This is a genomic window from Rossellomorea sp. FM04394 (assembly GCF_041889765.1).
GTDB classification, from domain to species: Bacteria; Bacillota; Bacilli; order Bacillales; family Bacillaceae_B; genus Rossellomorea; species Rossellomorea aquimaris_B.
In genome coordinates, this window is record NZ_CP168654.1 from 2,886,249 (window position 1) to 3,116,934 (window position 230,686).

Annotated in this window: 231 protein-coding genes, 1 tRNA gene, 1 other RNA gene and 4 other annotated features (2 of these 237 only partly in view); of the genes, 31 read left to right on the forward strand and 202 right to left on the reverse strand. The window is 42.0% G+C overall.

From position 1 onward, the window contains the following. Together ACCB35_RS14635 and ACCB35_RS14640 are read left to right on the forward strand one after the other, a co-directional pair. Positions 1 to 79, forward strand: partial view of a helix-turn-helix transcriptional regulator gene (locus ACCB35_RS14635; RefSeq protein ID WP_374054294.1) — the end only. It extends 620 nt beyond the left edge of the window; only the last 79 of its 699 coding nucleotides appear in the window; its start codon lies beyond the left edge, outside the window; it ends in the stop codon at positions 77 to 79. A gap of 81 nt (positions 80 to 160) precedes the next feature. Beyond that, entirely contained in the window at positions 161 to 406 is a 246-nt protein-coding gene (locus ACCB35_RS14640; RefSeq protein ID WP_032087678.1) for a DUF2626 domain-containing protein, read from the forward strand. A gap of 46 nt (positions 407 to 452) precedes the next feature. On the opposite strand, the gene ACCB35_RS14645 is transcribed toward ACCB35_RS14640, so the two are convergent. After that, positions 453 to 1,088 carry an MBL fold metallo-hydrolase gene (locus ACCB35_RS14645; protein ID WP_374054295.1) on the reverse strand — a complete coding sequence of 212 codons (636 nt, stop codon included), beginning with the start codon at positions 1,086 to 1,088 and terminating at the stop codon, positions 453 to 455. Positions 1,089 to 1,293: 205 nt separating this feature from the next. Here ACCB35_RS14645 and ACCB35_RS14650 point away from each other — a divergent pair, with 205 nt between their 5' ends. Further along, a complete protein-coding gene (locus tag ACCB35_RS14650) occupies positions 1,294 to 1,467 on the forward strand; it encodes a DUF2759 domain-containing protein (protein ID WP_044339668.1) in 174 nt (57 codons plus the stop codon). Between the two features lie 241 nt (positions 1,468 to 1,708). Then, entirely contained in the window at positions 1,709 to 2,062 is a 354-nt protein-coding gene (locus tag ACCB35_RS14655; protein WP_044339667.1) for a helix-turn-helix domain-containing protein, read from the forward strand. Positions 2,063 to 2,116: 54 nt separating this feature from the next. Here ACCB35_RS14655 and ACCB35_RS14660 read toward each other — a convergent pair whose 3' ends face one another. From ACCB35_RS14660 to ACCB35_RS14690, 7 genes are all read right to left on the reverse strand, one after another. After that, positions 2,117 to 2,431, reverse strand: a complete 315-nt coding sequence (locus tag ACCB35_RS14660; RefSeq protein WP_044339666.1) for an MTH1187 family thiamine-binding protein — start codon at positions 2,429 to 2,431, stop codon at positions 2,117 to 2,119. Beyond that, positions 2,431 to 3,540, reverse strand: a complete 1,110-nt coding sequence (locus tag ACCB35_RS14665) for a hypothetical protein (protein WP_374054296.1) — start codon at positions 3,538 to 3,540, stop codon at positions 2,431 to 2,433. Before ACCB35_RS14665 ends, ACCB35_RS14660 begins: the two co-directional genes overlap by 1 nt. A gap of 430 nt (positions 3,541 to 3,970) precedes the next feature. Further along, complete coding sequence (locus ACCB35_RS14670; RefSeq protein ID WP_374054297.1) at positions 3,971 to 5,164, reverse strand: M14 family metallopeptidase; 1,194 nt, start codon at positions 5,162 to 5,164, stop codon at positions 3,971 to 3,973. Positions 5,165 to 5,265: 101 nt separating this feature from the next. Next, the gene (locus ACCB35_RS14675) at positions 5,266 to 7,134 is read right to left on the reverse strand and encodes an LTA synthase family protein (RefSeq protein ID WP_374054298.1); all 1,869 of its coding nucleotides are present in this window, start codon (positions 7,132 to 7,134) and stop codon (positions 5,266 to 5,268) included. Between the two features lie 373 nt (positions 7,135 to 7,507). Further along, on the reverse strand, positions 7,508 to 8,476 hold the full coding sequence (locus ACCB35_RS14680) for an ROK family glucokinase (protein WP_374054299.1): 969 nt from the start codon (positions 8,474 to 8,476) through the stop codon (positions 7,508 to 7,510). A 5-nt stretch (positions 8,477 to 8,481) separates the two neighbouring features. Continuing rightward, positions 8,482 to 8,688 (reverse strand): YqgQ family protein, encoded by a 207-nt coding sequence (locus ACCB35_RS14685; protein ID WP_044339661.1) that lies wholly within the window; start codon positions 8,686 to 8,688, stop codon positions 8,482 to 8,484. A gap of 152 nt (positions 8,689 to 8,840) precedes the next feature. Beyond that, positions 8,841 to 10,301 (reverse strand): spore germination protein, encoded by a 1,461-nt coding sequence (locus tag ACCB35_RS14690; protein ID WP_044339660.1) that lies wholly within the window; start codon positions 10,299 to 10,301, stop codon positions 8,841 to 8,843. A 140-nt stretch (positions 10,302 to 10,441) separates the two neighbouring features. Here ACCB35_RS14690 and ACCB35_RS14695 point away from each other — a divergent pair, with 140 nt between their 5' ends. Beyond that, complete coding sequence (locus ACCB35_RS14695; protein ID WP_374054300.1) at positions 10,442 to 11,320, forward strand: hypothetical protein; 879 nt, start codon at positions 10,442 to 10,444, stop codon at positions 11,318 to 11,320. Here ACCB35_RS14695 and ACCB35_RS14700 read toward each other — a convergent pair. The 9 genes from ACCB35_RS14700 to ACCB35_RS14740 all read right to left on the reverse strand — a co-directional run bounded on the left by ACCB35_RS14700 (position 11,317) and on the right by ACCB35_RS14740 (position 19,496). Next, the gene (locus tag ACCB35_RS14700; RefSeq protein WP_374054301.1) at positions 11,317 to 12,840 is read right to left on the reverse strand and encodes a rhomboid family intramembrane serine protease; all 1,524 of its coding nucleotides are present in this window, start codon (positions 12,838 to 12,840) and stop codon (positions 11,317 to 11,319) included. The genes ACCB35_RS14695 and ACCB35_RS14700 overlap by 4 nt on opposite strands. A 129-nt stretch (positions 12,841 to 12,969) precedes the next feature. Further along, the gene (locus ACCB35_RS14705) at positions 12,970 to 13,149 is read right to left on the reverse strand and encodes a hypothetical protein (RefSeq protein WP_374054302.1); all 180 of its coding nucleotides are present in this window, start codon (positions 13,147 to 13,149) and stop codon (positions 12,970 to 12,972) included. Between the two features lie 86 nt (positions 13,150 to 13,235). Continuing rightward, entirely contained in the window at positions 13,236 to 14,018 is a 783-nt protein-coding gene (locus tag ACCB35_RS14710) for a DUF92 domain-containing protein (protein WP_374054303.1), read from the reverse strand. Next, positions 14,008 to 14,574, reverse strand: a complete 567-nt coding sequence (locus tag ACCB35_RS14715) for a 5-formyltetrahydrofolate cyclo-ligase (protein ID WP_374054304.1) — start codon at positions 14,572 to 14,574, stop codon at positions 14,008 to 14,010. The genes ACCB35_RS14710 and ACCB35_RS14715 overlap by 11 nt, the downstream gene beginning before the upstream one ends. Positions 14,575 to 14,677: 103 nt before the next feature. After that, positions 14,678 to 14,827, reverse strand: a complete 150-nt coding sequence (gene rpmG, locus ACCB35_RS14720; RefSeq protein ID WP_064091498.1) for a 50S ribosomal protein L33 — start codon at positions 14,825 to 14,827, stop codon at positions 14,678 to 14,680. A gap of 57 nt (positions 14,828 to 14,884) precedes the next feature. Beyond that, positions 14,885 to 15,466 carry a hypothetical protein gene (locus ACCB35_RS14725; protein WP_374054305.1) on the reverse strand — a complete coding sequence of 194 codons (582 nt, stop codon included), beginning with the start codon at positions 15,464 to 15,466 and terminating at the stop codon, positions 14,885 to 14,887. A gap of 6 nt (positions 15,467 to 15,472) precedes the next feature. Next, positions 15,473 to 16,480 (reverse strand): NDP-sugar synthase, encoded by a 1,008-nt coding sequence (locus ACCB35_RS14730; RefSeq protein ID WP_374054306.1) that lies wholly within the window; start codon positions 16,478 to 16,480, stop codon positions 15,473 to 15,475. Further along, the gene (locus ACCB35_RS14735; protein WP_374054307.1) at positions 16,477 to 18,792 is read right to left on the reverse strand and encodes a glycosyltransferase; all 2,316 of its coding nucleotides are present in this window, start codon (positions 18,790 to 18,792) and stop codon (positions 16,477 to 16,479) included. The genes ACCB35_RS14730 and ACCB35_RS14735 overlap by 4 nt, the downstream gene beginning before the upstream one ends. Beyond that, a complete protein-coding gene (locus ACCB35_RS14740; RefSeq protein ID WP_374054308.1) occupies positions 18,789 to 19,496 on the reverse strand; it encodes a DUF4912 domain-containing protein in 708 nt (235 codons plus the stop codon). Before ACCB35_RS14740 ends, ACCB35_RS14735 begins: the two co-directional genes overlap by 4 nt. A gap of 352 nt (positions 19,497 to 19,848) precedes the next feature. On the opposite strand from ACCB35_RS14740, the gene ACCB35_RS14745 reads away from it, so the two are divergent. Further along, a complete protein-coding gene (locus tag ACCB35_RS14745) occupies positions 19,849 to 20,196 on the forward strand; it encodes a hypothetical protein (protein WP_374054309.1) in 348 nt (115 codons plus the stop codon). Between the two features lie 109 nt (positions 20,197 to 20,305). On the opposite strand, the gene phoU is transcribed toward ACCB35_RS14745, so the two are convergent. The 10 genes from phoU to ACCB35_RS14795 all read right to left on the reverse strand — a co-directional run bounded on the left by phoU (position 20,306) and on the right by ACCB35_RS14795 (position 31,712). Further along, a complete protein-coding gene (gene phoU / locus ACCB35_RS14750) occupies positions 20,306 to 20,965 on the reverse strand; it encodes a phosphate signaling complex protein PhoU (RefSeq protein WP_044339651.1) in 660 nt (219 codons plus the stop codon). 87 nt (positions 20,966 to 21,052) lie between these two features. Further along, entirely contained in the window at positions 21,053 to 21,853 is an 801-nt protein-coding gene (pstB, locus tag ACCB35_RS14755) for a phosphate ABC transporter ATP-binding protein PstB (RefSeq protein ID WP_374057034.1), read from the reverse strand. A gap of 59 nt (positions 21,854 to 21,912) precedes the next feature. Continuing rightward, positions 21,913 to 22,791 carry a phosphate ABC transporter permease PstA gene (pstA, locus tag ACCB35_RS14760; RefSeq protein ID WP_044339649.1) on the reverse strand — a complete coding sequence of 293 codons (879 nt, stop codon included), beginning with the start codon at positions 22,789 to 22,791 and terminating at the stop codon, positions 21,913 to 21,915. A 2-nt stretch (positions 22,792 to 22,793) separates the two neighbouring features. Continuing rightward, the gene (gene pstC, locus ACCB35_RS14765; protein WP_374057035.1) at positions 22,794 to 23,699 is read right to left on the reverse strand and encodes a phosphate ABC transporter permease subunit PstC; all 906 of its coding nucleotides are present in this window, start codon (positions 23,697 to 23,699) and stop codon (positions 22,794 to 22,796) included. A gap of 134 nt (positions 23,700 to 23,833) precedes the next feature. Further along, positions 23,834 to 24,769: a PstS family phosphate ABC transporter substrate-binding protein gene (locus ACCB35_RS14770; RefSeq protein ID WP_374054310.1), complete on the reverse strand. Its 936-nt coding sequence runs from the start codon at positions 24,767 to 24,769 to the stop codon at positions 23,834 to 23,836. Positions 24,770 to 25,122: 353 nt separating this feature from the next. Beyond that, positions 25,123 to 27,252 carry a peptidoglycan D,D-transpeptidase FtsI family protein gene (locus ACCB35_RS14775; RefSeq protein ID WP_374054311.1) on the reverse strand — a complete coding sequence of 710 codons (2,130 nt, stop codon included), beginning with the start codon at positions 27,250 to 27,252 and terminating at the stop codon, positions 25,123 to 25,125. 177 nt (positions 27,253 to 27,429) lie between these two features. Continuing rightward, positions 27,430 to 28,644 carry an MFS transporter gene (locus tag ACCB35_RS14780; protein WP_044339645.1) on the reverse strand — a complete coding sequence of 405 codons (1,215 nt, stop codon included), beginning with the start codon at positions 28,642 to 28,644 and terminating at the stop codon, positions 27,430 to 27,432. Between the two features lie 105 nt (positions 28,645 to 28,749). Further along, positions 28,750 to 29,358: a superoxide dismutase gene (locus tag ACCB35_RS14785; RefSeq protein WP_044339644.1), complete on the reverse strand. Its 609-nt coding sequence runs from the start codon at positions 29,356 to 29,358 to the stop codon at positions 28,750 to 28,752. 173 nt (positions 29,359 to 29,531) lie between these two features. Then, entirely contained in the window at positions 29,532 to 30,011 is a 480-nt protein-coding gene (locus ACCB35_RS14790; protein ID WP_374054312.1) for a DUF456 domain-containing protein, read from the reverse strand. A 72-nt stretch (positions 30,012 to 30,083) separates the two neighbouring features. Further along, positions 30,084 to 31,712 carry a Na/Pi cotransporter family protein gene (locus ACCB35_RS14795; protein ID WP_374054313.1) on the reverse strand — a complete coding sequence of 543 codons (1,629 nt, stop codon included), beginning with the start codon at positions 31,710 to 31,712 and terminating at the stop codon, positions 30,084 to 30,086. Between the two features lie 245 nt (positions 31,713 to 31,957). Between ACCB35_RS14795 and ACCB35_RS14800 the strand changes: the two genes are divergently transcribed. Beyond that, a complete protein-coding gene (locus ACCB35_RS14800) occupies positions 31,958 to 32,731 on the forward strand; it encodes a DUF1189 domain-containing protein (RefSeq protein WP_374054314.1) in 774 nt (257 codons plus the stop codon). Positions 32,732 to 32,805: 74 nt separating this feature from the next. Here the strand turns inward: ACCB35_RS14800 and ACCB35_RS14805 are convergent, their stop codons facing one another. Both ACCB35_RS14805 and ACCB35_RS14810 read right to left on the reverse strand, forming a co-directional pair. Beyond that, on the reverse strand, positions 32,806 to 34,533 hold the full coding sequence (locus ACCB35_RS14805; RefSeq protein WP_374054315.1) for a methyl-accepting chemotaxis protein: 1,728 nt from the start codon (positions 34,531 to 34,533) through the stop codon (positions 32,806 to 32,808). A 92-nt stretch (positions 34,534 to 34,625) separates the two neighbouring features. After that, positions 34,626 to 35,813 (reverse strand): MFS transporter, encoded by a 1,188-nt coding sequence (locus ACCB35_RS14810; RefSeq protein ID WP_374054316.1) that lies wholly within the window; start codon positions 35,811 to 35,813, stop codon positions 34,626 to 34,628. Between the two features lie 56 nt (positions 35,814 to 35,869). On the opposite strand from ACCB35_RS14810, the gene ACCB35_RS14815 reads away from it, so the two are divergent. Together ACCB35_RS14815 and ispG are read left to right on the forward strand one after the other, a co-directional pair. Further along, on the forward strand, positions 35,870 to 36,235 hold the full coding sequence (locus tag ACCB35_RS14815) for a hypothetical protein (protein ID WP_374054317.1): 366 nt from the start codon (positions 35,870 to 35,872) through the stop codon (positions 36,233 to 36,235). A gap of 123 nt (positions 36,236 to 36,358) precedes the next feature. Further along, the gene (ispG, locus tag ACCB35_RS14820; RefSeq protein WP_187443688.1) at positions 36,359 to 37,462 is read left to right on the forward strand and encodes a flavodoxin-dependent (E)-4-hydroxy-3-methylbut-2-enyl-diphosphate synthase; all 1,104 of its coding nucleotides are present in this window, start codon (positions 36,359 to 36,361) and stop codon (positions 37,460 to 37,462) included. 84 nt (positions 37,463 to 37,546) lie between these two features. On the opposite strand, the gene ACCB35_RS14825 is transcribed toward ispG, so the two are convergent. Continuing rightward, positions 37,547 to 37,927, reverse strand: a complete 381-nt coding sequence (locus ACCB35_RS14825; RefSeq protein WP_044339637.1) for a DUF4190 domain-containing protein — start codon at positions 37,925 to 37,927, stop codon at positions 37,547 to 37,549. A gap of 752 nt (positions 37,928 to 38,679) precedes the next feature. Here ACCB35_RS14825 and ACCB35_RS14830 point away from each other — a divergent pair. Then, on the forward strand, positions 38,680 to 39,249 hold the full coding sequence (locus ACCB35_RS14830; RefSeq protein WP_374054318.1) for a hypothetical protein: 570 nt from the start codon (positions 38,680 to 38,682) through the stop codon (positions 39,247 to 39,249). A 37-nt stretch (positions 39,250 to 39,286) separates the two neighbouring features. On the opposite strand, the gene ACCB35_RS14835 is transcribed toward ACCB35_RS14830, so the two are convergent. The 5 genes from ACCB35_RS14835 to ACCB35_RS14855 all read right to left on the reverse strand — a co-directional run bounded on the left by ACCB35_RS14835 (position 39,287) and on the right by ACCB35_RS14855 (position 42,865). Further along, the gene (locus ACCB35_RS14835; RefSeq protein ID WP_044339635.1) at positions 39,287 to 39,646 is read right to left on the reverse strand and encodes a DUF1499 domain-containing protein; all 360 of its coding nucleotides are present in this window, start codon (positions 39,644 to 39,646) and stop codon (positions 39,287 to 39,289) included. Between the two features lie 112 nt (positions 39,647 to 39,758). Next, a complete protein-coding gene (locus tag ACCB35_RS14840; protein WP_044339634.1) occupies positions 39,759 to 40,175 on the reverse strand; it encodes a Fur family transcriptional regulator in 417 nt (138 codons plus the stop codon). Between the two features lie 3 nt (positions 40,176 to 40,178). Beyond that, the gene (locus ACCB35_RS14845) at positions 40,179 to 41,036 is read right to left on the reverse strand and encodes a metal ABC transporter permease (RefSeq protein WP_374054319.1); all 858 of its coding nucleotides are present in this window, start codon (positions 41,034 to 41,036) and stop codon (positions 40,179 to 40,181) included. A gap of 18 nt (positions 41,037 to 41,054) precedes the next feature. Next, the gene (locus ACCB35_RS14850) at positions 41,055 to 41,831 is read right to left on the reverse strand and encodes a metal ABC transporter ATP-binding protein (RefSeq protein WP_044339632.1); all 777 of its coding nucleotides are present in this window, start codon (positions 41,829 to 41,831) and stop codon (positions 41,055 to 41,057) included. 152 nt (positions 41,832 to 41,983) lie between these two features. Continuing rightward, positions 41,984 to 42,865, reverse strand: coding sequence for a YitT family protein (locus ACCB35_RS14855; protein WP_374054320.1), 882 nt, complete (start codon positions 42,863 to 42,865; stop codon positions 41,984 to 41,986). A 90-nt stretch (positions 42,866 to 42,955) separates the two neighbouring features. Here ACCB35_RS14855 and ACCB35_RS14860 point away from each other — a divergent pair, with 90 nt between their 5' ends. Next, the gene (locus ACCB35_RS14860; protein WP_044339629.1) at positions 42,956 to 43,210 is read left to right on the forward strand and encodes a DUF2624 domain-containing protein; all 255 of its coding nucleotides are present in this window, start codon (positions 42,956 to 42,958) and stop codon (positions 43,208 to 43,210) included. 55 nt (positions 43,211 to 43,265) lie between these two features. Here the strand turns inward: ACCB35_RS14860 and ACCB35_RS14865 are convergent, their stop codons facing one another. Then, a complete protein-coding gene (locus ACCB35_RS14865) occupies positions 43,266 to 44,159 on the reverse strand; it encodes a deoxyribonuclease IV (RefSeq protein WP_374054321.1) in 894 nt (297 codons plus the stop codon). 69 nt (positions 44,160 to 44,228) lie between these two features. Continuing rightward, positions 44,229 to 45,536 carry a DEAD/DEAH box helicase gene (locus ACCB35_RS14870; protein ID WP_374054322.1) on the reverse strand — a complete coding sequence of 436 codons (1,308 nt, stop codon included), beginning with the start codon at positions 45,534 to 45,536 and terminating at the stop codon, positions 44,229 to 44,231. A 319-nt stretch (positions 45,537 to 45,855) separates the two neighbouring features. Between ACCB35_RS14870 and vrrA the strand changes: the two genes are divergently transcribed. Together vrrA and ACCB35_RS14880 are read left to right on the forward strand one after the other, a co-directional pair. After that, positions 45,856 to 46,572, forward strand: coding sequence for a VrrA/YqfQ family protein (gene vrrA / locus ACCB35_RS14875; RefSeq protein ID WP_374054323.1), 717 nt, complete (start codon positions 45,856 to 45,858; stop codon positions 46,570 to 46,572). Between the two features lie 841 nt (positions 46,573 to 47,413). After that, positions 47,414 to 48,370: a 4-hydroxy-3-methylbut-2-enyl diphosphate reductase gene (locus ACCB35_RS14880; protein WP_374054324.1), complete on the forward strand. Its 957-nt coding sequence runs from the start codon at positions 47,414 to 47,416 to the stop codon at positions 48,368 to 48,370. A 39-nt stretch (positions 48,371 to 48,409) separates the two neighbouring features. Here ACCB35_RS14880 and ACCB35_RS14885 read toward each other — a convergent pair whose 3' ends face one another. The 10 genes from ACCB35_RS14885 to ACCB35_RS14930 all read right to left on the reverse strand — a co-directional run bounded on the left by ACCB35_RS14885 (position 48,410) and on the right by ACCB35_RS14930 (position 57,957). After that, complete coding sequence (locus tag ACCB35_RS14885) at positions 48,410 to 49,528, reverse strand: Nif3-like dinuclear metal center hexameric protein (RefSeq protein WP_374054325.1); 1,119 nt, start codon at positions 49,526 to 49,528, stop codon at positions 48,410 to 48,412. Further along, positions 49,525 to 50,235, reverse strand: coding sequence for a tRNA (adenine(22)-N(1))-methyltransferase TrmK (locus ACCB35_RS14890; protein WP_374057036.1), 711 nt, complete (start codon positions 50,233 to 50,235; stop codon positions 49,525 to 49,527). The genes ACCB35_RS14885 and ACCB35_RS14890 overlap by 4 nt, the downstream gene beginning before the upstream one ends. A 112-nt stretch (positions 50,236 to 50,347) precedes the next feature. Further along, positions 50,348 to 50,722 (reverse strand): cytochrome c550, encoded by a 375-nt coding sequence (cccA, locus tag ACCB35_RS14895; protein ID WP_044339623.1) that lies wholly within the window; start codon positions 50,720 to 50,722, stop codon positions 50,348 to 50,350. 231 nt (positions 50,723 to 50,953) lie between these two features. Further along, positions 50,954 to 52,096: an acyl-CoA dehydrogenase family protein gene (locus ACCB35_RS14900; RefSeq protein ID WP_374054326.1), complete on the reverse strand. Its 1,143-nt coding sequence runs from the start codon at positions 52,094 to 52,096 to the stop codon at positions 50,954 to 50,956. 163 nt (positions 52,097 to 52,259) lie between these two features. Next, positions 52,260 to 52,652: a hypothetical protein gene (locus tag ACCB35_RS14905; RefSeq protein WP_374054327.1), complete on the reverse strand. Its 393-nt coding sequence runs from the start codon at positions 52,650 to 52,652 to the stop codon at positions 52,260 to 52,262. Positions 52,653 to 52,696: 44 nt separating this feature from the next. Next, positions 52,697 to 53,827: an RNA polymerase sigma factor RpoD gene (rpoD, locus tag ACCB35_RS14910; protein ID WP_044339621.1), complete on the reverse strand. Its 1,131-nt coding sequence runs from the start codon at positions 53,825 to 53,827 to the stop codon at positions 52,697 to 52,699. Between the two features lie 36 nt (positions 53,828 to 53,863). Next, the gene (dnaG, locus tag ACCB35_RS14915) at positions 53,864 to 55,678 is read right to left on the reverse strand and encodes a DNA primase (protein ID WP_374054328.1); all 1,815 of its coding nucleotides are present in this window, start codon (positions 55,676 to 55,678) and stop codon (positions 53,864 to 53,866) included. Between the two features lie 44 nt (positions 55,679 to 55,722). After that, positions 55,723 to 56,190 carry a YaiI/YqxD family protein gene (locus ACCB35_RS14920; RefSeq protein ID WP_374057037.1) on the reverse strand — a complete coding sequence of 156 codons (468 nt, stop codon included), beginning with the start codon at positions 56,188 to 56,190 and terminating at the stop codon, positions 55,723 to 55,725. A gap of 314 nt (positions 56,191 to 56,504) precedes the next feature. Beyond that, positions 56,505 to 57,317 (reverse strand): pyruvate, water dikinase regulatory protein, encoded by an 813-nt coding sequence (locus ACCB35_RS14925; RefSeq protein WP_044339618.1) that lies wholly within the window; start codon positions 57,315 to 57,317, stop codon positions 56,505 to 56,507. A gap of 13 nt (positions 57,318 to 57,330) precedes the next feature. Continuing rightward, the gene (locus ACCB35_RS14930; RefSeq protein WP_044339617.1) at positions 57,331 to 57,957 is read right to left on the reverse strand and encodes a helix-turn-helix transcriptional regulator; all 627 of its coding nucleotides are present in this window, start codon (positions 57,955 to 57,957) and stop codon (positions 57,331 to 57,333) included. A gap of 471 nt (positions 57,958 to 58,428) precedes the next feature. Here ACCB35_RS14930 and ACCB35_RS14935 point away from each other — a divergent pair, with 471 nt between their 5' ends. After that, positions 58,429 to 59,802, forward strand: coding sequence for a glycine--tRNA ligase (locus tag ACCB35_RS14935; protein WP_374054329.1), 1,374 nt, complete (start codon positions 58,429 to 58,431; stop codon positions 59,800 to 59,802). Between the two features lie 196 nt (positions 59,803 to 59,998). Here the strand turns inward: ACCB35_RS14935 and recO are convergent, their stop codons facing one another. From recO to rpsU, 15 genes are all read right to left on the reverse strand, one after another. After that, complete coding sequence (recO, locus tag ACCB35_RS14940; protein ID WP_044339615.1) at positions 59,999 to 60,751, reverse strand: DNA repair protein RecO; 753 nt, start codon at positions 60,749 to 60,751, stop codon at positions 59,999 to 60,001. A gap of 45 nt (positions 60,752 to 60,796) precedes the next feature. Then, positions 60,797 to 60,940: a YqzL family protein gene (locus ACCB35_RS14945; protein ID WP_082051301.1), complete on the reverse strand. Its 144-nt coding sequence runs from the start codon at positions 60,938 to 60,940 to the stop codon at positions 60,797 to 60,799. A 111-nt stretch (positions 60,941 to 61,051) separates the two neighbouring features. Next, positions 61,052 to 61,972, reverse strand: a complete 921-nt coding sequence (gene era, locus ACCB35_RS14950; RefSeq protein WP_044339614.1) for a GTPase Era — start codon at positions 61,970 to 61,972, stop codon at positions 61,052 to 61,054. Further along, a complete protein-coding gene (locus ACCB35_RS14955; protein WP_034757514.1) occupies positions 61,965 to 62,363 on the reverse strand; it encodes a cytidine deaminase in 399 nt (132 codons plus the stop codon). Before ACCB35_RS14955 ends, era begins: the two co-directional genes overlap by 8 nt. Before the next feature lie 250 nt (positions 62,364 to 62,613). Beyond that, complete coding sequence (locus ACCB35_RS14960; RefSeq protein ID WP_374054330.1) at positions 62,614 to 63,006, reverse strand: diacylglycerol kinase; 393 nt, start codon at positions 63,004 to 63,006, stop codon at positions 62,614 to 62,616. Next, positions 62,987 to 63,460, reverse strand: a complete 474-nt coding sequence (gene ybeY, locus ACCB35_RS14965) for an rRNA maturation RNase YbeY (protein ID WP_044339612.1) — start codon at positions 63,458 to 63,460, stop codon at positions 62,987 to 62,989. Before ybeY ends, ACCB35_RS14960 begins: the two co-directional genes overlap by 20 nt. After that, positions 63,457 to 65,616, reverse strand: coding sequence for an HD family phosphohydrolase (locus tag ACCB35_RS14970; protein WP_374054331.1), 2,160 nt, complete (start codon positions 65,614 to 65,616; stop codon positions 63,457 to 63,459). The genes ybeY and ACCB35_RS14970 overlap by 4 nt, the downstream gene beginning before the upstream one ends. A gap of 209 nt (positions 65,617 to 65,825) precedes the next feature. Continuing rightward, a complete protein-coding gene (locus ACCB35_RS14975) occupies positions 65,826 to 66,785 on the reverse strand; it encodes a PhoH family protein (protein ID WP_044339610.1) in 960 nt (319 codons plus the stop codon). Between the two features lie 3 nt (positions 66,786 to 66,788). Beyond that, positions 66,789 to 67,976 carry a sporulation protein YqfD gene (yqfD, locus tag ACCB35_RS14980; protein ID WP_374054332.1) on the reverse strand — a complete coding sequence of 396 codons (1,188 nt, stop codon included), beginning with the start codon at positions 67,974 to 67,976 and terminating at the stop codon, positions 66,789 to 66,791. Positions 67,977 to 67,987: 11 nt separating this feature from the next. Next, positions 67,988 to 68,272, reverse strand: a complete 285-nt coding sequence (gene yqfC, locus ACCB35_RS14985) for a sporulation protein YqfC (protein WP_034757499.1) — start codon at positions 68,270 to 68,272, stop codon at positions 67,988 to 67,990. A 57-nt stretch (positions 68,273 to 68,329) separates the two neighbouring features. Continuing rightward, a complete protein-coding gene (locus ACCB35_RS14990; protein ID WP_374054333.1) occupies positions 68,330 to 68,794 on the reverse strand; it encodes a hypothetical protein in 465 nt (154 codons plus the stop codon). 29 nt (positions 68,795 to 68,823) lie between these two features. Beyond that, positions 68,824 to 69,825, reverse strand: a complete 1,002-nt coding sequence (gene floA / locus ACCB35_RS14995) for a flotillin-like protein FloA (protein ID WP_044339689.1) — start codon at positions 69,823 to 69,825, stop codon at positions 68,824 to 68,826. A gap of 27 nt (positions 69,826 to 69,852) precedes the next feature. Beyond that, on the reverse strand, positions 69,853 to 71,133 hold the full coding sequence (locus ACCB35_RS15000; protein ID WP_374057038.1) for a nodulation protein NfeD: 1,281 nt from the start codon (positions 71,131 to 71,133) through the stop codon (positions 69,853 to 69,855). Positions 71,134 to 71,494: 361 nt separating this feature from the next. Beyond that, the gene (locus ACCB35_RS15005) at positions 71,495 to 71,941 is read right to left on the reverse strand and encodes a GatB/YqeY domain-containing protein (protein ID WP_044339606.1); all 447 of its coding nucleotides are present in this window, start codon (positions 71,939 to 71,941) and stop codon (positions 71,495 to 71,497) included. A 14-nt stretch (positions 71,942 to 71,955) separates the two neighbouring features. Continuing rightward, entirely contained in the window at positions 71,956 to 72,129 is a 174-nt protein-coding gene (gene rpsU / locus ACCB35_RS15010) for a 30S ribosomal protein S21 (RefSeq protein ID WP_032087602.1), read from the reverse strand. A 335-nt stretch (positions 72,130 to 72,464) separates the two neighbouring features. On the opposite strand from rpsU, the gene ACCB35_RS15015 reads away from it, so the two are divergent. Beyond that, on the forward strand, positions 72,465 to 73,397 hold the full coding sequence (locus tag ACCB35_RS15015) for a Na/Pi symporter (RefSeq protein ID WP_374054334.1): 933 nt from the start codon (positions 72,465 to 72,467) through the stop codon (positions 73,395 to 73,397). Between the two features lie 33 nt (positions 73,398 to 73,430). Here the strand turns inward: ACCB35_RS15015 and deoC are convergent, their stop codons facing one another. From deoC to gpr, 14 genes are all read right to left on the reverse strand, one after another. Then, positions 73,431 to 74,102, reverse strand: coding sequence for a deoxyribose-phosphate aldolase (deoC, locus tag ACCB35_RS15020; RefSeq protein WP_044339604.1), 672 nt, complete (start codon positions 74,100 to 74,102; stop codon positions 73,431 to 73,433). A gap of 166 nt (positions 74,103 to 74,268) precedes the next feature. Further along, a complete protein-coding gene (locus ACCB35_RS15025) occupies positions 74,269 to 75,933 on the reverse strand; it encodes an alpha-glucosidase (protein WP_374054335.1) in 1,665 nt (554 codons plus the stop codon). A 236-nt stretch (positions 75,934 to 76,169) separates the two neighbouring features. Then, on the reverse strand, positions 76,170 to 77,504 hold the full coding sequence (mtaB, locus tag ACCB35_RS15030; protein WP_374054336.1) for a tRNA (N(6)-L-threonylcarbamoyladenosine(37)-C(2))-methylthiotransferase MtaB: 1,335 nt from the start codon (positions 77,502 to 77,504) through the stop codon (positions 76,170 to 76,172). Positions 77,505 to 77,509: 5 nt separating this feature from the next. Further along, positions 77,510 to 78,256: a 16S rRNA (uracil(1498)-N(3))-methyltransferase gene (locus ACCB35_RS15035; RefSeq protein ID WP_374054337.1), complete on the reverse strand. Its 747-nt coding sequence runs from the start codon at positions 78,254 to 78,256 to the stop codon at positions 77,510 to 77,512. Positions 78,257 to 78,276: 20 nt separating this feature from the next. Beyond that, on the reverse strand, positions 78,277 to 79,218 hold the full coding sequence (gene prmA, locus ACCB35_RS15040) for a 50S ribosomal protein L11 methyltransferase (protein WP_374054338.1): 942 nt from the start codon (positions 79,216 to 79,218) through the stop codon (positions 78,277 to 78,279). Between the two features lie 24 nt (positions 79,219 to 79,242). Beyond that, on the reverse strand, positions 79,243 to 80,370 hold the full coding sequence (gene dnaJ / locus ACCB35_RS15045; RefSeq protein WP_044339599.1) for a molecular chaperone DnaJ: 1,128 nt from the start codon (positions 80,368 to 80,370) through the stop codon (positions 79,243 to 79,245). Positions 80,371 to 80,563: 193 nt separating this feature from the next. Continuing rightward, a complete protein-coding gene (dnaK, locus tag ACCB35_RS15050) occupies positions 80,564 to 82,393 on the reverse strand; it encodes a molecular chaperone DnaK (RefSeq protein WP_044339598.1) in 1,830 nt (609 codons plus the stop codon). A 39-nt stretch (positions 82,394 to 82,432) separates the two neighbouring features. After that, positions 82,433 to 83,002 carry a nucleotide exchange factor GrpE gene (grpE, locus tag ACCB35_RS15055; protein ID WP_374054339.1) on the reverse strand — a complete coding sequence of 190 codons (570 nt, stop codon included), beginning with the start codon at positions 83,000 to 83,002 and terminating at the stop codon, positions 82,433 to 82,435. A 97-nt stretch (positions 83,003 to 83,099) separates the two neighbouring features. Continuing rightward, positions 83,100 to 84,134 (reverse strand): heat-inducible transcriptional repressor HrcA, encoded by a 1,035-nt coding sequence (gene hrcA / locus ACCB35_RS15060; protein WP_044339688.1) that lies wholly within the window; start codon positions 84,132 to 84,134, stop codon positions 83,100 to 83,102. A gap of 86 nt (positions 84,135 to 84,220) precedes the next feature. Continuing rightward, positions 84,221 to 85,378: a radical SAM family heme chaperone HemW gene (hemW, locus tag ACCB35_RS15065; protein ID WP_374054340.1), complete on the reverse strand. Its 1,158-nt coding sequence runs from the start codon at positions 85,376 to 85,378 to the stop codon at positions 84,221 to 84,223. Positions 85,379 to 85,443: 65 nt separating this feature from the next. Further along, positions 85,444 to 87,276: a translation elongation factor 4 gene (gene lepA / locus ACCB35_RS15070; RefSeq protein WP_374054341.1), complete on the reverse strand. Its 1,833-nt coding sequence runs from the start codon at positions 87,274 to 87,276 to the stop codon at positions 85,444 to 85,446. 205 nt (positions 87,277 to 87,481) lie between these two features. After that, positions 87,482 to 87,817, reverse strand: coding sequence for a DUF3679 domain-containing protein (locus ACCB35_RS15075; protein ID WP_374054342.1), 336 nt, complete (start codon positions 87,815 to 87,817; stop codon positions 87,482 to 87,484). A 20-nt stretch (positions 87,818 to 87,837) separates the two neighbouring features. Beyond that, on the reverse strand, positions 87,838 to 89,046 hold the full coding sequence (gene spoIIP, locus ACCB35_RS15080) for a stage II sporulation protein P (protein ID WP_374054343.1): 1,209 nt from the start codon (positions 89,044 to 89,046) through the stop codon (positions 87,838 to 87,840). A gap of 574 nt (positions 89,047 to 89,620) precedes the next feature. Then, positions 89,621 to 90,730, reverse strand: coding sequence for a GPR endopeptidase (gene gpr, locus ACCB35_RS15085; protein ID WP_374054344.1), 1,110 nt, complete (start codon positions 90,728 to 90,730; stop codon positions 89,621 to 89,623). Positions 90,731 to 90,932: 202 nt separating this feature from the next. On the opposite strand from gpr, the gene rpsT reads away from it, so the two are divergent. After that, positions 90,933 to 91,184 (forward strand): 30S ribosomal protein S20, encoded by a 252-nt coding sequence (rpsT, locus tag ACCB35_RS15090; RefSeq protein WP_044339591.1) that lies wholly within the window; start codon positions 90,933 to 90,935, stop codon positions 91,182 to 91,184. A 72-nt stretch (positions 91,185 to 91,256) separates the two neighbouring features. Here the strand turns inward: rpsT and holA are convergent, their stop codons facing one another. Continuing rightward, positions 91,257 to 92,285, reverse strand: a complete 1,029-nt coding sequence (holA, locus tag ACCB35_RS15095) for a DNA polymerase III subunit delta (protein ID WP_044339590.1) — start codon at positions 92,283 to 92,285, stop codon at positions 91,257 to 91,259. 294 nt (positions 92,286 to 92,579) lie between these two features. On the opposite strand from holA, the gene ACCB35_RS15100 reads away from it, so the two are divergent. Further along, positions 92,580 to 92,714 (forward strand): YqzM family protein, encoded by a 135-nt coding sequence (locus tag ACCB35_RS15100; RefSeq protein WP_044339687.1) that lies wholly within the window; start codon positions 92,580 to 92,582, stop codon positions 92,712 to 92,714. Between the two features lie 150 nt (positions 92,715 to 92,864). Here the strand turns inward: ACCB35_RS15100 and ACCB35_RS15105 are convergent, their stop codons facing one another. The 3 genes from ACCB35_RS15105 to ACCB35_RS15115 form a co-directional block, all read right to left on the reverse strand. Next, entirely contained in the window at positions 92,865 to 95,144 is a 2,280-nt protein-coding gene (locus ACCB35_RS15105) for a DNA internalization-related competence protein ComEC/Rec2 (RefSeq protein ID WP_374054345.1), read from the reverse strand. Next, positions 95,137 to 95,700, reverse strand: a complete 564-nt coding sequence (locus tag ACCB35_RS15110; protein WP_374054346.1) for a ComE operon protein 2 — start codon at positions 95,698 to 95,700, stop codon at positions 95,137 to 95,139. The genes ACCB35_RS15105 and ACCB35_RS15110 overlap by 8 nt, the downstream gene beginning before the upstream one ends. A 79-nt stretch (positions 95,701 to 95,779) precedes the next feature. After that, positions 95,780 to 96,253 (reverse strand): helix-hairpin-helix domain-containing protein, encoded by a 474-nt coding sequence (locus ACCB35_RS15115; RefSeq protein WP_374054347.1) that lies wholly within the window; start codon positions 96,251 to 96,253, stop codon positions 95,780 to 95,782. Positions 96,254 to 96,466: 213 nt separating this feature from the next. Here ACCB35_RS15115 and comER point away from each other — a divergent pair, with 213 nt between their 5' ends. Further along, entirely contained in the window at positions 96,467 to 97,288 is an 822-nt protein-coding gene (comER, locus tag ACCB35_RS15120; protein WP_374054348.1) for a late competence protein ComER, read from the forward strand. Positions 97,289 to 98,051: 763 nt separating this feature from the next. Here comER and ACCB35_RS15125 read toward each other — a convergent pair. The 8 genes from ACCB35_RS15125 to ACCB35_RS15160 are packed head-to-tail and all read right to left on the reverse strand — an operon-like array spanning position 98,052 to position 103,078. Then, positions 98,052 to 98,798, reverse strand: a complete 747-nt coding sequence (locus ACCB35_RS15125) for a class I SAM-dependent methyltransferase (RefSeq protein WP_374054349.1) — start codon at positions 98,796 to 98,798, stop codon at positions 98,052 to 98,054. Next, positions 98,799 to 99,152, reverse strand: a complete 354-nt coding sequence (gene rsfS / locus ACCB35_RS15130) for a ribosome silencing factor (RefSeq protein WP_044339584.1) — start codon at positions 99,150 to 99,152, stop codon at positions 98,799 to 98,801. A gap of 4 nt (positions 99,153 to 99,156) precedes the next feature. After that, positions 99,157 to 99,723 (reverse strand): bis(5'-nucleosyl)-tetraphosphatase (symmetrical) YqeK, encoded by a 567-nt coding sequence (yqeK, locus tag ACCB35_RS15135; protein WP_374054350.1) that lies wholly within the window; start codon positions 99,721 to 99,723, stop codon positions 99,157 to 99,159. Next, a complete protein-coding gene (locus tag ACCB35_RS15140; RefSeq protein ID WP_044339686.1) occupies positions 99,716 to 100,282 on the reverse strand; it encodes a nicotinate-nucleotide adenylyltransferase in 567 nt (188 codons plus the stop codon). Before ACCB35_RS15140 ends, yqeK begins: the two co-directional genes overlap by 8 nt. 14 nt (positions 100,283 to 100,296) lie before the next feature. Then, entirely contained in the window at positions 100,297 to 100,590 is a 294-nt protein-coding gene (gene yhbY, locus ACCB35_RS15145; RefSeq protein WP_044339582.1) for a ribosome assembly RNA-binding protein YhbY, read from the reverse strand. Beyond that, a complete protein-coding gene (aroE, locus tag ACCB35_RS15150) occupies positions 100,577 to 101,422 on the reverse strand; it encodes a shikimate dehydrogenase (protein WP_374054351.1) in 846 nt (281 codons plus the stop codon). The genes yhbY and aroE overlap by 14 nt, the downstream gene beginning before the upstream one ends. A 10-nt stretch (positions 101,423 to 101,432) precedes the next feature. Further along, positions 101,433 to 102,533: a ribosome biogenesis GTPase YqeH gene (gene yqeH, locus ACCB35_RS15155; protein ID WP_374054352.1), complete on the reverse strand. Its 1,101-nt coding sequence runs from the start codon at positions 102,531 to 102,533 to the stop codon at positions 101,433 to 101,435. Continuing rightward, positions 102,530 to 103,078: a YqeG family HAD IIIA-type phosphatase gene (locus tag ACCB35_RS15160; protein WP_044339580.1), complete on the reverse strand. Its 549-nt coding sequence runs from the start codon at positions 103,076 to 103,078 to the stop codon at positions 102,530 to 102,532. Before ACCB35_RS15160 ends, yqeH begins: the two co-directional genes overlap by 4 nt. 436 nt (positions 103,079 to 103,514) lie before the next feature. Between ACCB35_RS15160 and ACCB35_RS15165 the strand changes: the two genes are divergently transcribed. Continuing rightward, positions 103,515 to 103,655, forward strand: a complete 141-nt coding sequence (locus tag ACCB35_RS15165; protein WP_044339579.1) for a sporulation histidine kinase inhibitor Sda — start codon at positions 103,515 to 103,517, stop codon at positions 103,653 to 103,655. 4 nt (positions 103,656 to 103,659) lie between these two features. Here ACCB35_RS15165 and ACCB35_RS15170 read toward each other — a convergent pair whose 3' ends face one another. After that, positions 103,660 to 103,893, reverse strand: coding sequence for a phosphatidylserine decarboxylase (locus ACCB35_RS15170; protein ID WP_374054353.1), 234 nt, complete (start codon positions 103,891 to 103,893; stop codon positions 103,660 to 103,662). A gap of 353 nt (positions 103,894 to 104,246) precedes the next feature. Here ACCB35_RS15170 and pssA point away from each other — a divergent pair, with 353 nt between their 5' ends. After that, entirely contained in the window at positions 104,247 to 104,786 is a 540-nt protein-coding gene (gene pssA / locus ACCB35_RS15175) for a CDP-diacylglycerol--serine O-phosphatidyltransferase (protein WP_044339578.1), read from the forward strand. A 67-nt stretch (positions 104,787 to 104,853) separates the two neighbouring features. Here the strand turns inward: pssA and ACCB35_RS15180 are convergent, their stop codons facing one another. Further along, complete coding sequence (locus ACCB35_RS15180; RefSeq protein ID WP_172655779.1) at positions 104,854 to 104,991, reverse strand: hypothetical protein; 138 nt, start codon at positions 104,989 to 104,991, stop codon at positions 104,854 to 104,856. A 197-nt stretch (positions 104,992 to 105,188) separates the two neighbouring features. Between ACCB35_RS15180 and sigK the strand changes: the two genes are divergently transcribed. Beyond that, a complete protein-coding gene (sigK, locus tag ACCB35_RS15185; RefSeq protein WP_044339577.1) occupies positions 105,189 to 105,905 on the forward strand; it encodes an RNA polymerase sporulation sigma factor SigK in 717 nt (238 codons plus the stop codon). An 844-nt stretch (positions 105,906 to 106,749) separates the two neighbouring features. Here the strand turns inward: sigK and ACCB35_RS15190 are convergent. The 7 genes from ACCB35_RS15190 to ACCB35_RS15220 all read right to left on the reverse strand — a co-directional run bounded on the left by ACCB35_RS15190 (position 106,750) and on the right by ACCB35_RS15220 (position 111,367). Then, entirely contained in the window at positions 106,750 to 106,905 is a 156-nt protein-coding gene (locus ACCB35_RS15190) for a hypothetical protein (protein WP_299738577.1), read from the reverse strand. 26 nt (positions 106,906 to 106,931) lie between these two features. Next, the gene (locus tag ACCB35_RS15195) at positions 106,932 to 107,072 is read right to left on the reverse strand and encodes a YrzI family small protein (protein ID WP_172655777.1); all 141 of its coding nucleotides are present in this window, start codon (positions 107,070 to 107,072) and stop codon (positions 106,932 to 106,934) included. Between the two features lie 396 nt (positions 107,073 to 107,468). Next, entirely contained in the window at positions 107,469 to 107,708 is a 240-nt protein-coding gene (locus ACCB35_RS15200; RefSeq protein WP_374054354.1) for a YrhC family protein, read from the reverse strand. 102 nt (positions 107,709 to 107,810) lie between these two features. Further along, positions 107,811 to 108,947 carry a bifunctional cystathionine gamma-lyase/homocysteine desulfhydrase gene (locus ACCB35_RS15205; RefSeq protein ID WP_374054355.1) on the reverse strand — a complete coding sequence of 379 codons (1,137 nt, stop codon included), beginning with the start codon at positions 108,945 to 108,947 and terminating at the stop codon, positions 107,811 to 107,813. A 2-nt stretch (positions 108,948 to 108,949) separates the two neighbouring features. Then, on the reverse strand, positions 108,950 to 109,873 hold the full coding sequence (locus ACCB35_RS15210) for a PLP-dependent cysteine synthase family protein (protein WP_374054356.1): 924 nt from the start codon (positions 109,871 to 109,873) through the stop codon (positions 108,950 to 108,952). 147 nt (positions 109,874 to 110,020) lie between these two features. Further along, positions 110,021 to 110,713 (reverse strand): 5'-methylthioadenosine/S-adenosylhomocysteine nucleosidase, encoded by a 693-nt coding sequence (mtnN, locus tag ACCB35_RS15215; protein WP_374054357.1) that lies wholly within the window; start codon positions 110,711 to 110,713, stop codon positions 110,021 to 110,023. Positions 110,714 to 110,728: 15 nt separating this feature from the next. Further along, positions 110,729 to 111,367 carry a class I SAM-dependent methyltransferase gene (locus ACCB35_RS15220; RefSeq protein ID WP_374054358.1) on the reverse strand — a complete coding sequence of 213 codons (639 nt, stop codon included), beginning with the start codon at positions 111,365 to 111,367 and terminating at the stop codon, positions 110,729 to 110,731. A 197-nt stretch (positions 111,368 to 111,564) separates the two neighbouring features. Here ACCB35_RS15220 and ACCB35_RS15225 point away from each other — a divergent pair, with 197 nt between their 5' ends. Next, positions 111,565 to 111,771 (forward strand): DUF2536 family protein, encoded by a 207-nt coding sequence (locus tag ACCB35_RS15225; protein WP_044339571.1) that lies wholly within the window; start codon positions 111,565 to 111,567, stop codon positions 111,769 to 111,771. Positions 111,772 to 111,819: 48 nt separating this feature from the next. Here the strand turns inward: ACCB35_RS15225 and ACCB35_RS15230 are convergent, their stop codons facing one another. From ACCB35_RS15230 to cymR, 22 genes are all read right to left on the reverse strand, one after another. After that, positions 111,820 to 112,521, reverse strand: a complete 702-nt coding sequence (locus ACCB35_RS15230) for a DUF1510 family protein (RefSeq protein WP_374054359.1) — start codon at positions 112,519 to 112,521, stop codon at positions 111,820 to 111,822. A gap of 138 nt (positions 112,522 to 112,659) precedes the next feature. Then, complete coding sequence (locus ACCB35_RS15235; RefSeq protein ID WP_374054360.1) at positions 112,660 to 114,417, reverse strand: peptidoglycan D,D-transpeptidase FtsI family protein; 1,758 nt, start codon at positions 114,415 to 114,417, stop codon at positions 112,660 to 112,662. 98 nt (positions 114,418 to 114,515) lie between these two features. Beyond that, positions 114,516 to 114,992: a transcription elongation factor GreA gene (greA, locus tag ACCB35_RS15240; protein WP_044339569.1), complete on the reverse strand. Its 477-nt coding sequence runs from the start codon at positions 114,990 to 114,992 to the stop codon at positions 114,516 to 114,518. Between the two features lie 176 nt (positions 114,993 to 115,168). Next, entirely contained in the window at positions 115,169 to 115,804 is a 636-nt protein-coding gene (gene udk / locus ACCB35_RS15245) for a uridine kinase (RefSeq protein WP_044339568.1), read from the reverse strand. Between the two features lie 5 nt (positions 115,805 to 115,809). Continuing rightward, positions 115,810 to 117,087: a U32 family peptidase gene (locus ACCB35_RS15250; protein ID WP_374054361.1), complete on the reverse strand. Its 1,278-nt coding sequence runs from the start codon at positions 117,085 to 117,087 to the stop codon at positions 115,810 to 115,812. Positions 117,088 to 117,124: 37 nt separating this feature from the next. Further along, on the reverse strand, positions 117,125 to 118,054 hold the full coding sequence (locus ACCB35_RS15255) for a peptidase U32 family protein (protein ID WP_374054362.1): 930 nt from the start codon (positions 118,052 to 118,054) through the stop codon (positions 117,125 to 117,127). Continuing rightward, the gene (locus ACCB35_RS15260) at positions 118,051 to 118,698 is read right to left on the reverse strand and encodes an O-methyltransferase (RefSeq protein ID WP_374054363.1); all 648 of its coding nucleotides are present in this window, start codon (positions 118,696 to 118,698) and stop codon (positions 118,051 to 118,053) included. Before ACCB35_RS15260 ends, ACCB35_RS15255 begins: the two co-directional genes overlap by 4 nt. Before the next feature lie 200 nt (positions 118,699 to 118,898). After that, on the reverse strand, positions 118,899 to 119,999 hold the full coding sequence (mltG, locus tag ACCB35_RS15265; protein WP_374057039.1) for an endolytic transglycosylase MltG: 1,101 nt from the start codon (positions 119,997 to 119,999) through the stop codon (positions 118,899 to 118,901). 198 nt (positions 120,000 to 120,197) lie between these two features. Beyond that, complete coding sequence (locus ACCB35_RS15270) at positions 120,198 to 120,488, reverse strand: DUF1292 domain-containing protein (protein ID WP_374054364.1); 291 nt, start codon at positions 120,486 to 120,488, stop codon at positions 120,198 to 120,200. 14 nt (positions 120,489 to 120,502) lie between these two features. Then, positions 120,503 to 120,919 carry a Holliday junction resolvase RuvX gene (gene ruvX, locus ACCB35_RS15275; RefSeq protein ID WP_044339563.1) on the reverse strand — a complete coding sequence of 139 codons (417 nt, stop codon included), beginning with the start codon at positions 120,917 to 120,919 and terminating at the stop codon, positions 120,503 to 120,505. A 3-nt stretch (positions 120,920 to 120,922) separates the two neighbouring features. Then, on the reverse strand, positions 120,923 to 121,189 hold the full coding sequence (locus ACCB35_RS15280) for an IreB family regulatory phosphoprotein (RefSeq protein WP_034757362.1): 267 nt from the start codon (positions 121,187 to 121,189) through the stop codon (positions 120,923 to 120,925). A gap of 83 nt (positions 121,190 to 121,272) precedes the next feature. Next, positions 121,273 to 123,906, reverse strand: a complete 2,634-nt coding sequence (gene alaS, locus ACCB35_RS15285; protein ID WP_374054365.1) for an alanine--tRNA ligase — start codon at positions 123,904 to 123,906, stop codon at positions 121,273 to 121,275. 62 nt (positions 123,907 to 123,968) lie between these two features. Next, positions 123,969 to 124,197, reverse strand: a binding site (T-box leader). 75 nt (positions 124,198 to 124,272) lie between these two features. Next, positions 124,273 to 125,349, reverse strand: a complete 1,077-nt coding sequence (locus ACCB35_RS15290) for an AI-2E family transporter (protein ID WP_374054366.1) — start codon at positions 125,347 to 125,349, stop codon at positions 124,273 to 124,275. 338 nt (positions 125,350 to 125,687) lie between these two features. Further along, a complete protein-coding gene (locus tag ACCB35_RS15295; RefSeq protein WP_374054367.1) occupies positions 125,688 to 125,819 on the reverse strand; it encodes a YrzQ family protein in 132 nt (43 codons plus the stop codon). Positions 125,820 to 125,834: 15 nt separating this feature from the next. Beyond that, on the reverse strand, positions 125,835 to 126,020 hold the full coding sequence (locus ACCB35_RS15300; protein ID WP_034757353.1) for a hypothetical protein: 186 nt from the start codon (positions 126,018 to 126,020) through the stop codon (positions 125,835 to 125,837). Between the two features lie 186 nt (positions 126,021 to 126,206). Beyond that, complete coding sequence (bioB, locus tag ACCB35_RS15305) at positions 126,207 to 127,214, reverse strand: biotin synthase BioB (RefSeq protein ID WP_374054368.1); 1,008 nt, start codon at positions 127,212 to 127,214, stop codon at positions 126,207 to 126,209. Between the two features lie 21 nt (positions 127,215 to 127,235). Further along, a complete protein-coding gene (locus tag ACCB35_RS15310) occupies positions 127,236 to 127,832 on the reverse strand; it encodes a biotin transporter BioY (protein ID WP_374054369.1) in 597 nt (198 codons plus the stop codon). 187 nt (positions 127,833 to 128,019) lie between these two features. Beyond that, positions 128,020 to 130,413, reverse strand: a complete 2,394-nt coding sequence (locus ACCB35_RS15315; protein WP_374054370.1) for an ATP-dependent RecD-like DNA helicase — start codon at positions 130,411 to 130,413, stop codon at positions 128,020 to 128,022. 17 nt (positions 130,414 to 130,430) lie between these two features. After that, entirely contained in the window at positions 130,431 to 131,102 is a 672-nt protein-coding gene (locus ACCB35_RS15320; RefSeq protein WP_374054371.1) for a tetratricopeptide repeat protein, read from the reverse strand. A 172-nt stretch (positions 131,103 to 131,274) separates the two neighbouring features. After that, positions 131,275 to 132,390, reverse strand: coding sequence for a tRNA 2-thiouridine(34) synthase MnmA (mnmA, locus tag ACCB35_RS15325; RefSeq protein ID WP_374054372.1), 1,116 nt, complete (start codon positions 132,388 to 132,390; stop codon positions 131,275 to 131,277). Between the two features lie 48 nt (positions 132,391 to 132,438). Next, the gene (locus tag ACCB35_RS15330; protein WP_374054373.1) at positions 132,439 to 133,581 is read right to left on the reverse strand and encodes a cysteine desulfurase family protein; all 1,143 of its coding nucleotides are present in this window, start codon (positions 133,579 to 133,581) and stop codon (positions 132,439 to 132,441) included. A 13-nt stretch (positions 133,582 to 133,594) separates the two neighbouring features. Further along, the gene (gene cymR, locus ACCB35_RS15335; RefSeq protein ID WP_044339554.1) at positions 133,595 to 134,014 is read right to left on the reverse strand and encodes a cysteine metabolism transcriptional regulator CymR; all 420 of its coding nucleotides are present in this window, start codon (positions 134,012 to 134,014) and stop codon (positions 133,595 to 133,597) included. 216 nt (positions 134,015 to 134,230) lie between these two features. Between cymR and ACCB35_RS15340 the strand changes: the two genes are divergently transcribed. After that, positions 134,231 to 135,505, forward strand: coding sequence for a replication-associated recombination protein A (locus ACCB35_RS15340; RefSeq protein WP_374054374.1), 1,275 nt, complete (start codon positions 134,231 to 134,233; stop codon positions 135,503 to 135,505). Positions 135,506 to 135,652: 147 nt separating this feature from the next. After that, positions 135,653 to 136,372, forward strand: a complete 720-nt coding sequence (locus tag ACCB35_RS15345) for a protein-glutamine gamma-glutamyltransferase (protein ID WP_374054375.1) — start codon at positions 135,653 to 135,655, stop codon at positions 136,370 to 136,372. 291 nt (positions 136,373 to 136,663) lie between these two features. On the opposite strand, the gene ACCB35_RS15350 is transcribed toward ACCB35_RS15345, so the two are convergent. The 10 genes from ACCB35_RS15350 to ACCB35_RS15395 all read right to left on the reverse strand — a co-directional run bounded on the left by ACCB35_RS15350 (position 136,664) and on the right by ACCB35_RS15395 (position 145,481). Beyond that, on the reverse strand, positions 136,664 to 137,614 hold the full coding sequence (locus ACCB35_RS15350; protein ID WP_374054376.1) for an ABC transporter permease: 951 nt from the start codon (positions 137,612 to 137,614) through the stop codon (positions 136,664 to 136,666). Beyond that, on the reverse strand, positions 137,607 to 138,533 hold the full coding sequence (locus ACCB35_RS15355; protein WP_374057040.1) for an ABC transporter ATP-binding protein: 927 nt from the start codon (positions 138,531 to 138,533) through the stop codon (positions 137,607 to 137,609). The genes ACCB35_RS15350 and ACCB35_RS15355 overlap by 8 nt, the downstream gene beginning before the upstream one ends. Further along, complete coding sequence (locus ACCB35_RS15360) at positions 138,533 to 139,243, reverse strand: ABC transporter ATP-binding protein (RefSeq protein ID WP_374054377.1); 711 nt, start codon at positions 139,241 to 139,243, stop codon at positions 138,533 to 138,535. The genes ACCB35_RS15355 and ACCB35_RS15360 overlap by 1 nt, the downstream gene beginning before the upstream one ends. A gap of 2 nt (positions 139,244 to 139,245) precedes the next feature. Continuing rightward, positions 139,246 to 139,620, reverse strand: a complete 375-nt coding sequence (locus ACCB35_RS15365) for a GntR family transcriptional regulator (protein ID WP_374054378.1) — start codon at positions 139,618 to 139,620, stop codon at positions 139,246 to 139,248. A gap of 2 nt (positions 139,621 to 139,622) precedes the next feature. Continuing rightward, positions 139,623 to 140,402, reverse strand: coding sequence for a hypothetical protein (locus tag ACCB35_RS15370; protein ID WP_374054379.1), 780 nt, complete (start codon positions 140,400 to 140,402; stop codon positions 139,623 to 139,625). Between the two features lie 222 nt (positions 140,403 to 140,624). Beyond that, a complete protein-coding gene (locus ACCB35_RS15375; RefSeq protein ID WP_044339548.1) occupies positions 140,625 to 141,389 on the reverse strand; it encodes a ThiF family adenylyltransferase in 765 nt (254 codons plus the stop codon). A gap of 200 nt (positions 141,390 to 141,589) precedes the next feature. Continuing rightward, positions 141,590 to 141,779: non-coding RNA, 6S RNA (gene ssrS / locus ACCB35_RS15380), on the reverse strand. A 70-nt stretch (positions 141,780 to 141,849) separates the two neighbouring features. Further along, the gene (aspS, locus tag ACCB35_RS15385) at positions 141,850 to 143,616 is read right to left on the reverse strand and encodes an aspartate--tRNA ligase (RefSeq protein WP_374057041.1); all 1,767 of its coding nucleotides are present in this window, start codon (positions 143,614 to 143,616) and stop codon (positions 141,850 to 141,852) included. 31 nt (positions 143,617 to 143,647) lie between these two features. After that, positions 143,648 to 144,922, reverse strand: coding sequence for a histidine--tRNA ligase (gene hisS, locus ACCB35_RS15390; RefSeq protein ID WP_374054380.1), 1,275 nt, complete (start codon positions 144,920 to 144,922; stop codon positions 143,648 to 143,650). A gap of 74 nt (positions 144,923 to 144,996) precedes the next feature. Continuing rightward, positions 144,997 to 145,225: a binding site (T-box leader), on the reverse strand. Between the two features lie 70 nt (positions 145,226 to 145,295). After that, the gene (locus ACCB35_RS15395; RefSeq protein ID WP_374054381.1) at positions 145,296 to 145,481 is read right to left on the reverse strand and encodes an RNA polymerase subunit sigma-70; all 186 of its coding nucleotides are present in this window, start codon (positions 145,479 to 145,481) and stop codon (positions 145,296 to 145,298) included. A gap of 190 nt (positions 145,482 to 145,671) precedes the next feature. Here ACCB35_RS15395 and ACCB35_RS15400 point away from each other — a divergent pair, with 190 nt between their 5' ends. Further along, positions 145,672 to 147,414, forward strand: coding sequence for an SH3 domain-containing protein (locus tag ACCB35_RS15400; RefSeq protein ID WP_374054382.1), 1,743 nt, complete (start codon positions 145,672 to 145,674; stop codon positions 147,412 to 147,414). A gap of 65 nt (positions 147,415 to 147,479) precedes the next feature. Here ACCB35_RS15400 and dtd read toward each other — a convergent pair whose 3' ends face one another. From dtd to ACCB35_RS15440, 8 genes are all read right to left on the reverse strand, one after another. Then, positions 147,480 to 147,920 carry a D-aminoacyl-tRNA deacylase gene (gene dtd / locus ACCB35_RS15405; protein ID WP_374054383.1) on the reverse strand — a complete coding sequence of 147 codons (441 nt, stop codon included), beginning with the start codon at positions 147,918 to 147,920 and terminating at the stop codon, positions 147,480 to 147,482. Between the two features lie 14 nt (positions 147,921 to 147,934). Beyond that, positions 147,935 to 150,124, reverse strand: a complete 2,190-nt coding sequence (locus ACCB35_RS15410; protein ID WP_044339543.1) for a bifunctional (p)ppGpp synthetase/guanosine-3',5'-bis(diphosphate) 3'-pyrophosphohydrolase — start codon at positions 150,122 to 150,124, stop codon at positions 147,935 to 147,937. Positions 150,125 to 150,411: 287 nt separating this feature from the next. Beyond that, the gene (locus ACCB35_RS15415) at positions 150,412 to 150,924 is read right to left on the reverse strand and encodes an adenine phosphoribosyltransferase (RefSeq protein WP_044339542.1); all 513 of its coding nucleotides are present in this window, start codon (positions 150,922 to 150,924) and stop codon (positions 150,412 to 150,414) included. Next, complete coding sequence (gene recJ / locus ACCB35_RS15420; RefSeq protein ID WP_374054384.1) at positions 150,915 to 153,278, reverse strand: single-stranded-DNA-specific exonuclease RecJ; 2,364 nt, start codon at positions 153,276 to 153,278, stop codon at positions 150,915 to 150,917. The genes ACCB35_RS15415 and recJ overlap by 10 nt, the downstream gene beginning before the upstream one ends. Positions 153,279 to 153,399: 121 nt before the next feature. Then, entirely contained in the window at positions 153,400 to 153,735 is a 336-nt protein-coding gene (locus ACCB35_RS15425) for a lipopolysaccharide assembly LapA domain-containing protein (RefSeq protein ID WP_374054385.1), read from the reverse strand. A 13-nt stretch (positions 153,736 to 153,748) separates the two neighbouring features. Further along, the gene (locus tag ACCB35_RS15430) at positions 153,749 to 154,633 is read right to left on the reverse strand and encodes a cation diffusion facilitator family transporter (protein ID WP_374057042.1); all 885 of its coding nucleotides are present in this window, start codon (positions 154,631 to 154,633) and stop codon (positions 153,749 to 153,751) included. Between the two features lie 145 nt (positions 154,634 to 154,778). Continuing rightward, a complete protein-coding gene (gene secDF, locus ACCB35_RS15435; protein WP_374054386.1) occupies positions 154,779 to 157,043 on the reverse strand; it encodes a protein translocase subunit SecDF in 2,265 nt (754 codons plus the stop codon). A 129-nt stretch (positions 157,044 to 157,172) separates the two neighbouring features. Continuing rightward, positions 157,173 to 157,493, reverse strand: coding sequence for a post-transcriptional regulator (locus ACCB35_RS15440; RefSeq protein ID WP_044339537.1), 321 nt, complete (start codon positions 157,491 to 157,493; stop codon positions 157,173 to 157,175). A 124-nt stretch (positions 157,494 to 157,617) separates the two neighbouring features. Between ACCB35_RS15440 and spoVB the strand changes: the two genes are divergently transcribed. After that, positions 157,618 to 159,168, forward strand: coding sequence for a stage V sporulation protein B (gene spoVB / locus ACCB35_RS15445; protein ID WP_374054387.1), 1,551 nt, complete (start codon positions 157,618 to 157,620; stop codon positions 159,166 to 159,168). Positions 159,169 to 159,247: 79 nt separating this feature from the next. On the opposite strand, the gene ACCB35_RS15450 is transcribed toward spoVB, so the two are convergent. After that, on the reverse strand, positions 159,248 to 159,898 hold the full coding sequence (locus tag ACCB35_RS15450) for a DUF421 domain-containing protein (RefSeq protein ID WP_374054388.1): 651 nt from the start codon (positions 159,896 to 159,898) through the stop codon (positions 159,248 to 159,250). 70 nt (positions 159,899 to 159,968) lie between these two features. Then, the gene (locus ACCB35_RS15455) at positions 159,969 to 161,264 is read right to left on the reverse strand and encodes an ArsB/NhaD family transporter (RefSeq protein ID WP_374054389.1); all 1,296 of its coding nucleotides are present in this window, start codon (positions 161,262 to 161,264) and stop codon (positions 159,969 to 159,971) included. Positions 161,265 to 161,372: 108 nt separating this feature from the next. On the opposite strand from ACCB35_RS15455, the gene ACCB35_RS15460 reads away from it, so the two are divergent. Next, positions 161,373 to 161,798 carry a TIGR04086 family membrane protein gene (locus ACCB35_RS15460; RefSeq protein ID WP_374054390.1) on the forward strand — a complete coding sequence of 142 codons (426 nt, stop codon included), beginning with the start codon at positions 161,373 to 161,375 and terminating at the stop codon, positions 161,796 to 161,798. Between the two features lie 74 nt (positions 161,799 to 161,872). Here the strand turns inward: ACCB35_RS15460 and yajC are convergent, their stop codons facing one another. The 13 genes from yajC to nadB all read right to left on the reverse strand — a co-directional run bounded on the left by yajC (position 161,873) and on the right by nadB (position 174,339). Beyond that, positions 161,873 to 162,139: a preprotein translocase subunit YajC gene (gene yajC / locus ACCB35_RS15465; RefSeq protein ID WP_044339533.1), complete on the reverse strand. Its 267-nt coding sequence runs from the start codon at positions 162,137 to 162,139 to the stop codon at positions 161,873 to 161,875. Between the two features lie 41 nt (positions 162,140 to 162,180). Then, positions 162,181 to 163,320, reverse strand: coding sequence for a tRNA guanosine(34) transglycosylase Tgt (gene tgt / locus ACCB35_RS15470; RefSeq protein ID WP_044339532.1), 1,140 nt, complete (start codon positions 163,318 to 163,320; stop codon positions 162,181 to 162,183). Positions 163,321 to 163,373: 53 nt separating this feature from the next. After that, complete coding sequence (gene queA, locus ACCB35_RS15475) at positions 163,374 to 164,399, reverse strand: tRNA preQ1(34) S-adenosylmethionine ribosyltransferase-isomerase QueA (RefSeq protein ID WP_374054391.1); 1,026 nt, start codon at positions 164,397 to 164,399, stop codon at positions 163,374 to 163,376. Between the two features lie 39 nt (positions 164,400 to 164,438). Then, entirely contained in the window at positions 164,439 to 164,621 is a 183-nt protein-coding gene (locus ACCB35_RS15480) for a DUF2905 domain-containing protein (protein ID WP_044339679.1), read from the reverse strand. A gap of 14 nt (positions 164,622 to 164,635) precedes the next feature. Then, the gene (gene ruvB, locus ACCB35_RS15485; protein ID WP_044339530.1) at positions 164,636 to 165,637 is read right to left on the reverse strand and encodes a Holliday junction branch migration DNA helicase RuvB; all 1,002 of its coding nucleotides are present in this window, start codon (positions 165,635 to 165,637) and stop codon (positions 164,636 to 164,638) included. Positions 165,638 to 165,665: 28 nt separating this feature from the next. Continuing rightward, the gene (gene ruvA / locus ACCB35_RS15490; protein WP_044339529.1) at positions 165,666 to 166,277 is read right to left on the reverse strand and encodes a Holliday junction branch migration protein RuvA; all 612 of its coding nucleotides are present in this window, start codon (positions 166,275 to 166,277) and stop codon (positions 165,666 to 165,668) included. A 194-nt stretch (positions 166,278 to 166,471) separates the two neighbouring features. After that, positions 166,472 to 167,020, reverse strand: a complete 549-nt coding sequence (locus ACCB35_RS15495) for a BofC C-terminal domain-containing protein (RefSeq protein WP_374054392.1) — start codon at positions 167,018 to 167,020, stop codon at positions 166,472 to 166,474. A 220-nt stretch (positions 167,021 to 167,240) separates the two neighbouring features. Next, a complete protein-coding gene (locus ACCB35_RS15500; protein ID WP_374054393.1) occupies positions 167,241 to 167,978 on the reverse strand; it encodes a YhcN/YlaJ family sporulation lipoprotein in 738 nt (245 codons plus the stop codon). A gap of 103 nt (positions 167,979 to 168,081) precedes the next feature. Beyond that, positions 168,082 to 169,080 carry a phosphotransferase gene (locus ACCB35_RS15505; RefSeq protein WP_082051295.1) on the reverse strand — a complete coding sequence of 333 codons (999 nt, stop codon included), beginning with the start codon at positions 169,078 to 169,080 and terminating at the stop codon, positions 168,082 to 168,084. After that, positions 169,058 to 170,665 (reverse strand): SafA/ExsA family spore coat assembly protein, encoded by a 1,608-nt coding sequence (safA, locus tag ACCB35_RS15510; RefSeq protein ID WP_374054394.1) that lies wholly within the window; start codon positions 170,663 to 170,665, stop codon positions 169,058 to 169,060. The genes ACCB35_RS15505 and safA overlap by 23 nt, the downstream gene beginning before the upstream one ends. 158 nt (positions 170,666 to 170,823) lie before the next feature. Continuing rightward, on the reverse strand, positions 170,824 to 171,930 hold the full coding sequence (gene nadA, locus ACCB35_RS15515; protein ID WP_374054395.1) for a quinolinate synthase NadA: 1,107 nt from the start codon (positions 171,928 to 171,930) through the stop codon (positions 170,824 to 170,826). A gap of 2 nt (positions 171,931 to 171,932) precedes the next feature. Beyond that, complete coding sequence (nadC, locus tag ACCB35_RS15520) at positions 171,933 to 172,778, reverse strand: carboxylating nicotinate-nucleotide diphosphorylase (RefSeq protein ID WP_374054396.1); 846 nt, start codon at positions 172,776 to 172,778, stop codon at positions 171,933 to 171,935. Then, positions 172,747 to 174,339, reverse strand: a complete 1,593-nt coding sequence (gene nadB, locus ACCB35_RS15525; protein ID WP_374054397.1) for an L-aspartate oxidase — start codon at positions 174,337 to 174,339, stop codon at positions 172,747 to 172,749. Before nadB ends, nadC begins: the two co-directional genes overlap by 32 nt. A 121-nt stretch (positions 174,340 to 174,460) precedes the next feature. Between nadB and ACCB35_RS15530 the strand changes: the two genes are divergently transcribed. Both ACCB35_RS15530 and ACCB35_RS15535 read left to right on the forward strand, forming a co-directional pair. After that, positions 174,461 to 175,606 carry an IscS subfamily cysteine desulfurase gene (locus ACCB35_RS15530; RefSeq protein ID WP_374054398.1) on the forward strand — a complete coding sequence of 382 codons (1,146 nt, stop codon included), beginning with the start codon at positions 174,461 to 174,463 and terminating at the stop codon, positions 175,604 to 175,606. Positions 175,607 to 175,659: 53 nt separating this feature from the next. Continuing rightward, complete coding sequence (locus ACCB35_RS15535; protein ID WP_374054399.1) at positions 175,660 to 176,196, forward strand: transcription repressor NadR; 537 nt, start codon at positions 175,660 to 175,662, stop codon at positions 176,194 to 176,196. Between the two features lie 43 nt (positions 176,197 to 176,239). Here the strand turns inward: ACCB35_RS15535 and pheA are convergent, their stop codons facing one another. From pheA to ACCB35_RS15685, 30 genes are all read right to left on the reverse strand, one after another. Beyond that, complete coding sequence (gene pheA, locus ACCB35_RS15540; protein ID WP_374054400.1) at positions 176,240 to 177,130, reverse strand: prephenate dehydratase; 891 nt, start codon at positions 177,128 to 177,130, stop codon at positions 176,240 to 176,242. Positions 177,131 to 177,181: 51 nt separating this feature from the next. Further along, the gene (locus tag ACCB35_RS15545) at positions 177,182 to 177,637 is read right to left on the reverse strand and encodes an ACT domain-containing protein (protein ID WP_044339521.1); all 456 of its coding nucleotides are present in this window, start codon (positions 177,635 to 177,637) and stop codon (positions 177,182 to 177,184) included. A 144-nt stretch (positions 177,638 to 177,781) separates the two neighbouring features. Then, complete coding sequence (gene obgE / locus ACCB35_RS15550) at positions 177,782 to 179,068, reverse strand: GTPase ObgE (RefSeq protein WP_374054401.1); 1,287 nt, start codon at positions 179,066 to 179,068, stop codon at positions 177,782 to 177,784. Between the two features lie 56 nt (positions 179,069 to 179,124). Next, the gene (locus tag ACCB35_RS15555; RefSeq protein ID WP_374054402.1) at positions 179,125 to 179,658 is read right to left on the reverse strand and encodes a Spo0B C-terminal domain-containing protein; all 534 of its coding nucleotides are present in this window, start codon (positions 179,656 to 179,658) and stop codon (positions 179,125 to 179,127) included. A gap of 666 nt (positions 179,659 to 180,324) precedes the next feature. Continuing rightward, complete coding sequence (rpmA, locus tag ACCB35_RS15560; protein ID WP_044339518.1) at positions 180,325 to 180,615, reverse strand: 50S ribosomal protein L27; 291 nt, start codon at positions 180,613 to 180,615, stop codon at positions 180,325 to 180,327. 12 nt (positions 180,616 to 180,627) lie between these two features. Then, positions 180,628 to 180,963, reverse strand: a complete 336-nt coding sequence (locus ACCB35_RS15565) for a ribosomal-processing cysteine protease Prp (protein ID WP_148995822.1) — start codon at positions 180,961 to 180,963, stop codon at positions 180,628 to 180,630. 11 nt (positions 180,964 to 180,974) lie between these two features. Next, positions 180,975 to 181,283 (reverse strand): 50S ribosomal protein L21, encoded by a 309-nt coding sequence (rplU, locus tag ACCB35_RS15570; RefSeq protein WP_034757222.1) that lies wholly within the window; start codon positions 181,281 to 181,283, stop codon positions 180,975 to 180,977. 12 nt (positions 181,284 to 181,295) lie between these two features. After that, positions 181,296 to 181,374: a sequence feature (ribosomal protein L21 leader region), on the reverse strand. 67 nt (positions 181,375 to 181,441) lie between these two features. Then, a complete protein-coding gene (locus tag ACCB35_RS15575) occupies positions 181,442 to 182,887 on the reverse strand; it encodes an Rne/Rng family ribonuclease (protein WP_374054403.1) in 1,446 nt (481 codons plus the stop codon). Between the two features lie 100 nt (positions 182,888 to 182,987). Continuing rightward, on the reverse strand, positions 182,988 to 183,854 hold the full coding sequence (locus tag ACCB35_RS15580; RefSeq protein ID WP_374054404.1) for a M50 family metallopeptidase: 867 nt from the start codon (positions 183,852 to 183,854) through the stop codon (positions 182,988 to 182,990). After that, on the reverse strand, positions 183,847 to 184,614 hold the full coding sequence (locus ACCB35_RS15585) for a M23 family metallopeptidase (RefSeq protein WP_044339515.1): 768 nt from the start codon (positions 184,612 to 184,614) through the stop codon (positions 183,847 to 183,849). Before ACCB35_RS15585 ends, ACCB35_RS15580 begins: the two co-directional genes overlap by 8 nt. A gap of 252 nt (positions 184,615 to 184,866) precedes the next feature. Then, a complete protein-coding gene (gene minD, locus ACCB35_RS15590) occupies positions 184,867 to 185,670 on the reverse strand; it encodes a septum site-determining protein MinD (protein WP_044339514.1) in 804 nt (267 codons plus the stop codon). A 1-nt stretch (position 185,671) separates the two neighbouring features. Further along, the gene (gene minC / locus ACCB35_RS15595; RefSeq protein WP_374054405.1) at positions 185,672 to 186,352 is read right to left on the reverse strand and encodes a septum site-determining protein MinC; all 681 of its coding nucleotides are present in this window, start codon (positions 186,350 to 186,352) and stop codon (positions 185,672 to 185,674) included. Between the two features lie 85 nt (positions 186,353 to 186,437). Next, a complete protein-coding gene (gene mreD / locus ACCB35_RS15600; RefSeq protein ID WP_052504568.1) occupies positions 186,438 to 186,959 on the reverse strand; it encodes a rod shape-determining protein MreD in 522 nt (173 codons plus the stop codon). Then, the gene (mreC, locus tag ACCB35_RS15605; RefSeq protein ID WP_044339512.1) at positions 186,956 to 187,837 is read right to left on the reverse strand and encodes a rod shape-determining protein MreC; all 882 of its coding nucleotides are present in this window, start codon (positions 187,835 to 187,837) and stop codon (positions 186,956 to 186,958) included. Before mreC ends, mreD begins: the two co-directional genes overlap by 4 nt. Before the next feature lie 164 nt (positions 187,838 to 188,001). Further along, complete coding sequence (locus ACCB35_RS15610; RefSeq protein ID WP_044339511.1) at positions 188,002 to 189,009, reverse strand: rod shape-determining protein; 1,008 nt, start codon at positions 189,007 to 189,009, stop codon at positions 188,002 to 188,004. 252 nt (positions 189,010 to 189,261) lie between these two features. After that, complete coding sequence (gene radC, locus ACCB35_RS15615) at positions 189,262 to 189,975, reverse strand: DNA repair protein RadC (RefSeq protein ID WP_374054406.1); 714 nt, start codon at positions 189,973 to 189,975, stop codon at positions 189,262 to 189,264. 33 nt (positions 189,976 to 190,008) lie between these two features. Beyond that, entirely contained in the window at positions 190,009 to 190,575 is a 567-nt protein-coding gene (locus tag ACCB35_RS15620) for a nucleoside triphosphate pyrophosphatase (RefSeq protein ID WP_374054407.1), read from the reverse strand. Between the two features lie 187 nt (positions 190,576 to 190,762). Then, entirely contained in the window at positions 190,763 to 191,743 is a 981-nt protein-coding gene (locus tag ACCB35_RS15625; protein WP_374054408.1) for an SPOR domain-containing protein, read from the reverse strand. A 100-nt stretch (positions 191,744 to 191,843) separates the two neighbouring features. Continuing rightward, positions 191,844 to 192,602, reverse strand: a complete 759-nt coding sequence (locus ACCB35_RS15630; RefSeq protein ID WP_374054409.1) for a hypothetical protein — start codon at positions 192,600 to 192,602, stop codon at positions 191,844 to 191,846. After that, positions 192,599 to 193,216, reverse strand: a complete 618-nt coding sequence (locus ACCB35_RS15635) for a hypothetical protein (RefSeq protein WP_374054410.1) — start codon at positions 193,214 to 193,216, stop codon at positions 192,599 to 192,601. The genes ACCB35_RS15630 and ACCB35_RS15635 overlap by 4 nt, the downstream gene beginning before the upstream one ends. Next, positions 193,200 to 194,171: a type IV pilus biogenesis protein PilM gene (pilM, locus tag ACCB35_RS15640; RefSeq protein WP_374054411.1), complete on the reverse strand. Its 972-nt coding sequence runs from the start codon at positions 194,169 to 194,171 to the stop codon at positions 193,200 to 193,202. The genes ACCB35_RS15635 and pilM overlap by 17 nt, the downstream gene beginning before the upstream one ends. 21 nt (positions 194,172 to 194,192) lie before the next feature. After that, positions 194,193 to 194,936 carry an A24 family peptidase gene (locus tag ACCB35_RS15645; protein WP_374054412.1) on the reverse strand — a complete coding sequence of 248 codons (744 nt, stop codon included), beginning with the start codon at positions 194,934 to 194,936 and terminating at the stop codon, positions 194,193 to 194,195. Next, positions 194,937 to 195,335 carry a type II secretion system protein gene (locus ACCB35_RS15650; RefSeq protein ID WP_374054413.1) on the reverse strand — a complete coding sequence of 133 codons (399 nt, stop codon included), beginning with the start codon at positions 195,333 to 195,335 and terminating at the stop codon, positions 194,937 to 194,939. 117 nt (positions 195,336 to 195,452) lie between these two features. Continuing rightward, positions 195,453 to 196,664: a type II secretion system F family protein gene (locus tag ACCB35_RS15655; RefSeq protein ID WP_374054414.1), complete on the reverse strand. Its 1,212-nt coding sequence runs from the start codon at positions 196,662 to 196,664 to the stop codon at positions 195,453 to 195,455. Between the two features lie 2 nt (positions 196,665 to 196,666). Beyond that, positions 196,667 to 197,704 carry a type IV pilus twitching motility protein PilT gene (locus tag ACCB35_RS15660; protein WP_374054415.1) on the reverse strand — a complete coding sequence of 346 codons (1,038 nt, stop codon included), beginning with the start codon at positions 197,702 to 197,704 and terminating at the stop codon, positions 196,667 to 196,669. Positions 197,705 to 197,718: 14 nt separating this feature from the next. Beyond that, complete coding sequence (locus tag ACCB35_RS15665) at positions 197,719 to 199,377, reverse strand: GspE/PulE family protein (RefSeq protein WP_374054416.1); 1,659 nt, start codon at positions 199,375 to 199,377, stop codon at positions 197,719 to 197,721. Between the two features lie 25 nt (positions 199,378 to 199,402). Beyond that, on the reverse strand, positions 199,403 to 200,458 hold the full coding sequence (locus ACCB35_RS15670) for a hypothetical protein (RefSeq protein WP_374054417.1): 1,056 nt from the start codon (positions 200,456 to 200,458) through the stop codon (positions 199,403 to 199,405). 264 nt (positions 200,459 to 200,722) lie between these two features. Beyond that, complete coding sequence (locus tag ACCB35_RS15675) at positions 200,723 to 202,435, reverse strand: diguanylate cyclase (RefSeq protein WP_374054418.1); 1,713 nt, start codon at positions 202,433 to 202,435, stop codon at positions 200,723 to 200,725. A 108-nt stretch (positions 202,436 to 202,543) separates the two neighbouring features. Then, entirely contained in the window at positions 202,544 to 203,857 is a 1,314-nt protein-coding gene (locus tag ACCB35_RS15680; protein ID WP_374054419.1) for a folylpolyglutamate synthase/dihydrofolate synthase family protein, read from the reverse strand. Positions 203,858 to 203,991: 134 nt separating this feature from the next. Beyond that, positions 203,992 to 206,643: a valine--tRNA ligase gene (locus tag ACCB35_RS15685; RefSeq protein WP_044339497.1), complete on the reverse strand. Its 2,652-nt coding sequence runs from the start codon at positions 206,641 to 206,643 to the stop codon at positions 203,992 to 203,994. A 69-nt stretch (positions 206,644 to 206,712) separates the two neighbouring features. Further along, positions 206,713 to 206,940, reverse strand: a binding site (T-box leader). Between the two features lie 163 nt (positions 206,941 to 207,103). Between ACCB35_RS15685 and ACCB35_RS15690 the strand changes: the two genes are divergently transcribed. Beyond that, the gene (locus tag ACCB35_RS15690) at positions 207,104 to 207,292 is read left to right on the forward strand and encodes a hypothetical protein (RefSeq protein WP_044339496.1); all 189 of its coding nucleotides are present in this window, start codon (positions 207,104 to 207,106) and stop codon (positions 207,290 to 207,292) included. Positions 207,293 to 207,327: 35 nt separating this feature from the next. On the opposite strand, the gene ysxE is transcribed toward ACCB35_RS15690, so the two are convergent. From ysxE to hemA, 8 genes are all read right to left on the reverse strand, one after another. Next, on the reverse strand, positions 207,328 to 208,356 hold the full coding sequence (gene ysxE, locus ACCB35_RS15695; protein WP_044339495.1) for a spore coat protein YsxE: 1,029 nt from the start codon (positions 208,354 to 208,356) through the stop codon (positions 207,328 to 207,330). A gap of 139 nt (positions 208,357 to 208,495) precedes the next feature. Further along, positions 208,496 to 209,704 (reverse strand): stage VI sporulation protein D, encoded by a 1,209-nt coding sequence (spoVID, locus tag ACCB35_RS15700; protein WP_374054420.1) that lies wholly within the window; start codon positions 209,702 to 209,704, stop codon positions 208,496 to 208,498. A 337-nt stretch (positions 209,705 to 210,041) separates the two neighbouring features. Then, positions 210,042 to 211,334 (reverse strand): glutamate-1-semialdehyde 2,1-aminomutase, encoded by a 1,293-nt coding sequence (hemL, locus tag ACCB35_RS15705; protein WP_374054421.1) that lies wholly within the window; start codon positions 211,332 to 211,334, stop codon positions 210,042 to 210,044. A 55-nt stretch (positions 211,335 to 211,389) separates the two neighbouring features. Beyond that, positions 211,390 to 212,364 carry a porphobilinogen synthase gene (gene hemB, locus ACCB35_RS15710; protein WP_044339492.1) on the reverse strand — a complete coding sequence of 325 codons (975 nt, stop codon included), beginning with the start codon at positions 212,362 to 212,364 and terminating at the stop codon, positions 211,390 to 211,392. Between the two features lie 27 nt (positions 212,365 to 212,391). Continuing rightward, on the reverse strand, positions 212,392 to 213,183 hold the full coding sequence (locus tag ACCB35_RS15715; RefSeq protein WP_374054422.1) for a uroporphyrinogen-III synthase: 792 nt from the start codon (positions 213,181 to 213,183) through the stop codon (positions 212,392 to 212,394). Beyond that, positions 213,183 to 214,115 carry a hydroxymethylbilane synthase gene (hemC, locus tag ACCB35_RS15720; protein WP_374054423.1) on the reverse strand — a complete coding sequence of 311 codons (933 nt, stop codon included), beginning with the start codon at positions 214,113 to 214,115 and terminating at the stop codon, positions 213,183 to 213,185. Before hemC ends, ACCB35_RS15715 begins: the two co-directional genes overlap by 1 nt. 17 nt (positions 214,116 to 214,132) lie before the next feature. Further along, positions 214,133 to 214,966, reverse strand: a complete 834-nt coding sequence (ccsA, locus tag ACCB35_RS15725) for a cytochrome c biogenesis protein CcsA (protein ID WP_374054424.1) — start codon at positions 214,964 to 214,966, stop codon at positions 214,133 to 214,135. A gap of 15 nt (positions 214,967 to 214,981) precedes the next feature. Next, entirely contained in the window at positions 214,982 to 216,334 is a 1,353-nt protein-coding gene (gene hemA, locus ACCB35_RS15730; protein WP_044339488.1) for a glutamyl-tRNA reductase, read from the reverse strand. A gap of 401 nt (positions 216,335 to 216,735) precedes the next feature. Between hemA and ACCB35_RS15735 the strand changes: the two genes are divergently transcribed. Next, a complete protein-coding gene (locus ACCB35_RS15735; protein ID WP_374054425.1) occupies positions 216,736 to 217,221 on the forward strand; it encodes a LiaI-LiaF-like domain-containing protein in 486 nt (161 codons plus the stop codon). 54 nt (positions 217,222 to 217,275) lie between these two features. On the opposite strand, the gene ACCB35_RS15740 is transcribed toward ACCB35_RS15735, so the two are convergent. The 12 genes from ACCB35_RS15740 to ACCB35_RS15795 form a co-directional block, all read right to left on the reverse strand. Further along, positions 217,276 to 217,998: an amino acid ABC transporter ATP-binding protein gene (locus ACCB35_RS15740; RefSeq protein WP_172655782.1), complete on the reverse strand. Its 723-nt coding sequence runs from the start codon at positions 217,996 to 217,998 to the stop codon at positions 217,276 to 217,278. 34 nt (positions 217,999 to 218,032) lie between these two features. After that, positions 218,033 to 218,680, reverse strand: a complete 648-nt coding sequence (locus tag ACCB35_RS15745; RefSeq protein WP_044339486.1) for an amino acid ABC transporter permease — start codon at positions 218,678 to 218,680, stop codon at positions 218,033 to 218,035. A gap of 89 nt (positions 218,681 to 218,769) precedes the next feature. After that, positions 218,770 to 219,552 carry a transporter substrate-binding domain-containing protein gene (locus tag ACCB35_RS15750; protein WP_374054426.1) on the reverse strand — a complete coding sequence of 261 codons (783 nt, stop codon included), beginning with the start codon at positions 219,550 to 219,552 and terminating at the stop codon, positions 218,770 to 218,772. A gap of 330 nt (positions 219,553 to 219,882) precedes the next feature. Continuing rightward, positions 219,883 to 220,467, reverse strand: coding sequence for a ribosome biogenesis GTP-binding protein YihA/YsxC (gene yihA / locus ACCB35_RS15755; protein ID WP_044339484.1), 585 nt, complete (start codon positions 220,465 to 220,467; stop codon positions 219,883 to 219,885). Further along, a complete protein-coding gene (gene lon / locus ACCB35_RS15760) occupies positions 220,464 to 222,788 on the reverse strand; it encodes an endopeptidase La (RefSeq protein ID WP_374054427.1) in 2,325 nt (774 codons plus the stop codon). Before lon ends, yihA begins: the two co-directional genes overlap by 4 nt. A gap of 171 nt (positions 222,789 to 222,959) precedes the next feature. Continuing rightward, a complete protein-coding gene (lonB, locus tag ACCB35_RS15765; RefSeq protein ID WP_044339482.1) occupies positions 222,960 to 224,618 on the reverse strand; it encodes an ATP-dependent protease LonB in 1,659 nt (552 codons plus the stop codon). A 626-nt stretch (positions 224,619 to 225,244) separates the two neighbouring features. Next, positions 225,245 to 226,516 carry an ATP-dependent protease ATP-binding subunit ClpX gene (clpX, locus tag ACCB35_RS15770; protein WP_044340489.1) on the reverse strand — a complete coding sequence of 424 codons (1,272 nt, stop codon included), beginning with the start codon at positions 226,514 to 226,516 and terminating at the stop codon, positions 225,245 to 225,247. 557 nt (positions 226,517 to 227,073) lie between these two features. Further along, entirely contained in the window at positions 227,074 to 228,360 is a 1,287-nt protein-coding gene (gene tig, locus ACCB35_RS15775) for a trigger factor (protein ID WP_374054428.1), read from the reverse strand. Positions 228,361 to 228,520: 160 nt separating this feature from the next. After that, a complete protein-coding gene (locus ACCB35_RS15780) occupies positions 228,521 to 229,525 on the reverse strand; it encodes a tetratricopeptide repeat protein (RefSeq protein WP_374054429.1) in 1,005 nt (334 codons plus the stop codon). Positions 229,526 to 229,632: 107 nt separating this feature from the next. After that, positions 229,633 to 229,709: transfer RNA gene (locus ACCB35_RS15785), tRNA-Arg, on the reverse strand. 170 nt (positions 229,710 to 229,879) lie between these two features. Then, on the reverse strand, positions 229,880 to 230,389 hold the full coding sequence (locus tag ACCB35_RS15790; protein WP_374054430.1) for a metallophosphoesterase: 510 nt from the start codon (positions 230,387 to 230,389) through the stop codon (positions 229,880 to 229,882). A 12-nt stretch (positions 230,390 to 230,401) separates the two neighbouring features. Continuing rightward, on the reverse strand, positions 230,402 to 230,686 hold the 3' portion of the coding sequence (locus tag ACCB35_RS15795) for an XTP/dITP diphosphatase (protein WP_374054431.1). 312 nt of this gene lie beyond the right edge of the window; only the last 285 of its 597 coding nucleotides appear in the window; the start codon falls outside the window, past its right edge — the gene reads right to left on this strand; the stop codon is at positions 230,402 to 230,404.

The window sequence follows — 230,686 nt, forward strand, 5'->3', positions numbered from 1 at the left end:
TGTGGAAGAATTTAAACAAGAGGAAAATATATTAAATGACTGTTCCACGTGTAGATATCACGTAATCGTCACAAACTAAAAGCAAACGGATATTTACTTTTATGGTAGTATTCATTTATAATATTGAATGATGGACTTAGGGTGCAAAGGAGGGTTACATATGGATCGTATGTACAGAGTTCTTGGATTTTGGACTGGTATTTTTGCTGTAATGTTCTATCTTGGTGATATGACCACGACATCATTAATCTTTTTAGGCCAAACAGGATTCTTCATTATGCTAAGCTATTTAAAACTGTCCGAACGTATGTATATTTACATTTTCGGTGCTTACTTAACAGTGTTCTTTGCTGGATTTACTTATTGGACGACCTTTATGATGACTCCGGGTGCAGGAGGACACTAAAAAAATTCCCTTTAGCTTATGGCTAAAGGGAATTTTTTTGTGTAACTTAAAATCCATTTAAAAATGGATTTGAGTCCATTTCACCTTCAATAGATGTTTCCGGACCGTGGCCCGGTAGAACCGTCGTAGTCTCTGGCAAGGTTAACAACTTGTCATGAATACTTGCAAGCAGCTCCTTATGATTTCCACCAGGCAAGTCGGATCGCCCGATACTGCCCATAAATAACGTATCTCCTGCTAATACGATTTCACTTTCTTGTACATAATAAGAGATACTACCAGGCGAATGACCAGGCGTTTCGAATAATTGCAGCTCAAAATCACCAATCGACAGTTTTTTTTCAGTTGTCAGTATGTAGTCAGCAGGCTTCAGTCGAATCAGTTCACCCATCATGAACAATTGCGATCCATTTAATGCAGGATCCAGTAACCACTGAGCTTCTTTCTCGTGAACATATACCGGAATTCTATAGTTTTCCCGTACGTGATCAACCGCTCCAATATGATCAAAATGAGCGTGAGTAAGGAGAATGGCTAACGGAGTTAACGATTGACTCTCCAACCATTGAATCAACTTCTCCCCTTCTCCGCCTGGATCGATGACTAAGCATTCGTTTTTTGTGTTCCAAAGGATATAGCAGTTCGTTTGTAAAGGTCCTAAAGGAATTTGTTTCCACTTCAACGGTTCCACCTCCAATTGTGATACTATTATTGTAGCAGAACTTATGGCATCATAAAAATTTGGCAGGTAGACCCGCCATAGAAGTTTCAAATTTTCGACCTCGACAAACAGAGGAAAAAAATATAAAATGTTAATGAGTGCATTTATGTACATATGATCATTAAGCGCAGTAGTAAAACGCATTTTAATGAAAGGGGTCATATAAATGGGTCTTGTAATTATTACAGCATTGGTTACATTATTAGCGTTATTTTCAGTAGTAAGCACTTTCAAAAACAAGAACGCTATGGGAATTCTTTTCTCATTGGCAACATTGGGTGTTTTTGGTTGGTTTACAATTATGACTGTCCTTCACTCTGGTTACCCAGGTGGTCATTAATCAAACAACTGAATGATAGTAAAAAGCCTCCCGTCATGTAACGGGAGGCTTTTTACTATCATTCAGGGTACTCTACGGTAATGTAGGCACCAAAAAGTACCCTATGGACCTTTATAATAGGTACGTTATAATAGAAAAGAAAATTATCATAGTGCCGATTAGGATAATAGCCAATCGAGTAGCCCATTCTATTTGTAAAGCGATCGCATCATTTTACATGTAAGGGATTGGAGGTTTCGTAATGAAAAAATACAATATACCCGTGGAAGCTTCCTTAGAAGTCATCGGAGGCAAGTGGAAAGTCGTGATTCTCTGTCATTTGATTAAAAGCAAGCGAAGAACGAGTGAATTGAAGAAATTAATGCCTGGAATCACTCAGAAAATGTTGACTCAACAGTTAAGGGAACTGGAAGCAGATGGGGTAATCAACAGAATTATTTATAACCAAGTCCCCCCCAAAGTAGAATATGAATTAACAGAATACGGCTGGTCTTTAAAAGGACCTCTGGATATGCTGTGTGCATGGGGGGAACAGCATATAGAGAAAACCTATCCTGACAAAAGCGAAGTGTTGGTCGAAAGTGAAGAAGTATGATTTCAAAAGATATAAGGGTGAGTATCTGCAAAGGATACCCACCCTTTTTTGCTCTTAGTGATCTAATTTACTCTGAACAGAAGATAACTTCCCTTCCATAGTCGTTTTCTTATCCCGACGATCATCAATTCTTATGTTGGTTGCTACCCTTTTGATCCCCTGTTTGAAAGGTGATTCATGAATGTCTTGAATGACCTGAAACAAAACAGGAAGTTCTCCCTCTATGATCGTATTCATTGGAGTAAGTTGAAAACGTATTTTCCCTTCTTCCTCATACCCTTTAAGAATTCTATGTAGATCCGCTACATAAGAACTAACACTTGGAGATTCCGTTCCGATTGGTATAACTGTAACATCTACGATTGCCATTACATATCTGCTCCTTCTTCTTTCAATAGTTGAATGATGTTTGTGGTCGTCAAATCGATTACTTTCTCAAGTTGATTTCCATATAAACAAATTTCTCCATTTGGAGTACATTGGATTGGCTCTAAAGGCAGGTCCTCAAACAAAACGGTTTCTTTTCCCGAAACCGTGTCCCACTTCACCAATGAGAATGTTCCAGTGTAGGTATCAAAAGAGCCTGGTTCATTTGCCTTGAATGTAATCATATGACCCTTCCCATCTATCATATCATAATAAGGGATTAACCAATCAGAGTAACGGCTCAAGAGATCTACTGTGAATTCTGTCTGTATCTCTCCACTTGAGGTGATGAATTGATACGTAAACGGTCCCTCTTCTTCCCGGGAAGAGATAGATAATAGAGAATCTTTGAACTGATTAAAGTGGACACTGGAATCCACTAACGTGTCTTTCCCCCCGTCGAGAATATTTTGGGATACGAGGGGCGCTGAAACGCTGACTTCTTCCGTATTCCAATCTTGAAAAAGAACGGAAGAGTCAGATTGCCACTGTACAAATGGCTGTTCAACATCAAGAGGTTCCATTATCCCTTTTTCTACATCAATTTGAAAGACTTGAAAGCTCCAATCTTCACTAAAACTGGTCATTAACAAAGTATTGGCATCAAACTTGTTCCATGAGTGAGTCAATTCATAAGACGGGACATCCTCTTGAAACAGCACTTCTCCATCCCTGCCAATAATAGTCACTTGCGCTGAATAAGATTCGGGAGCTGAATGGATAAGTATTTTTTCCTTATCTGGTGAAATGCTTGCGCTCACATATGAAGAAGGAATCTCATAAATTTTCATCTTGCTTCCATCGTAAAGATTATAAATATAGAACGAGGTATTACTATCCTCATTTTGAACGGTTAGAATTTCCGAATCTGAAAGCCAGCCGATGTTTTCTACAAAAATGTCGGAGGTAAGACCTTCTGCAACCATCTCTTTCTTTTCAAACTTCTCTTTCTCGGGGGGAGAAGTTTGAGTTTCTTCAGATTGACAAGCTGACAACCAAAGAATACTCAACAAAAACCATATCAAAACACTTACCTTTTTGTTATTGATCATACACTTCTCCCTCCCTCAATTTATTCCATATTAATTAGTACGTTTTAAAAAAGAAAATGTTTCAAGATCATTAAAAAAACATTACAATAATTCAAAAAAGTGATGACCTGATGTTCACTCGCACACCATTCGGGTCACCACAATCGGTTATTCTCTAAATAGGATGATGATTTATTTTACTCCTGATTTTAACTTTCTACAATAGTTATTTATGGAACCTGACAAAAGATTTTTCGAGTCATTTTTTACGATAAGTCGAATTTCATAAAGTCCTGTCGGGGCTGAACGAGCCGCCTCCGCTTTTGTTTCATCCAGCTCCATTGGCTAGCCCCTCGAGGTCATAAGTTAAATTGGCCAAGAAGGCATAGGGCGCCTTCCCGGCCAATTCATCTTATGCTTGTCGGGGCTGAACGAGCCGCCTCCGCTTTAGTTAGTACCATCGATAAATCGATACAAGGAAGATCCCGAGCATATCTTGGTAGATTTCGGTGAATTGTGATAGAGGCAAGGGGTTTATTCCTTTTCCTAACTCTATGGTAAAGCCCGCTTTCTTGAATTCTTTAATAAACCAATCCTTGTAACCGGCGTAGCTATCTATATATCTGACAGATTCATACCCGCTCACTCTGTTAAAATCTGCTGCCAGATTGACAGCTTCCGGCGGTTCCAAGCCCTCGTATCCCCAATAGAATTCTTTCCCCTGGGTGTGGAGGGCTAACAGACGGTCAAAATTCTCTTGTTGAGCCAGTTTGGCCATAGCGATTGTTTCAGGTTCTGAAAGAGGCTTATATCCTGGGAAATCTCTCGGAGCTGGTGATTTTTCTTCCTTTCTTTCTTTCTCCACCTCCCATTTTGCAGGAAATTGGTTATTCAGGTCCACTCCTCTTATATTTGCTTTCCACCCCGTAAAATCTGTACTTCCACGATTGATTTCAATTAATTCTTGTCTTCTATCGTCAGGTGGTCCGTTCAAAACGAGATCCACTCCATCCGGGTTAACCATAGGTACAAACGAAATGGTCACCATTCCATATAAGGGAAGGGTCTGAATTCCTCTCATGAGGTTTCCATTTGTTAACGATAGTAAATAGTCATTAATGAACGTCATCAAGATGGAGGTGGTAATCCATTCATTCGCATGAAACGACGCATTTATGTGAACTTTTTTCTTTCCGGTGCCCACTCTCATTTCAATGAGGTCTTTCCCCAGTACACTTTCTCCTACTGAGTTTAATTTGATGAATGGATAGACCTCTTTTAGTTTCTTCACGTCATCATCAAGCGCTTCTGGACTATAGGCTTGTTTCCCGTTTACTATCGGGGAAACGACTCTTGACGGCAGAAAAATACTTGAACCTATTTGCAAACTGTTAGGATTCACTCCTTCGTTCAAAAGGAGCAAGGCGTCTACTCCTATATTCCGCTGCTGGGAAAGGGTCCAGAATGAATCTCCTCTTTTAATTGAGTAGCTTTCTTTTCTAAATCCAGGGAGTTCTATCTCTGTACCTATCTTCAATCCATTCGGATCAACAGAAGGGTTCGAATCAATGATTAATTGGATTGGAATATAAAACAGCTGGCTGTAGTACCAAAAGGAATCACCACTGCGAACTTTCACTTTCATGAAGGAACCTCCCCATTCATACGTCCTTACTTACATGTATGAAAGGTTCTATAATTCATGACAAAAAAAGCTTGCGAATCTCTTCGCAAGCTCTGTCTAACTTATTCTTCTTTATTTTCGGTTTCACCGTAAAAGCGAAGGAGGTCTCCATTGATAATCTTATCGGAGTATCCTAACTCTTCATCCACACGCTCTTTATATGGTTCACAGTATTTCATGTCCGTTGTTTCTTCTGTTTCCTTATTCCAGCACTTTTCACCGGCAAAAACATATTCCTCAGTGATGAAACGACCATCACGCAGAATGGCAAGGTCTTCATGCTGACTGGAGAAGATATCCGAACCGAACTGTATGTCATTCTTCGTGTCGATACCTAAAAGGTGCAAAACGGTTGGTTTCAGGTCGATTTGCCCGGAAACTTTAGAAATGGTCTTACCTTCTTGTCCAGGAATGTGAATGATCATTGGGACCTGTTGAAGCTGTGTGCTTACAAATGGCGTTACCTCTTTACCTAAATATTGGCTCATGGCCTTATTATGGTTTTCAGAAATACCATAGTGATCTCCGTACATCACGATAACGGAGTTTTCATATAATCCTGATTCCTTCAAGTCGGTAATGAAGTTCTTCACAGCTTCATCCATGTAACGAACAGTTTGGAAGTAACGATTGACCGTGCCATCTTTGGATGTGTAAGGATCGATCAGCTTATCTTCTTCATCTAATGTGAATGGATAATGGTTCGTTAATGTAATCATCTTCGTACTGAACGGTTGAGGCATCTCTTTCATATGCTCAACAGATTGCTCAAAAAACGGAATATCCTTCATACCCCAGTTAACAGAATTCTCTTCCGTTACCTCATAGTCGGGTAAAGAATAAAAACGTTCGTATCCTAAGGAATCATACATAATGTCACGATTCCAGAAGCTTTTATTGTTAGCATGCATAGCAGTTGTATAGTATCCATTTTCACCAAGCTTTTCTGTCATGGATTCAAACTCATTTCCAGAATGAGTGAAGAATACTGCCCCCCTGTTCAATGGGTAAAGGGAATTATCGAGTAAAAATTCTGAGTCAGACGTTTTCCCTTGCTGGGTTTGATGATAGAAATTATCAAAGTAGTAGCTTTCACCAATAAACTCATTAAGGAAAGGGGTAATTTCCTGACCGTTCACTTCGCTATTAATGACAAAGTTCTGAAGGGACTCGAGTGATACAATGATTAAGTTCTTATCCTTTGCAACCCCGAACATTTCTTTATCAGGCTCGATGTAACTTGCACGGACATAGTTATCAATATCCGCTAATTCACTGCCGTCAGCCATTGCTCGTTGAGCGGAGGACTTGGATTGCAAGAAAATATCATACACATGGTAATTATATGTTCCGATATTCTTTACTAACATTTCACGATCGAACGTTCTGGTGAGAAGCTGTGGTCTTTCTGATTCCGCTAATCCCAGATTAAAGAAAACCAGTGCGGTTGCAACCAGGAAATACGCACGTCGATTAGCCCGGCTGTAGTTTTGTATAGAAAACCATGTTGGCTTTAATTTAATGAAGAGAATTAATACAATGACATCTGTGAAATAAAATAAATCCTTCCAGCTCATAATCGCGCTGGCACTCGTACCTAAATCAGAAAAATTGCTGGTTTGAAATAGGACAGGGAGTGTCAGGAAGTCATCAAAAAATCGATAGAAAACAACGTTTCCGTATAGGATAAACGAAAGGACGAAGCTGGCAGCGATAATATATCTGGTGCGAGACTTATCTTTCTTAAGAAGTAACCCTACTCCGAAGATAAATAGTAAGAAACTTAGTGGGTTGATGAAGAGAATAAGTTCTTGGAGTGTACTCTCTATCTTTATATCAAAACTAGTTTTATAGACAATATACGTTTTAACCCAAAGAAGCAATGCAGCGATGATAATTAGAGAAGCCTTTGGTGTCTTTTTCAATTTCATTTAATCAACCTCCTTGCTACAAACGGTTCCTTCGTATGTAACACATTCATGTTATATTTTTTTATTGGTAAAATAAGGTAATTCCTAAAACACAGTCTTGAAATATCTTAATACTTTTTTTACAAAACGTCAAACTCCATTTCATATTGTACGTGTACAATTAATATTTAAGTCTTATTCTCTTACCCATACTATTAGACGATTGAAACCGTTAAAAGTTTCAAAATAACTATATTTCTTCAAAACGGTTCTAATGTCCCTATGTCTTATAGACTACCCGCTCCAGTTACTAGAATGACAGAAAAAAGAACCCTCCTTTTCAGGAAAGCTCTTTTCTTCCGGAATGAATATCCATTGATACATCATATCCCCATCAGATTTTATTCTTTACTAACCAGGCTGCTCCAATCACACCCGCATCATTTCCAAGGGTAGCGATACTCAGATTGGTTGAAGTACGGACGGTTGGGAATGAGAACTGTTCGAAATATTTCACAACCGGATTTAATAATATATCACCCGCTTTGGAAACCCCTCCACCGATGACAATCTTTTCCGGGTTAAGTGCATTTCCTAAATTCGCCAGGGATAACCCTAGGAAGAAGGCTAATTGATCGATGACTTCAAGAGCAAGTTCATCATGTTCTCTGGCTGCATCAAAGATATCCTTTGCACTGACTATACCATGGGACTCCCTGATCTCGCGAAGTACAGACGCTTTCGTTGCCCCATCCAGTTTTTCATTTGCGAGTCGAACGACTCCTGTCGCAGAAGCAACCGTTTCCAAACAACCTGTCTTTCCACAGTTACATTGGAATCCCCCTTCTGGAACAACGGTAATATGCCCGATTTCACCACCTGCACCTTTCACACCATGCACGACATCCCCATTGGTTATGACTCCACCGCCAACACCGGTTCCAAGAGTGACACAAACGATATCCTTCGCACCGTCTCCTGCACCTTTCCACATTTCACCCAATGCTGCGCAATTTGCATCATTATCGATAACGGCTGATAAACCTGTTTCCATTTCAAGTAAGTCCTTTAATGGCGTATTCTTATCCCAGCCTAAATTAACCGCTTCGTAAATAATGCCTTTTGCCATATCGACCGGTCCCGGTGCACCCATCCCGATCCCGACAAGTTTATCTTTGGACTGATCTAATTGTTCCAGCTTCTTATCAATCGCTTTGGCAATATCAACAATGATATTTTTCCCATTCTCGGATTTATCAGTAGGGATTTCCCATTTATGTAAGAGTTCACCGTATTTACTCAAGAACGCGATTTTTGTCGTCGTCCCTCCTAAATCTACACCGACCAACCACTTTTCTGTCATCTTTATCACCTGTCCTGTTTTTCTTTTTCAATTTGTATTTCATGCCGCAACAAAAACAAAGCTGTTTGAAAATCCCGCGTGTCGATCAGCTGGGATTGATAAAGTTCTATTAGTTCGCCTTCCATTAGTTGCAGGTCAGAAAGACGATGCCCAACATATATAATGGTCCCATAACTTTTTAGTAACTGTTGGATATCATAAATCGTTTTCATAACATACACCCTGCTTTCTATCATTCACCTTAAAGTATAAGTGAAAATCCCCATCTTCTCAATATGCAGCTATCAAATATCCTATCTAAGCAACCAAAGAAAAAAAGACCCACTTAATGGAATATCCAATAAGTAAGTCTCTTTAACTTAGTTTAACGATCTGGATCTTTCGGGTGCAGGAATCGTGGTCGTCTGTTTTTTAAGGGCATAGGCGAACGCAGGAATACGTCCCGAAATGCTCTTAAATTAAACGGAATAAATGGCCACATATACGGAATATCAAAGGATTTCATTCTTGAAAGCATAATAATCCACAACAGTATACCCACAACAAATCCATACACACCGAATAATGCAGTACAGATCAATAAGAAAATCCTGACTAACCGGTTTGCTAAGCTCATCTCATAGCTTGGTGTTGAAAAGGTACCGATTGCTGCAATAGCGAGGTAAAGAATGACTTCATTAATTAAGAGCCCCACTTCCACCGCCACTTGTCCAATCATTAAGGCCGCCACTAGACCCAGGGCAGTCGCTAACGAAGAAGGGGTATGAATGGCAGCCATCCGCAGAATATCGATCCCGACTTCAATAATTAGAAATTGAAGAAATAAAGGAACTTCTCCCACCTCATCGGGACCCACATACCTCATTGATTCCGGTAATAGATCAGGTTGGATCGCAAATAAATAATAAAGAGGCAATAAGAAAATCGAGCTCCAGACAGCGATAAACCTCACAAAACGAAGGTAAGCTCCTACAGACGGCTTGTTTCTATATTCTTCAGCATGTTGTAGATGATGCCAAAAAGTTGTCGGGGTAATCAACACACTCGGTGAACCGTCGACCATAATGATGACGTGACCTTCATATAAATGTGCGGCTGCTGTATCCGGCCTTTCTGTATACCGTACCATAGGGTACGGATTCCAGTGTCGGCCAGCAATAAACTCCTCCAGTGTCTTCTCCCCCATGGGAAGGCCATCTGTGTCAATCTTCGAAAGAGCATCTTTGATTTTATGGACTAAATGCGGATCGGCAATGTCTTCAATATAACTGACGACAATATCCGTTTTGGATCTTCTTCCTACTTGCATATATTCCATTCGAAGTGAAGGGTCACGAACTCTCCTTCTAGTTAGCGCAGTGTTAAACACAATCGTTTCTACATATCCATCTCTTGACCCTCTCACTACCCGTTCAATATCCGGTTCCTGTGGACCTCTGACAGGATACGTTCTTGCATCAATCATAATTACCTTATCAATGCCATCCACCACAAGGGCTGTCGGACCTGCCAATACCAGATCGATCACTTGGTTCAGATCATCCACTTGCTCTATCTCTATGTAGGGAATGTAAGTCTTCAATAATTTTTCTAAAGTATCTTCTTCTAATTGTTCAGGACTAAGTCCCGATAAGAGCTTCATTAGATAATGCATAATATCATCTTTAACAAAGCCATCCACTAAAAACATCGCCATTTTTCTCTCTGCATACTCCAGATCCAATTGAATGACATCAAAGCTTTTGTCTACAGCTAAGGTATCCCTTAGATAATTGGTGTTTTCTTCAATCTGAGTAGAGACAGGCTTTTTCTTTTGATTTGTCATTAGCCTTCACTCCCAATACCTTTACATGAATTTCCATCTTTACCATCCTAGTCAAAGAAGCTAGAAAACATACATCCTATCATATTGATATCCTGCTCTTCATACTATTTACAAATGGACATACTATTGGAGTGAACCTAATGAGACAAAGACTAAAAGAAGCCATGCCCTTTCTTGTCATCATGTGCATCGTTGCTCTTGGGATACAATTTATTTACAAACCCCAAACAGAAGAAAGTATTATTTTTTTCCCGATAAATGAAAATGTTTCCTATGAATCTGCCACTACTATTCTGATGCTTCAACCCGAAAAGAAAAATGATCATTATGAGGTAAACTGGAAGGTGTCTTCAAAGCTGGATACACCGGCCTATTTGCGTCAGGATGTCGGCTTTTTATTTATGAACGGCAGGTTGAAGGGACTCATGAATGAGTGGGAACAAAACACGGATCAAATTGTGGAGGAATCAACCATAAAGGGCAAAGAAAGCAGCCTGCTTCAAGCTGTTTCATTCCATTATTCTGAAATTCACGAAACCGAATCAGAGTTTACTAGCGCACAGAAAATGTCTGAAGATGCCTTGTATGTGATTGATTCAAATTTCAGCTCGCTAAATGCCTTCCGGGAGCCGGGTACGGATGCAGAAAAAGAATGGAAGAACATTTTGGACAAAGTGACCACGCAGCAGCTCGACTACCTGTGGGAAAAGGCGATTACTTCCTTAGAAATCCCTATTGAAGAGTATACATTCTTTCCATTAACCCGACTTCCCCAATTAGAAAATCAGCCTTTAGAGGGGTTCACTCAGGGAGAATGGGATCGTCTAATCGGAAACCTATGGGAAGGACTCTATAAAAACTATTATTTAGGAATAAAAAAAGAGGACGGCTCTGTCATTGAGTCAATAGACAGTGCCATCCCACTTATATTAGTGAAGAATGATCGAAAAGAAGTTCTCGTGTTACTGATTGATAAAAACGGAGAAGCTTCTTTACTTAAACAACAAATTTCCTTTTAAATGTTCTCCTGTAATTCTTTATAAAGTTTTTCATAATTATCATCCTGCCTATTTAATTCATAGGCTTTTTTTGCATGAACAAGAGCTTCCTTCCTTTCACCAGAATCAATCAGAATTAACGCAAGATTGTAGTGAGCTTCATGAAATTGTCCATTCTCATCAATCGCAGCTTTCAAATGATTCTTCGCCGGTGCTAATTTGTTCAGCTTGATTTCAGCATATGATAGGTAGAAAAATGTCTGAGCATTTGGTGATCCATCCTCAACTACAGGGAGAAGAATTTTTTCAGCTTCCTCCCACTGTTGATTTGAAATCTTTTCTTGAGCCACACCATTCACTGTGTCAACGTCCCAAGAGGTTGGATCTGTACCAATTCCCCTGGACATAAGTACTCCAATAAGTACAATACTTCCCGCCAGAAACAGTAATTGACGGAGGGGACGGAGAGCATTAGGCAAGCTGACAATTCCTGCTGCGAGAAACCCCCCTATTAACCCACCGATATGGCCTGCATTATCAATTCCCGGGATCGTAAAGCCAAGGACTAAATTTAATAGAATAACCGCAATGATATTAGTGCCCATCGTTCTGAAGAAGATTTTCGGATATAATACACCAAAGTACAGCAGCGCACCGAAACAGCCAAAGATTGCACCACTTGCTCCTGCAGAAAGATTGGATGTAAAAAGGAAGCTGGCTAGAGATCCCGTGATTCCCGATATCATATAAATGAAGATAAATCGGATTCGTCCGAACATTTTCTCCACTGCAGTACCCAGATAAAATAAGGCGAGTGTGTTCATTAATAAATGCAGTATTCCTATATGTAGAAAGATCGGGGTTACGAGTCGCCACCATTCCCCTTCAATCATGAGGGGATTGTACTTAGCTCCGAACTCAATCAGTGTTTGCGGATCCTTGCTTCCACCATTCAGTTCGAGAATAAAGAACATGATCAATTGGAGTGCAATGAAGAAATAGGTAAAGAACGGCTTTCCTTTTTCAAACAGCTGTCTTTCCTTTTGTATCTGTTTGGAAGAAGCAGTCATGGTCATGCTTTTTATCCATTCTACATTGGCATCCAGTACTTCGTTTGGGAGATCCCAATCCACTTCACTAAAAAAAGGATCATTCATAAGAGTGTCTACACTCTGATCACCATGAAGAAGGAGAGGCTGAATGGTCGTCTTTTGGTTGTTCACTGGTTCCTGGAATAAATCAGGACCTGAATCTACCGGTGGAAAAGTGGAGACATATATATTCTTCACTTGAAGATGCCTTTTACCCAGGGACTTCCTGATTTTTTCTCCATTCACGGAGGTCAATTCCATATCCCGCTTGACCCAGTTTCCCCAATCTAAATCTTTAAGGACCATTCGAATGACGTTTGCTTCTTTTACCCCGGTGTTTTCCAGCCAGATTTCATCTTGATTAGGAGAGAGATTAAGAATTCGATATTGTTTAAATTCAACCAAATAGTGAGCTATCTTCCAAAACAAATAATGATATCGTAAATCCACATCATCCACTACTTTCTTTTTAAAAGATCCTTGTCTATCCCTACTATACCGAACCCTTTCTTACACTGTAAAACAAAAAAGACTGTAAGAGAGGTTTTCACACCCACTCTACAGTCATTTCCACTCATTTCATCCTCTAAATGCACCTTGAATAAATTTTGACCGAATACCTGGTACCCCCATCGCCGCTTTCACTGCAAATTTTCTAATGAGAAAGTTCCCGAGAAGTACATTTAACAATCGGTATCGGTTCGGAATCAGTAAAAGAATCAAACCGCCCAGCACTAACCATTTTGTCCATCCGTTCATGACGATCCCTCCTGATAGTAGTTTGGTCATTATCCAGAAGCTTATCCCACTAAATTATAAGGAAGCGATATTTTCTTTTATTATCGTCAAGATAATATAAGCATAAGTACTCCTGCAAAAAGACTCGACATAGCATTCACAAACTCATTATTTACGAGAGGAATCCCTTTCGTCCTTTCGGTGTGATGTCCACAATGAAAAGGTGATTCTGTTCGAAGATTGCAAACCGGACACTTATACTCCAGTTGAATGAAAGCTCCCAACACTGTATCCAGGATGTTACCTAAAAAACCAGAAAGTATCAGTAGAAAAAAGAGAGTTGAATCCATATCATTCAACATAATCAATGAAGCAAGTGAAATAAGGGCCGCTCCCAACACAGCCGCAACTGTACCAACGATGGAGATAGCACCGGACGTGCCTTTTGGAACTCTCCTGAACGATCTTACTGAAAAGGGCATTTTTTGACTAAGAGGACCGATTTCAGAGGCCCAAGTATCAGCGTTTGCCCCAGAGATCGACGCAATGAAGGCTAGTGTCCAGACCTCGTTTCCCGTTAAACTAAAAATAATGGCAAAGATGGCAGCAGGACCTCCGTTAGCCAACACCTGCTGCCAGTCCCTGATGGACGTTTTGGCTAAACGAGCTTCTATTCCCAGCTTATCCTTCTTAAAAAGCCGGGACCAAATACTTGATGACAGAAAGAACACGCCTAATATAAACAGTCCCTCAAAGCCATATGAATAGCCAATAGCAAGACCTATCATTATGGCCATTACAGCGCCTGAGGAACTTAAATTACTGGTTTTCCACCCTGCTAAGGCGATAGAGCAAATAAAAAGGAGTACAAATAGATACTCAGCGGCCACAATCGATTCGTCCTTTTTCCGTCATAATCGTTCCAACGGGTATGTCGAAGGATTCGATCGGCAATGCCCCGACCAATTGCTCTTCAAAGGCAAGGGATATCGTAATACCTGAATAGGCTGAGAGTAACCTGTCATAGTATCCCCCGCCAAACCCCAGACGATAGCCCGTTTCTGTATAAGCAAGGCCTGGAACGATCATCAATTCAATAACGTCATTATTTACAACGGTTGACTTAATGGGATCTGGTTCATACAAATCAAAATAGGATTGTTCAAGCTGATGAAAATCATGAAGCTCATAGAAGACCAGTTCACGTTTTTTCGGAAAACATTTAGGAACAACTACTGTTTTCCCTTCTTCCCAGCCCCGTTTGATGATATTCCACGTATCGACTTCCGGAGGCCTAGAAATCGTCACCGCGACGGTTTTGCTCTTCTTCCACTCAGGAGATTCAAAGAGTAATTGTTCTATTATAAAACACTTTTGTTGAAACGCTATATGATCGATTAACTTCAATGATTGAAGCTGAAGATTACGTAGTTCTTTTTTAGACATAATATCCCTCCATACATCCTATTATTTTAATGGATTCTCTATGTAATTGCGATGCTGTAACAGTTATGTGCATAAAAAAAAGCAGCGGATAAAATCCGGCTGCTTATTTCGTTTCGCGGTGAAGAGTCACACGCTTTAATTTCGGGCAATATTTTTTTAGCTCAAGACGGTCTGGGTTGTTACGCTTGTTCTTAGTAGTAATATAGTTACGCTCACCAGTTTCTGTGCAAGCCAAAGTAATGTTTACACGCATTATTATTTCCCTCCAAACATATACATCATCTACTATTCATACGACTTTTCTATAATATCACTTTTCTTTTGGAAATGCTAGTCCGTTTTTTATTCTATCGCTTAAATTTGAAACCTCTTCTTCCATTGCCCCTTCAATGGCATATACTTTGCCTTGTTTCACTTCAAAAGGCTTGAATGAAAAGTCTAACATATAGACCATCATATTGAGGCCATTGGTGATCGGATAGTAGTAAAGGCTTCCATTATTCAAGGATTTCTTCCATAGCTGCAAGCCTTTCAAATTAAGGGGATAGATGGATTTCTTAACAGACGAAGCACAGGAAACAATGTTGGTTATGGCAACAAGCTTACCACTGTAATTCCAGAACGTATCCTTCGATAGTGACTGAACCCCGACTCCATCTTCCTTACAAGCCAACCATTCAATCAAAAAGAAAACCTTAAGGTGCCTGCATTCCTTTGAGGTATTTTCCATTTCAAATGCAAAGGATTCTCCCCATCCTTCTATTTCTTCGTTAATGTTTACACTTATACCGGTAAGGGAGGTTAGTTTGTCTGAATAAAGGGGTACATATTCATTATTCCTGCACCAGGCCATTCCTTGGATATGGAACTTATCATTCGGATTCTCCTTCATTAGCCTCTACACCTTTTGCCAGATTTTTATTTTCATTCCATAATATCTAGCAAGCTCCCTTGCCAGATTTCGTCTGTCAGCCTTGGAATAAATGATGAATCCTCTTTTCGGATCACTAATGATTTTCGTTCGTCCCCCATCTCTATGATCAAAAACGACTTCTTTCTGACTCGAGGAAGAAGGAACGGTTTCCAGTAATTTAGCCAGGACGAATGGTTTCTTTCCATTTGGACATGCTACTTGGAGCCTGGTAATAAACGGCTCCATAAAGTCTTTAGAGTGGTGGAAGCCATTTTTTAAGGAGGGTGGAGAGTACTGCCCTCTCATGAGATCATCACGGGCGCTTTTATATTCTTCAGGGTTACCAATATCTCTCCAATAAGCACTCGTTTTAAAGACATAGACTTCTTCATTATTTATAAGAAGCTGAGGAATGAAATCCTGACTGAAATCCCTAGCTCCTAAGTGAGCATAACGATCAAGCAGCCGTGGATCTAACATATATACCCCTGTGTTCACTTCATTCCCTACCCACTCTTCCGGCTTTTCAATAAAATCAACCAACTTACGATTTTCATCTGTATGGCAAATCCCATATTCTTTTGGATTCACCACTTCTTTTGAGACAACGGTCATGACCGCTTTTTTCTCATAATGGAAGTCAATGACTTTATCAATCGGAATATTAGTAAATGCATCTCCACTTAATACTAAAAACGGTTCACGGAGCCTGTGTCTGGCAAGAAAGATACCTCCTGCTGTTCCAAGTGGTTTTTTTTCATCCAGGTAGGTAATGTTCACATCGAACCGTTTTCCATCTCCAAAATACTCTTTAATCGTTTCACTTTTATAACAGGTTGTGATTAGAATATCTTTAATCCCATAGGACTTGAGGAGGGTAATGCTATATTCAAGAATTGGCTTATTCAGAATCGGAACCATCGGCTTCGCAATCGACATTGTGTAGGGTCTTAATCGCTTGCCTTCTCCACCTGCCAATATCACGGCCTTCATCTTTTTATGCCCTCTACTTTTGATTGAAGAAGTACATCATCATACACGTGGATGGTTTGATCTGCGATTCGATCCCAGCTAAACATAGATTGGGCCATTTTGAAACCGAGATTCCCCAACTGCTCCGACTTTGAAGGATTTTCGATTAATGAGACCAATTGTGTATAAAGACTTGGTTCATTATTGGGTTCAAATAATAATCCGGTTTGCTCATGTTTCACGATTGCTTTCAGTCCTCCCGTATTTGATGCCACCACTCCTTTACGGAATGCCATTGCCTCCAGTGCAACAATGCCGAATGGCTCGTAAAGGCTTGGAAAGATCACGGCTAAACAATTCTTCAGATAGTCATTCCGTTCCCTATCGGAAATGTATCCGATGAAAGACACACAGTCACTCAGCTCTTCTTGGGCTACCAATTGACGATAGTGCTCTAACATCGGGCCTTTCCCGGCTATGATAAAAGAGGTTGTAAACCCTGCTCTCTTTAACTGTGAGGCTACGCGGATAATCGTGTCGAATCCTTTCTCATGAACCATCCGTCCGATTGAAAAGAAATACGGAGTGGATCGCTGTTCAAAGCTATAAGGAGAAGATTGATCGAGCTTCTCCAATTCCACACCATTTGGTATCACAGCAATTGGTGCCTCGATGGTAAATAAGCTCTTGATTTCTTCTTTCATATGCTCGCTGCAGACGATAAGATGGTCAGATGCACCAATGAGAAGTTGCTCTTCCCGGTGAATCTTGTGTTGCAAATCCGTATAGATCCCTTGATTGCGTCCATGTTCCGTAGCATGAATGGTTGTGATGAGAGGAACCCTATAGTACTCTTTCAGTTTCATCGCTGAAGTGGACACAATCCAATCATGGGCATGAATATGAGTGATTTTTTCATCTTCCATCAGATCATGAGCGTAATGAATGAACGACTGATTTAAATCAAATACCCATTTAAAGAAGTCTTCTTCATATGGATGTAATGGGTGCACACGGTGAATCGTAACCCCTTCCATTTTCTCAAGTGACAGGGCATCATTTCCTTTGGTGGTAAGTACATGCACCTGTTTCCCTTTTTTCACAAGATTGTTAGCAAGATCATACACATGCCTCGAGAGTCCCCCTACAATATTAGGTGGATACTCCCACGAGAGAAGGAGGACCGAATCCCGTTTCTCCGTTTTTTGTTCTACATTCCCTGCGAAAAGTTTTTCAAGGATTTCATCAGACGGAAATGGGACGAGCCTTTTACGATGAAGGAATAAATGTTCATCGTTCTGCCCTTGCATTACCAAATCAAGTAAGCTGTCAAAGTGAACAGACGTCAAGTCATTTTGAATACTCGAACCTTCGAGGCTTGCAACCCATTCCCTGAGCAGTTGATGGGTCAACTCTGTCGGTTCTCCCGAGGAATATAGATCGTCAAGTTTCTCTTCCATCCGATGTACCATTCGAATATTCTTCATGGCCCGGTCAGATAGGATCGGGGTTTGCTTCTCCATTCCAAGATATCCAAAACCTACTCTGGAAAGAGATGTGGAAGATTCCATCTTTTCCTCTAATGAATGCGTGAACTCTCTTGTTTTTAATTGATCGTAGCTACCACTGTCCTTTATGAAAACAATCGAGAGAGAATGACCTTTCTCATCCATTGCTCCAATCCTACCCTCTGAAACCGGTATTAACTTTAAGCCCCTCGGTGTTCTGATTACACCGCTGTCATGTTCTTTTTCGCTATGTTCATACGAGTAGGAGGAGATAAATGTGAATTCGATTCCTTGCTTAGTAAGGTATAAGTCAATACCCGGCACATACGCTGCCTGTGGTAACCAAAAAACCTTTGGAATCATTTGAAAATACTGCTTAAACAACAATGTACTCATCCGCACCTGAGATTCAATCGCTCTCGGAGTCCTGTAGTGAGTCAGTGGAAATGAGCTTACCGCAGTTGGGATCACCGTGGCTTTGCCTTCAACCACAAGGGTCTTGTAGGCTTGTACTAAATTCATGTCATGGGTTGACCATTGTGAATAAATCAGCTGCCATTTACCCTTTTCATGCGGCTCTGCTTGCAGAAGGTTGGCTTGAATGATTGAATGAGCTTTCTCTTTAAACTCTTCACTCATAAAAAGTGAGAAGATGGTGGGATTCACCACAACAGGTACAGGGGATGCTTCGTTTCGCTGAAGGAGATTTAACAGTGCACTATTTTCAATAAGGATGGAAGTGAGTAAATCTTCCCGTTCGTTACATTGTGAAAAAGCCAGTTCGTTAAATTGTGGATATATAATCACTGCCGACGTTCCTTTCATGCCTTTTCCTCCTGATTCATTACATAATACGAATAGGTGCTCACATGCTCCACCCATTTCGGTTCCTTAATTAATCCTTGCTCATATTCAAATAACTCTTTCATACTATGATACTCCTGATGATGGGACGTTCTTGGGGTGTGGAGTACATTGGAGCGGGTGAATGCAACAAAGTCACCTGACGGTAAGCGCAAACCAATTTCCATACAGTAGCTTCTGTTTTCCTTTAGACCATTTACAAACCAATCACTCTCCGTATGGGGAACATATGAATCTGAGTATGTGTGATGATTATGTCCGTTAAAGGAAATCGATGTAATATCATATAATCGAAGGACAAAAGGTTGAGGATCATGATTCATTTTAAAATGACTTTTCACATGGCGGATCCATTCTTCTGTAATATTCCAGTAGCAATAGATTCTGGATGAAGTTGAGTACATGATCGATAACTCAGTGGCACGTGGATTTTTCACACGGCGCTTGGGCATCTTCCTTCCGAAAGAAGCTCTTCCCACACGTTTTTTGGGGATTGTCTGCTCCATCACTTCTACCTGGGCAACCTCACATCCAGATGCACCATCCAGAGCCTTCTGATACTTCACCCATTGATATTGAACTTTTCCGACGGTGGTATTCAGCTCCTTGGCAATCTTCCTGAATGACACTCCTTGTTCTTTTAACCGAATGATTTCTGTGATCAAAACAATTCCTCCTAAAGAGTAACCAAATATTATATAATTTCAATCTAAAAATTATGACAATTATCTATAAATTCATCGTAACACCCTATTCAAAAACCTACAATAAACGCATTTTGTCGTATCTTGTTAAATGTGGTGATAATGGGGTTTATCATGCATTTTTTTTATAAATTATTATGTTGAAATGATAATAAAGCGATTACATTTTTAGAACGACAAGATTCTTTCATAATTGTCCAATGTAATTCGACAAAATATTGGTTCATTCTGCAAATTTATCCTTCCATCTTATAGAGATAAGCCCTCATCTATGCTATAACTAAAGTAAAATAATAAGGCATGAGGTGATTTAGTGGAATTACTATTCATTGCATTAGTAAGTTTCTCTATCCTATTACTGGTTATTTCGTTTTTTATACGGGATCGGTATCGTGATATTGAAAAAGACATAGATGATTTGTCAATGAATGTTCTTCAAGAGCATTATCAGTTAAAAAAGAGAATACGGGTATTGGAAGAAGAGCTGATGGTGGATGGCGATGCACCTTTAAAAAGAACAGCTCCTGCCAGGAAACCCATTCACGAGGTTGTAAAAAACCAAGTCATTGCATTACATCAACAGGGAATACCTGTCGAACAAATCGCAAAGCAATCCGCACTTTCTAATACAGAAGTCCAGCGACTTATTTCGAAGCTATAAAAAGAGGGTCCATGAATAAACATGTTAACAAATTCATTGACCTGAATCATGCTCGAATAAAATACATAAAAAAGCTGTCCTTGTAAGGGACAGCTTTTTACTAGATTGTCTATTCATTCAAGTCGTAACGACGACCTTTCACAAGATAGAACACACCTTCTGCAATGTTTGTTGAATGATCCGCAGCTCTTTCAAGGTATCGGCAAATGAAAGAGAGCTGAGTAATCTGAGCCGTGAATTCAGGTTTTTCTTTATTGAGTGTCAGAAGCTCTACAATCGTTTCACCATATAAGTCATCAACTTTATCATCCATATCAGCGATTCTCTTCGCTTTCGCCACATCTTCCTCGACAAACGACTCCAATGTGAGCTGAATCATTTCTGAAGTTAATGCATGCATTTCCTTAATATGATGAATCGGTTTGATCAGAGGTTCATTTCCAATACGTATCGTCGACTTCGCTACATTCACAGCGAAATCTGCGATTCTTTCCAAGTCTGAAGCGATTTTGATTGCTACAATGATTCTTCTTAAATCTGTTGCGACTGGCTGTTGTTTAGCGATTGTCAATATGGCTAAATCATTGATTTCCTCTTCCAGATCATCGGCTTTTTGGTCGCCTTCGATAATGGCAAGCGCCGTATCGACATCCTTCTCTTCTAACGCCACAATACTTCTTTCAAGTGCAACCTTTGCAATATTCCCCAAATCCATAAGTTTGGTTTGCAGTTCTTTTAGATTCGCATCAAATTGTCCTCTTACTGCCATGATTAAGCCCCTTCCTATTTCAACACTTTAACTTCTCAATAGTAGGAATTAAACACCTGTTGGTATTAATCCTTCTTTGGATGTGAATTAACCGAAACGACCGGAGATATAGTCTTCTGTACGCTTATCAGATGGAGTAGAGAAGATTTTATCCGTTTTGTCAAATTCAACCACTTCCCCGTTCAGGAAGAAGGCTGTGCGGTCAGAAATACGTGCAGCCTGTTGCATATTATGAGTAACAATAATAATACTGTATTCTGATTTTAACTCTTGAACCAGTTCTTCAATCTTTAATGTGGAAATCGGATCAAGGGCAGAAGTAGGTTCATCCATCAGAATGACATCCGGCTCAATAGCAAGACATCTTGCTATACAAATACGCTGCTGCTGTCCACCCGATAGCCCATATGCATTTTGATTCAGACGATCTTTCACTTCATCCCAAATTGCTGCTCCCCTTAAGCTTTTTTCAACAATTTCATCCAGAACTTTTTTATTTTTAATTCCGTGGATACGCGGGCCGTACGCAATGTTGTCATAAATCGACTTAGGGAAGGGATTAGGTTTTTGGAATACCATCCCCACCTTGGTTCTTAATTCCTCAACACGATAATTACGATCAAAAATATTACGCTCACGATAAAGGATATCACCTGATGTTTTTACGCTTGGGATCAGTTCGATCATACGATTTAATGTTTTAATATAAGTGGATTTACCGCAGCCAGATGGACCGATGATTGCCGTCACTTCATTTTCCATAATATCTAAATCAATATTTTTTAACGCATGATTTGTTCCGTACCATAAGTTTAACTGCTTTGTTTGATATACTGGCTCTTTTCCCACTGTAGGATTGATCGTACCTTTATTATTGTTGTTCACCATTGTTGTTTCCATTTTTGAAAGCCTCCTTCATCCATTAAAAAACCAATTAATAAGCGATATTAATATCTTTTTTGAAACTTATTACGAATCAGCACTGCGATCGAGTTCATGAGTAACAGTAAGCCTAACAGGATGATAATACCTGCAGCTGCTACATCATGGAAATCTGCTTGTGGACGTTTTGTCCAATCATAGATTTGCATTGGAAGTGCCGTAAATGTATCCAAGATGGAACCTGGTGTAAATAATAAGATCGTAGGTACACCGATAACGACAAGTGGGGCAGTTTCTCCGATTGCACGGGAAAACGCTAAAATGCTCCCTGTCAATATTCCGGGTATTGCGGCTGGTAAAACAACTCTAGTAATTGTCTGCCACTTTGTAGCTCCCATACCATACGATGCGTCCCTTAACTCTCTTGGTACTGAACGAATCGCTTCTTGAGCGGCTACAATGATCACAGGCAGTATTAACAAACTCATCGTCAACCCTGCTGCCAAAACACTTTGACCAAGAGCAAAGGCACGGGCAAAAATCGTTAAACCTAAGAGACCAAACACAACGGAAGGAACCCCTGCAAGGTTTGAAATATTTACTTTGATAAACTTATTGATTTTGTTTTGTTTAGCATATTCTTCTAAATAAATGGCCGTTCCCACTGCTATGATGAACGAAACAATAACAACCACGAACATCAGCCAAATCGTTCCTATAAAGGCAGCATAGATTCCTGCTTTTTCAGGGAACCTTGATCCCACACTTTGTAAAAACTGCAGATCCAAGTATCCAATTCCTTGAGTGAATACCCGATATAATAATACACTTAACACGACCAAGCCAAATAATGTTGCCAGGAAGAAAAGCCCTTTAAAGACGCTATTCACCATTAGCCTTGAAGACATCTTTTTTAAGACATTTTCATGATTGATATACTTCATGATTAATACTCCTCTCTGAATCGCTTAGAGATGTATTGAGCAAGCAGGTTCATACCAAGCGTGAATAAGAATAAAGTGAAACCTACTGCATAAATACTATAGTAAATCGTCGTTCCATACCCTGCATCCCCAGTACTTACCTGAACGATATACGCCGTCATCGTCTGGATGGAATCAGTAACATTCCAAGAGAGGTTGGGAGATGCTCCTGCAGCAACCGTTACAATCATGGTCTCACCAATTGCACGGGAAATGGCAAGAACGATCGATGCAACAATCCCTGATACGGCAGCGGGTAAAACAACCTTAAGTGCAACTTCTAATTTAGTTGCCCCTAGTGCCTGAGCACCTTCACGAATGGAATTCGGAACAGACGACATTGCGTCTTCAGATAGAGATGCAATCATGGGAATAATCATGATCCCGACTACAATTCCAGGACTTAATGCATTAAATATACTTAATGAAGGTATAAATGACTTCAATACAGGAGTAACGAATGTTAGAGCAAAGAATCCAAATACGATCGTGGGAATCCCTGCTAACACTTCTAATATCGGTTTGATGAATCTTCTTGAACGATCCGTTGCATACTCACTCAAATAAATGGCGGAAGCAAGTCCTATAGGTACTGCAACTACTACTGCAATTCCGGTGATCTTCAGTGTACCGGAGATTAAAGGAAGGATCCCATAGCTAGGATTTTGAATAGAAAAAGGAAACCATTCCGTCCCTGTTATGAAATCAAATACAGATACTCTCGAAAAGAACGTAAATGTTTCAAATATAAGCGTAAATACGATACCAATCGTGGTTAATACTGAAACCCCGGCTATTGCAAATAAAATCCACGGAATTGACTTCTCGAATGACCGATTGAAGCCTTTCCCTCTTTTTTGTGCGATCATGTCTGCAACAGAATATGATGATTCTTTTGAATTTGAAGCCATAAAATGCAAACCCCTTTCATCCACATGACAAGATGAGAAGCAAGTATTAGTCGCTTCTCATCTGTATTTTTGACTTTACCAACGATACTTGATTATTTCAGACCCTCTAATGCATCTTTAGCTTCCTTGATTTTCTCTTCCGGAAGACTTACATAGCCAACTGCTTCTGCCATTTCAGCAGAGTTGTCAAGGGTGAATTTCATGAAATCATATACAGCTTCATTATCTTTTACAGAAGCGTTTTTAGCATATACGAATAATGGGCGTGATAGTGGCGTGTATTCCCCGCTCTCGATTGTTTCGTTATTTGGCTCGACACCGTCGATTTTCACTGCTTTAAGTTGATCCTTATTTGCAAGGTAGTAAGCATAACCGAAGAATCCGATTGCGTTTTTATCACCTGTTACACCTTGTACAAGAACGTTATCATCTTCAGAAAGCTGAATGTTTTGTTTAACCATATCTTTTTCTTCTAAAACTACTTCATTGAAATAATCATATGTTCCTGAGTCAGTACCAGGAGAGTAGAACTTCACTTCTTCATCCGGCCATTCAGGATTGATATCAGACCATTTCTTAGTCTTTCCATCTTCAACCCAAAGCTTTTGAAGATCTTCAACTGTCAAATCTTCTGCCCAGTCGTTTTCTTTATTCACAACGATTGTAAGACCATCTTTAGCAACTTCGAATTCAGTGAAATCTATACCAGCTTCTTCCAGCTTTTGCTTTTCTTCGTCTTTGATTGGACGGGAAGCGTTTGAAAGATCAGTTTCACCTGCGATGAACTTTTCAAATCCACCACCAGAACCGGATACACCGATAGATACTTTTACATCAGGTTGTGTAGCTGCATACTCTTCGTTAACAGCTTCCATGATTGGAGCTACAGTTGATGAACCATCCATTTTAACACTGCCGGATAGCTGTTCTCCTGAACCATTCTCTGCTCCACCTTGAGCACCACATGCTCCTAATACAAGAGCTGATCCGATCATTGCTGACATTGCCAGATACTTAAAGCTTTTCATTCCTAAATTCCCCCTAAGAAACTTGGTTGTTTTGTCCTACGAGTAATAGATTAATAGATGAGTGTTAATGAGGTTTTAACCGTTTGTAAAGGTTTTGTAAATTCGACATTTTTCTTCATCTTCAGACACTCCCCCAAACCGTAAAACCTCGTCAAACCCTTATTAAACATAGTATTAGACAAAGGTTTGCGAATTATGTGTCCTTCAAAAAAAAATCAAATATTTTCCGATTCGTCGATGATTTTCATTTTGATTATTAAAATGATCACTTGATTTTGAGTAAAAAGACATAAAATCCATAAAAAAAAGCTGATCTCCAGAAAGTTATTTCGTGGAAACCAGCTTAAGTCTGTTCAGTTATTCTGTTCTCTTTCCTCTTGCATCTGTTCTTCTGCTTCTTCGGCATTTTCTACTTTCTTATTAACAGAAGTCGGGTCCTTCACTTCTCCTGCACGTTTCTTCTTCAGTTCAAAGTACTTATCCATCACTCGTTTAGAGATGTATTTATTAACGTAAGGATCTGCCACTCCGCTTGCTTGGATATGTGAAGAGGGAACCATTGTAGCATAAGCCACTTCCGGATTATCAAATGGGGCGTACCCGATGAGAGTGGTGTTGTAGTTCAGCTCCCCATCTACATACGTCTCCGCAGTACCTGATTTACCCGCTGCATTATATGGTGCATTTTTAAATTGATCATACGCCGTTCCATCAGGATAGTGGTACACCCGGTAGAAACCTTGTTGAACATGTTCGATTTGGGCTTGAGTCGCATCAATTCGATTCAGCACATTCGTTTCTTTCTCAAACAGGATTGGTCCCAGGCTGTCCAGATCGTTTGTCGGTTCTCTTATTTCTTTCATGATATGTGGCTCCACACGATAACCATCATTTGCAATGGTTGAAATGTACTGTGCTAATTGCATCGTTGTATACGTATCGAACTGCCCGATCGCTAAATCCAGTAAGAAACCTGGAGTGGTGTCTGTACCTGTAAGTCCGGAAGACTCACCAGGTAAGTCGATTCCAGTCGGCACACCCAGTCCGAATTGAGCATAATGATTTCGCAAAACGTCAAATGCCTGTGGATTATTAATCATGGTTTCGTTCGGAATGTATTCTCTTCCGGCAATTCTAAATGCAATTTTCCACATATATGAGTTTGAAGATTTCTCAAGTGCGAACAAGTCGGACATCGGAATTCTTCCGGATCGGTTAAACCATGAAGTTTTTGGCCGGTCATTACCGATTTTAATCGGTTCATCTACAAGCACTTCACCAGGAGTCAAGTTACCCGTCATGTAGCCGGTTAAAACAGTGGCCCCCTTTACAACAGATCCCACTTCATAAGAAGATGTAAAGGTTCCTAACGCAGCATCCCTCATCTCGTACTTGCCCGTTTCAGAATTCTTCACATACTGTTTTCCGGCCATGGCTAATATTTCCCCAGTATTCGGGTCAATCATGACCACGTATGCTCGATCCAGGTTAGGAGACTCACCGCGATTTACCATCTGTTTTCGTAATTCTTCTTCAATGATCTTTTCTACTTCTCGCTGTAACTCCATATCAATGGTGAGAACAATATCTTTCCCCCGTTGACCTTCTTGAACGAGTACAGACTCTAATACACTTCCGCCTTTGGTGACGTTTTTAATTTGTTCCTTTTGACCTTGCAGAACATCTTCATATTCTAATTCTACATAGCTTTTTCCTACACGATCATTCCGGTTATAGTCTTTCGCTAAATAAGAATCTACTAGATTCTCAGGTAAACCTTCCCGTGAAGAAGACACGTTTCCCAGAATGGTTCTTAACGTATCATCAAATACGTAGGATCGCTTCCAGTCTGTCGTCGTATTGACGCCTGGAAGTTCACTGAGATGTTCACTGACGACAGCGAATTCTTCCGGAGTGACTCCTTCGTTCTTCACAATTTGTGGATTTAGGGCATAACCACTTGAGAACTCGCGATAAATCGCAATGATTTCCAAGTCTTTTTCAGTCAATGACGCCAGCTCTTTTTCGGTGATACGGTCCAATCTCATTTGATATACTTTCGCATTCACATCATCTTCAGAGAGTTCTTCATCGCCCTGAAGCTTTTTTATTTCTTTGTCTGAAACCTTTGCGTCTGCTTCTTCTTTATTATTTAATATCCAATAATCTTTCTTGTCTCTTTCCGTTACTTCTTTCGTATCTTTTTCAATGTACTCAGATAGCTTGGATGCAACCTCCAACATTTCTTCGACCTTAGTATTGTTTGCCCGTGTATATGTGATTGCATTTAAAGGAACATTATCGACTATCACATTCCCATATCGATCATACATTTTCCCCCGTGGTACACCTGTATTGACAACAACATCCTCTGTTCTTTCTACTTCCTTCTTGTAGCTTTCTCCGTTCACGATTTGAACGAGTCCCAGTCTGAGAACAAGAAGAGAAAATAATAAGAACACGGCAAAAAACAGCAAATTCATCCGTACGGGAACATGCGTCTTTCTTTTTCTCTTATTTCTTTTCAATCGTTCCAACCCTTCCTCTATGTAAAAATTTCTTTATTTCGTTACCATCCAATCTTATTTTATAGAAAATCTCAAGGATAATCTAGCCATAAGCAAAGAGAGGAAATCTTTCCCTCTCTTTGCTTTAATATCCTATATGGGCAGTTCGACCTTTCGCACAAAGAAATAAATGAGGGTATGACCCGCTCCAAGCATTAGTAGGAGGATGGGGATACTCTCTTCCTGGTTGAAAAATGTGACGGCAATGATGAATGACAACACGGACACAATTCTTCCTAAATTCAAGAAAATCTCCCTCACGACAATATACTCAATTCTCATTTCAGCGGCGTTCCATCCCGTTCCGATTACGTCATACGTCATTGAAATATAAGGAACCAGGAGGATAGGATAAGCAATGGCAATCACGCCTGCGTATAACAATAATTTCGTGTAGGATACATCGAATACGATTAAGAAGATCGCTAAGTAGAGGAGGATCCCCCCCAGCAGAATCGCTCGTTTACGAAATTTTTTCTTAATCACTCTTGAGGCAATATAATACCCAACGAATGCGATTCCGGAGTTAATGAGACCAAACGTACCAATGGCAAACTCACTTCCAGTGCTGATGAACACAAACACTGAAATAATGAAGATAAACGTTCCTTCCCTCAGTCCCTGGAAGAAGTGGGCATTCGTAATGAAGCGCCAATTCGCATTGTTCTTCCTTTCTTCCAGGATTCTGAGGAATAGATACCGTCCGGATGCCGGTCGTCTTTTTAGAGAGAAGCTCAAAAGGACGGCTATGGCAAATAGCAAGAGAGATAAACCGAATACTATGGTATATCCCTTATACGAAGCAAATCTGGAGATGATAAAACCTGCGAGGATCGGGCCGACCATTCCTCCAGCTGACGTTAACGTACCGAGGAATCCATTGAAAAAATCTCTCGTTTCAGGTTCCGTTATTTCAAAGGTCAGTACATTAAACGCTAACCAATAAAAGCCATAGCCGATTCCGAGCAAAGCTCCTAACACAACCAGGTAATTTTCTGCCGACTCCCCGAAAGCCAATACAGATATGTAAAATAGAGCCAAAAAAATAACCCCGAAGCGTAATACAATCACCCGGTCTACTTTCTTTGCCCACCTTCCAGCTAATATAAAAGTTAATGGCTGAAAGATGACAACAGTTAAATTATAGATGCCTAAATCAATGAATTCACCAGATTGCTTCCACAAGTAGATGTTTACAAATGTGTTTGAGAGCGCAATACTCAATGAATATAATCCGCCAATCAATAGCAGCAGAGTCAGATCTTTCGTTAAATCAATATCGCCTAATAACTTTTTATAGCTACTCATTTGAAAAACTCCCCTTTAACGTACCCCTATCTTGTGAAAAAGGGAGGGAAGTTATACAAAAAAAAGAGAGGTTCTTGAAAGAACCTCTCTCCTCGTAGGATTAAATTATTTAGCAGCTGAATAACGCTTCGCTACTTCATCCCAGTTTACAACGTTCCAGAATGCACCGATGTAATCAGGGCGACGGTTTTGATAATTCAGGTAGTAAGCATGCTCCCAAACATCAAGACCTAAAACTGGAGTTTTACCTTCCATCAGAGGGCTATCCTGGTTTGGTGTGCTTGTTACTTCTAATTCTCCGTTGTTTACCACAAGCCAAGCCCAACCTGAGCCAAAACGAGTAGCAGCAGCATTAGCGAACTCTTCTTTAAATGAATCGAAGCTTCCGAACTTGGAAGAGATGGCATCTGCCAACTCTCCAGATGGAGCGCCTCCACCATTTGGAGATAATACCGTCCAGAATAGAGAGTGATTAGCGTGGCCGCCACCATTGTTGCGTACTGCAGTACGAGCACCTTCAGGAACAGCATCTAAGTTAGAAACAAGATCTTCAATGGATTTGCTTAGTAAATCATCGTGACCTTGAAGTGCATCATTTACTTTCGTAACATATGCGTTATGGTGTTTCGTGTGGTGAATGTTCATAGTGTCCTTGTCGATATGAGGCTCTAAAGCATCATATGCATAAGGTAATTGCGGTAATTCGTAAGCCATTATAAATTCCTCCCTATGTATAGTTTCCTGAACAATAAATTCAGGCCGTTTCAGTATAAGATTACCAAAACTACTATATCTGTTCAAATATTTTGCCTTCATTTCTTCACTTTTTCTTACAAGTATAAAATCCCCTATATATTTTTCTCTAGTCATAAGAAAATACTTTTTGGTCAAATGATAAAGAAGAAATAGATAGCCATGACAATCTGGATGATACCTTTTGTCACGACACTGGAGATGAATCCAACGACGGATCCTACGCCTACCTTGACGGCAGTCTTAAGACCAGACCTGTGCACTACCCATTCACCTATGATTGCACCTAAAAACGGGCCGATAAGGATCCCGATCACGGGGATGACAAAAGGGCCAATCAATAAGCCGATTGTACTCCCCCAGATTCCGGCTCTCGTCCCTCCAAATTTCTTGACTCCTATTAGATTCGCCAAGTAATCAGCACCGAATAGTAGAATCACAAACAGAACCTGCACAGTCCAGAATAACCAGCTGAACGGTTCGAAGCTGAAAAACACTCCGTACAATATAAAGCTTCCAATCAGAAAGACGACACTGGGCAATATTGGATAAATCAATCCAACAAAAGATAAAATCATCAGTACGATAATAATACTCCAATAGATTATTTCCATCTTTTAACACCTCCCATAAAGTATAAAAAAAACTGACCCATTTGACAAATATCAAATGGGTCAGCACTTTTATCATTCTACACCCAATACTGCTTCTGCAATATTGACTGCATGATCACCGATACGCTCTAAGTTACTGACGATGTCAACAAACACGATACCTGCTTGTCCAGAACATTTCCCTTCGTTCATGCGCAGAATATGTTGTTTGCGAAGCTTTCTTTCCATTTTATCGATCTGATCTTCTTTTTCAGCTACTTCCCTTGCAATATCAGTATCGTTTAAGTCTAAAGATTTCAACGCTTTTTCCACTGTTTCAATTGTTAGATTAAACATTATTTCAAGGTCGTTCATAGCATCATCTGTAATTTTAACCTTGTTGGTTTGTTGGTACTCAATCAGTTCAACGATATTCTCAAAGTGATCACCTACACGTTCGATGTCGCGCACGGTATCCATCAGTATAGAGTGTCTTTCTGATTCGTTTTCAGATAAAGAAGCTGAAGATAAATCAACCAGGTAATTCGTGATCTTCTTATCAAGATTATTAATGGCACCTTCAATTTGATAAGCTGCTTCAGCATTCTTAGAGCTCTTTGACTTTAAGAATTCATTCGTTTCTTCTAATCCCTTGACAGCGAATTTACCCATGCGCAGTACTTCTTCCTTCGCTTGACCTAAAGCGATGGAAGGTGATTGTTCAATAAACATCGGGTCTAAATGTTTAGAGTTATAATCAACAAGTGAATCCTGCCCTGGGATCAATTTCGTTACGATTACTGCTAATAGGGCGATGAACGGGAACTGAATAATCGTATTCGTTATATTAAATGAGCCGTGAGCAAAAGCGATTGTCATCGGTTCATTCAGATTAAATGAAGATTGTAAAAACAGAACAAACTTAGTGAAAAATGGCAATATGATTAAAAAGATTGTTGAGCCAATCAGATTAAAGAGTACATGGACTGCTGCAGCGCGTCTTGCAGCGACTGAAGCACCCAAAGCTGCAAGAACTGCCGTAATGGTCGTTCCGATATTATCCCCGAATAAAATAGGAAGTGCTGCCTGGATGTCCACTAAATCTGAACTGTATAGCTCTTGTAAAATACCAATTGTTGCAGATGAACTTTGTACAATTACAGTAAATAGAGTTCCAATTACCACTCCAAGAATCGGATTTGTACTCATACTTACAGTCAAGTCATGAAAGGCTTCAAGTGAACGAAGTGGCTTCATTCCTCCACCCATTAATTCCAATCCATAGAATAATGCACCGAAACCAAAAATCATCTGTCCTAAATTGTGTACTTTTTTATTCTTAAAGAAGAATAGCATAATTGTACCCACTGCAATGATTGGTAATGCATATTCTCCAATATCGATCCCGATGATAAACGCTGTTACGGTTGTACCGATATTCGCACCCATGATGACACCGATCGCTTGTCTGAGCGTCATGAAGCCTGCGCTTACTAATCCTACTACGATAACCGTTGTTCCACTACTGGACTGTATTAAGACGGTAACAAAAATACCTGCCAATACGCCCATGAATGGGTTGGTCGTGAACTTATCAAGAATTTCTTTCAGGCGTTCACCGGCAGACTTTTGAAGTCCGTCCCCCATATACTTTATCCCGAAGAGGAAAATCCCTAATCCTCCAAAGAACTGAAACAACATCTCTTGCCAATTTAATTCCATTTTTTCAACCCCTACATAAATTTTCGACATTAAACAACAAAAACCCCATATCATTTTTAATATATTATGGAGAAAAGGTAAATACTTTTCACTCCAAATTTACAATAGGTTAATAAAACTCATCTTTTATTACATTTGTATTACAAAATATAATTAGTACAAATTGTTCACATGTTCGATACTTGCTGAAGAGGAAAGACAAGAATAGAATAGATATGGACTGCATGAAAGGAGAAAAAATAGTAATGAACGTATTTCAACAATTGTATAAAAGTATCTATTCCCCAAAAGACATTGCAACATTCCGTTTTCAGGGAATTGGCAAGACGATCCGTTACGTTTTTTTATTGGCACTAATATCTATTTTACCAGTGGCTGTACAGTTTATATCGTTTGCAACCAGTGCCATCGACAATGTAAGAGAATCAATTGAAGCTGAATTTCCCCCCTTTACAATCGAAAATGGTTCGTTATCTTCCGATCAATCAGAACCGATCACATTAGAAAAGGAAGGCACCACTATCATCTTTGACAGTACAGGCGATTTGAAGGAAGGAAAACTTGACACAAACGATGATACGATAGCCTTTTTGGAAAAGAGTTTCGTAGTCATCAACCAAGGGAATGTCCAATCTTCTTCCTATAGTTTATTTGGCGATACAGCCCTTACAAAAGATGGCTTAATTGATTTATTGGATTCGCTAATAGATATGAAATGGATCCTCCTTCCCGTAGCTTTATTCTTTCTTTTCCTATTCACTTCCGGAATGACGTTCTTGAAGATCACGCTCTTCGCCATAATCGGTATTACGTTTGCGAATGTTCTTAAACGAAATGTTAACTACCGGCAAAGCTTTCGGATCACCGCCTATTCCGCGACGGTTTCCACGTTATTTTTTACCCTAATGGAAATGCTGCAAACCTATATTCCTGCAGCCCCGATATTGGATTGGTTTGTGATCACCGTCATTCTGTACTTAGTCGTGAAAGAGATTCCTCAAAAAAGGATCCGGGCATAATAAGAATCCCTGTCTCATCCGGAGACAGGGATTTCCCTTTCACGTCATTTTCATAGGAACCATTCGCTATATCTCTATAATTTGAATTGCCTGCTTAATTCCTTTAGTTGGTTAGAAGCTTTCAAAAGCTCTGCTCCTACTTCATGGGTATTCCTAACCTTTTCGTGCTGCTCCTCGAAGGCCGCAAGCATCTGCTCCGTTCCTGCTAACGTTTCTTGTGAAACGGAAGAAAACGCCTCTGTAGAAGCCTCCAATTTTGGGAGAGATGTTTCTAAATACCCCAAATCCGCCTTCATATTATGCAAATCCGCCGTAACTCCATCTATTTCATTTTTCAACTGATCAAACGATTCTCGTGTCTCAGTAGCTTCTGATACATAGAAGTGAAATTCTTTGAAAAATTGATCGAATTGCTTGGAAGCATTTAAGGTTATTGACTCCATAGTATGAATAGTTTCAGTAATATTCTTGGTAGCAACTGATGATTGATCTGCAAGCTTCTTTACTTCATTAGCGACAACCGCAAATCCACGACCGGATTCACCCGCCCTTGCGGCTTCTATCGTGGCATTGAGAGCCAGGAGTTTCGTTTGTTCAGCAACTTGATTAATCAATGAAATCACTGTAACGATGGAGGAAGATTGATCATGGACTTCTTGAATGATCTTATTCATTTGCTTAAAGTCTCCGGATACCCTGTTCAACCCCCCAACCATTTTATCAACCTTGTACTCTCCGTCACCCGTAGAATCATTCATATCCTTTGTTTTCTCAAAGACAGAATTCATTTTCTTAAATATGGATTTTACGGTTATATTCATTTCTTGGAAGTGGTTGACATTTACTTCGGAAGTACCTGCCGTTTCTTCTGCCCCCCCTTTCACCATTCTTACCATTTCTACCATATACTCATTTTCTTTCAATAATTCAGCTGAAGAGGTTTGAAGCCGTCTCCCTGTAGATGCTAAGCTATCTGTTGTTTGATGAATATTATGTATCAAGTCTTTCATTTTCAGTGTCATCGAATCAAAACTCTTTTGAAGGGAAACGATTTCCGGCATCGTCGTTTCTACAGGGATGTTGGCAGCCAGATCACCATCCCTTATTTTCTTCATCGATTCGCGCAATTGAGCGATCGGCGAGGTCAACCGGTTCACAAAAAATAAGACAATGATTAAGGCAGTCCCAACGCTAAGACCAATAAGAACCAGTGTATAGGCAGCCATTGACCGAATATCTTGCATATACTCTTCCTGAGGGACAACGATCACGTATTCACCTTGCAGCTCTTGAATCGAATGAAAAGCCATCGTATAAGTTTCCCCCTCTATGTTTGTTTCGATGGTCCCTTTTTCAAGTTCTTCGATTTCATCTATAAGATGTTTCCCAAATTGCAATTCAGAACCTTTACTAACTGAAAACGGTACAGCTTCAGAATCTTTAATAAAATAGAATTGTGCTTCAATATTATCTTGGATCAATGCTGTATCCTGTTTCTTGATCACATCATTCAGTGCTTTCTCAAACTGGTCCTGTTTACCGACATAAATGAGCACCAAGCTTTGTGCGATATCACTCATCGAGGTCACTTCACGATCCAAACGCTGTTCCATAAGATGAATCGTAGCCTGTTTCGACTTTAAATAAGATATCCCTCCAATTGTTGAGCCAGTAGTGACAACCAGAAGTAAAATGACTACCAATAATCGATGCTTTAATGTCAAACTCTTGGAAAATGGAACAGTCATTTTCCTTTTTAGAACCCTTTTAATCCGCTGAGGCCATTCTCTTAAGAAGTTCAATATTTGCAACAAATTCATACACCCTTCCCTAATCTTTCCACATTTCATTTTCTCAAAGAAAGATGAAGGAAATGTAAAGCTTGCGTAAAGGTTTATTGAATTTCAGGACGAAAGACCCCCTTCTTACGGTTGGACAGAAGCATAAATAACATCAAGTTAAGAAGGGAAAATGCAAAGGTGATCAAATACATTTGCAACACATCGTGTTTCCAAAGGCTGTAAGCAATGGGTCCCAGTGCAACCCCACCGAACCTCACTGCTCCATAAATACTGACAACCAATCCCCTCTCATGCTCCGATACACTTCCCGTAATAAAGGTATTAATGACCGGCAGCATCAAGCCCAATCCACCAAAGCTTACTGTGATAAAGAACATCAAAAACCCCAATGATGAAAAAAAGATCAAAAAGCCTAATGGTACCGACATCAAAAACAACCCACATTTCATATACGTCCATCCCTGTTCCTCATCCGTCTTTAATCTCCCCCCGCACCAGTAAGAGCTAATGGTCATCGCACCAAGTGGAAAGATAAATGTAAACCCCTTGAAAAAGCCATCAATATGAAAAGTATTTTCAATATGGTAGGAAAGAAAGAAGAGAATGCCGAATAATAAAAATAAGCCTATCCCTCCAATCGCATATAGTGGAAATAATAAGCGTCCCTTTGAAATAAAGATGGAGTACAGGTTTTTATTATCAGTCTTGTGATCTCCCTCTTTCGTTTCAATCGTTTTTCTAAGTCCGATTAAAATCACCACGCACAATACAGGAAACACCCAAAATGCATGATTCCAATGGACAAGGATAGCCAGTGTAGCACCAATAAGAGGTGCGGCCACCTTGCCTATGCCATTAAACACTTCCAATGACCCTAACATTCTTGACCGTTCCTGTCCTTGATAAATATCACCGATCAAGGCCATGGCCAGAGGCGTCGTCCCAGCCGCCCCCACACCTTGCAATCCTCGGCCAATCATAAAAAGACTGACGGTTTCACTTACTTCTCCGCTCACAACACAAAGCACACTTCCCAGAATCATAACCCATAGTGAAACTGAGATTAACCGTTTTCGCCCATAGCGATCAGACAACAGCCCGACGAAAGGAATCACCACTGCGGCAGGTATTGTGAATGAACTTAAGATAAAACCTGACCAGCCGCTGTTCAAATGTAAATCTGCTTCAATACTTGGCAGAATGGGAATAAGCATTGAATTACCAAGTACCATCAATATGGGAAGTAACCCGATTACAAGTTGGAGAAGCTTATTTGTCATGACGCGTAACTCCTTCAATATTTGATTCACTCTAACAATACGGGAGGAAGGTCTGTATGAAACGAATGGCTATATTCTTTGGTATTATCATTCTTCTTTATAGCGTTTATTATGATTTAAATAAGGGAACCTTAAGGCTCCTATATAAAGAGGCCACAGTCGCAACAGCTCAACCGCAGGTAAATCAAGCGTCTCCTCCGGTGTCACTGGAGTCTCCATCTGAAGACGATACTTCTTCCATTTCTTATGTTGAAATGGAAGTCAAGCCCGGTGATACAGTCTTAAGTCTTGTAGAAGATCTTATTGATGGTTCTATGCCTGTTTCCATCGAACGTGTGATTACCGATTTCGAAGAATTAAATGATGTGCCCCCTGCAAAGATCCAAATCGGAAAAACCTATAAAATCCCGAATTATCAATAATCCAAGCATTCAAAAAACACCTATTTCTTGTCATTTCACATAAAACACTGTTACAATAGCTTCGTATTACTTATAATGAAACTTTGAGAACCTTTCTAAAGGAGCGAATTACACTTGAGTGAAATTATACATCGTTCAAAAACACGTCCGGTCAAAGTCGGAGATTTAACTATTGGCGGTAACAATGAACTTGTTATCCAAAGTATGACCACTACAAAGACACATGATGTTGAAGCAACGGTTAAAGAGATTCACCGTCTCGAAGAAGCAGGTTGTCAGGTTGTCCGCGTAGCTTGTCCAGATGAACGTGCAGCAGACGCGATAGCTGATATTAAGAAGCAAATTAATATTCCACTTGTTGTCGATATACATTTTGACTATAAACTAGCCTTAAAAGCCATTGAAGGCGGAGCCGATAAAATCCGGATCAATCCAGGAAATATTGGCCGCCGTGAAAAAGTGGAAGCAGTTGTCAAAGCAGCGAAAGAAAAAGGGATTCCAATTCGAATCGGCGTAAATGCCGGAAGCCTCGAAAGAAAAATCCTTGAAAAATATGGATACCCAACGGCTGACGGTATGGTAGAAAGTGCCCTTCATCACATCAAGATCCTGGAAGACCTTGATTTTCATGACATCATCGTATCCATGAAAGCATCTGATGTGAACTTGGCAATAGAAGCATACACGAAAGCGGCTAAAGCATTCGACTACCCACTTCACCTCGGAATCACTGAATCAGGCACATTGTTTGCTGGAACGGTAAAGAGTGCAGCAGGTCTTGGGGCGATCCTTAGTCTTGGCATAGGGAATACACTGCGTATTTCCTTAAGTGCCGACCCTGTTGAAGAAGTCAAAGTAGCCAGAGAACTATTAAAGTCGTTTGGATTAGCCTCCAACGCTGCTACCTTGATTTCGTGTCCGACATGCGGCCGTATCGAAATCGACTTAATATCAATCGCCAATGAAGTAGAAGAGTACATTTCCACCATTAAAGCACCCATTAAAGTGGCGGTCCTTGGATGTGCAGTAAATGGACCGGGTGAAGCCAGAGAAGCCGATATCGGTATTGCCGGGGCTCGTGGTGAAGGACTGTTATTCCGAAAAGGAAAGACTGTCCGTAAAGTTCCTGAAGAGACAATGGTAGAGGAATTAAAGAAAGAAATTGACAAGATCGCAGAAGAATATTTTGCTCAGCAAGAGGCAGAAAAGAAAGAACAAGAAGTTTAAATGCATGTAAAGAGGACTGATCTTAGATCAGTCCTCTTTTTTTATTTCTTGAAATGCTCCCAATTTCAAGAAAAGGTGTTACTTTTAAAAGAACGGCAGTACAAATAATCCAATAATTATCGATACGGCCCCAATTCCGATTGCCCAGGCACCGAGCATTTCTGCTCCTCGTCTTCTCGCCACAAATCCAAGCACGATTCCAGCAGCTCCCATGATTACCGGGAGAATAAATAAGGAAAGAATGGATAGGGCAAGTGCCGAGTACCCTAATACACGACCAGATGTTGTCGTATCTTCGGCGGTATCCTCTTCAAAGTCGCGGCTTACATTCATTGGAGCAGCAATTTCTGCTGCTGTTTCTTCACGGTATTCTTTATTCACATCTGTTTCCGGATTGTCGTAATACACGTCGATATCTTGTAGATTTCGATCAACGCTGTTTAATTCGCGTCGTTCATCACTCATACAGCAATCCCTCACTTTCTGTGTTTGGGAGCCTTCTTATTGTTTGTCACTTCTCTTTTTTTACTATGCTAATGTTTGTCATTTTTGTTACCTTATCTTCACTTTTAAAAATAAGAAATGCTTTTTTTAAAAAAGCTCTTTTCCCAACGCTCTTTTCTCAAAGATTGTTGTTTACTAACATATGCTCTGCAAGGCTCTATCAATTAGCGTGTGCTGGATGGTGATGGGAACTGCTCCACTTTCCGCGGACGTTCGGCCGAGCCTCCTCAGCTTCGCTTCCGGGGTCTCGGCACGCCCGTACTTCCGCAGGAGTCTGCGCAGTTCCCCTCACCATCTTTAACAAAATTTTTTGTGACAGAGCTTCAAGGTGTATCAGAAACCAAAATAACTAGAAAAAATAATTCTTCATCATTAAGACAAACAGTCTCTACTTACCTTAAATGAGATTGTTTGCTAAAAAGCTTGTTTTAATTGCTTACGATTAAGGATTCATGCTCAGAAAGTTGATTGGAGCGGAAGGATGCTCGACTCCTGCGGGAATAGCTGGACAGGTGAGACCCCGGAGGCGCAGCCGAGGAGGCTCATCGCCAGCCCCGCGGAAAGCGAGCATCCTGGAGCGGAAAGCAACTAATACTTTCTTCTTTACAATAGAAACAATCTTTACAAAAGAGCGTTTTGAAAACAACGGTTATCTAAAGGGAAGGAATGTGATAAACTTGAAGGAGTTTTTATAAAGAGGAGCATGATGAAGAATGAAACGTTTTGGAATCGATATTGATGGGACAGTTACATCACCTGAATCCTTACTGCCTCATATAAATGAATATTTTAAATTAAATTTAACCTTACAAGACATCACCCAATACGAATTGACAGAAGTCCTGGATATTTCCCCTCAAACCTTCGGAAAATGGTTTAAGGGAGCAGAACCTGTCATCTACAAAGAATCTCCCCTTGCTCCCGGTGCAAAGAAAATATTGGATCAATGGAAAGAAAAACATGAGCTTTATTTTATAAGCGCAAGAAGATCAGACCTTATTCAATTAACGAAAGAATGGTTTAATTCACAAGATTTAATGTATCATCATATCGAATTAATCGGCTCCCATGATAAAGTTTCAACAGCGAAAAAACATGATGTCGACATTTTCTTTGAAGATAAACACGATAATGCTGTATCGATTTCTGAAGAGCTGTCCATTCCCGTGCTTTTATTTAACACACCTTACAATCAAAAGCCGATCCCTGGTGGAGTCATTCGCGTAAATGACTGGCAGGAAGCGAATACCTGGGTTCAAGGCTGGCTTCAAAATCAATCATAGAAAAAAGCCTCTGACTGACATCAGGGGCTTTTTTCGATTACACATTAAATAAGGATTTGAAACGTTCCACGCGCTTTCTGTTCACTTTGAAATCATAATAGCCTAGACGTGAACCTGACTTGATATGTAGAAGATTCGAGTTTTCATCTATATAGAGTTCCAGGTCATCCTTGAATTTCAACCACTTTGATGTAAAAACAGCTTGTATATAATGTGATTTCTCTTCCTTGATCTCTACATGATCGAACTTGCCCAGGGTGGTGCGGATTCTCGCCTTCGTATCCTCGACGCTTCCACTGATGGGAAGTGGTGCTATTCGATGATATGATGTGAGATCAATTGTGCTCACACAGTTTTTTTTATTTGTTGGGCAGTGAGTAAAAGGGACAGTTTCCATGGGTGCATCTCCTCTCCATTCCTTCTGTATAATTGCATTTTTTCCCTCTTTTCCCTTCACTTAAACTCTGGATATTTCAGCAATAAAAAAAAGAGACCCTAAAAGAATCTCTCTACTGACATTGGGGGCACTTGCCATAAATTTCGAATTTATGTCCGGATATATCATATCCTGTATCCGTTAAGTTTTCTTTAAGTGCCTCCATGGGACATGTGTGAATTTCTTTCGTTTTCCCACAATCCATACAAATGAAATGATGGTGATGGTGATGGCTTTCGCATGTAAATCGAAAATGTCTTTCACCTGATAGTTCAGTTTCTTCCAAAATCTCAAGTTCAACAAACAAGCTCAAATTACGGTATATTGTATCAAAACTGAGCCCCGGGTAATCAGCTTTCATATTTTCTAAAACATCCCTGGCCGTCAAATATTTATTAGAGCTGGAAAACAGTTCAAGTAATTGCTCCCGTTTTCCTGTATGCTTATATCCTTTTGATTTTAACAGGTCCATTGCTTCCGTTACATTCACTTTCTACACCTCAACTTTAGAAGAATGACTCGACGTTTTTATTTTCTTAATCACAATTGTAATGAGAAGGATTAATATCGCCGTCATGACAATCGTACCACCTGGTGCAAGATTCAAATAGAAGGCACTGATTAATCCAACAATAACAGAAATTTCACCGAAAACAAGCGAAAACCCGATCGTTTGCTTAAATCCATTGGCAATCCTGATACTTGCAGCAACCGGTAATGTCATAAGGGACGAAACCAGCAGGATCCCGACGACTCGCATAGAAGCGGCAATCACAAGTGCTACCATGACCATAAAGATAAAGTGGATAGCCTTAGCGGGGATACCTGACGCCTTTGCATGATCTTCATCAAAGGATAGAAGGAACAATTCTTTATATAGGAGGAAAATCACGCCTATGACAAGAACGCTGATTCCTCCAATCAGATACAAATCTCCTCTGCTGACTGCGCTGACACTTCCAAACAAATAACTAAATAAATCTGTATTAAAACCGTCTGCCAGTGAAATGAAGATGACCCCTATCCCGATTCCTCCAGATAGGATGATCGGAATCGCAAGCTCTTGATAATGCTTATATAACATACGCAAACGTTCAATGAACAAGGAGCCCATGACAGAGAATACCATTCCAAAATACAGGGGATTCAACCCCGAAAAAGCAGGAATCGTTTTACTTAAATACAGGCTCGCTGCAATCCCTGACAGAGTGACGTGACTCAAGGCATCCGCGATTAAAGATAGCCTCCTTACGACGATGAATGCTCCTAATAAAGGTGCAATGATTCCTATGAGGATCCCCGTAAGAAATGCATTTTGTAAAAATTCATATTGAAAAATAGCTTGAAGCATTGTCTTCCCTCCAATCGATCATGAATGATGATGTTCATGCTCATGATTTAAGAAATGTACATCATGACCATAAAAAGAGGAAAGCTGATTTTCTTTTAGCTTTTCAAACTCTTCTGTTTTGCCATGGAAATGTAAATGTTTATTTAAGCAAGCGACATGAGTCACTTTATTCGAAATCGACCCTATGTCATGAGTTACAAGAACGAGTGTAATCCCTAAATCTTTATTTAACGTTTCTAACATATCATAGAAATTTTGGACGTTTTGACTGTCCACTCCCACTGTCGGTTCATCAAGAATCAATATATCAGGCTGGCTTACGAGCGCCCGGGCAATAAATACCCTTTGCTGTTGTCCTCCTGATAATTCCCCAATATTACGTTTAGCGAATGGACTCATCCCAACTGATTCAATGGCTCCATACACATCTTGTTTGTATTTAGATGAAATTCTCTTGAACAATCCTGCTTTTTTCGCTAATCCACTCGCCACCACTTCATAAACCGTAGCTGGAAAACCTGTATTGAAGCTATTGGCCTTCTGGGAAACAAACCCTATGCGATCCCATTGTTTGAATTTATGCTGGGGGACTCCAAATAACTCAATATTCCCTTGTTTTACTCGTAACAGACCCAGAACAAGCTTAAGTAGTGTCGATTTACCTGAACCATTAGGTCCCACGATTCCAAGGAATGCCCCTCTGGGGATGGTCAGGTTAATATCTTCGAGAACTCTTTCCCTCTCATATCTGAAATTTACATCTTCTATTTTAATAATGGGATTTGTAGTATCCATGTTAATCATCTCTCTTTATAAGAATCATTACGATTTAAAAGTACATAGGGTAGTATACATGATGGGTGCACAATTGTAAATCATTCATACCTCGATAACCTAATAAAAGGACTGCTCAATATGAGTGAGCAGTCCTTTAGTCCAATGCTGCATTAATGAATGGCAGACTTAAATCGTGCACCCTTTGTTTCCTGTGTACTCATTATCGTAATGAATGCATTGGGATCTACATCAGAAACAATGGATTTCAACTTTGTTACTTCAAGTCTGGTGACTACGACATAAATGACCTCTTTATCATTATCTGTGTATCCTCCACGCCCCTTTAACATCGTTGTTCCCCTGCCAAGTCTTTTTAGTATTGCGTCGGATACTTCAAGGTAATGGTCAGAAACAATGATAACGGCCTTCGTTTCATCCATTCCCTGTATCACCGTATCAATCGTCTTAAAGGCTATATAGTAGGTCATTACCGAATACATCGCTTCTTCAAGCCCGAAGACAAAAGCTGCCCAGGCAAAAATGAAGATATTGATGAACATAACAAACTCCCCCACTGAAAACGGAAGCTTCTTCGTTAAAAGGATACCAAGGATTTCAGTCCCATCCAGAGATCCACCATGACGTATCACAAGGCCTACCCCCACTCCGAGGGTCAAACCTCCAAAAACAGTGGCTAATACTTTCTCAGTGACAAATGGTTCAATATGGTGTAAAAGACTTTCAATACCTGCCAGTGCGATAATCGCAAACAGAGAAGAAACGACAAATGTTTTCCCGATATGTTTATAACCTGAATACATGAAAGGGAGATTAAGAAGAACCAGCAAGGTTGCAAAATTGACAAATGGGATGGTGTCTGAAACTAAATAATCCAAAATCAGCGAAACACCAATAATTCCACCATCGATAATATTATTTGGAACAAGGAACAACTCTATGGATATAGCAGCTAAGGCTGCTCCGATCGTAATAAAAATCAATCGGTAAATAAAATGAAGGGGACTTTCTTTTTTATGCACTCTTTGGGTCATCGTCAATTCCTTTCCTTTCACTTTATTTTCTTATAAAAATGTCACTTTCTGAACAGGAGTTACATATGTATCTGTTGAGGAGTGATAAACATGAAGCTATTACAAAATGTGATTAATCACAAAATCAACAATATTACAAATGAAGAATTATTAAAGTACGCCAAACAATATAACATTACATTGACGTCCCAACAGGCAACAAGCATCGTCGCAAGTGTTAAAGGAAAGAACATTAATATTTTTGATGACAGTAAACGCAGTAAACTGGTGAAGGACTTGGCGAGGATCATAGGTCCCGTCAAGGCGAAGGAAATAAACCAGCTCTTTTTGCAGCTAATCAGATAGTAAAAGAAGAGGAGGCGTCCCTTTTGATGAGAGATGACCTCCTCTATTGCCTTTTTTATTGATTCAGTATTTTCGTTAATACATCTTCATCGAATGTTTGACTCTTAAGCATGTCGATTTCGTATTTGTAAGGAGGTTTTTTATTTTTCTTATCTTCCCCTACATATGGTGTCTCCAGGATTTTAGGAACCTCTTGCAGCTGTGGGTGATGCACAATATAGTTCAATGCTTTGAATCCTATATGACCAAACCCCAGATTTTCATGGCGGTCCTTACCTGCTCCCCGTTCATTCTTACTATCATTAATGTGTAGAACTTTTAAGCGATCAATACCTACAATTTTATCGAATTCCTCCAACACTCCATCGAAATCTTCCACTATATTATATCCTGCATCATGGGTGTGACAAGTATCGAAGCACACAGAAAGTCGGTCATTCAGTTCTACTCCATTGATGATTTGAGCAATTTCTTCAAAGGATCTTCCGCATTCGGATCCCTTACCTGCCATTGTTTCCAAAGCGATTTGTACTTTATGGTCTTTTGTTAATACTTCATTCAGGCCTTCGATGATCTTCTCGATCCCTTTTTCAGCTCCGGCACCAACGTGAGCCCCTGGGTGAAGGACGATCTGCCCTGCTCCCAGAGCTTCCGTACGCTCGATTTCAGAACGGAGGAAATTGACCCCCAACTCGAATGTAGCCGGGTTGGTCGTATTGCCGATGTTAATGATATAAGGGGCATGAACGACGATATCCTCTATTCCATTTTCTTTCATGTGACGAAGACCAGCTTCTATATTCAGGTCCTCGATCTTTTTTCTTCTTGTATTTTGGGGCGCACCTGTATAGATCATGAAGGTATTCGCACCGTAAGAAACAGCCTCTTCACTTGAAGAGAGCAGCATGTTCTTTCCACTCATGGAAACATGGGATCCAATCTTAACCATTCTTCTCAACTCCTAAGAAAATCTCTCTTTATTGTATCGAATGTGTACAAATGAATCACGTTAAAACACTTATTTATTTCTGTTTTTGATTCTTCTTTCCCGTTTCTTGATTTGATCCATTTTGTATTTCATTTTCTTTTTATAGCCCGGCTTCACTGTTTTTGGTTTTCGAACCATTGATTTCGCTTTTTCTTCAATCTCATCAACATTCGTTTTTTGACGGTTCTTACGTTTGTTAAGGGGTGGTAACTCAGACCATTCACCTTTTTTAATGTCTTTATGACTAAAGCTGATGCCAAGCTTCTCTAAGCGATTCAATGCATCTTCATCTGACGGCGTATAAATGGTGTATGCAATACCACTGTTTCCTGCACGTGCCGTCCGGCCGGAACGGTGAACATAGAAATCAAGATCTTGTGGAAGTTCAAAGTTAATGATATGACTTACACCTTCAATATCAATCCCTCTTGCTGCTAAATCTGTCGCTACGATGTACTGATAATCCAGGTTTCTCGTTTGTTTCATCATTTTCTTACGCTCACGTGGGGAAAGGTCTCCGTGAATCCGTCCAACCTTTAATCCTTTTGCGATCAGAGCATCTGCCACTTCGTCTGCTTTTTGTTTTGTATTGGTAAAAACAATACCTAAATATGGATTTATATCCACTAAGATATTGTACAGCAGGTTGATTTTATCGCGACTCTTCAGAGGTACGATCACGTGCTGAATATTTTTCGCCGATAGCTGCTCGGGCTCCACATGTGCATACTGTGGATTTTCCATATATTTTTTCAAGAATGGCTTCAGTTTCTCTGGAATCGTCGCAGAGAATACAAGCATTTGTAATTTTTCAGGCATCTTAGCGGCGATCTGATCCACGTCTTCAATGAATCCCATATCAAGCATCAGATCCGCTTCATCAATGACCAGTAAACTGGCAGTATGAACAAATAACGCCTGATCTTTCACTAAATCATTGATTCGGCCAGGAGTACCAACCACAATATGAGGCTGGCTTTTTAATTTTTCAATCGTTCTCTGCTTGTCCGTTCCACCAATAAAGCAGCGTGAAACAATGTCACTATTTTTCGTAATCTTTAATACTTCTTGGTAAATCTGCTGTGCCAGTTCACGTGTCGGTGCTGTAATCACAGCCTGTACCTGTTCTGATCCTGCTTTCACCTTCTCAATGATTGGTAACAGATACGAATGTGTTTTTCCCGTTCCTGTCTGTGATTGACCAATAGCACTTTGCCCTTTTAAAATCAGGGGGATCATTTTCTTTTGGATTTCTGTTGGTTCGTAGAAACCCAATTCTTCTACAGCTTCATTAATGAAGGACTGGAATCCAAATTGTAGAAATAAATTCTTTTTCATTCATTACATCTCCTTTTATCAAAATATCCTTTTATTTACGCTGTCACCGGGATGGATGTCGTGTCGTACACATCCTCACCACAGATTTATATTAAATTAACGAATCACTTTTTTATTAATTGTTAGTGAGTTTATCTTAACGTAACAGTTTAGTAAGCGTCATATTTAAAGAACATCTAACCATTATAATATTTTTTTGACAAAACTTCTAGTTCATACTTATTTTTATTTAGGATGATAGTGTATCAATACCCTTTTTCCACCTGTTGCATACTCTATAATGTCGACGAATTTATTCGAATGAAAGGAGGCTTTCATTATGTCACCTAGAAGAATGAGGAATCAGGGCCAGGATATGCGAAATCCTTTCGGAATGAGACAGCAGCGGGGTATCAACGGGTTCGGAATGCATCAGCCTGGAAGAAACAGCTTTGGACTGGGGCAGACGCAGCCACCTCCGTTTCAATTTGGAGGACAACGTCAAAATCAGGGATTCAATATGGGAATGAATCAGAGAGGAAGAAACCGTGGGGCAGGTAAAGGTGGTTTATTGTCTAAGCTTCTTAAAAAGGGTGATAATCAGAATGCCGGCGGAGGATTATTACAACAATTTTCCAGAGGGGATTCATCTTCCAACGCGTCTGGCTTTGAACGATCTCCCCAGGCAGCTGGCGGAATTCTCCAGAGCCTATTGAACCCCGGCAATGTGAATTCATTTTTATCCAATTCACAGCAACTGCTCCAGACCGCTCAACAGCTGGGTCCGATGTTCCAACAATATGGGCCTATGGTGAAAAATATCCCGGCACTATGGAAGTTATATCGTGGATTCAAAGATATGTCTGCCGATGATGCGTCCGACGACGGGAATAGCGAAGAAAAAGATGCGGATATCGACATCCCTGAAGTCGAATCCACCGTTAAGAAAAAAAAGAAAAAGAAACCACCCGTAGAAAGTTCAGATGATAGTGAGCTTGAGGATAATCAGGCACCATCAAAGTCTAAATCAGGATCAAAACCCAAACTGTATATTTAAAGCCACGATCCCTAAAGGTACCGAATCACCTGTTTAGGGATTTTTTTATTTGGCTCTTTTCGCAAAGATTGTTGTTTTCTAGCATAGATTCTGCCAGTGCTCTGTCAACCAGGTTTATGCTGGATGGTGAGGGGAACTGCTCCGCTTGCAGTTAGCGTTCGGCCGAGCCTCCTCAGCTTAGCCGAACGGGGTCTCGGCACGACCGTACTTCCGCAGGAGTCTGCGCAGTTCCCCTCACCATCTTTAACAGTTTTTTCATGACAGAGCTTCAAGATGTGCAAGAAAACAATATAAATAGATAAAAATAATTCTTCTTCCTTAAAAGGAAATTCAAACTTTACTTACCTTTAATAAGATTGTTTGCTAAAAAACTTGTTTAAATTGTTTTCGATTTAGGATTCATGCTCAGAAAGTTGATTCTCGCTGCAGTAGGCTCGACTCCTGCGGGAATAGCTGGACAGTCCGAAATGCGGAGGCGGCTTGCTCAGCCCCGACAAGCATAAGGTGAATGGGCCGGGAAGGCGTTTTTTGCCTTCTTGGACCATTTAGCTTATGACCTCGAGGGGTTAGCCGCTGGAGCTGGACAGGTGAGACCCCGGAGGCGTAGCCGAGGAGGCTCACCGCCAGCCCCGCGGAAAGCGAGCATCCTGTAGCGGAAATCAACTATTACTTTCTCCTCTACAATAGCAACAAACTTTACGAAAAGAGCCTTTTATTAAAGGCAACTAAAAAGGCAGTTCGATAGGGATAGGTTCATATGATTATCGTTCTCTTTGTCAGGAAGACCATTCTCCTTTATAATGAAGACAAAACCTTTTCTCACGTAGGAGGATATTCATAGATGGAAATTATTAAGATTACTCCGAGAGGCTATTGTTATGGTGTCGTAGATGCAATGGTCATTGCAAGAAACGCCGCATTAGACAAATCGCTTCCTCGTCCAATTTATATTTTAGGCATGATCGTTCACAATAAGCATGTGACTGATGCATTCGAAGAAGATGGGATCATTACCCTGGACGGCAGCAACAGAAAAGAAATTATCGAACAAGTCAATGAAGGAACGGTTATCTTCACGGCTCATGGAGTATCCCCTGAAGTGAAAGAAATAGCCAAACAAAAAGGACTTGTCACACTGGATGCAACGTGTCCCGATGTAACGAAAACCCACGATTTGATCCGCACTAAGGAAGCGGAAGGCTATGACGTAATCTATATCGGTAAAAAAGGACATCCCGAGCCTGAAGGGGCTGTCGGGGTTGCACCTGAGATCGTACACCTTGTGGAAACGGCAGAAGATGTAGAAAAGCTTTCAATTGAAAACGAAAAAATCATTGTGACAAACCAAACGACGATGAGTCAATGGGATGTACTGGATACAATGGATAAAGTAAAGGAAATGTATCCTCACGTTGAGCTGCATAAGGAAATCTGTCTGGCTACCCAGGTTCGTCAAGAAGCTGTTGCTGAACAAGCTGGGGATGCAGATGTTCTCATCGTGGTTGGCGATCCCAAGAGCAATAACTCGAACCGACTTGCCCAAGTATCAATGGATATCGCAGGTACGCCTGCACATCGGATTTCTGACATTAGCGAATTGGATATCGAATGGATTAAAGATGCGGGCATCGTTGCTGTAACAGCGGGCGCCTCTACTCCAACTCCAATCGTAAAAGAAGTGATCAAATTCCTTGAAGCTTTTGATCCAAATGATGAATCCACTTGGACAAGAGAGCGAAATGTCCCATTAAATAAAATTCTTCCTAAGGTACGAAAAGCAAAATTGGGAACAAAATAAATGAAAGGCCCCTTGGAAATTCCAAGGGGCCTTTCATTTTTACATATACGTAAATGGGTTGGTTTCAGATTTTGACGGGAATATATTGACAATATACCCTTTTTCAGAGCATTTTTTTGCCAAATAACTGGCCACTCCATCCTTCATGACTTTTTCGATGTGATGACCTGCGTCAACGACATTAAGCCCCATCATCATGGCATCATGGGCGGTGTGGTAATAAATATCTCCTGACACAAATACATCTGCTCCCTGTCTTTTAGCCTTCCCGATAAACTTATTTCCATCTCCGCCAAGTACTGCTATTTTCTTTACTTTCGCTTCCCCATCACCAATGACCCTTATCCCGTCCATACCAAAGGTTTCTTTCACAAATAAAGCAAATTCCTTAAGGCTCATATCATCTTTTAAATGTCCAATCCTACCCAAGCCTAAAGCGGGAGATTCATTTATAAGGGAATAGATATCATAAGCAATTTCTTCATAAGGATGGTGGGTGAACATCGCTTTCAACACTTTCTTCTCTAAAGAAACAGGATATACCGTTTCCACCTTCTCCTCAGCTACTTCCTCCAGGGAACCTTGCTTACCGATATAAGGGTTCGTACCCTCCTCAGGGAGAAATCTTCCCTTACCTTCAGTCGAGAAGCTGCAGTGAGAATAGTTTCCTATGTGTCCTGCCCCTGCATTACCAAGGGCCGTCCGAAGTTCCTTTGCGTTTTCTTTTGGCACATACACGACCAACTTACGGAGCTCCTCATTGTACGTAGGGACAAGTACAGACGTATCTTGCAAATGCAGCATGTCCGATAGAAGATCATTCACCCCGCCTGACGCCACATCCAGATTCGTGTGAGCCGCATAAACGGCAATGTCATGCTTGATTAACTTCTCAATCATTCTTCCCTGATACGTGTCCGTTTGCAGCGACTTTAACGGACGGAAAAGCGGTGGATGGTGGGCAATGATTAATTTCACATTGTTTTTAATTGCTTCATCTACAACATTTTCCAAGACATCAAGGGTAATCATCACATTTTCAACCTTTTCGTTTAACTTACCAATTTGAAGACCAATCGGATCACCTTCTTCTGCTAAATATTTAGGTGAAAATTGTTCGAACAGTTGAATGATCTCATGACCGTTTACTGTCTTCATGGGATAAGCACCTCCTCCACCAATTGTATTTTTTTAATAAGTTCCTGTTTACGGTCTTCTAATGCATCGGTTTTTTCCGCTTTTTCCATGTTATTCAATATATTCTTCCATTGACGAAGCTCTTGATTCCATTTTTTACTAAATGCATCATTACGCTCCTTCATTAAAAATGGTCCGAGCAAAAGCTCTTTTTCAAGTTCATCTGAATAGTGCCGTTTAGGATTTCCTTTCTCCGCCACTAAAATTTCATATACCTTATCATCCTCTTCAAGAATTTCTTCCCCTAAGAGGTCCCACTCATTGTCCATGAGCCATGTTCGAATGGACTTTGCGCTCACATTCGGCTGAAGAATCAACCTGGGCTGATTGGTAAGCTTTTCTTTTCCCGCCTCTAAAATAGAAGCAATCAATGCGCCCCCCATTCCGGCAATCGTAATACAATCTACTTCACCTGGAGCGATCACTTCCAAACCATTTCCAAATCTCACTTCTACCTCACGAGTTAATTCGGCATCTTCTACCTGCTTCTTGGCAGAAAGGTATGGACCTTTCACTACTTCTCCTGCGATTGCAGAGGACGCAATGCCTTTATTGACGGCATAGCACGGTAAGTATGCATGATCTGAACCGATATCAGCGATTTTAGATTGTTTGGGTATGTATGACACAACTGTTTCTAGTCGTTTCGATAATTGTTGAATATTCATTTGTTCACCTTTACTCATTTTTATTGGGTATCATGTACGATAATCATTCTAACCAACTTTTCCCGATAAAAAAAGTCCTTTGCCCAAAAGACAAAGAACCTTTCATCGTTGATTATTTAAGTGACTTGATCCAGTCTGCCATCGCATCTAGATTTTCTTCAGCAATTAAACCGGCTGGCATGATACCTTTACCGTTTTTAATCGTTTCTTTAATCTCATCTTTAGAAAGTTCAGTTCCCTTTAGGGCTGGACCTGCTCCACCTTCATAGTTCCCACCATGACAAGATAAGCAATTATCTTTGTAAGCTGCCTCAGGATCGAATTCGCCGCTTGAAGCCTCTTCCCCTTCTTTACCTTCCATTTCCCCGTGACCTTCTTCTTTTGCTTTTTCATCAGCATTGTTAAGACCTTCTAAAGATAAGAAGAAAACAAGACCAATTCCAAGAGCCATGATAAGTACGAATGGAATTATTGGATTACGATTCATGATTTTAACCTCCTTTATGTACAAAATCCAAAAAATAGTGCTCTTTTCAACACTTTATATTTTACTGTAAAAAACGACAAAGTAAAAGTACTATCAATTAACTTTTCCATCTTTCTCACAAATTAGACACATTTCCTGTGAAAAAAGGTGAATTTCCATTTAAAGAAAGAGAGCCCCACTGCCCCGGAGCGGACCAATAGAGCTCTTGATTTGCATTATAGTGTTTTCACCTTACTGACATCCTATTAGCCTTGAAATGACCATTCTCTGGACTTCTGAGGTTCCTTCTCCGATTTCAAGGAGCTTGGCATCCCGCAGATATCTTTCCACATGATATTCTTTCATGTATCCGTATCCACCATGAATCTGAATGGCTTCATCCGCTACTTCCATACTGATTTCTGAAGCATACAGCTTACACATGGAGGCTTCTTTCGAAAATGGTCTTCCCTGATCTTTCAACCATGCTGCCTTATGAACCATATTCCTTGCCAGCTCAATCTTCATCGCCATGTCAGCAAGCTTAAATTGAGTGACTTGGAACTGTGATAAGGTTTTGCCAAATTGCTTTCTTTCCTTTGAATACTGCAAAGCTTTATCAAAGGCAGCCTGTGCTACACCGACAGCCATAGCACCGATTCCAATCCTGCCCCCATCGAGGGTGACAAGGAACTGTTTAAAACCTTCTCCTTGTTTTCCTAACAGGTTTTCCTTAGGCACTTCCACATCTTCAAGTACCAACTCCGTCGTGTTTGATGAATGAAGCCCCATTTTTTCATAGTTATCAATTACGGTAAATCCTTTTGCTTTAGTCGGAACGATAATCGCACTTATTTCTTTGTTCCCATTGTTTCTACCTGTAATCGCTGTTAACGCGAGATGATTCGCATAGCTTGCATTGGTAATATAGCACTTATTACCATTGATAACCCATTTATCCCCTTTATCTTCTGCAGTTGTTTGGGTTCCTCCTGCATCTGAACCTGCATTGGGTTCAGTCAGGCCGAAAGCCCCAAACGATTCCCCTGTACAGATCGGGGTTAAATATTCTTCCTTTTGTTCATGAGATCCAAATAAGTTGATGGGTGCCCCACCCAGTGAAATATGTGCAGAGTACGTAATACCTGTCGAAGCACAAGCCCGGCTGAGCTCTTCGGTTACGATTGCGAAACTGACCGTATCGGCACCTGCCCCCCCATATTCCTCTGGAAACGGAAGTCCCATCATTCCCAGGTCAGAAAGCTTCTTGAAAATTTCCTTAGGAAATTCCTTTGAGCGGTCCCGATCCAATGCACCTGGAGCCACTTCTTCTTCAGCAAATTCCCTGATTGTCTTTTTAATCATTGTTTGTTCTTGTGTTAAGTCGAAATTCATCCTTATCCCCCTTGTCTAACTTTGATGACTGAAAGCCCTGACACCATTTTTATAATAGCGCTTTCAAACATAATCTCAGCACTCTATGAATACGCTCTCATTCCTATTATAAAAGGGAATAGTTAATTTTCTCAACTTTAAAAAACTTTTAAATTTTCAGAAGTTATAGTAATATAAAATAATTAACAGGATTCCCCCTGGCCATACCTGAAAGGGAAAAATAAGTCAGGCTCCATTTCAAACCAGCACTTACCCAAAGTATATAGTTCAGAAATAAGGTTATGTACATCTCGAAAGGACTTTCACCAAATAATGCTCCTGATATTTCTATGGAGGCCAGAAGAAGTATGCAAGCGGCAGCCATATACAAGAGTAAAGGAGATAATTGTTTTTTAGTATAATAAATTCCTATTCCTGCTAATAATCCGACAAAACTTGCCAAAATCGTTGTTTGCAAAACGATTGACAATTCAGTAAAATAAATGACAAATAATGAAATTAATATCGTACAGGTCGAATATGTCAAAGGTGATAAAAAACCCTTTATTTCGGGCAAAAAAAAAAACCACCTCTACGCACAATAGAGGCAGCACATGGGTTCTATTCCAAAAAGTCTTTTAATCGTTTGCTTCTGCTTGGATGACGCAGTTTTCTTAGAGCTTTTGCTTCTATCTGACGAATACGCTCCCGTGTTACACCGAAGACTTTTCCTACTTCTTCAAGTGTACGGGTCCTGCCATCATCCAGACCAAAGCGTAAACGAAGAACATTTTCTTCACGATCTGTCAAGGTGTCCAGTACATCTTCAAGCTGTTCTTTTAAAAGTTCGTATGCGGCATGTTCTGAAGGAGATTGAGCTTCTGCATCTTCAATGAAGTCACCAAGATGAGAATCGTCTTCTTCACCAATCGGTGTTTCAAGGGATACCGGTTCTTGAGCAATTTTAAGGATTTCCCGAACCTTTTCAGGTGTTAAATCCATTTCTTCTGCGATTTCTTCCGGTGCCGGCTCACGCCCTAAGTCTTGTAATAGTTGTCTTTGAACGCGTATCAGTTTGTTGATGGTTTCCACCATATGAACCGGAATACGAATCGTTCTGGCCTGGTCGGCAATAGCACGGGTGATGGCTTGGCGAATCCACCAGGTTGCATACGTACTGAATTTGTACCCTTTACGGTAATCAAACTTTTCCACCGCTTTGATCAGACCCATATTACCTTCCTGGATAAGGTCCAAGAATAGCATACCGCGACCGACATAACGCTTAGCAATACTAACAACCAGTCTTAAGTTCGCTTCAGCGAGACGTCGCTTAGCTTCCTCATCGCCCTCTTCAATTCTCTTGGCCAGATTTATCTCTTCCTCTGCAGATAAAAGGTCCACTCTTCCGATTTCTTTCAGATACATACGAACCGGATCATTTATTTTTACTCCTGGAGGAACGCTTAAATCATTCAGATTGAATTCTTCTTCCTCTTCCTTCTCTAACTCCGTGGCACCCGGATCATCATCTTCGTCATTTTCATTGATGATTTCTACGCCCTGTTCACCTAATTGTTCGTAGAATTCATCCATTTGATCTGAATCCAACTCGAACCCTGATAATTTATCAGCAATATCTTCGTATGTGAGGACTCCTCTTTTTTTACCTTGGTTAACTAAAAATTCTTTCACTTGATCAACTGTTAATTCTGACGCTATTTGCTTGGAACGCGCTGACTTTTCAGCCATTTGTTCCCCTCCTTCCAACTTCCTTACAATACCTTTTTATAGAGACTTACGCAGCTGTAAGATTTCCATTGCTATTTGTGCTTCTTTTCGGTAATCCTTCAGTCGTTCTGCTTCTTTTCTTTCCACTTCTTTTTCTTTTATTCTCAACATCTTTTGATGTTTTAACACCTGATTGACATAATCCAGTAATTCTTGGTCCGTACTTTCTTCGCTTATTGACATCATTTCAATGTCCGTTACGATCCTTCTTAACCTCTCATCAGGTAGATACCCAATAAAGGCACTGGCACTTGGAGGCAGACCTTCTTCATAATAACCCAATAAATAAGTAATAATAGCCTGATGTTCATCAATATTAAGGTTAGTACCTGCAAGCCACTCCTGCACCTTGTAAGCGATATTCGGATCCTTAAGCATATAGGCAATTAATCTTCTCTCGGCAGTCTGGTAAGCGGGCAACAATTTAGACTGGGTCTGTCTGGCGAAATTGCCTTGCATACCTATCTGTTTAGGTGGTTTAGACTTCCGCTTCTCCGGGCCTTCCAGTTCAGTTAACTGCTCTTGAAGAGCCTCTAAAGATAGTTCGAACTCATCCGCCAAATACCTTAAATAATAATCCTTTTCAACCGCCTTACTCAATTGAGTAATTTCCTTAAGTATTTCTTCTATATACTTCAGGCGATCTCCTTCATCATTTAAGTTTTTCTTCAGCTTATAATACCGAAGCTTAAATGCCATGAACGTTAAGCTTGCCCCTATTACATCTTGTTGAAACTTTGCTGCACCATATTTGGAAATGTAGTCATCAGGGTCTAATTGTTCTGGTATTGTGGCGATACGAATATTCAGCTGATGATTGTGAAGAAGATTCCCTGCCCGAAATGCAGCTTCCACTCCGGCAGAATCACCATCATAACAAATGATTACGGAATCCGTTAAGCGCTTGAGCAACCCGATTTGCTGCTCTGTCAATGAAGTACCCATAGTGGCTACTCCATTTTCCACTTCTGCTTCATTTGCCGAGATAACGTCGGCAAATCCTTCAAACAGGACGGCCTGTTGTTTTCTTCTAATCATTGCGCGTGCGCCGTGATAATTATAAAGAATGCTGCTTTTGTTGAAAATTTTCGTTTCCGGACTGTTTAAGTACTTCGGTTCATCATTTGAATCGATGCTTCTTCCTGAAAAGGCGACCGTGTTCCCTTTGGTATCGACTATAGGAAACATGATTCTTCCTCTGAAGCGATCCAGGAAGGAATTGTCTCTTTCTCTTCTAACAAGTAAACCCGCCTCTTCCATCAGCTCAAGGGAATAGCCTCGTTTCTGAAGAAACTTAACCGTGAAATCCCAGCTTGGAAGTGACCACCCAATCTGAAATTTAGTAATACTTTCAGTCGTAAACCCCCGGGCCAACAAATATTCGAGGGCTTCCTGACCTTCCTTTGTATTTAGAAGGAGATGGTGGTAAAATTTACTTAATAACCCATGAGCTTCCATCATTTGCTTTTCATCTTCTTGAGGGGGAAGCTCCCTTTCAGATGAAGAAGTGGTTTGTATGGAGATTTCTTCTCCTACTTTAGAGCCAAGCTTTTGCGCTGCTTCCAGGAAGCTTAACCCATCAACATCCATTAGAAATGTAAACGCATTTCCTCCGGCTCCGCATCCGAAGCAGTGAAATATCTGTTTGTCAGGGGAAACAGAAAAAGATGGAGTATTCTCTCCATGAAACGGACACAAACCAAAATAATTTCGTCCCTGCTTTTTCAGTTGTACATAATCACTGACGACATCTACGATATCAGTTGACGATAAAATTTTATTTAACTTATCTTCAGGGATTCTTTCAGACACGATTTATCACCTGTTTTTATTTACCCTCTTAATCCATTCTGTACTTATTCCGATTCTCCTGCAATTTCCGACAAGATTTTATCGAAGGAAATACAAAATGTTTCTCTGTCTTCATTTGTAAAAGGTTTAGGACCTTTACCATAGTTTCCTCTACGGCGTTCTTTTGCTGCGACGTATCGATAATCGAGTGCGGTGGCTATACTCTCTTCCCTGTAGGCTTTTCCCCGGGGAGAGATGGCATAAACTTTTTTCGGCAAGACTAGGCTTGCCAATCCAATATCCTGGGTTACCAGGACATCTTGAGGTCTGACATGATTCATAATGTATAAGTCGGCCGCTTCTTTCGAACTATCGACATATACCCACGTACCTTGGTCGGGTTCGTTCTTCCTATGGGCATGAGAAGCAACAAAAACAATTTCAAAGCCATATCCACTGGTAATTTTAATGATTTCCTGTTTTACCGGGCAAGCATCTGCATCTACATAGACGGTAGACTTAAGTTCGCTAATACTAACTATTCTACATCACTCCGTATTATCCTTCTCTCTTTATGAACTTTCCTAGAGATTTGATTAAAATTGTCGAATTTTAATTAAGACGAGACTTGACATATCACAATAATTAGTTTATTCCTTAAGAGTTTAGTCTAAACCTATTTTAAATATTTTTATCACAATTTTTTATTATAGTATAATCGGACAAGTTTGACCACTATAAAAACTCAAGAAATGAAACCTTTCTGTCCTTCTGGTTATGTTCACCAAAAAAAGAATGATCCTTCCGCTTTATTCAGGGAAAGTATCATTCCTTTTAAAGTTAAAAGTTAATCGTTTGAGTGCTGATAGATATTGGTAATGACATTCGCTGTTTCTTCAACCGCTTTGTTCGTTACATCAATCACATGACACCCGATCCGATCGGTTATTTTCTCGAAATATTTCAGCTCATCTTCAATCCGTTGAATATTTGCATAGCTCGCCTGATCATTCAATCCCAGTGACTTTAATCTTTCACGGCGGATTGTATTCAACTTTTCAGGGCTGATTTTTAACCCGAAACATTTCTTCGGAGAAACCATAAATAATTCCTCCGGGGGATCGACTTCCGGTACGAGTGGTACATTGGCCACTTTAATTCTCTTCAGTGCAAGGTATTGTGATAATGGCGTTTTCGATGTTCTGGAAACACCCACTAAGACAATATCCGCTCTAAGAATACCGCGGGGATCTCTCCCGTCATCGTACTTAACGGCAAACTCAATGGCTTCTACTTTCTTAAAGTAATCATCATCCAGCTTCCTTACCGTTCCTGGCTCGAACAATGGTTCCTTTTGGTATGCTGATTGATATTTATCCATTAATGGACCGATAATATCGAAAGCGTATAACTCTTCTCTTTCAGCTTCTTTTTTAATATAGGCACGCATATCCGGCTTAACCAAGGTGTAAACAATAAGTCCCTGGTTTAATTTCGCTAAGGAAATCACTTCGTCGATATGTTCCAGGTCCTCTACATACGGAAAGCGTTTAATGACCGTATTGGAACCATTGAATTGGCTAATCGCCGCTTTTGTGACTAGTTCAGCAGTTTCACCTACCGAGTCGGATACAACATAGATGATCGGTTCTTTCACGATCGTTCACCACCTTCTAATATTCATCTGCTAACGCTACAAATGCTTTCGTGATATTCGTTTTCGTAATTCTGCCTATTACTTCTAAATCCCCTTTTTCCGTTTTCTTAATCACAGGAACGGAGTCAATTTGCTTATGGATCAAGTCTTTGGCAACGCCTATTAGCTGGTCATCTTTTTCACAGACAGTGATATTGGGCATTCTCGTCATAATAATATTCACCGGCAAGGTACTAAGTTCCTGCTTCCCGATGCTCGCTCTTAAAAGATCCTTACGGGAAAGAACTCCAACTAAGTACGTATTGGCATCCACTACGAATAATGTTCCTACGTCCTCCAGGAACATCGTAACAATAGCATCATACACAGAAACATTTTCGTTTACCACTACAGGAATCGATTGATAATCTTTAACATATATTTTGTTTAGGTTTTCTGTCAACAGCTGCGTTCCTGTTTTCCCTGTATAGAAATACCCCACTCTTGGACGGGCATCCAGATAACCCGCCATGGTTAGGATGGCCAGATCAGGCCTGAGGGTCGCCCTGGTCAAGTTTAATTGATCGGCGATTTGTTCACCAGTGATAGGTCCGTTGTCTTTAACTATTTGTAAAATATGTTCTTGACGCTTATTAAGTTCGATTGTTACTCACCACCTAACGAACAGACTATTTATGTTATACTTTATATGAAATATTATATACTATTTAATTAAAATGAAAAGAGCATATTATCATTCTATTGTGTCAACACTATATTTTAAATTTCACTTTACAAAGAGTATCTTTTTTTGATACAAACTTCAAATCTTTTCTCTTCATAAGATCGATGGTTGTATTTATTCAAGCATCATGATAAAATATCTTCATCTTAAACCAATAATGCTATGACGGATCGATAAGTACTTGCTGCACTCAAGCGACCAGGGATGGTGAAAGCCTGGAAAGCAAGGAAACGGCAATCCCGAGCAATTTTAACATTTAAAAGTGGGTATACATGTATTACGTATATCAACTAGGGTGGAACCGCGAGTATCAAGCTCGTCCCTAGGCCATGCGCCTAGGGACGAGCTTTTTTATTTTATTTACATACATGATGAAAAGGAGTGACTTTTATGTCAATGGAACAAGTAGTAAATTTAGCGAAGCATCGCGGATTTGTTTTCCCGGGTTCTGAAATCTACGGAGGACTCGCTAACACCTGGGATTACGGTCCATTAGGTGTAGAATTAAAAAACAATATTAAAAAAGCATGGTGGAAAAAATTCGTTCAGGAGTCCCCATACAACGTGGGTCTGGATGCAAGTATTTTAATGAATCCACAAACATGGGTAGCCTCTGGTCACGTTGGAAACTTCAATGACCCGATGATTGATTGCAAGCAATGTAAAACGCGTCATCGTGCAGACAAAATCATTGAAAATGCCCTTGAAGAAAAAGGTATTGAAATGATCGTGGATGGACTTTCGTTTGAGAAAATGGAAGAAATCATCAAGGAGCACAGCATTGTATGCCCTGATTGCGGAAGTCAGGACTTCACGGATATCCGTCAATTCGATTTAATGTTTAAAACTCATCAAGGGGTTACCGAATCTTCAACAAATGAAATCTATCTTCGCCCTGAAACGGCACAAGGGATCTTTGTTAATTTCAAAAATGTTCAGCGCTCAATGCGTAAGAAAATGCCGTTCGGTATTGCACAAGTCGGAAAAAGCTTCCGAAATGAAATTACACCTGGTAACTTCACATTCAGAACACGTGAATTTGAACAAATGGAACTGGAATTCTTCTGTAAACCGGGTGAAGACCTTGAATGGTTCTCTTTCTGGCGTGAATACTGTAAAAACTGGTTACTTAACCTGGGAATGAACGAAGACAACATGCGTTTACGTGATCATGATAAAGACGAATTATCCCATTACAGTAACGCGACAACGGATATCGAATACAAATTCCCATTCGGCTGGGGAGAGCTTTGGGGTGTGGCAGATCGTACAGACTTTGACCTGAAGCGTCATATGGAACATTCGAATGAGGACTTCCACTACATGGATCCGCAAACCAATGAGAAGTATGTACCATACTGTATCGAACCGTCTCTTGGAGCAGACCGTGTAACACTTGCGTTCTTATGTGACGCATTTGAAGAAGAAGAGCTTGAAAATGATTCACGTACAGTGCTCCGCTTCCATCCGGCACTGGCTCCGTTCAAGGCAGCGGTTCTGCCACTTTCCAAGAAGTTATCTGATGATGCATTCAAGGTATATGAAGAATTATCACAGGATCTTATGATTGACTTCGACGAAACAGCATCAATCGGTAAACGCTACCGTCGTCAAGATGAAATCGGTACACCTTTCTGTATCACGTTTGATTTTGACTCCGTAGAAGATCGTCAAGTGACCGTACGTGACCGTGACACAATGGAGCAGGTCAGAATGCCGATCAGCGAAGTCAAGGCGTTCTTGCAAGAGAAAATTAAATTTTAAAACCTAAAGCGGAGGCGGCTCGTTCAGAGGCGACAAGCATAAGACAGCCCTGCGGGAAAGGCGTTCTTTGCCTTTTTGGCAGGGTTGACTTATGACCTCGAGCCTCTAAGCCCCGGAGCTAGCAGACACATAAAAAACAGGCCCATTCACCATGGTGAATGGGCCCTTTCTATATCATCACAAGCAGCATTATAAACTAGAATAAGTCCTTTAGGTTATCCATCTGGTCCAGGAACCTTCTGGATTTTAATGTTAAACCTGAATTTTCATCGTAATAAGTCCTGATTACCCGCTTCAATTGACGTTTTGTTTCATCTTTTACCGATATATTCCCCAATCGATTAAGATCGAAATAGTAAAATACCCTCAGAAGCTTCACAGTGCTTTGCGAGATCGGATAATGATGAGGATCTTCACTCAGACAACGATGACAGATGAATCCATTTTCTTTAAAGGAAAAGGCGAATTCACCATCCGCTTCCCCGCATACACTACATCCATTCAAATGCGGATACAGCCCTAATACAGGGAGCATCTTCATTTCAAATATGTGCATAAGAATTTCAGGATCATAGTCTTCATTTAAATAGTGAATGGTCTTGTAAAGCAGTTCAAATAGAAATGGGTTCGGTTTCCGGTCCTCCGTCGCTTTGTCGAGAAGGTCGACAATGTAAGTGGCATAAGCCGTCTTGAACAAATCTTCTCTTACATGCCTTAACGATTCAACCATCTCTCCCTGCTGAAGAGTCCCCAGCCCACTTCCTTTAATAAAAAGGAAATAACCATATGTAAACAATTGTGAAATGGCGGATAGACGGCTATTAGGTTTCTTTGCCCCTCTAGCCATCAATCCAATCTTTCCGAATTCCCGTGTGTATATGGTAACAATTTTGTTCGACTCACCGTAATGATTCGTTCGAATAACGATTCCTTCACACTTCTGTAGCATATAGCCACCTCCCGACATCAATCCGCCCGGGTGATGACAAACTTATCACGTTAAAGGAAAATCAACTTCCGCTGTTTCTTCTTCAAAGCTGTAAGGATCGTCAACCGTCTCCTTTTCAAGCTCCTTAAAAAGTAAATAGGTGTCTATACTTCCTGTCTGCGAAAAAAATTTCCATGTTAAGTCTAACATAAAAAACCCACCTTTCTGGATTTAAACTAGCAAGACTTCATAAGCTTTCTTGTGATTAGAATGAACATTTTCTCTCTAAAAGATGTGGCCTAAATATTGTTAATTTAATCATCAATATTCGTCATCGCTGAAGCCAAAGTCACGAAGGGTGGAAGATCGGTTCCTCCAATCCTTCTGTACCTTTACCCATAGTTCAAGATAAACCTTTGATCCTAACAGGTTCTCAATGTCTACACGGGAGCGCTTCCCAACTTCCTTAAGCATAGATCCCTGCTTTCCAATCACAATTCCTTTTTGGGAATCCCTCTCCACAATAATGGTTGCGATCACATCGATGAGATCCTTCTCTTGCTTTCTCTCCATTTTATCGATAACGACTGCAATACTGTGAGGGATCTCTTCCCTTGTCAGGTGCAGGACCTTTTCACGAATGAGTTCGGAAACGATGAAACGTTCCGGATGGTCGGTAATTTGATCAGCCGGATAGAATTGAGGTCCTTCTGGTAATTGATCCTTCAATAGTTGCAAAAGATTATCTACGTTATTTCCTTCTAATGCTGAAATCGGAACTGTCGCCGCGAAAGGAAACAGGTCATTGTATTGTTGAATCATTGGCAATAACGCATCTGGGTGGATTTGGTCAATTTTATTAAGAATGAGGAAAACGGGTGTTTTTACCCCTTTTAACTTCTCAATAATGAAGTGATCCCCTTTTCCTAATCCCTCTTCAACGTTCACCATGAATAAAATGACGTCCACTTCTTTTAAAGTGTTCTGAGCAATCTTCATCATGAAGTCTCCCAGTTTATGTTTCGGTTTGTGTATCCCTGGAGTATCGATGAATATCATTTGTGCATCGTCTGTCGTGTAAACTCCCTGAACTTTGTTTCGTGTCGTTTGAGGCTTATCACTCATGATCGCGATCTTTTGACCGATTACACGGTTCAAGAAAGTGGATTTCCCAACGTTTGGTCGTCCGATGATGGAGATGAAGCCTGATTTGTACTCTGTATTACTTCCTATATTACTCATTTAAATCCTCCGGTGAAAAAGCTCCTGGTAATAGTTCTGCAACGGTTAGTTCTTCCACATCGCCTTTAAGGTTTGTCAGGACGACTTTCATTTCTTTCGGGCATAATTCCGAAATGACCTGACGACATGCTCCACAAGGTGGCACCGGTCTTGCCGTGTCTGCTACGACCGCAATCATTGAATAGTCTGTATCGCCTTCTGAGTAAGCTTTGAATAGAGCCGTTCGTTCGGCACAATTACACATGCTATAGGCTGCATTCTCGATATTACAACCGTGATAGACCTTACCATCCTTTGACAGAAGGGCCGCTCCCACCTTGAATTTACTATAGGGTACGTATGCTTTTTCTCTCGCTAGTTTAGCTTCTTGTATCAATTGTTCTGCATTCATTCGTTTAACTCTCCTTTTAACCCTTACACATTCATTTTACTACATTTTTCATAAAAGAAAATGGGCTGTTATCATTTTGTAATAAAATAGTTAGATAATTCAAACTATTTATCGATTTTGTCCTTTGCTCCACTTATTCTATACAAGTATAAGAACGTTTTCAAATGAATTAAAGGCTGCAAAAGAGAAATCGTACAATTTCTCTTTTGCAGCCTTTGTTTTCCAGGTATTCGCATCTTCGTTTCTTCCATCAAAGAGCAGAAATAATCTCAAGTAGTTTTGGAAGAAATATGATGGTACCAACAATCGCGGTACAGAACGCAAAGAGTAATACGGCAGCCGAAGCAAGGTCCTTTGCCGCTTTCGCCAGGGGATGGTAGTCTGACGTTGAAAGATCCACTGCCTTTTCTATCGCTGTATTCATTGTTTCAAGTGCCAATACCGAAAACACCAATATAATTAAAATGATCCATTCCAGGGCAGATACTGACAGCATATACGCTAAGATAAAAACAATGATCCCTACACAAGAGTGAATCCTGAAATTCTGCTCCGTGGCCCATACAGATTTAATCCCATCTGCGGCATATCCAAAAGACTTCAAGAACCTGAATAGGCCGAACTTAGTCCCTTTTGAGTCCATATTCATCTAAAATATCCTTTTGTCTCTGAAACATTTCCTTTTCATCGATTTCTTCCATATGATCATAGCCCAATAAATGCAGGAATCCGTGAAGAGCAAGAAAACCCAGTTCACGGGAAAATGAATGATTATATTCTTCCGCCTGCTCTTTGGCTCGATCGATGGAAATGATGATATCACCGAGTACACGTGGAATTTGACCACCTACAATTTCAACTTCGTCTTCTCCCAGTTCTTCAAGAGCGAAGGAAATCACATCTGTGGGCTGGTCCTTATGGCGATATTCACGGTTAATTTCCTGGATTCTTTCGTTCGTCACAAACGTAACCGATACTTCGCTATCATCTTCGACTTCTTCCTTTATTGCTGCAAAGTTTAAGATGTTTTGCACCAAATTTGTTTCCTCATCGGATAATTTCTCTGTTTCATCAATAAAGTCGATCAATAATGTCATGCTTCTTCTCCTTTTGCTTTAAGTTCCGGATATTCGATTCTCGGATGAAAGATTCCATTCAGAGTCTCACAAAGAGATCTCTTGACTGTCTCCAATTGCTTCAATGAAATATCGCACTCGTTAAACTGACCGTCCTGCAGGCGGTCTTGTACAATGGAATGAACAAGCTGTTGAATCTCTCCTTGAGTGGGAGATTTCTTCGATCTGACAGCCGCTTCTACACTATCTGCAATACTGATAATGGCCGCTTCCCTTGTTTGTGGTTTAGGACCGGGATATCGATAATCTTCTTCCTTAACATCTTTCCCTTGTTCCTTTGCCTTATAATAAAAATATTTCAACAATGTCGTTCCATGATGCTGCTCGGCAATATCTACAATTTCCTTTGGCAGCTTATGCTTACGCAGCATGTCGGCACCGTCTGAAGCATGACTTATAATAACATCCCTACTCGTCTCAGGCGAGACCCGATCATGGGGATTTTCCATATTAAGCTGATTTTCAATAAAAAAGTGTGGCCTTTTTGACTTTCCAACATCATGGTAATAGCAGCCGACCCTCGCTAACAGTCCGTTTGCGCCAATGGACTCACATGCAGATTCTGCAAGATTCGCTACCATGACACTGTGATGATAAGTACCCGGGGCATCGGTCAGCAGCTTCTTTAATAATGGTTGGGTAGGGCTTGAGAGCTCAACCAGCCTCATAGAAGAAAGTATGCCGAATCCGGCCTCGAAAAACGGCAGGAAACCGATTGTTAATATAGAGGAACCGATTCCCGATACCAGGGCAAACACGAGATAATACACATATTCGCTATTGGAATAAGAAGTACCGCTTAACAGAACTAAAAACGCCAGGATCAATATATTCACTAGAGCAACGTAAATACCCGCTCTTAAAATATTCGAGCGCTGATTACGGCTCACTAGAAAAAGAATCCCTGATACACCACTGAATAACGTATAAATAGCGATCTCAATATCGATTGATCCGGAGAACTGCTGATGAAAGATGATACTTGAGCATGCTGATAAAATAAACACCATCATCATGGCAATCCGCTCATTTAATAAAATCCTCAGTATCATTCCCGTGAATGCAGCAGGTAAAATAAAGGCAATATCATTGATCTCCATCTGGTCTATTAATCCCACAATCTTCATGATCAGAAGTGAAATCACAAACACGATACTCGTAAGGATTAAATAATTCTGTTTTCGTTCTTCCGTTACTTCCAGAGTATAGAAAAAGTAATACAGCGAACTGATCACGACAAGGACAAAGAGGGCCAGTCCAATATAGGGCTTGAAAGAGAATGTATTTTCTACCATCCCCATGGATTTCAGGATACTGTATACTTTCGGTGTAATCAGGTCTCCATCTTGTACTATGACTCCACCTTCAATGATTTCAACCTTTTGAACATTAACTTCAGCGAGCTTTTTCAACTCATCCGTTTTTTCCGCGTCGTAATACTGAGTAGGCTCAAGGGCAACATTTCCAAGCGCAACAGCCGCTGTAGTCAGATCCCCTTTAAAACTGTAGCTGGTGATCCTTTGCTCTAAATTAAATCTCGCTTCTTTTAACTCATCCTCTTTCACACCATTTTCCATAATGACTTTTAATTGAGTGGAAACAATCGTCTCCATTCGATCCAGGTCTTCTTCTGATGCTTCTAAAAGGGTTTTTAATACGGAATCATTCAAACCATTGGTCACGTTATTATCTTTATCCTTTGGAAGCTTCCCTTTAAGCAGCTTGAGCTGTTCATTGATATCAGCTCCCGGAGAAGGCTTTAGATCCTCGGTTTCTTCACCCTTCGATTGCGTCTTCACTTCTTTAACACTTTCAATGAGTGAGCGAAGAAGGGATATGGAGTTGTCGACGGCTCCTTCTTTCGTGGTGTAGACATTCGCAACTTCAGCCTTTGCTTCTTCCTTCTTCTTCTCAGTAGCCTCATCATCAACGAATTTCTTAGGAGCCCGTATCGTTGTAGGAGCTTCTTCATACAAATTGATATCCAGGGTTTTCGGTTTTACATTTCCATACAAGACCCCGAAAACAATAATACCAAGTAACACAAATAAGAGATTAGTAAATAGTCGGTAGCTAAGAAAGCTCCTTATTTTGAGTAAAAATGGGTGCGTTTGCATAAAGAACCCCCTGTTATGTAAGTACAATTTCAACCAGTTCAAGGTAAAGAGCTTACAAAAAAGCACGAGTGAAAAATAATCCAGCAATTATGTAAAATGATAACAGTTTTTTACTTAATTATCTATGTTAAACCCTATAAAAAAAGATTGATCCCTGCATGTGTCACCGCTGTTACAGAGTGACACACTGGATCAATCTCTTTACCGCATTACTTTTCTATTGTTTCATACGCATCGATTATTTTAGCGACCAATGGATGACGAACCACATCCGCTTGATCAAGATAAATAAACGATACTCCTTTTACATCTTTTAATATTCTTTCAGAAGAAATTAATCCTGACTCGCTTCCTCTCGGTAAATCCACTTGAGAGCGATCTCCGGTGATGATCATTTTCGAATCAAAGCCAAGTCTGGTTAAAAACATTTTCATTTGTGCTTTCGTTGTGTTTTGTGCCTCATCCAGTATGACAAACGCATCATCCAGGGTACGACCTCTCATATAAGCCAGAGGAGCGATTTCAATGGTGCCCCTTTCAATCAATCGAGCTGTATGCTCGGCACCCAGTACATCATGCAGGGCGTCATATAGGGGACGCAGATAAGGATCTACCTTTTCCTTTAAGTCACCTGGAAGGAAGCCCAGGCTCTCTCCTGCTTCAACAGCAGGGCGTGTAAGGATGATTTTTTTCACCTGTCCGTTTTTTAACGCATGTACTGCCATCACAACAGCCAGATAGGTTTTCCCCGTCCCGGCCGGACCAATCCCAAACACCATATCGTGTTTCTTGATAGCCTGGATGTATTGGCGCTGCCCCAGGGTTTTCACCCTGATGGATTTACCTTTTGCATTTTTCGTAATTTCTTCATTGTACAAATCCGTAAAGTATTCGAGTGTGCCTTGTTTGCCCATTTCCAGTGCATAGTGAACATCTCTTTGGCCAATATTGATCCCTTTACGTATCACAGCTACAAGTCGATCTGAAACATCAAGAGCGAGACTTACATCTTCTTCTTTACCTGAAACCAGCAATTCTTCGCCTCTTGTTACAATGGAAACGTGTAATTCCTGTTCTATTAATTTAAGGTGAGAATCTGAAACACCGAACAAAGCGATGGCTTCGTTTGGGTTTTCAAGTTGTAATTTCATTAAGATTTCATCTGACATTCGTTAGTCTCCTTGAATAATTGGTTGTCCTACTGCAATGTTTTCTAATACTTTGAAGTGAATTGTTACCCTAACTTTACCATTCTCAACCTTTTCTTGCAAAATTTTTTCATCTGTGACTTCCGCATCCTCAGGGAGGATGGATTCCAAATTACTTTTGGCAAGCTTCTTCGCCGCATCAATGGCTTCTGATTTTGTATACGTTCTCTCTACATCTTCTTTCTCTTTAAAGCTTTTATCAATATAATATATAGGCAGCTCCCATTTAAGAAAACGGAGGTTCTTTTTGTTCTCTTCCTCGATGGACTCTTTGTACTCAACCTTTCCAAATCCCCAAATCGGAATATTGAAAGAACCGACTCCCACATAATGTTTTCTTTTTTCATTACCGCTAAAAACCACAAATCGGGATTTCAATGGTAGATCCACACTAGATTTATACCATGTTTCCCCCATGATTTTCGCCTTGGCCGAAACCCCTTTAGGATCTTTTTCATTTCCGATCAAACCCGATACGAGAAGCTGACCTTTGTTTACATAGTCATTGACGTTCACCTGGGGATCTCCTTCTTCTACAAACATTTGAGTGATGATTGCTTTCTTCTTGGCTACAATATGCTGAAGACCAGACGATTGAGATGGTTCAGGGGCATTCTTCTCAACCACTTGAAAGTGAAAGGTTGTCCCTTGCAGTTCCACCCCTACCCATGTAATATTGTTCATCCTGTAGGATAGCTCTCTTTGAATATTTTCTACATCCGGGAGTGAGAATTGAAGTTTCCCTTTCGATACTCCCATTTCTTCCAGCTCTTTTCTTATACTGTGCTCCGTTTGGGGTGACGCCCCCTTGATTTGGATGTCCCACACCATATTGGAAAGCAGGAACACGATAATGAAGAAAGCAAGTCCACCAATCATGAACCCTGAGTTCTTCAGGGAGCGCTTAATCAGAAATGGAATTCCTTGACCTCTTAGAAATGTCACTTTACACTCTGATGTCCTAACCGCTCTTCGGAAGTTATGTACATCTTCTAAGGATAAGTAAAATGTGATGGTCTCCGTACCGGCTCTTCTCACATTCCAAATGGTGATACCCGCCCGGAGCAATTGATTAATGACCCTCTCAACCAACCTTCCTTCCATTTTCACAAATACCTTTCCTTTCAAAAAGGTAAACCACTGGTTCTTCAAATCGGTCCCTCCTATTGTTCTAAATAGATCACTTCTACGATCTTCCCCTGAAGAAGAATTTCTTCAGGAAGAATCATCTTGATGACAAATTGCTCACCTTTTATTAAAAGTTGACCTTGTTTAAGCAGAAGCCGCACCTCTCGATCCGTGAACGTCAACAGACCGCGATGGTTTTCTATATAGATATGAATTTGTCCAATCATTGTGACGCGAGGAAGGTCCATCATGACATCTTCAGGTAAATCCATTTTCTGTGTCATCCACTTACGCATTTGTTGTAAAAAGCTTTTCGCCATAAAAAAAGAACCCCCTTTCATCTCATATTTATGAAATGAAAAGGGGTTTCATCACTTTTATTTTTGATGATGCCGTTTTTTTGATCTCGGAGGTCCAAATACCTCCGAGAAAATAAATCCTTTTACGATATCATCTCCATTGTTGAAATCAATGTTGAGAGGCGTACCTTTCTCCCGTATCTTCTTGGCTCTTGTTTGATGAGCTTCCAGTCTGCGGGAATAACGCGCTTCTTTCTTTTGTAAGTCTACATACGTTGATTCTGCTTCCTTCTTCTTTTCTTCAAACCGGGTTTGAATGGAAGAGGCTGCGTCTTTCAATGGTTCTTTGTATTCTCTTGGCACTCTGCTGCGTGCATGTCTCTCCCTCTCCCTTTCCCTCCCTCTTTCTTGAGGTTCAGAAGGAGGGGGAGACGCCGTCTGAATCGGCTTTTGCCTTACTGGTTTATTTGAAGGTGACTCTTTCACTTTATTAAAGATCGAGGTGATGAGTCCGATCAGTATGGCAATGATTATAGGTTCCATGGAGAAAACTCCTTTCTCACAAGGGGAAATTACTTATCTTTAGAATTTTTCGGATCATTTTTATCCCCGGTTAGTTTCCCGATCGAGTCTCTCATTTCCGTATCAGCGTCGATATTCTTTAAATTCATATAGTCCATCACACCGATATTACCTGATCTTAGTGCTTCAGCCATGGCAAGTGGTACTTCTGCTTCAGCTTCCACAACCTTTGCTCTCATTTCTTCTACTCTTGCTTTCATTTCCTGCTCATTGGCAACGGCCATTGCTCTTCTTTCTTCTGCTTTCGCTTGTGCAATGTTCTTATCAGCTTCCGCTTGTTCTGTTTGCAGTTCTGCCCCGATATTCTTGCCGATATCAACGTCCGCGATATCAATCGAGAGAATTTCAAATGCCGTACCTGCATCCAGGCCTTTTGAAAGGACAGTTTGAGAAATCAGATCCGGATTTTCCAATACTTTCTTGTGATTGTCGGATGAACCGATTGTCGATACAATCCCTTCCCCTACACGGGCAACGATCGTCTCTTCCCCGGCACCCCCGACAAGGCGGTCAATGTTTGCGCGAACCGTGATGCGCGCTTTGGCTTTCACTTCAATTCCATCCATTGCCACACCGGCAATAAATGGCGTTTCAATCACTTTAGGGTTAACACTCATTTGAACTGCTTCAAGTACGTCACGACCTGCAAGGTCAATAGCCGCACAACGCTCAAAGGTTAGTTCAATATTCGCTCGATGAGCCGCAATCAGTGCATTGACCACTCTGTCTACATTACCACCAGCTAAATAGTGACTCTCCAACTGATTGATCGTTACCGTAATTCCTGCTTTATGGGCTTTAATCAATGGATTGATCACACGACTCGGGATAACACGTCTCAATCTCATCCCCACTAGTGTGAAAATACTGATTCTCACTCCCGCTGCAATCGCTGAAATCCACAGCATGACTGGTACAAATGTAAATAAAACAGCTAAAACGATAATGCCCACCACAATCGCAACGAGCAGTAAAATCGTACTTGGTCCTATAACCATATTTTATTACCTCCTAAAGTATTATGAAATGTCCCTTACAACAATCCTTGAACCTTCTACCTTCACTATCTTAACTCTTTCGCCTGCTTTGATAAAGCCGCCTTCTGTCACAGCATCGATTCTTTCATCATCTACGATTACGGTTCCAGATGGTCTTAAAGGCGTTTTGGTTACACCTTCTTTACCGATCAGCTCTAATCGATTGATGTTTGATACATATCCACTTTCTGTGCTAGTTGAATCTTTTAAAATGATTTTGTTAAAAAATTTCATTCTTTTACCAAACACCTTTACAAAGATAATCATTGTCGCAACGGCAACAAGTATAGCGATTAGAAGAGATATCCCCATTTGCACTACATCGCCCCCTGCCAGCATAATACTTGCGAGAATTGCTCCGATGCCAAGTCCGCCTGCAATGCCCCCCGGAAGGAAAAACTCCGCAACGATTAGGGCGATTCCAATGATAAAGAGGATGATGGTTTCGTAACCGGCAAGTCCCGCCACTAAATGTCCATAAAAGAATAACAGAAGCGAAATCAATCCGATCGAACCGGCAATTCCAAAGCCTGGTGAATACAGTTCAACTATCAACCCAAGGCTCGCCAACGAAAGAAGGATTGGTACAACGACCGGATTTGTAATAAATCGTGCCAGCTTCTCCGCAAAAGTCTCTTCGATAGTTACAATCGAAGACTTATCGACACCAAGAGTTTCATATAATTCATCCAGATTTGCAACGGTCCCTTCTGAGTAGCCGACTTGCTTGGCTTCTTTTGAACCGAGAGTCAGTAGCTCCCCTTTTTCAATCCCCAATTCTTCGATTACTACCGTTTCATCGGCCATGGCCAAAGCATATCGAGGGTCTCTCCCATTTGATTCGGCGGCACTCTTCATGGCAGAAAGCCAGTAACTCTGAGCTTTCTTATCTGCTGCATTCCCCGCCTGATCAATCACTGCAGCAGAACCCATCTGAGCGTTCGGAACCATATAGATCTCATCAGCATGAAGGGAGATGAAGGCACCTGCCGATAAAGCATGATTATTCACAAAGGCAACCGTCTTTGTCTCCACACCATCAAGGAGCTGACCAATATCACCAGCTGCCGTTACCAGACCTCCTGGTGTATCAATATCAAATATAATAAGTTCAGCATTATTTTCTTCTGCATCACTTATCGCCCTCTCCAGAAATACTTGAAGGCCTTTCTCAACTTCTTTGTGAATAGGTATAACGTATACTTTTTTTGTATTCTCAGCAGCGCTTAACAAGGGCTGTAAAAAACTAAACCCGAGAATCATCATGAAAAATATAAGTAGACCTCTTTTCAACGCAACCCCCTCGTTTCAGGTAATATTCCTTGATACTCTATGTACGGATGAGCTACTAAAATAGTTTCAACTTTATTAAAATTATTATGTAGTTGTGCTGGAATTTATTAATATAGTAAAAAACAGAAAAAGTCGGGTATTTGATGGGTTGACCTTAGATATGATTGATTTTAGACTATTTACTATCGAATTTGATTCTTTTATTATCGACTTTAATCATTTTATTAACAACTTCCGAAGACTTATTTTCAACTCTTATCGCTCTTATGAATATCCATATAAAGCGGATAAAAAAACCGGAAAGCACCAAGGCTTCCCGGTTTTTCTAATCTTATGATAGATGTTGAAGAACAAGTTTGTTGACGAGAGCTCCATCGGCTTTCCCTTTTAATTTAGGCATGATTGCTCCCATCACTTTGCCCATATCGGCTTTAGAAGTAGCACCTACCTCAGTTACTGTTTCTTGAACAATAGCAGAGACTTCTTCTTCTGAAAGCTGCTTCGGCATATATATTTCGACGTAAGTCAGTTCTGTTTGAATTTTTTCAACGAGGTCTTCGCGACCAGCGTTTTGAAATTCCTGGAGGGAGTCTTTCCGTTGCTTCACTTCTCGAGAAAGGACAGTCAACTCTTCGTCTTCAGAGAGTTCCTGATTCCCATGTTTAATCGCTTCATTTTGAAGTGAAGCTTTAAGCATACGAATAACAGAAAGCTTCTCTTTTTCTTTATTTTTCATCGCTTGTTTCATATCATCATTTAAACGATTGAGAAGACTCATACTTACACCCTCTCTTAGAACTTACGCTTTCTTGCAGCTTCTGATTTCTTTTTGCGTTTTACGCTTGGCTTTTCATAAAATTCGCGCTTTCTAAACTCTTGTAAAGTTCCTGTTTTAGAAACTGAGCGTTTGAAGCGACGAAGAGCATCTTCAAGCGATTCGTTTTTACGAACAACTGTTTTTGACATCTCTCTTTCCCTCCCTCCGAACACACTACACTTACATGTTAAAGTCAAGAAACGGTTTGTACCAATTTCTTAAGACGCAGAGTTTTCTGGCGTCCTTTACTTCACCAATAGGTTATGGCTTTGCCCTTGCAACATTGTAACAAGGGGACAGAAAGTGTATGTCTTTCTTGGATGAATTCTTTATCGTTATAAAGAAATCCATGTACTTTGCCATTATAATATATGATATGTAATAGGTCAACAATTTATCATAAAACACTCTTATTAATTAGGCATGTCTCACTCATTTCTTCCATACATTTGTATAAAGCAGGCTGGTTTGTAGGAGGAATGAAATGATTTTACATGGGATAGCGTTTATTTTTTTTATTTTATGTTTTTTGCTTGGGATGACTTGGCTGCGGTCAGGGCTTTTTAATATTGCGAATCAGAAAATTAAAAAATGGCTTCACTTTTTAACAAGCACCCCCACTAAGGGTGTTCTTACAGGAACGGTTGTGACAGCCTTTATTCATAGCAGTTCTGCCGTTATGGTCCTCACTGTGGGACTTGCCTCCTCTGGCTTGATACCGTTCAGACAGACCATTGGAATTATGCTCGGATCCAATATTGGAACCACATTTACCCTTGAAATGTTCACACTGGATATGAATTATCTTATCGTCCCTTCCATGATCATAGGATGCATCCTGTATTTTTTCCCCTCACCTTCCATCCGGAGTACGGGAATGATATGTATCGGGTTTGGATTGATCTTTACTTCGATCCGTGCGATTCAGTGGCTGGCAACACCGTTAACTACTCATGAATCCTTGCGCACGTATATCACAGAAGTGAACGAACATGTTGTCTTGGCTCTCTTAATTGGTTGTGTATTAACGGCGATCATTCAATCCAGTACCGTTGTGACAGGGGTGACTATGGGGTTTCTGGCTGCAGGATCCATTGATCTTCATGCAGGAATTGCCATTATGCTCGGAGCAAATGTCGGGACTTGCATTACCGCCTATATCGCAAGCATTGGCGGAGGTATCCAAGCGAAGCTGACGGCTTATGCTCACATATGGCTTAACGTTATTGGAGTCGCCCTCTTTATTCCCCTCATCCCATTACTCGGAACCGTGGTTCAATCTTTAGCTGGCTCACCCGATTTACAATTGGCCCATGCCAGTGTCGTATTTAACATTTTATGCTCGATCCTTGTCCTGCCATTTGCTGATCAATTTGCCCGTTTTATTGAAAAAATTCACCCTCCAAAAAAAAGCTGAACGAGGTATGAGAACCTCGTTCAGCTTTTTTTATTAATAGTCAGAGTCACTTGTTAAACCTTGTACGATTTTCACGCCTGAGCTTGCTCCAAGACGAGTAGCCCCTGCTTCAATCATCGCTTGTGCATCTTCAGCAGAGCGTACGCCGCCTGAAGCTTTCACACCGATTTCAGGCCCAACCGTTTTTCTCATAAGAGCGATATCTTCCACAGTCGCCCCTCCAGTAGAGAACCCTGTTGATGTTTTTACATAATCCGCTCCAGCTTCTACAGCCAATTGGCAGGCTTTCACTTTTTCTTCGTCCGTAAGCAGGCACGTTTCAATGATTACTTTTGAAAGTGCTTTACCTTTAGATGCTGCCACAACAGCTTCGATATCGCGCTTCACCAGTTCATGGTCGCCACTTTTTAGTGCGCCGATATTGATGACCATATCAACCTCTGTTGCACCCTTTTCGATTGCATCTTTTGTTTCGAATGCTTTCGTTTCAGGGGTGGAAGCTCCCAGTGGGAAACCGATAACCGTACACACTTTTACTTCAGTGCCGCTTAATAATTCGCTTGAATATTGAACCCATGTCGGGTTAACGCATACAGAAGCAAACTTGAATTCTTTCGCTTCCTGGCAAAGTACTTCCACTTGGTCTTTCGTTGATTCAGGTTTAAGTAAAGTATGATCGATCATACTTGCAATGTTCGTAGTCATTCATTATCTCTCCTTTAACAGTTGTCCGTACCTCTCCTATCATATCAAAACAAAGAGAAAAAGACGAGTATTTCTTAATAGCATCTCCAAAAAAAGAAAACCTTTTCATTTATCATAATAAAATAAAAACAACCCCGGTATTCAATGACCAGGGTTGCAATCCTCATTATTTTAAACGGTACACTCTTGCTTCGTATGGCTTAAGAGTTAACTTGCTTACATTTTCATGGCTGTCTACATCATAGTTATTCAGTAAAAGATCAGATGAAGAGACTTTTAACTCATCAAGGTCACAAACGGCGTTCTTTGTGGAAAGGTTTGTGATCACGATCATGGATTGAACTTCACCTGTGCGGGTATACGCATAAATTTGCTTGTCTTTTTCAAGTAGCAGATCATAGCTTCCGTACGTGAAGACATTTTCATTTTTCTTTAATTGGATCATCTTTTTGTAGAAGTTCAGAATGGATTTTTCATCCTTCTCCTGAGCTTTTACATTGATTGTTTTATAGTTTGGATTCACTTTCATCCAAGGTGTTCCGTTTGTAAATCCACTATTTTCTTCGTCTGACCATTGCATTGGCGTTCTGCTGTTGTCACGGGATGATGCCCAGATGATTTCCATTATATCTTTATGCGCTACGCCTTCTTCACGCTTAAGACGATATAAATTCTTAACCGCTACATCATCATAATCTTCTATGGAAGGAAATTGAACATTCGTCATGCCAATTTCTTGTCCCTGGTAAATAAACGGTGTTCCCTGCATTAAGAAATACATGGTTGCCATAGCTGTGGCACTTTCTTTCCAGTATTCTTTGTCGTCCCCCCAAGTGGACACAACGCGGGGTTTATCATGATTTTCTATGAATAGTGCATTCCAGCCGTTGCCTTCAAGTCCTTTTTGCCAACGCGAGAGCACCTTTTTCAATTCGACGATGTCTAAGTCAGGATTTGTTTCAGCGTCCCATAAACCAAGATGCTCGAATTGGAAGATCATATCCATTTTACCGTTTTCTTTACCAACCCATAATTCTGCTTCATCAGCCTTCACGCCGTTCGCTTCTCCAACAGACATGACATCATAATTTCCATAGGTGCGATCTTTGAATTCTTGAAGAAACGTATGAATCCCTTTTTGGTTCATATGCATATCGAAAGAAGAAACGTATTTTTCCTTTTTCGGATTTGGCATATCAGGAAGGCCTGGACGTTTTTTAATATGGCTGATGGCATCGATTCTAAAGCCATCGATCCCTTTATCAAGCCACCAGTTGACAGTATCATAAAGAGCATCGCGCACCTCTTCATTTTCCCAGTTCAAATCAGGCTGCTTTGTAGAGAATACGTGAAGGAAATATTGATCTGTCTCTTCGTCATACTCCCATGCCGACCCTCCAAAGATGCTCTCCCAGTTATTCGGCTCCTTGCCTTTTACCCCATCTCTCCAAATATACCAATCTCGCTTTGGATTGTCTTTCGAGCTTTTAGACTCAATAAACCAAGGGTGTTCGTCACTAGTATGGTTAAGCACAAGGTCGATGATCAACTTCATCTCTCTCTTATGAACCTCATTAAGGAGTTGATCGAAGTCTTCCATCGTACCGAAATCTTCCATGATATCCTGATAATCTGAAATATCATATCCATTATCATCGTTTGGTGATTTGTACATTGGACATATCCAAATCACATCGATACCTAATTCTTTAATATAATCCAACCGTTGAATCACGCCCTGTAAGTCGCCAATTCCGTCTCCGTTTGAATCCTGAAAACTTCTAGGATAGATTTGATAGCCTACCGCTTCTTTACGCCATGCCTTTTTCATCGTAACACCTCATCAAAGTATAGTAAGATACAAACGCTTACATTTAATGCAATCGTTTGCACTATGAGTTTAAAAAAAAGAACTATTTCATTTATTATATTGACATTAATAGTTTACAACCTTCTTCTTCACTTATCAATAGATAAATTGATTCTAAGCAAAAAAAAGAAAGTGGTTACAAAGTATTATTGTGCAAAAACAAAAAAGCACCCAACTATTGTCAGGTGCCTTGATCGTTAAATTACGGCCTTTTCGTCTGTTTCTTCAAGGACACGTACAAATTGACCTTCGTTTAAAGGATAACCTGCTTTTGTGATTTTTACTTTCACAAGCTTCCCTACCATGTCTTCCGTTGCAGGGAAAACCACTTTCAAGTAATTATCCGTGTATCCAACATAGAGATCATCTTGGTATATTTCTTCAGGGATAACTTCTAATACTTCATGTTCAAACTGAGAAGCGTATTCTTTCGCTAGTTGGTTCGAAAGTTCAATCAAACGATGAACACGTTCGTTCTTGATGTCTTCATCGATCTGGTCGTCCATCCTTGCTGCCGGGGTGCCTGTTCTCTTAGAATATGGGAAAACATGAAGCTCTGAGAATTTATGTTCATTGATGAAATTATATGTTTCCATAAATTCTCCTTCCGTTTCACCAGGAAAGCCGACAATGACATCAGATGTAACGGCAAGTCCTGGTAAAGCCTTCTTAAGCTTTTCCAAGCGCTCTGCAAAGAATTCCATCGTATATTTTCTGCGCATTCTCTTAAGGACCGTATTAGATCCGGATTGAAGAGGAATGTGTAAGTGTCTTACAACAATATTTGATTGATCGATCACTTCAATGACTTCATCTGTTAATTGACTGGCTTCAATAGAAGAAATGCGGATTCTTTTCAGACCTTTTACTTTTTTCTCCAGGTCTTTTAGAAGCATGGCAAGATTGTAGTCTTTCATATCCTCTCCGTATCCTCCAGTGTGAATTCCTGTAAGGACAATCTCTTTATAACCTGCATCCACAAGCTGTTGAGCTTGATGAATCACTTCTTCAGGATCACGGGATCTCATAAGTCCACGTGCCCATGGAATAATGCAGAATGTACAGAAGTTATTGCAGCCTTCCTGGATTTTAAGAGAGGCACGGGTACGGTCCGTAAATGCCGGAACATCCAGCTCTTCGTAGACACGGTTCTTCATAATGTTTGTGACACCATTGATCGGTTGGCGTTCTTTTTTATATTCTTCAATGTACGTTAACATTTTTCTTCGGTCTTGGGTACCCACTACGACATCAACGCCCGGTATCGCCATGATTTCAGCAGGGGATGTTTGAGCGTAGCACCCTGTTACACAAATCACACCGTCAGGGTTCTTACGGATGGCACGACGAATGACCTGTCTGCTTTTCTTATCCCCTGTATTCGTTACCGTGCATGTGTTAATGACATATACATCTGCGATGGAATCATATTCTACACGTTCATATCCTTCTTCTTTGAATAGTTGCCAAATGGCTTCTGTTTCGTAGTGGTTCACTTTACACCCTAGAGTGTGAAACGCTACTGATGGCATTACAATCACCTCATAAGTTCTAATTGATAGCTGATGGCTGATAGGACATACAATGGAGCAGTCTCCGTCCGTAAGATTCTGGGACCTAAACCACAGGAGATAAATCCCGCGCTCTTACACATATCTACTTCTTTTTCCGTTAATCCACCTTCAGGACCGAATACGACCAGGACACTTTGTCCATTCTCAATCGTGGATAACACCTTTGAAAGATTTCCTTTTTCTCCGGCTCTTGCTTCTTCTTCATATGCGATAAGTTTGAAATCAAACTGTTCCTGTATTAATTGTTTTAATGAAATGGGTGCAGATACATCGGGAACAAGGAGTCTGTGAGACTGTTCAGCCGCTTCCTTCACAATCTTCTCCCATCGCTCTACCTTTTTCCTTGCTTTCTTATCGTCCCACTTCACAATGGAGCGATCCGCATTAAAAGGGATAAATTGAGTGGCTCCAAGCTCTGTTCCCTTTTGGAAAATCAACTCCAATTTATCCCCTTTCGGCAGTCCGCTCGCAATGGTTACTTTAATTGGTAATTCTTTCGTCGTTGTTTCCCATTTTACTATTGATAGTTCTACTGCGTCACTGGAAATCGTTTCAATACGGGCAATCGCTGATGCTTGATCCTTGAAAACAGCAAATACTTCATCCTCTTCCTTCATTCTCATGACACGGACGATATGATGATAGTCGTCCCCTGTTATCGTAATCGGATCATTTTCTCGATATATGTCATCTATAAAATATCGTTGCATACAGTTTCAGCTCCTTGCCTTTACATAGGCTTCTTAGCAATAATAGCGACCCAGTCTTCCATAACCATAATTTCTTCTATTATAAATCCGGCAGACTCCAGTGCGTCACGTACTTCTTGCTTCTTGGGCTGGATAATCCCGGAAGTGATAAAAAATCCGCCCGGTTTCACAAGTTCGAAGGCATCTTTTGTAAAGCGTAAAATGATTTCAGCCAAAATGTTCGCTACAATCACATCCGCTTGCCCTGTAACGCCGTTCAATAAATTATTCGCCTCAACCGTTACAGTTTGTTGAACTTTGTTCAACTTAACGTTCAGTCTTGCTGAACGAACAGCCACTTCATCAAGATCATACGCTCTTACATTGTCTGCAGCTAACTGTGCGGCTGCAATGGATAAAACACCTGAACCTGTTCCTACATCGATGACCGTATCGTGTTTTTTAACGATCCGCTCAAGAGCCTGAATACACATGACCGTTGTAGGATGAGTTCCTGTACCGAACGCCATGCCTGGATCCAGTTCAATGATAAGTTCGTCGCTGTGAACCGGGGTATAGTCTTCCCAAGTAGGGACGATCGTAAATTTATCAGAAATCTTCACAGGATGATAGTATTTCTTCCATGCCGTGGCCCATTCTTCCTCATTTACTTCAGAAATCTCCACCTTGTTTTCACCAATGTCGATATCATAGGTAACAAGGTTTGTAATACCCTGCTTGATCTCATCAACTGTTTCCCCCAGAAAACTATTTACAGGTAAATACGCCTTCACTAACACACCTTCTGTTGGGTAATCATCAGGATTGAGTTGGTAGATCTCTCCAAACATATCTTCTCTTTCCTTAAGTAATTCAGCAGGGTCTTCAATGACAACACCGCTTGCTCCTGATTCATGAAGAATGTTTGAAATCGGCTCAATCGCTTCATTCGTAGTAAGAATACTGATTTCTGACCATTTCATAGATCTACCAACTCCGCTCTTTAGTTATTCGCCTTTAAAGGCTTTTTTCACTTTATCAAAAAAGCTTTCATGCTGTTCGTCTGGAATTTGTCCGCTGATATCAGCAAATTCTCTTAATAGTTGCTTTTGCTTATCCGTTAATTTAGAAGGGGTAACCACTTTCACCTGAACATGCTGATCACCTGTACCGTATCCACGGACATTCGGTACTCCTTTACCTTTCAAACGGAATCTCGTGCTAGTTTGAGTTCCTGCAGGCACTTTCAGCTTTACTTTTCCGTGCAGGGTCGGCACTTCAATTTCATCACCTAATGCCGCTTGTGCAAACGTCACAGGCATTTCGCAATAAATATCATCCCCGTTACGTTCGAAGAAATCATGTGAGCGCACGTGGAAGACAACGTACAAGTCACCCGCCGGTCCTCCATTTATACCTGGTTCACCTTGGCCAGTAACACGCAGCTGTTGACCATCATCGATACCAGCCGGGATTTTCACAGAGATTTTACGGCGCTTCTGTACTTTACCCGCACCGCCACATGTAGAACATTTTTCCTTGATTTGTTTACCTGTACCGTTACAGTAGTGACAAACGCGTCTGTTAACAATGCGGCCGAACGGTGTATTCTGTTCCACATTTAGTTGACCCGATCCATTACAGTGAGAACATGTATTGACTTTTGTTCCCGGCTTCGCACCTGAACCATGGCAGGTGTCACATTCTTCTTCTCTTGGAATCTCGATTTCTGTTTCTTTTCCAAATACCGCTTCTTCAAACGTCAGAGACATCGTATATTGAAGGTCCGCACCTTGTCTAGGGGCATTCGGATCTCTTCTGCGGCCCCCGCCGCCACCGAAGAACGTATTAAAGATGTCTTCGAAACCTCCGAAACCACCGCCGCCAAAGTCTGCGCCACCGCCAAAACCTTGGTTAGGGTCCGTATGACCGAAACGATCATATTGTGCACGTTTCTGATCATCACTTAATACTTCATAAGCTTCCGATATTTCTTTGAATTTCTCATCCGCATCAGCTTCTTTATTAATATCAGGATGATATTTTTTGGAGAGCTTGCGGTATGCTTTCTTCATTTCGTCTTTTGAGGCATCTTTTCCGACCCCAAGAACCTCATAATAGTCCCGTTTACTCATTAAAACACCACTCCCGAATCCTTTGCATAAAGGTTATTTTAACATTGAGCTTCGACTATTATCAATAAAAACTCAACATTCCTTCTAATTGATTGTGTCTGTTAGATGAATGAATCTTCTTCCACTCTCTTCAATCATAGAAAAAGTCAAAGCCAAGAACCGCCCTGACTTTGACTTTTTCGTTCATACTGGATTATTTCTTGTCGTCGTTTACTTCTTCGTATTCAGCATCGACTACATCGTCGTCTTTCGAAGCTTCGCCTTCTGCTCCTTGAGCTGCTTGAGCTTCCGCTTGAGCCTGTTCATAAAGCTTCATCGTTAAGCTTTGAACGATTTCTTGTAATGCATCTTTCTTTTCACGGATAAGATCCAGATCGTCTTTCTCGATCGCTTCTTTCAATTCAGCTTTCGCATCTTCCGCTTTTTTCACTTCATCTTCTTCCACTTTGCCTTCAAGATCTTTTAACGTTTTTTCCGTTTGGAATACAAGTTGGTCGGCTTCGTTGCGAAGTTCAACTTCCTCTTTACGTTTTTTATCCGCTTCGGCATTTTCTTCTGCTTCTTTCACCATGCGTTCTACTTCATCATCTGAAAGACCTGTAGAAGATTTGATCGTGATGTTTTGCTCTTTACCTGTTCCAAGATCCTTCGCGCTTACATTCACGATACCATTTTTATCAATATCGAATTTCACTTCGATTTGTGGTACTCCACGTGGTGCCGGCGGAATGTCCGCTAATTGGAAACGGCCAAGAGTTTTGTTATCAGCTGCCATAGGGCGCTCACCTTGTAAGACATGGATATCAACAGCTGTCTGGTTATCCGCAGCAGTTGAGAATGTTTGTGATTTAGACGTCGGGATCGTTGTGTTACGCTCGATCAGCTTCGTTGATACGCCACCCATTGTTTCGATACCAAGTGATAGTGGTGTAACGTCAAGTAGGACAACGTCTTTTACGTCTCCTGTCAGAACTCCACCTTGAATCGCTGCACCCATCGCTACAACTTCGTCAGGGTTAACACCTTTAGATGGCTCTTTACCTGTTTCTTTTCTGATCGCTTCTTGTACAGCTGGGATTCGAGTTGAACCACCTACAAGAATGATCTTATCGATTTCACTTGCAGAAAGACCAGCATCTTTCATTGCTTGACGAGTTGGTCCCATTGTACGCTCTACAAGATCTGAAGAGATTTCATCGAATTTCGCTCTTGATAGAGTCACTTCCAAGTGTAGCGGTCCAGCTTCTCCAGCCGTGATGAATGGAAGTGAAATCTGAGTTGAAGTCACACCGGAAAGATCCTTCTTCGCTTTCTCAGCAGCGTCCTTAAGACGTTGTAGAGCCATTTTATCTTTAGAAAGATCGATTCCGTTCTCTTTCTTGAATTCAGCTACAAGGTAATCGATGATCACTTGGTCAAAGTCGTCTCCACCAAGACGGTTGTCACCGGCAGTAGAACGCACTTCGAATACTCCGTCACCAAGTTCAAGGATGGATACGTCGAATGTACCGCCACCAAGGTCGTAAACAAGGATGGTTTGATCTTGATCCATTTTATCCAGCCCATATGCCAGTGCTGCAGCAGTTGGCTCATTGATGATACGCTCAACTTCAAGACCTGCGATTTTCCCGGCATCTTTGGTAGCTTGACGCTCTGCATCATTGAAATAAGCAGGTACTGTGATAACCGCTTTTTCAACTTTTTCTCCAAGATAGTCTTCTGCATATGATTTTAAGTGTTGAAGAATCATAGCTGAAATCTCTTGTGGAGTGTATTCTTTACCTTCAGCTTCTACTTTGTGATCTGTCCCCATGTGACGTTTCACTGAGATAATCGTGTTTGGATTCGTGATGGCTTGACGCTTCGCTACTTCCCCGACTTGCTTTTCACCATTTTTGAACGCAACAACTGAAGGAGTTGTGCGGTTTCCTTCTGCATTTGCAATGACCTTTGGTTCTCCGCCTTCAAGTACTGATACACATGAGTTTGTTGTACCTAAGTCAATACCGATAATTTTACTCATAGTAAGAAACCTCCCTATTTTGTATATGTAATGTCTTTATTATTGATTGACCTTCACCATGGAAGGACGAATTACTCTGTCTTTTAGTTTATATCCTTTTTGGAATTCCTCGACAACCACATTGCTATCGACGTTTTCCTCTTCTGTTTGCATAACAGCTTGATGCAAGTGAGGATCAAACTGTTGACCTACCGCTTCAATTGGTTCCACTCCCTCTTTCTTAAGGGCTTCAACAATGCTTCTGTGAACCATTTCCATTCCTTGCAGCAGTGTTTTCGTTTGATCATTATCAGCCTCTATATTTAAAGCACGCTCGAAATTATCAAGTGCTGGCAATAGTTCTGTAATAAGTCCTTGAGCACGATATTTCTCCTTCGCTTCGTTTTCCACATTTACGCGACGGCGGAAGTTATCGAAATCAGCTCTTAAACGAAGATAACGATTTTCAGACTCATTCAGCTTTTCTTCTAATTGTGAAAGCTCATCTGATTCGTGTTGTTCTTCTTCTGTCACTTCTTCCACTTGAGGTCCTTCAGCGAATACTTCTTCCACCGCTTCGCTTTTTTCCTCTTTCGCTTCTTGCTGTTCTTGTTTTGTTTCTTCAGACATAACATTCACCTCCTTAAAAATCTGCGACCATTCCAAGGCGCCAGAAGAGCATAAAACCTGCTTCCGTGGCCCTATTTTCCTTTATACAATATGTCCACTAATCTTCACTTTGATACAGCTTCGTAAGAACCTTGGACATATCATTTGAAAAGAAATTAAGTAAACTAACGACACGGGAATACTCCATTCGAGTAGGTCCGATAATCGCAATGGAACCTAATTGTTCTTTACCAATAGAATAAGTAGCGGTTATGAGACTACAATTCTCCATAGCAAGATGATCATTTTCTTTCCCAATCTTAATATTCAATCCTGTAGCGGATGGACGGATCAAGTTGTAGATGCTTTCTTCCTGTTCAATCATTTCAAGGAGCATTCGAACCTTTTGGACGTCATTAAACTCAGGTTGATTAAGTATATTGGTTTTCCCTCCAAAGAACAGCTTATCTGTAACCGACGGGTTAAAAGAGTCCGTTATGGAGTGAAGGATAAAATCATAGTTCTGAATATGCTCTCTAAGTAAAAGGGCGACTTCCTTAAAGATTTTATCGTTCAATTCACTAATCGGAACCCCCGATAACCGGTCATTCAAGATATAAACGAGCTTCTCAAGCTCTGCTGCATCCATTGTAGGCGGAATGTGGAAAAGTTTATTTTCAACATGTCCGTTATCCGTCACGATAATGGCAATAGCTGTATCTTTGTTCAGAGGAATAAGTTGAATTTTTTTCAGCTTATTCTCCTTCAAATCAGGTCCTAATACGATTGTCGTATAATTCGTCAGCTCCGAAAGGATCTTTGCCGACTTCTGGACCACTTTCTCCAATTCATATATTCGCTCAGTGAAAATGGAGCGTAATGCATGCACATCGTTCTTCTTTAATTTCTGAGGAGAAAGCAAGTGATCCACGTAATAACGATAACCCTTTTCAGATGGAACACGACCTGAAGAAGTATGTGTTTTTTCAATAAAACCCAATTCCTCCAAATCAGCCATTTCATTTCGAATCGTAGCCGAGCTGAACGAAATCTCATCCTTCTTCGACAAGCTCCTGGAACCGACAGGCTGAGCTGACAGAATAAAATCATCAATAATCACTTGAAGAATTAGAAGTTGTCGATCTGTTAACAACATTCATCACCCCTGTTAGCACTCTCTTCTGATGAGTGCTAAATCTAATTAATAAATTATCAAATCAGAAAAGGGATGTCAATATATTAGATTACTCCCAGAAAAGATTGAAACACTTCGTTACCTAAAAAGCGTCCCTGCTTCGTAAGTGCCACACGCTCCTCATCTACTAAAAGCAGTTCTCGCTTCTCCATTTCGGAGATTGAGGTACCAAAGACGGACTCCACGCTGCAATCAAATTTCTGTTGGAATATGGATTTGCTCACACCTTCTACCTTACGTAATCCGAGGAACATTTCTTCTTCCATCATTTCGGCTTTGGTGACTTCATGCTGCTGGATGGTAGGCAGGGAACCTTCTGCAATCGGGTCCATATATTTTTTAAGGGGACCGTAATTGGAATAACGTACTCCGTTTATATATCCGTGTGCACCGGCACCCAAACCATAATATTCATTATTGTCCCAATAAACGAGATTATGTTTGCTTTCAAATCCGGTTTTGGCGAAATTACTGATTTCATATTGATTGATCCCGTATTTCTCCATCGTTTCGATCAGAATCTCGTACATAGCCGCTTCCTGATCTTGAGAAGGCAATGATAGCTTCCCTTTCCTCATCAGGTTATAGAAGACCGTCTTCGGCTCTACGATGAGTGAATAAGCCGAGTAATGGGGAAGATCAAGATCAAGTGCTTTTTTCAATGTATCTTGAAAATCTTCCTCTGTTTGCTTAGGCAGGCTATAAATCAGATCAATGCTGATATTCGAGAATCCTACTTTTTGAGCCGTTTCCACAGATGTATACACATCTTCGCTTTTATGCGTGCGTCCAATTCCTTTTAGAAGGTCATCATTGAACGACTGGACACCGAAGCTTAGTCGATTCACACCATGGTCCTTTAGGACACGGAGTTTATCCTCGGTCAAATCTCCGGGGTTTGCTTCAAAAGTGAATTCACCCTGATCAAAGGGCAGATGAGTCGTGATGGATTCGCATAGCATTTCCAGCTGGTTTGCATTCAATGAAGTAGGAGTGCCGCCACCGACAAAAATCGTATCAAGTTTGTCTTGGGACATGACTCTATTCTTCATTTCATTTCCTAAGCTGATTAAGTATTCATTTACAGGCTGTCCTTCTAAAAAGACTTTATTAAAATCACAATAGTGACAGATGTGTTCACAGAAAGGTATATGAATATAAGCTGATTTCACCAAGTTTATCCCTCCTTTTGGGGCATTCATAGAGAAAAGGGGGTAAGCAGTGCTTGTTTAGTACAAGCCACTTTCCCCCTTTATCTTCGAGACAATTATTTTTTATCTGTATCGTCCATTTTCAGGACGGCCATGAAGGCTTCTTGTGGAACTTCGACAGAACCAACGGACTTCATACGTTTTTTACCTTCTTTTTGTTTATCAAGAAGTTTACGTTTACGTGAGATATCTCCACCGTAACATTTTGCCAGAACGTTTTTACGAATGGCTTTAATAGTCGATCTTGCGACGATCTTTTGACCGATCGCTGCCTGGACGGGAACTTCGAATTGCTGTCTCGGAATTAATTCCTTCAGCTTCTCTACAATCAACTTCCCGCGTTCATAAGCGAAGTCGCGGTGAACAATAAAGCTTAAAGCGTCGACATTTTCAGCGTTTAAAAGGATATCCATTTTCACAAGCTTGGATTCTTTGTATCCAATCAGCTCATAATCAAATGAAGCATACCCTTTCGTATTGGATTTTAGCTGATCGAAGAAATCATACACAATTTCAGCAAGCGGAATTTCATATACGATGTTCACTCGAGTATCATCCATATACTGCATGTCGATGAAGTTACCTCGTTTTCCTTGACAGAGCTCCATTACGGCTCCAACGTAATCGTTTGGAACCATGATGGTAGCTTTAACATAAGGCTCTTCAACATGATCCACTTTTTGAGGATCAGGCATCATGGACGGATTATCCACCTTCACTTCTTCCCCATCTGTCAGCTTAACATGATAGATAACACTTGGCGCTGTCGTAATAAGGTCAATCTTAAATTCACGCTCGATACGCTCCTGGATGATTTCCATATGAAGAAGACCTAAGAATCCACAACGGAATCCAAATCCTAACGCTTGTGATGTTTCCGGCTCATACTGAAGTGCAGAGTCATTCAATTCAAGTTTTTCAAGTGCTTCTCTAAGGTCGTTATAGCGATTTGAATCGATTGGATATAAACCGCAATAGACCATAGGGTTCAGTCGGCGGTATCCAGGTAATGCTTCCTGAGCAGGGTTTTTCGCCAGGGTGATGGTATCCCCCACACGGGTGTCCCCTACGTTCTTGATAGCGGCTGTCAGGTAACCGACATCCCCGACCGTCAGTTCTTTCTGACCCGTGGCTTTAGGAGTGAAGACACCGATCTCGGTCACTTCAAACTCTTTCCCTGTTGCCATCATACGGACCTTATCCCCTACTTTGACGCTCCCTTCCATCACACGGATGTAGGCAACGACTCCTCTATATGCATCATATAAGGAATCGAAGATCAGCGCTTTTAAAGGCGCATCGGGATCTCCAACTGGTGCAGGTACCTTCTCAACCACTTGCTCAAGGATTTCTTCAATCCCGATCCCTGCTTTAGCAGAGGCAAGTACTGCCTCTGATGCATCGAGTCCGATCACGTCTTCCACTTCTTGTCGCACCCTTTCCGGATCTGCTGCCGGAAGATCGATTTTATTGATGACAGGAAGGATCTCTAAGTTATTATCTAAGGCAAGATACACGTTCGCCAATGTCTGGGCTTCAATCCCTTGAGCTGCATCAACTACAAGGATGGCCCCTTCACAAGCAGCTAAACTACGAGATACTTCGTATGTAAAGTCGACGTGCCCTGGTGTATCAATGAGGTGAAAGATGTATTCTTCACCGTCTTTCGCTTGATACTTTAATTGCACAGAATTTAATTTGATGGTGATTCCACGTTCTCTTTCCAGATCCATTGAATCTAGCAATTGCTCTTTCATTTCACGTGCCGTCAGTGCTTTCGTTTTCTCTAAGATACGATCGGCAAGGGTAGATTTCCCATGATCTATATGAGCAATGATCGAAAAGTTTCTAATTCTTGATTGTCTTTCTAATTTCTCTTCACGGTTCATTATACGTTCAACTCCTGTTATTTCCACACATGTACACTATTTTGAATTATAGCAGTAGACTATATATTATTCAATGTAAACTGAAGGGCTATGCGGGAATTGTCCATTTTAATGCAAGGCATTATTAATTCGGGTGGCACAAATCCAATGAATACTGGACATCAAAAAGAGAAGGCAGTAATATTACCCAGCCTTCTCTTCCCGTTTATATCAACGAAGCGATAAAGTTCACTATTTCGTTGGTAATGCTTTCAATGGTATTCGCCAATGCTTTCCCGATCGAGGAAAAGGCATTAAAGGCTTTCATATCTTCTAATTTCTCTTTCTTTTCACTTAACGTTTTGGATTCAACTTCATTTCCGAGGAAAGACGCCTCGACGTTCCCTTCCCCGTCCTGACTCACCCCCACCGGAGAAGTGAAGTTCTGCTGTTCATGCCCCTTCATTTCCACAATCCCCTGATTGGCATACTCCATCCCGATCAGAACACCAATGAATAATGCAGATATCAGTAGTGCACATTTAAAAAAGAATTTTGTCATGGTTTCATTCACCCTTTTAATTACTGACTTACTGCAGGAGTTACAGGTACATGATTCACCTTTTCAGCCTGCCAATAATAATCAGCGAATACTTCAGCGAAAGCCTGTGCAGATCGTTCCAGTTCTTCAAACGTGTTATCCACTCCGCCAAATTCCAGTAACATGGCGTTACTTGAAAGATCCTGGTTGAACTTACCGTTTGTACCGCTTCCCTTTTTCGCAATCACTCCACGTGAAATTCCTTTATAGTTAGCTTCCAATAACTTATGAAGCTCTGTTGCCACCTTTAAATTCTGCTCGTAATTCGGATGCTCTTCCCCGACTACAAACGCCAGCTTGGCATAGGATTTGCCGTTGATGGTCCCCGTCGTAACAGCCCTTCTTTGTGAATCCCGATGTATGTCAACCAGATACAGCAAGTCTTTATTACTCGTCATGGCAGCCTGCACTAAGGGTCTGGACTCCTGATATGCAGCCCAATAGTCCAATCCTTTGTTGTTCAGGTTCGCTATCACATCGGTTTTATCGATGGTCGTCCCAATTCCAAGTCCCTCTAAATACTTCTTCACCATATCCCCCACCTTGGTGACATTTACTTCCGAGTGCATGGCTGAATCCGGATTCGTTACCCCCTCCAAGTAAGGCAGATAGGATTCACGGGTATGTGTGAAGTAAAGATGAACCGTCTTTTTATCTCCAGTTGATAAAGGCGGTGCCACATCCCCACTCTTTTGATCTGATTCATTAAAATTCTCTACATTCTTGAGTGGTGCTTCATTCCCTGCCTCGAGGGCTTCGGGAGGAGGGACAGATTCAATCGGCATATTCGTAAAATCGGTCCCCTCCCCGGCCACTAGAATGTCACCATCGAAAATCGAAAATCCCGGCAACTCTCTCCCCAGGAAACTTCGGGGATCTTCAAAGCTCACATTGGTAGCCACCTGAAATAGGAGGGATGACAAATTCGGTAAAGCCTGTTCTTCTTCATTCAAAATTTGATTAAAAGCCCGGTTTTCTAATGCCAAGATCTTATATAATGCATCACCCTTCACATTGGAAGCTGCTTGATTCAATGAATTCGATGTAATTCTATACTCCGGGTTTAAGGAAGTGAGGATGCCCGTTATTGAAAAAATCGAGAGCAATCCTACAATGAAGATCAACATCCCTTTCAATATCGTTGACATATTAATCGCTACTACATAATTGGACGCTTTATACGACCTCATTCCCTCACCCTTTCTTTTCTCTACTCTAGTACAACCTATGACATTGCTAGAGAAAGTAGAACTATATTTAGTAGTCATTATGAGGTTATTGGTGAAAAGTTAAACGGGGAATCTATTATTTTTATGGAGGTGACAAGGGTTGAAGAGGGTTCATTAGCTAGAGTGATGTGGGGATGAGTAGGAAATTTCTTTTTTGAGAGGGAAAATGACGATTTTTGAGGCAGGAGTAGGCCACTTTCAGGTGAAAATCTGCCTTAATTCTAAACTTTTCGGTTTATGCGGCAAATAAATCTCAATTTTGACAGAAAAACCCTGTCCCCTTTTTGGATATCAGCGAATTTTTCATTTTATCAGCGAAATTCTGATTTTATCAGCGAAATAGGAACTTTTATCAGCGAAATTTCCAATATATCAGCGAAACAATCTTTTCTAAACAATCTAAACTTAAAAAATCACAATGATTCCGAATCCGTGAGCTGACAATTCCTCAAGATCCGATAACTCTATTTACAATTCATAAAAAAACGCCTCAAGGGTCATTACCTACCCCTAAGGCGCTACTTTCACCTGCCATCTATCTCGTCTGATACCCCGTATTTTCCTGATCAACCGCATCATGCAGTGCAGCATTCAGTCCGCTTGCGATGAGGTTGGCCATATCTTCCATGAACACGTCCACTTCTTTAGGGGTAACCATCAGGTTGTGGCCGATCGGAGCTAACACCTCATGAATCAGTTTTCGTTTTTCCTGATCCTCGAGAGTTCCCACAATTCCCATGAATGTTTGACGATGCTGTTCTTCCGGAAGATCCTCTTCGGTTAATTTCCTTCTTTCTCCGAAGCTTAATCCCGCCGGGGCAAGGGATCTCGAAGGCCGTCCCCCTTCTCTCATCTCTTTTCCAAAATGTTTTAAAAGAAAGTCCACTGTATCGCTTACGATGGTGACAGCATCGAGTACGGTAGGAACACCGATAGCAATGACCGGAACACCTAACGTCTCCTGATCGAGTCCTTTCCGTTTATTTCCAACTCCCGATCCCGGATGTATACCAGTATCGGATATCTGGATGGTGGAATTGACGCGTTCAATGGAACGGGATGCCAGGGCATCTATGGCGATAATAAAGTCGGGCTTGGATTTCTCCACAACACCGAAAATGATATCGCTCGTTTCAATTCCCGTCAGTCCCATCACTCCAGGAACGAGTGCACTGACCGGGCGATAACCTTCTTCCACTGATTCCGGCTGAAGTTCAAAAAGATGTCTCGTCACAATGATATCTTCACATACGCGGGGGCCTAAAGAATCGGGGGTTACATTCCAGTTCCCGAGTCCGACAATCAAGCAGCTTGCATTTTTACTGATTTTATTATTAATTAAAAACTGATTAAATTCATTCGCAAATACTTTTTCGACTCTTTGTTGCAGTTCTGCATTTTCCTGGCGAATTCCATGAGCCTCGATGGTTAAGTAGTTCCCTGGTTTTTTACCGATTTTCTCTTCTCCTTCAGGTGTAACGGTGACAAGGGAAACTTTCACCCCATCTTCTTCTTTCTCTTTGATCATGACTCCTTGGATGGAAGACGTATCTTCCGCTTTATCACTGACCACCATTTCTCTTGCTTCAACGGCAAGATCGGTACGAATGGAATATTTACTTAGATCGATTTCTTCGTTCTTCATTTCGACTCTACCTCCAAGCTTGGGATCTTATCTACTATTTTTTTATGTTTACCTTTTTAGTATGTGTTCATTCACCCGTTTAATTTCACTACATAGTATTGCAATATCACTGTTCGTTTGATAAAATATCATTTGTTCTTATTGTTTAGGAATTTAAATCGAGTCACATAGAATCTCGATCCTTTTATAGGAGGTGACAGGAATGCCAAATATCAAATCAGCTATCAAGCGTGTAAAAACTAGCAACGAGCGCAACGCTCAAAACGCTGCTGTGAAATCTACAATGCGTACTGCTATCAAGAAAGCAGAAGCTGCAGCTGCTAACAGCGCAGACAACGCTAAAGAATTAGCAACAGAAGCGGTTCGTCAATTAGACAAAGCAGCTCAAAAAGGTCTTATCCACAAAAACGCTGCGGATCGTCAAAAGTCTCGCCTTATGAAAAAAGCGAACTAATTGAAAAAAACCACCTCGCCCCCGGGCAGGTGGTTTTTCTTTTGATTTCTATTATTCATTAAAGGATTGTCTTTAAGTAAAACTCTGATCATGAAGTTTAAACAGAAACATTTCAATCATCAGTTCTTTTTTGATTTTCCCTGTTTTGATTTCGTAATCTCCTTGTGATAGCAATTCGATGATATGGGCAAGTTGTTTATCGTTGAAATGCTTCGCCTGCCCAGCCGCAAGCTTCACCCGGAAAGGATGCACTTTCAAGTAGGACGCAATTTTTTGCTGGCCGTATCCTCTTCGTGATAGTTCCTTCGTTCCGTATATGAGCCTGAACTGTCCTGCCAGGATCGATAGAATTTTCAACGGTTCTTCGTTTTGCTTGAGGAGATCGTAATAAATTCTTAATGCTTCGTCGATCCTTCTTTGAACGACCTTGTCCACTAAGGTAAAGATATTTTGTTCCAGGGATCTGGCTGTTAAACGTTCCACCACTTCCACATCGATTCTGTTTGTATCGCTTGCGTATAGGGAAAGTTTGTCCAGTTCTTGCGTAAGCATCATCAGGTTTGTTCCAGCGAGGGTCAGCAATAATTCAATGGCATCTTCATCTATCTGAACACTATTAGAGGCCGCCCTTTCTCTTACCCAGGATTTTAATTCATGCTCATTCAGCTTTTTCGCCTCTACGACTTCTGCTAATTTCTTCAAAGATTTCGTAATCTTTTTACGCTCGTCCAGTTTTTCATAATTCGCTGTAAAGACCAGTACTGTATAAGGAGCAGGGGATTGTATGTATTGTTCCAATCGTTTAATGTTATGCTCTACCTTCTCTTTTGTTTTTTCAGCGGTCAAAAAAACAGGGTTTTGGAGTATGACGACCCTTCTCTCCCCCATGAATGGAAAGGTTTCTGCATCTTCTATCGCCACTTCTATAGGTGTTTCTTCCAAATCATAACTGGAAAAATTAAAATCCATTTCTTCTTCTGAAAGGGCACTTGAGACAATTCTTTGTTTCGTTTCATTAATAATAAATGACTCATTTCCGTAAACTAAATATATAGCTGAGAATTGAGATTTCTCTATTTTTTTCCAAATATCAATAACCAAGTCAGCACTCTCCATTAATTCTTTTCTCTACTCTATGGTAAAAAAGCTTTTTGGTTTTGACAAGGGGTAAAGGGGACATCCTTCATATAGGACACCCCCTATATCTATATTAACGTTAACGGAGAAGACCTAGGAACCTTTTCCGTTAAGCGGTATTTCCTTTGTAATGATTAGTGTCACCCAGTACGGGGAACTTATAGGTGACAACTCTTGTCAGTAAAGGAAAAAGTAAAGGGAAGTATAGATTTTTTAATAGCGATGTTCTATACTAGAATAGAAATAGGAGGGGTAGTTGTGAACCAATTTGAAAAGAATGTACAATCAAAAAGAAATGATGCAGTAGATTCAGGCGTTGGCTTTATTGTTTCTTTTGGATTCTTTGCTACAATGTTCGTTATTGCAACTGTTATTAAGTTAATTGGCTCTTAATGAAAGATAGGAGGCAGACCTTAAAGATTCCGGTTTCTTCAACTTCCATATATGGTACTGGTGTATCATACAGATGGTTTGAAGGCGCCTGACTCTTTGTGATGGGTCTGCCCCTTTTTCATTAGCGCTTAAATTGTTTTGTCATACATCCTATGGCAGGTGGGCTGAAAACGTTCCTTTTTTATCCCGAAAACGATAGGTGATCGCCCCATTTTCTCCGGTGCTATATATAGTTATTCCGCTTCTAACCAATCGTTCCACTATTTCAGGATGAGGGTGCCCAAATCGATTGGTTTCACCCGCTGAGATCACCGCGACAGACGGATTGGTTTCAATGAGGAACTCCTCTGTTGTACTCGTTTTACTCCCATGATGACCTACTTTTAACACATCAATCGGCAAATCGAAGGTCCGGATGAATTCTTTCTCCCCTTGCTCTTCTAAATCTCCAGTAAATAACCATTTCAAAAACCCGATTTCTCCATATAAGACAATTGAGTCATTATTGCCTTCATATTCCTTGTCCTGAGGCGAAACAACATGAAGTCCATCCTTATCACCACCCCAACTGTGTGGATACAGGGCTTCTTCAACAGGAATTCCCTTTTGTTGGGCGATTTTCACGATTCTCTTCATTTCACCTTTCTCCTCGCTGCCAGGGCTGATCAAGAGATCTCCCACTTTCATTTCTTCAAGTATCGCCTCTGTTCCCCCAATATGATCGAGATCTCCGTGTGTTAAGATCAGGGTGTCAATGGACGTGATACCTTTACTTTTCAAAAAAGGAACGACGATGTCTTCCCCTACGGAAAAACGATTCTTTCTCTCTTCCCACTTTTCTTTCGGAAACTGCACTTCCCCGCCTGTATCGATAAGATAGGTACCTCGATTGTATGGAAGCTTGATCAATGTAGCATCCCCTTGCCCAACATCTATGAATACGATTTCTCCATAGGGATTATAGGTGTTAATGAGCATGTGAGAGCCTGCATAGAGAGGTAGGAACAGTCCGGAAAGAATATATTTTCTTTGTTCAAACCAAATGAAGACAATGTAAATAACGAAGAAATAACCTAGCAGCAAAAGAAAATGAGGCTTCCCCAGCACAATAGTACTGAATGGAAAAGATGCAATCGCCGAAGAGATCCATTGTATACCATCCAGAAGGTATTTATAGATGAGCAACAACCACTCGAGAGATAGAAAAGACGTAAGAAAATAGACAACGATGCAAAGGGGAAGAACAATGAGTGAGAAAAGGGGTACATAAAGAAGATTCGTGAGAAAGCCTATCAAGGAGAATTCATAGAAATGATAGATGACGATGGGCAGTGAAGATAGCTGGGCAACAAGCGTTACTTTAAGCAATTGAACGATGGATGACGATGTATTTAAAATAGCTGATGAAGATATCACAAGAGAAAAACTCACCATAAATGACAGCTGAAATCCCACATTGAAAATAGAAAAGGGTTCGTATAATACAATGATGATAAACACTACCGCTAAACTGTCAATCGTATTTAAGCCCTTAGCCACTTTTCTGCTCATAAGTATCACAATCAGCATGGAGGATGCCCTGATAACAGAAGGGGATGCTCCTGTCAGTAAGATGTAACATAGGAGAAAAAAAATCCCTATCCATGTCACCGCTTCGTTTGTGATGCCTATTCTTAATAGGAAATAATGGAGAATGGCAAATATCAACCCGACGTGCAAGCCCGAAATCGCCAGTAAATGAACGACGCCGAGTTCCCTGAATGCCTGCATCGTATCTTCTGAGATCATATTCGTTTCTCCAAACATCAACGCTTGGGTCACTCCTACTGTGGAAGTTGGAAATTCCCTTTCGATTTTCTTCAGTCCATCGAATCTAAGATGTATGAGTGCGTGTTTCCACCCGCTTTGATCCTCGCATTCCCCGAATGCCTGTATGTCGAGAATCCAATATACTCCCCGCTGAGCTAAATAATTTTTATAGTGAAATAAGTTTGGATTTTTATTAGGTTTGGGCTCTGTCAACTCTCCCTTCACTTCGCAGGCAAAACCGGGCTTTACTTGTTGAAATTGCCGTTTTTCTTCATCTGAAGAGAAATAATAGCGCAAGAGAACCTTCTCCCTCTTTATTTTTGCCAGGGAAACAAAGGTACTCCCATCGATGGTTGGAATGTCATTGATAACTATTTGAAAGACGTTTGGTGAAGGTTCTGATGGGAGGACGGTTTTCTGCCTTTTTTCTTGAATAGTGGTGTTGAGAAAGGAAATGAAGAGAAATGAGAAGCAGAGGAGGAGAATGGTGAAGGTCACTTTCCTGAGGAAAAGGGATAGAAGGAGCAAAGCAAGAACGACAGCACCCCAATGGAATTGAAGTGCCAGAAGCGTCCCTGAAAGTACTGAAAATGCCAGGTAAAGGCATATTCCTCTATTCATTAAAGAGTTTTATGTATTCTTGTTCATAGTAATTGAGCTTCTCTTCTGCAGCACCCTGTTTTCTCAAGTCTTCGATTAATTGGACCATCATGGATGCCTTTTCTTTGTGTTTTACGTCTATGCTGCTTTCTTCAAATGGAACTTTCTCAACATGGACGTCTGCCTTTTCGAAAAGTTCAACGGCGTAAGGATGATTTTTATAGTCTTTTGCGTAATAAACCGTTTTGATTCCTGCCTGAATAAGAGCCTTACAGCATTGAAGACATGGGAAGTGAGTCACATAGATATCCGCATTCTCCGTTCCCACGCCAAACTTTGAACATTGCAGCAAGGCATTCATTTCGGCATGGATGGTCCTGACGCAATGATTGTCAATTACATAGCATCCTTCGTCTATACAATGATCCCCTCCTGCGATGGATCCGTTATAGCCTCCTGCAATGATTCGTTTTTCACGAACGATGGTTGCCCCGACTGCCAGTCTCGTACACGTACTGCGCAGGGCAAGGAGCTGACTTTGAGCCATAAAATATTGATGCCAAGCGATTCTATCCATCCCTAATCCCCTTTCTTTGTTTTTTAGCTACATTTTATTTGTCTGTTTAAGTGTATATAGACTTCCTATGTTCGTCAATTCATTGGACATAAATATATTCTTTTAATTTCTCAAAGGTTTTTTCACCGACTCCAGAAATGTTTTTAATATCTTCTATAGCCTCAAACGGACCATTTTCTTCTCGATATTGGATAAAGGTCGACGCTTTAGCGGGACCAATTCCAGGCAGGGTTTCGAATTCCTGTTGAGTGGCTGTATTAATGTTTATTCTATCCTTTCCTGAATCGGTCAGGGGTGCAGGAGGAGCCAGCCGGGGCGTTTCAATTTCTCCGATCTTAGGAACATAAATCATCATTTCGTCTGATACCTTAACCGCCAGATTGATCACTTTCTTATCTGCCTCTGCTGTGAAACCACCCGCTCGGTCGATCACAAACTTTAGCCGATCGCCCTGTTTCACCTCATATAATCCCGGGCGAACAACTTCTCCCTTTACGTCAACATACACTTTTCCGACGGATTTCACTTCTTCAGGTTCCTTTTCTTTTTTCAACAGGGGCTGCTGTAAAAGAAGCCTCGTTCACTGGAGCTTTGGAAGCACTTTTTAGTATATAGGCTATCAGGACAATGGAACAAATCGCCAAAATGACTAGGACCGTTCTGTACTTTTCAATTAGGGACTGCACAGGAAATCACCTCTGGTGGAATATTCATTGCAAGGAATTCATAAGTTTTAGGAGAGAGTGTGATAGAAGGAGGGCTGAACATGAAAGTAGGTATTATTGGAACGGGAAACATGGGGAAAATCATTATTGAAGCTCTCATTGAATCAAAGGCGATTTCTCCTTCACATCTTCATATTACGAATCGTTCTGTAAAAAAGGCCGAGGATATAAAAGAGAAATGGAACAAAGTGAATGTAAGGTATTCAAACGAAGAAGTGATTGTGTCATCCGACTTAATTTTCATTTGTGTCAAACCTCATGATGTATATGATGTGATCCAGGAGAATAAGAAAAGCTTTACAAAGGATAAATGCGTTGTTTCGATAACCAGTCCAGTAAGCGTGGATCAGTTAGAGTCCCTACTGTCCAGTTCATGCGCACGATTCATTCCAAGCATTACAAATCGTGCACTGAGCGGTGTGTCACTTTTAACGTATGGAAGTCGTTGTTCAGATAAATGGAGGCGGGATTTAACTAGACTGGTTGAGCATATTTCCACACCTGTAGTGATTGATGAAAATGTGACGCGAGTGGCTTCTGACATTGTCAGTTGCGGACCTGCTTTTTTCAGTTATGTCACGCAAAGATTTATTAACGCTGCTGTGGAAGTGACGGAAATTGACAGGGAAACGGCTACCGTCCTGGCATCTGAAATGCTCGTTGGCCTTGGGGATTTATTAAAGAAAAACATTTATACACTGCCGACACTTCAAGAAAAAGTTTGTGTTAAAGGCGGAGTGACTGGAATAGGTATTTCCGTAATGGAAAGAGAGCTGGGAGATGTCTTCGAGAAATTATTTGAGGCCACTCAGGAAAAGTTCGTGGATGATATTGAAGGAACGAAATCACAATTTGGAGTCTAGCGGGACTCCTTTTTTATATTTCGACATAAAATGAATTTTTCCTTCTTTTTTTACGTTTTTTCGCAAAGATTGTTATTTTCAACATAAGTTCTGCATTGCTCTGTCAATTAATATGTCTGGATGGTGAGGGGAACTGCTCCGCTTTCCTCGGACGTTCGGCCGAGCCTCCTCAGCTTAGCCGAACGGGGTCTCGGCACGCCCGTACTTCCGCAGGAGTCTACGCAGTTCCCCTCACCATCTTCAACAGAATTTCTGTGACAGAGCTTCAACATGTACAAGAAAGTCATTTAACTAGAAAATATAATTCTTCTTTCATAAAAGGGAAATCAATCTCTACCCTTAAATAAGGTTGTTTGCTAAAAATCTTATTTTAATTGTTTTCCATTAAGGATTCATCCTCAGAAAGTTGATTGGAGCGGAAGGATTCTCGACTCCTGCGGGAATAGCTGGACAGTATGAAAAGCGGAGGGGCTTAGCTCAGTAAGACGAGTCTGCCGGAAAGGCGCACTTTGCCTTTTTGGCAGACTTGGCTTATGACCTCGAGCCCCTAAGCCCCGTAGCTGGACAGGTGAGACCCCGGAGGCGCAGCCGAGGAGGCTCACCGCCAGCCCCGCGGAAAGCGAGCATCCTGGAGCGGAAATCAACTAGTACTTTCTTCTCTACAATAGCAACAAACTTTGCAGAACTTTTTTATAAATCTTTAAGATAAGGCCATTCAAAAAAGCCGGACCATTTCTCTTTTCAGAGACGATCCGGCTTTTTATTATTTCTTCTTACAGGTAAAGAAGATTCTTTCACTTTGGTCTGCAGGAGCTTCTTCTGTGAAGTCTGCAGAGACATTCAACACTTCAAACCCTGCATCCTTTAACCATTCCTTTAAGGACAGGATGGGGTATGTCCTCTGTTTGTGAAGCTCTTCTACTCTTTCGTACTGATTCGTTTCCTCATCTTTCACAAAAAAAGTCAGTTCATGCTCTACACTATTGGGCGTTTCCCCAGGGAAACAATCCCAAATGTAAGAAACATGATCATCCGTAAGGGTAAACGTCTTGTTTATAAATATTTGCGTCATTTTGAAAATGGAATGCACATCAAACAGGAATAAGCCATCCTGCTTCAGATGAGCAAATACACTTTTGAACGTGTTCTTCACGTCAAGTTCGTCTTCCAGGTAATTCAGGGAATCACAAAAAATCGTGATAAGATCGTATTCACCAAGTGAATCAAGCTTTGACATATCCTGTTGAAACAGGCTTAGCTTTACGTTCATTTCTAAAGCCTTTTCCTGAGCAACCATCAGCATATCCTGGGAGAGATCGACGCCTGTGACATCGTAACCATCCCGGACAAGGCGCAGTGACAACTCCCCTGTTCCACAAGCGATATCAAGGACCCTTTTCCCTTGGATTGAATGGGCATCAGCTTGTTTATTGACAAACTCCAACCAGCCGTCATATGGGACGTCCTGCATTAAATAATCGTACATATAAGCAAAACGTTCATAACTCATTTAGTGACTCTCACCTTGTCCAACTTCTACGAAGGATGCATCTCCCCATAAGCGCTCAAGATTATAGTAGCCTCTCTCCTCTTTATGGAATACGTGAGCGACGACATCACCTAAGTCGACCAAGATCCAGCGTGCTTGATCAAATCCTTCCAAACGTTTGACTGTATAGCCGTTTTCTTCTGCTCTATCCTTTAATTCACGGGCAATGGCCTGTACCTGTTTGTCTGAGTTCCCGTGACAGATCAGAAAATAATCCGCAATTAAAGAAACACCTTTCATGTCTAATACAACAATATCTTCAGCACGTTTATCATCAGCGGCATTAAACGCTAATTCTACTAAATTTTGTTCCATTCCTTCATCTCCTCTGGTTTAAAATTAATCCGTTATAAAAGCGAAATGTATCAGGATAGATCGCTTGATTTTTTTTCATAAGAAACATCATCGTATTTTGAAGAGCCTTTAAAAGGCCTTGATCCAATGATTCTTTAGCGATTTCCCTCACTTCTTCCACCCCGGGAAAGCGACGATTCGGCTCGATGTAATCAGCTAAATAGATCACTTTGTCAAGAATCGTCATCTCTTCTTTTCCTGAAGTGTGGCAGCGGATGGCATTTAAAATATCTTCATCCTGTATACCAACTTCACGCTCTACAAGTATGGCTCCTACAGGTGCATGCCAGAGCTCGCTATTGTACAGTAATAGGTCCTGAGAGAGCTTCTCTTCTACAATGATCCGTTTCATTTCCTCTTTATCCCGGAACTTCGCATAGTCATGGAAAATCGCCGCTATTTCCGCCTTTTTCGCATCGGCTCCATACCGTTTCGCAAGCTCTATACTCGTTTCCATGACACCACAAGTGTGTAAATAACGATGTTCCGTTAAATGGTCTTTCACGATTCTTAAAGCTTTTTCCCTATTCATACAACTTCTCCTCCTTTATGAATCGATACACATCATCTGGAACCAAGTAGCGAACCGATTGTCCCTTTTTCACTGTATCGCGAATATAGGAAGAAGAAATATCTATTTCTGGAATCTTAATCAACTGAACATCAAATGAAGTCTCATGTGAATAGGAAGGACGATTGACACCAATAAACCTCACCATTTCCTGAAGATCTTCGATTCGATACCACTTCGGGAGATATTCGATCATATCCCCGCCTATTATAAAAGAAAACTCGGTTTCCTCTTCCCTCTCGGTTAATAGCTTGATGGTGTCGTAGGTGTATGAGGCACCCTCTCTTTCCAGTTCGATCCGCTCAATGGAAAAGTTGGGGTTGCCCTTAATCGCTTGTTGCAGCATGAAGAGGCGCTGATTCGCCGTTACACGGTCATCCACTTGTTTATGAGGAGGAACATGATTGGGAAGAAATCGAATTTCATCTAAGTTTGCCTTCTTCAACACCTGTTCGGCAATCACCAAGTGGCCCATATGAGGAGGATTAAATGTCCCTCCAAGGAGTCCAACCTTTTTCATCATTTTATCAATCCTTATCGTGGTAGGATTAATTGCTTGTTTTCCTTCGATTCTTTGTAAAGGACGATGGTACTTCCAATGATCTGGACAATCTCTGCTCCTACTCCTTTTGAAAGCTGGTCGGCAACCTCAGACTTATCCATATCGCAGTTTTGAAGAACACTGATTTTCATCAGTTCTCTTACTTCAATCGCTTCTCCGATTGTTTTGATCATATTTTCATTGACTCCGCCTTTTCCCACTTGGAAAACCGGATTTAAATGATGTGCTTCAGAACGTAAATATCTTTTTTGTTTACCTGTTAACATGTTGACCTCCTAGTTGTTGTAAAACGGTGTTTTTCATAATCGAATATGGTGGAAAGATCCCTGTCCACTTTTCAAACGAAAGGGCTCCCTGGTACACAAACATATCAAGGCCATTTTGAGTACGGGCACCTTTCTGATTCGCTTGTTTCAATAAAGCTGTTTCCAAAGGATTATAGATAATGTCACTAACGATGCATCCCTCTTTTAATTCTTTGATGGTTAACGGACTGTCATCTATAAGAGGAAACATTCCTATAGATGTTGTATTGATGATCACATCATATTGGCCCAATGCGCTTTCTGCAGCTTCTAAAGATAGAAATCCTGAGTCCAAATCGAAAGGGCACGCTTCGATCATCGTTTCAGCTCTCAGTGCCGTCCGGTTGGTCACATCGATTCTCTTCACTCCCAACGAAGCAAGAGAATAATAAATGGCTTTCGCAGCGCCACCGGCACCGATAATCAGCATCGATTTATCTTCAAGTTGTTCATCCGCTATATTTTTCAAGCCTTCCACAAACCCAAGACCGTCTGTATTATAACCGATCAGCTTGCCATTTTCATTGACAATCGTATTCACTGCCCCGATTGCCTCTGCCAGTGGATCGATTTCATCTAATAGAGGCATGACATGCTCCTTATGGGGAACTGTCACATTCACTCCTTGAATCCCTAGCGCTTTAACTCCATCAATGGCTTCTGGAAGCTGCTCTTTCTTCACGTGAAATTTCACGTAATCAGAATCCATTCCACATTCTCTGAACGCAGCATTATGCATCTCGGGAGACATAGAATGGGCAATCGGATCACCTATAACACCATAAAGAGCCACAGAATCCCTCCTAGATCAATGATTTTCTCAAAAAAACACTAACGCCTTTAGGAACATGGGCAGCAATGGTCGCCCCTCTTTCATTCACTGTAATCCATCCCAAACCTGAGAAGACGATATCCGTTTTTGCTTCTTTAATTCTGAACTCATGCCTCACAAGTGGAGGGAATGTGTCCATGTCATCTTTTCTTGGCGGTTGCAACAGTTCACCTGCATGGTTCTTATAGAGCTCATCGGCTTTTTCAATCTTTGTACGATGAATGGTCAGCTCATTTGAGAAATAGCAAGTAAATGGCTGGCGCTCACCTGCCATGAAGTCAAAGCGTGCCAGCCCACCGAAGAACAGGGTTTGTTCAGGATTCAACTGGAAGGTTCTCGGCTTGATCTCTTTTTTAGGGGTAATGATTTTCAAATCCTGTTTATCTACAAAATGGGCCATCTGATGATGATTGATGATTCCTGGAGTATCGATGAGCGACTCTTCATCATCAAGCGGAATTTGAATCATATCAAGTGTGGTACCGGGGAAGTGAGACGTCGTAATGACATCCTGTTCTCCTGAGACATGCTTGATAATACGGTTGATGAACGTTGATTTCCCAACGTTTGTACACCCAACTACGTACACATCTTTTCCATTTCGATAATGCTCGATCGCTTCGATCGCATCAGTAATTCCCTGTCCTTTTGCGGCACTCACTAATTGAACATCAATAGGCTTCAATCCCAATTGACTGGCTTCATGCTTCATCCAATGAATCAGCTTGGAGTGTTTCACAGACTTCGGAAGCAGGTCCACTTTGTTTCCGATGAGCAGAATCGGGTTGGAACCCACGAAACGATGCAATCCAGGCAGCCAGCTTCCATTGAAATCAAATATATCGACGACCTTGACAATCAACCCTTCTGAATCGCCAAGTTCATTTAATATTTTCAAGAAGTCATCATCCGTTAAGGGGACATCCTGGACTTCATTATAATGCTTTAATCTAAAGCAACGTTGACAAATAATCTCTTCCTTTTGCAGAGCTGAAGGAGGTGCATACCCCATTCCTTCCTTATTCTCCGTCTGGATTTCAACGCCACATCCTATACAAACAACTTGACTCACTTTTTATCCTCCCACTCAAGCATGCCTTTACGCTTGAAAAACTTCATTATTCTCCGTTCTACACGACGATTGAACTTTGTGATGAATCCATCTGATTGTGCAACCGGAACTACAAGGATCGTATGGAAGCCATTTCGATTACCGCCTAAAACATCCGTTAACAGCTGGTCTCCAATCACTACCGACTCTTCCTTCTTTATACCCATTTCTTTGATCGCCCTTTTAAAAGCACGTCCCATTGGTTTACGTGCCTGGAATATAAAAGGAACGCCTAAAGGCTCGGCAAATGCTCCCACACGGTTTTTATTATTATTGGACACAATGGTCACAAGGATTCCATGCTCCTGCATTTCTTTAAACCACTGAATTAGTTTGGGAGTGGCATTGGGACGATCCCATTCCACCAACGTATTATCTAAATCTGTAATGATCCCTTTAATTCCTTTTTGTTTTAAATACTCCGGTCTGATACTGAAAATATCTTGAACCTGTTCATCGGGTAAAAATTGCTTTATCACTTGCAGCACCTCAAATTTCTTTATCATTTATTCACTTGATGTTTTACTTTTTGTTCATAATCTTATAGCTTCACGTCCATTGATTTCTGCGGATACCAAATTCTTTCTATAAGTATCTTTTAACCTATAACAGATTAATGATAACCAATTTTCCCTGCAGATTCAAAATAAATCACATATATTCAAGGGATTCTATAAATATTCCCATGGAGAATAAATATTTTTCGACAAATTCCCAGTTTCCCTCCTGGTTGTGGATAACCTTATTCACATTATACAAGACATAAATATCGCTTATTTACCAGTTATATACAAGTTAGTCACAACTTATCCACCGCAAACTGTGGATAACGGAACGCTTGTTCTAAAAAAATAATTTTGGTAAAGTTTAATTACTACTTAAAAACGTACAAAACATGATATTTAGAAATAAAAAAGATGATGGTTATTGGAGGTGGCATTAATGAGGAAATTATCGGACGAACTGTTGATTGATTCTTATTTCAAAGCGTTGGAGTTGAAACTCAATACAGAATTCATTCGCCTCATCGAAATGGAAATTCACCGTCGATCTCTTACTAATAAAATAAAAGCTACATCGTAGAATACTAACATGAAATGGGACGGATTTGTATCAAATCCGTCCTCTTTTTTATTGATCTGAAATCTCCAATTGTTTCACCGACGGTTACATCCCTTGGAATTTCTTTGTTCCTGGAGAATTGGAATGTATCCCTTTCAAATAGAAGGATGACTGTGGAGCCGAAGCTGAAGTATGCGACTTCTTCGCCTTGTTTCCACTCTTTTCTTTCATGGACATAATCAACGCATTTCATCCACATTTATTTTGTACGTTTTGATGAAGGATGAAACAAACGGCCGACTCAAAGGAGACTGTACAAATTTCCTGATCATATAAGAGGACCATTTTATATTTGTTAGTTCAATAAATAGACGATAAATGGTTGCTTCATTAATATCCCTCACAAATTTCTAAAAAACGATTAACTTTAACAGTTTAATAAGTATATAATAAAATATTATTATATACTATATTTATAAGAATCTTTTTTCACCATTGGATGTAGCAGTAACCACCGGGCCATTGCTTCTGCAATTCATGAGATACGTGGAAATGTGAACCGGAAATTATGTTCAATAGTGAGCAAACTTATTTTAAAGGAGTGAGTTTTGATTGTTTCTCTCCGAAGTCGTCGATCAAACATTTAAAAAGCTTAAGGCTCAAACGGCCAACCTCATCACCTTGTCCAACTTATCTTTAGGTGGATTTGCCATCATTTCAATTCTTCATAACCAACTGAACCTGAGTTTGTTACTCATTTTCGTCGCAGCCTTGACAGACCGCTTTGATGGGATGGTTGCGAGAAGATTGAACATTGAGTCAGAATTAGGAAAGCAGCTGGACTCCATGAGTGACATTATATCATTCGGCGTAGCGCCTGCATTACTACTTTATACAGCCGTGCTGAATCAGTATGACTTTCCAGGTATGTTTTTCACCATATTTTATATAGGGTGTGGTGCTTTTCGATTGGCTCGCTTCAATATTTCAGAGAACGATGGCTATTTTACGGGATTACCCATAACGGTAGCCGGATGTTTACTGACCCTGTGCTATTTCGCCATCCCTTTTGTTTCAAGCGTACTTATTTTATTTATGACAATCATTCTGTCCATTTTAATGGTTAGCCCGTTTACTTTAAAGAAAATGTAAGAGTTTAACAGAGCCCTGTCCACACGGAACAGGGCTCTGTTTGGATATAAGCGTTGTACTTGTCAGGCTAACAGTTATTATAGTACCACCATCCACCAAATAGGAAAAGTAAGATTAGTAATACAACGACTAGAGCGAAGTAGAATCCGCCACCACCATAATAACCTGGATAGACTGGTCCATAACAAGGGTATCCATACGGCATTGCAATACCTCCTCACCTACTTTTACTACTAGTATATGTTCTTAGGGAAATAGCGTATAGGCAGTTTCCAACTTTATTACCCGATCTTCCGGAAAGAAAGTTTGCGTTTTCTTGGATTACTTTCCAGGGACATGCAAGGACATCCCCAACTTATCATATGAATGAGTATGGGCTTAAGTCCTCATGGAGGTGTGAATATGTCTGGAGTTCTAACGGCACTGGGGTATTTCTTTAAAGAGTTAATTTTCCTCGTTTCTTACGTAAAGAATAATGCATTCCCTCAACCTCTATCTGCAGCAGATGAACGAAAATATTTAAGGCTGATGGCAGAAGGAGATGAGCATGCCCGAAACATGCTCATTGAACATAATCTGCGATTGGTTGCTCACATCGTCAAGAAATTCGAAAACACAGGCGAAGATCCAGAAGATCTAATTTCCATCGGGACCATCGGATTGATCAAGGCAATTGAAAGTTATTCAGAAGGAAAAGGCACAAAGCTTGCAACATATGCGGCACGTTGTATCGAGAATGAAATCCTTATGCATCTTCGTGCACTCAAAAAAACGAAAAAGGATGTCTCTCTTCACGATCCCATCGGTCAAGATAAAGAAGGAAACGAAATCAGCTTGATTGATATCTTAAAGTCTGAGAGTGATGATGTCATTGATACGATCCAATTAAGTATGGAACTTGAAAAGGTAAGAAAATACATTTGTGTGCTGGACGAGAGGGAAAAAGAAGTGATCGTCGGGCGATTCGGATTAGACTTGAAAGAGGAAAAAACCCAGCGGGAAATTGCCAAGGAATTAGGGATCTCAAGAAGCTATGTATCACGAATCGAGAAAAGGGCACTCATGAAGATGTTTCATGAATTTTATCGCGAGGAAAAAGAAAAACGGAATAAATCATGAAAAAAGCGATCCAGTGTCGGATCGCTTTTTTTATATGCTATTCAACACTGACTTCAGCGGCAATAATCAGACCAATCACAGATGTTACGATAAGACCCATTATCATTGAAAACATCGTAATCTCACTCCCTCTTTAGCAGTCATTACTACCTGCTCTTCTTACTATTAATGTATCACGAAAAGCCGGATAATCCCCTCTCATTCGTGAACAACTTATTACTAAAGATTGACAGAACTGTGTCTGTCTAGGACCATGGCAACGCCTAATTAAAAAGGCTCTTTTCGTAAAGTTTGTTGCTATTGTAGAGGAGAAAGTACTAGTTGATTTCCGCTCCAGGATGCTCGCTTTCCGCGGGGCTGGCGGTGAGCCTCCTCGGCTGCGCCTCAGGGGTCTCACCTGTCCAGCTATTCCCGCAGGAGTCGAGAATCCTTCCGCTTCAATCAACTTTCTGAGGATGAATCCTTAATGGAAAACAATTAAAATAAGATTTTTAGCAAACAACCTTATGGGTAGAGATTGATTTCCTTTTTATGAAAGAAGAATTATTTTTTCTAGTTAAATGACTTTCTTGTACATGTTGAAGCTCTGTCACAGAAATTCTGTTGAAGATGGTGAGGGGAACTGCGTAGACTCCTGCGGAAGTACGGGCGTGCCGAGACCCCGGAAGCGTAGCTGAGGAGGCTCGGCCGAACGTCCGCGGAAAGCGGAGCAGTTCCCCTCACCATCCAGCATAAACTGGTTTACAGAGCCCTGGTAGATTCTATGTTAGAAAACAACAATCTTTGCGGAAAATGCCATAAAAAAGAAGGACACCCTCCAAAAAAGGCATCCTCCTTATTCAATCTATTTCTTATCCTGCTTCTTCTTTTTATGGAAGAGAGCCGACCAAAAAACAATATTTAAAAACATCGTTCCACCCACCTTCTGTTTCGTTAGGCAGTATCCTTCTCTACCCATAGCGCATTTAGCCTTTTCTCCTGTACATAAATCATATTTCATTCTCCTCTCCCTTATTTGATATCGATTTAGAACAATTGCGACATATACTGGTTCTTGGTTTTCGTTTCTTCATAGAACTTTGAAACCGTTTCATTGTGAGTCACTTCTTCAAACGTTTCTTGTTTCTTTTTGAACGTTACCGTAATAAATAAAAGATTCAGTGTCATACATATCACCCCTTTCAAAGTGCCTCATGAGCTGCAAGGCATACTAAAAAGCCACAAAGAGACCGATCCTTGTGGCACAAAAAAACCACAGGAACCTACATTCTCCCTGTGGCTATCATTTAATGGATTTAAAATTAAGCGTAAAACATCCCACAAGCGGTCGAATGATGAAAACAATATGAAGTTGTGTCTTTTTTTCCAATAAGCACGAACATGTTCTTCGACCTCCCTCTTGTGATTTTTTTCTTACATTGGTTAGTATATCCAATTTCCATTAGAAAGTAAACCACTTTCCTCATTATTTTTTCTACAAATTTCCACACAAAAAGCGATGTCGCAATAATGGTGTTTTGAATAAAAAAAGCGAGTCCTCAATGAGAACCCGCTTTATATGATCTATTCATCTGCAGATTGCAGATCTTTTTTGTATTTGATTGCTTTTGTAAAAAATATAAGTGACAATCCGAGTAAAACAACGGTCCCCGTCATGAGGGTGATCGTTTTACTTGGTGTGACGGTTTCTGTTGGGATAATGACCCCTAAATACATAAAGACACTAAGTGCAAGTAACGTAAAACCAAAACGTTTAAAGTCGTTCATTTTTTGTTGCATGGTTCTTTTGTTTGCGTTCTTCATGTGCATTCACCTACTTTAGAACTAGTAAACTCTCATTCTATGGTAACATACTAACGCATGTCAGCTACCATGTAATTGATACCAGTTCTACCAGTAGACTTATTACTTTGAAAGTGCATTTTCAATATCTTCAATCAGGTCCTCTACGTCTTCAAGACCGACAGAGATACGTACCAAACCGTCGGTGATCCCTAACTCATTTCGGCGATCTGCCGGAATGGACGCGTGGGTCATGCGGGCAGGTACCGAGATCAAGCTTTCTACTGCACCAAGACTTTCAGCTAATGTGAAGTATTTGGTGTTCGTGAGCAGACGGTCGGCATTTTCTTCACTTCCTACATCAAAGGAAACCATTCCCCCAAAGCCCGATGCCTGTTTCTTGGCAATGTCGTGATTCGGATGGGTTTCGAGTCCCGGATAGTAAACCTTTGATACTTTCTGGTGTGATGTAAGATACTCCACTATTTTCTTCGTGTTCTCTTCATGTTCTTCCATTCTCAGCCCCAAGGTTTTAATGCCCCGAATCAGTAACCATGAATCCTGTGGTCCAAGAACCCCGCCTGTGGAATTCTGTACGAAGAATAACTCTTCAGCAAGCTCTTCGGAATTCACGACGACCAGTCCCGCCACAACATCACTATGTCCCCCGATGTATTTCGTTGCACTGTGAAGAACGATGTCTGCTCCCAGGCTGATTGGATTTTGCCAATATGGCGTGCTGAACGTATTATCTACAATCGTCAATAGATTGTGCTTCTTGGCTAATGAAGCCGCTGCTTCGATATCCGTAATTTTCAATAATGGATTTGTAGGTGTTTCAATGTATACAGCCTTTGTATTCGGCTGCATGGCACTTTCGATGTTGTTGATATCGCTTGTATCAACGAAAGTGGACTCGATACCTACGCGATTTAACACCTTCGTCATGACGCGGTACGTTCCGCCATACACATCGTCTGTCATCACTATATGATCTCCGCTGTTGAATAGCATCATAACCGCTGTGATAGCCGCCATCCCCGATCCGAAGGCAAAACCTTTTTCCCCGCCTTCCAGATCTTTAATCAACTCTTCAAGTGCGTGCCTTGTCGGGTTTCCTGAACGTGAATATTCAAAACCTTTATGCTTTCCTACTTCATCCTGCTTATACGTACTCACCTGATAAATGGGAGTGGACACAGCACCTGTTTGAGGGTCTGTAGGGATACCGCCGTGAATTAGTTGTGTTTTCTTTTTCATGATTAGAGTCCTCCTTCATATATTTTTTTACTTAGATAACGCTCACTTGAATCCGGGAAAATCGTGACGATATGGCTCCCCGGCTCTGCGTCTTCCGCTTCCTGCAATGCGGCATGCAGCACTGCACCAGAAGAACTTCCGACAAGCAAGCCTTCCATCAGCGCAAGCTCTTTTACTCGTTTAAAAGCATTGTCGTCCGTCACGGTATGGATGCTATTAAAATAGCTTGGATCCATATAGTGAGGTAAAAATTCCATGCCGATCCCTTCTGTTTTATGAGGTCCTGATGGTCCACCGTTCAAGATGGAGCCCTCAGGTTCAACGATGACCGTTTTAATGTTCTTATTTCTTTCCTTCAAGTATTGAGCAGTTCCCATGAAGGTACCACCTGTCCCTGCTCCTGCGACAAATGTATGAATGTTGCCATCCATCTGATTCCATAGTTCCGGTCCCAACGTTTTGTAATACGTCTTCGGATTGGCCGCATTCCCAAATTGCTGCGGGGAATAAGAGTTCGGGATTTCCTTAACCAGCTCATTTGCTTTTGCGATGGCCCCCTTCATTCCTTCCCCGGTTGGGGTATGAATGATTTTGGCGCCCAAGGCTTTCATAAGCTCCTGCTTTTCCATACTGAATTTTTCAGGTATGCAGAACAGAACCTTGTATCCGGAATTCACAGCTGCGAGAGCCAGGCCGATTCCCGTGTTCCCTGCAGTCGGTTCGATGAAGGTGCCTCCCGGTTCTATTTTGCCTTTACGGATGGCATCTTCTAATAATTCCCGGCCTAAACGATCCTTCACACTACCTCCAGGATTGAAAAATTCCAGCTTAGCAAAGATCCGGACCCCTTTCTTCAATGGGAAGTTTGTAATCTCGACAATCGGTGTATTCCCAATCAGGTCATGTACGCTTTTATACACGTCCATGGATTCAATCCCCCTTTATAAAAAAAAGCTGACCCATCCACCATCCCTGTTCTCCGTATACATGAATAGAGTGCTCGCATGAACACATCCGTTCCGCATGTTCTAATGAGAAAGAAAGGTACCTGGGTCAGCCGTATTTTCCTTGTATTAAACAGACTCTACAATGCTCATGACCATCTTGGCAGAGTGAAGCGCTGCCTTTTCCAAGTATTGCTCGAAGGAAACATCTGATTCCTTGCCTGCAATATCGGAAAGTGATCGAATGATGACAAATGGCACTTTGAATTGATGAGCCACTTGCGCAATGGCGGCCGCTTCCATTTCAACTGCCTGTAAATCAGTAAACTTGTCACGGATCGCTTCCACCCGCAGCGGATCATTCATGAATGAATCTCCCGTGGCGATTAATCCTGACACCACTTGTGCATCTCCCAGTTCCTTCACGCTATCAATGGCCGTTTGCATCAATTTCCCGTCTGCTGTAAATGCTGCAGGAAGCTGTGGCACCTGACCATATTCATATCCAAAAGCCGTTACATCCACATCGTGATGTCTTACTTCTGTTGAGATGACGACATCACCAACATTCAGAGAAGGATCGAATCCTCCTGCTGACCCTGTATTGATGATGCAATCCGGTTGAAAGTGCTGGAGAAGAACAGCTGTTGACATCGCTGCATTCACCTTGCCTATCCCTGAGCGAAGTAAGATCACTTCTTTGTCTTTCATCATTCCACTTGTATATTCACACCCTGCGATCGTTTCCACTGCAGGGTTTGAAATATTTTCCCTAAGTAAGGCTACTTCTTCTTCCATTGCTCCGATGATGGCGATTTTCATTACTAAAACCTCTTTCTACTGTTTAGTCGCCTCCATAATCCACACAAAGGTATTCACTTGCTTAAAACGAACTGAAAATCCATTTTGGTCCAATAACTCCCTTAGAACATCCAAGGAGGTGTAATATTCCCGTTTCAAATCTTCAGCCAGATTGTAATACTCTTTTTTAATTGCTAGGGATATGGCGGCTTGATAGTGCTGATCCGTTTCAAACATCGTATCGGCAAATACTATTTTACCACCTTGTGCTAGGAGCTTTCCATATATGCTAAAAGCTTTTCCCTTTTCTTCATCCGTTAAGTGATGAAATGCATAGGAGCTTACGATGGAATCCGCTCTTCCTTCTAAAGAAAAGTCTAGGAAATCACCATCCATGAACGTCACTTCTTCTCCAAGCTTCTGCATTCCGATCGCTCTCATTTCCGGAGAAGGCTCAAAAGGAACCACTTCTAGCCCTGCATCCAGTAATTTCTTGGTCAAGTTTCCAGTACCGGGACCAAATTCAACGACTCTTCCCTTTGAACGGGACACTACTTCATCAAGAATGGATTCATAACCCTCGAATACCGCTTGATATTCAATGTCTTTCCCGGTAACTGTATCGTCATATGAATCTGCCCAATCCTGAAACAAATCCAAAAATTCTCTACCCATGATTTAGCACCTCTGCTGCATTAAGTTTATAATTCCTATAAACATACTATGAATTAAATTTAAAACTGTTATTAAATTATCATATTCTCCTAATGATTTCAACAAATAATAATTGTAAAATCCTTTTTCCGGCTCTAAAATAAGGAGGGACAACCTGCAATCAAGAGATATCACATGCAATTGAGGAGGAGAATCTTATGAATATTTCATTTGACTTAATAGAAGATAAAGTGGAGTTTTTTGAAGCAGATAGTTTACGAACGCTGGAAAAGAAGGTAGATGAACAAATCCAGCATAATAAAGCCATCATGCTGAGCGTCCATCATGTACATCATGCCGTTTCCATTGATGAAAATGGAAGAAGATTGTATAGTGCTGCGGTTCATTTTAAAGTCAAGAAATGAATCAATGAAAAAGGCCTTTCCATTTGGAAGGGCCTTTTTCATTGATTATCAGTCTTTATCATTTTCCACTAATTCCTGTACTTTCGTAGGCTGCCATCCTTTGCCGTCCACCCATTGAAGGTACACTCTGTATGGCGTTTTTGTATCTTTCGCCGTCACGGTTGCCATGGATTTCTGAGGGCCGCCATTCCCTTCGATATACCAAACGGTCATATTATCTTCAGGGATTCCCGTTGCATACGATACAGCTTTCACTTTTTCCTGCCAATCTGCAGACCCTAAATCATATGAAGATACGTGTTCGCCGGTCTGCTCAGTTCCAATAGGCTTCCAGTCAGGGTGCACCATTGTTTTCTTCACATTTGGTTCGTCACTTTCTTCTACTTTTAATTCATTTTGATCTTCGCCTTCTAATTTAACAGTGTCCTGCTCTTCATCAGAGGCTTCGTCTTTTTGTGTTTCTTCATCGCTTTTCTTTTCTTCGTCTTTTTTATCTTCATTATCTTTTTCCTCAGATTTTTTGTCCTCATCTAAAGAAACAGATTTATCGTCTTTTTCAGCATTATTATTGCCCGAATCCTTTGTTTCTGTATCGGAAGCGCTGGATGATGCCTTTTCATCGCCGCCTCCCATCACTATTGTTGCTCCGACAACGACAATCAATAGAAGTACGACTGCAATCATGATGTTCAAGATTTTATTTGTATTCTTCTTGGAACGTTTATCTAATCTAGATTGGTATTTCGCCATTACGTTTCCCTCCCTATTATCCTAAACATTTTAACATGATAAGAGGAAAAGAATAAAGCGAAACATTATCCAGCTCAGTGGGCTTTAGCTACTTTCATAAGAAAGGGAAAAAGGTCGCAGGACCATTGTACAATGCGGTTAATTGTTTTCAAGATTATATATGGCATCTACGCTATCTTTAAAAATCGGATATATCCCGCCTTCATCGATCTTCACATCCATGTTGACTGCAACCAGGGAATATTTAGGATTTTCAAAGGGAAAATATCCTGCGAACCATTTATTGTACAATTCATTTTCTTTTACTTCTTCTCCCCGGTAATTACCTGTTTGGGCCGTTCCTGTTTTACCGGCAATACTGTAGGCCGCCGTCTGAAGATAGGGTGCCGTTCCCTCGGGAGAGTTCACCACTCCTCTTAAATATTGCTGAAGCTTCATCGCCGTAAATGGGGTAATCGTCTCACCCTCCTGCTTCTGTTTGGGGAAGGAAAACATCTTCGTTCCATTTTGGTACTCGACTGCGGATACGGCACTCACCTGATATTTCTCTCCTCCCCTGGCGATGGTGGCCATCATATTGGCGATGCCCAGGGGGGTGACCCGGACTTCTTGTTGTCCGATCCCGGTTTGAGAAACAAGTTTAGGTTCACCTCTGTGTTCTTCCGACCCGAAGATCCTTCCTTCGCTAACTTGAAGCTGCGGAAAGCTTTCGTAATGAAAGACATTCCCTTTCCAGGCAATATCACCAAGCAAGCCTATCTTTTCAGCATACTCATCAAGAAGATGGTCATCCTTCTCCGTCAGTTCATTCGCCAAATCCGCAAACGTCCGGTTACAGCTGACGGCAAGACTTGTTTTTATATTGATATTTCCATGCGGCTTATCTGCACGACCACCTCTAATATCTTCATCACAAGCAAATAATCTGCCTTCATCGACGATCCCTTCATCCATGGCGGCAGCAGCCACAACCGTCTTAAATACGGAACCGGGGATCAACGCTTTCAACATGTAATTCGTTGCCCCGCCACTGAACGGGTCACGACTTTTCATCGAAGGTCTTGAGACACTCGCGACAATTTCGCTTTTTTCAATATCAAGGAGCAGTAATCCTCCTTTTTGCATGTTATATGTATCTGCAACCTCTTCCAATGCCTGCTGCATCTTACCATCAATCGTCGTCTTCACATTAAGGGGATAGAATGGATTGGCTGGCGCCAAATATTTTACATCCACACCGAATAATGGACCACCGATTGCATCAACATGATAGATTAATTTCGCCTCTTCTTCTGCTACCAGCCATTCATCAAAGCTCTCTTGAAGTCCGGACACGCCAATTTTCTGATTAGCCCCTTTTACTTTATCCGGGTACCGCTTATGAAACACATCAGCATTCTCTCCCGTCACACCGATCAGCTGGGAAGCAGGGACTTCATTACTTTTGAACTTTTTAGTGAGAGCAAACACCCCCTGAATTTTAAGGGCATTAATTTCTTTCATCTGATTTTCGCTGAGCTGTAAAGGATTTTTCCCTCCAAATACGATCGGTCCATTTGCTTCCTCAACCTTAGTTTGAATGGTTTGAGGAGGAACATGAAGAATTCCCGCAACTTTTTCAACCGGCCAATCGATTTGTTTTAGAAATGGAAAAAGAACGAGAATATTTTTTTCCGTGTACGTAAGTGGTTCCCCGTTCCGATCGAGAAATTCTCCACGTCCTTCATCAATCACCAATTGTTGCGTTCGTTGAGAGACACTTTCCTCCAGAAGATTGATTTGATGTTTCGAATAGGATTCTGTTTGGAATAATTGCAATTGCATCAGTCTCCCCGATAAAGCGAAGAGAGCCAGTAATAAAAAAATACTGAGTAACCTGATTCGTTTTCGTTTCATTTTGTCACCTCGTCCCCATTGTTGACGAGTTTCATGTGAAATAATCTTATTCACAGCATAAAAAAGAAGAGACTCACTAATGAGTCCCTCCTATATAATCAACTTACTTCTACAATTTCCACATTCATTTCTCCACCTGGAGTTTGAACGCTTACTTTCGCGCCTACTTTATGACCAAGAAGGCTTTTCGCGATTGGTGAATCATTTGAGATTTTACCCTCAAATGGATCCGCTTCTGCACTACCGACGATTGTGTATGTTTCTTTGTCTCCGTCAGGCAGTTCAACGAACGTTACTTTCTTACCTAATTGTACTGTATCTGAGTTCATATCATCTTCTTGAATGATTTTCGCATTGCGAATCATGTTTTCTAAAGTAGAAATGCGTCCTTCGACGAATGCTTGTTCATCTTTCGCTGCGTCGTACTCCGAGTTCTCAGATAAATCTCCAAAGCTTCGGGCGATTTTAATTCGCTCAACGACTTCTTTACGTTTAACCGTTTTCAAATTCTCCAGTTCTTTTTCTAACTTCTCTTTACCTTCTGCTGTCATCGGAAATACTTTTTCTGTACTCATGACCCTCTTCACTCCTTCTTCTATCTAAGAGTTCCCCATACTCTTTATGTAAATATTCATTTGCTAGTTATGTAAAGGTAGGGAATGGAGAGAGAATTCCTTCTCTCTCCATTCCCTGCTTCTTTACAATGTGGGAAATGTAATCTCGCCTATATGTCTTTATCTATGCTATCGTATTACAAAAATGACTTTTGTTCAAGAATAGTTTGAATTTTTGTTACCATTAAATCGATTGCCACGTGATTATGACCACCTTCAGGAATGATCACATCAGCATATCGCTTCGTCGGTTCGATAAATTGATTATGCATAGGACGAACAACTGTAATGTATTGATCAATGACGGAATCAATGGAACGGCCCCGTTCTTTAATATCACGAAGCATCCTTCTGATGATGCGAAGATCGGCATCTGTATCTACATATAGCTTAATATCCATTAAGTTACGCAATCTTTCATCTTCTAATACTAAAATTCCTTCTAAAATAATAACATCTTTCGGTTCGACGAGGATGGTGTCGTCTGAACGGGTGTGCATTTTATAATCATATACCGGTTTATTTACGGGTTGATGGTCTAAAAGACCGTGCAGATGTTGAATCAAAAGATCATTATCAAATGCCAATGGATGATCATAATTTGTTTTCAAACGTTCCTCAAAAGGTAGATTTGATTGATCTTTATAATAATAGTCCTGCTGCAGCATTAAAATCGAATGACCTTGGAATTGCTCATAAATAGCTTTGGTAACACTAGTTTTACCTGAGCCCGATCCTCCTGCTACACCAATCACAACTGGTTTATGCTTCATAAGTATTAGGTGTTCTCCTTTCGCATCATGTTATCAGGATATACTCTCTGATGAACCTTGAATTTCACAATTTGTAATGGGTGACGTGCAACATCAAGCTCATTTCCCTTTTCATCCCACATCTTCTCGACAACTTGCGTGAAGTTTGAGATTTCAGGTCCGAAAAATTCTACTTCTTGACCTGTTTTAAAATGATTTCTCTGTTGCAGGGTGACAATTTGCGTTTCTTCGTCGTAATCTAACACAAGTCCGACAAATTCATAATTTGTGTTTTTCTTATTATGAACACCAAACATTTGCTCCTTGAAGCCGGGAACCCCCTCAAAGAACGCGGGGGCCGTATCACGATTCGCACATTTATCAAGTTCTTCCAGCCATTCTTGCTGAATCACAAAGTTATCGGGATCTTTACAGTATTCGTCAATCACTTTACGGTATACACTTACGACAGTGGCTACGTAGTGAATGGACTTCATACGCCCCTCTATTTTCAAGCTGTCAATGCCCAATTCAATCATTCTCGGAATCGATTCAACCAGCTTTAAATCTTTCGGACTCATGGCGAAAGGTGCATCACCGTTGTCGTAAAGAGGATTTTCATTACCTCCATCGACTTCATATAAATCATAATCCCAACGGCATGATTGACAGCACCCGCCACGATTTGAGTCACGGGCCGTCATATGGTTACTTAGTGTACAGCGGCCGGAGTAGGCAATACACATAGCCCCATGGATAAAGGTCTCGATTTCAATATCCACTTTTTCTTTCATTTCACGGATTTCGTCGCCGCTTGCTTCACGGGCTAATACCACTCGATCAAGTCCTTCTTCCTTCCAGAACTGAACCGCTTTCCAGTTTGAAAGGGACTGCTGGGTACTTAAATGTACCTCAACATTCGGAGCGACCCTCCTGCATGTTTCAATGATGAGTGGATCTGCCACAATAATCCCGGCGACTCCGGCTTCTTGAAGTCCACGCAAGTAGTCGTCAAGACCATCCATATTCTCATTATGGGCATAGATGTTGGTTGTCACATATATTTTGGCACCATAGCCTCTCGCAAACTCCACGCCCTCTTTCATTTGGTCGAGTGTGAAATTTCCGGCGTTTGACCGCAGACCATACTCCTGTCCGCCAATATAGACTGCATCTGCACCGTAATGGACAGCTATTTTCAATTTTTCCAGATTACCAGCAGGAGCCAGTAACTCAGGTTTCTTCACAATGACACGCTTTCCATCTACCATCTTGGATATAGGTTTTTTCACAACCGTGGTCATCGTAACTCCTCCGTTCTGATCAAACAATATTTCATTCTCAATACACCGTTTCTTTAAAGAAGAATCCCGTATCCAGAGGACGATTTTCCGGTTGCAGGTTCTTCGCTTCTTCCAGCAAATCGTCTTTTTTCTCTTCGTATTGATCTTCGTCTTCTACACATAAATCAATGGCTTTTCGATATAGTTTCGTCACTTCCAAAATATAATCTGATGATTTTAATACCCCATCTATTTTGAAAGAATCAATGCCTGCCTCGATCATTTCACCCAGCTCATCAACAATGCACATATCATTTGGACTCATAATATGAGTGCCGTTCTCATCTTCATAGATTGGATATTTATTATGACGCTCTTCATCGTGCAGGAACATATTTCGTTGTTCTTTACGGTTCTCAATCTCCATCGCCTTGCCTCTATACTCAAAGTAGTTGCCAAGTAAAGAGCGTTTTGATTGGAACATGCATGTCATTCCGTGGACCTGGACCTCGATTTCAACCTCTGCATTCTCTTTCATTTCCACAATGGAATCCATGCTTAATTCCCGGGCCAGTACAGCACGTTTCGCCCCTTTTCTGCCCCAATAATTACACGTGTACCAATTGGTGGCAGTCGTTTCGGTATTCCAATGGAGCAACATATCCGGTGCCACTTCACGGGCAGCCATTAACACAGCAGGATCGCCGAACACAATCGCATCCGCGCCTGCTTCTTGAAGAAATGCAATGTAGTCGTCAAGTTCGGAAATTTTATCATTATGGAAAAGGGCGTTCATGGCTACATACACTTTTTTACCGTGTTTGTGTGCCGCTTTGATTGCTTCGGCTACATCTTCTCTTGAAAACTCTCCAGCAAGCCTCAAGCCATACCTTTGTTCACCGATCATAAACGCATCCGCTCCCGCCAATGCTAACGCTTCAATGTCACAAACAGAGACAGGGGTTACAAGTAATTCTGGTTTTTTCATGAGCGTTCACCTCTTTTTTTACTGATGGCAATACCGTCTCCAACGGGTAAAATACTCGTATTAAAATGCTCATGGTTCATAAGCCATGCATTATAATTCTGTAGTTTCTTGACCATGTTCCGGATTCTTTTCTGCTCTACCTCTTCTTGAGCGACAAGTCCCTTGAACAGGACATTATCCGAGTAGACGACCCCTTCCTCTGACAGCATTTCAGAATAAAGCTCAAAGAATTTAAGGTATTGTCCCTTGGCCGCATCAATGAAAATCGCATCAAAAGGACCGTGCTTCGCCACTTCCTCCCCAAGTTCCAGGGCATCACCAAATAAAGTTACGACCCTCTTACCGTCCTCTGAACGGGAGAGGAAGCTCTGAGCTGCGTCAAACCTTTCTTCATCACGTTCAAGTGTAACGATTGTCGAGTGGGGAAGAGCCTCCGCCATTCTGAGAGCGGAATATCCAATAGCCGTTCCGATTTCAAGGATCCGTTTCGGCTGTTGAATCCTTAACATACCAAGGAGTGCTTCGATTCCTACCAGCTCCATAATGGGTACATTATGAAGCTCGGCATATTGTTCCATCTCTGCAATTAATGCAGGACGTTCTTTCACGATTGATTCTATATAGTGAATAACTTGTTCGTTCATAAATAAGCCTCACGATCATGTTCATAAGTGGTCCGGGGTAAACGATCCATTCTCAGACAACATGAAAAGAAGAAAGCTACAATGAGCTTTCTACTTCACACACATCTTCATAAAGATATCGCCCGTATATAAAAATAACTTGTACTATTTTACCACATAGAGAAGAGGAAAGCGAATGTTTCTTTCCTCTCCTCAAAATGCTATTCTTCTTTGTTTGTAATGTACTTCGCCTTTTTATCGTTATGTTCTTCTAAAGTTTCAGAATAATAAACGGATCCATTTGAAGAAGCCAGGAAATAGTAATACTCTGTATCTTCTGGTTCTAATGCCGCTTCAATCGAAGACACACCGGCATTTGCGATTGGCCCCGGCGGCAACCCCTTCACTTGATAAGTGTTATAAGGTGAATCCACTTCAAGATCTTTGTAGACGGTTCTTTTTTTATGTTTGCCTAATGCATAAAGTACTGTAGGATCGGTTTGAAGAGGCATACCTTCCTCAATACGATTATAGAAAACACTTGAGATTTTCCCTCTGTCTGCTTTTTCCGTTGCTTCTTCTTCAATGAGGGAAGATAACGTAAGAAGCTCATGGGCGGTGTATTCCTTATCTGCCATCGCCCCCTCATATTGAGCAAGGACTTCGTTCGTTTGTGCAATCATTTTCGTTAAGATCGCTTCTAAAGAAGGCTTCTTCTCATAGAAAGGATATGTCGCAGGATATAGATACCCTTCTAACGGACGCTTAATTTGTTCATTTAATATTTCATCAGTTATCAGTGCCGGATATTCCTGTTTTAATTGCTCGAGCCATTTCTTATCATTTAATTTTTTTTCAATTTCCTCTTTCTTATATGGGGACTTATCAGCAATGATCTCAGCGATTTGATCTAGTTGCAATCCCTCGGGTACGGTAATCTTAAACTCTGCTTTCCTCATTACCTTCCCTGTTTTTAAGCTGTTAACAATTTCATTTAATGTCATGGAAGGTGTCAAGTCATAAGAACCTGCCTGAAAACCGGATTCATTGTTAAATTTCACATAGTATTTAAAGACCGTTGAATTCTTAACGATTCCTTCTTCCTCCAGAATGTTCCCGATGGACGTCACTCCAGAGCCTATGGGTATTTCGACTTTTACTGGTTTCGTATTGTCCGGGTCGACGGGTTTTAAGGCTGAATTCACATAAAGGTACCCACCGATGGCCGTTCCTCCAATAATGATGACAAGACAAAGAATGACAAGTCCTACTATTTTTCTAATGACCTTTGCCTCCTCTTGTCTCTCCAGAAGTTTTTTCATAAGCGTTTCTTTTATGTTTTTTTCCAAAGCTATATTTCCCCCTTTCGAGCAAAAAAGCGGGATATCCGTTGTGCGTAATTCGACATCATCTCCACTATTATACAATATTTTGCACAAAGTGAAACAGGGACCTGCAAAAAGGTGAATTTTTTGTCCCTTTTTGCGGTCCCTGTTTCTTATGAAGCTATAGCTTATTGTTTATTCTGCGTCTTCTTTTTCGTCCAAGAAAGTGTTTAACATTTCTTCGATCATATCCCACTCTTCTTCTGTTTCAATCGGCTTTAATTCGCCTTCTTGACCTTCGTCTCCAGGAAGGAAAGCAGACGCGTGAATTTCGATTTCTTCTTCATCATTCTCATCTGCACCCAATGGATAGTACAGGACATATGATTTATTGAATTTATCTGATTCAAACGTGAAAAGAACCTCGCATAATTGTTCATTTCCTTGTTCGTCAACTACTGTAATTTGTTTTTCACCGTGTTCCATGAACATTCACCTCATTATTTTTGGCTGTCAAGAAATCCCTGAAGGATCATCATCGCAGCCATTTTATCAATTACTTTCTTACGTTTCTTCCTACTTACATCGGCCTCTAAAAGGACTCGTTCAGCTGCCATTGTACTCAGTCGCTCATCCCAATATTTAACGGGAAGGGATAACTCTTGCTGAATCAATTCTCCATAAGCTTTAGACGCTTCTCCACGGGGACCAATTGAGTTGTTCATATTTTTAGGCAATCCGACTACAACTGTACCCACCTGGTACTCTTCGGCAAGTTCCTTTAATCGGTCGATCCGGAACACACCTTGATCTTCGTCAATCTTAATCGTTTCAATTCCTTGAGCAGTCCAACCAAGCTCATCGCTAATTGCGACTCCCACTGTTTTAGAGCCGACGTCTAAACCCATTACACGCATGTATTATCCCTCTTTGTGCTGTTTCAAATACGATTTGACTAATTCTTCGATGATCTCATCACGTTCTAAACGGCGGATGATATTTCTGGCATCTTGATGTCTAGGAATGTAAGCAGGATCTCCAGATAATAAGTACCCTACGATTTGATTGATCGGGTTGTACCCTTTTTCTTGAAGAGCATCATGAACCTGCAGGAGTACTTCCTTCACGTCATGTTCGAACGGCTCCTCTGAAAAATCAAACCGCATCGTTTTGTCAAAAGAACTCATTTTTAGCACCTCTCTTTAGGCTTGTCTTTTTGACAACCGAATTGTTAATCGTTACCTACATTGTACACCACTTTCACAAGGAGTTAAATGGATTTGACCCATTCTTCTACAATTTGCAGTGCTTCTTCTACTTTTTCCGGGTGTTTCCCCCCGGCTTGAGCCATGTCCGGACGGCCACCGCCTCCTCCACCACAGCGTGAAGCCACTTCTTTAACAAGTTTTCCAGCATGATATCCTTTTTCGACTAAGTCCTTCGTAACTCCTGCAATGATCGTAACTTTGTCGTCCCCAGTTGTTGCCAATACAATAACCCCGGAGCCCAATTTAAGTTTAAGATCATCCATCATTGTACGTAATCCATTGCTATCTCCAGCAGCCACTTTCGCGGAAAGAACATTTACCCCGTCAATGACTTTGACTTGATCCGTTAAGCTACCTGCTTCTATGTTAGACAACTTTGCGGATAAAGATTCATTTTCTCTTTGAAGCTCTTTCATTTCCACTAATAAAGAGTCCACGCGATTGACGACTTCTTTAGGATTCGCTTTAAGTTTACCTGCTACTTCCTTCAGTTGAGAAACCTGATCATTCAACACTTTATAAGCATTCTCTGCTGTAACAGCTTCAATCCTTCTCGTTCCTGCTCCGATTCCACTTTCAGAAAGGATCTTAAATAATCCGATTTCAGACGTGTTCGATACATGACAGCCACCACAAAGTTCTAAGCTATATTCTCCAATCGATACGACGCGAACTTCTTCCCCGTATTTTTCACCGAATAAAGCCATAGCCCCCATCGCTTTTGCCTCTGATAATGATTTCAGGGCTGTGTTAACTGAAATAGCCTTCCAAACCTTCTCATTGACAATGGTTTCGATCTGCTCAATCTCTTCCTGGGAAACAGAACCGAAATGAGAGAAGTCGAAACGCAGGCGATCTGGTTCCACTAAAGAACCTGCCTGGTTTACATGATCTCCAAGGACATCTTTCAATGCCTGATGAAGGATGTGAGTAGCTGTGTGATTTTTCTCCACTCTTGTTCTGGATTCACGGGACACTTTCGCTAGCACCTGTGCATGTTGCTCTAACGTACCCTCTTCAACGATGGCAGAGTGAAGGTTTTGACCATTGGGCGCTTTCTTGACGTTTGTCACCAAAACCTTCACACCCATGGCTTCAATGTATCCTTTATCGCCGATTTGTCCGCCGCTCTCTGCGTAGAAAGGTGTCTGGTCCAGAATGAATTGACATTCCTGTCCTTTATCGACTTTCGGCTGACGTTCATTGTCTACTAACAATTCAAGAATAGTAGCAGTCGTTTCTAATGTGTCATACCCTACAAAGCGACTTTCTACCGTGATGTCACTAAGGACTCCACCCTGCACCTGCATGCTTCCTACATCCTGGCGAGCCGATCTCGCTCTTTCACGCTGAGCTTCCATTTCTTTTTCAAAACCATCATGGTCAACTGTTAATCCTTCTTCTTCTGCATATTCTTCCGTTAATTCAACCGGGAATCCGTACGTATCATACAAACGGAAGACATCCTCACCAGGAACGATCTTGTTACCTGCAGATTTTTGTACCTTGATGATGGAAGAAAGAATAGCTAACCCCTCGTTCAATGTTTCGTGGAAGCGATCTTCTTCATTTTTCACTACTTTTTGGATGAATTCAGCCTTTTGTTTCACTTCCGGGTAGAAATCCACCATGATTTCAGAAACAACCGGGACCAATTCATACATGAATGGACGGTTGATTTCAATTTGTTTCGCAAATCGAACAGCACGGCGAAGCAGTCTTCTTAAGACATAGCCACGGCCTTCATTGGATGGAAGAGCTCCGTCACCGATTGCAAAGGCAACCGTTCTGATATGATCAGCGATGACTTTGAACGCTACATCGATGTCATTGTCTTTGCCGTAAGACTTACCGGAGATTTCCTCAGTAGCTGAAATGATTGGCATAAATAAATCGGTATCAAAGTTTGTAGGTACTTCTTGTACGACACATGCCATACGTTCAAGTCCCATACCTGTATCAATATTTTTCTTAGGGAGCGGAGTGTATGTCCCATCAGGGTTATGATTGAATTGTGAGAACACAAGATTCCATACCTCAAGGTAACGATCATTCTCTCCACCCGGATATAATTCAGGGTCTTCAGGATTGTCCCCATATTCAGGCCCGCGATCGTAGAAAATTTCTGTATTCGGGCCACTTGGACCTTCCCCGATATCCCAGAAGTTCCCTTCAATGCGGATGATCCGTTCAGCTGGTACGCCCACTTTTTTGTTCCAAATATCAAATGCTTCATGATCTTCTGGGTGAATGGTAACGGAAAGCTTCTCGGGATCGAAGCCGACCCATTTTTCATCCGTCAAGAACTCCCAAGCCCATTCGATCGCTTCTACTTTAAAATAGTCCCCAATCGAGAAGTTACCAAGCATTTCGAAAAACGTATGATGACGGGCTGTTTTGCCTACGTTCTCGATGTCATTTGTACGAATGGATTTTTGAGCATTCACGATTCTTGGATTTTGAGGAATGACGCGCCCATCAAAATACTTCTTTAATGTAGCTACTCCACTATTGATCCATAAAAGGGACGGATCTTCATGGGGAACTAATGAGGCACTTGGTTCCACACCATGTCCTTTTTCCTGAAAGAAATCTAAAAACTTCTGACGAATTTCTGCGCCTGTTAATTTGTTCATTTTCAAGCTTCCTCCTTTATATGTATGGTTAAAAAAGAATACAAAAAAGCCCTCATCCCTAAAACAGGGACGAGAGCTGTTTCTCGCGGTACCACCCTGGTTATGAATAAAGGAAAGCCCTTCGACTTTTCTTATATTCATCCCTCAAAACACCTTAACGCGGATAGACGGCAGGTTTTACCTGCACTCAGGATTAGCGTTCGGTTATCCTTCATCTGGAATCCCTTGCAGCCTGGGGAATCCCTCTCTATAAGATGGACTATAACGTACTCGATCCTTCATTGCTTTATTTTATACGAATACTTGTATATGTTGGATTATAGAAATATTCACTGTATTTGTCAATGTTGATTCCCATTTTTTTAGTTAATCTTCCCCTGCTGCATGAAGGAAATGGGTCCGTCCATGTAAAATAGCTACTTTTACAACTGCTAAAAACGGGACAGCAACAATCATGCCGATCACTCCTCCTACTTCACCACCGATGATAAGGGCAGCCATAATAAACAGGGGATGCATATGAAGACTTTTCCCGACAATGAGGGGTGATAAGATATTCCCTTCAAGAAATTGGAGAACTACGACCATGATGATGACATATATAATCATATTGACAGAAATCGTACTTGCCACAATGGCAGCTGGAACCGCTCCGATAATCGGTCCGAAATAGGGGATTACATTGGTTACTCCAATAATCAATCCGAGGATCAAGGGATACTTCATACCGATCAACCAGAGTGTCAATGCTGAAAGTCCCCCAATGATCAAACAAACTAAAAGCTGTCCCCGGATATAGCCTCCCAGCGATTCATCCACATCCTTTGAAAATGAAATCGCGCTATTCTTCCATTTTTTAGGGGTAAGCTGCCAAAGGAATTTTTTCACCTTCGTAATATCCTTTAATAAATAAAAAGATACGAAGGGAATGATCGCAACAAGAAGCAAGCTGTTCATAAACTTCATCACAGTGGCCAGAACGACTGCCACCAGCCCCGTCAACCAGGCTTCGATCCCGTCAATTCTCTCCTCTAATTGAGATTGTATTCCGTCTGGCCAAGTGGAGGTCTCGCTTTGCACATAGTCCAGCCACCTCTGGTATTGTTTTGTAAAAAGTGGCGCATTCTCTGATAAATCTTTCAGCTGATGTATGATGATTGGTGTCCCCTTATAGATCGCGTAGCCTAATCCTCCGAAGAAAAGGATGTAGATGAGCATAATGGCTATTCCTCTATGAATGCCCGCCTCATGGATTTTTTCTACTATTGGATGAAGCAAATAGGCAATGAATCCCCCGATCAAGAAGGGGAGGAGCGAAAAGAACAAAACTTCCAGGACCGGATGCCATACAGGCTTTAATAAGTAGAGAATATATAGGAATAAAGAAAAAATAAGAGCTATTGAAAGTCGGTACAACCATTTGGCATAGGGTCTCTTTTCCATTATCAGCACTCCCTCTCTTCTTCTCTAGTGTTGGAATGTAGGAGGGTTTTTTATTCATTAGACATACGTGGTCAGATAAGGCAGACCTGACAGGAAATTTATGGGACAGTAGTATGGGGGAGACGGTTGCCGCTGATATATTGGGTATTTCGCTGATAAAATTATGATTTCGCTGATATCCAAATAAACTTGTTGTATAGATAAAGATTTAGTGATTTTTTCTTCATTTACTATCTAATACTTCTTAAATTGAAATAAGAAATAATCATTACTCCCACTTATCATTTTCAATCGGAATATTAAAAAAAGACTGACCCGAAAGTCAGCCTTTTTAGCTGTTAAAAAAGTTTCTTTACTTGTTTACGAATTCGTTTCATTTGTCTTTGGTTCATCATATTGGATCTTTGAGAATAGATAGAAGCAGCGACTCCTGCTCCAAAACCAACGATGGATGCAAATGTTTTGTTCAAGAAAGACACCTCTTCCTAGCTTAGTCGGCGTTCTTCCTCATCAAACAAGTCGTCTAAGGAGCTAAGTGATCCATCCTCTTCTACTTGATGAGTATGGATGACTCCTTTGGACAAGGAAAGTTCTATATAGCAACCCCAACAATAATATTGGTTGATGCCGATCTTTCCGATATCTTTGCTCTGACAATTTGGACACTTCATCGGTAAGGCTCACCTCTGGTTACACCAAAAATGGTGATTATTCCCTACCATCATGACCAATCCGGGCTCAATTTATACTTGTTTAATGAGAATATCCGCACAAACGGTGAATCACCGTTCTTATATAGTGTGGGATATTTTCCTGATTTAATGATGAGTAACCTTTTCCAAAGCACCCACCTAAATTTATTTTGCCGAAGTTACCTGCTCTCTTTCTTCTATTACATAATCAATTTCAAACCCCAGATCTTCAAGCATTTGGTGATCGGCTGTCCCTTCCTGGCCTGCAGTTGTTAAGTAATCACCAACAAAGATCGAGTTAGCCGGATAAAGTCCCAGGGGCTGTAAACTGCGCAGGTTCACTTCCCGTCCCCCGGAAATACGGATTTCTTTTGTTGGATTGATGAAGCGCATCAAACAAAGGACTTTTAAACAATATCTCGGATCGAGTTCATTCGTTCCTTCCAGGGGAGTACCGTCAATCGCATGAAGAAAATTCACTGGAATCGAGTCAGCATCTAGCACCTTTAGGCTGAGGGCCATATCGACAACATCCTGCAACGTTTCTTTCATTCCCACAATGATTCCGGAGCAAGGTGATATGCCTTGTGCCTTCGCTTGCTCAACCGTATTCACCCTGTCTTCGTATGTATGGGAAGTAGTGATGTTTTCATGATGATTTTCTGAAGTATTGATGTTATGGTTGTAACGGTCCACTCCTGCTTCTTTCAGCCGTTTTGCCTGGTCACCTTTTAATAACCCCAGGCATGCACATACCTTTAAGTTGTATTGCTCTTTTATTTCCTTCACCGCTGAAACCACATGATCCACTTCACGATTGCTCGGGCCTCTTCCACTCGCAACAATGCAATAGGTACCCACATTAAGTTGGTGAGCATTTTCAGCTCCCTTTAAAATCGTTTCTTTATCGACCATGCGATATTTTTCGATCGGTGCTTTTGAAACGATGGACTGTGAACAATAGCCGCAATTTTCAGGGCATAAACCCGATTTCGTATTGATGATCATGTTTAATTTTACTTTGTTTCCATAATAATGTTTTCGAATCAGATATGCGCTATGTAATAATTCTAAAAGCTCATCATCCGGGCTTTGTAAAATCGATATTGCCTCTTCATTCGTCAATTCTTCACCCTCGATCACCCCAACTGCCAGTTCCTTCCACGTTTTCATATAAACTTCTCCCCCTTTTGTTTAAGCCGCTCTTTTTAAATTCTTAAATGTACTTTTTGAAAGCACCGTTTTATCCAGACGATGAGCCATTAATCCGGCACATACGGCCAATATGATGTCTTTCGGTAAAGGAACCACCATCCAGGCCCATGCAAGTTTATAAGTAAATCCTTCAGGAGCTGCAGCCCAAAGCTTGTATGCTGCATACATCCAGTTCGTACCAACCACATAATTGACAGCCATCCCGACTAGTGCCGCGAAAATGTAAACCTTGATCCCCTTGTGTTTCTCTACGATTTTACCTGTAATGTAAGCTGTGAAAATAAACGAAACGATAAATCCGAAAGTCGGACTGACAATGGAAGATAACCCTGCTCCAAATCTTGCAAATACAGGAACACCCACTAATCCGACTAATGCGTACACCGACATGGAAATAGCCCCGACCCTGCTACCCAGGATGGCTCCTGCTAAAATCGCAAAGAACGTTTGTAATGTAATGGGAACACCACCTACTACCATGAAAGGCACAAATGTAGTAATGTTTGCCCCGATTGCCATTAACGCGACAAACATTCCTGCCAATGTAAGATCGATTGTCCTTAATTTTCTGTTCATCTGTCTTCCCCCATCTGTCATTTTTCTACAACATAAGGATATCGCTTCACTTAAATATATGTCAACTTAATTTTTATATTGGTTAACTTAAATACATTGAGCAGGTGACGTGCTTACCCTAATAAAATCAACAAAAAAAGGTTGACGAATGAATGATTTCCACCTGAGAAATATTCATTCGTTAACCTTATGCATTCATAAAATCATAGGGGCTGATGCCATCCATTCCTATCATGGGATCTTCATTTAGCAAGAGTTCTTCAATGGGTAAATCCTCATCAGAAGAAGAGATTACGTCGGCTTCAGCAGCCGTTAAATTTCTAAGTTTTTCGCTTAGGGTCGTTTTACGGAGAAAATCATCTTCTCTTTCAACTCCAAGAGTAAATGCGTCCAGCTCTCCACAAAGAATAAGGAACTGCTTGCTTCTTGTGATGGCAGTGTATAAGAGATTTCTTCGCAGCATGCGATAATAGCTTTTCACCACAGGTAAAATCACGATGGGAAACTCGCTTCCTTGTGACTTATGGATCGAGCAGCAATACGCATGGGTAATTTGCATGAGATCCTGTCGTGTGTAGGTGACCTCGTTGCCTTCGTAAGAAACAATGATCATATCCTGCTTCTCTGTGTTTTCCTTTGCATAGAAAATCGAGACGACTTCACCGATATCTCCATTGAAGACATTGTTTTCAGGCTGATTGACAAGCTGCAGCACTTTATCTCCAATGCGATATTTCACATCTCCGAACGCGATTTCTTTTCGGGTCCCGTCATTGCTATTAAAGATCTCCTGAAGGAGTTCATTTAATCGATCAATACCGGCAGGGCCCCGGTACATAGGAGCAAGTACCTGTATATCTTTTGGGGAGTACCCTTTTTTCTTCGCGTTCTCAACGACTTTTTGAACGACTTCCGATATCTGATTGGTCCTGCAGGGAAAGAAGGACCGATCCTTTTGCTGACGGGTTAAATCAGCCGGGACTTGCCCCCTTTTCATATAGTGGGCAAGTTCAATAATAGAGGACCCCTCTTCTTGTCTATAGATATCCGTTAACCTTACCGTCGGCACCACTTCCGATTTCAGAAGGTCCTTTAGTACCTGTCCAGGTCCGACAGATGGCAATTGATCTTCATCCCCGACAAGGATCACCTGGATATCATCCGGTAAAGCTTTCAAAAGTTGATGGGCGAGCCAGGTATCAACCATGGACACCTCATCCACAATCAGCAGCTTGCCTTCTATCGCCCGTTCTTCATCACTCTTAAATCCTTCTTGACCGTTCCAGCCTAAAAGTCGGTGAATCGTCATGGCAGGGAGGCCCGTGGATTCTGTCATGCGCTTTGCCGCTCGACCAGTCGGGGCTGTCAGTAAGACAGGAAAGGGTTCATCCTTGTAATCCTTGGGATCCAAGGAGCAGCCATGGAGATCCGCAAACAGCTCCACAATCCCCTGAATGACGGTCGTCTTACCGGTTCCGGGTCCTCCGGTTAACAGAAGCATGGGGGACATCAACGCTGTTTCGATGGCTTCTTTTTGTGAAGGTGCGTATTGAACTCCCAGTCGGTCCTCCAGTGCTCCAAGTGATAGAAGAAATTCGGATTGAGGAAATTGATCTTTATATTGGGTTTGAGACAAAATCTTTTCAATGTTTGTCACGATTCCTTTTTCCGAGAAGTAAAGAGAAGGAACATATACCTTTGTGCCTTCTCCAATGACTTTACCCTCTTCCTCCAAGGAAACCAGTTGACTGGATATTTCAGTGTAATCGACCTTTTCGGGCTGACTTTTCTCAAGCAGCTCCTTCACCGTAACAATGAGTTCTTCTGCTTCGAGATACACATGGCCCTGCTTCACACATGTTTGCTCAAGGGTGTATAAACAGCCTGCTTTGATCCGGTCGGGATGACTGCCTGTCAACCCGATCTTAGAACCAATCTCATCGGCCCGGGTAAAGCCGATTCCTTCAATATCTTCCACAAGCTTATAAGGATTATTTTGAATGATTTCAAGTGCCTGCTCTTTATAGGCTTGATAGACCTTCATGGAAATTTGGGGTCCAAATCCCAGGTCATTCAGCATGATCATGACCCGCTCCAAGCCTTGATGCTCGGAAAGCGTATCATAAATACTTTTCGCCTTTTCCTTTGGAAGCTTTGGAATTTCATCCAGCAGGCTTGGATTTTCGAGTATTTTGGTTATGGCGTTTTCCCCGATATGCTCCACTATCTTCTCAGCTGTTTTCTTCCCGATTCCTTTAAATAAATCACTTGATAAATAATGGACGACACCTTGTGTGGATTGAGGGATTTCTTTCTTGAAGTGTTTGGCATGAAATTGCATGCCAAATTTGGGATGTTCCTGAAACCGCCCGTAAAACACATACGTCTCATCTTCATGGATTTTAGGGAAGTGCCCCGTTACGACCGCTTCCTTGTCTTCATAAGAATCATTCGTTTCGTCCACCCGGATCCGGACCACCGTATAAAGATTTTCCTCATTATGAAAAATCGTAACGAGATGCCTTCCTTTTATATAGATTTCTTCATCACCAAACAACTTTAAAGAGTCTTGCTGGCTCAAGTCAGTGAACCCCCTAACTATTCACTTTGTTCATTTTTAAGCTTTTCGAGCATCTTTATGCCATACCCTGCCAACATATGGTCAGGCTGAACTTCGATTGCTTTGTTGAAATACATCAGGGCCTTATCCGCATCATCCTTATGGCCTGCGTATGCAACACCTAAGTTGTAGTAAGCATCTGCGTGTGTTGGATCTGCCTCCACTACCTGCGATAATTGCGCAATCGCTTCTTCGTAAGCTTCAACCTTCGCGAGACACAGTCCTAACTGGAAGCGCGCCTCCACGTCATCTTCATTCAGTTCGACACTTCGTTGTAAGTAAGGGAGAGCGAATCTTGGCTGCTCTAGTTGGAACAGACTGACTCCAAGCATAAAATAAACGTCGGCATTCTCCATTCCCTTCGAAACAGCTTTTTCAAATTGATCCTTTGCTTCATCAAAGTTATTTTCGTTAAAGTATAGATTACCCAGGGAATAGTAGGCTGCCCCTGCATTCTCGTCTATTGAGATCGCACGTTCAAAAAATTTCTTCGCCTTTTCATTGTCTCCAACCGACATGAGTACGTTCCCGAAATTAATATATCCGACAGGATCCTTGGGATTTTCTTCGATGGCTTCTGTAAAAAGTTTAACAGCCTCTTCTACTTTTCCTTCTTGCAATAACTCAATTCCATTTAAATTCTTATCCATTTCTAACACCTCTATGTTTTCATGATTTATGTATGCAAGTTGAATGATGGTTTCTTCCACTTATCGTTACTAGTATAACATAAGGGACTTTCAATTTCGGTATGGATCAATGATGAAAAAAAGGACTGAGAGAAGAGAGCTTGCACATCTCTTCTTCTCAGTCCTTTAAGCGTTAACCTACATAGGTAAGTTTTTTCTCATCTTTGTAAATGGTATCGATCGTTCCTCCACCCAGACACTCATCACCGTTGTAGAAAACAACCGCCTGTCCTGGTGTGACCGCACGGATGGGCTCGTCAAAAATGACTTTCACCTTGCCATCCTCCAAAGGAATAACCGTTACGTTGTTATCATCCTGACGGTAACGGAATTTTGCCGTGCAGGCGAATTCAGCCGGTTTCTCCCCATTCGAAGTCCAGTGGACATCTGTTGCAAGAATGGAATCCGAATAGAGGGCAGGATGCTCAAAGCTTTGACCCACATACAGGACGTTTCTCTTTAGGTCTTTCCCGATGGCGAACCAAGGCTCACCGGCTCCACCTATACCCAGCCCATGGCGTTGACCGATCGTATAGTACATTAATCCATCATGTTTCCCCATCACTTTACCGTCCAACGTTTCCATTTTTCCTGGCTGTGCCGGCAGATAATTACTTAAGAAATCTTTGAAGTTGCGTTCACCGATGAAGCAGATCCCCGTGCTGTCTTTCTTAGTGGCAGTAGCAAGGCCCGCTTCCTTCGCAATTTCCCTTACCTTTTTTTTATCGATGCCGCCTAGGGGGAACATCACTTTTTCAAGTTGCTCCTGCCCTAATTGATTGAGGAAATACGTTTGGTCTTTGTTGTTATCGACACCGCGGAGCATCTTGTATTCTCCATCACGGTACTCGACTTGTGCATAGTGGCCGGTTGCCAGGTAATCTGCACCAAGCTTCAGTGCATGATCAAGGAATGCTTTGAACTTAATTTCTTTATTACACATCACATCCGGGTTTGGTGTTCTTCCAGCTTTATATTCGTCCAGGAAATACGTAAACACTTTATCCCAGTATTGTTTTTCAAAATTCACAGCGTAGTAAGGAATACCAATTTGGTTACATACTCGAATCACATCGTTGTAATCTTCCGTTGCTGTACATACTCCGTTTTCATCGGTATCATCCCAATTTTTCATGAAAATCCCGATGACTTCGTAGCCTTGCTCCTTTAATAATAATGCGGCTACAGAAGAATCCACACCACCAGACATCCCAACGACTACTCTCGTATCCTTTGGTTCTTTTTTCACTAACGCCACCTCCTTATTCCGTTCATTCGTCCACTTGAGACGAAAATCTTAAGATGTTACACGTTTTACAATTTTTGCGACTTCACTGGCAGTCCAGACAATTTGTTCCTCCGTATTGCCCTGACCAAAGCTGAAACGAATGGAGTTCCTTGTATTCTCTGACTGACTGCCAAACATCGCGACCAATACATGTGAAGGCTCTATAGATCCAGCTGTACAAGCAGAACCGCTTGATACAGCAATACCTGACATATCTAAATTCACCAGCATAGACTCTACATCTGTGCCGGGAAAACTTAAGTTTAGCACATGGGGTAATCCATACTCAAGAGATCCGTTCTCCACAAACTCAATGCCTGCACCGGCTAAAGTTTCTTTCAATAAAACCTTAAAAGCAGAGTACTGGGAATGTTTCTCTTCTATCGCATTTTGAGCAATTTCTACTGCCTTTCCCAGACCCACGATCGCCGGGACGTTTTCTGTACCGGCACGGCGTTTTCTTTCCTGCTCACCACCGTATAATCCAGGTTGAAGATCCAGGTTCTTGTGTGAATATAAAAATCCGATCCCTTTGGGACCATTGATCTTATGACCTGAAACCGAAAGCAAATCAACCCCGAGCTCTTGCACATTTATAGCTGACAATCCGAAAGCTTGTACAGCATCAGTGTGAAAATAAGCTTGATGATCCTGCAGGATTTTTCCGATTTCTTTAATCGGCTGGATCGTTCCCACCTCATTATTTCCAAACATGATCGTAACGAGGATCGTTTCGTCGCGAAGTTCTTTTTGCAGTTCTTCCAAGGATATCCTGCCTGTTCGATCTACGGGCAGGTACGTCACCTCAAACCCTTTGGACTCCAGGAATTTACATGCATGTAAAACGGCATGATGCTCTGTTTGTGTTGTGATGATGTGATTCCCTTTTTCTTTATTGGCTTCGGCAGAGCCGATAATAGCTAAATTATCAGCTTCCGTTCCACCACTTGTGAAAATGATTTCATTGTAATCTGCATGGATACTTTGAGCAATGATGGTACGTGCATGATCGACAAGATGACGTGATGCACGGCCAAACGAATGAATGCTCGATGGATTACCAAAGGTCTCCTTCATCACTGAAGTCATTTCTTCAATCACTTCGGGATGCATGGGCGACGTTGCAGCATGATCCAGATACACTCTTTCCATTTATCGTTACCTCCTAGATATAGAACATGTACGCATCTGATTCACCGTCATCGGAGTGGCTGGCCAAATCTTCAATCGTTGTATTATCGAGAACTTCCTTAACAGCATCCCGGATCCGTATCCACAGCTCACGCTTTGCCGGTTCTTCATCCTCAATTCCTTCTACAGGACTAATGGGACCTTCAAGGATCCGGATAATATCCCCCGCTGTAATTTCAGATGGCTCATGTCCTAATACATACCCACCGTATGCTCCCCGGATACTTCTTACAAGTCCTCCATTACGCAGGGGAGCCACCAGCTGCTCAAGATAATGCTCTGAGAGCTCATGCTGCTGTGCGATGGTCTTAAGTGAAGTCGGCCCTTCACCATGGCGTTTTGCTAATTCAATCATAATCGTTAAACCGTATCGTCCTTTAGTAGATATCTTCATGTCCAGCACCTCAAATATATTTAATAACGTTACATTAATAAACGAATGGTATTTTTCTTCTGTATTGACTTTTGTTATTATAGCATATCCGCCATCTCACTGTGAAAGGGACGGCTCCATTCTCTTTCGCCCTCCTTATATCAACCACAATATTTCCTTATAAGAACCGCCTATGATAAAGTAATTTTAGCTACGTCAGTTTGGAGAGATGTTTTCATGTCTATTAAACCACTTGCCTTTAAGATGAGACCCAGAACCATTGATGAGATCATCGGGCAGCAGCATTTAGTTGGAGAAGGAAAAATCATAGACAGGATGGTAAAAGCAAAACAGCTTTCATCCATGATCTTATATGGTCCGCCCGGTATTGGAAAAACGTCCATCGCGAGCGCCATTGCCGGAAGTACGAAATACCGGTTTAAAACCCTGAACGCTGTAACCAATAATAAAAAAGATATTCAAATCGTAGCAGAAGAAGCCAAAATGTCTGGAAAAGTGATTCTTCTATTAGATGAGGTTCATCGCTTGGATAAAGGAAAGCAGGATTTTCTCCTTCCTTATTTAGAGAACGGGATGATCACCCTGATCGGGGCGACAACAAGCAACCCCTATCATGCAATCAACCCAGCGATACGAAGCAGATGCCAAATTTTCGAACTAAAGCCCCTTTCCATTGATGAAATGAAAATTGCCTTGCATCGAGCCATTGAAGATAAAGAACGTGGATTAGGGGAGTATTCACTTGATGTGACTGAAGAAGCGATTGAACATTTTGCAAGCAGCAGCTTCGGTGACGTCAGAAGTTCGTTAAATGCATTGGAATTGGCCGTTCTGTCCACTTCACCGGATGAGGACGGTGTCATTCGGATCGATGTCAGCATTGCGGAAGAATGCCTTCAAAAGAAAAGCTTTTCTCACGATAAAGATGGAGACGCCCATTACGATGTCGTAAGTGCCTTTCAGAAATCGATTCGTGGAAGTGACGTGAATGCCGCTCTTCATTATTTAGGCAGACTCGTTGAAGCCGGGGATCTTCCAAGCATCGCCCGCAGACTATTGGTGATTGCCTATGAAGATATCGGACTCGCAAACCCTCAAGCAGGACCAAGAACATTGGCAGCTGTAGAGACAGCTGAGAAGATCGGATTTCCCGAAGCGAGAATTCCATTGGCCAACGCAATCATCGAACTTTGCCTTTCACCCAAATCGAACTCGGCGATCACGGCCATTGATCTTGCACTTGGCGATATCCGTAAGGGAAAAAGCGGCGAGGTTCCGGATCACTTAAAAGATGCTCACTATCAAGGAGCCAAAGAACTTGGAAGAGGAATCGAATACAAGTATCCACACAGCTATGAATCTGGATGGGTCCCGCAAACCTATTTACCTGACAAATTAAAAAATGCTCACTACTATACCCCAAAATCGACAGGCAAATTTGAACAGGCGATCGCCCAGGTGTATGAGAAGATTAATAAGCAGATGAAATAAATGAATGTCATCAAAAAACAAACCTGCCGGAAAGGAATTCTGACTTTTTGGCAGGTTTATTTTAGGGATAAGCACTTTTTTTAACGTGCCAATGCCATATCTCTCCACCCCATCATACATTAGTAAAAAGGCCTGGGGGTGTATGGATTGATTATCATTGAGAATGGTTCGTCCAGCAAAGGGTTAAAGAATCTATCACCTGTAGAAGAACTCATCGTTAAAGCACTTGATAGCAGTCCTACAGATTATCGTTACCGTAACTTAGGCGAGCTCCAATTTGAATTAAAGATGCGGGAACGATTCATTGTCAATGCAAGGAGCATGGATGAGGGTGACGCCAAATTCGCTGCCTTTGAACACTCCTATTTCAACTCTGCTTTTTGGATCAAGACTCCATATGGATATAGGCTTCGTGATTCGAAGCTACCATCAGAGGCTATTGAAGATGTTTTCATAAATAGCTCTGCCTATAGCTTCGAATGCGTCACCAGCATTGTCCTCATATACTATAAATCAATCCTCGATACAATCAGGACTTCTTATTTCAATCAGTTGTTCTCTCCTCTTTTAGTGTGGGGTCACAATTATGACGATGATATGAGCATGGTCACCTATGAAGGAGTGGACTATATTCCAGGGGATGTGTACTATTTCTCTAATCCAGACTATGAAGATCCGATATGGATGGGGGAAAATTCTGTGTTTTTAGAAGAGGATCAGTATTTTGGTCACGGTATCGGAATTATGACTCATGATGAAATGATAGAAGCTTTAAATACCCTTCGAAAAAAAGATGCCACTGAACCAGCCTTTCTCCTTCAACAAGTCACACGCTTGAAGTTCGCAGATTTATACCGGTATGCATAAAAGTGACGAACTCTGATGAGTCCGTCACTTTTTGGTTGCTTTTCTTTGTCTAGCTACACCGGCTAGGCCCTCGAGGTCATAAGTCAAACCACCAACAAAGGCAAAGGGCGCCTTTCCGGGTGGTTCGCCTTATGCTTGTCGGGCCTGACCAAGCCGCCTCCGCTTTTCTTTGTCCAGCTACACCGGCTAGGCCCTCGAGGTCATAAGTCAAACCACCAACAAAGGCAAAGGGCGCCTTTCCGGGTGGTTCGCCTTATGCTTGTCGGGCCTGACCAAGCCGCCTCCGCTTTTCTATGCCGCTACATCCCTCTTATTAAAGACGATGAATGCGAGCAGCTGGAAGATGATGAAGTAGATGACGAGCATAGTGATCGAGAAGCCCATGGTCATTCCATCGACTAATGGCGGTGTGAAACCTGTGTATTGTGTCAGATCTGTATTCGCGAACAGACTGAATTTTGCCCAGTCGAATCGAAGAGCGAGCAGGCTTGTTGCGTTAGCTCCCACGAACAAGAGGAATAGGGAGATCCCGATAGCCAGTGAGCTGCTTCTGAATACGGTGGAAATCATGAATGCCATCGTAGCCATCATCACGACATCGATGGTTTTCAATAAGTATGTTTTAATCAGGTACCCGACAATGTTCTGTTCGACTACCTTCCCATCCACATATGCTAAATGAGTGGACTGATCTGTTCCTCCAAATAGCAGGAGTCCGACAAGGAATGATACAACGAATAAGACAAGTAGCATACTCATTCCAAATAAAATGACGGTGAAATATTTGGATAACAGGATTTTGGTCCTGGAAATAGGACGGATGAGCAATAGCTTGATTGTGCCCCAGCTGAACTCACTTGCCACAATCCCTGCTGCCACGATGATGGCAAACAGACCTACAACCAGAACGGAAAATGCATTCGTTTCGACAAACGTCCAAACAGTTTCTTTCACTTTAGGTTGAATGTCGTTTTCAATTCGATATTCATTTATGGCAATCCTTCTTTCAGTATCTTTCACGATAAACTTATTCATACTTGGATTTTCAGATAACATTTGCTTATCTGCTTCCACTTGTCCTGTCAGCTCCTGCTTCCAGTTTTCCGATTCCTTTGCTTTCCCGTCATCATACTTGGTGAAAGCTGCCGTAACACCAATAATAAGAATAAGCAATCCGAGCATGACATACGTTCCGATCCGCTTGAATATTTTTGTCCATTCATTTCTTATAAGACTAAGCATGCACGACCTCTCCTTTATCATTCGTAATCTCTAAGAATCTGTCCTCTAATGTTTTGGAAATTGGCATGACGCTGTAAATTTGAACATCCGCCTCCACCAGAGCTCGAATGACATTCGGTACCTGCTCTTTTGTCAGAGCGACCTGAACTTCCGAACCCTTGGTTTCAAATTTAATTCCTTGATCAAATACTTTCAGTACGGCTTGGAGCTTTCCTGCATCATGTACCTCAAAATGATAAACCTGCTCTGACCCCTCTACAAAATCACGGACCTGCTGCACATCGACAAGCTTACCGGATTGGATGATCCCGATTCGGTCACACATCATTTCCATTTCAGATAATAAGTGACTCGATACGATGACCGCCATACCTTCTTCCTGGGCAAGCTTTCTGATATACGCACGAATTTCACGGATACCGGCAGGATCCAGTCCATTCGTCGGCTCATCGAGAATTAATAGTTTTGGTTTATGAAGCAAACATTGCGCGAGTCCTAAGCGCTGCCTCATTCCAAGTGAATAGGTTTTTACTTTATCGTGAATGCGGTCGGTTAATCCGACTAACTCGATGACTTCCTTCATTCTTTCTTCGTTAATTCCCTTTTGCATCCGGGCAAAGTGCTTTAAATTCTGGTACCCTGACATAAACTTGTAAAGCTCAGGATTCTCAACAATGGCACCGACATCACGTATCGCATCTTCAAAATCTCTCTTGATGCTTTTCCCGGAAATAAGAACGTCACCTTTGGAGATATCCATTAATCCGACTATCATTCGAATCGTCGTTGTTTTCCCTGCTCCATTTGGTCCAAGAAATCCAAATACTTCCCCTTCATATACATCAAAGGATAAATTATCAATGATCGTCTTGCCTTTAATGACTTTAGTGACATCCTGTAATTGCACAACCGTCTTCATCATTTCATCTTCCCTTCTGATTTTGTCGTCTTCTTCAACCACTGCAGGACAGACAATCCTTCCACTTCCCTCAGCTCTTCTACTCGGCAGTGACCTTTTATTTCGCCATCTGAGATGATATATGCTTCATCCAGAATCGCTTCAATCTCATCGATTTCATGGGTCGCAATGATTACGGTCTGATTTCCGAAATCAATATAGGATAGGAGGCCTTTCACGATGGAGTCCCTTACCATAGGATCCAGTCCCGAAAAGGGTTCATCAAGAAGCAGTACCTCGGTGTTTCGTGACAGGGCAAGGACGAGCTTCAGCCTGCCCCGGTTTCCTTTCGATAAATGCTTGATCTTTTTCCGACTCTCAAGCTCCATGAATCCAACCAATTCAAGTGCCCTCTGACTATCAAAATCAGGAAACTGCGAGGCATAAAACCGGATCATCCCATTAACCGTAAATGCTTCATAAAACATATCCAATTCCGTCAAATAGGCGACTTCACTGGCCATTTTCCGTGAGATCGGTTTACCGTTCAGGGTGACAGTCCCCGTATTAGGAAGAACAAGCCCTGCAATCATCTTTAATGTGGTTGATTTCCCGCTGCCGTTCGGGCCAAGGAGACCATATATCTTCCCCTTCTGGAAATGGAAGGAGGTATGATTTAATGCGGTTTCGTTTCCATACTTTTTGGTGACACCATCAAATTTCACAACCACTTCTATTCCTCCCCTCTTTGACCAAGATATTTTTCTACTCCCTGGATCATTTGTTCTTTTGTAAGTCCCAACTCTTTCATATTTCTGATGAAGGACTCGATCACTTCCAGCTGAACCTTTTCATTCAGTACTGTAAGAACGTCTTCCTTTTCCGTCACAAATGTTCCTTGCCCTCTCCTCGTCTCCACAATGTCCATCCTTTCTAATTCACTGTACGTTCGTTGAATGGTATTAGGGTTCACCCCGGATTGAACGGCCATTTCCCTGACAGAGGGCAGTTTGTCACCCGGAGATAATTCTTTTCTCACAATTTCACGTATGATGCGATCAGCTATTTGGAGGTATATGGGCTTGGAGGCAGTATATTCTTCTGTCATAGCTACACCTCAACCTTACGATCTAATAACCAGCAGGAAATGATAAATACGATGATCATGATCATTCCTTCAAATAGAAAAGGCATTACGGGCAAAGGGAGCATCTGAGGGCTAAAACCGGCATTCGCCTCATTCGCACCAACAGAGAAAAAGAATCCTGAACTCACTTTCACGGTAAAGGTTTCAAAGAAAAGCTTTTCCACCCAATCAATGCTCATCAGGAAGGCAACCACACTTTGATAGACAATGATGAATCCCGCAATGAAGATCCAGCGTAAGTTCTTGATGGATGGATACTTTGAAAGTGAATGGTAGAACGTCCATAAAAATATCGTCCATCCGGAAAAGTAGAGGCCGAAAATCGTCACTCCAAGATTAAAGAGAATGCCTTCTTTGATTGGCCAATAAGAGAATAGAGCGTCCTCCTGAAACACGGCCATGGTCAGGATCCCCAGTCCATCTACGAACAGTAGGGACAGGGTGGAGTAAATAAAGGCAATGATGAGTTTCGGTAATAGGAGCATAAGTCCGCTGTGTGGACTATGAAGCCACAGCTGTGTTTTCCCTTCTACCCGTAGCATGGAGCAGACGATGCCTGGAAGAAATGCAACGTGAAACACACCGATCATAATAAGGAATATTTGAGAAACGCTTGGCTCTTTGACAAAATTACCGATCACCAATCCTATGATGAAGATCAGAAAAATGATGGCTATCCAGCCATAAAACCAAATGCTGGAGGTTTTGAAGTCTTTCCAGAGAAGACCTTTAAACGCATTCATGATTACACTCCTCTGTAACGTGTTTTAGTGTTCTAGTTAGATAGTACACTATGACACGTTAGAACGTCAATCCTTTTTTTACCTTTTTGTTGAAGTTAAAAATGATGCTGGCTGTACTAAAAGTAGTAAAAGCGGAACCGATTTTTCTCCTGTTATTCAGTGATTGTTCAAAACAATAAAAGGACTGAATCCACCTTGGGATCCAGTCCTTTTCAAAAGCCATTATTTATCTTTTACTCTTTTAATTTCAATATGCTTCAACAGCTGGTTCATCACATGACTGGCTGCAATCAAACCTGCAACCGATGGAACAAACGCATTGGAAGACGGAGGAAGTTGTGCTTTACGGATCTTCGCATCATCTTTTCCTACTTCTTTTCGAATATCTTCACGGATGACAATCGGACTTTCATCCGAGAAGACGACCGTCACACCTTTTTTAATTCCTTCTTTTTTCAATCGGGTACGGATGACCTTTGCGATTGGATCCGTATGCGTTTTACTGATATCTGCAATTTTGAAGCGCGTCGGATCGGTTTTATTAGCGGCTCCCATGCTCGCAATCAGAGGAATATCTCTGTTTAAGCATTCCTTCATTAAGTGAATTTTATAGGAGATCGTATCAGAAGCATCGATCACATAATCCAATCCCTGATTGAAAAATTCCTCGTACGTTTCCTCTGTGTAGAACATCTTTAAAGCAATGACTTCACAGTCTGGATTTATATCCATAATGCGGTCCCTCATCAGGTCGACCTTTGGCTGGCCCACTGTAGAGAGCAATGCATGAACTTGACGATTGACGTTGGTGATATCCACATCATCTTTATCCACTAACACAAGACGGCCTACACCTGATCTGGCTAAAGCTTCAGCAGCAAAGGATCCCACTCCCCCGATTCCGAGTACTGCCACCGTACTATTTTTAAGGGTTTGAAGTCCTTCCTTACCGATCGCTAGTTCATTTCGTGAAAACTGGTGTAGCAATATAATCAACTCCATTATAAGTATTCAACTAGGTTTATACTGAATTAGAATAAAGGAAAGGGGAACGAAAATCAATATGAAATGTTGTCCTCCCCCTTCGTTTACCCCATTAAAGCAGAATTTAGTCCCGACAAAAAAGCCAGGCCGCTATGAGCCTGACTCCTCAATCTATAAGATCTTCATTATCATTCATGTTTTGGACAAGTCCCAATCGTGCCGTCGCCATCATTTCCTTCGTTTTGAACCCGCTCTCGGCAGGTGGGTGCTTTATTCCACTATTTGTTAGTCCCCGGCACGGGGCATGAACGCCTAGCAGAAACGTCAAGCTCCCAAAGTTTGAAGTGTTCGGTCAAAACTGTTAGGTAAAAACGTCGCACACATCAGGACTTGTTTGTGATTGTTTAAATAATATCATATCACCATGATGATTTCAACGAATGACCCACTGAATTTATTTACATTATTCTACATCCAGCGACAAGGATAACTCTTTTAATTGAGCTTCACTTACTCCACCAGGAGCGTCAGTCAGCACACAGCTTGCACTCGCCGTTTTCGGGAAGGCAATCGTATCACGAAGATTCGTGCGGCCTGCAAGGAGCATCACTAAACGGTCAAGCCCAAGGGCGATTCCGCCATGTGGTGGCGTTCCGTATTCGAAAGCTTCCAGTAGAAAACCAAATTGTTCTTCTGCCTCTTCTTTTGAGAATCCAAGTACTTCGAACATTCTTTCCTGAATGTCACGCTCGTAAATACGTAATGATCCGCCTCCAAGTTCGTACCCGTTCAATACAAGGTCATAAGCTTCTGCACGGACTGATGCAGGGTCTGTTTCGAAGAGTTCAAGGTCTTCTCTCACCGGCATCGTGAATGGGTGGTGGGCAGCATAGTAGCGGTTTTCACCTTCATCAAACTCAAGCAGCGGCCAGTCCGTCACCCATAGGAAGTTGAATTTCGTTTCGTCGATCAGCTTCAACTCCTTCCCTAATTTCAAACGAAGGGCACCAAGTGCATCTGCCACTACGGATTTTTTATCAGCGACAAACAGCAACAAGTCTCCTGCTTCTGCATGGGCTGAAGTAGAAATCCCGGAAGCATCTTCTTCCGTCACAAATTTGGAGATCGGTCCTTTCAGGCCTTCCTCTTCTACCTTTAACCAGGCTAACCCTTTTGCTCCGTAACGGGAGACAAACTCAGTCAAGCCATCAATGTCTTTACGGGAATACTGTGATGCCCCGCCTTTTACATTGATCAGCTTCACTTGACCACCGTTCGCGACAGCACCTGCAAATACTTTGAATCCTGAATCCTTTACGATCTCTGATACATCGATCAGTTCCATCCCGAAGCGTGTGTCAGGTTTGTCAGACCCATAGCGGCTCATGGCATCGTCATACGTCATTCTTGGGATCGGCAGTGAAACGTTCACGTCTTTCACGTCGTTCATCAGTTTCTTCATCATATCTTCCACAAGTGAGATGATCTCTTCTTTATCCATGAAGCTCATTTCCATATCGATCTGTGTGAATTCCGGTTGACGGTCTGCACGAAGATCTTCATCTCGGAAGCAGCGGGCGATTTGATAATAACGGTCGAAACCGGATACCATCAGCAATTGCTTGAAGATTTGAGGCGATTGTGGCAGCGCGTAGAATTCACCTTTATGGACACGGCTCGGAACCAGATAATCACGGGCACCTTCAGGCGTACTTTTCGTCAAAATCGGGGTTTCCACATCCAGGAATCCGTTTTCGTTCAAGAAATTGCGGAAAGATGTCGTGACATTATGGCGCATCTTGAAGGTTTCCATCATCGCTGGACGACGAAGATCAACATAACGATATTTCAGGCGCACATCCTCGGACACTTCCGTCTGGTCATCGATCATGAATGGAGGTGTCTTGGCTTCATTGATGATTTGTACCTCTTCTGCGTGAATTTCAACTTTCCCAGTATTCAGGTTGGGGTTCACCGTTCCTTCTGCTCTTGCTACAACAGTACCTGTCACACTCAACACATATTCATTTCGTATTTTCTCTGCAAGGGCTAAAGCGTCTCCTGATAAATCCGGATTAAATACGATTTGTACGATTCCCTCCCTGTCACGAAGGTCGATGAAAATCAAGCCGCCCAGGTCCCTTCTCTTTTGCACCCAGCCTTTAATCGTGATTTTTTCACCAATATATGATTCCGTGATGTCTCCGCAATATGCCGTTCTTTTCGTCATCATGTTCTCCTCCTTATTGAATCAATGCGTTTTATTTACCGAGCTTATCTTTCATTTTTTCAACAAAGTGATCCAGGCTTACTTCTTCCTGTTCACCTGTGGACATATCTTTCAGATTGATTTTATTTTCCTGTAATTCGTTGTCGCCGATCACGGCCACATATTTCGCATCGTACCGGTCAGCCGCTTTGAATTGGCCTTTCACCTTGCGATCCAGATAATCTTTCTCTGACGAAATACCCGCCGCCCTCAAGGTGTGAAGAAGCTTAACGGAATAATCCTTTGCTTCCTTCCCAAGTGATACAATGAAGCATTCGACTCCATGTTCGATCGGAAGTTCGATTCCTTCTGCTTCTAAAGCTGAAAGAAGTCTTTCGATACTGAAGGCAAATCCGATTCCGGGTGTTTCCGGACCCCCGATCATTTCGACGAGCCCGTTGTAACGTCCGCCGCCGCAAAGGGTCGTGATGGCTCCAAAGCCTTCTGCCTCACTCATGATTTCAAAGGCTGTGTGGTTATAGTAATCAAGTCCGCGAACAAGGGTTGGATCGACTACGAAATCAACATCCATGTCCGAAAGGTGAGTTTGTACTTTTTCAAAGTAGTTTTTCGACTCGTCATTTAAGTAATCAAGAATCGATGGTGCTGTACCCATTAATTCATGATCGCGGTCTTTTTTACAATCCAGGATACGTAGGGGATTCTTCTCCAAGCGATTTTGACAATCGCCACAGAATTCATCAATTCTCGGCTTAAAGTGATTGATCAGTGCTTCTCTGTGGGCATTTCTACTGTCGGCATCCCCCAGACTATTAATCACAAGCTTCAATTGAGTCAGTCCCAGTTCCTTGTAAATTCCCATCGCAAGTGAAATCACTTCTGCATCAATCGCAGGATCTTCACTTCCAAGGGCTTCGACCCCGAACTGGACGAATTGACGGTACCGGCCGGCTTGTGGTCGCTCATAACGGAACATGGGACCCGAGTAGAAGAGCTTCGTCGGCTGATTCGGGTAGCCGAACATCTTATTTCCTACAAAGGAACGGACCACCGAAGCCGTTCCTTCAGGTCGAAGCGCCAGGCTTCTGCCCCCCTGATCTTCAAACATATACATTTCTTTCTGAACGATATCCGTCGTATCTCCCACTCCCCGGGTGAATAATTCACTCGCCTCGAAAATAGGGGTGCGGATTTCCTTATACTGATAGTTGTGACAAAGGGACTTTGCCACTTCCTCTACATACTGCCATTTTTCCACTTCACCAGGTAGTATGTCCTGTGTACCTCTTGGAATCTGAATGGACAAGATGATTTCCTCCTTTTATCGTGCACGTTGATCTTTATGTAAATAAAAAAAGCCCTCAATCCCTTGTATATCATACAAGGGACGAGAGCTGTTATTCCCGTGGTGCCACCCTAATTGAAGTCTAATAAGACCTCCACTTAGCCAGTTAACGCCTGGTACGTTCATCTCCTACTAAAGGACCTTTTCAGAGAGAAACCTCCTGAGTGTTCATTCACTAAGTCACATTGTAGAAATGCTCTCAGCCAAGACATTTCCTCTCTTTACATGCGGGGGTTAGCTACTATGCTCGATCAACGGTTTTTGTAAATGTTATTTTATTTCTATAATGATACGGATGCCGTAAGTTCATGTCAAGAGGTTAAAGAAAATTTCGTTACGATCTTTCCATTTTCTTTTTTAATAGCTTAACTTCTTTCAATGACAACCCGAACTCTGAAGCAAGCTCCACATTCAATGCATCTTTCTCACGTTCCATAAACTGGTGAAAATCCACTCCAAACAGCTGGTTATCACCATTTGCATTCATAAACCCTTTTTCACTTGACCTCAATTCAATCATCCTTTCAAAACATTCCTTAACTCTATCATTTCCAATTACCTATTTTTATTTCGTTTTAGAGGAATTTTATTTTTTTTATCGTATTAAAACCTTAAGGGTTTTTTCGATAAATCGTCGGAAAGGTGATCAATATTTTAGTGAAAGGATCCGATATTACTATTGTGTTTTCTATTACTGACAGGAGGTGAAGATGATCAGGAAAATAATTGCATCGATACTGATTGTGTTTATGATCCTTCCTTTTCAGCCACTTGAAGCTGATTATGCACATGCAGAAACAGGAAAGGTGACGATCAGTGTTTCGACTCTGAATGTCCGTACGGGGCCTGGACTCAGTTACCCTGTTCTGACGAAGGTACATAAAGGTGAAGAGTACATTATTGTAGACACTCAAAATGATTGGTATAAGGTCGAGACCGGTAGTGGAGAGGGCTGGGTGGCCGAATGGCTTGTCTCAGCAGAATCTGCCTCTTCCGATGTCTCTTCACTTAAAGAAGGACAGGTAAACACCGATGGTTTACGCGTCAGAAAGGGGCCCGGCACCTCTGAAGGAGTTGTGACGGTCTTAAGTAGTGGTGATAGAGTAACCATTTCCGACAAAGAAGGTGACTGGCTGTTCATCGAATCGGGAACGGTCAGCGGCTGGGTTCATGAGGAATATATATCGGAAAACAATCCGACTCCTCCCCCATCGAAAAAAAGGGAGAATAAACAAGGAATCATCACCGACAACTCCCTAAATGTCCGAACGTCTCCTTCTGTTCAAAGCTCCGTCCTGGGAGTGTTAAATAAGGGAGATCACGTTGAGGTTACCGGAAGTGTCAGCGGGTGGTACGAGATTCAATTCGGCAATGACAGGGCATGGGTGAACGATGCATATATAGAATTCTCGTCGAGTTCCAATGAAGAGGAGCCTGCCGCCGCATCTACAGAACTTATAGGAATCATCACGGTTCACGGCTTAAATGTCCGGGACGAAACGTCTTTAAATGGACGCGTCGTGGGAAAGGTATCCAAGGGGGAGAAATATTCCTTATTGAAAGAGAAAAACAATTGGTATCAAATAAAGCTCTCTAATGGAAAAAAAGGATGGGTGGCCGGCTGGTACGTTCAAAAAACCGTTACAGCTTCTGCTCATGAGAGTGAATCCTCATTGGAAAATGAAAACGTCACAATTCTATACAATGGCACCAATATCAGAAGTGATGCAAATGCCCAAGCTAGTGTTATTGCTCGGGCTTCCAGTGGAGAAACCTTTCCCGTCAAGAGCAAAAACGGAGATTGGTATGAAATACAATTAGAGGATGGAAGCGCAGGTTTTATAGCCGGCTGGGTTGTGTCCATCCGATCCGGTACTGGTGAAAACACCACTCCTTCCCGTAATAGAAAAGGCGGCATACAAGATAAAGTAATCGTGATTGATCCCGGTCATGGAGGAAGAGATAGTGGAACCATCGGAGCAAGTGGTACTTTGGAAAAACTCCTTACCTTGAGAACCGGGGAACTCCTCGCTGAAAAGTTAAAGAGTGCAGGAGCCAAAGTGGTCTTCACGAGAAAAAACGATGAATATCTTTCGTTACCGTCAAGGGTATCATTATCTCATTATTATCAGGCTGATGCCTTTATCAGCCTCCATTTTGACAGTATTCTTGATTCTTCTATCGTCGGCCATACCACCTACTATTATCAAAATCAGCAGAAAGAACTTGCAGACGATATTCATGGGAGCCTGGCAGATCGATTACCGACAAAAGACCGTGGTGTACGAGTAGGTGATTATCATGTTGTACGTGAAAACAATCAGCCGGCAGTCCTTCTAGAACTTGGTTTCTTAAGTAATCCTGCAGAGGAAGCCAATGTTAATACTCATTATTTTCAAGACCTGGCGGCAACGGCAATCTATCATGGATTAGGAGACTATTTCACTGACTGATGCTAAGTCCGATCAGTATGCTTCATGAATGAAAAAAGCTGATCCTTTGAAGGATCAGCTTTTCTTTATTTACTTTCTATGATTAGCGTAACAGGACCATCATTCGTTAAATTCACGTCCATCATGGCTCCAAATACGCCCGTTTCCACTTTGACACCTTTTTCTTTTAATGCCTCATTAAAGTAATCGTAAACAGACTCTGCGAGATCTGGCTTCGCTGCACTCATGAAGTTTGGCCTTCTTCCCTTACGGCAGTCCCCGTAGAGAGTGAATTGAGAGATGGAGAGAATCTCGCCTTCTATATCCAGCAAAGAATGATTCATCTTCCCCTCTTCATCTTCAAAAATACGCAGGTTCACTACTTTGTCGGCAACATAACGAGCATCTTCTTCCGTATCATCGTGTGTGATACCCACAAGCAATACAGCGCCTGAACGAATGGCTCCCTTTACTTCTCCATCAACGGTGACGGAGGCTTCTTTACTTCTTTGCAGTACAACCCTCATAAAGAAATCTCCTTTTAATTCATGATTCTTCTTACAGCATAAATATCTGAAATTTGTTTAATTCTCTCCACCACTTTGTGTAAGTGGGATATATTGTGAATCGAAATGGACATATTGATGGTTGCCACCTTATTTCGATCGGATTTTCCACTTACGGCCGATATATTCGTCTTCGTCTCATTTACCGCCTGAAGCACTTCATTCAAAAGGCCCCTGCGATCGTAACCGGAGATTTCAATATCCACATTGTATTCTTTACGGTCATTTCTATCACTTTCCCATGACACTGGAATGAGGCGCTGTTCTACTTCATCCGCCATTACATTTGTACAGTCGGCACGATGCACAGAAACACCTCGGCCTTTCGTGATAAAACCTACGATCTCATCCCCTGGGACAGGGCTGCAGCAACGGGATAAACGGATAAGAAGATTGTCAATGCCCTCTACCTGGACACCGGCATCTTTTTTACGTTTGACCGGTTGGGCATTCAATTCTTTCATCGTTTCTTCCAGGCTGTCTTCCTGCTCACGTTTCTTCCGGTCTCTCTCCGTTAAGCGGTTGGCGATTTGAGCCGCCGTGATCCCGTTATAACCAACGGCTGCATACATATCTTCTTCATTTGAGAAGTTAAACTTTTCAGATACACGTTTAATATTTTCAGCAGTAAGGATTTCTTTCACATCGAAATCTTGGTTCTTGATTTCTTTTTCTACTAAATCCCGGCCTTTTTCAATGTTTTCTTCTCTCCGCTGCTTCTTGAAGAATTGCTTGATCTTGTTCTTCGCTTGAGATGTTTGCGCAAGCTTCAACCAGTCCTGACTGGGGCCGTAAGAATGCTTGGACGTGAGAATTTCAATGATATCCCCCGTTTTCAACTTATAGTCAAGAGTGACCATCTTACCATTTACTTTGGCACCGATCGTTTTGTTCCCGATTTCTGAGTGAATACGATAAGAAAAGTCGATTGGGACAGATCCCGATGGAAGTTCCAGTACATCTCCTTTAGGCGTGAATACAAAGACCATATCAGAGAAGAGATCAATCTTAAGAGACTCCATGAACTCTTCCGCATTGGCAGATTCGTTTTGGAACTCTAATATTTCCCTGAACCACGAGAGCTTCTTCTCGAAGGAAACCGTTTCGTTCGCTTCTTTTCCTTCTTTATATGCCCAGTGTGCCGCGACACCGTACTCAGCGATTTGGTGCATTTCAAGCGTTCTGATTTGCACTTCAAGAGGATCCCCTTTTGGACCGATGACAGTTGTATGAAGAGATTGATACATATTCGGTTTCGGCATGGCAATATAATCCTTGAATCTGCCAGGCATTGGCTTCCAGCATGTATGGACGATACCGAGTACAGCATAGCAATCCTTGATGCTGTCTACTACGACACGTACGGCGAGCAGGTCATAAATTTCATTGAATTGTTTGTTTTGAAGAGCCATTTTACGATAGATGCTGTAAATATGCTTAGGTCGTCCGGAAATTTCCGCCACGATTTTCACGTCGCCTAACTTATCCTTAACCTCATTGACGACTTCCTCTAAATACTCTTCACGCTCTGCACGCTTCTTCTTCATCAAGTTGACAATACGATAATACTGTTGAGGATTCAAATACCTGAGCGATGTATCCTCTAATTCCCACTTAATCTTTGAGATCCCTAAACGATGTGCCAGTGGCGCGAAGATTTCAAGTGTTTCATTTGCGATTCTCCGCTGCTTTTCCTGTGGTAAATGTTTCAAGGTTCTCATATTATGAAGTCGATCTGCCAATTTAATCAGGATGACCCGGATATCCTGCGCCATCGCCACAAACATTTTCCGGTGATTTTCAGCCTGCTGCTCTTCCTGTGACTTGTATTTAATCTTTCCAAGCTTTGTGACCCCATCTACGAGCATGGCCACTTCGGCATTGAATGCTTCCTCGATTTCACCAAGAGAAACACCGGTATCCTCCACTACATCATGAAGAAAACCGGCAGCGACGGTTGCAGGATCCATTTCAAGATCCGCGAGTATCCCTGCCACCTGGATCGGGTGGATGATATAGGGCTCACCAGACTTACGGTACTGCTCACTATGGGCATCCCTTGCATACTCATAGGCTTTCTGAACCATCTCTACATGCTCAGCGTTTAAGTATTCTCTTGTTTTATCAATAACCTGTTCAGGGGTTAGTACTTGATCTTTAGCCATGATCAAAATCACCTTTGTATTTTAATATATTTCACTAGTGTTCGATTTTAATGATTGTTACTATTATCAAAAAAAAACAGGGTTATGTAAAGGGGTAAGTGTAAAATTCTCAGAATTCATCTGTTTTTGTCGATGTTTGTCGACACAAAATCCCATTCCATTCATTTTTTATCCTCCCATTAACCCTTCCAAAAAAAATAAGGGCTGACATTCAAAACCGGATGTCAGTCCCTTAAGTTAACAGTATACCAAATAGTATATACGTGTATGTGTGTTGATAAACAATATTAGTATTGCATTAATGTAAGAATATCGTAGTTATCAAGCTTATCGCGGCCGTCAAGGTACGTTAATTCGATTAAGAATGCCGTGCCGGCTACAATTCCACCTAATTCTTCTACAAGCTTAATAGTAGCTTCGATTGTTCCACCCGTTGCAAGCAAGTCATCCGTAATAAGCACTCGTTGGCCAGGTTTGATTGCATCTTTATGAATCGTCAGAGCGTCTTTACCGTACTCTAATCCGTATTCTTTTTGAATGGTTTCACGCGGTAACTTACCAGGTTTACGTACAGGAGCAAAACCTACTCCCAATGCATACGCAACTGGGCATCCAATGATGAACCCTCGTGCTTCCGGTCCCACAACCAGGTCGATTTGTTTCTCTTTTGCATATTCTACGATTTGATCTGTCGCGTATCTATAAGCGTCACCATTATCCATTAATGTAGTGATGTCTTTAAACTTGATTCCTTCTTTAGGCCAATCCTCAACGATGGTAACATATTGTTTTAAGTCCATGCTTTTACTTCCTCCTCAATTGTAACAGACTCTTCTATCCTTTCATTAAACCAAGTCTTCAACTCTTGATAGGAAGAATATAACAATTCGTTTTCAAGCTCGTATTGTTGTTGTTTCTTCTGATAAGTTAGAGATTCAGAAAGATCTTTCTTGGTTTTCTCAGGATTGAGAGAAATAAATCCATTCACTATTGTAACAAACTTCAAATCAAAAAACACCTGTGACATGAAATCTATTGTTTCTTTTGACCAGCCTTTGTATTTCGCCAGGTCATCTCCATGTTTATTTAAATCAAATGATCCACGCTTTGTTAAGAATCCATAATACCACTTGAAATGATCACGCGTCGGCATCGTACTGAAAAAATGGTCTTCTTCCTGAAAGAAATGAGCATAAATACGGTGCGGACGCCCCTTCTTCAAGAGCTCTTCAAGTATTGTTTTAGAAGTCGGCAGATCCAGAAGCACCAAACTTGCATTATCGGTTACAAGGCCTTCAAGTGAAGGACCATCCTCAAGCAGTATCACTTCATCATTTTCCAGACTCAGTTTTTCTAAAGTGGCCCGATTAAAACAAATGACTTTTTTATTTTCTTCAGGTATGAGTCCATTCCATTTATGGACTTGTTTGATCCCACGGACATCAAATAATTGCCAATGCTCAATTTTCACATCATGTAAAAATATTTGAGGCTTCTTACGGTTATTCCATTCATTTATGGATAACTCACCAATTACAGAGGCATTGGAAAATGGGGTCATATGATCAGCCAGCTCTCCCAATCCAAAACCGACACCATCCAGTTGCACGCCTTTGTCTTCCAATACCAGCTTCAAGTGATTTTGTGCAGATCCGATTTTTTTATAATGTTCGATGCTTACACTGTCTATGATCCACTTCGGTTTTGGATTATGCATTCCAAAAGGGGCCAGAAGCTGAAGCTTTTCAATCGACTCTACTGAAATTTCGTCAACTGTAACAGATGCATCAAGCTGTGTGACGGGTATAAAGTCCTCTTCAGTCAATTCAGTGCAAGCCAACTCATTTAATCGGTCTCTGAACTGTGCTACATCGGCTAACTGTAAGGTCATACCTGCAGCCATGGGATGTCCTCCGAAATGGGGAAGGATATCACGGCAGGTTGATAAATTCTTGAACAAATCAAAACCTGCAATACTTCTTGCAGACCCCTTTGCCGTTCCCTTCTCAGAATCGTAACTAAGTACGATGGTCGGACGGTAAAACTTGTCCACTAAGCGTGAAGCCACAATTCCGACGACCCCCGGATTCCAGCCTTCTTTTCCAATCACGAGGGCACGGTTATCGTTCAGGGGAAAATCATTCTCCACCATCTCGACCGCTTCTTCGGTCATTTGAGACACAATCGCCTGTCTTTCTTTATTCAAGCTGTCAATTTCTTCAGCCAGGGCCTTTGCTTCCTCAGCATCTTCTGTGAGCATAAGATCGACGGCAGGGTCTGCATCCCCTAACCGACCTACAGCATTGATGCGGGGAGCAATCATGAATCCAATCGATTCCTCTGTAATCTCGTGCTGGTGGGAATTTGCTATCCTGCATAAGGCTTTAATACCCAATCGGTTTGAAACACGAAGATTTTCAATCCCACGCTTGGCGAGAAGGCGATTCTCTCCTCTTAACGGTACTAGATCGGCGATGGTCCCAATCGCGGCAAGATCAAGCAGGTGAACAGGCAGTTCGCCGTAGAGGGCATGGGCCAGTTTGAATGCCACTCCCACTCCTGCAAGTTCCCCAAATGGATAGGTGGTCCCTTCGACCTTTGGATGAATCAAGGCAAAGGCTGGCGGCAATTCCGGTCCGGGTTCATGGTGATCTGTAATGATCAAATCGATCTCCAGTTCTTTTGCCAATCTTGCTTCGTTCACTGCAGATATCCCTGTATCCACTGTGATGATGAGCGTGAATTCTTCATCCTTAGCCCAGCGGAAAGCTCCTTCATTCGGTCCATACCCTTCACTGAAACGGTTAGGGATATAGAATTCCACATCTGCTCCCAGGTCCCTTAACACTGTCATCAATACTGACGTACTACTTACACCATCAGCGTCGTAGTCCCCATAAACAAGAATCCTTTCGCCATTTTCAATGGCTTTGTGGATTCTTTCCGTTGCTTTCTTCATATCTTCAAATAAAAATGGATCGTGAAATGAATCGCCTGTATCAAATAAAAAATTCCGAGCCTCTTCTACGTCGTCCAAGTCCCGGTTGATTAATAATTTCGCCACAAGCGAAGGTACTTTTAATTCATTTGCCAGTTCTGATATTTTATGTTGATCTGATTCTGTCATCAACCAACGTGTTTTTGAGTTTAACATACGTTCACCCCTCAGCCTTACTCATTATACAAAAAGGAAGGTGTGGTTTCAATCTTAATAGAAGGAGGGTTTTTTTCTTATTCAATAAAAAAACAGCCTGGTGGCAAAACCACCAGGCTGTTTACTCTCCTGTTTCCCCTACTGTGCCGGGAGCACTCTTTTTCAATGGAACCTTTTCGGCCTTTTCTTTATGCATGCCTTCTGCTTGTTCCTTCAATAGTAAATTTTCTTTCTCTAAAGCCTTCACTCTTCGTTGGACGACGAATAATCGAAACAGTCCAACCGAGCCGATAATGACTCCCCCCATGAAAACAGATCCGAGTATGACTAATATTAGAGGCCAATCAGCTTCACCAAAGAAGTAATTGACGGTGACAGGATCTACATTGATGACAGCGAAAACAGAAACCACCAATGCAAAGAAAATACCCAATAATAATGTCCACTGAAATTTCATCGGATTCCCCTCCTTATGATAAGTCTATTTGTTCATCCCTTTCTTCAGAAGCCGGATTGTACGGATTAATATGAATGAACACATCATTCACATTGGATTCTTCAAGAAGTTTCTTCTTCACCTGTTTTCCGACGCGATGACCATCCTCGACAGTCATGTGAGGATCGACACTGATCTTCAAATCAATGATGACGTAATGCCCGTGTTCCCTGGCATGGAGTTCATTGATTTCCTTCACTTCAGGAACGGATTCCACTATGTTACGAAAGGGTACGATATCCTCCTCATGCATGACGTGATCCAGGGTATTATGTATGGATTCGGCACCCAAGTGCCAAGCCATCCTGAGGACAAGGAGTGAAACAAAGATTCCCGCTACCGGATCTGCGTATACAAGCCAGCCTATATCGAATTTCCCACCAAGGATGGATGCGGAAATCCCGACAAGTGCGGCAATGGAAGAAAAGACATCTGAACGATGCTCATATGCATTGACGATCAAAGCATCACTCTTTATTCTTTTACCCAATCGATATTTGTATTGAAACATTGCTTCTTTCACAATAATGGAAAAGATGACGGCATAGATGGCAATCGCTGTTGGAGGTGTCAATGGATGAAAAAATGACTCTATAGATGACTTTCCAATTTCGATACCTACTAAGAACAATAAGACTGCAACAATGATTGCTGCTATGGACTCGGCCTTCCCGTGACCATATGGATGATCCTGATCAGGAGGCTGCTTAGCTGCTCGTAAGCCGATAAAGACGGCGAGTGACCCTGCAACATCCGAGGCAGAGTGTACGGCATCTGCAATCAAAGCTCTACTATTTCCCAATATACCGGCTCCCCACTTGATGATCGCCAGAACAATATTCCCTACAACACCAATCATTGCAGCTATTTCAGCTTTTTTAAAACGGTCTTCATGATTCAAGCGGTGTCGCCTCCTTTCAACTCTTATTATTGTAACCCAATGCCGTAAAAAAACAAAAAAAGACAGGTCCGGGGAGAAGTACTCCCCGGACCCATCCATTCTCTTAAACTTGTGGTTCATCCGACCACGTTTTCTTTTCTTTTACTGTTTTTATCGTACCTTTTTTCTTCAGTTCTTTCTTCTTCAAAACGAGCCAAACTTGAGAGGCAATGAATACAGAAGAATACGTACCTGAAATCAACCCGACCAATAAGGCAATGGAGAAGTTACGGATGGACTCACTACCAAAGATCATGAGAGCAAGAACTGTAAACACCACGGTTAAGACGGTATTAACCGAACGCCCCATCGTTTGTCTGATACTTTGGTTCACTACGTCTTCGATGTCTTTATCCGTTTTCAGACGACGCTTCTTATGAAGATTCTCACGTAACCTGTCAAAGGTAACGATTGTATCGTTGATCGAGTAACCTACAATGGTCAAGACGGCTGCGATAAATGTAAGATCTACCTCAAGCCTTGTTAAGCTGAAGAAGGCTATGATAAAGAATGCATCATGCAGGAGTGCAAGGATCGCACCGGCTGCCATTCTCCATTCAAAGCGGAATGTCACGTAGATGACAATCCCTATGGATGCAATCGCAACAGCGATCATCGCATTTTTGGCAAGCTCTTTCCCGATGACTGGAGAAACGGTGCTGATGCTTGGTTCCGCTCCGTACAGTTCGTTAAATCGGTCCTTTAATGTGGCGATTTCATCTTTGTTTAAATCTTCCGTATAGCGAACGACGGCGATATTTTCCTCGTCCCCTGAAATGACCACATCTTCAGAAGGCAAATCGAGTTCTGTTAATTCTTCTTGTATCTCTTCTGTCTTTAAGCTTTCATCAGCAAGGATTTCCATACGTGAACCACTCACGAAGTCGATCCCTAAATTCAATCTGAAAATAGCCAGGATGATAATTCCTGCTGTGATCAGGATAGCTGATAATCCGAAGAATTTTTTGCGTTGTGCAGCAAAATCAAAGCGATCGAAACGAGTCGGCAGATCCAGCGTATCGTAATTTTCCGCCAGGTCTTTGATTTCGTTTTTGTTCACGCCGAACCAGCCCGGTTTTTTGTTAAAGAAGCGGCTGTTTACCCACAGTCCAAGTAATAAACGTGAACCCCATACGGCCGTTATAAAGCTTGTCAGGATACTGACGATCAGCATTGTTGCAAATCCTTTTACAGAGCTTGTTCCATATAAGAATAGGACCGTAGCTGCAAGGATCGTCGTTACGTTTGCATCCAAAATCGTTAAGAAGGAAGATTTATTACCCGCTTGGAAGGCTGAACGTATCGGCTTTCCTACACGCATTTCTTCTTTGATCCGTTCATACGTGATGATATTGGCATCAACGGCCATACCGACCCCAAGGATGAGTGCTGCAATCCCCGGAAGTGTAAGGACCCCATTCATTAGGTCGAAAATCAATAGAATCAAGTATATATAAACGGAAAGGGTGATCGTTGCAATCAGTCCAGGGAAACGGTAATACGCAATCATGAATAAGAATATGATGGCAATCCCGATGATTCCGGCAGTGACTGTTTTATCAAGTGCCTGTTGACCGAACTTTGCCCCGACAGAAGTTGAATATTTTTCATCCAGCTTGACCGGGAGTGCCCCCGCATTCAATAATGAAGCAAGATTTTGGGCACGCTCAACGGTGAAATTCCCTTCGATGATGACTTCATCGGAGTTGATCGGTTGCCTTACAGCAGGATCAGATAGGAATTTCGGGTCTTCTTTCCCCACTTCCGCTTGATAAGAATCTTTTCCTTCCTCGAAATCCAGCCAGATCACAAGCTGATTTTGAGGGGCCATAGCAGATATTTCCTTCGTTAATTCATAGAATTTTTCACGATCTTTTAATTTCAATGAAACGATTGGGTTGTTCTTATCATCAAAGGTTTGCTTTGCGGAGCCGGATGCAAGATCCGATCCATCCAAGCGAACTTTATCATTTACGTCACGAAACGTCAGGTTTGCTTGAGTGGACAAGATTTCTCTTGCTTCGTTTTGATCTTCCACTCCCGCTAATTGAACACGGATCCGATTTCCATCTTCAATTTGAATATTAGGCTCACTGACACCTAATACGTTAATACGCTTGTCCAACGCATCGGCTGTATTGGCAACCGTTTCTTTCGTGATCTCCTGACCTTTTTTAATCGGTTGAACTTCGTAAAGAACCTCAAACCCACCCTGCAGGTCCAATCCTAATTTGATGTTATCGACAATACTCTTCGTTGTTCCTCCCATAGTACCTGCAAGTAATACCACAAGTATAAAGAAGGCAATTATTCGGCCACGCTTTACCATTATGTATAGATCCTCCTTGCCGTTTTAAAAACCATACGAACTATGTGCTTCAAAAAGTAATATAATTCCTGAAATCTTCAATATTCTCATTATCTATGAGAAAGAAAAAGGTGTCAATTTCTTTTCGGACTATTTTATGTGCTTATTAGGACGAAGAAGTTCGTTCAACTCATCTTCATTCACATCCGCGAACCAATTGGGAGACCTGTATGCTTCAATCGTTTCAAAGCTCATATACTCCCCGGGTTTAACCGTTAACACATCACTCACTAACTGAAAGAATTTCACATCTATTTCGGGTTTCTTCCATTTCTTCTTCGTTAGGTAGGACCAAAGTCGGTCGACTTCAGCTTCTCCATAGCCAAGGATTTCAAATTCTTCTACTTTGCTGATAAGTGCTGGTTCCAAAGATTCATAAAAACGTTCATAAGGATGCTGATTATTCTTCATTCCCGTTCACCCCATCTGGGCTATATTTAGCCGGAATTGTTCACTACCTGTCATGCTTTGTCCACCCTTGTGCATATACATCATTGTATACGATAATACCAATTTTGAGAAGGCAGGGAATTTTATGTCAAAATTTCTGAAAGGCACCATGATCTTAATGATGGCCGCCTTTATTACTAGGATATTAGGGTTTGTAAACCGGATCGTCGTTGCGAGATTCATCGGTGAAGAAGGCGTCGGCCTGTTTATGATGGCTTTCCCGACCCTGATACTTGTCATCACCATCACTCAACTGGGCCTTCCTGTAGCCATTTCGAAAAATGTGGCTGAAGCTGAATCAAAAGGGGATATCCGGAAAGTAAAAAAAATCCTGGTGGTTTCCTTATCGATCACACTCGGACTTTCCATCATCTTTACCCCGGCTCTCATTTTACTTGCTCCCTATTTGACAGAAACTTTATTTACAGACGATCGAATCTATTATCCTCTGGTTGCCATCGCACCGATCATTCCGATTGTAGCGATATCCTCCGTCATCAGAGGATATTTCCAGGGAAGACAGAACATGAAGCCATCTGCTTATTCCCAAGTCATCGAGCAAGTGGTCCGGATTACGTTGATTGCCGTCTTAACCAAAACCTTTCTTCCATATGGGATTGAATACGCTGCCGCAGCTGCGATGGTAGCATCTGTATTAGGGGAACTCGCTTCCCTGCTTTACCTGTTCACAAGCTTCAAATTAAAGAAAAAATTCAAAATCAGACGAAACTTCTTCAAGTCGATCCGAAATGGCCGGGAGACGTTTAATGAGTTGATGAGTGTGGCATTGCCTACTACAGGGAGTAGAATGATCGGGTCGATTGCCTGGTTTTTCGAACCTATTGTCGTTGTCAATAGCTTAGCCCTTGCCGGAGTGGCGGCCGGGGTGGCAACGAAACAGTATGGGTCCCTTACAGGGTATGCCCTCCCTCTCTTGTTCCTTCCGTCATTCATCACACTCTCATTATCACAATCTCTTGTTCCAGCCATAAGTGAAGCGAACTCTCAAAAGAACTTCATATCAATTGAGTACAGGTTACAGCAGGCGCTGAGATTCTGCTTGATTACGGGTGGAATCTCCGTCGTCATCCTTTACATCTACGCCAAGCCTCTCATGCAGGTGATGTACGGAAGCGAGAGTGGTGCAGGCTTCTTGATGATCATGGCCCCCTTCTTTTTATTCTATTACTATCAAGGGCCCCTGCAAGCCGTCCTGCAAGCCCTTAACCTTGCAAGAGCCGCTATGATCAACAGCTTAATAGGTGCCGTGGTGAAGACCGGTGTCATCTTCATTCTTGCCTCACAACCCGCTTTTGGGATCAACGGAGCTGCTCTCGGGATTGTCACGGGCTTTATGCTCGTCACCATGCTTCATTTCATGACCATCCTTAAATACATTCCGATGACGATCTATTTACGGGATTACCTTAAGATTGGAATCGTACTGATCGCTACAGGAGCTTGGGGGCATTATTCTTATCTATACTTTTTCAGCGATGAAGGCCTTTTGTTCCGCTTATTATTTGGAGTCACGTCTTCAACGGTTGTGTACCTTCTCCTTTCAATCGCCCTTAAGCTTATCCTTAAAAGCGACCTTGCACGTATTCCATTTATCCGCAGGTTTATTGCAGTATAATTTCACCTCACATGAAAAATCCTCAACATCTTGTTGAGGATTTTTCATGTGGACGGTAACAGATCCTGCGTTTTATATACTACCGATTTTTTTCGTCAATATAGAATTGCCCATTTTGAAAGCTGCAAAAAGAAATCTCATGTATATTCTTAAAGCCTCTCTCCCTCAATTCCTTTCGTAACCAGAAAGCCGTTTTCCCGATCATATCCAGATGAGTGGTCTGGACCTGTCCATCCAGTATCAGCGGTAAGGTCAAGGACTGACCTGATTCCTCACTGTCATCTTTCTTTAATACCGATAGTTTTCCCGATGGTTCTAAAATGGCAAATTCAACATCGGCCACATTGAAGATATCTTTTTCTCTTAATTGCAAGAGTAAATCATCATAGTTGTACCGCTGCTTTTTCATCACCTTATCATCGATTTTACCGTTATGGATGATCACTGACGGTTTACCATCTAAAAGCTCACGGAATGATTTGGATCGCAGGGAAAACCAGGCAAATACCATTTGTATCATTACAATGACTCCCATTGGAAGCATCGTGTGGATAATCGGGTCCTTGGGTTGCTCGATGGCCATGACGGCCATCTCTGCGATCATGATGAATACCACCAAATCGAGTATGCTTAATTCACCGATCTCTCTTTTCCCCATGATACGAAAAATAAAGATGATCAAAAAGTAAAGAAAAAGAGTGCGTATAATAATAATAAAATATTCCTCCACTGCTTTTCCCCCTTCATACACATGTCACTATGTAGTATCGACAGATAGGGAAATTTAATGGGAGGAATAATTATCCACCCAAGAATGGCCGGATGTATTTGAAATACACGTAGACCGTTGATACTGCAAGGGAAATCAGCGTCACCGGTACACCGATAAGCAAATATTGATAAAACTTGATATGTACATTTTCCTTGGATGCAAGGCCCGCAATCACAAGGTTGGAAGAAGAACCAAGCAATGTACCATTCCCGCCTAAACAAGCCCCTAGTGCCAACGACCACCATAACGGATCCATATTGACCATCCCAAACTCTCCAAATTCCTGTATGACCGGAATCATGGCAGCGACAAATGGAATGTTGTCTACAATGGCTGACAATAAACCGGTTCCCCACAGAATGACAAATGCCGTTTTCTTCATATCCCCATCTGTCAGCCGCAAAATTTCACGGGCGATTTCATCTATGAAGCCCGCTTCTTCGACCCCTCCCACAAGAAGGAATAAGCCCATAAAGAAAAACAGCGTCCCCCACTCCACCTCTTTTAATATCGATTCCGGAGGATAAATCTTTTCTAGGAGCAGCATTAACAGAACAGCCCCGGCAAGAGAGACGGTCGTTACATCGAGATGAAACATCGGGTATAAAGAAAAACCGGCCAACACCAGTCCAAGCACAAACAGGGACTGAAGGAGCCCTCTGTCTTTCTTTAAATACTCTTCTGCATTGATTCCTTTAAGGAGTAATTTCCTGTCTTCCTTGACAAAGAGGACTTCTCTGTACAGGACACACATGATAAGTAAAGTAACGACGTAAACCATCAAAACGACGGGTAATAAATTTTCAATAAAGGCATTGAACGTAAAGTGTTTAACCGCCTGACCGATCATCATATTGGGCGGGTCGCCAATTAGAGTCGCCGTTCCACCAATATTACAAGCGAGGATCGTCATGATGAGAAAAGGAATGGGAGGAAGTTCAAGCAGCTTCGTCAATTTAAAAAGGATCGGCACTAATAACATGGCAATCGTTACGTTAGCTAAAAAAGCAGAGCCAACCGCAGCCAATAAGGAAAATAGTATGAGAAGAGCCAGTCCATTCCCGTTCACCCATTGAGCAAACCGAATCGCGATATACTCAAAGAACCCCGTTTTACTTGTCAACGTCACAATTAACATCATGGAAAACAGCAGAGTGATGGTTTTCCAATCTATATACGTAAACAACGCCTTCTCAATGGGAAAAGCTCCGATTAAAAGCATGGCAACACCGCCTGCCATGGCAGCGAGTACACGGTTCCATTTTTCAGTCATCAGAAGGATGTATACGGAAACAAACACAATCAACACGATTATCGGAGACATGGTCACAGCCCCTCCTTCTCCAGGAAGTTTCATACTAGTCTATGAGGCTTGACCATAAAAAATTTCTAGTCTTTTTCTAATGTTGGATGAATATGCTTGTACTATCACATGATTAAAATTTATATAGTTAGAAGGGAGAGGACCATCATCGAGGCGAAAAAAATGGGAGGTGCCGTTCTATACGGGACAACAACCATATTTGTCATAGCGATTGTCGCAAGCTTATTATTCTCTTTACTGCTTCGGTTTACGGAATTGACGGAAAGCTCCATCACATTATTTGTCACCATCATATCGTTTCTGTCTTTATTTGTTGGAGGATTTATGTCTGGTGGGAAAGGAAAGACAAAAGGATGGGTTCTGGGGGGATCAACAGGGCTCATTTACACCCTGGTCATCTTCTTATTTCAATACCTCGGATACGATAGTCTGTTTTCAATGGAGCAGCTCATCTATCACGGCTGCTACATCCTCACAGCCATGATGGGAGGGATCCTCGGAGTGAATATGAGTGGTGGAAAAAGGGATAATTAGTTCCCTCGCCGAATAAAAAAGGGTCCCTCCCAAAGTGTCTTGGCACAATGTTGAGGAACCCTTTTTTATTATACTTAATCTGCTCTCACTACTTCTCTGATCGCATTACGATCATATGTAAGACGGCTGCCGTCACCACATAGGATGACTACCTTTCCTTCTTCAATAGCATCGATCGCACCGTGCAATCCACCGATCGTGATGATTCTATCACCCTTAGCAAGCTCATTTTGCATTTTTGAAATGGCTTTTTGACGCTTTTGCTGAGGACGGATCAGTAAAAAGTAAAACAGAACGAACATCAATATTAAAGGTAAAATTGTTCCTAAACTTCCTCCCATTCTTTTCCCCTCCTTTCATCTTTCTATTTATGGTTTAGCTTTTAGAAGTTTTTCGCATCAGGTCGGTTGAATCCGTATTGCTCGAAAAATTCTTCTCTAAAGTCTCCCAGACGATCTTCACGGATCGCTTGTCTGACTTGCTCCATTAATTTTAACAGAAAATGAAGATTATGATAAGTCGTAAGGCGAATTCCGAACGTTTCGTCACATTTAATCAGGTGGCGGATATATGCACGGCTATAATTTTTACATGTATAGCAGTCACAATTCTCATCGATCGGCCTGAAATCCCTTGCAAACTTAGCGTTTTTCACGACAAGGCGGCCTTCGCTTGTCATAAGGGTACCGTTACGGGCAATACGGGTTGGAAGGACACAGTCAAACATGTCGATCCCACGAATCGATCCATCAATGAGGGAATCAGGAGATCCAACACCCATTAAGTAACGCGGCTTATCCGTCGGAAGATGTGGAGTCGTGAAATCCAGAACGCGGTTCATGACGTCCTTCGGCTCCCCGACAGAAAGTCCTCCGACTGCATAGCCAGGGAAATCCATGGATACAAGATCACGGGCACTTTGTTTACGGAGCTCTTCGTACTCCCCGCCTTGCACGATCCCGAATAATCCTTGATCATGTGGTCGCTGGTGAGCAGCCAAGCAGCGCTCTGCCCATCTGGATGTACGCTCTACGGAACTCTTCATGTACTCATATTCTGCAGGATACGGCGGACATTCATCAAAGGCCATCATAATATCAGAGCCAAGGGCATTCTGAATATCCATTGCTTTCTCAGGACTGAGGAAAAGCTTATCTCCATTCAAATGATGACGGAAATGTACACCCTCTTCCTCAATCTGGCGAAGCTTACTTAAACTGAACACCTGGAAGCCACCGGAATCGGTCAGGATGGCACGGTCCCAGTTCATGAATTTATGAAGGCCGCCTGCCTCTCTTATAATCTCGTGTCCAGGGCGTAACCATAAATGGTATGTGTTGCTCAGGATGATCCCGGCGTCCATTGATTTCAAATCCTCTGGAGACATGGTTTTTACTGTGGCCAACGTTCCAACGGGCATAAAGACCGGCGTTTCAAATGAGCCGTGTGGCGTATGAACGCGCCCCAATCTCGCTCCGGTTTGTTTACATGTTTTGATTAACTCATATTTTATTGCAGTCAACGTGCGAATTCTCCTTCCGCTTTAAGGGGTTAATAATTTGTTACATGGATGTATTACTTAATAAACATAGCATCTCCAAAGCTGAAGAAGCGGTATTGTTCTTTGACAGCCGTTTCATAGGCATGCATGACGTTTTCCTGCCCTGCAAAGGCACTGACCAGCATGATCAGGGTTGATTTCGGTAAATGAAAATTTGTGATCAGCCCATCGATTCCTTTAAATTCGTAGCCGGGATAAATGAAAATATTGGTCCATCCATTTTCCTCCACGAATGTTCCGTGTTTTGACGCAATGGTCTCAAGGGTGCGTGTTGACGTTGTTCCGACCGTTATGATACGGCCTCCCTTTGCTCTGACATCGTTCAAAAGACGGGCCGTCCCTTCAGAAACCTGATAGAACTCTGCATGCATATCATGTTCCTCAATCGTATCGACGGAAACCGGTCTGAACGTCCCCAACCCCACATGCAGGGTAATGAACGCAATATGTATACCCTTTTCTTTCAGTTCTTCCAGCAGTTTTTCCGTAAAGTGAAGACCAGCCGTCGGTGCTGCCGCTGAACCTCTTTCCCTTGCAAAAACGGTTTGGTAGCGGTCCTGTTCTTCCAATCGCTCGCGAATATATGGAGGCAGGGGCATTTCTCCCAATTCATCAAGAACTTCGTAGAAGATCCCTTCATAATGGAATTCAAGAATTCTTCCCCCATGCTCTTTTAAGCCGACACAGGTTGCTCTTAACTTTCCGTCTCCAAAAACAATCTCCGTCCCTACACGAATTCGTTTCGCAGGCTTGACCAGCGTCTCCCACTGATCTCCATCCTCTTGTTTCAGAAGAAGCACTTCAATATTGGCACCCGTATCTTCTTTTTGTCCAAAAAGACGTGCCGGTAGTACTCTTGTGTCATTTAAAACGAGACAATCCCCTTCGTTCAGGAAATCTACGATATTTTTAAATTGGAGATGATCAATGGATCCATCCTTTTTATCCAACACCATCAATTTACTCTCAGAACGATTTTCCAGAGGGGTCTGTGCAATCAGTTCTTCCGGTAAATGAAAATCAAAATCTTCTACTTTCACAATTTGTCACCCAGCTTACTTAAATCTCACCCATGAATCCTATTTAAATCGCCCAATTAAATAAAAGACAACGGAAAGTATAACACTTACCAGAATAGAAGTCATAAGTGGAAAATAAAATGTTGTGTTTTCTTTTTTAATGATAATGTCTCCAGGAAGCTTACCTATTTTGATAAATTGCATGAGGAATCCAATTATGAGAATGATTCCACCTATAATCATCAGTACCTTTCCCGTCAATTGTCCGGCACCTCCAACTGGAAATGTTCGTATACAAGATGCGTGACAATCCTTCCTCTTGGCGTTCTTTGGAGAAATCCAATTTGCAAGAGGTAGGGTTCGTATACATCTTCAATCGTGTGTGATTCTTCCCCAATACTCGCTGCGATTGTATCAAGTCCCACAGGTCCGCCTCTAAAGCGTTCAATGATACCTTTAAGGAGCTTATGATCGATATGATCAAGTCCAAGTTTGTCGACTTGAAGAAGCTCGAGGGCTTCACTTGAGAGGGTGGTTGTAATATCCCCATTCCCCTTCACCTGGGCAAAATCCCTCACCCTTCGTAATAATCGATTGGCAATACGCGGTGTCCCTCTTGACCTGCGCGCCAACTCCTCGGACGCGGTCGCTTCGATTTTTGTGTTTAAAATCGCTGCTGTCCGTTGAACAATTTCATTCAACTGTTCTTCATTATAATATTCCAATCGGCATAAAACACCAAACCGATCTCGGAGCGGGGCCGATAATGCACCGGCCCGGGTCGTCGCTCCCACGAGTGTGAAAGGCGGAAGGTCTAAACGGACAGACCGGGCACTCGGACCATTTCCGATCACGATATCCAGACAAAAGTCTTCCATCGCAGGATAAAGAACCTCTTCAATGGCCCGTGGCAAACGGTGAATTTCATCGATGAACAGCACATCACCAGGCTCCAGTGCCGTTAACACCGCCGCTAAATCTCCCGGTCTCTCAATAGCGGGACCGGATGTCGTACGTAAGTTCACGCCCATCTCATTTGCGATGACAGCAGCAAGGGTCGTTTTACCCAATCCAGGTGGACCGTAAAGAAGAACATGATCCAGGGTTTCCTGACGCATCTTGGCCGCTTCAATGAATACCTCCAGATTATGCTTTACTTTATCTTGCCCAATATATTGCTTTATTGTCTGCGGACGCAGGGAATATTCAAAGGAATCTTCATTTAACTCTGATTCGCCTGATACGATTCTTTCTTCCATCCAGACTTCCTCCCTTCATGGAATCCACTTATTTCAATAGGAGCTGAAGAGCTTTCCTGATGATTTCGTCCGAGGTATGCCCTTCTCCTTTTAACTTTGGGGTGATTTTCTTGATTTCACGTTCAGAATAGCCAAGGGCTTTAAGAGCAAGAATCGCTTCGTCAAAGGCCTCATCTTTCCCTGAGGATATTTCTGCCTCCTCAGGATTTGAGAATAAACTAGGAAAATAATCAGGCACAACATCCTGGAGCTTCCCTTTTAAGTCCAGTATCATCTGACGCGCCGTTTTCTTACCCACCCCGGGGAATTTTGTTAAAAAGCTCTCATTCTCTTCTTCAATGGCGGTGATCACCTGCTGGGGAGCACCTGAAGCCAGAATCGCCAAAGCTCCCTTTGGACCAATACCTGAAACATTTAATAGTTTCATAAAAAGTAATTTCTCTTCCATTGCCAAAAACCCGTATAGGGCAATGAGATCTTCACGCACATGCTGATATGTAAAAATCTGAATCTCTTGATTTTGATATTTAGAATAAACAAACGGATTCGCCGTATATAACTGATATCCGATCCCATTATTCTCCACTACTACATATTCAGGACCGACTTGACTAACCGTTCCTTTTATATACTCATACATCTATTTTTCTCTCCCTATTAAAAAACCCTGCGTAAAAAGTCATGTAAAACCTATTGTATCATATCACTATTTCCTGTGATCGGAAAGAGTGATGAAAAGAGAAACACTTGTTCTAATTTTATCAGATTGAACCAGGATTGGGCAGAAAAAAATTCAATATAAAAAACCAGTGGCGATCCCACTGGTTTTCACTGTCATTTTGGCACCGAGTAAGGTTTAAATTGTTCGAGAACCTCTTCATACTCTTCCTTCGACTTTATAGGAATGCCTTTGACTAAATCATCATGTCGTTTACTTTCAAGCCTCTTTACATCAATCTGGAAGAAGGACTGAATGATTTCTGCCTGTCCGGGTTTCCCATTGAATATGGAGAGGACGCCATTGTCAGAAATACCAAAATATCCATTCGTCTTTAATAGTGGTGAAATATCATCCATCTGTTTTTGAAACACGATCTGTTCTTCCGTCATATCCATCAGCTGCCAATCCTCATATGCAGCCCAGAAATCTTCCATGCTCCAAATCGTTTCCTGTACGATTTCCTCACTCACTTCACCATCCAGATATACTCTTTCAAGTATGACTGTGATCGTGTGGGCGGAAGTTACCTCTGCAGGCGTTTCATTCAGCTCCTCAAGAGAGCCCCCGTCAGCCGCCTGCTTCTCTTCTGTATAAAAGAATGTGAAGTAAAAAGCACCTATTAACAACATCACCATAAACACGATTCGAACCTTAATCGTCATCGTGATCACCTCGAACTTAATTTATGTAACGCTCTATCCACTAGTCTTGCCAAACCCTGTTAAGAATATCCAATCCGGAGTGAAATTTTTCAGGAGGGACGGACCTCGGGGGGAGTGGAGTTTTTTACCACCCTCACTAAAGGGAGGAGGATGCACACACCGGAGCTGAACAAAAAAAGACTACCAAAGAGATTGAACTCTTTAAGTAGTCTCACCCTTGTTACTCATTGATGCGGTTCTTCACTGATTTAAACATATCGTGCATATCAAAGTTGATTCCTTCTCTTGGCCCGCCGTCACGTAAATCATTGTCAATATTCCTGACCCGACTGAACGTCCCTTCATCAGTCACAACGGAAACCGTCCTTCCATGAAGATAAGGCTGTACGGCTTTTGTGACCCGGGCTTTCGTTTCCTCGATTTTGCTGTGGTCATCCAGCTCTACAGCAATGAGGACATCTGAACCATAAGCAACCGCACGAACGTCGCTGACATTTTCAACTTTCCCTGTAACATCGCCAATTTTCTCAGCTAAGTCCCCTTCATAAGCTGTATAGTAAGATCTCTTGGCATTTCGTGTATTATCATCAAGGTGTCCATGGTAATTCGCATCGCCATGGCTTGCGCGACCGTCTTGTGCTAAGAAATTCTCATCATAGTTGGCAAGTGGTCTTGAAGGGTTTTTAGGATTCCCATTCTCATCCCTTACTTGAAGGAACTCTCGTTTCTTTTGACGGATATCCTGACCCTCTTTCCCGACAGAATGGTCATACATTTCCGTTAGAGGTCCGTCCCTCTCATCTCCCTTATCTCCCCCGTGGCCTTCGTTTGAATAGAAGCCTAGTGGCTCATAGGAGTCTGTGTATCGATCTTGAGCTTCTTCTTCTCCACTATTACATGCAGCAAGGCCCAATGTCATGACGGCTGTTAATGGTACCATGAATAATCGTTTATTCAATGGTGATTCCTCCTTCAACCCAATTCTCGAGCATATTATGTGCTCACCATTAGGTTGTGAAAGGGGCTCACCTTTCATTCGGGTCAAAGTTTGGAGACATCCCCTACAATTGGGTATTGATCCTTTTCACTTCCCCATGCAACTCTTGATTGAATTGCATTCGCTGTGGGAATTGGTTAAGGGTTAAATCGATTAAATAACCCCACACACGCTGTTTATAGGATTGATCTTCGCGGATGAATCGATTCCACTCACGAAACACATCTGACGGATACATTAAACCAAGATAAAAAATAAGCTCATCCTCGTAGGATTGAAACGGAGTCTGGCGCTTGATGTCAGTTAATGTCCAATTTAAATATGGTAAAATCCGGTTGCAGAACTGCAGGTCATCGGTTAATTCTGTAGAAATTGACATTAAATCAAAGTCGATCATATACACTATTCCATTCTTTCCTCTTAAAAAATTATGATGTGCTACATCTCCATGAGTAATGCATTTTCCATTCTCATCGATGCCGATTGATTTTAATTCTTTCAGTGCCCACTTCCCCCATTCTAAATACGTATACAAATAATAAGGTTGAATGAAGGCTTGTAAATAGGGAAGATTATATTGAAACTGCACCATTCGTTTTTTCCATTTTTTCAACCATTGATATCTGGGAATCTCTGTGGTCCATGAGTCCCGGATTGTTTTTGTTACTGAATGAAATTTTTTCAGGACCTTTAATGCATCTTCCCGATCTTTGGATTGATCATAGCGTATGGATTGAGACGTTTCTAACCACGCCGTAATACCGATTGTCGATCCTTCAAATAATAATATCTCCCGCTCATGAATAGGATGAAACGGCAGGACGTGATAGAATTTTTCTCTTAACAGCGTTGAAATCAGCCGCTCCTGCTGTAAGAATTTCAGTTGATTTGGAAATCGTTTCACAAACCACTTTCTGCCATTGCTTTTCAGCTTCCATTTCCCTTCTTTTAACATTTTGAGGGATGCTCCGGGATCGTTCAGCTTATATTGTAAAAAAGAAAGGAGACGATGTGAATAATCGTCCCCCCGTACATGCATGTTAGCCCTCAAAGTCATCGTCATGGAAGTTCGGCATGGAAAATGCTCTTGGACCAAACATTCCTTGAGGTCCCATCGGCATTCCCATTCCCTGACCTTGAGGTCCCATCGGCATTCCTTGACCTGGCATTCCCTGACCCATCATCCCTGGTCCGAAGCCGTATGGTTGTTGCTGCATTCCTTGAGGCATTTGTTGTGGCATTTGCTGTTGCATCATCGGATGATGCATCATTGGCCCATACCCTTGAGGTCCACCGCATCCGCAATCACCTTGATCACTTGCTCCCATTACCCCGGATGGCTGACCCATCGGCATTTGACCGCCCATTTGTGCACCCATTACCCCGGATGGCTGGCCCATTGGCATTTGACCGCCCATTTGAGCACCCATTACTCCGGATGGCTGACCCATTGGCATTTGACCGCCCATTTGTGCACCCATTACTCCGGATGGCTGACCCATTGGCATTTGATAGCCATGCATCATCGGTGAAGACGGAGACTCTTCCGACATCGCTCCCTGTACTTGGCCTCCAGGTCCCATTGGATATCCACCCGGCATTCCTCCCTGGAAACCTGGTCCCGGCATGACAGGAGAGACCGGATAACAATTCTGTGGCCACATCATGGCCGGTGATACCTGTTGCGGCATTTGAACCGATGGATAATCTTCTTCATCTGATACACCCATCACTCCTGACGGCTGACCCATCGGCTGCTGCATAGGCATTTGCATCGGCTGCTGCATGTGCATCGGCATCTGCATCGGCTGTTGCATCGGCATTTGACCATGCGGCATGTATGGCATAACGGAAGAAGATTCTTCTTCATATCCCATTTGAGGCATCATTGGCATCTGCTGCATTCCCGGCATCATGGATGCCCCCTGAACCTGGCTCCCAGGACCCATTGGCATCCCTTGGCCCATCGGCATTCCATATCCTCCTGGCTGCATTCCCCATCCATGTGGTGGACAGAAACCTGGTCCTGGCATTACCGGTGATACAGGTACGCAATTATTTGGGTTATACATAGGTTGGGTGTTCCCTCCTTGTGGTTGTGATGGCATTTGTAAGCTTTCTTCTTCTTGAACACCTTGGACGGCTTCTTGCTTCGGTTTTGGCTTAGGCTGTTCTTTTGCTTTCGGAAGTACATTAGTAGGTTTAGGCGGCGTTTGAGGTTTTGGTTTTGGCTTTGCTTGCTGCTTTGGCATTTGCATTTGCATATTCGCCATATTCATCATGTAGTAGTTATTAATATCGATTTCCGGCACTACTGGTTGAGGCATTTTTGGAGCAAACGGCTTTTGTGCTTCTTTCGGCTTTTCTTTCTTTGGCTCTTCGACTGGCATGGCCATAGGCTTCTGCTCTTTGAACGGATGCTCTGCTTTAGGCATCTCTTTCTTAGGCATTTCCTTGGACCCGTATTTGATTTGTGTCTCTTTCTTAACGGATCCGCCTGTAGTCGGCACTTTAATTTTCATGCCAGGCATGATCATATCAGGGTTTGATAGCTGGGCATTCATTTGTTTTAACTCTTCGAAATTCACGCCATACTTCTTGGCGATTTTCCATAGAGTATCCCCTTTTTGAACAATATGGATTTTCACTCTTTTTCCCTCCTCAGGCATAAGTCTATATATCCTATGACAAGATAGGCAAATTGCTAATCATCTACATAAAAACTTATGTGTGTTCAAAAAAAAATATACCGTCTCAGGCGATGAGACGGTATATTTCAGCTTGGTCTTCATTATTTATTTATTCATTAAGCACGGGTTAACATGCGTTCTAAAGCGTATATTGCATTTTTTGATACATCTTCATCGACTTTAATGATATTTTCCGGTATTCCTTCAATAATTTTCTCCAATGCCCACACTAAATGTGGTAAGTCGATGCGATTCATCGTTAAGCAAGGACACATATATGGATTAAGTGAAACTATGTTTTTATCCGGATGCTGATTGATCAGTCTCTTCACAAGGTTCATTTCTGTGCCGATCGCCCAAGAAGAGCCCGGAAGAGATTGTTCGATGGTTTCGATTATAAATTTCGTGCTTCCATTCAAGTCTGATTTCTCTACTACTTCGCGGCGACATTCCGGGTGGACGATAATCTTCATGTCAGGATGATTGTTCCGGATTTCTTCTATATTCATCTCTGTAAAATTCTCATGAACGGAACAATGCCCTTTCCACAGGATCACTTTCACGCCATCAAGGTCCCCATCATGAACCAGCTCGTTTCGAATCGGATCCCATACAGCCATCTCACTCAAGGAAACACCAAGATCAGCTGCTGTATTGCGTCCTAAATGTTGATCAGGCAAGAATAGAATCCGCTCTTTCTGCCCTAATGCCCATTCAACCATTCTATGTGCATTTGATGACGTAACCGTCGCTCCCCCATTCTTTCCTACAAAGCTTTTGATCGCTGCTGTGGAATTGACATACGTGAGGGGAATGATCGTGTCACCAAATATCTCCATCAGTCTGGTCCATGCCTTTTCCGTCTGATAAATATCGGCCATATCTGCCATGGAACACCCCGCCCTCATATCAGGCAGGATGACAACTTGATTTTCATCCGTTAAAATATCCGCCGTTTCAGCCATAAAATGCACTCCGCAAAACACAATGTATTCCGCTTCTTTATTCTGAGCGGATATTTGGGCAAGCTGAAGAGAATCACCAACCGCATCAGCGAATTGGATCACTTCATCTTTTTGATAATGATGCCCCGGAATGAAAAGCTTCTTTCCAAGTAGAAGCTTAATATCCCTCACCCTGTTCTCCATCTCTTCTGTCGATAGACTAGTTATCGATTCAGGCAGAACTCCTGTTTGTTTCGTTAATTCATCAAGCAACCCCATATTCATACCCCTTTCGCGATTCCTGCACGTGCACTGATATCAAGTGATTTTACTGAATGTGTCAAGTATCCGAGGGAGATATAGTGAACTCCTGTAGCCGCGTAGGCTGAAAGACATTCCCTCGTAATACCTCCTGAAGCTTCTGTCACAATATGTGGAGGAACAAGCGCCATCCACTCACTTATAGTGGCAGGAGTGCAATTATCGAACATAATGACGTCTGCTCCGCTTTCAATCGCCTCCACCAGTTGCTCCCTGGTTTCAATTTCCACTTCCACTTTCACCATATGACCGATTTGACTTTTCACCTGCTTGACAGCATTTGTAATCGATCCGGCAAATGAAATGTGATTGTCTTTTAACATGACGGCATCATAAAGGCCGTTTCTGTGGTTGAATCCTCCCCCCGTCCTTACAGCATATTTCTCAAGCATCCGTAACCCCGGCGTTGTTTTCCGGGTGTCACATAAGCGGACTCCACTACCCTTCACCTGCTCAACAGCCCGATGGGTTTCAGTTGCTATCCCGCTCATGCGCTGGATCAAATTGAGGACAACCCGTTCAGCCTGGAGAAGATCCCTCATAGGACCCCTGATCTCTGCAATCAATTGTCCCGTTTCGACCATTTCCCCATCTTCAATGAACACCCTTGACTGGATCGATGGATTGAAGAGCCCGAACCCAAGTTCGATCACATCTTTCCCACAAAATATCCCGGTCTCTTTCATCAGGAATGAAAAAGATCCTTCATCGTCTTTAGAAAACAGGATTTCCGATGAGTGATCTCCATCACCCAGATCTTCACGATAAAACTCTTCAAGCATAGATTTTAGTTTCATTTTGTTCATGATATTCCACCCTCAATCGCCCATCTTTGTTTTGTAAAATCATTTTTCGTTTGAACCATGTTTCATTATCTTCCAGGGGATAATCTGATCGAATATGACCTCCCCTGCTTTCTGTCCGCAATAAAGCGGACTGAGTGACGAGTAAGCTTACAATCCACATGAAGTATGTATGAATCTCTTCACGTGAATTGAAATCGATATGCTCATGAAATGTCAGGGGTTGGGATCTTAACCAATTCAGATGAGTCATCAGTCCTTCATCTTTACGGATAATCCCTACATGTTCCATCATTTTTTCTTTCACATCACTGGACTGAAAAGGGATATGTGCCGACTCTCCTTCTTTAATGGGAGCAATCGAAGAGAGCAGAGGAGATGAATGATTGCCACCACCCTTTTGAATAAGGTATTTTCCAAGCCGGTCACCGTATACTAATCCTTCCAGTAATGAATTACTGGCCAGCCGGTTGGCTCCATGTATACCGCTGCAGGCTACCTCTCCAATCGCATATAGTCCCGGAATATTGGTCCTGCCCACACGATCGGTCACTACTCCCCCCATCATAAAATGACATCCGGGAGAAACAGGGATCTTCCCTTCCTCAACAGAAATCGTATGTTTTGAGCAAAGGGAGGAGATGGACGGGAACTTCTGTTGAAAGTCTTCTATTCTACTTATATCTAAATAAACTTCTCTCCCTTTTTGCCGCTCCTTAAAGATGCTTTCAGCCACAATATGGCGTGGTGCAAGCTCCAGGAGGGGATCCACTCCCTCCATGATCCTTTCTCCCTTATCGTTTAGCAGAAGAGCTCCTTCCCCCCTTACTGCCTCTGAAATAAGACCGCATGTTTTTCCGTTCAGCCAAAGCAAAGTCGGGTGAAACTGGATGAACTCCATATCCGAAAGCTTAGCCCCGGCAAGAAAAGCAAGGGCCATTCCATCACCCGTTACCGCCGGATGATTGGACGTAGAGGGGTATAAGCCCCCGATCCCTCCCGTGGCAAGAACAACGTGGGAAGCGAAATAATAGCGGATAGCATCACTCTTATCCTTCGTTTTCACCCCGCAACAGTGACCCCTTTCATCTTTAACAAGCTCGTAAACCATTTCACCTTCAATAAATTCGACTTTGTTTCTTGAAAGGGATTTCAATAAATGCTTAATCAAATACTTCCCTGTCTGATCTCCCCCACTATGCAATATGCGACTTGCGCTGTGGGCCCCCTCCATCCCGAGGGAAAGACTCCCATCTTCTTTCCGGTCAAAAGGTGCCCCTTCGTTGACCAGGGATTCTACGATTCTTTTTCCATCTACAATGAGTTGGTTCACGCTATCTTCATCCTGATGATAACGTCCAGCTTCTAATGTATCGTTATAATGAGCAAGGACAGAATCATTGTGTCCTAAAGCTGCTGCAACACCACCTTGTGCAAGATATGAGTTGCCACTTACGATTTTATCCTTTGTGATAATCATCACATAAAAATGATCTTGAAGTTGGCGTGCCAATTGCAATGCTGCAATGCCACTTCCAACGATCAAAACATCGGCCTTTTCCATCAAAAACCCTCCTGATTATTTACAGGTGTCTTGACACATATATTTACACATATTTAAACTAATGACAAGAGTTTTTTACAAGACTCATATATTCAGACTATTTTAAACAAAGGCAGGTTACATGATGAACTATTTTGATTACGCTGCTACAACCCCTATTGACCCTGAAAGCCTGAATGTGTATCAAACAGTCAGTGAGGAGTTCTGGGGGAATCCGAGCAGTCTTCACGACATAGGCGGAAAAGCACAGCTTCTACTGACAAAGTGCAGAGAAAAATTGGCTGGAATCCTTGGTGTCCCGTCTAAAGGGATCTACTTTACTTCCGGGGGAACAGAAGGTAATCATTTAGCCCTTGTCACGCTCGCACTAAGCAGGAAGTACAAGGGAAAACACATCATCATTGGTGGTGCAGAACATTCATCCCTGCATTCCTCTGCCGCTTTCCTTGAACAATGGGGGTTTACCGTGACGAAGATCCCCACCACGTCTCAAGGATTGGTTCATCTAAAGAAACTCGAAGAATCTATTTCAGAAGAAACAACCGTCGTGAGCATCGGACATTGCAACGGGGAAATCGGGACGATCCAGCCTCTCCGGGACATCAAGAACCGGCTGAAGATCAATGATATATTGCTGCACAGTGATATGGTCCAATCCTTTGGGAAAATAGACATCACGGGATTCACTTCCATCGTAGACAGCTTCACTCTATCATCTCATAAAATTTACGGACCAAAAGGAGTCGGAGCCCTTTATATCAATCCTTCTATCGATGTCAAACCTATGATCCCCGGACAGTCACATGAGGATGGCTTCAGGGGAGGAACGGTGAATCTGCCTGGAATAGCAGGGTTTGTGACAGCCGCAGGTATTTGTCATGATTCCTTTTCAATCCCGCATTATGTCCGGTTGAGACACCATTTCTTATCACTTTTAGAAGAACTTCTCCCGGGTTCCTACACTCTCTATGAGGGACCCGCACACGCACAGCTGCCACATGTAATCGGCCTTGGAATTCATGGGCTTGAGGGTCAGTGGCTCATGCTTGAATGCAACCGGAGGGGTATGTGCATTTCCACAGGGAGCGCATGCGGGACAGGGACTCTGGACATGTCGAAAACACTGGCCAGCATGGGGGTCGATCAAAGAGCGGGGAAAGAATTCATACGCATTTCATTTGGGAAAGAGACAAAGGAAGGGCATATAGAGAAACTTGTTCACACATTATACGAAATACACGGTGCTCATGTATCTTCCTTAACTTGAAGAACAAGTTGTGGTATGATTTCCTATATAAATTGGGGACGGAGGAGATATCTTTGGCAGGAAAAAAGATCCTTGGAGATGAGAGAAGACAATGGATCCTCGATAAACTAATCACAAAACAGGCCCCTATAACAGGTGGCGATCTCGCTAAACAGACCAATGTCAGCCGCCAAGTCATCGTAAGCGACATTACATTGCTGAAAGCAAAAGGAGAACCCATCATTGCAACGAGTCAGGGCTATTTGTATATGCCTGCCTCGAATCAGGACACGATGATTGAACGGACGGTTGCTTGCCGGCATACACCTGAGCGGTCGGAAGAAGAACTCTTCTTACTTGTCGATCACGGCGTCACCGTTAAAGATGTGAAGATCGAGCACGGCGTTTACGGAGATTTAACGGCTTCAATCATGGTTTCAAACCGTAAAGAGGTAGAACAATTCATGAACAAAATTGAGGATACAGGAGCTTCCTTCCTATCGGAACTGACAGATGGAGTTCATTTACATACGTTATTGGCTCCAAATGAAGAAACCCTTGAAAAAGCGGAAAATGCCCTTCATGAAGCAGGGTTTTTAATTGAATCTTAATGGTAAAGGCAGATTTCCGATCGGAAATCTGCCTTTATACTGTTCAATTATCCAATAAATAAGAAGAATACGTCCCGATCATTTTCACTTTGCATCCCAGGGCTTCCATTTCACTGATCGCTCCTGGAAGAAGGACATCATCCATTTCATGAGCCACATCAATTAAGAAGAAATAATCCCCCAAACCTGTTTTCAGTGGTCTTGATTCAATTTTACTCAAGTTCAATTGTCTCCACGCAAAGGTTGATAATACCTGATGCAGCGCTCCTGATCGATCTTTTGGTAGAGTCACCATCAAGGTCGTCTTCTCCATGCTTTTTTCCTGTGAAAGCGACAACGGATCAGCCGTCTTATGTAAAACGATGAACCTGGTATGATTATAGGCAAAGTCATGAATATTTTCATGCAGGATATTCAACCCGTATTTTTCTGCCGCCAGCTCGTTTCCAATTGCACCAAGGAACATGTCAGGATTCTCACTCACGAATTTAGCAGCGGCTGCCGTACTCGTAGTCTGTTCCAAGGGTACTCCCTTAAACTGCTTATGTAAAAACTTATGGCACTGTGCCAATGCGTGGGAATGGGAAAGGACCTTCTCGATGGTACCTTCACTTTCACTCCATTCTGGATGTATCATTAAGTGCTGCTGAATCGCAGACGTCAATTCAGCTACAATCGCTAAATTCGCTTCATGAAACAAATAATCGACCGTAATATGTACCGAGCCTTCCAGGGCATTTTCTAATGGGACGACGGCATAATCGACCTCATTCTCTATCACCGCTTCAATGCAGTCCGGAATCGTCACATACGATACCGTATTTTCTTCTGGGAATGCCTTCTTAACAGCTAAATCTGTAAAGGAAGCCCGGGGTCCTAAATACGCAATTTTCACTATGATCTTCCTCTCACTCTCACCAAATTTATTGAACATTCTAACACGTATACAAACAAAGAGGAAGAGCTTTTAAACAAAAAAGAAGCATTAGGCTCCCGAACCTAATACTTCCACTTTCTCTACAAATTCCAATCTTCTTAGTTTTGAGAGTAAGTCTTCCAATCCGATCGTAAGGTCAGTCACATTTAGAGATAGTGTGACATTCGCTCTTCCCTGTAACGGGATCGTCTGATGGATCGTTAATATATTACAACCATGCTTGGCCGTTTCACTCAGTAAATGAGACAACGTTCCTGAACGGTCCTCCAGATGAAAGAACAGCGTGATGATTCTCTCCTTCACCACGGTGTGAAAGGGAAACACTGTATCACGATATTTATAAAAGGCACTCCGGCTTAAATCGACCCGATGGACCGCTTCCCATACTGAGTCAGCCTTGCCTCTTTCAATCAATTCTTTCGCATCCAGGGTTTTCTTCATCGCTTCAGGCAGCACGTCTTCCCGTACTAAATAAAATTTGCCTTCTTGAAATTTTTTCCCCAATGACTATTCCTCCAATTGTCTAGCTGCAGAGGTTAGAGGCAGCATGCCCCTTTAAAAACCGCTTTCGCTTTCTATTGTAGAGCAGGTGGCGGCAAATTTTAGCCGCCACCTGCTTTTTCGTCTGAAATAGATAAAGGATGAAACTTAATCTACAAATTCGAACTCATATTTCAACAAGCGGATCGTGTCGCCGTTTTCGGCACCACGCTCACGAAGGGCTTCATCCACACCGTACGAACGAAGCTGTCTTGCGAATCGTCTCGTAGAATCCTCCCGTGAGAAATCGGTCATCTTGAATAATCTCTCAATCTTCGCACCGCTGACAACGAATGTTCCATCAGGATCACGTGTGATTTCGAACTCTCTCTCCTCTTCTTCATGTTTGTATACAACACGATGAATGCCAGTTTCCTCTTCTTCATGAATAGGGAATTCAGATGTCGTTTCCACTTTGTCGGCTACAGCATATAGAAGCTCACTCAGCCCTTGACGCGTAACGGCCGAGATCGGGAACACAGGATAATCTTCCTGAAGTTTTTCTTTGAAAATCTTCAGATTCTCTTCTGAATCAGGCATGTCCATTTTATTGGCAACGATGATTTGAGGTCGCTCCGTTAAACGAAGATTGTATTGCTTAAGCTCTTCATTGATGGTCAGGTAATCCTCGTATGGATCTCTTCCTTCCATTCCACTCATATCGATCACATGGACAATGACACGCGTACGTTCAATATGACGAAGGAATTGGTGACCGAGTCCAACGCCTTCATGGGCTCCTTCAATCAATCCAGGCAAGTCGGCCATGACGAAACTTCTACCGTCTCCCGTTTCAACCATTCCAAGATTCGGAACGATCGTTGTGAAATGATAGGAAGCAATTTTCGGCTTAGCTGCTGAAACGACTGAAAGCAATGTGGATTTCCCGACGCTTGGGAACCCTACCAATCCAACATCAGCCAGAAGCTTCAATTCCATCACGATATAGCGCTCTTGACCCGGCTCCCCTTTTTCAGAAAGCTCAGGTGCAGGGTTGGCAGGCGTAGCAAAACGGGAATTCCCTCTTCCACCACGGCCACCCTTCGTAATCACGGCACGTTGACCATGCTGCACCAGGTCGGCAATCGTTTCACCCGTGTCATCATCCTTCACCACTGTTCCAGGTGGAACCTTGACAACCATATCTTCAGCATTTCGTCCATGCTGGTTCTTACTCATCCCGTGCTCTCCACGAGGTGCCTTGAAATGGCGTTGATAACGGAAATCCATCAGAGTTCTTAATCCTTCATCCACTTCGAAGATAACATCTGCACCGTGACCGCCATCTCCACCTGCGGGACCACCTTTAGGTACATATTTCTCACGACGGAAGGCAACCATACCGTTTCCGCCGTCACCGCCCTTTGTATAAACCTTGACCTGATCTATAAACATACTTTCACTCCTAACTTATCCGTGCAACATTTGAATTTCCGCCTCACTTGAAGCGACTATCCAGCAATTACATGAATGACAAGAACCTCTTCTTGAAGTTGTTCTATTTCTATATTTTCTCCGTTTGATTGTTGATATTTAATCCAGTCTTTTACCACGCTTGTACTCTTTAGTATACCTGTGAAATCAAATATAAAACGGGAATGTTCTTTTGTAATGTCCAGTAAGATGGATAATTGATTCTCTACATTGTTCATTACATTTGATTCAAGGAATTCCAGAAACTCCTTGCACCAGTTGAAAAGCCTCTTATCTTCAAGCCCGTGTGAGGACTCACATTGAAGGACTTCAAAATCCAGCTTAATCAAATGTCTTGACCAATTATATGTTAATATCCATTCTGCCAATAATGGAAGTTTTAAATTTGATAGCTTTGATTCATTTTGTGCAACAAGGACCATTTCTTCAATCACTTGCTTCGCCCGCTCCACACGATCAAGATCCAGGTTCCCTTTAATTAATTGCAGATCATTCATCCAGTCGTGGCGAGCATGTCTTAATGCCTCGACTACACCCCAATTTTCGCTCATAATCTAACTCCTATACTTTAAGTGCTACCTGTAAGTATATCAAAGATGGGAGTGGTGCGTATATCGTTTCTGCGAAATTGATGGGTGTGAATGAAAATCGGGGGGATGCTGGATTTTCAAGGAATTGAAAATAAATCCTTACTTTTGAAAATAAATGGGTGTGAATTGAAAATAAAATTCTAAATTTGAAAATAAATCACTTTTCCCATCGCTTTCAAGAATGATCTCCCTTCATTGGTACCTTATTCTCAGCGGAAATTTCACTTACTCAGGATAAATTCATACATTTACTCAAAAATACTTCGTTTTTAGCTGAATAGTGAAAGTCGATAATAAAATGGTCGAAATCGATAATATATTAGAAAAGTCGATAATAAACAGGTCAAAGTCGATAATATCTGTCTCAAACTCGATAATATATCACCCAAACTCGATAATCACCACATCAAACCCGTCCATACCCACGCAAAACTTCACTAAATTCACCGCTACATGTGCAATTTGAGCAAACTCGACACTATTTCTTCTCAAACAAAACGCTTTACCTATATATAAACCCACTATCTTACCTACGCAGTATCAAAACCAGCAATAATACACCCATATCCCCGATAAAAATAAAACTCTAACCGAAAGTCGGTTAGAGTTTTCGTTAAAGATATGCGATTAAGCTTCATTCGCAACTGGGTATACGCTCACTTTTTTCTTGTCACGACCCATGCGTTCGAAACGAACAACACCGTCGGTTTTAGCGAAAAGTGTATCGTCGCCGCCACGGCCGACGTTTAGGCCTGGATAAATTTTCGTACCGCGTTGACGGTAAAGAATTGATCCACCAGTAACCATTTGACCGTCTGCACGCTTAGCACCAAGACGCTTTGAGATAGAGTCACGACCATTTTTAGTCGAACCTACTCCTTTTTTAGACGCAAAAAACTGAAGGTCTAATCTTAACATCTGTTCCACCTCCTACTTTTTGAAGGTTATTTTAATAAAATCACTATAGTCTCTTTCAATTGTTTGGAGGCTGATAAGCATGCTATCCAGTAGCAGCTGAATCTTGCTTTCTGTTTCTTCCGGTAGATCATCAGGGATGACACAGCGAAGATATCCACCATCAGAGGATTGCTCGATGGCCGGTTCTACACCGGTTAACGCCATAATGGCATTAATACTGCCAAATGAAACAGCCGAAGCACCTGCACAAACAATGTCTTGCCCATTTTCGGCAAAATCGGCATGTCCATCCATGGAGAAAGAACGGATCCTTTTCCCGGAGGAACGCTCTACGTAAACGTTAATCATGCTATCACGCCTTACGCGTTGATTTCGTCAATGACAACTTTAGTGTAAGGTTGACGGTGACCTTGCTTACGACGGTAGTTCTTTTTCGCTTTGTATTTGAATACTACAAGCTTTTTCGCGCGGCCTTGCTTTTCAACTTTCGCTGTTACAGTAGCTCCATCCACTAACGGACTTCCTACTTTCACATCGTCGCCACCAACGAATAGAACTTTGTCAAATGTTACCGTATCGCCTTGCTCAGCGTTCAGCTTTTCGATGTAGATTGCTTGACCAGCTTCTACACGGATTTGCTTACCACCTGTTTCGATAATTGCGTACATAATCGCACCTCCTTATAAACTCAGACTCGCCAATGACAGGTGTTGGATTGCTCCAAGCTTTTCTACCTGTAATGTGCGGTTGTAGCACGGGTGCTACAATCAATAACATTAGAATCCTATCATAAAATTTGATGTACTGTCAATAACAATCACGAAATTCATATAATCTTTGTTATATGGTAATGAGGATGATCATGGGCGATTTCTTTTATTTTGATCTTTTTACTAAACGCCTTTTCCAAACGCCTGAGATGGACGTTCTGTTTTCCAGAAAAAACAGCTGCAACTTCCCTGGTCGCTTCCACTTCAATTTGGGAACCATCCTTCCCCTGCATTTCCCACAGTTCCCGTTCAAGCTGAAATGCAAGCGTCTCCGGCGTCATTTCCCTTCCTGTACCATGACATACCGAGCAAGGACGGGTCAAGTAGGCAGCAAGGGGCTGACGGGTCCTTTTTCTAGTTAATTCAAGAATGCCAAGGGAAGTAAAGCCTACAATCGTCGTGCGCTGCTTATCCGATACTAGCGCATCAGACAGCGCTTCCATCACTTCCTGTTTGTGGCTTTCCTTTTTCATATCGATAAAATCAATTAATATCATGCCGCCCAAATTACGTAGTGTTAGCTGCTTCGCCATTTCTTTTGCTGCTGATATATTGGTTTGCAGTATGGTTTGCTCTAAATCGTCTTTACCCGTAAACTTACCGGAATTCACATCCACGACGGTCATGGCTTCTGTGGATTCAATGACGAGAAATGCCCCCTTATCCAGCCATACCACTTTTTTCAGTGCGTTCTCCCAAGCAAGGGCAACGTGATAATGACGAAAGATATTTTCATGACCCTGATAGAGTTCGAAGGTCCATTTATCTTTGATCCCGGGTCCGCTCATTTCCTCTAAATGAAGAAGGCTATCATAGTCATCGGCGACAATTTTTCCTCCCCTCCCCTTTTTCAGCTGTTCAAGGAGATCTTCCTGGAATGTGTCCTTCTCTGATAAGAGTGAGGGGCATTTGGCTCTCAGAGAAACCCGAAGCAGACTTTCGTATCTCGAACGTAATGACACGAGCTCCTCCTGTAACACTGATTCTCCCGCTTCAGCGGCATCGGTACGCATGACAATGCCTTCTTCAGGCTGCTTCCATGCGTTCCCCAAACGCCTTAATACCTTCCTGTTATTTTCATCCACTTTTTTAGATACTGCCACGTAGTACCCTTGTGGCATGTACACAAGGTGTTCCCCCTTCAGCTCAATAACGGCCGTCAGCCTTGCACCCTTCGTTCCAATTTCATCCTTCATGACCTGCACGATGATTTTTTGGCCTTCATGAACGCACTTCCCGATTGGTGCAGGAGTGCTGCCTGTATGATACGCCTCGACGTTTTGCGGAAAGTCCTTTTCATGCAGATAGCCGTTTTTACCGTGACCAAAATCCACGAATGCCGCACCCAGCCCCTTTTGAACTTTGATGACTCTTCCCAAATAAATATTGCCCGTCAACGTTTCTTCTCCGGGCTGATATGTATGTAAACCTATGATTTCATTATTCGATCGGTATACCCACCGTTTTTCCCTGCCTTTACTATGAACAATGATTTCTTCCACAGCGGAATCCCCTCTTCTACAAAAAAAGTCATAAGAAAAAAGGGTTGAACGCAACCCTTTTACTAGTATGACCTTACTTTATACAGTTCATCTTCATTCGTCAATAAAGGTAGAGAAGATCTTTCGTTTTGGCGGAAGTCATCTTTTCGGCAAAAAAGGCATGGAGAAGCTCGTTCTCATCCAGCTTTCCTACTTCGATTCCTTTTTCAAAGACAACGAGGGGATGCTTTACCCCCCGCTGAAACTTCTCAACTACTGTAATAATGGACTCTTCGCTTTCAATGGGAAGTGGCCGCAGCTCCACAAATTGATGACTCTTGCCGTAATACCTTTCTAACAAAAACTTCATAAATGCATATCGTCTCTGTTTCCAATCCACCCAAAGGGAGAAGTAGAGGAACGAAAGCACAATCCAAAGATTCAAATGAAGGGGTGCGGTTATGAGAACAATGATATGAAACAGCAATAATAAACCAAAAGAAAAGAGGAGCGTGTACTCATACGCTCTCAAATAATTAAACTTCGTGGCTAACAATAAAGAAACCATCTTCCCTCCATCCAATGGCCAAATGGGAAGGAGGTTAAATAATAGGACCATCATATTTAATTGAAGAAAAAGTGAGAATGTTTCCTGGCTGATCATGCCTATTCCCATGAGTCCCCACCCTAAGGCAATCAGCCAAATATGCTGCAGGGGACCTGCTGCCACCACCCAGAACTCTTCCCGCAGCGAACGGTTTCCGTGTTCATCCATCTCGGCAACGCCGCCAAATGGTAACAGGGCAATCCTCTTCACTCTCCAGGAAAAATACTGAGCCGTGAGTCCGTGGCCCAATTCATGAATGGTAATGATGATCAGAAGCAGAATCAGCTCAAAAAAGTGAGCTGTCATAATGGCAATGGCAATGACAAGCCAAAGCAAAGGGTGAACATAGAACTTTTTCATAAGTGAAATGATATTAGTCAAATGACATCACCTGTATCGGGTCGATAAACGTATCACCCATTTTTATCGCAAAATAAAACTCTCCTGTCACATCGTTCTGACTGCTGGTTGAGACCTTGCCTACAAGAGATCCCTTTTCAATCGACTCATACTGTTTCACATCGATTGACTCCAAATGGCCATACCAGGATTCTGATTTGTCTGCATGTTGAATGACGACTGTGTTCCCAAGCTCCTCTTTCTTTCCTGCAAATATAATCAAGCCTCCCTTCATAGCCGCTACATCCTCACCCAAGCCCGTTTGAAGCATGATCCCCTGTCCATTTGTTTTAAAATTTTCAACGACCTTCCCTGAAGCAGGTATGGCATATTCAGCGCTTTGGGTTGAAGTGGATTCCTTCTTTGTATTACTCGCAGGCAGTAAGGCTAATGGCTTTCCGAATTGATCCTCATACCATGTGGAAATGGCGGCAAATTGAAACTCTGTATCCATGGTTTTCGTGACAATCGATTTCGCCTCATTGAATACAGGTGAAGGGCTCTTAAACATAATGGCCGTCACTAATACCATGATTCCGGCTCCAAGAATCTTAAGCATGAATGTTTCCTTTTTAAACAATGGATGCATCCCTTCAGGTGGCGGTCCACCTTCAAAGCTTGTCTGGCGTTCCATTCCATAACGCTCCTCGTCCGATGGGAGAAAGTATGAAGGGCTCTGGCCTGCATTCGTTCTCTTTCGTTTCGCTATCCGCTTACGTATTTCATCCGCACGATTTCCCATGTACACCATTCCTTTTTATAAGGTATTGTTCGATAAACGTCTGGTTCATTTCTGGATGCATCAAGATGTCCGATTCTATACTAAATGATTCTGTCCATGATGATGGGCAAGGGAAGTTAGAACCATATAAAAAGAGGTCCATTCGATTACACATGATTTGCTACAATGTATGACTTGTCCTTAAAGAATATTCATGGGGAGAGTAAAAAAAGTCCCGGTAAAACGCACTATGCGCTTTACCGGGACTGACCCTTATGCTTTTACACCGAATAACTTTTTAATTCTCGAAAAGACTCCTGTCCGTTCCTCTTCCAAGGATTGTAGCGGAACCGATTCACCCAAAATCCTTCTGGCAATATTCCGGTAGGAAATGGAGGCTTTACTTGTTGAATCCAGAGCGATCGGCTCACCTTTATTGGAAGATTTGATTACATTATCATCGTCTGCCACTATTCCAAGAAGATCGATGGAAAGATGGGCTGTAATTTCATCCACATCCAACATTTCACCATTTTTCATCATATGATTCCGTATGCGGTTAATGACGAGTTTAGGCGGCTCGATATTCTCTTTTTCCAGTAAACCGATAATTCGATCCGCATCCCTTACAGCTGAAATTTCAGGTGTCGTGACGACAATCGCACGATCAGCACCCGCTACAGCATTCTTATATCCCTGCTCAATCCCTGCAGGGCAATCTATGATGATATAATCATAGTCTTGCTTTAAATCCAATACTAGCTTTTTCATTTGCTCAGGGTTAACAGCGGATTTATCACTTGTTTGTGCAGCTGGCAGTAAAAATAGTTTGTCTTCGAAACGCTTGTCTTTTACTAGTGCTTGATGTACTTTACAGCGGCCCTCTACAACGTCTACTAAGTCATAAATGATTCTGTTTTCGAGTCCCATCACCACATCCAGGTTTCTGAGGCCGATATCTGTATCAATTAAGCAAACCTTTTTTCCTTGTAGAGCTAATGCTGTACCAACATTGGCAGAAGTAGTCGTCTTTCCCACTCCACCTTTACCTGAAGTAACAACTATGGCTTCACCCACATTAGCTTCCTCCTTTAAAACTAGTAATATTTGGTCTAAGATGCTTTAAAACTTGTAATCGATCCACAACGATTTGCCCTTGATCGTCGACATACGCACATTCCATTTCGTGCTCATCGTCTTCCTCCACCCGATCAGGTGCCCGGTTCAGGGATTCCCCTATCCGGAGCTGGGACGGAACCATTTTCGAAGCCACGATGACCGCCTCCTGGTTTCCGTTGTGGCCGGCATGGGCAATACCCTTTAATGAACCCAATATGTATATATTCCCTCCAGCGAGAACTTTCCCGCCGGGATTGACATCGCCGACAATAAGGATGTCTCCTGATACTTCCACGACTTGTCCCGACCGGATAACGCCGGTTAGAGTTTCTATATTCCGTTCATCTATTAGTTTCTCTGCATCATTCTTTGTTATCACATTACTCCATACTTCATTCACTACTAAATTGCGTTTTTGTCTTACAATATCCTTCAACTCTTCTACTTGATCATCCGTCAGGTAACGATTGCCTGTCTGAATATTGACCGTGAGCAGGTTGGTCCCTTCCGTTTCCCGGTAATGTGCAGATAGCTTATCGGCCAATTCCTTCTTTAACTCGTAAAAGGAGCATTGATCATTGAGATGAAGAGTCAGTCCTTCTTTTGTTCCCTTTATCATCACATTTGGCTTTTTATTCATGGCGCTATTTTTCACCTCAGTCGTCTATTAAATTCGACATAAGCAGTGTCATTTCCTCTTTTTATGAAAAAATCACTAATAGAATTTAATCTTCCAACCACTCTTTCCGTTTACGGAGAAGATAGTTTCTAAGTGGAAATGCCATCACTATATAAAACAATATATTCAGGACCAATGTCGGCCACAAACGCCAGTCCACGAACTGCATAAACGTCAAGTCTGTTCGTTGGATAATTAAATTGATTTGATACACCAGAAACTCCAATACAGAAAGGTTCAAAAGAGAGATAATTCCCAGTACAAATAGGTTATTATGCAATATCTTCATCATCTGGTGAGATAAAAAGATGACAAATGGAAAAAGCACTAAGTAAATCCCATTGATTTCTGTGTAATAAATATCAAATAGAAAGCCAAAGATGAAACCATAAAGCAATGCAGTCCGATACTGATAAAACGCACAAATAAAGAACAGCACAATGATCAGGAAATGTGGAACGATGATTTTCTGATCAAACCACTCTTCATTGGGGAAAAGATGAACAAATAGACTTTCGCTGTAAAAGAAAAGCAGGGTCATGAAAGGAAGGAGGAGCCTGCTGATCATTGCTCTTCCTCCTCAGCATCTGCTTCCTGTTCTGTCACACCTTGAATATCACGGTCGATGACCATGACGTGCTCCAGGTGATAAAAATCAGCAGCAGGCTTTACATATGCCGTCTGAGTCAGCCCGTATTGATCCGGTTTCACTTCTTTTACTTCCCCGATAACCAGACCCTTAGGGAACACTCCCCCTAACCCGGAGGTCATCACTTTAGAGCCTTTATCCACTTTCATATCGTTTGAAATCCGTTTGACTAAGATCTCTTTTTTATCACTGTCGTACCCTTCAATCCAACCGTTAATATCTTGTTCTTTCCCTTGAATCACAGTGGAAATCCGGTTTTTCGTATTATTTGTCGAAATTAATTCAACAGTGGATGAAAATTCATTTACGCTCTTGATCTTTCCAATCAATCCGGCCGATGATATAACGGCCATGTCTGATTTAATTCCGTTCACTTCCCCTTTATCGATCGTCAGGAGCTCTTGCCAGCGATCCGGGTTTCTTGCAATGACGGTGGCTTGAATCGTGTTATAGGCACGAAGGTCTTCTTTCTTTTCAAGGACCGCCCTTAATTCGACATTATCCTGTTTAAGGTCCTTGACCTTTGTTTCAAGCTTCACTAACTCATCTAAACGTGTCTTCAGTTTTTCGTTTTCTGTGTATGTATTTTGAAGATCTTGAACGTTTTCAACAACTCCCGCTACATAATTAACAGGTTTTGAAACCAATGACTGTCCGAATCCTACCATATCTTTCACAAACTGCTCAGGCCAGCTGATGCTATCTCGCTCCCGCAAAGAAAATCCGATTAATCCCACAAGGACTATGACACTGACGAGCAGAATGATCAAACGTTTATTCAGGAAGAATTGTGGCATGATGTACACCTCAACCTTTTCTCATTCTAGTAATTACTATATCAAAAATCGCTTGTTTTTGATATCATTCGTCAAAATATTCATGGTTCTTCGAAAAAAGATGGGGCCGGCCCTAAGATTAAATCAGTAACCTTAAGGAGACGTCCCCCATACATTATCTATTATTATTTTCCCCGGTTTTTAAAGAGGTGAATGTGGTCAAGGGCTTTTCCTGTACCGATTGCCACACAATCCAGAGGCTCCTCTGCAATAAGGACAGGCATTTTCGTTTCATCACTGATCAGTTTGTCAAGGTTACGCAGAAGTGCTCCGCCCCCTGTCAACACAATTCCCCTGTCCATAATGTCAGCCGCAAGTTCTGGTGGTGTCTTCTCTAACGTACTCTTGACCGCATCTACAATCGTATATACGGTATCACGAAGAGCAGATGCGATTTCAACGGCCGTTATTTCGATCGTTTTCGGTAAGCCTGTCAGAAGGTCACGCCCACGGATTTCCATCGCTTCGATTCCTTCAGAGTCCCCGGCAGAACCGACTTCCATCTTGATGTTTTCCGCTGTACGATCCCCGATCATCAGATTATACGTTTTGCGGATATAGTTGATGATGCTATCATCCATTTCATCCCCTGCTACACGGATCGACTGACTTGTCACAATCCCGCCTAAAGAGATGATCGCTACTTCCGTCGTTCCTCCGCCAATATCCACGACCATACTTCCTGTCGGTTCCCAAACTGGCAGGTTAGCTCCGATTGCAGCGGCAAAAGGTTCTTCGATCGTGTAAGCATCCCTTGCGCCAGCCTGTCTTGTTGCATCGATAACCGCTCTTTCTTCAACGCCCGTAATGCCTGAAGGTACACAAACCATGACGTAAGGCTTTCTTGAAAATGCGCCTTTATTACGTGTCGCTTGTTTTATGTAGTACTTCATCATCGTGGCAGTTGTTTCGTAGTCAGCGATCACCCCATCCTTCATTGGGCGAAGTGCCACTACATTCCCCGGTGTTCTTCCGATCATGTTTTTAGCATCGTTCCCGACTGCTACAATTTGCTTATTATCTGTTTGAAGTGCCACTACAGAAGGTTCGCGAACGACAATCCCTTTGCCTTTCACGTACACCAATGTGTTAGCTGTTCCTAAATCAATCCCTAAATCTTTCGTTCCAAACATGAATGGTATCTCCCTTTCTGATACAAATTGGCTGGTTTTTAACGTTTTATATGTGTTTTCACAGGAGAGTTGTCCAATCACTCTCTATCCTCGTAATTTTCGTCACAATAATTGTACGTTCATGCATAACGAAAAGACTCATCCCTTTGTAGAATGACTCCCTTTTTCATAGACTGCGTTATATAGAATCACCATATTGTTTGTAAAAATCATAAGCTTTATTATATCGTAACCAGGAAAAAAATCATAGTGTCATAAATACCCTTTTTCCTTTAAACTGATAAACTTCTTCTCCCCTATTATAAGATGATCGAGTATATCAATACCAATGATTCGACCACATTCCACTAATCTTTTTGTCACTTCGATATCTTCCCTGCTTGGAGTCGGATCTCCCGATGGGTGGTTATGGATACAAATGATCGATGCGGCGGATCGTCGAAAGGCTTCTTTGAAGACCTCCCGGGGGTGTACGATGGAGGCATTCAGACTTCCGATAAAGATGGTTTGTTTGTGGAGAACTTGATTCTTTGTGTTGAGGTATAAGCATACAAAATGCTCCTGTGCCAGGAATCTCATATCGTTCATGACATAATTGGCTCCGTCCTCGGGGGAACGGATGCTGTATCTGTCATCAAAGGCCAAGTTGCTGATCCTTCGACCGAATTCGACGGCGGCCATGATCTGAACCGCCTTTGCAAGACCGATTCCCCTCGTTTTCGTAATCTCTTCAAGGGAAGCATCCTTTAATAGATTCAATCCATCAAAATGATTGAGCAGCCGGTTGGAAAGTTGAAGAACAGACTCGGATTTTGTTCCGGTCCGGAGTAGAATTGCCAGGAGCTCCTGGTTGGATAAACTGGCTGCTCCGCTATGAATCAGTCGTTCCCGGGGTCTTTCATCTTGAGGGAAATCCCGGATCATCAGCCTGTTTTCTTCTTCTTGGTGGGGTTCTGTTTTTACCATTGGTTCCTCCTTTTCTTACGTAAAGGAGTCATTCTATTGAAGATAGCCCATTTCAAGTAAAACACGATTCACCCGGGAGATGGGTAACCCAACGACGGAGAAATAATCGCCTTTTATTTCTTTGACAAATTTCGCTCCGATCCCCTGAATCCCATATGAACCAGCTTTATCAAAAGGCTCTTCCGATGCAATATAGTCGTCAATCTCTTTAGGGGTCAACTCCCAAAACGTAACATCCGTTTTTTCATAAAAAAGTTTCTCCACATCACCATTCAGGATCGCAACGCCTGTGTAGACAGCATGGGTAGAACCTGAAAGCATCGTCAGCATTTCTTTCGCTTCTTCTATCGATTCCGGTTTCCCAAGGATCTGTCCATCCTTCGTTACGACGGTGTCAGACCCGATCACATAATGAGTGGGATACTGATTCGCTATTTCTTTTGCTTTTTTCTGTGCAAGGTACATGACGACTTCATGAGGCAATAAGTCAGATGAGAAGGTTTCCTCTACAGTAGAGCTTATGACGGAAAAAGTGAGTTGGATTTGTTTAAGAAGTTCTTTTCGACGAGGAGATTGTGAAGCGAGTATGAGGTTGGACACACCATACCATTCCTTTCAGAGTAGAAATTGGGAGATACAAGAATATACTACCAAATTCCTCCTCTCTAAACAAGTGAAAATAGAGCCCGCACTCTTATGTCAAGCTGGCTTAAATCTGACATAATGAGAGAAAGGCCCTATTTTCAATAAGGATTATTTCCTAGAAAATAGTCTAATTCAGTCGAAATTATAATCCGCTGTAAAGTTGGAGATAGGACAACAGCTCTTCCTGGACTTTTTGTGCATCCTCCGGAGACTTCATCGCTGCTGCAAGATTCCCTGCATTGACCAGGGATTTTTTCATGGAAGCGACGGACTCCTGTCCTACTTTGATCCCTTCCAATTCCTTTACGCCCGATTGAATGCTTTGGATGGCAGTTTCGTCAGGGGACCCGCCGGCCATTCCCTTGCTGCTCTCCTCTGCTATAGCGTTGTACAGGGCATTCCCTTTTTCTAAAAAGGTTTTCTCTTCACTCGAAGCGTTTATTCCCTTCGCTTCAAGGACAAAGTCTTTGGCGTATACGTCCACCCCTTGTCCTTTCAATTCTCCACCCAGTGTTTTAGCTGTCTCAAGATCTCCCGACACACCCACTAAGAGAAAGAATTGTCCATCCTTTTCCACGCTTGCACTGGCAATGCCTTTCCCTGATAAGGTGTCCTTCATGGCCTTCAATGATTCCTCTGATGAAAACACACCGCCTTGAAGAATCGACGTTGAGAAATCCTGTAATTCAACAGCAGATACAGCCTGCTTTCCTTCCGTATTTCCTTCCGCTGTACTATCTTGCAGCGTTGCCGCGGGTACGGAAGGCCCATCCGTTGTCGTAATGACTTTAAGCGTACCGAACCCCAGCACCGCCCCCACCACAACCGCACCAATGATCGACATTAAAAGATTAACAGAGTCCTGAAAAGGATTTTTGAAAGACTTCCGCTTCTTTTTGCTTCCTGTCACATAGTTGATTTTTTTGTATTCCTTTGGAGGCTGGGCTTCCTCATCGTCTGGAAGGATCCAGTCGAATCCATTGTCTTCCGCTTCTTCACCGGCAGCCGCTTCAGATTCTCCCAACTTCCAATCATAAACAAGAAGATCTTCCTCAAAATGTGTTTTTTCACCATTAATTTTAATAGAAATCTTTTTATCATTCCCTTTTCGTTTATCCATCATCGCCACCCTCCTTCATCTATTTTTTTCCATGCTATCACATCCAATAAAAAAAAGAACAAGACTTTTGTCGTCTTGTCCTAATAGGTTTTCGTCAAATTTTTCAGTTTTCGGGTTCACTGTCATTCGTTGTCATGGATGGATCCGTATACTGAATAAAAGGATCCTTCTTCATCGAAGGAGGCGGACTATCAATGGAAGGCACACTGTCTTGTAAATCCGTCAGTCCGGGTAAGTAAAAAGCAGAGGCCACCAGTTGATAGCTTAAACTTTGAGGCTCCCCCTCATTAAGGACGGGGCTCATTTCTTCCTTTCCTTCAAACACAAGTTGATTGATCTCTACTATCCGTTCAAGGTTTTCTAATTCACTAATGAACTTCTCCATGGCAAAATAGTTCTCCGATTCTACTGTCATGGTAATTTGTAATCTCTTTACAGAAGAAGTGTCCCCGTCCGTCACTTGCTCCACTGGAGGTTCCCCTCCATTTCCCGGGTCGGGATTTTTATTTTCTTCACTGGAAAACAGGAAGTCTTCCTTCACAAAACTCATAGATTGAATCGTACTTTGAGAGAGCACCTCCGCTTTTTCAAGCTGAAGGATGAGCTGTTCCGTCAAAGGATCGACGGGGATCTGCCCTTGCAAACTTCTAGTATCCCTGTATGAATGATTTTCTATTTGAGAGGTCTTTTTTTCGATTGCCGCTAAAATCTTTTGTTCTGTTTTCAGTTCCTCATGTGTAATCCTCAGCCTGTCTTTTTGAGGAGAATAGACGAAGAAATAAAAGAGAAACAGGGTAATGAGGCACGCTGACGTCATTCCCATTAAAAGCATTCTTTCTTTTTTGTTCAGTGCTGATATCATTCCCCGACCTCCCCTTCTAAGAAGGTGTCATCCGACTCTTGAAGTTTTATTGAATCAAGGGAAAGTGAAAAATCAGCCAGATACCTGGGGACCACTCCACTTTCACCTGAGTCCATTTCTTCAGAGGTCATATTATTTGTCGTGATTTCAACGATTTCCGCTTCTTTGATCCATTCTACTTCCTTTAAATGATGCAAATAATAGGCTGCTTCCCGGGATGAATCAAATTGTATAGAAGCATTGATCGATTGTCTCCCACTATATTCAAAGTTCTGAATGAATCCGCGGGGAGGAAGTAACGAGATCAGCTCATTGAGTACAGGAACTGTCTCGATTGGATAATTTGTCATCCATTCAATGGTTTCCTCAAGCTGCCGCGCTCCTTGGGAAGCCTCAGAATCCAGCAGTTTCGTTTGCTGTACGTCAATGATTTTTTTCGTCTGAGAGATACCTTCAAGAGTTCTTTCCGTTTCCGTTTGAACGCTTCGAAGAGAAAAAAAGAAGAATAGACATGAGATAAAAAAGACGAAAAGAATGATAGCGATACTATAAATAAAAACGGAACTCTTCTTTTCTTTTTCCGGCAATAGGTTAATATCAATGAGATTCAACATATTGCACCTCTTTTAGCGCGAGACCCAGGGCTATGGCAAACTTACCGGGCATCTTCCCGTCATTCACCGTGTGGATCCCTTCCAGACGGTGAATGACGACGGGGATGCTGAGTCTTTCCTTTATATATCTATCAATCTCATTTATATTCGGATGATCTCCACTAATGAGAGCCCGTTCAACAGAGAACTCCCCTTTATGGAGTGAATACTGATAAAAGTTCATCACTTTCTCTATTTCACTGAACGCATCTTCGACATTTCTCCATGCGAGATGCTCTTCCATCAATACATTCTTATTTTCCTGCTCCAACACGATCGGTCTTGTAAAGATCGGTTTATGTCCCCAGAAAATGGAGATGGTTAATAATCTCTCATCAAAATGCAGGAACATTGTATGCTCATGTGGTGAAACGGATCCTTGCTCCACTGATAATCTGTAAAGAGCGAGGGGGGAAATATCTGCAACAACAGGCTTCAATTTCGCATCCTCCAGCACTTCTTTGTAGCTATCCACCACTTCCTGATGGGATGCGATCAAAAGGACCTCCCTGCCGTCCTGCACTTCACCCAATAAAGCAAAATCAAAAACAGGATCCTCAAAAGGTAAATGAATGCTTGTACCAATTTCCAAAAACAAGTACCCCTCTATTTCATCCTCTTTAAGATCAAGGGGAATCGTCACTTTTCGTAACACAACAAACGGATCGGGTGCGACAAATCGGATCGATCTTCCTTTAATTCCCCACTCCTCTACACATCCTTCCAAAATAAATGATAGAGTCTGTACATCCATGATCCTCCCACCTTTGATGACTCCGTCAGGAAGGGAGCGTTCCCCAAAAGCCTGAACCAGTAGTGGAGAAGTCTGCTTCAACTCTAGAAAGCGGATGGAATTGTCTGTGAACACGATATTGGATGTTTTTTTGCTGCTAGAGAGAAACGATAAGAAACCCATAGAATGAATCCTTTCTTTACATTAATAGAAAAACGATAGATAAGCGGATAGGATGTTATCGTAATACAGATAAGCAAGGATGGTCCCTAAAGCGATAAACGGACCGAACGGTATCGGTTTACCTTTCTCAATGAACTTGAATGCCAGTGCAATCAAGCCAAAGACCGCTCCAAAGAAGGTTGCAAGCATGAAGGACAGGATCGTGACCTTCAATCCGACAACGAAACCGATGACTCCATAAAGCTTGATATCGCCTCCACCCATCCCGCCTTTACTGACGATGGCGATAAGAAGAAGGAGCCCAAAGCCAACAGCGGCACCGACCAGACCATCCCACCACGGGGTCAGGGGAATAAACAGGCGTTCCAGCAAAAAAATCCCCCCAAAAAACAAAAGGACTTTATCAGGGATGACCATATACGTTAAATCAGAAACGGTTATGATGATGAACAATGAAATGAGCGTCCATGCCACAAGGAGCTCCCATACGAATCCAAACTCCAGATACGCCAGGACAAACAGACTGGCATTCAAAGCTTCCATAAACGGATATAAAGGAGAAATGCGCCCTTGACACCGGCGGCATTTCCCCTTTTGAATGAGATAAGAAAAGACAGGAAGCAGTTCGATGGCAGTCAATTGATGACGGCAATACGGACAGCTCGACCTTGGCTTTACGATGGATTTCTTTAACGGCACCCGTAGGCCGACTACGTTGTAGAAGGAGCCTAGGAGGAGTGCGTATATTAAAACTAGTAACAACATTTAACGAGCTTTCTTAGCAAGTTCATCTTCTGTGATTTTTGTAGTAGAAGCTTCATGGTCCTCTATGCTATACTTCCTAGAAGTAGAATCGTAAGTTACTGTATAATCATCATCTTTGACCTTTGATACATAATCCTTTAACCCCAAAACATTTGTAGCCGTGTCCTCAGTTTGTTTCCATTTTGTTGCATCAGGATTCTCTGCATGTGATAACCTAGCTGCATCAATGATTTGCAAAGCTTCCGCCACCTTAGCATCTTCTTTACTATTTTTAATAACCCCACCAATACTCGGCACCGCAATCGCCGCAATAATCCCCAAAATCACAATGACAGCAAGAAGCTCGACGAGGGTCAAACCTCTCTCATTCTTCAACATCTTTTTCATTTTCTTCAACATTTTTTCATTTCCTCCCCATAACCACATGTAGTACTTTAGTACTCTTTTAATCTACCTATATTATACAACACAGAAAATAAAATATAAGTCTAAATGTGTAAAAATTTATCATATTTTCTAGAATTTTTGCACATTGTTAAATATTTCAAACATCGGTATCATGATGGCGGTTACGATCGTCCCGACGAGTCCCGCCAACAGAACGATCATGAGTGGCTCTATCAGTGATTTAAGTTGATCTGTGGAGTTTTCCACTTCTTTTTCGTAAAAGTCCGCCACTTTGGAAAGCATGCTGTCAAGTGATCCCGTTGCTTCTCCGATGGAAATCATTTGTGAGACCAGGGGTGGAAAGGCCCAGTGTTTTTTCATGGGTTCCGTTAACGTTCCGCCTTTTTCCAGCGATTCTCTCGATTCTTTGAGAACCGCCGCAATCACTTCATTTTCCACAACCCGTTCGACGATGGCCAAGGACTGAAGGATGGGAACCGAGCTTGAGAATAGGGAACTCAACGTCCTTGTCATTCGGGCTAAAACCGCTTTTTGGAGTAGTTTGCCGAATATTGGGATGCGCAGTAAGAAGTAATCCAGATAGTATTTTGACTCTTTTCTCTGCCTTACCATCGTGATCCCTGTGATCATGAGAAGAACAAGGAATAAAAGAAGGTACCAAAAACGCTGCACGGTTTCACTTGCCCCGAGGACGAATCTCGTGATTAACGGTAATTCTCCCCCGAAATCGTCAAACATATCCACGAAAGTCGGCACGACAGCTGCCAGTAAGAAGATGACCACCCCAATGGCGATGAACCCTACCACTACAGGATAGGACAGGGCCGCAATCACTTTTTGCCGGGTACCATGCTGCTTTTCATAGTGATCTCCGAGTCTTTCCAGGGTTTCATCCAGACTCCCCGTTGCTTCCCCGGCTTTCAGCATATTGATGAAGAGGGGCTCAAACACTTTCTTATGCTTGCCGAATGCCTCGGAAAGGGGATGTCCCTCCCTCAATTCCATTTCTACGTCCGTAAGAATTTTCGTCAAAGCTTTACTATCTGTTTGACTGCCGAGAATGCGGGTCGCGTCCACCACGGTGACCCCCGCTTTCAATAGAGTAGAGAATTGCCTGAGAAAAATGACCATGTGCTGAAGCTTGACAGGGTTCCCTAAAGTAATCTCTTTCGTCAGTAGAGTCTCCGGGATTTCCTCCACTGAAATGATGCGGATGCCTTGATTCTTCAGCCTGAGCATTGCGTCTTTTTTAGTGGGAGCCGTGATCTGGCCTTTTTTCTTCCCTTTTTTGTCTCGTCCTTCGTACCTGAATCTGCTCATCTTTAACGGTTCTCCTGAAGAAATGGAGATGCCACTTCAATTGAAATCATACCGGCGTGCAGATATCTGCTGACATTCGATTCAAAGAGCTCCATTCCCTGCGCTTTAGAGGTTTGCATGACGGAGGGAATTTGATGAATCTTTTCAGACCGGATAAGATTGGCAACGGCTGAATTATTCAAAAGGATTTCCGAGACAGCAATCCTTCCATTTTTATCAACCGTAGGCAGGAGGCGCTGAGCAATCACTCCCTGCAGAACCGATGCAAGCTGAACCCGGACCTGGGATTGCTGTTCGGCCGGGAATACATCTATGATCCGCTCGATTGTAGAAACGGCACTGGACGTATGCAGGGTCCCCAGGACTAAATGACCGGTCTCGGCTGCTGTGATGGCTGTTTGAATGGTTTCCAGGTCACGCATTTCCCCTACCAGAATGACATCGGGGTCCTGCCTCAATGCACTCCGCAATCCGTATGCAAAGGACTTTGTATCAAACCCGACTTCCCGTTGATCAATGATGGAAGAACCGTGCGAATGTAAGTACTCTATCGGATCCTCAAGTGTTATGATATGCTTCCTCATCGTCTGGTTCATATAATGAATCATCGAAGCGAGGGTCGTCGATTTCCCGCTTCCGGTCGGCCCGGTCACTAACACCAACCCTTGATGCTTTTCTGCTATTTTCATTAAAACAGGCGGGAGCTTCAGTTCTTCCAGGGTCGGAATATTCCTAGGCACAACCCGTAAGGCAATGGAAATACAAGATCGTTGAAAATAGGCATTCACACGGAACCGCGAGACACCTGGGAGTGCATACGAAAAGTCCATTTCCCCCCGCTCTTTGAATTCCGTCCATAAATGCTCGGGAACAATGGCTTTAGCCATTTGCTCTGTATCTTCCGGCTTCAGCACATCCTGCCCATACCTCTTCAAGTCTCCATGAATGCGGAAAACCGGTGCCGATTCTACTGTTAAATGAATATCAGAGGCCTTTAATTCAAATGCCGCCCGTAATAGATGATCTATCCGTTCCTTCAAGTCATACACCTTCTTTACTCTATTGCTACACGCAGTATTTCCTCTGTCGTCGTCAATCCCTGCTTCACCTTAAACAATCCATCATCCAAAAGAAAAATGGTTTTGTGATTGATGGCAACTTCCCTTAATGTGGAAAGGGATTCATTATTCATGATGATCCTCTTCATTTCATCGTTTACGACCAGTACTTCATGAATGGCCATTCTTCCTTTATAGCCCGTCATATTGCACGAAGCACACCCTCTGCCACGGATGACCTTTTCGATGGTCATGCCTCTGCGATCAAAGATTTCTTTCTCCCTCACTGTGGGGATTTCTTCCTGTGCACAATCCCGGCACACCTTCCGGACAAGCCGTTGAGCGACAATTCCACTTACGGAAGTCGCGACCAGGAATGGCTCGACCCCCATATCGATCAGGCGGGTCACGGTACTCAAGGAATCATTCGTATGGATCGTACTGAGAACTAAATGTCCCGTCAGTGATGCCCGTATCGCTACTTCAGCCGTTTCTCTATCACGGATTTCCCCCACCATGATAATGTTGGGATCCTGTCTCAGGATGGACCTGAGGCCTGCAGCAAAAGTAAGGCCGACATTGGTATTCACCTGAATTTGGTTGATCCCCTCCAGTTGATACTCAACCGGATCCTCGACGGTAATGATATTGACCTCTTCACTATTCAGCTTGTTCAACGCTGCATACAGAGTGGAAGATTTACCTGAACCAGTGGGACCTGTAATAAGCACGATCCCGGTGGGCCGATCAATCAGGTCTTGAAATCGTTTAAGGTTCAAGCTGTTGAAGCCAAGCTGCCCCAGGTCATTCAACGATGAACTCAGGTCCAGTATACGGAGGACGATCTTTTCCCCGTATACCGTCGGAAGTGTGGATACCCTTAAGTCGATCGGGCGGAAATCGATGTTCGTTTTAATTCTTCCATCTTGAGGTACCCTGTGCTCCGTGATATCCAATTGAGACATGATTTTGATGCGGGCCGTCAGCATGCTTTGCATATGCTTGGGGAGGGATCGATCTGTCCGTAAGATGCCGTCCACCCGGTAGCGTATATGTACTTTTGTTTCCTGGGGATCGATATGGATATCGCTCGCCTTTTGCGTCATGGCATTGGATAGCAATTGATTGACGAGTCTCGCGATGGGGGAGTCCTGATCTGTCAAAGCTTCATCCTCTAAGGGAGGAGGCTCATTCCCCATCCCTTTCAACTCTTCAAAGCTTTCATCCAAATCGTAATACTTATTGATTGAACGGAGGATATCGTCCTTTGTTGCGATGGATGTCTCAATATAGAATCCAGTGGACAATCTCAGATCCTCGATCGTGTAGAAATCCATTGGATCTGCCATCGCCACAAACAGCTTATCTCCTTCTATTTTTAGCGGGATGATTAGGTTCCGCTTGGCCACTTCTTTTGGAATCAAATGAAACAGCTTTGGGTCAAACGGGTATCGAAATAAGCTGACGTGAGGTATGCCCAGTTGAAACTCCAGCACTTCAATCAGCTGCTGCTCCGTAATGTATCCTTTTTGTAAAATTGCATCTCCCAGCTTCTGATCGATCCCTTTTTCCCTAAGAGCCGTTTGAAGCTTTCCTTCTGTCAACAAACCTGATTCAACTAATAAATCGCCTAAACGTTTCCGCTCTTGCGCCATGCTATCCCGCCTGCCTGTCATTTTCTTATTTCATATCGGTCTCTGGTAGATCCTTTTCAGAAGAAGAAGCATTGGACTCCTCTTTCTGTGAAGCAGAATTTGAATCCGACTTTTCATCTTCCTCTTGATTAGATGGACTCTTTTGAGGATTTGAGCTGTCCTGGGATACCTGCTCTCCGACCTCAGAAGTCGTTTCACCCGCCCCTGAAACATCGACCGCTTCCCCTGCCACGTAATCTTTCATACTATGTAACTCTTCTTTATGAACGGGTAGGTAAAAGTCTTCTGATACTTTCTCTTCCTTGAGAAGTTCACCCTTCATCGTCTGAAAGCTTCTCCATACTTCAACCTGCATTCCATTTCGGCCTTCTTCTGTCACCATTATTTCACCTGAATGTAAATATGGACTGTACTGCTTGATCACTTTCGGTTTAAATGACTGCTCGTTCCGTCGATCCACGGTCACCCTATATGGAAGTTCGGCACCTGTCAGTGAGATGGAAAGCACATCCCCTTGCCATTGAAGTATGATCGTATAAGATCCATCGTTAGGATTTGAGAAAATAAAGTCCTTATCCTGCTCTTTATTTATGTAAGCTTCCAATCCTAATTCAATACCATCAGGAAGCTCCCTGCTCTGATTTCTCTCAATCACCTCAAAGTTTGACGGCAGCATCAGCTCATAAAGACATGAAGCGAGAGTGCTGAGATCCTGGTCAGTTGCTCCAGTGAATCCTTCCCCTTCAATAAACTCCAGTAAGGAAAACGGTGAGGTCCCTCCTATTACAATCTCAGGGTACGAATCAATGAACTGCTGAAGCCCCGGTGTTAATGGTAGACCATTGACGTTGATCTCCGAAATGGTTTCAATGGACGCGGCATGAGTCTCGCCACCTTGTTTATCTTCTGTATTTTGATCAGAAAGACCGGCCACGTCTTTCATTCCACTATCGGAAACGGGTTGAGTCGGTGATAGGAAGCGATCATAGGCAAAAGCACCCAGATGAGCAAGACTGAATAAACCTATGCTGCATAACACTAAAAATACGGATAGCTTTGTAATAGGTATTCTTTTACTCATCACAGATGCCCCTTTTTTACATTTTCCTTATTGGTTTTTAGATGTTTTGAAGAATGATTGAAAGCTGATTTAAACTTTGATGAAGTAGGAACTTAGAAGTATAATTCGATGAAAATTAACAAAATTCGACTACTACTATTTTAGTATATACACTTGCAAATGAAAAGCTACTATCTGTTATTAATAGAAAAAAATAGAAGAAAAGTCATAATTTTCGTTCATACAAAAAAACACCTCCCCCATGCAGGAAGGTGTTCTCCGGATTCATTTCACATACTGAGCCACCCGATTCCGCCCAGCCTGCTTGGCACCTGTATATAATGCCCGATCCGCATGGCGGATAAGAGCAAGCGTATCATCGGCGTCCTCCGGTGCTGTCGAGACCCCGATACTCGCTGTGATCCTGACCATCATTCGTTTGTTGGATTCGTCCAGGCTGTCATGGAGGGTGAAGGGCTCATTGGCAATCGCACCTCTCACATGCTCAGCAAGTCGGAGTGCTTCATCCTGTTTCGTATCCGGAAGAAGGATGACAAATTCCTCCCCTCCATATCTCGCAACTGTTCCCCTTGAATCAATAAGGGTGCGAAGGCGGTCGGCAAGTTCAATCAGGATTTCGTTACCGCTCTGGTGACCATAGTTATCGTTAATCACCTTAAAGTGATCCAGGTCGAGCATGATGAGAGAGAGACTTTGTCTTTTCCCAGCATCGAGATGATTGAACTCCAGCGTCAGGAGATCTTCAAAATAGCGGTAATTGTATAGTCCTGTCAGGGCACATCTTTCACTGTTTTTCTTCGTCCGTTCATGGTGCCTTGCATTTGCGATTGCCACTCCTAAATAGGAACATAAAATATCGACGATCATCAATTGATATTTTTCATAGGCTTTCTTTTTGGAAGAGGCCAATAGAAGAATCCCTCTTACCTTTTGGCTTCTTACAATGGGAACGCACAAAACGCTTTCCACTCCATCAGGCATATACCCTTCAGCTATGTCGGTCCATTCAGATCGGGAAGTATAAAGGACGGACGTCCCGGTTTCCCACACTACACCGCTGATTCCCTGGCTTTTCTTTAATGGACGCAGGTTATTCGCCTTCATTTCACCATTTTCTACACGCCTTAAGAGAACAAGTTCTTCATCCTGGCAATCAAGGATATATGCATACTCAACGGGCAGGGTCTCAATGATTCTCTCGATGAATATATCAAGCACTTCTTTTACTTTCAGGCTTTCCGTTAATTGGTGACCGATTTCACCCGCTTTTTGAAGGTATTCATTGATTTTTTCAGAAGAGTTATAGAGCTTTAAGATGATAGATAAGCTCACAAAAGGGATACCGATCAATAGAGAAGCGAAGGCTCCCAGTTCAAACGTTAAATAATAGAGAGATAATGAGAGAGGGAACATGATCATGTTTGCGGTAAAGTCCCAAACGAAATCCTTGCTGTAAAACCGGACATCATTGTTCACTACATAGTGTTGATACAACAAAAGTAGAATTTGATTGATCATGATCGAAACGATTTGATAACTGAGAATCGGAAATAGTAATTGACCGATATTCCTTAATCCCACTTCTCCACCAAATAGAAAATAGATGAGGCCGCTCACTAACGAAACAAGAAAGAACATCACTGAATTCAAGGGAATTCTATGCCAATCGGTTTTGGTCAGCCTGAGTCGGATAAGCAATGGGATAATAGAGAATTGCATGAGGACGATCTCAATAAATAATCCATACTTTATAAACCCTACGAGGGTCACCCACTGGATGAAGAAAATGGTGGCACCATTTATCACAATGGGCATGAGTGGGATAAAGGTGGCAAAAGCCACTAAGGTTAAAAGCTCCAGCTCATTTCCTGCAATATTTTCAGGAGGATAGTAGCGATAAGTAAAATACAATCCAGCAGGTACAACGGCTAGCCAGGCCAGCAATATGTACAGCTTCTTTTTTACTGATAATGTCATGTCTATCCCCCAAAGGTCCCGTTCGATTTAATATAGTCCGATCATACTACACTAGTTAAATAGTCACAAGTTTAAGAATAGTTTATCAAAGCAGTCCTATAAAGTCACTTACTTTTTTCTGTAATTTTCTAATTCTTTAAGAAGATAGGGTTTTACCTCAGATAGAAAATATAAAGAACCTGTCACGAGCAGTACTTCATTTTCTTTCAGCTCGGGGATTTTCTCGTGAAGATACTCTTTCCAATGCGGAACTTCTTCCTTATGGTGATGGGAAGATAATCCGTAAAGCTCTTCTGCTGAAGCCACTCTTGGAAAGTCAAAGGTCGTAAACCCGATCGCATCGACTGCTTCTTCGAGATTGGAAATCATCGGCTGTAAGTCTTTGTCATTCAATGCGGAAAATAGAACCGTCACCTTTTTCTCCATAAAGCGATCCTGGATCGTTTTCACCAAGGCCTTGATTCCTTCAGGATTATGAGCACCATCTATATATATTTCCGGTTTATCCGAAAGGAGTTCCATCCTTCCCGGCCATGACGCTTTTTTCAATCCAGCTTTTATGTGTGTCCCTTCTACTTTAATGACCTGCTTTTCAGTAAGCAGTTCTATTACCTTTATGGCCATTGCCGCATTGTTCATTTGGTGAGTGCCAATCATCGAAAGCTCGTACGTTTCATTCAATGAAGATGAGTGATAGGAAAATCTTTCACCTTTTTCAAGGATCGAAAGGCGTTCCACTGAAAAATCCTTTCCAAGTTCAAATAAATCGCTATCCATTTTTAACGCTCTATCTCTTATCACATTCGCTGCTTCTTCTTGGTGGACCCCTGATATGACAGGAACGGAGCCCTTGATGATACCGGCTTTCTCAAAGGCGATGTCTTCTAATGTGTTCCCCAGGAATTGCATATGGTCAAGGCCAATGCTCGTTATGACTGAAGCCATGGGGGTGATGACATTCGTTGAATCGAGTCTTCCACCGAGTCCAACCTCATAAAGGACGAGATCGACAGGTTTCACTTCGGCAAAATAGTAAAAGCTCATGGCTGTTATGACCTCGAATTCAGATGGACTTCCCCATTCGGATTGTTCCATGCTCTCGGCAATGGGCTTTGTTTTTTCCACAAGAAGAGTTAAGTCTTCATCTGAAACAGGCTCTCCATTGATACTGACTCTCTCATTAAACCTCTCAAAATAAGGTGAGGTAAACGTGCCTACAGAATACCCGGATTGCTGCAATACATTTCGCAGATAGGTTACAGTGGACCCCTTACCGTTTGTTCCCCCGATATGAACGGTTTTGATTCTTTCATGAGGATTACCAAGTTCCTCTAACAAGCACTGCATTCTCTTTAGCCCTGGTTTGATTCCTAGTCTGAGTCTTGAGTGTATCCATTCAACGGCTTTTTCATAGGTTAACACTTCTTATTCACTCCCTCTGTCAGGTTTCATTAGAAAAAGGGCTCTAATCAGGTCTGATTGCGGATAGGATCTCCCCTGTAACAATCAGACCTTCTTTTAAAGCCCTCTTCTTAACCTTTATTCACTCGGCACAATTAAACTGATTTCAGCTCTTCTATTCTGGCTTTGACAGTCGCTTGTTTTTCCAAATAATCTTTTTCTTTTGCTTTTTCCTCATCTACTACTTTCTGAGGGGCTTTGCTTACAAATTTTTCATTGTTCAGCTTACCTTGAACACGGGAAACTTCTTTCGTCCATTTCTCCAGTTCTTTTTGCAGGCGGGCAATCTCTTCTTCGATATTGATCAGCCCTTCCAATGGAAGGAATAAGTCTACACCTGTAACGACCGCGGTCATCGCTTTTTCCGGTGTTTCTAAATCTGTACCCATTTCAAGCTTCTCCGGGTTACAGAATTTTTCGATATACGCTTTGTTCTTCTCGATGATCGTTAGCGTATGTGCATCTTTAGCCTTCAGCATCAAGTTGATCTGCTTGCTCATCGGCGTGTTAACCTCGGCACGGACATTACGTACGGCACGGATGATGTCAACGAGAAGCTTCATCTCTTCCGCTGCTGCTTGATCTGTCAGGTCTTCTTGAACTGTCGGCCATGCAGCGACCGTAATGGATTCGCCTTGATGCGGCAAGTTCTGCCATATTTCCTCGGTAATAAACGGCATGAACGGGTGTAAAAGTCTCATTGTGTTGTCGAGTACATGAGCAAGAATCGAACGGGTCGTTTTCTTAGCTGCTTCGTCCTCGCCATATAGAGGCAGTTTCGCCATTTCAATATACCAATCACAGAAGTCATCCCAGATAAAGTTATAAAGGACGCGACCAACTTCACCGAACTCGTATCGATCTGCTAAACGTGTTACGGTTTCAATCGTTTCATTTAAACGAGTAAGGATCCATTTGTCAGCAACTGATTTTTCACCTGATAAATCAATTTCGTCATATGTCATGCCATCCATATTCATAAGGGCGAAACGGGATGCATTCCAGATTTTATTTGCAAAGTTCCATACAGATTCTACTTTCTCAAAGGAGAATCGTAAATCCTGACCCGGTGAGCTGCCTGTAGATAGGAAGTAGCGAAGTGAATCTGCTCCGTACTTTTCAATGACATCCATTGGATCTACACCGTTTCCTAATGACTTACTCATCTTACGTCCATCTGCATCGCGAACGAGTCCGTGAATCAGTACATCTTTAAATGGACGTTCACCCGTGAACTCCAGGCCTTGGAAGATCATGCGTGATACCCAGAATCCGATGATGTCGTATCCCGTCACAAGTGTGTTGGTTGGGTAGTAGCGTTTAAAGTCCTCTGCATTCAGATCAGGCCAGCCCATTGTAGAAAACGGCCATAGAGCTGAACTGAACCATGTATCCAGTACGTCCTCTTCTTGTGTCCAGTTTTCAATGTCTTCCGGCGCTTCGTTGTTTACATAGATTTCGCCCGTTTCTTTATGATACCAGGCCGGGATGCGATGTCCCCACCAAAGCTGACGGGAAATGCACCAGTCACGCGTGTTTTCCATCCAGCGCAGGTAAGACGTCTCAAAGCGGTCAGGTACAAAGTTGACCTTGTTTTCTTCCTGCTGAAGTTTTACCGCTTCTTCTGCCAGAGGATCCATCTTAACGAACCACTGAGTGGAAAGATAAGGCTCAACCACAGCTCCGCTTCTTTCCGAGTGACCGACTGAATGCATATGCTCTTCAATTTTGAACAGAACGCCGGCTTCTTGAAGGTCTTTCACGATTTCCTTACGACATTGGAAACGATCCATCCCTTGGTATTTATCCGCCTTGTCATTCATGGTTCCGTCTTCGTTCATCACAAGAACACGTTCTAAATTGTGGCGATTACCGATTTCAAAGTCATTCGGATCGTGAGCAGGCGTTATTTTCACTGCCCCGGAACCAAATTCCATATCAACGTAATCATCTCCTACAATCGGAATTTCACGACCCACGATTGGAAGGGTAACGGTTTTACCGATTAGATGTTTATAGCGATCATCTTCCGGGTGAACCGCAACGGCCGTATCACCAAGCATGGTTTCCGGGCGGGTTGTGGCAATTTCAATGTGCCCACTTCCATCAGCCAGCGGATATTTCATATGATAGAATGCACCTTGTACATCCTGATGGATAACCTCAATGTCTGAAAGGGCCGTTTTCGTTGCCGGGTCCCAGTTGATGATGTATTCACCACGGTAAATCAGGCCTTTGTTATAAAGGTCGACAAATACCTTTTGTACAGCTTCCGATAAACCTTCATCCAACGTGAAACGTTCACGGCTATAATCAAGGCCTAATCCAACCTTGGACCATTGCTGACGGATATGCTCGGCATATTCTTCTTTCCACTTCCACGTTTCTTCCACGAACTTTTCACGGCCTAAATCATAGCGTGAAATGCCTTGATTGCGAAGTTTTTCATCCACTTTCGCCTGTGTTGCGATTCCTGCATGGTCCATACCCGGCAGCCATAATACATCGTAACCTTGCATGCGCTTCATTCTTGTGAGTATATCTTGCAGGGTTGTGTCCCAAGCATGACCAAGATGAAGTTTCCCCGTTACGTTCGGGGGAGGGATGACGATTGTGTAAGGCTCCTTCTCCTTATCATTTTGGGCTTCAAAATATTTACCTTCCAGCCACCATTTGTATCTGCCTTGCTCAATGGCATTGGGATCATATTTTGTCGGCATAGATAATTGCTGGTCTTGAGTTTCCATTTGTTTTCCTCCTATATTAGTGCGAATAACTACACTTTTCTAAAAAAATAAAAAAATCCCCCGTCCTATGAAAAGGACGAAGGATTCCATTCGCGGTACCACCTTTTTTTTCAGGAAAAATAAGCATCCTGAACTCTCGACAATCAATAACGGCTTTAAACCGGCTTCTACTACTGTTATTCATAGAAACAGCTCTCCAGGCGACCTTCCATTGTCTTAACGTAGAAAATCTCTCAGCAAACGATTTTCCTCTCTGAAAGTAAGAATCAATGTACTCTTCCTGTTCATTGCTTTTCGTAATTATTTATTTACTCATTATAGTATAGGATAAGATAAACTTTCGTCAATCATTATCGCCAATTTTCCTGAAAAATATTCATTCCGCCTACTCCAGGCACCATTACGCATTGAAATCATAAGATAAAGTAGTGAATATACCCAGGAAAGTGAGTGGTCGAATATGAAAAAAATCAATCAATATACCATGCAGAAATGGATGGGAAACGCCAGGTTGATATGTAAGCAATTCATCATTCCCTTTACCATCTTCCAAGGGGTCCGGACCATCTTGCTTCCAACCACTTTCGATGTCCTTCTTTTAACCCTTTTTATCGGTATAGGGCTTGCCATTTATTTCGATTGGATTTAATGGACTGACGAACCTGGACTTCGCCAGTCCTTTTTTTATTCTGCTTCAGCCGCCTGCTCCTGCTTCTGTTTTTCCATTTCATCCAACCGCATGACCACGTATTCCGTATTTTTCAGCAGCCAGTAGTGCCGTTGCAATTTCTTGAGTGATTTCCGTTCATTCCGCTTATCCTTCGGTGTATGAAAATACTTTTCCACCACTGCAATGACAGAGCTTGGATAAGCTAAATAACTCATAAACAGGAGCCGCTCTTCATTGCGTACTGTAAAATGCTGAAAATAGGTGGTGAGCCACTCGACACATTCCTCGTAATACTTAGGATAGGTTTTCAATGTTCTCGACAAAAACGGCAAGAGATCATGAAATGGAGAAGCCATCTTTGAGTTCTCAAAGTTATGGAAATACCCCAAGCCTCTTTCATCGAATAGAAAGTGCTCCGTGGAAACCTTTCCGTGAGTGATGACGGTCCTCACCTTTTCAAGCTCCTTCGTCTCCTCATACCACTCATCAAGCATCTTGCGTGAAAATTTCAACGCTTGAGTGGCATCCTTGTAATACATGCAGAAATGCAATTGAAAAGGGGACATATACGTTGTTTTTTCACATGCTTCAACATACTCATCGAGAAACTGCTGTTCTTTATCCCACCTGGATGTCAACTGCTCGTAATGAGATTCTCTCTCTTCCTTATCAATCTTCACTTCTTGAGACGAAAGAGTATGCAACCTTGCCAATTCCCTGAACATTTTCTGATGCTTTTCAAATTGATCTTCCCTTTCCAGGTTCAAGAGCCAGGGCATCACATAGTATAACTCCCCTTCATTCCATACCGCATAACGCCCATCCAAGGTCGGGTAGATCGGGACAATTCGGTTATATCCCCTCTGAAACAATAGTTGCACATTCCGGACAAAATCAACACCAGTCTGGGCAGGGATCTGCTTAACAGCCAGTGTGCCTTTATTGGAAAACACTTTGGAGATCTTCCCGTAGCTCTCAACAAAATGGGGTTCGACGCCATAAGGTTGTAAGACATGCTTTAATCCATCAAGCGTTTGTACCATTCCTCTCACCTTCTAAGATTACTTTTCTAAAAAAAACGGACTAACTCCAATGAATTTGGTGTCAGCCCCATTGTTTCTTTTATATATCCATTACGCTATTCATGGGTCTTAAAAATGGGAACGACTTTACCCGAATCCTTTAACCCTTGAAGACGTACTCGCTTTTCGGGATATAAAGAACCTGCCCTGCATAGACGTCTTGATTGGCTTCAAGTTGATTGACCCTCAATAGCTGCGGAATGGTCAAATCATACTTTTCTGCAATATAGTCCAGGGTCTCACCCTCTTGAACAATGCATACCCGTAACGTTGCACCCTTTTCCTCATCTTTTCTTGCAAAGAAATCGGTCAATGAAATGCTTTCATATTTCTTTTTACCTTTAGTCTTTTTCTTTTCTTCCTCGCCTTCTTCCATCTCCGCTTCTACTGCGGGTGAGGAGGAGGATTCTTCTTCGACCTCCTGCTGCTTGTATTTAGGAGGCGGGGTGTAGGTGGCCTTTGGTTCGGCAGGCTGCTCTTCCGATGACTCGCTCAGTTCATGCTGCGGCAGTTCAAACACGTTTTCTTTCCGGAAATAATTTTCCTCATAGGAATGAGTCGGATGGGCATCGTATTGAATCTGTACCGGTATTTCATCCTCTTCTCCGGCAGGAGGGGTCCGTCCTTCAAGGTTAAACGGCTGGTACTCGGCGTCTTCAAAATCCTCTTCTTCTTCATCCTCTTCAACGTTCCCCGCTAATTCTTCGACGTCGTAGTTCTCATACTCGTATACTTCTTCTCTTTCTTCTTGCTCTTCTTCTGTTTCTACTTCTTCCTCCGCTGTTTCTTCTTCTACTTCGGCCACTGCACTCGAACGGTAAAGCGGCTCGTATTCTTCCTCTCTGCTATATTCAGCTTCAAGGGGAGGATGCGTCTGCTGTTCTCCATAAATCCCGGTAATCGTTAAATCGGCATTTAATTTTAAGCATGCATTCTCAGGAACGATGTAGTCAAATGACTCAACGAACACATCGATGTCTCCTAAATTAGCAATTCGATTTTTGGGAATTGTCACATCCACCGGGAAACGATGGACAAATTCATATTCACCTTTTTCCCTTTTTTCTACAATTTGAACGAACTTTCCACCAGCTTCAAACTCATCCTCTTCTTCTCCTCTCGGTGAGGTGGGTAAATATTCACCCGAAAGATCAAGACTACCCCTGATAAGTACGTATTGCTCTTGTTCTTGAATCGTTATATGAGGATCTAAGGAGATAGATAGCAATTCTTCAACTTCCTGTCCTTTTTTAAACCAAATTGATTCTTCCAAAGAAAATCGCAAACACGATTGTTGTTCTTGTGACAAAAGAAATTCCTCCTTCCAGTTCTAAACAAAGAAATAGTAAACAATGCCATTATCACTTTATGAAACGAAAAGGAGGATTATGATAGGAAAACTAAAAGTTGTGGTGAGTGTAGGGATTTAGATTTAGAAACTGGGGGGTATTTCGGATTGATGTTAGTAGTTTGGATTTATCGACCGTTATTTTGATATATCTACTTTCAAATGGATTTATCAACCGTTCTTTCATTTTATCAACCGTTTTTTCAAGATATCAACCGTTCTACATTATTCGTCACATTCCTCCCAGCCCTCACTCCATAAAAATAGCCGATCCCTAAAAAAGGATCGGCTATCTTCTTTACTTCTTACTGATTTTCTCAAACGCTTTTTCTGCTGCTTCGAGGGTCTTTTCAATATCTTCATCTGTATGAGCTGTCGATAAGAATAGTCCTTCGAATTGTGAAGGTGGTAAGAATACACCTTCATGGGCCATTTCACGGTAGTAATCAGCAAACATCTCCAAGTCTGATGACTTGGCACCTTCGTAGTTGGTTACTTCTTCATTCGTGAAGAAGATTCCGATCATGGAGCCTGCACGATTGATTCTGTGAGGGATGTTATGCTTTTCTGCCGCTTTCTTTAAGCCTTCTTCCAACAGGTCTGCTTTGCGTGAGAATTCTGTGTACGTTTCAGGAGTCAGCTGGCTCAGGGTTTCATATCCAGCTGTCATTGCCAATGGATTTCCAGATAGGGTTCCGGCTTGATAAATCGGACCGCTCGGAGCAATTCTCTCCATGATTTCAGCCTTACCGCCATATGCACCTACCGGCAGACCCCCACCGATCACTTTACCTAAGCAAGTTAAGTCAGGTGTTACATCATAGTAGCCCTGGGCACATCCGTACCCGACACGGAACCCGGTCATGACTTCATCAAATATTAACAGGGAACCATGATTCTCCGTGATTTCACGCAGGCCTTCCAGGAAGCCGGGCTGAGGTGGAACGACACCCATATTTCCGGCAACAGGCTCTACAATGACTCCGGCAATATCATCTCCAAATTGTTCAAAGGCATAGCGGATGCTTTCCAAGTCATTATAAGGCACCGTAATCGTGTTCTTTGCCACGCCTTCAGGTACACCAGGGCTGTCAGGCAGGCCAAGAGTCGCCACACCGGACCCTGCTTTGATTAATAAAGAATCACCATGACCGTGGTAGCAGCCTTCGAACTTGATGATTTTATTGCGGCCTGTGTATCCGCGAGCCAGACGAAGGGCACTCATCGTCGCTTCCGTACCGGAAGACACCATACGCACGACTTCAATACTTGGTACTCTTTCAATCACAAGCTGGGCAAGCTTGTTTTCGATTTCCGTCGGGGCACCGAAGCTTGTCCCATTTTCCGCTACTTTTTTAATGGACTCCACCACACGGTCATTGCTGTGACCAAGAATAAGCGGTCCCCAGGATAGAACATAGTCAATGTATTCATTTCCATCGATATCGTAAATTTTAGACCCTTTTCCTCTTTCCATGAAAATGGGATCCATCTTTACGGATTTGAATGCTCGTACGGGACTATTCACTCCGCCAGGCATTAATTCCACTGCTTCTTTGAACGCTTGCTTCGATTTCTCATATGAACGCAATATCGGTTCCTCCTTTAGTGATCTTTCAGTCATCCTTACAGGAACTTTCCACCAATTAGGATAACCAATTCGCTACATCTTTTGCGAAATACGTGATGATGAGGTCTGCACCCGCACGTTTCATGCTTGTCAGCTTTTCCATTACGATTTCCTGTTCGTTTACCCAGCCGTTTTGAGCCGCTGCTTTTACCATGCTGTACTCACCACTTACATTATAAGCGACAACGGGTGCATTAAAACGGTCTTTCACTTCCCTCATGATATCTAAATAGGATAGGGCAGGTTTGACAATTAAGAAGTCTGCGCCTTCTTCAATATCCGACTGTGCTTCTCTTAATGCTTCAAGGCGGTTGGCAGGATCCATCTGATAGGTTCTGCGATCTCCGAATTGAGGTGTGGAGTGTGCTGCATCACGGAATGGGCCATAGAAGCTTGAAGAATACTTGACGGCATATGACATGATCGGCACATCGTGATAGCCGGCTTCATCTAATCCGTGACGGATCGCCGCTACGAATCCATCCATCATGTTTGAAGGGGCAATGATATCGGCACCCGCTTCAACCTGGCTTACAGCCGTTTTCGCTAATAAATCAAGGGTTGGGTCATTCAATACTTTTCCGTCTTTCACGATTCCGCAATGACCGTGACTGGTATATTGACACAAGCAGGTATCAGCAATCACAACCAGTTCGGGATAATGCTCTTTCACAAAGCGTGTTGCCCGTTGAACGATCCCGTGGTCATGATACGCTTGTGTTCCCACCTCATCTTTTTCAGCTGGAACACCGAAAAGAATAATGGATTTGATACCCAAGGAAACCACTTCATCCATCTCTGCTTTTAAGTTATCAAGGGAAATATGATAAACTCCAGGCATGGAAGGAACGACATTCTTGATATTATCCCCTTCCACTACAAACAATGGATAGATTAAATCTTCTTTTCTTAGATGAGTTTCTCTTACCAACGCACGCATATTGTCTGATTGACGCAGGCGACGATGACGGTTAAAGTGCAGATCTTTCATGTATAAACCTCCTAAGTAAATAAAACTTTATTTTAATGATCTATTCGTAATAAATTCTTTCATATCGTTTACCATTTCATTTACAGTATAAATGCTTGGACAGATTTTTACATGCAATCCGTACTTTTCAGCCGTATTTTTTGTAATGGGGCCAATGCACGCAATGGGAATGTCTTGGATTTCATCATGAAGGCTATACTGATCGATCACCTTCATAAAATGGTGAACCGTTGATGAGCTGGTAAACGTAATGATATCAAGTTTTTCTTCTTCAATGATATCCTTCAACTGCCCGATGCTCCCTTCTGGAAGGACGGTTTCATAGACAATCCATTCCTGACAGGGTACTCCTGCAGAAGTTAACTCTGAAGCAATGACGTTTCTCGCCAGGTTCCCTTTTGGTATCAGGACGTCCCCTGACGGCTTCACTTTCGAAATGAATTCCTCTGCAAAGTCATCCCCTGTAAAATGTTCCGGCACAAAGGTAACAGGGATTCCATATTTCTTGCAATATTGTTCGGTTTTACTTCCAACAGCAGCAAACTTCCCGGAAAAAGAAGATAGATCGAGCTGTAATCGTTTCAATGCTTGATGAAAGAATCTAACTCCATTTTTGCTGGTGAAAATAATCCATTCGTACGTATGTATGGTTGTGTGAAGATTCTTTTCCCACTTATCTTCATGAGGTTGAAAATGAAGGAGAGGCACCACAACCGGAATCCCTCCCTCGACTTCAATGAGGGAGGCCGTTTCACTGGATCCCTCACTGCCACGAGTAATCAAAACCTTTATATTTTCTAAAGGCCCTTTCCCCTTCATTAGTGATCAAGCTCCTCTTTCACCTGATCGATAAGAGCTTTAGCACCCAGTTCTGTTAAACTTTCAGCCACTTTTTCACCTACTTGTTCAGGATCCTGACCCACCATGTATTCTTTATAAATGGTTTTCCCATCAGGAGAAGCCACAAGTCCCGTTAAGGCGATGTCTCCATTGTCATGCAGCTCGGCAAACCCTGCAATCGGCACCTGACATCCTCCTTCCATCTTGTGAAGGAACGCCCTTTCAGCCGTTACAGTCTTTGTGGTCTCAACACACGCAAACTTCTGCAGAAGCTCAAGCACCTCAGAATCATCTTCTCTGCATTCAATGGACAACGCTCCTTGACCGACTGCAGGCAGGCAAAGGTCGGGATCCAGGAATTCCGTTACAACATCCGATGTCCAGCCCATACGGGATAATCCTGCCGCTGCAAGGATGATCGCGTCGTAGTCCTCATTCTGAAGCTTCGTTAAGCGCGTATCGATATTTCCACGGATCCATTTGATTTCAAGATCTGGACGTACGGATAAGATCTGTGCTCCCCTGCGAAGACTACTCGTTCCTACGATTGCTCCCCCCGGTAAATCTTTAAGTGCCACATGATTTTTACTGATGAACGCATCGCGGTGATCCTCGCGAACCGGTATACATCCGATGGTCAGTCCTTCAGGTAAGACCGCAGGCATATCTTTCATACTGTGAACGGCCATATCAATTTCTTTATCCAGCATCGCTTGTTCGATTTCTTTTACAAACAAGCCTTTTCCACCGACTTTCGATAGGGTGACATCAAGGATCTGATCCCCTTTTGTCACAATTTCCTTCACTTCGAATTCGTAAGAGGGATCCAGTGCTTTCAACTGATTGATCACCCAATTTGTTTGTGTCAGTGCTAATTTACTTCGTCTCGATCCAACAATGATTTTTCTCATAATGACCTCCTGAAATCTTATGAATACCAGAAATGAAATGAAGACAACCGACTTCCCAGGAAAAAGTTAATTAATATGATCAAGAAGGCTGCAACATTTAGAAAAGCTAATGATTTACCAAATACATTTTTTTTAATGCGGAGATATAAATAACTACTATATAAAATTAATAGAATGAATGACCCTACTATCTTTGGATCATACCAAAGGAATTCCGGCAGCTTGATATAAGCCCATTGGAGCCCAAGTATCAAACTAAGTAGAAGCATCGCTACTCCAATGGAATTTGAGATATATGAAATCTTCTCAAGTTTGGACAAATCACTGATCCTCCATAGCCTCTGTCCCCATTTTTTCTCCTTCAATAATTTAAATTGGAGGAGATAAAGCAAGGAAAACACAAAGGATAATGAAAAGGCTCCATATGAAAGGATGGCCATCGTAATATGAATCAACAATAATTCGGATACGAGCTGTTCGGCCATTGCCTGGGACTCTACCTGTACCGGTGCAAACGTATGGATCGCCATGATGATGAAACCAAGTATATTTGTGAAAAACACCGTAAAGTCCACTCTTAATAATCGATTGATGACCAGTGACAGGGTAATGAGGACCCAGGCATAAAAATAAAGTCCCTCGAAAATGGTGAGGACCGGGAACCTGCCTGTGTTCATCATGTATAGAAATAAAAAGATTGTTTGAAGGATCCAAACAATCGCAAGTAACCAGAAGGCAAACAGATTCGCCTTCCGGTTTTTGTTTAAGAAATCTATAAAGTAAAAGAGAATACTAATAGCATACAGAACAATCATAAGTTCATGCAGCCTAGTCATCGTTTGTTCAAACATAGTCAATAACCTCACTTATGCTTGAAAAGAAGGTTGTGGTATAAGCTTAAGATCGCTCTCAGTCTTTTCATTGGCTGCTTTTACTTGTTTCTGCTCCAGCACTTGTTGTTCAATGTTAAAAATATTGATGAATAAATCCAATTTATCTTCCGCATCGGGAAGGCCCGCTAATTCCTTCGCTTGCAGGATCGGATCCTTTAACAACTGATTGATGATACTCTTCGTATGTTTATTTAACACTTTTCGCTCACGATCTGTTAAGTCAGGCATTTTCCGCTCGATGCTTTCCATCGTTTCAGCCTGGATGGAGAGTGCTTTTTGTCGAAGAGCCGAAATAACAGGGACGACCCCAAGCATATTCAACCACTCTTTAAAAGCCACAATTTCAGCTTCAATCATGATTTCAATTTGTTCGGCTGCTTTCTTACGCTCAGACAGGTTTGCCTGGACGATGCCTTCCAGATCATCGATATCATAAAGGAAAACACTTTCTAATTCACCGATGGAGGGATCCAGATCACGTGGTACCGCAATATCCACCATGAAGAGAGGACGACCCTTTCTCATGCTTTCCACATGGGACATCATCTCTTTTGTTATGACAAAATCCTTTGCACCGGTAGAACTGATCATAATATCAGCCTCTACAAGGGCACATTGAAGCTCCTGCAATGTTTTCGCATTACCGCTGAAACGTTCTGCCAAGGTTTGGGCCTTTTCATACGTACGATTAATGACCGTCACCTTAGTAGCCCCACTGCCATGAAGGTTTTGGATCGCAAGCTCTCCCATTTTACCCGCTCCCAGAATGAGAACATGCTTTTTCTCCAGGCTGCCGAATACTTTTTTAGCCAGTTCAACAGCTGCATAGCTGACAGACACGGCATTGGAACCGATATCTGTTTCAGAGTGACCCTTTTTGGCCACCGTCACTGCCTGCTTGAACAGATGATTAAATACTGTACCGGTCGCTCCTGACTCCTGTGCATTCAGGAAGCTTGAACGAATCTGACCGAGTATCTGGGTTTCCCCCAATACCATTGAATTCAATCCGCACGCAACCTTAAAAAGGTGTTCAACTGCCCCTTCTTGTTCATAAATGAAAAGATAAGGCGTGAACTCCTCTTTATCTATATCGAACCATTGAGATAAGAAATCTTTAATATAATAACGACCTGTATGAAGCTGATCTACTACTGCATAAACTTCCGTTCTGTTACATGTAGAAACAATCACATTTTCCAGAATGCTCTTCTTTTCCTTTAAAGCCTTCATAGCGAAAGGAAGATCAGTTTCATTGAATGATAAACGCTCACGAATCTCAACAGGGGCCGTTTTATAATTCAAACCAACGACTATTGTATACATGCTATGCACTACACCCCCAACTAAAATCATTACTCTCATTATAACATGTCCGAAAAAGCTCCTGACCCGTAAATGTGAACAGAAATTGAAACCTAAGTATGATACATTTATAAGGTACGAAGGGCATGCTTCTTCCGGGACTTGCTAAACATTCATTTCTTCATATACATTTAAGATTAACAAAGAATCAATATGAAAGCATTTTCAATTCTAAAAAATCTTATATATTTCGACATTACCTACTAATGTAGGGTACCAAAACAAGCCTGAAGAATCAAGTAATGGAAAGGTTTCTCATCTATTTGTCGAAACATCTGAGCTTATTTTTCTTATTATGTATTATTTTCCCTAAAAAAACAGTATTTAAAACCATAATTTTAATAAGACACGGGAGGAAGAGTATGAGACAACAAAGAATATTCCCAGGGATCATTTTGATTGGGTTTGGAGCCTACTTTTACTTACAGCAAGCAAACATCGTGCTATTTCAGGAGTTCTTCACCTGGCCCACTTTATTGATGATTGTCGGACTGGCATTTCTGGGACAGGGATACGGGGGAAGGGACTTTGAAGCCATTTTACCCGGTACGATCCTCGTTGGATTCGGTCTGCATTTTCATGTTGTCAATAAACTCGAAATCTGGCCAGATCACATGGGGACCTTCATACTGATCATTGCATTGGGTTTTCTGCTTAGATACCAGAAAACGAGATCAGGACTTTTTCAAGGGGTGCTCTTTTTAACACTATCTATCATTCTCCTTTTCTATGATAAAGTGGTGAGATGGTTTGGCTTGATCGAGGGAAGTGTGGGAACGGCCTGGGAATTCTGGCCTATCGTCATTATCGGAATTGGCGTCTACTTATTGTTTATAAAGAAAAAATAATTCTATATGATCAAAGAAAAGCCCGGAATTTGTTCCGGGCTTTTCTACGTACTATTAGAGGACTGAATCCAAAAACTCTCTCGTCCTCTGCTCTTTTGGAGCGTTGAACAATTCCTGGGGAGGACCTACTTCCACGATCCTGCCATCATGCATGTACACGACCCAATCGGCTACCTCCCGGGCAAATCCCATTTCATGGGTCACCACGACCATCGTCATCCCCTCTAAAGCAAGCTCCTTCATGGTAGCCAAGACCTCTCCGACCAATTCAGGGTCAAGTGCTGAGGTAGGTTCATCGAAGAGCATGATTTCAGGCTTCATGGCCAGGGCCCTTGCAATGGCCACACGCTGCTTCTGGCCACCGGAAAGCTTGGATGGGTAGACATTTTCCTTATCCCCAAGGCCGACTTTCTTTAATAGCTCTTTCGCATCCTTCTTTGCTTCCGCCTTCGAAACCCCTTTGACGTATACCGGAGCTTCCATCACATTTTCCAGCACCGTTTTGTGAGGGAAAAGGTAGAAATGTTGAAATACCATGCCTACTTTCTGACGGATTTTATTCAAATCATGTGTATCCTGATTGACTTCATCGCCTTCTATGACAACCTTTCCATTGTCTTTCAGTTCAAGGAAGTTTAAGCATCGGAGTAATGTACTCTTCCCGGATCCACTGGCTCCAATGAGGCAAACCACATCACTTTCCTTTACACTGATATCAATATCCTTCAATACATGTAAATCACCAAAGGATTTATTTAATTTCTCCACTTTAATCATTTCCTGACTCACACTCATCCCTCCCGCATCTTTATTAATCACTGACCGACATCCGTTTTTCTATGATATTGACAATCGTTGAGAATACCAGTACCAGAACCAGGTAATAGATCGCTACAACGAGCAGGTAGGTCATGTAATCAAAGTTGTTGGATCCAAGCGTCGTTGCCACACTGAACAATTCGAACATCCCTATGAATGAAGCAAGAGATGAATCCTTTAATGCAATGATGAATTGATTACCAAGTGGTGGCAGGGCCCGTCTGAATGCTTGAGGCAAAATGATCCTTCTCATTGATAATCCAAGAGACATCCCCAAGGAGCGTCCCGCTTCCATTTGCCCTTTATCAATGGATTGAATGGCTCCACGGAAAATCTCGGCGATGTATGCACCATTATGGAAAGCAAGACCCATGACAACAGACCAGAAGCCTGAAATATTTAATGAAGTTAATCCGAAGTAGAAAATAAAGATTTGAACAATTAAAGGTGTTCCCCTAACAACGAAAATGTATAAATCCGCTAATAGTTCCAATGGCTTGATTCCTGAAATCTTGAGAAACGCGAAAAACAGACCAATCACGATCGCAATGAGAACAGATACAAAGGTTAATTGGAATGTTAATAACATCCCTTTTAGAAAAACATCATATGTACCAGTTAAGGTTTCAAAAAAGTGCATGAACTTCCCTCCAGTCTATTCAATACGTGTAAATAACGGACAAAAAGCGAATGCGCATAGAAGCACATTCGCTCTGTGTCATGCTGCCTTTACTCTTCTTCAGGATCTGATGTGATGTCTGTATTGAAATATTTTTCACTGATTTTCTTCAGCGTACCGTCTTCTCTTAAGGTCTCAAGTGCTTTGTTGATTTCATCCAATAATTTTTCATTTTCTTTGCTTACAGCGATGGCTTGCTCACTGCGGCCGATCAGCTCACGGGCTTCAACGTTCAGCCCTGCTGCGATCGCTTCTTTCCCTGTGATGAAGTCGGTAATGACGGCATCATGCTTTCCTTTATTTAAAGCTTCTAATGCGACTACGTCACTATCATATTGTTGAATATTATCCGTTACTCCCTGAGCAGTCTCTGCGTAAGTAGATCCTTTGGAAACGGCAATCTCCATTCCTTCCAAATCATCCAATTTTTCTACAGAACTGTCCGGGCGAACGAAAATCTGTGGTCCCGAATAATAATAAGGAGTTGAGAAGTCTACTTCCTTCAAGCGTTCATCCGTGATCGTATGGCTGGCAACCGCCGCATCAAATCGTCCGGATTTCACTCCTTCTACAATTCCCGCAAACTTGAATTTCTTCTGTTCAGGTTCAAGCCCCATTTCTTTCGCAACGGCTTCTGCCACTTCAATATCGAAACCAGACATGGTTCCATCATTATTTGTTACACTGAATGGCTTAAATTCACCTGAAGCTGCATAAATGAATTTGCCTTCCTCTACTAACTTCGCACCATTTTCCGTTGTGGCTTTGTCGCCACAGGCTGATAGAAGAAGCGCAGAAATGACTAACAAGACTAGGCTTTTCCAATTCTTCACTGTCTAGAGTCCCCCTTATGTAGCTTGTAATATTTTTAATCTTTCATAATTTTATCAACAAAAGAGAAAATTCTCAAAATTCAAATATAGCTTCTACAGCTTATAATTATCCATTTTCTTGGATGAAAGAGATTCAGCTTTGTTATAGATACATATGCGTCTCTATCCTTTCATTTCCTTTCATATCCTTTGATGATATAGGTCTATCCACCTTATACGGAGTTCAGTAGACCTTCTTTTATACTACTTTTAAGCTAGATCGATGCTGTCATGATTTAGTCAAAAAAAGAACCGATCTCCACATATGTGGAAATCGGTTCTTTTCAAAGCTTATTTATAGAACGACTTGATGGCATCCCAGGCTTTGTCTTTTCCAAGGCCTGTTTCGGAAGAGAACATGATGAGGTCATCTTCTTTGTCCATATTTAGTGTTTCTCTTGTTACTTTCAAGTGCTTCTGCCATTTGCCTTTCGGGATCTTATCCGCTTTCGTGGCAATGACGATGCATGGAAGTTCATGATGCTTGAGGAAATCGTACATCATGACATCATCATTGGTTGGCGCATGTCGCAGGTCCACGATCAGAATGACCGCCCTTAGCTGCTCACGGGAAGTGATGTAGGTTTCGATCATCTTGCCCCATGCTTCCCTCTCCGTTTTTGATACTTTGGCAAAACCGTAACCGGGTACGTCCACATAATAGAGGGTTTCTTCTATTTTATAAAAGTTCAGCGTCTGGGTTTTACCTGGCTTGGATGAAATCCTTGCCATGCTCTTGCGGCCGATCATTTTATTGATGAATGAGGATTTCCCTACGTTTGAGCGTCCCGCTAAGGCAAACTCAGGAAGAAAATCGCCAGGATATTGTTCAGGCCTGACTGCACTGATGACTAGCTCAACTTGATTTACTTTCACTTCTTTTCACCTACTAATGCTTTCTCTAAGACTTCATCAATATGCGATACAAGGATGAACGTTAATTCTCCCCTTACACTTTCAGGAATATCATCTATATCCTTTTCATTATCTTTCGGAAGGATAATCGTTTTAATTCCCGCACGATGAGCGCTTAATGTTTTTTCTTTCACTCCTCCGATTGGAAGGACTCTTCCCCTCAGGGTGATTTCACCTGTCATCCCTACTTCACGATTGACGTATTTACCTGTCAGGGCTGATACAAGTGCCGTCGTGATGGTGATTCCTGCTGAAGGACCGTCTTTTGGAACTGCTCCTTCAGGAACGTGGATGTGAATATCATATTTCTCGTGGAAAGACTCGCCGATCCCAAGATCATTCGCTTTCGAACGTACATAACTAAATGCCGTCTGAGCCGACTCTTTCATGACATCTCCCAATTTTCCCGTCAGCACAAGCTTTCCTTTACCCGGTGCTAAGGAAACCTCGATTTGTAACGTATCTCCTCCAACCGTGGTGTAAGCAAGACCTGTTGAAACACCGATTTGGTTTTCTATTTCAGCTTGACCATAGCGGAACTTTTTCTTCCCCAGGAACTCTTCAATATTGCTGGAAGTGATCACGACACGCTTCTTGTCGCCAGAGACAATGATCTTGGCCGTTTTTCTACAAAGGGCTGCAAGGTGGCGTTCAAGGCTTCTCACACCAGCTTCTCTTGTGTAATAACGAACAATATCCACAATCGCTTCATCTCTAACCTGGAGCTTCGATTTATTTAGGCCATGATCTTTAATTTGCTTCTCCAATAAATGGTGCTTCGCAATATTCAATTTTTCAAGCTCTGTATAACCTGCGATCGTAATGATCTCCATTCTGTCCCGGAGCGGGCCTGGAATGGTCGATAAATCATTCGCCGTTGCGATGAACATGACTTTGGATAAATCATACGTTTCTTCAATATAGTGATCACTGAAATTCGAATTCTGCTCAGGATCAAGTACTTCGAGCATCGCAGAAGAAGGGTCACCCCTGAAATCACTTGACATTTTGTCAATTTCATCAAGAAGGAAGACAGGATTGATGGTGCCTGCTTTTTTCATGCCACGGATGATTCTACCGGGCATCGCACCTACATAGGTACGCCTGTGACCTCTGATCTCTGATTCATCACGAACGCCTCCGAGGGAAATGCGGACAAAGTTTCGCCCCAGTGATTCAGCCACTGAACGGGCTAAACTCGTTTTCCCGACACCCGGAGGCCCGGCAAGACATAGGATGGGTCCTTTAAGGGATTGAGTTAACTGCTGAACAGCCAAGTACTCAAGCACTCGCTCTTTTACCTTTTCAAGACCGTAATGATCCCGGTTCAAAATTTGCTCAGAACGTTTTATATCTAATTGATCTTCAGTTTCCGTCGACCATGGCAGTGATACAAGCCATTCAATATAATTACGTATGACAGAGCTTTCAGCAGAGCTTGATGGAACTTTTTCATAGCGTGCCAACTCTTTCAATACAGTTCTTTCAACATCCTCCGGCATATCCGCTTGTTCTATCTTCGATGTTAAATCTTCAATTTCACCGGTTTTTCCTTCTTTGTCGCCCAATTCTTTCTGAATGGCTTTCATTTGTTCCCGTAAGTAGTACTCTTTTTGGGTTCTTTCCATGGAACGTTTCACACGCTGCCCGATTTTCTTCTCCAGGCTGAGCACTTCTTTTTCATTGTTAATGGTCTCGATCACCATTTGAAGTCGCTTCTTGATATCCAGGGTTTCAAGAACGTTTTGCTTTTCTTTCATTTTCAACGGAAGATGGGAGGCAACGATATCCGCAAGTCTTCCCGGCTCTTCAATATCTGAAACAGTGGAATACGTTTCGGCTGAAACTTTTTTTGAAAGCTTTATGTATTGTTCGAAATAATTCAATAACGTCCTCATTAAAGCGTCTGTTTCTGATTCTTTCACATCGGAATCTTTGAATTCCTTTACTTCCACTTCATAGAAGTCTTTTTGCTCAGTAAATGATTCAATCGATGCCCTGTTTAAACCCTCAACCAGAACTCTGATCGTTCCATTCGGTAATTTAAGCATCTGCTTTACCTTTGTAAGAGTTCCCATTTCGTAAAAATCTTCTTGTGTTGGCTCATCTATATTCATATCTCTTTGAGTGGTTAAGAAAATTAAATGATCATCCATCATTGCTTTTTCTAAAGCTTGTACGGAGCGCTCACGTCCAACATCTAAATGTAAGACCATTGTTGGATACACAAGTAAGCCTCTTAATGGAAGGAGGGGAACCGTTAAATTATTTTGATTTGCCACATATAACACCTCCGAATTTTGCTCTAAGTCTTTGTACAATTCTAACTTATTTACTAGGTAGTGTCTATTAAATAGGTATTTACAACTTTATTCAGTCCATTTAATGCTTATTCCATTTACTCTTCCATTCAAAAACAAACCGATTCGGATAGACCCGAATCGGTCAACAGTCTATACACTTTTCTTATTTTGTTCTGTTATGAGATCAGTTTGAAGTGGCGCTTCCTTCATTAGTGCCAGATCCAATACTTCTTTAAGCTGTTTTACCGGGATCACTTCAATCCCCTCGATTTCACTCAACATTGCTTGCTGGTTATCATAAGGGATGATCGCTATAGTGGCACCAGCCAATTTCGCGCCCTTCACTTTCGCGGTCACGCCTCCAACGGGTTTCACGAGTCCGTGGATACTGATTTCACCGGTAACAGCTATGGTATGTTTCACTGGGATTCGGTAAATGGCAGAATATATGCCGAGTGCCATTGCTATCCCTGCAGAAGGACCGTCTACGGGTACTCCGCCAGGAAAGTTCACATGAATATCGTATTGATCGGCAGGGACACCCATGGATCGAAGCACTGTAATCACGTTTTCAATTGAGCCTTTCGCCATACTTTTTCTTCGGACTGATTTACTGCGATCTCCGATGCTTTCTTCTTCCACGATTCCCGTCACATTGATCAGCCCTTTATCCGTTGCCGGGATAACGGTTACTTCAATTTCGAGTAGGGAACCTGTATTGGGCCCTGTTACAGCTAACCCATTTACTAATCCAATGGTAGCTTCTTCATTGATTTTTTTCTGATAGCGGGGAGAAAGCTGACTGGATTGGATAATCCACTCCAGTTCATGATCAAAGATTTCTTTTCTATTTTCGGTAATGGCTACTCCAGCTGCGATCTGGACCATATTAACCGCTTCACGTCCATTACGGGCGTATGAGGAAAGCGTTTCAAGACCTTTGTCACTAATCGTCATTTCCACTTTCTCAACGGCTCTGGCAGCTACTTTCTTCACTTCATCATGCTCAAGCTCTCTAAAGAATACTTCCATACATCTAGAGCGGATAGCTGGCGGGATTTCACTCGGGGTACGAGTGGTCGCACCGATCAAACGGAAATCTGCCGGGAGGCCATTTTTAAAAATATCATGTATGTGAGTAGGAATCTGATGATTTTCTTCATTGTAGTAGGCACTTTCAAGAAACACTCTGCGATCTTCTAATACTTTTAATAACTTATTCATCTGGATAGGATGCAATTCTCCTATTTCATCAATGAACAAAACCCCTCCATGGGCATTCGTTACAGCCCCTTGCTTCGGCTGGGGAATCCCCGCTTGTCCCATGGCTCCCGCTCCTTGATAGATGGGATCATGGACAGACCCGATCAGCGGATCGGCAATTCCCCGTTCATCGAAGCGTGCGGTTGTTGCATCCAGTTCAACGAATACAGCTGCAGGTTTAAAAGGGGATTTCATATTCTTCTTGGCTTCTTCCAAGACCAATCGGGCAGCTGCGGTTTTCCCGACGCCAGGAGGTCCATAGATGATGACATGCTGAGGATTCGGACTGCATAATGCTGCTTTCAGTGCTTTAATTCCATCTTCTTGGCCAACAATATCTTCAAAGCTTGATGGCCTTACTTTTTCTGCAAGAGGTTCAGTTAACGAAATGGATCTCATCTTCCGTAATTCTTCCATCTCTTTTTTTGACTCTCGATCAATGGAAACTTTTTGCGTTCGCTGATTTTTCAAGAGGTTCCAAAAGTACAATCCAATGATTATTCCGAAGAATAATTGGATAAACAAAGCGATGCTAGTAAAGCTCATTCGTCTCCCTCCAAGTAGATACAAGTTGTTATCGGTTAGTATCTCCTTGACCTTGTGGGAATAAACAAAAAAATTCTGGTTCTAAAATGAGTAAAAAAAGAAAGATGGGGTTATCTTTAATTGCTACTAAGCATGTAATGGCTGATTTCCACTCCAGGTGCTCGCTTTCCGCGGGGCGTGAGTTGAGCCTCCTCGGGCTTTGCCCTGTGGGGTCTCAACTGTCCAGCTCCGGCGGCTAGCCCCTCGAGGTCATAAGCTAAATGGTCCAAGAAGGCAAAGAACGCCTTCCCGGCCCATTCATCCTATGCTTGTCGGGGCTGTTCGAGCCGCCTACGCATTTCGTACTTTCCCGCTATTCCCGCAGGAGTCGAGCACCTTCCGTTCCAATCAACTTTCTGAGAATGTCTCTTTTAAGGAAGCAGAATTCTTTTTCCGTTAGTTAGTTTTTCTTGCACACCTTTAAGCTCTATCACTGATATATCCTCATCATCCATCACACACTAATTGACAGAGTATTGGTAGAAATTATGTTAATAACAACAAGCTTTGCACATTGCATAGTATTTTAATCTTTAACCGAAAAAAAGCCAAGAATGAAAAATCATTCTTGGCTTTACTTTAAGCTATTAAGCTGATGTTTTTTCTTCGTTCGGGTCGATCATGGTTCCATCTTCGAGCATTAGATGTGGAGCCGCATCTTCAAGGATCGTTTCTTTTGTAATGATACATTTTTTAATATCATCACGGGAAGGAAGATCGAACATCACATCCAGCATCATGGTTTCGATGATAGAACGTAATCCACGGGCACCCGTTTTGCGCTCGATTGCTTTTTTAGAGATTTCAAGAAGGGCATCTTCAGTGAACTCAAGCTCTACATCATCTAATTCAAGCATTTTTTGATATTGTTTTACTAACGCATTTTTAGGCTTTGTCAGGATTTCGACCAGCGCTTCCTCATCAAGAGGCTCAAGGCTTGAAATCACTGGTAAACGACCGATGAATTCTGGAATCAAACCAAACTTCAATAGATCTTCAGGTACAACTTTAGAAAGAAGGGATTTGTCTTCTTTTACTTCTGCGTTTTTAGGATCAGAACCGAAACCGATCACCTTTTGACCTAAGCGGCGTTTAATGATTTGTTCGATTCCATCAAAAGCACCACCGCAAATGAATAGTACATTGGACGTATCAATCTGGATGAATTCCTGATGAGGATGCTTACGGCCGCCTTGAGGTGGAACGCTCGCCACTGTACCTTCAAGAATTTTCAGAAGTGCCTGTTGAACACCTTCACCTGAAACGTCTCTAGTGATGGATGGATTTTCAGATTTACGTGCTACTTTATCGATTTCATCGATGTAGATGATGCCTTTTTCAGCTTTTTCTACATCGTAATCAGCTGCCTGGATCAATTTCAATAGAATATTCTCTACGTCTTCCCCTACGTAACCGGCTTCTGTTAAAGAAGTGGCATCCGCAATCGCGAATGGTACGTTCAAAATACGTGCAAGTGTTTGTGCCAGTAGGGTTTTACCGCTACCTGTCGGACCGATCATCGCGATATTACTCTTAGACAGTTCAACATCATCGACTTTGCTGCTTGAGTTGATACGCTTGTAATGGTTATAAACGGCTACAGCCAGAGATTTCTTGGCTTGTTCCTGTCCAATTACGTACTCGTCGAGGATTTCCCGGATTTCACGAGGCTTAGGAACGTCTTTGAATTCTACTTCTTCTTCTGTACCTAGCTCTTCTTCTACGATTTCAGTACAAAGTTCGATACACTCATCACAGATATACACACCTGGTCCAGCGACTAGTTTACGAACTTGGTCTTGTGTTTTTCCGCAAAAAGAACATTTTAGTTGTCCTTTTTCATCATTAAATTTAAACAATGAATTTCACCCCTTAGTTAAAACTTCATAAAATCGTGCTCTGTTTCATCAAACGAACGATTCCTTACATCCCTATTACCTAAAGTTATGTACTGCATTTTATCATATTATATGTTCGTAAAGAAATTGATACGATTCTTAAGAATCATCTTATTATGTAATGAGCATTTTAGCAAATATTTTACATTGCTAATTAGTATGTTGTCCAATTGAAGCTTGGTGATGTAAGGAATCTGGTTATGTATGTTCATGGTGAAAAATTATTAACGCCGTCTAATAAGCTTTTTCCAAAAATAGTGGTTCTTATTCTTAATTGATGGATAAAGTTTCTTAGTTAGATAGGATATAGTATTTTGGCTCATTTTGCCACAGAAACAAAAAACGCCTGGAGCAAACTCGTTTGCTCATTCGTTTTTTGTTTCTGTGGCAACTTTTCAGCTAGGCTGAAAAGCGTGTGAAACATTCGTTTCACACGAATGAGCCAAAATACGGTGTAATATGACCGTTCATTGTACAAAACAAGGCACGAATGAATCGCGCCTTGTTTGCTATTTTTATTATGCTACAGTTTTGCTGTTTTCAACAAGGAATTCTACTGCTTTACGAACTTTCAGGTCAGCTTTAAGTGTGTCAAGGCCGCCTAGAGCTTGTTTGATGTTGTCAGCAGACATGTTGTATTGTTCAGCCATTTTGTTTACTTCTTCTTCTGCTTCTTCGTCAGTAACTTCAAGGTTTTCAGCTGCCGCAATTGCTTCTAGTGTAAGGTTTGTGCGAACGCGTTTACCAGCATCTTCTTTCATTTGACCGCGAAGATCTTCTTCTGTTTGACCAGAGAATTGGAAGTATAGGTCAAGGTTCATCCCTTGCATTTGAAGACGTTGACCGAATTCTTGCATCATGCGGTCTACTTCAGCAGTAACCATTACTTCTGGAATTTCTACTTCAGCATTTTCAGAAGCTTTATTTACAAGAGTTTCACGAACTGCTGTTTCAGCTTCGTTCTTTTTAGACTCTTGAAGACGTTTTTCGATTTTTTCTTTAAGTTCAGCAAGCGTTTCAACTTCTTCATCTGCGTCTTTAGCGAACTCATCGTCTAATGCTGGAAGTTCTTTCGCTTTGATTTCGTGAACTTTTACTTTGAATGTAGCAGGTTTTCCAGCAAGTTCAGCTGCATGATACTCTTCAGGGAAAGAAACTTCAACTTCTTTCTCTTCTCCAGCCGTCACACCAACTAATTGCTCTTCGAAACCTGGGATGAATTGACCTGATCCTAATTCAAGAGAATAGTTCTCAGCTTGTCCGCCTTCGAATGCTTCACCGTCAACGAATCCTTCGAAATCCATTGTTACTGTGTCGCCTTCTTCAGCTTTTCCTTCTTCTTTAACAGCAAGCTCAGCTTGTTTTTCTTGAAGTGAAGTAAGTTCAGCTTCTACATCTTCAGCTGTTACTTCTGTTTCCATTTTTTCTACTTCAAGACCTTTGTATTCACCAAGTTTCACTTCTGGTTTCACTTGTACTTTAGCAGTGAAGATTAGATCTTTGCCTTTTTCCATTTGCTCAACATCGATTTCCGGACGGTCGATTGGATCGATTCCAGTTTCTTCGATTGCTTTCGCATACGCTTCAGGTAAGATGAAATCTAATGCATCTTGATAAAGTGATTCTACTCCAAAGCGCTTTTCGAACATACCGCGAGGCATTTTTCCTTTACGGAATCCTGGTACGTTAACCTGTTTTACAACTTTTTTGAACGCTGCGTCCAAACCTTCGTTTACTTTTGCAGCTTCTACTTCAATTGTAAGAACTCCTTGGTTTCCTTCTTGTTTTTCCCATTTTGCAGACATACTGTTCCCTCCAACAATCTATAATTGATCTTGAATTTTTTACGCATAGTAGTAGATAGTCCCGTATGAATCTAGCACTATCATCGTAAATATATGAATAACTTTTACATTACAACCATTACATTATAACATACAGCCACTGTCTTTCAACAGAGAGCATTTAAATATTAGGAGAGGAAATTTCCTCTAGTTCCGCAAGTCTTGATAGAATCCCTTTAGATTTTGTGTTTTCAACCTGATCTTTTAACTCTTCTTCAAGGATCGCATCCGAAAACATCCCCGCCGTGTAGTATGCATACACCGAAGCGACTTCGCTCGGCTCCTCCTCCAATGTAAATGGATAGAGTAGAAAGGCATGTCGTTTCAATAATTCTTGTGCGTGCTGAAATAGCGTAGGATTCGTCTGCGCCAAAAGATCATCCAGGGATTCTGTGACCTTGGTGAAGAAATCAGACTGGAACACATCTTCCAAAGTGGAAGGAGAAACCCGCTCTTCCATCCCAAACTTCGCCACAACTACTTCTTTATCCATTCCATGCTCTCTTAAAACATTTAAGATCATCGTTTGTAAAAATGGATGTGCAGCAGGATCCATTAAAACCGCTTGCAGCTCACCTGCGAAGGGCTGAATATTACGATGAACGAGCTGTGCCACGATCAACGTCTGTTCCTCCAGGCTCTTCCCTGTCAAGATAGACGTTTGCTCTTCTTCCGATGCTTCTTTTTCAGGAACAGCCGCTTTCCCGTTCACTACCTTCTCGCTGAACTGGAGAAGCTTCCTGAAATGTTCTTCCTTTTCAAAGGGTACTTCTTTTTCGTCAAACAGGGCATTGATCGTATCGACCACTTCTCTGTGCTGATGAAGCTGGATGAGTATCATCAAATACATATCAACGACCTCGAAATAATCGCCGATTCCTTCAAGGAGCATCTCTTTGCATATGTATCTTGCCTTGTCGTACTGCTTGCTTTCATAGAGTGATAATACGAGCGCTGTATTGATATCCGGGTTATCCGGTTCTAATTCATAGGCTTGAGTGAGGAGCTGAGAGGATTCGAGTGCCTCCCCTTTTTCCAAAGCCTGCACCCCTTTTTCCAGCAGCCGTTCCTTCAATCCTGGAAACTGTACAATCTTTCCTTTTCCTTCTTGGTTTCCCTTAGTCATAAAACGTACCTGCCTATACTGTTAGTTTGTATTAGTTTAGCACGATATCTTTTAGATAACAAAAAAAGCTCACCCAATGCAGGCAAGCTTTGTATATGTAGGATTTATGGCGTCCCAGGAGAGATTCGAACTCCCGACCGACGGCTTAGAAGGCCGTTGCTCTATCCTGCTGAGCTACTGGGACGTGATTTGTTTTTTCTTGATTTGTTTATCAAGGACAATATTTATTATATTCACATAGCATCAATAAGTCAACAGATTTTCAAAAAAAGTTTTATTTTATTTTCAAGTGTCATTTTGTCATGTAATATCCCTATGAAAAGAACCCGCCGGAGCAGGTTCAAAACAATGGTTTTACAGTTGAAATGTTTGGGTCAATCCGTCCAGTGCCACATGATCATGAGTCAGGAATGTTACCTTTATCTCTTGATCCCGTGCCTCTACTAAGGCGTAGGTGCGCTCTCTTCTCCCCCGTGGTAAAAGAATGCTGCCCGGATTTAAAAACAATATGCCATTATTTAATTCTGCGCCTAACGTATGGGAATGGCCAAAGAAAACAAATTGTGCTCCCACTTCTTCAGCTTTATAACGCAGCTTCATGAGTGACATTTTAATTCCATACAGATGACCGTGAGTCACCATGATTGGATGGCCCTCTACCTTCTCAATAAGATCGTCGGGTAGCCTCGCATCCATATCACAGTTTCCCCTCACTACAAGGTAGGGGGCTAATGCCTGGTCATCTGCACTTAATTCGGAATCTCCGCAGTGTACCATGGCATCTACGGTAGAATGATATTTCTCCGTTAGTTCCAATAACTCTTCTTTTGAACCGTGACTATCACTTACAACCAATAGTTTCATTTCGCTCACCCTTTAAATAAAGTCTGAGATTATGTCCTTTAGTTTTTTCAAAGCATTTCCACGATGGCTGATTTGACTTTTCTCTTCTTGAGTTAGTTCAGCCATGGATTTTCCTAGAGTAGGGACGTAGAAAATCGGATCGTACCCGAACCCATTCGTTCCTCTTTTTTCTTGTAAAATCATGCCTTCGCATGTTCCTGTAACGGTTTTAGTTTCTCTATTAGGTCCGGCAATCGCTAAAACACAGTGAAAACGTGCGGTACGGTCGGGTTCTTCAACAGATTCCAGTTCGCTTAA

Bases quoted from the DNA above. Each gene is read 5' to 3' on its own strand.
- ACCB35_RS14640 (WP_032087678.1), top strand. From the start codon at position 161: ATGGATCGTATGTACAGAGTTCTTGGATTTTGGACTGGTATTTTTGCT.
- ACCB35_RS14650 (WP_044339668.1), top strand. From the start codon at position 1,294: ATGGGTCTTGTAATTATTACAGCATTGGTTACATTATTAGCGTTATTT.
- ACCB35_RS14655 (WP_044339667.1), top strand. From the start codon at position 1,709: ATGAAAAAATACAATATACCCGTGGAAGCTTCCTTAGAAGTCATCGGA.
- ACCB35_RS14660 (WP_044339666.1), bottom strand. From the start codon at position 2,431: ATGGCAATCGTAGATGTTACAGTTATACCAATCGGAACGGAATCTCCA.
- ACCB35_RS14665 (WP_374054296.1), bottom strand. From the start codon at position 3,540: ATGATCAATAACAAAAAGGTAAGTGTTTTGATATGGTTTTTGTTGAGT.
- ACCB35_RS14670 (WP_374054297.1), bottom strand. From the start codon at position 5,164: ATGAAAGTGAAAGTTCGCAGTGGTGATTCCTTTTGGTACTACAGCCAG.
- ACCB35_RS14675 (WP_374054298.1), bottom strand. From the start codon at position 7,134: ATGAAATTGAAAAAGACACCAAAGGCTTCTCTAATTATCATCGCTGCA.
- ACCB35_RS14680 (WP_374054299.1), bottom strand. From the start codon at position 8,476: ATGACAGAAAAGTGGTTGGTCGGTGTAGATTTAGGAGGGACGACGACA.
- ACCB35_RS14685 (WP_044339661.1), bottom strand. From the start codon at position 8,688: ATGAAAACGATTTATGATATCCAACAGTTACTAAAAAGTTATGGGACC.
- ACCB35_RS14690 (WP_044339660.1), bottom strand. From the start codon at position 10,301: ATGACAAATCAAAAGAAAAAGCCTGTCTCTACTCAGATTGAAGAAAAC.
- ACCB35_RS14695 (WP_374054300.1), top strand. From the start codon at position 10,442: ATGAGACAAAGACTAAAAGAAGCCATGCCCTTTCTTGTCATCATGTGC.
- ACCB35_RS14705 (WP_374054302.1), bottom strand. From the start codon at position 13,149: ATGAACGGATGGACAAAATGGTTAGTGCTGGGCGGTTTGATTCTTTTA.
- ACCB35_RS14715 (WP_374054304.1), bottom strand. From the start codon at position 14,574: ATGTCTAAAAAAGAACTACGTAATCTTCAGCTTCAATCATTGAAGTTA.
- rpmG (WP_064091498.1), bottom strand. From the start codon at position 14,827: ATGCGTGTAAACATTACTTTGGCTTGCACAGAAACTGGTGAGCGTAAC.
- ACCB35_RS14725 (WP_374054305.1), bottom strand. From the start codon at position 15,466: ATGAAGGAGAATCCGAATGATAAGTTCCATATCCAAGGAATGGCCTGG.
- ACCB35_RS14730 (WP_374054306.1), bottom strand. From the start codon at position 16,480: ATGAAGGCCGTGATATTGGCAGGTGGAGAAGGCAAGCGATTAAGACCC.
- ACCB35_RS14735 (WP_374054307.1), bottom strand. From the start codon at position 18,792: ATGAAAGGAACGTCGGCAGTGATTATATATCCACAATTTAACGAACTG.
- phoU (WP_044339651.1), bottom strand. From the start codon at position 20,965: ATGGCAGTAAGAGGACAATTTGATGCGAATCTAAAAGAACTGCAAACC.
- pstB (WP_374057034.1), bottom strand. From the start codon at position 21,853: ATGGTGAACAACAATAATAAAGGTACGATCAATCCTACAGTGGGAAAA.
- pstA (WP_044339649.1), bottom strand. From the start codon at position 22,791: ATGAAGTATATCAATCATGAAAATGTCTTAAAAAAGATGTCTTCAAGG.
- pstC (WP_374057035.1), bottom strand. From the start codon at position 23,699: ATGATCGCACAAAAAAGAGGGAAAGGCTTCAATCGGTCATTCGAGAAG.
- ACCB35_RS14770 (WP_374054310.1), bottom strand. From the start codon at position 24,769: ATGAAAAGCTTTAAGTATCTGGCAATGTCAGCAATGATCGGATCAGCT.
- ACCB35_RS14775 (WP_374054311.1), bottom strand. From the start codon at position 27,252: ATGAATTTGCTGTTTTTTGCCGTGTTCTTATTATTTTCTCTTCTTGTT.
- ACCB35_RS14780 (WP_044339645.1), bottom strand. From the start codon at position 28,644: ATGAGTAGCTATAAAAAGTTATTAGGCGATATTGATTTAACGAAAGAT.
- ACCB35_RS14785 (WP_044339644.1), bottom strand. From the start codon at position 29,358: ATGGCTTACGAATTACCGCAATTACCTTATGCATATGATGCTTTAGAG.
- ACCB35_RS14790 (WP_374054312.1), bottom strand. From the start codon at position 30,011: ATGGAAATAATCTATTGGAGTATTATTATCGTACTGATGATTTTATCT.
- ACCB35_RS14795 (WP_374054313.1), bottom strand. From the start codon at position 31,712: ATGGAATTAAATTGGCAAGAGATGTTGTTTCAGTTCTTTGGAGGATTA.
- ACCB35_RS14800 (WP_374054314.1), top strand. From the start codon at position 31,958: ATGAACGTATTTCAACAATTGTATAAAAGTATCTATTCCCCAAAAGAC.
- ACCB35_RS14810 (WP_374054316.1), bottom strand. From the start codon at position 35,813: ATGACAAATAAGCTTCTCCAACTTGTAATCGGGTTACTTCCCATATTG.
- ACCB35_RS14815 (WP_374054317.1), top strand. From the start codon at position 35,870: ATGAAACGAATGGCTATATTCTTTGGTATTATCATTCTTCTTTATAGC.
- ACCB35_RS14825 (WP_044339637.1), bottom strand. From the start codon at position 37,927: ATGAGTGATGAACGACGCGAATTAAACAGCGTTGATCGAAATCTACAA.
- ACCB35_RS14830 (WP_374054318.1), top strand. From the start codon at position 38,680: ATGAAACGTTTTGGAATCGATATTGATGGGACAGTTACATCACCTGAA.
- ACCB35_RS14835 (WP_044339635.1), bottom strand. From the start codon at position 39,646: ATGGAAACTGTCCCTTTTACTCACTGCCCAACAAATAAAAAAAACTGT.
- ACCB35_RS14845 (WP_374054319.1), bottom strand. From the start codon at position 41,036: ATGCTTCAAGCTATTTTTCAATATGAATTTTTACAAAATGCATTTCTT.
- ACCB35_RS14850 (WP_044339632.1), bottom strand. From the start codon at position 41,831: ATGGATACTACAAATCCCATTATTAAAATAGAAGATGTAAATTTCAGA.
- ACCB35_RS14855 (WP_374054320.1), bottom strand. From the start codon at position 42,865: ATGACCCAAAGAGTGCATAAAAAAGAAAGTCCCCTTCATTTTATTTAC.
- ACCB35_RS14860 (WP_044339629.1), top strand. From the start codon at position 42,956: ATGAAGCTATTACAAAATGTGATTAATCACAAAATCAACAATATTACA.
- ACCB35_RS14865 (WP_374054321.1), bottom strand. From the start codon at position 44,159: ATGGTTAAGATTGGATCCCATGTTTCCATGAGTGGAAAGAACATGCTG.
- ACCB35_RS14870 (WP_374054322.1), bottom strand. From the start codon at position 45,536: ATGAAAAAGAATTTATTTCTACAATTTGGATTCCAGTCCTTCATTAAT.
- vrrA (WP_374054323.1), top strand. From the start codon at position 45,856: ATGTCACCTAGAAGAATGAGGAATCAGGGCCAGGATATGCGAAATCCT.
- ACCB35_RS14880 (WP_374054324.1), top strand. From the start codon at position 47,414: ATGGAAATTATTAAGATTACTCCGAGAGGCTATTGTTATGGTGTCGTA.
- ACCB35_RS14885 (WP_374054325.1), bottom strand. From the start codon at position 49,528: ATGAAGACAGTAAACGGTCATGAGATCATTCAACTGTTCGAACAATTT.
- ACCB35_RS14890 (WP_374057036.1), bottom strand. From the start codon at position 50,235: ATGAATATTCAACAATTATCGAAACGACTAGAAACAGTTGTGTCATAC.
- cccA (WP_044339623.1), bottom strand. From the start codon at position 50,722: ATGAATCGTAATCCAATAATTCCATTCGTACTTATCATGGCTCTTGGA.
- ACCB35_RS14900 (WP_374054326.1), bottom strand. From the start codon at position 52,096: ATGAATTTCGACTTAACACAAGAACAAACAATGATTAAAAAGACAATC.
- rpoD (WP_044339621.1), bottom strand. From the start codon at position 53,827: ATGGCTGAAAAGTCAGCGCGTTCCAAGCAAATAGCGTCAGAATTAACA.
- ACCB35_RS14935 (WP_374054329.1), top strand. From the start codon at position 58,429: ATGTCAATGGAACAAGTAGTAAATTTAGCGAAGCATCGCGGATTTGTT.
- recO (WP_044339615.1), bottom strand. From the start codon at position 60,751: ATGCTACAGAAGTGTGAAGGAATCGTTATTCGAACGAATCATTACGGT.
- ACCB35_RS14945 (WP_082051301.1), bottom strand. From the start codon at position 60,940: ATGTTAGACTTAACATGGAAATTTTTTTCGCAGACAGGAAGTATAGAC.
- era (WP_044339614.1), bottom strand. From the start codon at position 61,972: ATGAGTAATATAGGAAGTAATACAGAGTACAAATCAGGCTTCATCTCC.
- ACCB35_RS14955 (WP_034757514.1), bottom strand. From the start codon at position 62,363: ATGAATGCAGAACAATTGATACAAGAAGCTAAACTAGCGAGAGAAAAA.
- ACCB35_RS14960 (WP_374054330.1), bottom strand. From the start codon at position 63,006: ATGGACTCAAAAGGGACTAAGTTCGGCCTATTCAGGTTCTTGAAGTCT.
- ybeY (WP_044339612.1), bottom strand. From the start codon at position 63,460: ATGACATTATTGATCGACTTTATTGATGAAACAGAGAAATTATCCGAT.
- ACCB35_RS14970 (WP_374054331.1), bottom strand. From the start codon at position 65,616: ATGCAAACGCACCCATTTTTACTCAAAATAAGGAGCTTTCTTAGCTAC.
- ACCB35_RS14975 (WP_044339610.1), bottom strand. From the start codon at position 66,785: ATGTCAGATGAAATCTTAATGAAATTACAACTTGAAAACCCAAACGAA.
- yqfC (WP_034757499.1), bottom strand. From the start codon at position 68,272: ATGGCGAAAAGCTTTTTACAACAAATGCGTAAGTGGATGACACAGAAA.
- ACCB35_RS14990 (WP_374054333.1), bottom strand. From the start codon at position 68,794: ATGGAACCTATAATCATTGCCATACTGATCGGACTCATCACCTCGATC.
- ACCB35_RS15000 (WP_374057038.1), bottom strand. From the start codon at position 71,133: ATGATTCTCGGGTTTAGTTTTTTACAGCCCTTGTTAAGCGCTGCTGAG.
- ACCB35_RS15005 (WP_044339606.1), bottom strand. From the start codon at position 71,941: ATGAGTCTTCTCAATCGTTTAAATGATGATATGAAACAAGCGATGAAA.
- rpsU (WP_032087602.1), bottom strand. From the start codon at position 72,129: ATGTCAAAAACAGTTGTTCGTAAAAACGAATCGCTTGAAGATGCTCTT.
- ACCB35_RS15015 (WP_374054334.1), top strand. From the start codon at position 72,465: ATGATTTTACATGGGATAGCGTTTATTTTTTTTATTTTATGTTTTTTG.
- deoC (WP_044339604.1), bottom strand. From the start codon at position 74,102: ATGACTACGAACATTGCAAGTATGATCGATCATACTTTACTTAAACCT.
- ACCB35_RS15025 (WP_374054335.1), bottom strand. From the start codon at position 75,933: ATGAAAAAGGCATGGCGTAAAGAAGCGGTAGGCTATCAAATCTATCCT.
- mtaB (WP_374054336.1), bottom strand. From the start codon at position 77,504: ATGCCATCAGTAGCGTTTCACACTCTAGGGTGTAAAGTGAACCACTAC.
- ACCB35_RS15035 (WP_374054337.1), bottom strand. From the start codon at position 78,256: ATGCAACGATATTTTATAGATGACATATATCGAGAAAATGATCCGATT.
- prmA (WP_374054338.1), bottom strand. From the start codon at position 79,218: ATGAAATGGTCAGAAATCAGTATTCTTACTACGAATGAAGCGATTGAG.
- dnaJ (WP_044339599.1), bottom strand. From the start codon at position 80,370: ATGAGTAAACGGGACTATTATGAGGTTCTTGGGGTCGGAAAAGATGCC.
- dnaK (WP_044339598.1), bottom strand. From the start codon at position 82,393: ATGAGTAAAATTATCGGTATTGACTTAGGTACAACAAACTCATGTGTA.
- grpE (WP_374054339.1), bottom strand. From the start codon at position 83,002: ATGTCTGAAGAAACAAAACAAGAACAGCAAGAAGCGAAAGAGGAAAAA.
- hemW (WP_374054340.1), bottom strand. From the start codon at position 85,378: ATGAATGCCCCAAAAGGAGGGATAAACTTGGTGAAATCAGCTTATATT.
- lepA (WP_374054341.1), bottom strand. From the start codon at position 87,276: ATGAACCGTGAAGAGAAATTAGAAAGACAATCAAGAATTAGAAACTTT.
- ACCB35_RS15075 (WP_374054342.1), bottom strand. From the start codon at position 87,817: ATGACAAAATTCTTTTTTAAATGTGCACTACTGATATCTGCATTATTC.
- spoIIP (WP_374054343.1), bottom strand. From the start codon at position 89,046: ATGAGGTCGTATAAAGCGTCCAATTATGTAGTAGCGATTAATATGTCA.
- gpr (WP_374054344.1), bottom strand. From the start codon at position 90,730: ATGAAGAACGAAGAAATCGATCTAAGTAAATATTCCATTCGTACCGAT.
- rpsT (WP_044339591.1), top strand. From the start codon at position 90,933: ATGCCAAATATCAAATCAGCTATCAAGCGTGTAAAAACTAGCAACGAG.
- ACCB35_RS15105 (WP_374054345.1), bottom strand. From the start codon at position 95,144: ATGAATAGAGGAATATGCCTTTACCTGGCATTTTCAGTACTTTCAGGG.
- ACCB35_RS15110 (WP_374054346.1), bottom strand. From the start codon at position 95,700: ATGGATAGAATCGCTTGGCATCAATATTTTATGGCTCAAAGTCAGCTC.
- comER (WP_374054348.1), top strand. From the start codon at position 96,467: ATGAAAGTAGGTATTATTGGAACGGGAAACATGGGGAAAATCATTATT.
- ACCB35_RS15125 (WP_374054349.1), bottom strand. From the start codon at position 98,798: ATGAGTTATGAACGTTTTGCTTATATGTACGATTATTTAATGCAGGAC.
- rsfS (WP_044339584.1), bottom strand. From the start codon at position 99,152: ATGGAACAAAATTTAGTAGAATTAGCGTTTAATGCCGCTGATGATAAA.
- yqeK (WP_374054350.1), bottom strand. From the start codon at position 99,723: ATGAATAGGGAAAAAGCTTTAAGAATCGTGAAAGACCATTTAACGGAA.
- ACCB35_RS15140 (WP_044339686.1), bottom strand. From the start codon at position 100,282: ATGAAAAAGGTTGGACTCCTTGGAGGGACATTTAATCCTCCTCATATG.
- yhbY (WP_044339582.1), bottom strand. From the start codon at position 100,590: ATGTTAACAGGTAAACAAAAAAGATATTTACGTTCTGAAGCACATCAT.
- ACCB35_RS15160 (WP_044339580.1), bottom strand. From the start codon at position 103,078: ATGATAAAGAAATTTGAGGTGCTGCAAGTGATAAAGCAATTTTTACCC.
- ACCB35_RS15165 (WP_044339579.1), top strand. From the start codon at position 103,515: ATGAGGAAATTATCGGACGAACTGTTGATTGATTCTTATTTCAAAGCG.
- ACCB35_RS15170 (WP_374054353.1), bottom strand. From the start codon at position 103,893: ATGTGGATGAAATGCGTTGATTATGTCCATGAAAGAAAAGAGTGGAAA.
- ACCB35_RS15180 (WP_172655779.1), bottom strand. From the start codon at position 104,991: ATGCCGTATGGATACCCTTGTTATGGACCAGTCTATCCAGGTTATTAT.
- sigK (WP_044339577.1), top strand. From the start codon at position 105,189: ATGTCTGGAGTTCTAACGGCACTGGGGTATTTCTTTAAAGAGTTAATT.
- ACCB35_RS15190 (WP_299738577.1), bottom strand. From the start codon at position 106,905: ATGAAATATGATTTATGTACAGGAGAAAAGGCTAAATGCGCTATGGGT.
- ACCB35_RS15195 (WP_172655777.1), bottom strand. From the start codon at position 107,072: ATGACACTGAATCTTTTATTTATTACGGTAACGTTCAAAAAGAAACAA.
- ACCB35_RS15200 (WP_374054354.1), bottom strand. From the start codon at position 107,708: ATGAAGAACGCAAACAAAAGAACCATGCAACAAAAAATGAACGACTTT.
- ACCB35_RS15205 (WP_374054355.1), bottom strand. From the start codon at position 108,947: ATGAAAAAGAAAACACAACTAATTCACGGCGGTATCCCTACAGACCCT.
- ACCB35_RS15210 (WP_374054356.1), bottom strand. From the start codon at position 109,873: ATGGACGTGTATAAAAGCGTACATGACCTGATTGGGAATACACCGATT.
- mtnN (WP_374054357.1), bottom strand. From the start codon at position 110,713: ATGAAAATCGCCATCATCGGAGCAATGGAAGAAGAAGTAGCCTTACTT.
- ACCB35_RS15220 (WP_374054358.1), bottom strand. From the start codon at position 111,367: ATGGGTAGAGAATTTTTGGATTTGTTTCAGGATTGGGCAGATTCATAT.
- ACCB35_RS15225 (WP_044339571.1), top strand. From the start codon at position 111,565: ATGAATATTTCATTTGACTTAATAGAAGATAAAGTGGAGTTTTTTGAA.
- ACCB35_RS15230 (WP_374054359.1), bottom strand. From the start codon at position 112,521: ATGGCGAAATACCAATCTAGATTAGATAAACGTTCCAAGAAGAATACA.
- ACCB35_RS15235 (WP_374054360.1), bottom strand. From the start codon at position 114,417: ATGAAACGAAAACGAATCAGGTTACTCAGTATTTTTTTATTACTGGCT.
- greA (WP_044339569.1), bottom strand. From the start codon at position 114,992: ATGAGTACAGAAAAAGTATTTCCGATGACAGCAGAAGGTAAAGAGAAG.
- udk (WP_044339568.1), bottom strand. From the start codon at position 115,804: ATGAAGCATAAACCAGTTGTGATTGGTGTAGCAGGAGGATCGGGCTCA.
- ACCB35_RS15250 (WP_374054361.1), bottom strand. From the start codon at position 117,087: ATGACCACGGTTGTGAAAAAACCTATATCCAAGATGGTAGATGGAAAG.
- ACCB35_RS15255 (WP_374054362.1), bottom strand. From the start codon at position 118,054: ATGAAAAAACCAGAATTACTTGTAACCCCTGTCTCTGTTTGTGACATT.
- ACCB35_RS15260 (WP_374054363.1), bottom strand. From the start codon at position 118,698: ATGAACGAACAAGTTATTCACTATATAGAATCAATCGTGAAAGAACGT.
- mltG (WP_374057039.1), bottom strand. From the start codon at position 119,999: ATGAAAAAACTTCTGGAGAGACAAGAGGAGGCAAAGGTCATTAGAAAA.
- ACCB35_RS15270 (WP_374054364.1), bottom strand. From the start codon at position 120,488: ATGGAACACGGTGAAAAACAAATTACAGTAGTTGACGAACAAGGAAAT.
- ruvX (WP_044339563.1), bottom strand. From the start codon at position 120,919: ATGCGTGTAATGGGTTTAGACGTCGGCTCTAAAACAGTGGGAGTCGCA.
- ACCB35_RS15280 (WP_034757362.1), bottom strand. From the start codon at position 121,189: ATGAGTTCTTTTGACAAAACGATGCGGTTTGATTTTTCAGAGGAGCCG.
- alaS (WP_374054365.1), bottom strand. From the start codon at position 123,906: ATGAACAAATTAACAGGCGCAGAAATTCGTCAGAAGTTTTTAGATTTC.
- ACCB35_RS15290 (WP_374054366.1), bottom strand. From the start codon at position 125,349: ATGGAAAAGAGACCCTATGCCAAATGGTTGTACCGACTTTCAATAGCT.
- ACCB35_RS15300 (WP_034757353.1), bottom strand. From the start codon at position 126,020: ATGAAGTGTCCAAATTGTCAGAGCAAAGATATCGGAAAGATCGGCATC.
- bioB (WP_374054368.1), bottom strand. From the start codon at position 127,214: ATGAAAACGTGGAAGGAACTGGCAGTTGGGGTGATCGAGGGTGAAGAA.
- ACCB35_RS15310 (WP_374054369.1), bottom strand. From the start codon at position 127,832: ATGAACAGAAAATTAAGGACAATCGATCTTACATTGGCAGGAATGTTT.
- ACCB35_RS15320 (WP_374054371.1), bottom strand. From the start codon at position 131,102: ATGGATAAGAATTTAAATGGAATTGAGTTATTGCAAGAAGGAAAAGTA.
- ACCB35_RS15330 (WP_374054373.1), bottom strand. From the start codon at position 133,581: ATGGAAAGAGTGTATCTGGATCATGCTGCAACGTCGCCCATGCATCCC.
- cymR (WP_044339554.1), bottom strand. From the start codon at position 134,014: ATGAAGATATCTACTAAAGGACGATACGGTTTAACGATTATGATTGAA.
- ACCB35_RS15340 (WP_374054374.1), top strand. From the start codon at position 134,231: ATGTCTATTAAACCACTTGCCTTTAAGATGAGACCCAGAACCATTGAT.
- ACCB35_RS15350 (WP_374054376.1), bottom strand. From the start codon at position 137,614: ATGCTTAGTCTTATAAGAAATGAATGGACAAAAATATTCAAGCGGATC.
- ACCB35_RS15355 (WP_374057040.1), bottom strand. From the start codon at position 138,533: ATGAAGACGGTTGTGCAATTACAGGATGTCACTAAAGTCATTAAAGGC.
- ACCB35_RS15365 (WP_374054378.1), bottom strand. From the start codon at position 139,620: ATGACAGAAGAATATACTGCCTCCAAGCCCATATACCTCCAAATAGCT.
- ACCB35_RS15370 (WP_374054379.1), bottom strand. From the start codon at position 140,402: ATGAATGCGTTTAAAGGTCTTCTCTGGAAAGACTTCAAAACCTCCAGC.
- aspS (WP_374057041.1), bottom strand. From the start codon at position 143,616: ATGACGAAAAGAACGGCATATTGCGGAGACATCACGGAATCATATATT.
- ACCB35_RS15395 (WP_374054381.1), bottom strand. From the start codon at position 145,481: ATGATTGAATTGAGGTCAAGTGAAAAAGGGTTTATGAATGCAAATGGT.
- ACCB35_RS15400 (WP_374054382.1), top strand. From the start codon at position 145,672: ATGATCAGGAAAATAATTGCATCGATACTGATTGTGTTTATGATCCTT.
- dtd (WP_374054383.1), bottom strand. From the start codon at position 147,920: ATGAGGGTTGTACTGCAAAGAAGTAAAGAAGCCTCCGTCACCGTTGAT.
- ACCB35_RS15410 (WP_044339543.1), bottom strand. From the start codon at position 150,124: ATGGCTAAAGATCAAGTACTAACCCCTGAACAGGTTATTGATAAAACA.
- ACCB35_RS15415 (WP_044339542.1), bottom strand. From the start codon at position 150,924: ATGGACTTAAAACAATATGTTACCATCGTTGAGGATTGGCCTAAAGAA.
- recJ (WP_374054384.1), bottom strand. From the start codon at position 153,278: ATGTTAAACTCAAAAACACGTTGGTTGATGACAGAATCAGATCAACAT.
- ACCB35_RS15425 (WP_374054385.1), bottom strand. From the start codon at position 153,735: ATGAAATTTCAGTGGACATTATTATTGGGTATTTTCTTTGCATTGGTG.
- ACCB35_RS15430 (WP_374057042.1), bottom strand. From the start codon at position 154,633: ATGATTGGTGTTGTAGGGAATATTGTTCTGGCGATCATCAAGTGGGGA.
- secDF (WP_374054386.1), bottom strand. From the start codon at position 157,043: ATGGTAAAGCGTGGCCGAATAATTGCCTTCTTTATACTTGTGGTATTA.
- ACCB35_RS15440 (WP_044339537.1), bottom strand. From the start codon at position 157,493: ATGAAGAATAATCAGCATCCTTATGAACGTTTTTATGAATCTTTGGAA.
- spoVB (WP_374054387.1), top strand. From the start codon at position 157,618: ATGTCAAAATTTCTGAAAGGCACCATGATCTTAATGATGGCCGCCTTT.
- ACCB35_RS15455 (WP_374054389.1), bottom strand. From the start codon at position 161,264: ATGTCTCCGATAATCGTGTTGATTGTGTTTGTTTCCGTATACATCCTT.
- ACCB35_RS15460 (WP_374054390.1), top strand. From the start codon at position 161,373: ATGATTAAAATTTATATAGTTAGAAGGGAGAGGACCATCATCGAGGCG.
- yajC (WP_044339533.1), bottom strand. From the start codon at position 162,139: ATGGGAGGAAGTTTAGGAACAATTTTACCTTTAATATTGATGTTCGTT.
- ACCB35_RS15480 (WP_044339679.1), bottom strand. From the start codon at position 164,621: ATGATTATAGGTGGAATCATTCTCATAATTGGATTCCTCATGCAATTT.
- ruvB (WP_044339530.1), bottom strand. From the start codon at position 165,637: ATGGAAGAAAGAATCGTATCAGGCGAATCAGAGTTAAATGAAGATTCC.
- ruvA (WP_044339529.1), bottom strand. From the start codon at position 166,277: ATGTATGAGTATATAAAAGGAACGGTTAGTCAAGTCGGTCCTGAATAT.
- ACCB35_RS15495 (WP_374054392.1), bottom strand. From the start codon at position 167,020: ATGACGATTAAGGTTCGAATCGTGTTTATGGTGATGTTGTTAATAGGT.
- ACCB35_RS15505 (WP_082051295.1), bottom strand. From the start codon at position 169,080: ATGACGATGACTTTGAGGGCTAACATGCATGTACGGGGGGACGATTAT.
- nadA (WP_374054395.1), bottom strand. From the start codon at position 171,930: ATGGGGTTGCTTGATGAATTAACGAAACAAACAGGAGTTCTGCCTGAA.
- nadC (WP_374054396.1), bottom strand. From the start codon at position 172,778: ATGAACAAAATGAAACTAAAATCTATGCTTGAAGAGTTTTATCGTGAA.
- nadB (WP_374054397.1), bottom strand. From the start codon at position 174,339: ATGGAAAAGGCCGATGTTTTGATCGTTGGAAGTGGCATTGCAGCATTG.
- ACCB35_RS15530 (WP_374054398.1), top strand. From the start codon at position 174,461: ATGATGAACTATTTTGATTACGCTGCTACAACCCCTATTGACCCTGAA.
- pheA (WP_374054400.1), bottom strand. From the start codon at position 177,130: ATGTTCAATAAATTTGGTGAGAGTGAGAGGAAGATCATAGTGAAAATT.
- obgE (WP_374054401.1), bottom strand. From the start codon at position 179,068: ATGTTTATAGATCAGGTCAAGGTTTATACAAAGGGCGGTGACGGCGGA.
- ACCB35_RS15555 (WP_374054402.1), bottom strand. From the start codon at position 179,658: ATGAGCGAAAATTGGGGTGTAGTCGAGGCATTAAGACATGCTCGCCAC.
- rpmA (WP_044339518.1), bottom strand. From the start codon at position 180,615: ATGTTAAGATTAGACCTTCAGTTTTTTGCGTCTAAAAAAGGAGTAGGT.
- ACCB35_RS15565 (WP_148995822.1), bottom strand. From the start codon at position 180,963: ATGATTAACGTTTACGTAGAGCGTTCCTCCGGGAAAAGGATCCGTTCT.
- rplU (WP_034757222.1), bottom strand. From the start codon at position 181,283: ATGTACGCAATTATCGAAACAGGTGGTAAGCAAATCCGTGTAGAAGCT.
- ACCB35_RS15585 (WP_044339515.1), bottom strand. From the start codon at position 184,614: ATGGGAAATCGTGCGGATGAAATACGTAAGCGGATAGCGAAACGAAAG.
- minC (WP_374054405.1), bottom strand. From the start codon at position 186,352: ATGAATAAAAAGCCAAATGTGATGATAAAGGGAACAAAAGAAGGACTG.
- mreD (WP_052504568.1), bottom strand. From the start codon at position 186,959: ATGATCAGCAGGCTCCTCCTTCCTTTCATGACCCTGCTTTTCTTTTAC.
- mreC (WP_044339512.1), bottom strand. From the start codon at position 187,837: ATGCCACAATTCTTCCTGAATAAACGTTTGATCATTCTGCTCGTCAGT.
- ACCB35_RS15610 (WP_044339511.1), bottom strand. From the start codon at position 189,009: ATGTTTGGAACGAAAGATTTAGGGATTGATTTAGGAACAGCTAACACA.
- radC (WP_374054406.1), bottom strand. From the start codon at position 189,975: ATGGTAAAAACAGAACCCCACCAAGAAGAAGAAAACAGGCTGATGATC.
- ACCB35_RS15625 (WP_374054408.1), bottom strand. From the start codon at position 191,743: ATGATGGATAAACGAAAAGGGAATGATAAAAAGATTTCTATTAAAATT.
- ACCB35_RS15630 (WP_374054409.1), bottom strand. From the start codon at position 192,602: ATGATATCAGCACTGAACAAAAAAGAAAGAATGCTTTTAATGGGAATG.
- ACCB35_RS15635 (WP_374054410.1), bottom strand. From the start codon at position 193,216: ATGTTGAATCTCATTGATATTAACCTATTGCCGGAAAAAGAAAAGAAG.
- pilM (WP_374054411.1), bottom strand. From the start codon at position 194,171: ATGGGTTTCTTATCGTTTCTCTCTAGCAGCAAAAAAACATCCAATATC.
- ACCB35_RS15645 (WP_374054412.1), bottom strand. From the start codon at position 194,936: ATGTTGTTACTAGTTTTAATATACGCACTCCTCCTAGGCTCCTTCTAC.
- ACCB35_RS15650 (WP_374054413.1), bottom strand. From the start codon at position 195,335: ATGTTGAAGAAAATGAAAAAGATGTTGAAGAATGAGAGAGGTTTGACC.
- ACCB35_RS15655 (WP_374054414.1), bottom strand. From the start codon at position 196,664: ATGAGCAGATTCAGGTACGAAGGACGAGACAAAAAAGGGAAGAAAAAA.
- ACCB35_RS15665 (WP_374054416.1), bottom strand. From the start codon at position 199,377: ATGGCGCAAGAGCGGAAACGTTTAGGCGATTTATTAGTTGAATCAGGT.
- ACCB35_RS15670 (WP_374054417.1), bottom strand. From the start codon at position 200,458: ATGAGTAAAAGAATACCTATTACAAAGCTATCCGTATTTTTAGTGTTA.
- ACCB35_RS15675 (WP_374054418.1), bottom strand. From the start codon at position 202,435: ATGACATTATCAGTAAAAAAGAAGCTGTACATATTGCTGGCCTGGCTA.
- ACCB35_RS15685 (WP_044339497.1), bottom strand. From the start codon at position 206,643: ATGGAAACTCAAGACCAGCAATTATCTATGCCGACAAAATATGATCCC.
- ACCB35_RS15690 (WP_044339496.1), top strand. From the start codon at position 207,104: ATGAAAAAAATCAATCAATATACCATGCAGAAATGGATGGGAAACGCC.
- ysxE (WP_044339495.1), bottom strand. From the start codon at position 208,356: ATGGTACAAACGCTTGATGGATTAAAGCATGTCTTACAACCTTATGGC.
- hemB (WP_044339492.1), bottom strand. From the start codon at position 212,364: ATGAAAGATCTGCACTTTAACCGTCATCGTCGCCTGCGTCAATCAGAC.
- ACCB35_RS15715 (WP_374054422.1), bottom strand. From the start codon at position 213,183: ATGAAGGGGAAAGGGCCTTTAGAAAATATAAAGGTTTTGATTACTCGT.
- hemC (WP_374054423.1), bottom strand. From the start codon at position 214,115: ATGAGAAAAATCATTGTTGGATCGAGACGAAGTAAATTAGCACTGACA.
- ccsA (WP_374054424.1), bottom strand. From the start codon at position 214,966: ATGTTTGAACAAACGATGACTAGGCTGCATGAACTTATGATTGTTCTG.
- hemA (WP_044339488.1), bottom strand. From the start codon at position 216,334: ATGTATACAATAGTCGTTGGTTTGAATTATAAAACGGCCCCTGTTGAG.
- ACCB35_RS15735 (WP_374054425.1), top strand. From the start codon at position 216,736: ATGAGACAACAAAGAATATTCCCAGGGATCATTTTGATTGGGTTTGGA.
- ACCB35_RS15740 (WP_172655782.1), bottom strand. From the start codon at position 217,998: ATGATTAAAGTGGAGAAATTAAATAAATCCTTTGGTGATTTACATGTA.
- ACCB35_RS15745 (WP_044339486.1), bottom strand. From the start codon at position 218,680: ATGCACTTTTTTGAAACCTTAACTGGTACATATGATGTTTTTCTAAAA.
- lonB (WP_044339482.1), bottom strand. From the start codon at position 224,618: ATGAGCTTTACTAGCATCGCTTTGTTTATCCAATTATTCTTCGGAATA.
- tig (WP_374054428.1), bottom strand. From the start codon at position 228,360: ATGTCTGCAAAATGGGAAAAACAAGAAGGAAACCAAGGAGTTCTTACA.
- ACCB35_RS15780 (WP_374054429.1), bottom strand. From the start codon at position 229,525: ATGACTAAGGGAAACCAAGAAGGAAAAGGAAAGATTGTACAGTTTCCA.
- ACCB35_RS15790 (WP_374054430.1), bottom strand. From the start codon at position 230,389: ATGAAACTATTGGTTGTAAGTGATAGTCACGGTTCAAAAGAAGAGTTA.